This window comes from Lentzea sp. DG1S-22 (genome assembly GCF_036321065.1).
Lineage (GTDB): Bacteria > Actinomycetota > Actinomycetes > Mycobacteriales > Pseudonocardiaceae > Lentzea > Lentzea jiangxiensis.
The window spans coordinates 7,963,877-8,190,969 of record NZ_CP143276.1; the positions used below are offsets into that span (position 1 = coordinate 7,963,877).

Annotated in this window: 224 protein-coding genes, 1 tRNA gene, 3 rRNA genes, 3 pseudogenes and 2 riboswitches (2 of these 233 running past the window's edge); of the genes and pseudogenes, 158 read left to right on the forward strand and 73 right to left on the reverse strand. The window is 70.5% G+C overall.

Features of this window, described 5'->3' with window-relative positions; all coding sequences use genetic code 11:
- Positions 1-306, forward strand: partial view of a hypothetical protein gene (locus V1227_RS37900; RefSeq protein ID WP_329789920.1) — the 3' portion only. The gene continues 96 nt to the left of window position 1, outside the view; 306 of the gene's 402 nt are visible here — the last part of the coding sequence; its start codon lies beyond the left edge, outside the window; its stop codon occupies positions 304-306.
- Here V1227_RS37900 and V1227_RS37905 read toward each other — a convergent pair.
- On the reverse strand, positions 287-628 hold the full coding sequence (locus V1227_RS37905; RefSeq protein ID WP_090096082.1) for a DUF1844 domain-containing protein: 342 nt from the start codon (positions 626-628) through the stop codon (positions 287-289). The genes V1227_RS37900 and V1227_RS37905 overlap by 20 nt on opposite strands.
- A gap of 299 nt (positions 629-927) precedes the next feature.
- Here V1227_RS37905 and infC point away from each other — a divergent pair, with 299 nt between their 5' ends.
- The 5 genes from infC to V1227_RS37930 all read left to right on the forward strand — a co-directional run bounded on the left by infC (position 928) and on the right by V1227_RS37930 (position 4,015).
- The gene (gene infC / locus V1227_RS37910; protein ID WP_236222451.1) at positions 928-1,536 is read left to right on the forward strand and encodes a translation initiation factor IF-3; all 609 of its coding nucleotides are present in this window, start codon (positions 928-930) and stop codon (positions 1,534-1,536) included.
- A gap of 48 nt (positions 1,537-1,584) precedes the next feature.
- Positions 1,585-1,779, forward strand: coding sequence for a 50S ribosomal protein L35 (rpmI, locus tag V1227_RS37915; protein ID WP_086663968.1), 195 nt, complete (start codon positions 1,585-1,587; stop codon positions 1,777-1,779).
- Between the two features lie 77 nt (positions 1,780-1,856).
- Positions 1,857-2,246: a 50S ribosomal protein L20 gene (gene rplT, locus V1227_RS37920; protein ID WP_236222453.1), complete on the forward strand. Its 390-nt coding sequence runs from the start codon at positions 1,857-1,859 to the stop codon at positions 2,244-2,246.
- Entirely contained in the window at positions 2,243-3,085 is an 843-nt protein-coding gene (locus tag V1227_RS37925; protein WP_329794212.1) for a TrmH family RNA methyltransferase, read from the forward strand. Before rplT ends, V1227_RS37925 begins: the two co-directional genes overlap by 4 nt.
- Before the next feature lie 36 nt (positions 3,086-3,121).
- Positions 3,122-4,015: a S41 family peptidase gene (locus V1227_RS37930; protein WP_329789921.1), complete on the forward strand. Its 894-nt coding sequence runs from the start codon at positions 3,122-3,124 to the stop codon at positions 4,013-4,015.
- Here the strand turns inward: V1227_RS37930 and V1227_RS37935 are convergent.
- Both V1227_RS37935 and V1227_RS37940 read right to left on the reverse strand, forming a co-directional pair.
- Positions 4,012-6,714 (reverse strand): hypothetical protein, encoded by a 2,703-nt coding sequence (locus V1227_RS37935; RefSeq protein ID WP_329789922.1) that lies wholly within the window; start codon positions 6,712-6,714, stop codon positions 4,012-4,014. The two genes, V1227_RS37930 and V1227_RS37935, sit on opposite strands and share 4 nt — an antisense overlap.
- A gap of 2 nt (positions 6,715-6,716) precedes the next feature.
- Positions 6,717-8,480, reverse strand: coding sequence for an HSP90 family protein (locus V1227_RS37940; RefSeq protein ID WP_329789923.1), 1,764 nt, complete (start codon positions 8,478-8,480; stop codon positions 6,717-6,719).
- 147 nt (positions 8,481-8,627) lie between these two features.
- On the opposite strand from V1227_RS37940, the gene pheS reads away from it, so the two are divergent.
- From pheS to V1227_RS37975, 7 genes are all read left to right on the forward strand, one after another.
- On the forward strand, positions 8,628-9,695 hold the full coding sequence (pheS, locus tag V1227_RS37945) for a phenylalanine--tRNA ligase subunit alpha (RefSeq protein ID WP_090095851.1): 1,068 nt from the start codon (positions 8,628-8,630) through the stop codon (positions 9,693-9,695).
- A gap of 4 nt (positions 9,696-9,699) precedes the next feature.
- Positions 9,700-12,177, forward strand: a complete 2,478-nt coding sequence (pheT, locus tag V1227_RS37950) for a phenylalanine--tRNA ligase subunit beta (RefSeq protein ID WP_329789924.1) — start codon at positions 9,700-9,702, stop codon at positions 12,175-12,177.
- A gap of 221 nt (positions 12,178-12,398) precedes the next feature.
- Positions 12,399-12,839, forward strand: coding sequence for a hypothetical protein (locus tag V1227_RS37955; RefSeq protein ID WP_329789925.1), 441 nt, complete (start codon positions 12,399-12,401; stop codon positions 12,837-12,839).
- 3 nt (positions 12,840-12,842) lie between these two features.
- Positions 12,843-13,232: a hypothetical protein gene (locus V1227_RS37960; RefSeq protein ID WP_329789926.1), complete on the forward strand. Its 390-nt coding sequence runs from the start codon at positions 12,843-12,845 to the stop codon at positions 13,230-13,232.
- Entirely contained in the window at positions 13,229-13,690 is a 462-nt protein-coding gene (locus tag V1227_RS37965) for a hypothetical protein (protein ID WP_329789927.1), read from the forward strand. The genes V1227_RS37960 and V1227_RS37965 overlap by 4 nt, the downstream gene beginning before the upstream one ends.
- The gene (locus tag V1227_RS37970; RefSeq protein WP_329789928.1) at positions 13,690-14,031 is read left to right on the forward strand and encodes a hypothetical protein; all 342 of its coding nucleotides are present in this window, start codon (positions 13,690-13,692) and stop codon (positions 14,029-14,031) included. Before V1227_RS37965 ends, V1227_RS37970 begins: the two co-directional genes overlap by 1 nt.
- Before the next feature lie 281 nt (positions 14,032-14,312).
- On the forward strand, positions 14,313-14,810 hold the full coding sequence (locus V1227_RS37975; protein WP_329789929.1) for a hypothetical protein: 498 nt from the start codon (positions 14,313-14,315) through the stop codon (positions 14,808-14,810).
- Here the strand turns inward: V1227_RS37975 and V1227_RS37980 are convergent.
- Positions 14,807-15,475, reverse strand: coding sequence for a DNA alkylation repair protein (locus V1227_RS37980; RefSeq protein WP_329789930.1), 669 nt, complete (start codon positions 15,473-15,475; stop codon positions 14,807-14,809). The two genes, V1227_RS37975 and V1227_RS37980, sit on opposite strands and share 4 nt — an antisense overlap.
- Positions 15,476-15,621: 146 nt before the next feature.
- On the opposite strand from V1227_RS37980, the gene V1227_RS37985 reads away from it, so the two are divergent.
- A complete protein-coding gene (locus tag V1227_RS37985; RefSeq protein ID WP_329789931.1) occupies positions 15,622-16,626 on the forward strand; it encodes a hypothetical protein in 1,005 nt (334 codons plus the stop codon).
- Between the two features lie 10 nt (positions 16,627-16,636).
- On the forward strand, positions 16,637-18,052 hold the full coding sequence (gene sthA / locus V1227_RS37990; protein ID WP_329789932.1) for a Si-specific NAD(P)(+) transhydrogenase: 1,416 nt from the start codon (positions 16,637-16,639) through the stop codon (positions 18,050-18,052).
- Here sthA and V1227_RS37995 read toward each other — a convergent pair.
- Genes V1227_RS37995 through V1227_RS38005 form a run of 3 tightly spaced genes read right to left on the reverse strand, consistent with a single transcriptional unit; the run spans position 18,039 to position 21,662 of the window.
- Positions 18,039-18,680, reverse strand: coding sequence for a response regulator transcription factor (locus V1227_RS37995; protein ID WP_329789933.1), 642 nt, complete (start codon positions 18,678-18,680; stop codon positions 18,039-18,041). The two genes, sthA and V1227_RS37995, sit on opposite strands and share 14 nt — an antisense overlap.
- A 10-nt stretch (positions 18,681-18,690) precedes the next feature.
- Positions 18,691-20,169 (reverse strand): sensor histidine kinase, encoded by a 1,479-nt coding sequence (locus V1227_RS38000; protein ID WP_329789934.1) that lies wholly within the window; start codon positions 20,167-20,169, stop codon positions 18,691-18,693.
- Positions 20,166-21,662, reverse strand: coding sequence for a sensor histidine kinase (locus V1227_RS38005; protein WP_329789935.1), 1,497 nt, complete (start codon positions 21,660-21,662; stop codon positions 20,166-20,168). The genes V1227_RS38000 and V1227_RS38005 overlap by 4 nt, the downstream gene beginning before the upstream one ends.
- A gap of 114 nt (positions 21,663-21,776) precedes the next feature.
- Between V1227_RS38005 and argC the strand changes: the two genes are divergently transcribed.
- Genes argC through V1227_RS38050 form a run of 9 tightly spaced genes read left to right on the forward strand, consistent with a single transcriptional unit; the run spans position 21,777 to position 29,651 of the window.
- A complete protein-coding gene (gene argC, locus V1227_RS38010) occupies positions 21,777-22,790 on the forward strand; it encodes an N-acetyl-gamma-glutamyl-phosphate reductase (protein ID WP_329789936.1) in 1,014 nt (337 codons plus the stop codon).
- Positions 22,787-23,959: a bifunctional glutamate N-acetyltransferase/amino-acid acetyltransferase ArgJ gene (argJ, locus tag V1227_RS38015; protein ID WP_329789937.1), complete on the forward strand. Its 1,173-nt coding sequence runs from the start codon at positions 22,787-22,789 to the stop codon at positions 23,957-23,959. Before argC ends, argJ begins: the two co-directional genes overlap by 4 nt.
- Positions 23,956-24,828 carry an acetylglutamate kinase gene (gene argB, locus V1227_RS38020; protein ID WP_329789938.1) on the forward strand — a complete coding sequence of 291 codons (873 nt, stop codon included), beginning with the start codon at positions 23,956-23,958 and terminating at the stop codon, positions 24,826-24,828. Before argJ ends, argB begins: the two co-directional genes overlap by 4 nt.
- Positions 24,825-25,982, forward strand: a complete 1,158-nt coding sequence (locus tag V1227_RS38025; RefSeq protein WP_329789939.1) for an acetylornithine transaminase — start codon at positions 24,825-24,827, stop codon at positions 25,980-25,982. Before argB ends, V1227_RS38025 begins: the two co-directional genes overlap by 4 nt.
- Entirely contained in the window at positions 25,979-26,911 is a 933-nt protein-coding gene (gene argF, locus V1227_RS38030; RefSeq protein ID WP_329789940.1) for an ornithine carbamoyltransferase, read from the forward strand. Before V1227_RS38025 ends, argF begins: the two co-directional genes overlap by 4 nt.
- On the forward strand, positions 26,908-27,393 hold the full coding sequence (locus V1227_RS38035; RefSeq protein ID WP_236222492.1) for an arginine repressor: 486 nt from the start codon (positions 26,908-26,910) through the stop codon (positions 27,391-27,393). Before argF ends, V1227_RS38035 begins: the two co-directional genes overlap by 4 nt.
- Positions 27,386-27,652, forward strand: a complete 267-nt coding sequence (locus V1227_RS40785) for an argininosuccinate synthase (protein WP_143022553.1) — start codon at positions 27,386-27,388, stop codon at positions 27,650-27,652. The genes V1227_RS38035 and V1227_RS40785 overlap by 8 nt, the downstream gene beginning before the upstream one ends.
- Positions 27,653-27,664: 12 nt before the next feature.
- Positions 27,665-29,056 carry an argininosuccinate lyase gene (argH, locus tag V1227_RS38045; RefSeq protein WP_329789941.1) on the forward strand — a complete coding sequence of 464 codons (1,392 nt, stop codon included), beginning with the start codon at positions 27,665-27,667 and terminating at the stop codon, positions 29,054-29,056.
- The gene (locus V1227_RS38050) at positions 29,046-29,651 is read left to right on the forward strand and encodes a DNA-3-methyladenine glycosylase (RefSeq protein ID WP_236222495.1); all 606 of its coding nucleotides are present in this window, start codon (positions 29,046-29,048) and stop codon (positions 29,649-29,651) included. The genes argH and V1227_RS38050 overlap by 11 nt, the downstream gene beginning before the upstream one ends.
- Here the strand turns inward: V1227_RS38050 and V1227_RS38055 are convergent.
- Positions 29,643-30,683: a toll/interleukin-1 receptor domain-containing protein gene (locus V1227_RS38055; RefSeq protein ID WP_329789942.1), complete on the reverse strand. Its 1,041-nt coding sequence runs from the start codon at positions 30,681-30,683 to the stop codon at positions 29,643-29,645. The genes V1227_RS38050 and V1227_RS38055 overlap by 9 nt on opposite strands.
- Positions 30,684-30,695: 12 nt before the next feature.
- A complete protein-coding gene (locus V1227_RS38060) occupies positions 30,696-31,157 on the reverse strand; it encodes a hypothetical protein (protein WP_329789943.1) in 462 nt (153 codons plus the stop codon).
- 67 nt (positions 31,158-31,224) lie between these two features.
- On the opposite strand from V1227_RS38060, the gene tyrS reads away from it, so the two are divergent.
- The 16 genes from tyrS to V1227_RS38140 all read left to right on the forward strand — a co-directional run bounded on the left by tyrS (position 31,225) and on the right by V1227_RS38140 (position 50,000).
- On the forward strand, positions 31,225-32,499 hold the full coding sequence (gene tyrS / locus V1227_RS38065) for a tyrosine--tRNA ligase (RefSeq protein ID WP_329789944.1): 1,275 nt from the start codon (positions 31,225-31,227) through the stop codon (positions 32,497-32,499).
- A 572-nt stretch (positions 32,500-33,071) separates the two neighbouring features.
- Positions 33,072-34,588 (forward strand): 16S ribosomal RNA (locus tag V1227_RS38070).
- A gap of 344 nt (positions 34,589-34,932) precedes the next feature.
- A 23S ribosomal RNA gene (locus tag V1227_RS38075) occupies positions 34,933-38,017 on the forward strand.
- A gap of 92 nt (positions 38,018-38,109) precedes the next feature.
- A 5S ribosomal RNA gene (rrf, locus tag V1227_RS38080) occupies positions 38,110-38,226 on the forward strand.
- Together the 16S, 23S and 5S rRNA genes form the textbook arrangement of a ribosomal RNA operon.
- A gap of 87 nt (positions 38,227-38,313) precedes the next feature.
- A complete protein-coding gene (locus tag V1227_RS38085) occupies positions 38,314-40,785 on the forward strand; it encodes a hypothetical protein (RefSeq protein WP_329789945.1) in 2,472 nt (823 codons plus the stop codon).
- The gene (locus V1227_RS38090; protein ID WP_329789946.1) at positions 40,782-41,576 is read left to right on the forward strand and encodes an HAD-IIA family hydrolase; all 795 of its coding nucleotides are present in this window, start codon (positions 40,782-40,784) and stop codon (positions 41,574-41,576) included. Before V1227_RS38085 ends, V1227_RS38090 begins: the two co-directional genes overlap by 4 nt.
- Before the next feature lie 4 nt (positions 41,577-41,580).
- Entirely contained in the window at positions 41,581-41,748 is a 168-nt protein-coding gene (locus V1227_RS38095; protein ID WP_374237013.1) for a hypothetical protein, read from the forward strand.
- A gap of 6 nt (positions 41,749-41,754) precedes the next feature.
- The gene (locus V1227_RS38100; RefSeq protein WP_329789947.1) at positions 41,755-42,567 is read left to right on the forward strand and encodes a TlyA family RNA methyltransferase; all 813 of its coding nucleotides are present in this window, start codon (positions 41,755-41,757) and stop codon (positions 42,565-42,567) included.
- Positions 42,564-43,454 (forward strand): NAD kinase, encoded by an 891-nt coding sequence (locus tag V1227_RS38105; RefSeq protein ID WP_329789948.1) that lies wholly within the window; start codon positions 42,564-42,566, stop codon positions 43,452-43,454. The genes V1227_RS38100 and V1227_RS38105 overlap by 4 nt, the downstream gene beginning before the upstream one ends.
- A gap of 80 nt (positions 43,455-43,534) precedes the next feature.
- Positions 43,535-45,316, forward strand: a complete 1,782-nt coding sequence (gene recN, locus V1227_RS38110) for a DNA repair protein RecN (protein ID WP_329789949.1) — start codon at positions 43,535-43,537, stop codon at positions 45,314-45,316.
- A gap of 457 nt (positions 45,317-45,773) precedes the next feature.
- Complete coding sequence (locus V1227_RS38115) at positions 45,774-46,370, forward strand: hypothetical protein (RefSeq protein WP_329789950.1); 597 nt, start codon at positions 45,774-45,776, stop codon at positions 46,368-46,370.
- Positions 46,371-46,470: 100 nt separating this feature from the next.
- A complete protein-coding gene (locus V1227_RS38120; protein WP_329789951.1) occupies positions 46,471-46,953 on the forward strand; it encodes a hypothetical protein in 483 nt (160 codons plus the stop codon).
- Positions 46,950-47,381: a hypothetical protein gene (locus V1227_RS38125; protein WP_236220917.1), complete on the forward strand. Its 432-nt coding sequence runs from the start codon at positions 46,950-46,952 to the stop codon at positions 47,379-47,381. Before V1227_RS38120 ends, V1227_RS38125 begins: the two co-directional genes overlap by 4 nt.
- Positions 47,378-47,818 (forward strand): hypothetical protein, encoded by a 441-nt coding sequence (locus V1227_RS38130; protein ID WP_329789952.1) that lies wholly within the window; start codon positions 47,378-47,380, stop codon positions 47,816-47,818. Before V1227_RS38125 ends, V1227_RS38130 begins: the two co-directional genes overlap by 4 nt.
- 62 nt (positions 47,819-47,880) lie before the next feature.
- A complete protein-coding gene (gene steA, locus V1227_RS38135) occupies positions 47,881-49,065 on the forward strand; it encodes a putative cytokinetic ring protein SteA (protein WP_236220915.1) in 1,185 nt (394 codons plus the stop codon).
- On the forward strand, positions 49,062-50,000 hold the full coding sequence (locus V1227_RS38140; RefSeq protein ID WP_329789953.1) for a copper transporter: 939 nt from the start codon (positions 49,062-49,064) through the stop codon (positions 49,998-50,000). Before steA ends, V1227_RS38140 begins: the two co-directional genes overlap by 4 nt.
- Here the strand turns inward: V1227_RS38140 and V1227_RS38145 are convergent.
- A complete protein-coding gene (locus V1227_RS38145; RefSeq protein WP_329789954.1) occupies positions 49,997-50,680 on the reverse strand; it encodes a hypothetical protein in 684 nt (227 codons plus the stop codon). The two genes, V1227_RS38140 and V1227_RS38145, sit on opposite strands and share 4 nt — an antisense overlap.
- A 177-nt stretch (positions 50,681-50,857) precedes the next feature.
- Here V1227_RS38145 and V1227_RS38150 point away from each other — a divergent pair, with 177 nt between their 5' ends.
- The 3 genes from V1227_RS38150 to V1227_RS38160 are packed head-to-tail and all read left to right on the forward strand — an operon-like array spanning position 50,858 to position 53,556.
- Entirely contained in the window at positions 50,858-52,540 is a 1,683-nt protein-coding gene (locus tag V1227_RS38150; protein WP_442916415.1) for a CTP synthase, read from the forward strand.
- On the forward strand, positions 52,537-53,157 hold the full coding sequence (locus V1227_RS38155) for an NUDIX domain-containing protein (protein ID WP_236220911.1): 621 nt from the start codon (positions 52,537-52,539) through the stop codon (positions 53,155-53,157). The genes V1227_RS38150 and V1227_RS38155 overlap by 4 nt, the downstream gene beginning before the upstream one ends.
- Before the next feature lie 39 nt (positions 53,158-53,196).
- Positions 53,197-53,556 (forward strand): DUF2752 domain-containing protein, encoded by a 360-nt coding sequence (locus V1227_RS38160; protein ID WP_236220910.1) that lies wholly within the window; start codon positions 53,197-53,199, stop codon positions 53,554-53,556.
- Here V1227_RS38160 and V1227_RS38165 read toward each other — a convergent pair.
- Positions 53,553-54,167: an NINE protein gene (locus tag V1227_RS38165; RefSeq protein WP_329789956.1), complete on the reverse strand. Its 615-nt coding sequence runs from the start codon at positions 54,165-54,167 to the stop codon at positions 53,553-53,555. The two genes, V1227_RS38160 and V1227_RS38165, sit on opposite strands and share 4 nt — an antisense overlap.
- Before the next feature lie 53 nt (positions 54,168-54,220).
- Between V1227_RS38165 and ald the strand changes: the two genes are divergently transcribed.
- From ald to V1227_RS38235, 14 genes are all read left to right on the forward strand, one after another.
- Positions 54,221-55,291: an alanine dehydrogenase gene (gene ald / locus V1227_RS38170; RefSeq protein ID WP_329789957.1), complete on the forward strand. Its 1,071-nt coding sequence runs from the start codon at positions 54,221-54,223 to the stop codon at positions 55,289-55,291.
- A gap of 8 nt (positions 55,292-55,299) precedes the next feature.
- Entirely contained in the window at positions 55,300-56,175 is an 876-nt protein-coding gene (gene xerD / locus V1227_RS38175) for a site-specific tyrosine recombinase XerD (RefSeq protein ID WP_442916566.1), read from the forward strand.
- A gap of 24 nt (positions 56,176-56,199) precedes the next feature.
- Complete coding sequence (locus V1227_RS38180) at positions 56,200-56,529, forward strand: ArsR/SmtB family transcription factor (protein ID WP_090101229.1); 330 nt, start codon at positions 56,200-56,202, stop codon at positions 56,527-56,529.
- 100 nt (positions 56,530-56,629) lie between these two features.
- Positions 56,630-57,553 carry a ParA family protein gene (locus tag V1227_RS38185; RefSeq protein ID WP_329789958.1) on the forward strand — a complete coding sequence of 308 codons (924 nt, stop codon included), beginning with the start codon at positions 56,630-56,632 and terminating at the stop codon, positions 57,551-57,553.
- Positions 57,550-57,873, forward strand: a complete 324-nt coding sequence (locus V1227_RS38190) for a hypothetical protein (protein WP_329789959.1) — start codon at positions 57,550-57,552, stop codon at positions 57,871-57,873. The genes V1227_RS38185 and V1227_RS38190 overlap by 4 nt, the downstream gene beginning before the upstream one ends.
- Positions 57,870-58,703, forward strand: coding sequence for a segregation and condensation protein A (locus V1227_RS38195; RefSeq protein ID WP_329789960.1), 834 nt, complete (start codon positions 57,870-57,872; stop codon positions 58,701-58,703). The genes V1227_RS38190 and V1227_RS38195 overlap by 4 nt, the downstream gene beginning before the upstream one ends.
- Before the next feature lie 398 nt (positions 58,704-59,101).
- Positions 59,102-59,929: an SMC-Scp complex subunit ScpB gene (gene scpB, locus V1227_RS38200; protein ID WP_329794214.1), complete on the forward strand. Its 828-nt coding sequence runs from the start codon at positions 59,102-59,104 to the stop codon at positions 59,927-59,929.
- Positions 59,922-60,656: a pseudouridine synthase gene (locus tag V1227_RS38205; protein ID WP_329789961.1), complete on the forward strand. Its 735-nt coding sequence runs from the start codon at positions 59,922-59,924 to the stop codon at positions 60,654-60,656. The genes scpB and V1227_RS38205 overlap by 8 nt, the downstream gene beginning before the upstream one ends.
- Before the next feature lie 169 nt (positions 60,657-60,825).
- Positions 60,826-63,570 carry a helix-turn-helix transcriptional regulator gene (locus tag V1227_RS38210; protein WP_329789962.1) on the forward strand — a complete coding sequence of 915 codons (2,745 nt, stop codon included), beginning with the start codon at positions 60,826-60,828 and terminating at the stop codon, positions 63,568-63,570.
- Between the two features lie 238 nt (positions 63,571-63,808).
- Complete coding sequence (locus tag V1227_RS38215) at positions 63,809-66,547, forward strand: nSTAND1 domain-containing NTPase (RefSeq protein ID WP_329789963.1); 2,739 nt, start codon at positions 63,809-63,811, stop codon at positions 66,545-66,547.
- Between the two features lie 80 nt (positions 66,548-66,627).
- Entirely contained in the window at positions 66,628-67,371 is a 744-nt protein-coding gene (locus V1227_RS38220) for an ABC transporter permease (protein WP_329789964.1), read from the forward strand.
- Positions 67,368-68,135 (forward strand): ABC transporter permease, encoded by a 768-nt coding sequence (locus V1227_RS38225; RefSeq protein ID WP_329789965.1) that lies wholly within the window; start codon positions 67,368-67,370, stop codon positions 68,133-68,135. The genes V1227_RS38220 and V1227_RS38225 overlap by 4 nt, the downstream gene beginning before the upstream one ends.
- Complete coding sequence (locus V1227_RS38230) at positions 68,119-68,916, forward strand: ABC transporter ATP-binding protein (protein ID WP_090101245.1); 798 nt, start codon at positions 68,119-68,121, stop codon at positions 68,914-68,916. The genes V1227_RS38225 and V1227_RS38230 overlap by 17 nt, the downstream gene beginning before the upstream one ends.
- 79 nt (positions 68,917-68,995) lie before the next feature.
- On the forward strand, positions 68,996-69,415 hold the full coding sequence (locus V1227_RS38235) for a DUF5956 family protein (RefSeq protein WP_329789966.1): 420 nt from the start codon (positions 68,996-68,998) through the stop codon (positions 69,413-69,415).
- A gap of 227 nt (positions 69,416-69,642) precedes the next feature.
- On the opposite strand, the gene V1227_RS38240 is transcribed toward V1227_RS38235, so the two are convergent.
- Together V1227_RS38240 and V1227_RS38245 are read right to left on the reverse strand one after the other, a co-directional pair.
- Entirely contained in the window at positions 69,643-70,389 is a 747-nt protein-coding gene (locus V1227_RS38240; RefSeq protein ID WP_329789967.1) for an IniB N-terminal domain-containing protein, read from the reverse strand.
- 174 nt (positions 70,390-70,563) lie between these two features.
- Positions 70,564-71,733, reverse strand: coding sequence for a 4-hydroxybenzoate 3-monooxygenase (locus tag V1227_RS38245; protein ID WP_329789968.1), 1,170 nt, complete (start codon positions 71,731-71,733; stop codon positions 70,564-70,566).
- A 198-nt stretch (positions 71,734-71,931) separates the two neighbouring features.
- Between V1227_RS38245 and V1227_RS38250 the strand changes: the two genes are divergently transcribed.
- From V1227_RS38250 to V1227_RS38270, 5 genes are all read left to right on the forward strand, one after another.
- Positions 71,932-72,927: an ABC transporter substrate-binding protein gene (locus V1227_RS38250; RefSeq protein WP_329789969.1), complete on the forward strand. Its 996-nt coding sequence runs from the start codon at positions 71,932-71,934 to the stop codon at positions 72,925-72,927.
- Positions 72,928-73,226: 299 nt separating this feature from the next.
- Entirely contained in the window at positions 73,227-75,914 is a 2,688-nt protein-coding gene (locus V1227_RS38255; RefSeq protein WP_329789970.1) for a sensor histidine kinase, read from the forward strand.
- Positions 75,911-76,333 (forward strand): roadblock/LC7 domain-containing protein, encoded by a 423-nt coding sequence (locus V1227_RS38260; RefSeq protein ID WP_090101257.1) that lies wholly within the window; start codon positions 75,911-75,913, stop codon positions 76,331-76,333. Before V1227_RS38255 ends, V1227_RS38260 begins: the two co-directional genes overlap by 4 nt.
- 26 nt (positions 76,334-76,359) lie before the next feature.
- Positions 76,360-76,956 carry a GTP-binding protein gene (locus tag V1227_RS38265; protein WP_329789971.1) on the forward strand — a complete coding sequence of 199 codons (597 nt, stop codon included), beginning with the start codon at positions 76,360-76,362 and terminating at the stop codon, positions 76,954-76,956.
- A 324-nt stretch (positions 76,957-77,280) separates the two neighbouring features.
- The gene (locus V1227_RS38270; RefSeq protein WP_236220894.1) at positions 77,281-77,796 is read left to right on the forward strand and encodes a snapalysin family zinc-dependent metalloprotease; all 516 of its coding nucleotides are present in this window, start codon (positions 77,281-77,283) and stop codon (positions 77,794-77,796) included.
- A 42-nt stretch (positions 77,797-77,838) separates the two neighbouring features.
- Here the strand turns inward: V1227_RS38270 and V1227_RS38275 are convergent, their stop codons facing one another.
- The 5 genes from V1227_RS38275 to V1227_RS38295 form a co-directional block, all read right to left on the reverse strand.
- Positions 77,839-79,671 carry a diguanylate cyclase domain-containing protein gene (locus V1227_RS38275; protein ID WP_329789972.1) on the reverse strand — a complete coding sequence of 611 codons (1,833 nt, stop codon included), beginning with the start codon at positions 79,669-79,671 and terminating at the stop codon, positions 77,839-77,841.
- On the reverse strand, positions 79,671-80,471 hold the full coding sequence (locus tag V1227_RS38280) for an SAM-dependent methyltransferase (RefSeq protein WP_329789973.1): 801 nt from the start codon (positions 80,469-80,471) through the stop codon (positions 79,671-79,673). Before V1227_RS38280 ends, V1227_RS38275 begins: the two co-directional genes overlap by 1 nt.
- 96 nt (positions 80,472-80,567) lie before the next feature.
- On the reverse strand, positions 80,568-81,011 hold the full coding sequence (locus V1227_RS38285) for a hypothetical protein (protein ID WP_329789974.1): 444 nt from the start codon (positions 81,009-81,011) through the stop codon (positions 80,568-80,570).
- Positions 80,989-81,618, reverse strand: a complete 630-nt coding sequence (locus V1227_RS38290; protein WP_329789975.1) for an RNA polymerase sigma factor — start codon at positions 81,616-81,618, stop codon at positions 80,989-80,991. The genes V1227_RS38285 and V1227_RS38290 overlap by 23 nt, the downstream gene beginning before the upstream one ends.
- Positions 81,619-81,672: 54 nt before the next feature.
- Positions 81,673-82,545 (reverse strand): S8 family peptidase, encoded by an 873-nt coding sequence (locus V1227_RS38295; protein WP_329789976.1) that lies wholly within the window; start codon positions 82,543-82,545, stop codon positions 81,673-81,675.
- Between V1227_RS38295 and V1227_RS38300 the strand changes: the two genes are divergently transcribed.
- Together V1227_RS38300 and V1227_RS38305 are read left to right on the forward strand one after the other, a co-directional pair.
- Positions 82,531-82,953: a hypothetical protein gene (locus V1227_RS38300; protein ID WP_329789977.1), complete on the forward strand. Its 423-nt coding sequence runs from the start codon at positions 82,531-82,533 to the stop codon at positions 82,951-82,953. The genes V1227_RS38295 and V1227_RS38300 overlap by 15 nt on opposite strands.
- Positions 82,950-85,538 carry a CHAT domain-containing protein gene (locus V1227_RS38305; RefSeq protein WP_329789978.1) on the forward strand — a complete coding sequence of 863 codons (2,589 nt, stop codon included), beginning with the start codon at positions 82,950-82,952 and terminating at the stop codon, positions 85,536-85,538. Before V1227_RS38300 ends, V1227_RS38305 begins: the two co-directional genes overlap by 4 nt.
- A 7-nt stretch (positions 85,539-85,545) precedes the next feature.
- Here V1227_RS38305 and V1227_RS38310 read toward each other — a convergent pair whose 3' ends face one another.
- On the reverse strand, positions 85,546-86,334 hold the full coding sequence (locus V1227_RS38310; RefSeq protein ID WP_329789979.1) for a hypothetical protein: 789 nt from the start codon (positions 86,332-86,334) through the stop codon (positions 85,546-85,548).
- 112 nt (positions 86,335-86,446) lie between these two features.
- Here V1227_RS38310 and V1227_RS38315 point away from each other — a divergent pair, with 112 nt between their 5' ends.
- Positions 86,447-86,596 carry a hypothetical protein gene (locus V1227_RS38315; RefSeq protein WP_329789980.1) on the forward strand — a complete coding sequence of 50 codons (150 nt, stop codon included), beginning with the start codon at positions 86,447-86,449 and terminating at the stop codon, positions 86,594-86,596.
- Between the two features lie 118 nt (positions 86,597-86,714).
- A pseudogene (locus V1227_RS38320) lies at positions 86,715-86,960 on the forward strand (FAD-linked oxidase C-terminal domain-containing protein); the annotation flags it as partial.
- Here the strand turns inward: V1227_RS38320 and V1227_RS38325 are convergent.
- Entirely contained in the window at positions 86,941-87,213 is a 273-nt protein-coding gene (locus V1227_RS38325) for a YggT family protein (protein WP_329789981.1), read from the reverse strand. The pseudogene V1227_RS38320 and the gene V1227_RS38325 sit on opposite strands and share 20 nt — an antisense overlap.
- Positions 87,214-87,297: 84 nt before the next feature.
- Between V1227_RS38325 and V1227_RS38330 the strand changes: the two genes are divergently transcribed.
- The 3 genes from V1227_RS38330 to V1227_RS38340 all read left to right on the forward strand — a co-directional run bounded on the left by V1227_RS38330 (position 87,298) and on the right by V1227_RS38340 (position 88,688).
- A complete protein-coding gene (locus V1227_RS38330) occupies positions 87,298-87,627 on the forward strand; it encodes a TfoX/Sxy family protein (protein WP_329789982.1) in 330 nt (109 codons plus the stop codon).
- A 200-nt stretch (positions 87,628-87,827) separates the two neighbouring features.
- A complete protein-coding gene (locus tag V1227_RS38335) occupies positions 87,828-88,274 on the forward strand; it encodes a nucleoside deaminase (protein WP_236217736.1) in 447 nt (148 codons plus the stop codon).
- A 9-nt stretch (positions 88,275-88,283) separates the two neighbouring features.
- The gene (locus tag V1227_RS38340; RefSeq protein ID WP_329789984.1) at positions 88,284-88,688 is read left to right on the forward strand and encodes a hypothetical protein; all 405 of its coding nucleotides are present in this window, start codon (positions 88,284-88,286) and stop codon (positions 88,686-88,688) included.
- Between the two features lie 2 nt (positions 88,689-88,690).
- On the opposite strand, the gene V1227_RS38345 is transcribed toward V1227_RS38340, so the two are convergent.
- The 3 genes from V1227_RS38345 to V1227_RS38355 are packed head-to-tail and all read right to left on the reverse strand — an operon-like array spanning position 88,691 to position 90,911.
- Complete coding sequence (locus V1227_RS38345; protein WP_176959980.1) at positions 88,691-89,053, reverse strand: STAS domain-containing protein; 363 nt, start codon at positions 89,051-89,053, stop codon at positions 88,691-88,693.
- 20 nt (positions 89,054-89,073) lie between these two features.
- Entirely contained in the window at positions 89,074-89,844 is a 771-nt protein-coding gene (locus V1227_RS38350) for a hypothetical protein (protein ID WP_329789985.1), read from the reverse strand.
- Positions 89,844-90,911 (reverse strand): carboxylate-amine ligase, encoded by a 1,068-nt coding sequence (locus tag V1227_RS38355; RefSeq protein WP_329789986.1) that lies wholly within the window; start codon positions 90,909-90,911, stop codon positions 89,844-89,846. The genes V1227_RS38350 and V1227_RS38355 overlap by 1 nt, the downstream gene beginning before the upstream one ends.
- Positions 90,912-90,960: 49 nt before the next feature.
- On the opposite strand from V1227_RS38355, the gene V1227_RS38360 reads away from it, so the two are divergent.
- Positions 90,961-91,884: a DNA topoisomerase IB gene (locus V1227_RS38360; RefSeq protein WP_329789987.1), complete on the forward strand. Its 924-nt coding sequence runs from the start codon at positions 90,961-90,963 to the stop codon at positions 91,882-91,884.
- Here V1227_RS38360 and V1227_RS38365 read toward each other — a convergent pair.
- From V1227_RS38365 to V1227_RS38375, 3 genes are read right to left on the reverse strand one after another with little or no spacing between them, the layout of a single operon-like run.
- Positions 91,871-92,293 carry a DUF4383 domain-containing protein gene (locus V1227_RS38365; RefSeq protein WP_329789988.1) on the reverse strand — a complete coding sequence of 141 codons (423 nt, stop codon included), beginning with the start codon at positions 92,291-92,293 and terminating at the stop codon, positions 91,871-91,873. The two genes, V1227_RS38360 and V1227_RS38365, sit on opposite strands and share 14 nt — an antisense overlap.
- A gap of 42 nt (positions 92,294-92,335) precedes the next feature.
- Complete coding sequence (locus V1227_RS38370) at positions 92,336-93,055, reverse strand: SigB/SigF/SigG family RNA polymerase sigma factor (protein WP_236217723.1); 720 nt, start codon at positions 93,053-93,055, stop codon at positions 92,336-92,338.
- A 12-nt stretch (positions 93,056-93,067) separates the two neighbouring features.
- The gene (locus tag V1227_RS38375) at positions 93,068-93,532 is read right to left on the reverse strand and encodes an SRPBCC family protein (protein WP_329789989.1); all 465 of its coding nucleotides are present in this window, start codon (positions 93,530-93,532) and stop codon (positions 93,068-93,070) included.
- Between the two features lie 224 nt (positions 93,533-93,756).
- Between V1227_RS38375 and V1227_RS38380 the strand changes: the two genes are divergently transcribed.
- The 7 genes from V1227_RS38380 to V1227_RS38410 all read left to right on the forward strand — a co-directional run bounded on the left by V1227_RS38380 (position 93,757) and on the right by V1227_RS38410 (position 100,819).
- A complete protein-coding gene (locus tag V1227_RS38380) occupies positions 93,757-94,530 on the forward strand; it encodes an ABC transporter ATP-binding protein (RefSeq protein ID WP_329789990.1) in 774 nt (257 codons plus the stop codon).
- Positions 94,527-95,306, forward strand: a complete 780-nt coding sequence (locus tag V1227_RS38385; RefSeq protein ID WP_329789991.1) for an ABC transporter ATP-binding protein — start codon at positions 94,527-94,529, stop codon at positions 95,304-95,306. The genes V1227_RS38380 and V1227_RS38385 overlap by 4 nt, the downstream gene beginning before the upstream one ends.
- Entirely contained in the window at positions 95,303-97,153 is a 1,851-nt protein-coding gene (locus V1227_RS38390; protein ID WP_329789992.1) for an AMP-dependent synthetase/ligase, read from the forward strand. Before V1227_RS38385 ends, V1227_RS38390 begins: the two co-directional genes overlap by 4 nt.
- Positions 97,146-98,033: a branched-chain amino acid ABC transporter permease gene (locus V1227_RS38395; protein ID WP_329789993.1), complete on the forward strand. Its 888-nt coding sequence runs from the start codon at positions 97,146-97,148 to the stop codon at positions 98,031-98,033. The genes V1227_RS38390 and V1227_RS38395 overlap by 8 nt, the downstream gene beginning before the upstream one ends.
- Entirely contained in the window at positions 98,030-99,130 is a 1,101-nt protein-coding gene (locus V1227_RS38400; protein WP_236217714.1) for a branched-chain amino acid ABC transporter permease, read from the forward strand. The genes V1227_RS38395 and V1227_RS38400 overlap by 4 nt, the downstream gene beginning before the upstream one ends.
- A 13-nt stretch (positions 99,131-99,143) precedes the next feature.
- Positions 99,144-100,430 carry an ABC transporter substrate-binding protein gene (locus V1227_RS38405; RefSeq protein ID WP_329789994.1) on the forward strand — a complete coding sequence of 429 codons (1,287 nt, stop codon included), beginning with the start codon at positions 99,144-99,146 and terminating at the stop codon, positions 100,428-100,430.
- Positions 100,431-100,555: 125 nt separating this feature from the next.
- A complete protein-coding gene (locus V1227_RS38410) occupies positions 100,556-100,819 on the forward strand; it encodes a hypothetical protein (RefSeq protein ID WP_236217711.1) in 264 nt (87 codons plus the stop codon).
- Here V1227_RS38410 and V1227_RS38415 read toward each other — a convergent pair.
- From V1227_RS38415 to V1227_RS38435, 5 genes are all read right to left on the reverse strand, one after another.
- Positions 100,808-101,710 (reverse strand): alpha/beta hydrolase, encoded by a 903-nt coding sequence (locus V1227_RS38415; protein WP_329789995.1) that lies wholly within the window; start codon positions 101,708-101,710, stop codon positions 100,808-100,810. The genes V1227_RS38410 and V1227_RS38415 overlap by 12 nt on opposite strands.
- Positions 101,710-102,015: a putative quinol monooxygenase gene (locus V1227_RS38420; RefSeq protein WP_329789996.1), complete on the reverse strand. Its 306-nt coding sequence runs from the start codon at positions 102,013-102,015 to the stop codon at positions 101,710-101,712. Before V1227_RS38420 ends, V1227_RS38415 begins: the two co-directional genes overlap by 1 nt.
- Positions 102,016-102,129: 114 nt before the next feature.
- Positions 102,130-103,083, reverse strand: a complete 954-nt coding sequence (locus V1227_RS38425; protein WP_329789997.1) for a hypothetical protein — start codon at positions 103,081-103,083, stop codon at positions 102,130-102,132.
- Positions 103,068-104,285 (reverse strand): MFS transporter, encoded by a 1,218-nt coding sequence (locus V1227_RS38430; RefSeq protein ID WP_329789998.1) that lies wholly within the window; start codon positions 104,283-104,285, stop codon positions 103,068-103,070. The genes V1227_RS38425 and V1227_RS38430 overlap by 16 nt, the downstream gene beginning before the upstream one ends.
- A gap of 19 nt (positions 104,286-104,304) precedes the next feature.
- Complete coding sequence (locus V1227_RS38435) at positions 104,305-105,663, reverse strand: CBM96 family carbohydrate-binding protein (RefSeq protein WP_329789999.1); 1,359 nt, start codon at positions 105,661-105,663, stop codon at positions 104,305-104,307.
- Positions 105,664-105,832: 169 nt separating this feature from the next.
- Here V1227_RS38435 and V1227_RS38440 point away from each other — a divergent pair, with 169 nt between their 5' ends.
- Positions 105,833-106,411, forward strand: a complete 579-nt coding sequence (locus V1227_RS38440; protein ID WP_329790000.1) for a hypothetical protein — start codon at positions 105,833-105,835, stop codon at positions 106,409-106,411.
- On the opposite strand, the gene V1227_RS38445 is transcribed toward V1227_RS38440, so the two are convergent.
- On the reverse strand, positions 106,374-107,360 hold the full coding sequence (locus V1227_RS38445; RefSeq protein WP_329790001.1) for a PHP domain-containing protein: 987 nt from the start codon (positions 107,358-107,360) through the stop codon (positions 106,374-106,376). The two genes, V1227_RS38440 and V1227_RS38445, sit on opposite strands and share 38 nt — an antisense overlap.
- A gap of 124 nt (positions 107,361-107,484) precedes the next feature.
- Between V1227_RS38445 and V1227_RS38450 the strand changes: the two genes are divergently transcribed.
- Positions 107,485-110,289 carry a helix-turn-helix transcriptional regulator gene (locus V1227_RS38450; RefSeq protein WP_329790002.1) on the forward strand — a complete coding sequence of 935 codons (2,805 nt, stop codon included), beginning with the start codon at positions 107,485-107,487 and terminating at the stop codon, positions 110,287-110,289.
- A 14-nt stretch (positions 110,290-110,303) separates the two neighbouring features.
- On the opposite strand, the gene V1227_RS38455 is transcribed toward V1227_RS38450, so the two are convergent.
- Positions 110,304-111,251 (reverse strand): MASE1 domain-containing protein, encoded by a 948-nt coding sequence (locus V1227_RS38455; RefSeq protein ID WP_329790003.1) that lies wholly within the window; start codon positions 111,249-111,251, stop codon positions 110,304-110,306.
- A 221-nt stretch (positions 111,252-111,472) separates the two neighbouring features.
- Between V1227_RS38455 and V1227_RS38460 the strand changes: the two genes are divergently transcribed.
- Genes V1227_RS38460 through V1227_RS38470 form a run of 3 tightly spaced genes read left to right on the forward strand, consistent with a single transcriptional unit; the run spans position 111,473 to position 116,107 of the window.
- Positions 111,473-112,117, forward strand: coding sequence for a zinc-binding alcohol dehydrogenase family protein (locus tag V1227_RS38460; RefSeq protein WP_329790004.1), 645 nt, complete (start codon positions 111,473-111,475; stop codon positions 112,115-112,117).
- A gap of 34 nt (positions 112,118-112,151) precedes the next feature.
- A complete protein-coding gene (locus V1227_RS38465; RefSeq protein ID WP_329790005.1) occupies positions 112,152-114,290 on the forward strand; it encodes a molybdopterin-dependent oxidoreductase in 2,139 nt (712 codons plus the stop codon).
- A 35-nt stretch (positions 114,291-114,325) separates the two neighbouring features.
- Positions 114,326-116,107, forward strand: a complete 1,782-nt coding sequence (locus tag V1227_RS38470; RefSeq protein WP_329790006.1) for an AMP-dependent synthetase/ligase — start codon at positions 114,326-114,328, stop codon at positions 116,105-116,107.
- Positions 116,108-116,285: 178 nt separating this feature from the next.
- Here V1227_RS38470 and V1227_RS38475 read toward each other — a convergent pair whose 3' ends face one another.
- Positions 116,286-117,269 (reverse strand): LacI family DNA-binding transcriptional regulator, encoded by a 984-nt coding sequence (locus V1227_RS38475; protein WP_329790007.1) that lies wholly within the window; start codon positions 117,267-117,269, stop codon positions 116,286-116,288.
- A gap of 216 nt (positions 117,270-117,485) precedes the next feature.
- On the opposite strand from V1227_RS38475, the gene V1227_RS38480 reads away from it, so the two are divergent.
- Positions 117,486-118,361 (forward strand): alpha/beta hydrolase family protein, encoded by an 876-nt coding sequence (locus tag V1227_RS38480; RefSeq protein WP_329790008.1) that lies wholly within the window; start codon positions 117,486-117,488, stop codon positions 118,359-118,361.
- On the opposite strand, the gene araD is transcribed toward V1227_RS38480, so the two are convergent.
- Genes araD through V1227_RS38495 form a run of 3 tightly spaced genes read right to left on the reverse strand, consistent with a single transcriptional unit; the run spans position 118,358 to position 121,600 of the window.
- The gene (araD, locus tag V1227_RS38485; protein WP_329790009.1) at positions 118,358-120,064 is read right to left on the reverse strand and encodes an L-arabinonate dehydratase; all 1,707 of its coding nucleotides are present in this window, start codon (positions 120,062-120,064) and stop codon (positions 118,358-118,360) included. The two genes, V1227_RS38480 and araD, sit on opposite strands and share 4 nt — an antisense overlap.
- Positions 120,061-120,966, reverse strand: coding sequence for a dihydrodipicolinate synthase family protein (locus V1227_RS38490; RefSeq protein WP_329790010.1), 906 nt, complete (start codon positions 120,964-120,966; stop codon positions 120,061-120,063). The genes araD and V1227_RS38490 overlap by 4 nt, the downstream gene beginning before the upstream one ends.
- Positions 120,953-121,600 carry a GntR family transcriptional regulator gene (locus V1227_RS38495; RefSeq protein WP_329790011.1) on the reverse strand — a complete coding sequence of 216 codons (648 nt, stop codon included), beginning with the start codon at positions 121,598-121,600 and terminating at the stop codon, positions 120,953-120,955. Before V1227_RS38495 ends, V1227_RS38490 begins: the two co-directional genes overlap by 14 nt.
- Before the next feature lie 199 nt (positions 121,601-121,799).
- On the opposite strand from V1227_RS38495, the gene V1227_RS38500 reads away from it, so the two are divergent.
- From V1227_RS38500 to V1227_RS38520, 5 genes are all read left to right on the forward strand, one after another.
- Positions 121,800-122,348, forward strand: a complete 549-nt coding sequence (locus V1227_RS38500; RefSeq protein ID WP_329790012.1) for an anti-sigma factor — start codon at positions 121,800-121,802, stop codon at positions 122,346-122,348.
- 98 nt (positions 122,349-122,446) lie between these two features.
- Positions 122,447-123,127 carry a GntR family transcriptional regulator gene (locus V1227_RS38505; protein ID WP_329790013.1) on the forward strand — a complete coding sequence of 227 codons (681 nt, stop codon included), beginning with the start codon at positions 122,447-122,449 and terminating at the stop codon, positions 123,125-123,127.
- A gap of 2 nt (positions 123,128-123,129) precedes the next feature.
- Entirely contained in the window at positions 123,130-124,065 is a 936-nt protein-coding gene (locus V1227_RS38510) for a DUF1996 domain-containing protein (protein WP_329790014.1), read from the forward strand.
- A gap of 122 nt (positions 124,066-124,187) precedes the next feature.
- Positions 124,188-124,739 (forward strand): sigma-70 family RNA polymerase sigma factor, encoded by a 552-nt coding sequence (locus V1227_RS38515; protein ID WP_236217667.1) that lies wholly within the window; start codon positions 124,188-124,190, stop codon positions 124,737-124,739.
- Positions 124,736-125,443: an anti-sigma factor family protein gene (locus tag V1227_RS38520; protein ID WP_329790015.1), complete on the forward strand. Its 708-nt coding sequence runs from the start codon at positions 124,736-124,738 to the stop codon at positions 125,441-125,443. Before V1227_RS38515 ends, V1227_RS38520 begins: the two co-directional genes overlap by 4 nt.
- A gap of 66 nt (positions 125,444-125,509) precedes the next feature.
- Here the strand turns inward: V1227_RS38520 and V1227_RS38525 are convergent, their stop codons facing one another.
- Entirely contained in the window at positions 125,510-126,454 is a 945-nt protein-coding gene (locus tag V1227_RS38525) for a zinc-binding dehydrogenase (RefSeq protein ID WP_329790016.1), read from the reverse strand.
- Between the two features lie 114 nt (positions 126,455-126,568).
- Between V1227_RS38525 and V1227_RS38530 the strand changes: the two genes are divergently transcribed.
- A complete protein-coding gene (locus V1227_RS38530) occupies positions 126,569-127,357 on the forward strand; it encodes an oxygenase MpaB family protein (protein WP_329790017.1) in 789 nt (262 codons plus the stop codon).
- On the opposite strand, the gene V1227_RS38535 is transcribed toward V1227_RS38530, so the two are convergent.
- Together V1227_RS38535 and V1227_RS38540 are read right to left on the reverse strand one after the other, a co-directional pair.
- Positions 127,332-128,720 (reverse strand): aminobutyraldehyde dehydrogenase, encoded by a 1,389-nt coding sequence (locus V1227_RS38535; RefSeq protein WP_329790018.1) that lies wholly within the window; start codon positions 128,718-128,720, stop codon positions 127,332-127,334. The two genes, V1227_RS38530 and V1227_RS38535, sit on opposite strands and share 26 nt — an antisense overlap.
- Entirely contained in the window at positions 128,717-130,333 is a 1,617-nt protein-coding gene (locus tag V1227_RS38540) for a thiamine pyrophosphate-binding protein (RefSeq protein ID WP_329790019.1), read from the reverse strand. Before V1227_RS38540 ends, V1227_RS38535 begins: the two co-directional genes overlap by 4 nt.
- A gap of 417 nt (positions 130,334-130,750) precedes the next feature.
- Here V1227_RS38540 and V1227_RS38545 point away from each other — a divergent pair.
- From V1227_RS38545 to V1227_RS38570, 6 genes are all read left to right on the forward strand, one after another.
- A tRNA-Glu gene (locus tag V1227_RS38545) sits at positions 130,751-130,822 on the forward strand.
- Between the two features lie 119 nt (positions 130,823-130,941).
- Entirely contained in the window at positions 130,942-131,604 is a 663-nt protein-coding gene (locus V1227_RS38550; protein WP_329790020.1) for an SAM-dependent methyltransferase, read from the forward strand.
- Between the two features lie 110 nt (positions 131,605-131,714).
- Complete coding sequence (locus V1227_RS38555) at positions 131,715-132,371, forward strand: DUF4383 domain-containing protein (protein ID WP_329790021.1); 657 nt, start codon at positions 131,715-131,717, stop codon at positions 132,369-132,371.
- 105 nt (positions 132,372-132,476) lie between these two features.
- Complete coding sequence (locus V1227_RS38560) at positions 132,477-133,157, forward strand: M50 family metallopeptidase (protein ID WP_329790022.1); 681 nt, start codon at positions 132,477-132,479, stop codon at positions 133,155-133,157.
- A 123-nt stretch (positions 133,158-133,280) separates the two neighbouring features.
- Positions 133,281-135,014, forward strand: a complete 1,734-nt coding sequence (gene argS / locus V1227_RS38565) for an arginine--tRNA ligase (protein WP_329790023.1) — start codon at positions 133,281-133,283, stop codon at positions 135,012-135,014.
- Positions 135,015-135,084: 70 nt separating this feature from the next.
- On the forward strand, positions 135,085-135,402 hold the full coding sequence (locus V1227_RS38570) for a WhiB family transcriptional regulator (protein WP_236217649.1): 318 nt from the start codon (positions 135,085-135,087) through the stop codon (positions 135,400-135,402).
- On the opposite strand, the gene V1227_RS38575 is transcribed toward V1227_RS38570, so the two are convergent.
- The gene (locus V1227_RS38575; RefSeq protein WP_236217769.1) at positions 135,375-136,106 is read right to left on the reverse strand and encodes a SigB/SigF/SigG family RNA polymerase sigma factor; all 732 of its coding nucleotides are present in this window, start codon (positions 136,104-136,106) and stop codon (positions 135,375-135,377) included. The two genes, V1227_RS38570 and V1227_RS38575, sit on opposite strands and share 28 nt — an antisense overlap.
- Positions 136,107-136,201: 95 nt before the next feature.
- Complete coding sequence (locus V1227_RS38580; RefSeq protein WP_329790024.1) at positions 136,202-136,570, reverse strand: ATP-binding protein; 369 nt, start codon at positions 136,568-136,570, stop codon at positions 136,202-136,204.
- A 144-nt stretch (positions 136,571-136,714) separates the two neighbouring features.
- Here V1227_RS38580 and V1227_RS38585 point away from each other — a divergent pair, with 144 nt between their 5' ends.
- Entirely contained in the window at positions 136,715-137,407 is a 693-nt protein-coding gene (locus V1227_RS38585; protein WP_329790025.1) for an ATP-binding protein, read from the forward strand.
- Here the strand turns inward: V1227_RS38585 and V1227_RS38590 are convergent.
- Entirely contained in the window at positions 137,404-137,763 is a 360-nt protein-coding gene (locus tag V1227_RS38590; protein WP_329790026.1) for an STAS domain-containing protein, read from the reverse strand. The two genes, V1227_RS38585 and V1227_RS38590, sit on opposite strands and share 4 nt — an antisense overlap.
- Positions 137,764-137,907: 144 nt before the next feature.
- Positions 137,908-138,576, reverse strand: a complete 669-nt coding sequence (locus V1227_RS38595; protein WP_329790027.1) for an ANTAR domain-containing protein — start codon at positions 138,574-138,576, stop codon at positions 137,908-137,910.
- A gap of 253 nt (positions 138,577-138,829) precedes the next feature.
- Between V1227_RS38595 and V1227_RS38600 the strand changes: the two genes are divergently transcribed.
- The 9 genes from V1227_RS38600 (at position 138,830) to gcvP (ending at position 147,094) form a co-directional block, all read left to right on the forward strand.
- Positions 138,830-139,045: a hypothetical protein gene (locus V1227_RS38600; protein WP_329790028.1), complete on the forward strand. Its 216-nt coding sequence runs from the start codon at positions 138,830-138,832 to the stop codon at positions 139,043-139,045.
- A 107-nt stretch (positions 139,046-139,152) separates the two neighbouring features.
- The gene (locus V1227_RS38605) at positions 139,153-139,734 is read left to right on the forward strand and encodes a CDP-alcohol phosphatidyltransferase family protein (protein WP_329790029.1); all 582 of its coding nucleotides are present in this window, start codon (positions 139,153-139,155) and stop codon (positions 139,732-139,734) included.
- 42 nt (positions 139,735-139,776) lie between these two features.
- Positions 139,777-140,160, forward strand: coding sequence for a glycine cleavage system protein GcvH (gcvH, locus tag V1227_RS38610; RefSeq protein ID WP_329790030.1), 384 nt, complete (start codon positions 139,777-139,779; stop codon positions 140,158-140,160).
- A gap of 113 nt (positions 140,161-140,273) precedes the next feature.
- Positions 140,274-140,732, forward strand: a complete 459-nt coding sequence (garA, locus tag V1227_RS38615) for a glycogen accumulation regulator GarA (protein ID WP_030476302.1) — start codon at positions 140,274-140,276, stop codon at positions 140,730-140,732.
- A gap of 3 nt (positions 140,733-140,735) precedes the next feature.
- Positions 140,736-141,320, forward strand: coding sequence for a transcriptional regulator FtsR (gene ftsR, locus V1227_RS38620; RefSeq protein WP_329790031.1), 585 nt, complete (start codon positions 140,736-140,738; stop codon positions 141,318-141,320).
- Between the two features lie 152 nt (positions 141,321-141,472).
- Entirely contained in the window at positions 141,473-141,946 is a 474-nt protein-coding gene (locus V1227_RS38625) for a bifunctional nuclease family protein (RefSeq protein WP_030476304.1), read from the forward strand.
- Positions 141,947-142,273: 327 nt separating this feature from the next.
- Positions 142,274-142,840 carry a MerR family transcriptional regulator gene (locus V1227_RS38630; RefSeq protein ID WP_308102673.1) on the forward strand — a complete coding sequence of 189 codons (567 nt, stop codon included), beginning with the start codon at positions 142,274-142,276 and terminating at the stop codon, positions 142,838-142,840.
- A gap of 87 nt (positions 142,841-142,927) precedes the next feature.
- Positions 142,928-143,899: a Clp protease N-terminal domain-containing protein gene (locus V1227_RS38635; RefSeq protein ID WP_329790032.1), complete on the forward strand. Its 972-nt coding sequence runs from the start codon at positions 142,928-142,930 to the stop codon at positions 143,897-143,899.
- 56 nt (positions 143,900-143,955) lie between these two features.
- Positions 143,956-144,051, forward strand: a riboswitch (glycine riboswitch).
- A 3-nt stretch (positions 144,052-144,054) separates the two neighbouring features.
- A riboswitch (glycine riboswitch) is annotated at positions 144,055-144,154 on the forward strand.
- Positions 144,155-144,202: 48 nt separating this feature from the next.
- On the forward strand, positions 144,203-147,094 hold the full coding sequence (gene gcvP / locus V1227_RS38640) for an aminomethyl-transferring glycine dehydrogenase (RefSeq protein ID WP_329790033.1): 2,892 nt from the start codon (positions 144,203-144,205) through the stop codon (positions 147,092-147,094).
- Positions 147,095-147,141: 47 nt separating this feature from the next.
- On the opposite strand, the gene V1227_RS38645 is transcribed toward gcvP, so the two are convergent.
- The 4 genes from V1227_RS38645 to V1227_RS38660 are packed head-to-tail and all read right to left on the reverse strand — an operon-like array spanning position 147,142 to position 148,993.
- Positions 147,142-147,324: a hypothetical protein gene (locus tag V1227_RS38645; protein WP_329790034.1), complete on the reverse strand. Its 183-nt coding sequence runs from the start codon at positions 147,322-147,324 to the stop codon at positions 147,142-147,144.
- A 12-nt stretch (positions 147,325-147,336) separates the two neighbouring features.
- Complete coding sequence (locus V1227_RS38650; RefSeq protein ID WP_329790035.1) at positions 147,337-147,942, reverse strand: class I SAM-dependent DNA methyltransferase; 606 nt, start codon at positions 147,940-147,942, stop codon at positions 147,337-147,339.
- Positions 147,943-147,953: 11 nt separating this feature from the next.
- Entirely contained in the window at positions 147,954-148,613 is a 660-nt protein-coding gene (locus V1227_RS38655) for a maleylpyruvate isomerase family mycothiol-dependent enzyme (protein WP_329790036.1), read from the reverse strand.
- 2 nt (positions 148,614-148,615) lie between these two features.
- Positions 148,616-148,993 (reverse strand): DUF3224 domain-containing protein, encoded by a 378-nt coding sequence (locus V1227_RS38660; protein ID WP_329790037.1) that lies wholly within the window; start codon positions 148,991-148,993, stop codon positions 148,616-148,618.
- Between the two features lie 49 nt (positions 148,994-149,042).
- Here V1227_RS38660 and V1227_RS38665 point away from each other — a divergent pair, with 49 nt between their 5' ends.
- Positions 149,043-150,014, forward strand: a complete 972-nt coding sequence (locus tag V1227_RS38665) for a helix-turn-helix transcriptional regulator (RefSeq protein ID WP_329790038.1) — start codon at positions 149,043-149,045, stop codon at positions 150,012-150,014.
- Positions 150,002-150,814: an aldo/keto reductase gene (locus V1227_RS38670; RefSeq protein WP_329790039.1), complete on the forward strand. Its 813-nt coding sequence runs from the start codon at positions 150,002-150,004 to the stop codon at positions 150,812-150,814. Before V1227_RS38665 ends, V1227_RS38670 begins: the two co-directional genes overlap by 13 nt.
- A 13-nt stretch (positions 150,815-150,827) precedes the next feature.
- Here V1227_RS38670 and V1227_RS38675 read toward each other — a convergent pair whose 3' ends face one another.
- Entirely contained in the window at positions 150,828-152,534 is a 1,707-nt protein-coding gene (locus V1227_RS38675; protein WP_329790040.1) for a substrate-binding domain-containing protein, read from the reverse strand.
- A 63-nt stretch (positions 152,535-152,597) separates the two neighbouring features.
- Positions 152,598-153,413, reverse strand: coding sequence for a 3-methyladenine DNA glycosylase (locus V1227_RS38680; RefSeq protein WP_329794215.1), 816 nt, complete (start codon positions 153,411-153,413; stop codon positions 152,598-152,600).
- Between the two features lie 76 nt (positions 153,414-153,489).
- Here V1227_RS38680 and V1227_RS38685 point away from each other — a divergent pair, with 76 nt between their 5' ends.
- On the forward strand, positions 153,490-154,047 hold the full coding sequence (locus V1227_RS38685) for a DUF1801 domain-containing protein (protein WP_442916418.1): 558 nt from the start codon (positions 153,490-153,492) through the stop codon (positions 154,045-154,047).
- 251 nt (positions 154,048-154,298) lie between these two features.
- Here V1227_RS38685 and V1227_RS38695 read toward each other — a convergent pair whose 3' ends face one another.
- From V1227_RS38695 to V1227_RS38705, 3 genes are all read right to left on the reverse strand, one after another.
- Positions 154,299-155,324 carry a hemolysin family protein gene (locus tag V1227_RS38695; RefSeq protein ID WP_329790041.1) on the reverse strand — a complete coding sequence of 342 codons (1,026 nt, stop codon included), beginning with the start codon at positions 155,322-155,324 and terminating at the stop codon, positions 154,299-154,301.
- Positions 155,321-156,631, reverse strand: coding sequence for a hemolysin family protein (locus V1227_RS38700; protein ID WP_329790042.1), 1,311 nt, complete (start codon positions 156,629-156,631; stop codon positions 155,321-155,323). The genes V1227_RS38695 and V1227_RS38700 overlap by 4 nt, the downstream gene beginning before the upstream one ends.
- Positions 156,632-156,740: 109 nt before the next feature.
- Entirely contained in the window at positions 156,741-157,757 is a 1,017-nt protein-coding gene (locus V1227_RS38705; protein WP_236217595.1) for a LacI family DNA-binding transcriptional regulator, read from the reverse strand.
- A gap of 121 nt (positions 157,758-157,878) precedes the next feature.
- Between V1227_RS38705 and V1227_RS38710 the strand changes: the two genes are divergently transcribed.
- Genes V1227_RS38710 through V1227_RS38720 form a run of 3 tightly spaced genes read left to right on the forward strand, consistent with a single transcriptional unit; the run spans position 157,879 to position 160,836 of the window.
- Positions 157,879-159,021 (forward strand): Gfo/Idh/MocA family protein, encoded by a 1,143-nt coding sequence (locus tag V1227_RS38710; RefSeq protein ID WP_329790044.1) that lies wholly within the window; start codon positions 157,879-157,881, stop codon positions 159,019-159,021.
- Positions 159,014-160,048: a dihydrodipicolinate synthase family protein gene (locus tag V1227_RS38715; protein ID WP_329790045.1), complete on the forward strand. Its 1,035-nt coding sequence runs from the start codon at positions 159,014-159,016 to the stop codon at positions 160,046-160,048. Before V1227_RS38710 ends, V1227_RS38715 begins: the two co-directional genes overlap by 8 nt.
- Entirely contained in the window at positions 160,030-160,836 is an 807-nt protein-coding gene (locus tag V1227_RS38720) for a sugar phosphate isomerase/epimerase family protein (protein ID WP_329790046.1), read from the forward strand. Before V1227_RS38715 ends, V1227_RS38720 begins: the two co-directional genes overlap by 19 nt.
- Before the next feature lie 117 nt (positions 160,837-160,953).
- On the opposite strand, the gene V1227_RS38725 is transcribed toward V1227_RS38720, so the two are convergent.
- Positions 160,954-161,988, reverse strand: a complete 1,035-nt coding sequence (locus tag V1227_RS38725) for a serine hydrolase (protein WP_090101396.1) — start codon at positions 161,986-161,988, stop codon at positions 160,954-160,956.
- A gap of 50 nt (positions 161,989-162,038) precedes the next feature.
- On the opposite strand from V1227_RS38725, the gene V1227_RS38730 reads away from it, so the two are divergent.
- Complete coding sequence (locus tag V1227_RS38730; RefSeq protein ID WP_329794216.1) at positions 162,039-162,722, forward strand: SDR family oxidoreductase; 684 nt, start codon at positions 162,039-162,041, stop codon at positions 162,720-162,722.
- Between the two features lie 13 nt (positions 162,723-162,735).
- Here V1227_RS38730 and V1227_RS38735 read toward each other — a convergent pair whose 3' ends face one another.
- Genes V1227_RS38735 through V1227_RS38745 form a run of 3 tightly spaced genes read right to left on the reverse strand, consistent with a single transcriptional unit; the run spans position 162,736 to position 165,471 of the window.
- The gene (locus tag V1227_RS38735; RefSeq protein WP_329790047.1) at positions 162,736-163,539 is read right to left on the reverse strand and encodes an alpha/beta fold hydrolase; all 804 of its coding nucleotides are present in this window, start codon (positions 163,537-163,539) and stop codon (positions 162,736-162,738) included.
- A gap of 19 nt (positions 163,540-163,558) precedes the next feature.
- Positions 163,559-163,990 carry a cupin domain-containing protein gene (locus V1227_RS38740; protein WP_329790048.1) on the reverse strand — a complete coding sequence of 144 codons (432 nt, stop codon included), beginning with the start codon at positions 163,988-163,990 and terminating at the stop codon, positions 163,559-163,561.
- A complete protein-coding gene (locus V1227_RS38745) occupies positions 163,987-165,471 on the reverse strand; it encodes a GGDEF domain-containing protein (protein ID WP_329790049.1) in 1,485 nt (494 codons plus the stop codon). The genes V1227_RS38740 and V1227_RS38745 overlap by 4 nt, the downstream gene beginning before the upstream one ends.
- Before the next feature lie 141 nt (positions 165,472-165,612).
- Between V1227_RS38745 and ruvC the strand changes: the two genes are divergently transcribed.
- The 7 genes from ruvC (at position 165,613) to V1227_RS38780 (ending at position 171,852) form a co-directional block, all read left to right on the forward strand.
- A complete protein-coding gene (gene ruvC, locus V1227_RS38750) occupies positions 165,613-166,179 on the forward strand; it encodes a crossover junction endodeoxyribonuclease RuvC (RefSeq protein WP_329790050.1) in 567 nt (188 codons plus the stop codon).
- A 31-nt stretch (positions 166,180-166,210) separates the two neighbouring features.
- A complete protein-coding gene (ruvA, locus tag V1227_RS38755) occupies positions 166,211-166,792 on the forward strand; it encodes a Holliday junction branch migration protein RuvA (protein ID WP_236217580.1) in 582 nt (193 codons plus the stop codon).
- A complete protein-coding gene (gene ruvB, locus V1227_RS38760; protein ID WP_329790051.1) occupies positions 166,792-167,802 on the forward strand; it encodes a Holliday junction branch migration DNA helicase RuvB in 1,011 nt (336 codons plus the stop codon). Before ruvA ends, ruvB begins: the two co-directional genes overlap by 1 nt.
- A gap of 93 nt (positions 167,803-167,895) precedes the next feature.
- Entirely contained in the window at positions 167,896-168,249 is a 354-nt protein-coding gene (yajC, locus tag V1227_RS38765; protein ID WP_329790052.1) for a preprotein translocase subunit YajC, read from the forward strand.
- A gap of 129 nt (positions 168,250-168,378) precedes the next feature.
- The gene (secD, locus tag V1227_RS38770) at positions 168,379-170,181 is read left to right on the forward strand and encodes a protein translocase subunit SecD (protein WP_329790053.1); all 1,803 of its coding nucleotides are present in this window, start codon (positions 168,379-168,381) and stop codon (positions 170,179-170,181) included.
- Position 170,182: 1 nt separating this feature from the next.
- The gene (gene secF / locus V1227_RS38775) at positions 170,183-171,337 is read left to right on the forward strand and encodes a protein translocase subunit SecF (protein ID WP_329790054.1); all 1,155 of its coding nucleotides are present in this window, start codon (positions 170,183-170,185) and stop codon (positions 171,335-171,337) included.
- A gap of 23 nt (positions 171,338-171,360) precedes the next feature.
- Positions 171,361-171,852, forward strand: a complete 492-nt coding sequence (locus V1227_RS38780; protein ID WP_236217570.1) for an adenine phosphoribosyltransferase — start codon at positions 171,361-171,363, stop codon at positions 171,850-171,852.
- Between the two features lie 52 nt (positions 171,853-171,904).
- Here the strand turns inward: V1227_RS38780 and V1227_RS38785 are convergent, their stop codons facing one another.
- Together V1227_RS38785 and V1227_RS38790 are read right to left on the reverse strand one after the other, a co-directional pair.
- Entirely contained in the window at positions 171,905-172,255 is a 351-nt protein-coding gene (locus tag V1227_RS38785; protein WP_329790055.1) for a hypothetical protein, read from the reverse strand.
- A 7-nt stretch (positions 172,256-172,262) separates the two neighbouring features.
- Positions 172,263-172,538 (reverse strand): hypothetical protein, encoded by a 276-nt coding sequence (locus tag V1227_RS38790; RefSeq protein ID WP_329790056.1) that lies wholly within the window; start codon positions 172,536-172,538, stop codon positions 172,263-172,265.
- A gap of 236 nt (positions 172,539-172,774) precedes the next feature.
- Here V1227_RS38790 and V1227_RS38795 point away from each other — a divergent pair, with 236 nt between their 5' ends.
- The 5 genes from V1227_RS38795 to V1227_RS38815 all read left to right on the forward strand — a co-directional run bounded on the left by V1227_RS38795 (position 172,775) and on the right by V1227_RS38815 (position 178,482).
- Positions 172,775-173,995 (forward strand): HNH endonuclease signature motif containing protein, encoded by a 1,221-nt coding sequence (locus V1227_RS38795; protein ID WP_329790057.1) that lies wholly within the window; start codon positions 172,775-172,777, stop codon positions 173,993-173,995.
- Between the two features lie 84 nt (positions 173,996-174,079).
- The gene (locus V1227_RS38800) at positions 174,080-174,934 is read left to right on the forward strand and encodes a helix-turn-helix domain-containing protein (RefSeq protein ID WP_329790058.1); all 855 of its coding nucleotides are present in this window, start codon (positions 174,080-174,082) and stop codon (positions 174,932-174,934) included.
- Positions 174,909-175,085, forward strand: coding sequence for a DUF397 domain-containing protein (locus V1227_RS38805; RefSeq protein ID WP_329790059.1), 177 nt, complete (start codon positions 174,909-174,911; stop codon positions 175,083-175,085). Before V1227_RS38800 ends, V1227_RS38805 begins: the two co-directional genes overlap by 26 nt.
- 122 nt (positions 175,086-175,207) lie before the next feature.
- Positions 175,208-177,493, forward strand: coding sequence for a RelA/SpoT family protein (locus tag V1227_RS38810; protein ID WP_240010107.1), 2,286 nt, complete (start codon positions 175,208-175,210; stop codon positions 177,491-177,493).
- Positions 177,494-177,570: 77 nt separating this feature from the next.
- On the forward strand, positions 177,571-178,482 hold the full coding sequence (locus V1227_RS38815; protein ID WP_329790060.1) for a DUF6891 domain-containing protein: 912 nt from the start codon (positions 177,571-177,573) through the stop codon (positions 178,480-178,482).
- 58 nt (positions 178,483-178,540) lie between these two features.
- Here V1227_RS38815 and V1227_RS38820 read toward each other — a convergent pair whose 3' ends face one another.
- Together V1227_RS38820 and V1227_RS38825 are read right to left on the reverse strand one after the other, a co-directional pair.
- Positions 178,541-179,677, reverse strand: a complete 1,137-nt coding sequence (locus V1227_RS38820; protein ID WP_442916419.1) for an IS30 family transposase — start codon at positions 179,675-179,677, stop codon at positions 178,541-178,543.
- A gap of 160 nt (positions 179,678-179,837) precedes the next feature.
- The gene (locus V1227_RS38825) at positions 179,838-180,695 is read right to left on the reverse strand and encodes a peptidylprolyl isomerase (protein ID WP_236217553.1); all 858 of its coding nucleotides are present in this window, start codon (positions 180,693-180,695) and stop codon (positions 179,838-179,840) included.
- 114 nt (positions 180,696-180,809) lie between these two features.
- Between V1227_RS38825 and V1227_RS38830 the strand changes: the two genes are divergently transcribed.
- The 3 genes and pseudogenes from V1227_RS38830 to V1227_RS38840 all read left to right on the forward strand — a co-directional run bounded on the left by V1227_RS38830 (position 180,810) and on the right by V1227_RS38840 (position 183,477).
- On the forward strand, positions 180,810-181,505 hold the full coding sequence (locus V1227_RS38830; protein WP_329790061.1) for an MBL fold metallo-hydrolase: 696 nt from the start codon (positions 180,810-180,812) through the stop codon (positions 181,503-181,505).
- 5 nt (positions 181,506-181,510) lie between these two features.
- A pseudogene (gene hisS / locus V1227_RS38835) lies at positions 181,511-182,758 on the forward strand (histidine--tRNA ligase); the annotation flags it as partial.
- Between the two features lie 92 nt (positions 182,759-182,850).
- Positions 182,851-183,477 carry a hypothetical protein gene (locus tag V1227_RS38840; RefSeq protein WP_329790062.1) on the forward strand — a complete coding sequence of 209 codons (627 nt, stop codon included), beginning with the start codon at positions 182,851-182,853 and terminating at the stop codon, positions 183,475-183,477.
- Between the two features lie 51 nt (positions 183,478-183,528).
- Here V1227_RS38840 and V1227_RS38845 read toward each other — a convergent pair whose 3' ends face one another.
- The gene (locus tag V1227_RS38845) at positions 183,529-184,365 is read right to left on the reverse strand and encodes a spermidine synthase (RefSeq protein WP_329790063.1); all 837 of its coding nucleotides are present in this window, start codon (positions 184,363-184,365) and stop codon (positions 183,529-183,531) included.
- 46 nt (positions 184,366-184,411) lie between these two features.
- Between V1227_RS38845 and V1227_RS38850 the strand changes: the two genes are divergently transcribed.
- On the forward strand, positions 184,412-184,765 hold the full coding sequence (locus V1227_RS38850; RefSeq protein ID WP_090101434.1) for a DUF1304 domain-containing protein: 354 nt from the start codon (positions 184,412-184,414) through the stop codon (positions 184,763-184,765).
- On the opposite strand, the gene V1227_RS38855 is transcribed toward V1227_RS38850, so the two are convergent.
- Genes V1227_RS38855 through pnuC form a run of 3 tightly spaced genes read right to left on the reverse strand, consistent with a single transcriptional unit; the run spans position 184,692 to position 187,673 of the window.
- Positions 184,692-186,008 (reverse strand): YibE/F family protein, encoded by a 1,317-nt coding sequence (locus tag V1227_RS38855; RefSeq protein WP_329790064.1) that lies wholly within the window; start codon positions 186,006-186,008, stop codon positions 184,692-184,694. The genes V1227_RS38850 and V1227_RS38855 overlap by 74 nt on opposite strands.
- Positions 186,009-186,042: 34 nt before the next feature.
- Complete coding sequence (locus V1227_RS38860; protein WP_329790065.1) at positions 186,043-187,104, reverse strand: AAA family ATPase; 1,062 nt, start codon at positions 187,102-187,104, stop codon at positions 186,043-186,045.
- Positions 187,101-187,673, reverse strand: a complete 573-nt coding sequence (pnuC, locus tag V1227_RS38865; RefSeq protein WP_329790066.1) for a nicotinamide riboside transporter PnuC — start codon at positions 187,671-187,673, stop codon at positions 187,101-187,103. Before pnuC ends, V1227_RS38860 begins: the two co-directional genes overlap by 4 nt.
- 45 nt (positions 187,674-187,718) lie before the next feature.
- Between pnuC and V1227_RS38870 the strand changes: the two genes are divergently transcribed.
- Positions 187,719-189,695 carry an intein-containing Rv2578c family radical SAM protein gene (locus V1227_RS38870; RefSeq protein WP_329790067.1) on the forward strand — a complete coding sequence of 659 codons (1,977 nt, stop codon included), beginning with the start codon at positions 187,719-187,721 and terminating at the stop codon, positions 189,693-189,695.
- Here V1227_RS38870 and V1227_RS38875 read toward each other — a convergent pair.
- From V1227_RS38875 to V1227_RS38885, 3 genes are read right to left on the reverse strand one after another with little or no spacing between them, the layout of a single operon-like run.
- Positions 189,682-190,209 (reverse strand): DUF4865 family protein, encoded by a 528-nt coding sequence (locus tag V1227_RS38875; protein ID WP_329790068.1) that lies wholly within the window; start codon positions 190,207-190,209, stop codon positions 189,682-189,684. The genes V1227_RS38870 and V1227_RS38875 overlap by 14 nt on opposite strands.
- Positions 190,210-190,222: 13 nt before the next feature.
- Positions 190,223-190,567, reverse strand: coding sequence for a nuclear transport factor 2 family protein (locus V1227_RS38880; protein WP_329790069.1), 345 nt, complete (start codon positions 190,565-190,567; stop codon positions 190,223-190,225).
- 19 nt (positions 190,568-190,586) lie between these two features.
- Positions 190,587-191,318 carry a putative protein N(5)-glutamine methyltransferase gene (locus V1227_RS38885; protein ID WP_329790070.1) on the reverse strand — a complete coding sequence of 244 codons (732 nt, stop codon included), beginning with the start codon at positions 191,316-191,318 and terminating at the stop codon, positions 190,587-190,589.
- A gap of 127 nt (positions 191,319-191,445) precedes the next feature.
- Between V1227_RS38885 and V1227_RS38890 the strand changes: the two genes are divergently transcribed.
- From V1227_RS38890 to V1227_RS38925, 8 genes and pseudogenes are all read left to right on the forward strand, one after another.
- Complete coding sequence (locus V1227_RS38890; RefSeq protein WP_442916567.1) at positions 191,446-191,973, forward strand: TetR/AcrR family transcriptional regulator; 528 nt, start codon at positions 191,446-191,448, stop codon at positions 191,971-191,973.
- Positions 191,970-192,701 (forward strand): TIGR03084 family metal-binding protein, encoded by a 732-nt coding sequence (locus tag V1227_RS38895; protein ID WP_329790072.1) that lies wholly within the window; start codon positions 191,970-191,972, stop codon positions 192,699-192,701. The genes V1227_RS38890 and V1227_RS38895 overlap by 4 nt, the downstream gene beginning before the upstream one ends.
- Positions 192,698-194,220 (forward strand): annotated as a pseudogene (locus V1227_RS38900) (acyclic terpene utilization AtuA family protein). The gene V1227_RS38895 and the pseudogene V1227_RS38900 overlap by 4 nt, the downstream one beginning before the upstream one ends.
- The gene (locus V1227_RS38905) at positions 194,217-195,329 is read left to right on the forward strand and encodes an acyl-CoA dehydrogenase family protein (protein ID WP_329790073.1); all 1,113 of its coding nucleotides are present in this window, start codon (positions 194,217-194,219) and stop codon (positions 195,327-195,329) included. The pseudogene V1227_RS38900 and the gene V1227_RS38905 overlap by 4 nt, the downstream one beginning before the upstream one ends.
- On the forward strand, positions 195,329-196,879 hold the full coding sequence (locus V1227_RS38910) for an acyl-CoA carboxylase subunit beta (protein WP_329790074.1): 1,551 nt from the start codon (positions 195,329-195,331) through the stop codon (positions 196,877-196,879). The genes V1227_RS38905 and V1227_RS38910 overlap by 1 nt, the downstream gene beginning before the upstream one ends.
- Positions 196,880-196,884: 5 nt before the next feature.
- Positions 196,885-198,717, forward strand: a complete 1,833-nt coding sequence (locus V1227_RS38915; RefSeq protein WP_329790075.1) for an ATP-binding protein — start codon at positions 196,885-196,887, stop codon at positions 198,715-198,717.
- Positions 198,714-199,853, forward strand: coding sequence for an acyl-CoA dehydrogenase family protein (locus V1227_RS38920; RefSeq protein ID WP_329790076.1), 1,140 nt, complete (start codon positions 198,714-198,716; stop codon positions 199,851-199,853). The genes V1227_RS38915 and V1227_RS38920 overlap by 4 nt, the downstream gene beginning before the upstream one ends.
- A 13-nt stretch (positions 199,854-199,866) precedes the next feature.
- Positions 199,867-200,670: an alpha/beta fold hydrolase gene (locus tag V1227_RS38925; RefSeq protein WP_329790077.1), complete on the forward strand. Its 804-nt coding sequence runs from the start codon at positions 199,867-199,869 to the stop codon at positions 200,668-200,670.
- Here the strand turns inward: V1227_RS38925 and V1227_RS38930 are convergent.
- Entirely contained in the window at positions 200,610-201,515 is a 906-nt protein-coding gene (locus V1227_RS38930) for a helix-turn-helix domain-containing protein (protein WP_329790078.1), read from the reverse strand. The two genes, V1227_RS38925 and V1227_RS38930, sit on opposite strands and share 61 nt — an antisense overlap.
- A 180-nt stretch (positions 201,516-201,695) precedes the next feature.
- Here V1227_RS38930 and V1227_RS38935 point away from each other — a divergent pair, with 180 nt between their 5' ends.
- The 9 genes from V1227_RS38935 (at position 201,696) to V1227_RS38975 (ending at position 211,693) form a co-directional block, all read left to right on the forward strand.
- Complete coding sequence (locus V1227_RS38935) at positions 201,696-202,856, forward strand: S8 family peptidase (RefSeq protein WP_329790079.1); 1,161 nt, start codon at positions 201,696-201,698, stop codon at positions 202,854-202,856.
- Positions 202,857-202,941: 85 nt separating this feature from the next.
- Positions 202,942-204,015, forward strand: a complete 1,074-nt coding sequence (locus V1227_RS38940; protein WP_329790080.1) for a S8 family peptidase — start codon at positions 202,942-202,944, stop codon at positions 204,013-204,015.
- A gap of 119 nt (positions 204,016-204,134) precedes the next feature.
- Positions 204,135-205,304: a S8 family peptidase gene (locus V1227_RS38945; protein ID WP_329790081.1), complete on the forward strand. Its 1,170-nt coding sequence runs from the start codon at positions 204,135-204,137 to the stop codon at positions 205,302-205,304.
- A gap of 60 nt (positions 205,305-205,364) precedes the next feature.
- Positions 205,365-206,396 carry a hypothetical protein gene (locus V1227_RS38950; protein WP_329790082.1) on the forward strand — a complete coding sequence of 344 codons (1,032 nt, stop codon included), beginning with the start codon at positions 205,365-205,367 and terminating at the stop codon, positions 206,394-206,396.
- Positions 206,393-206,779 (forward strand): hypothetical protein, encoded by a 387-nt coding sequence (locus tag V1227_RS38955; RefSeq protein WP_329790083.1) that lies wholly within the window; start codon positions 206,393-206,395, stop codon positions 206,777-206,779. The genes V1227_RS38950 and V1227_RS38955 overlap by 4 nt, the downstream gene beginning before the upstream one ends.
- 66 nt (positions 206,780-206,845) lie before the next feature.
- Positions 206,846-208,621, forward strand: a complete 1,776-nt coding sequence (gene aspS, locus V1227_RS38960; RefSeq protein ID WP_329790084.1) for an aspartate--tRNA ligase — start codon at positions 206,846-206,848, stop codon at positions 208,619-208,621.
- Positions 208,621-209,562 carry a DUF389 domain-containing protein gene (locus tag V1227_RS38965; RefSeq protein ID WP_329790085.1) on the forward strand — a complete coding sequence of 314 codons (942 nt, stop codon included), beginning with the start codon at positions 208,621-208,623 and terminating at the stop codon, positions 209,560-209,562. The genes aspS and V1227_RS38965 overlap by 1 nt, the downstream gene beginning before the upstream one ends.
- A gap of 113 nt (positions 209,563-209,675) precedes the next feature.
- Positions 209,676-210,857, forward strand: coding sequence for a hypothetical protein (locus V1227_RS38970; protein ID WP_329790086.1), 1,182 nt, complete (start codon positions 209,676-209,678; stop codon positions 210,855-210,857).
- Between the two features lie 53 nt (positions 210,858-210,910).
- Positions 210,911-211,693 carry an SGNH/GDSL hydrolase family protein gene (locus tag V1227_RS38975; RefSeq protein ID WP_329790087.1) on the forward strand — a complete coding sequence of 261 codons (783 nt, stop codon included), beginning with the start codon at positions 210,911-210,913 and terminating at the stop codon, positions 211,691-211,693.
- A 15-nt stretch (positions 211,694-211,708) separates the two neighbouring features.
- Here the strand turns inward: V1227_RS38975 and V1227_RS38980 are convergent, their stop codons facing one another.
- From V1227_RS38980 to V1227_RS38990, 3 genes are read right to left on the reverse strand one after another with little or no spacing between them, the layout of a single operon-like run.
- Positions 211,709-213,454, reverse strand: coding sequence for a glycosyltransferase family 39 protein (locus V1227_RS38980; protein ID WP_329790088.1), 1,746 nt, complete (start codon positions 213,452-213,454; stop codon positions 211,709-211,711).
- Positions 213,451-214,866: a sensor histidine kinase gene (locus V1227_RS38985; RefSeq protein WP_329790089.1), complete on the reverse strand. Its 1,416-nt coding sequence runs from the start codon at positions 214,864-214,866 to the stop codon at positions 213,451-213,453. The genes V1227_RS38980 and V1227_RS38985 overlap by 4 nt, the downstream gene beginning before the upstream one ends.
- The gene (locus tag V1227_RS38990) at positions 214,844-215,569 is read right to left on the reverse strand and encodes a response regulator transcription factor (RefSeq protein ID WP_329790090.1); all 726 of its coding nucleotides are present in this window, start codon (positions 215,567-215,569) and stop codon (positions 214,844-214,846) included. Before V1227_RS38990 ends, V1227_RS38985 begins: the two co-directional genes overlap by 23 nt.
- Before the next feature lie 109 nt (positions 215,570-215,678).
- Between V1227_RS38990 and V1227_RS38995 the strand changes: the two genes are divergently transcribed.
- The 6 genes from V1227_RS38995 (at position 215,679) to V1227_RS39020 (ending at position 222,533) form a co-directional block, all read left to right on the forward strand.
- The gene (locus V1227_RS38995; RefSeq protein ID WP_329790091.1) at positions 215,679-216,161 is read left to right on the forward strand and encodes a hypothetical protein; all 483 of its coding nucleotides are present in this window, start codon (positions 215,679-215,681) and stop codon (positions 216,159-216,161) included.
- Positions 216,162-216,226: 65 nt separating this feature from the next.
- Complete coding sequence (locus V1227_RS39000) at positions 216,227-217,903, forward strand: bifunctional metallophosphatase/5'-nucleotidase (protein WP_329790092.1); 1,677 nt, start codon at positions 216,227-216,229, stop codon at positions 217,901-217,903.
- A gap of 74 nt (positions 217,904-217,977) precedes the next feature.
- The gene (locus V1227_RS39005) at positions 217,978-218,421 is read left to right on the forward strand and encodes a hypothetical protein (RefSeq protein WP_236217493.1); all 444 of its coding nucleotides are present in this window, start codon (positions 217,978-217,980) and stop codon (positions 218,419-218,421) included.
- Between the two features lie 10 nt (positions 218,422-218,431).
- On the forward strand, positions 218,432-218,752 hold the full coding sequence (locus V1227_RS39010) for a sunset domain-containing protein (protein WP_329790093.1): 321 nt from the start codon (positions 218,432-218,434) through the stop codon (positions 218,750-218,752).
- A gap of 253 nt (positions 218,753-219,005) precedes the next feature.
- Positions 219,006-219,500, forward strand: coding sequence for a G/U mismatch-specific DNA glycosylase (mug, locus tag V1227_RS39015; RefSeq protein WP_329790094.1), 495 nt, complete (start codon positions 219,006-219,008; stop codon positions 219,498-219,500).
- A gap of 192 nt (positions 219,501-219,692) precedes the next feature.
- Positions 219,693-222,533 carry an AfsR/SARP family transcriptional regulator gene (locus V1227_RS39020; RefSeq protein ID WP_329790095.1) on the forward strand — a complete coding sequence of 947 codons (2,841 nt, stop codon included), beginning with the start codon at positions 219,693-219,695 and terminating at the stop codon, positions 222,531-222,533.
- On the opposite strand, the gene V1227_RS39025 is transcribed toward V1227_RS39020, so the two are convergent.
- A complete protein-coding gene (locus V1227_RS39025) occupies positions 222,523-223,074 on the reverse strand; it encodes an NlpC/P60 family protein (protein WP_329790096.1) in 552 nt (183 codons plus the stop codon). The genes V1227_RS39020 and V1227_RS39025 overlap by 11 nt on opposite strands.
- A 147-nt stretch (positions 223,075-223,221) precedes the next feature.
- On the opposite strand from V1227_RS39025, the gene V1227_RS39030 reads away from it, so the two are divergent.
- The 6 genes from V1227_RS39030 to V1227_RS39055 all read left to right on the forward strand — a co-directional run.
- Complete coding sequence (locus tag V1227_RS39030) at positions 223,222-223,692, forward strand: hypothetical protein (protein WP_329790097.1); 471 nt, start codon at positions 223,222-223,224, stop codon at positions 223,690-223,692.
- Positions 223,693-223,735: 43 nt separating this feature from the next.
- On the forward strand, positions 223,736-224,494 hold the full coding sequence (locus tag V1227_RS39035; protein WP_329790098.1) for an LLM class flavin-dependent oxidoreductase: 759 nt from the start codon (positions 223,736-223,738) through the stop codon (positions 224,492-224,494).
- A 122-nt stretch (positions 224,495-224,616) separates the two neighbouring features.
- A complete protein-coding gene (locus tag V1227_RS39040) occupies positions 224,617-225,066 on the forward strand; it encodes an SRPBCC family protein (RefSeq protein ID WP_329790099.1) in 450 nt (149 codons plus the stop codon).
- Between the two features lie 31 nt (positions 225,067-225,097).
- Entirely contained in the window at positions 225,098-225,841 is a 744-nt protein-coding gene (locus V1227_RS39045; protein WP_329790100.1) for an ABC transporter ATP-binding protein, read from the forward strand.
- Positions 225,838-226,809 carry a hypothetical protein gene (locus V1227_RS39050; protein ID WP_329790101.1) on the forward strand — a complete coding sequence of 324 codons (972 nt, stop codon included), beginning with the start codon at positions 225,838-225,840 and terminating at the stop codon, positions 226,807-226,809. The genes V1227_RS39045 and V1227_RS39050 overlap by 4 nt, the downstream gene beginning before the upstream one ends.
- Positions 226,810-226,845: 36 nt before the next feature.
- A protein-coding gene (locus V1227_RS39055) for a GntR family transcriptional regulator (RefSeq protein ID WP_329790102.1) crosses the window boundary here: on the forward strand, positions 226,846-227,093 show its 5' portion. Its footprint extends 130 nt past the window's final position; the window shows 248 of its 378 coding nt (coding positions 1-248); the start codon lies at positions 226,846-226,848; its stop codon lies off the right edge, out of view.

A 227,093-nucleotide genomic window follows, 5' to 3' on the forward strand; every position in this document is an offset into this window, starting at 1 on the left:
CGGTGGCGGGACGAGTGGGAGTGCACCGCCTGCCACGTCACCTCGTGCGAACGGGGAAGTGGCTCGCCGCCGTGGATCCGCGACGCGATCCTGGCGCGGCACGGCTCGTACCGGTTGACGCTCGGCGATCGCGACGCCGCGGGAGTCGCGAAGGTCCTCCGCGACGTGCTCCGGCTCACGGTCCCCGAGGTGCGGGACGCGTTGCGGGCGTTGCGGGGTGCCGGCTACGAGGGCACCTGCGTGGAGCTCGCGCTCGTAGCCGGCCTGGCCGGTCTGGAGCCGCCGGTCAGTACACGGGGCCGGTGAACTTCTCGCCCGGTCCCTGACCCGGCTCGTCCGGCACCGCGGACGCCTCGCGGAAGGCGCGCTGCACCGACTGCAGGCCGTCCTTGAGCGGGGCGGCGTGCGGGCCGAGGTACTCCGAGGTGGCCGTGACCAGGCCGGCCAGGCCCGTGATCAGGCGGCGGGCCTCGTCGAGGTCGCGGCGCGGGGAGTTGTCGGGGTCCGGGTCGGCGAGGCCGAGGCGCTCGGCGGAGGCGGACAGCAGCATCACCGCGGCCCGGCTGATCACCTCGATGCTGGGGACGTCGCCCAGGTCGCGGATGTCGTCTTCAAGCGGATCGGTCACGTCCACATTCAAGCAAGAGCCCTGGCAGGACCGACGTCACAGGCCGCGATTCGGGGGTTGACAAGAGCGTCTGCTAGTATTTCCGACGCGACCAGCTCTCGTTAGTGCGAGAGCGGCAAGTGGAGCCCCGCTCCCACCCGCGATCACCGCTTCTTGAGGTGGCCGGGTCCGGTCCTCCTGGCAGTCAGGCGCACGGGCGTCGGACGGTGCAGGTTTGTGATCGGTCGGAAGCGGGCCCTGTCGTCGACATCGACGACGGGGCTCTTGTCTTTGGCGCAAACGAGTCTCAAAGGACGTGAATGACAAGTCCCTCGAACCGCGGTGCTCCCGTCAGCACCGAGCCGCGCATCAACGACCGCATTCGGGTGCCGGAAGTTCGTCTGGTCGGGCCGAATGGTGAGCAGGTCGGGATCGTTCGCATCGAGGACGCGCTCCGACTCGCGCAGGAAGCGGATCTCGACCTCGTCGAGGTCGCCGCTCAGGCTCGCCCGCCGGTCTGCAAGCTCATGGACTACGGCAAGTTCAAGTACGAGACCGCGCAGAAGGCCCGCGAGTCGCGTCGGAACCAGCAGCTGACGGTCATCAAGGAGCAGAAGCTCCGCCCGAAGATCGACCCGCACGACTACCAGACGAAGAAGGGCCACGTGGCCCGCTTCCTCTCACACGGGAACAAGGTCAAGGTGACCATCATGTTCCGCGGTCGTGAGCAGTCGCGCCCCGAGCTCGGCTACAGGCTTCTGCAGAAGCTGGCGGAGGACGTCGCGGAGCTGGGCTTCGTCGAGTCGAACCCCAAGCAGGACGGCCGCAACATGATCATGGTGTTGGCGCCGCACAAGAACATCAAGCCGCGCGTGGTCAAGCACGACGACGACGCGCCCGAGGCGGACACCGCTTCGGACGAGGCGTAGGACGCACGCCCGCCCCCGACCCGGTGGGTGCACGAGACGAGGACGGAAATGCCGAAGAACAAGACGCACAGCGGGACCTCGAAGCGCTTCAAGGTCACCGGCAGCGGCAAGATCCTCCGGGAGAAGGCCGGCAAGCGCCACATCCTGGAGAAGAAGTCCAGCAAGGTGACGCGTCGCATGAGCGGCACCGCGGTCGTGTCGGAGAACGACGCCCCGCGCATCAAGAAGCTGCTCGGTCTCTGACCCGCTTCGACACCCCCAGCTAACTCGGGAAACCGGCCCCCGACGCCGATTTCCCATGAGATCGACAGGATGGACCCGTGGCACGCGTCAAGCGGGCTGTAAACGCCCAGAAGAAGCGTCGTACCACCCTTGAGCTGGCGAGCGGTTACCGCGGCCAGCGCTCGAGGCTGTACCGCAAGGCCAAGGAGCAGGTGCTCCACTCGCTCAACTACGCGTACCGCGACCGCCGTGCGCGCAAGGGCGACTTCCGCAAGCTGTGGATCCAGCGCATCAACGCCGCTGCCCGCGCGAACGGGATGACCTACAACCGCCTGATCCAGGGCCTGCGCCTGGGCGGCGTCGAGGTCGACCGCAAGATCCTCGCGGACCTCGCCGTCACCGACGCCACCGCTTTCGCGGCGCTGGTCGAGATCGCCCGTGGCGCGCTCCCGACCGACGTGAACGCTCCGGCCGGGGACAAGGCCTGAGCCAGCACGTCAGCGGGCACAACCGACCCGAGGCAGCTCCGTTCACCGAACGGACGCCTCGGGTCGTTGCTGCTCGCCACCTGACCCGCCGCCAGGGCCGCGACAAGGCAGGCCGTTTCCTCGTCGAGGGCGCCCAGGCCGTGCGCGAGGCACTCGCCTGGACCTCCGGCGCGGTGCACGAGCTGTTCGTCACGGCGACGGCCGCGGAGCGCAACGCCGACCTGCTGCGGTCCGCCTCGGACAGGGGCATCCGCATCAGCGAGGTCGACGACAAGGCCGCCGCCTCGTTGTCGGAGACCGTGACGCCCCAGGGCCTGATCGCGGTCTGCGACGTCGTGCCGCAGCCCCTCGAAGCCGCGCTGCGGGGCACCCCGCGCCTGGTCGCCGTCCTGCACGGCGTCTCCGACCCCGGCAACGCGGGCACCGTCACGCGGGTGGCCGACGCGGCCGGCGCCGACGCGGTGATCTTCGCGGGCGACACGGTCGACCCGCACAACGGCAAGTGCGTGCGCGCCTCCACCGGCTCGCTGTTCCACCTGCCGATCGCGCGGTCCCGCGACGCCGACGAGGTCTTCGCCGCCTGCCGCGCGGCGGGCCTGCGGCTCGTCGCCGCCGACGGGTACGCGGAGCACGACCTGGTCGAGGCCTCCGCGAGGGGCGAGCTGAAGCACCCCACCGCGTGGGTGTTCGGCAGCGAGGCGCACGGCCTGCCCGACGACGTCGTGGCGAAGCTCGACACCTCGCTCAAGGTGCCGCTGTACGGCGCCGCCGAGAGCCTGAACCTCGCGACGGCGGCCGCAGTGTGCCTCTACGCCTCCGCGCGGGACCACCGGAATTGAGCTGACGGGTCACGGGCGCGCGGCTACTGTGCGCCCGTGCGCGAACCCGAGATCGAACTCCTGTGCTCCCAGTTGGCCTCCTACTACGTCTTCCCGGACGTCGCCGAAGAGATCGCGAAGGTCCTGCGGAGCCGCCTGGATGAGGGCGCTTACTCCGATGTGGACGATGACGCGGAGTTCGCGGCGCTGGTGACGGCGGACCTCCAGAGCGTCAACGGCGACAAGCACCTGCGCCTGCTCCACAGCGCCGAAGAGGTGCCCGAGACCGGCGAGGAGTCGGCCTTCGACCCGGTGGCGTACCGGAAGGAGGCCGAGCTCGACGCGTTCGGCATCCACAGGGTCGAGCGGCTGGAAGGCAACGTCGGCCTGCTCGACCTGCGCCTGCTGCACGACGCCGAGATCGCCACCCCGGCCTACGTCGCCGCGATGAACCTCGTCGCGCACACCGACGCGTTGATCATCGACCTGCGCAACAACCGCGGTGGTGACCCGCACACGGTCGCGTTGGTCTGCAGCTACCTGTTCGACGAACCGGTGCACCTCAACGACATCTACAACCGCCCGGACGACACCACGCGGCAGTTCTGGACGCTGCCGCACGTGCCGGGCCCGAAGTTCGGCGGCAAGAAGCCGGTCTACGTCCTCACGAGCAGCCGCACGTTCTCCGGCGCCGAGGAACTGAGCTACAACCTGCAGCAGAACGAGCGCGCCACCCTCATCGGCGAGACCACGAAGGGCGGAGCGCATCCCGGCGACCGCTACCGGGTCGGCCCGCACCTCAAGTCCGCTGTGCCGAACGGGCGCGCGATCAACCCGGTCTCCGGCACCAACTGGGAGGGCGTGGGAGTGGTCCCGCACATCCAGGTGCCCGAGGACTCCGCCTTCGAGGTCGCCTACGAGAAGGCGACCTCGAAGGCGCCACACCACTAGTCCAGCCGGGCGGTCAGCTCGCGGACGAGCGGATCGGTGCCGGACGGCTTGTTCTGGCGCCGCAACGCCTCCGACAGCATCGACAGCACGTTGGAGACCTGGTGGTCGTCGGGCAGCAGCGATGCGGCCCGGCGCGCCTCCGCCTCCGCGCCCTCGGCGTCGTCGGCGTTGAGCAGCACGTGCGCCGACTTCAGCACCACGAACACCCGCCAGCCCGCGTCGCCCAGCGACACCACCAGGGCCTCGGCCTCGCGGTACTGCTTCATCGCCAGCGCGAACTCGCCGACCTGACCGTGCACCCAGGCGCGGATCGCGGCGATCTCCGCCCGCCGGCGCGTGACCTCCTGCTCGTCGTCGAGCAGCGGCAGCAACGCCTCCGCCTCGTCGACGGCCGCGCGGGTCTCGGTCACCTCCTCGTCGGGCAGGTTCGACGCGAGCTCGACCAGCGAGCCGATCGCCTCCGAGAGGTTGCCCTCCTGCTGCCACAGCGCGGCACCCGCGCGCCAGGACGCCGTCGCCTCGTCGTGCTTGCCGAGCCCGCCCTGCACGGACGCGAGCGCGTCGAGCAGGAACGCCCGGCGGCCCGTCTCCTCGGGCGGCAGCAGTTCGGTCGCCTCGCGCAGGTACCGTTCCGCAGCCGGCAGCTCGCCCAGCTTGCGGCACACCTGCCCGAGCCGGAACACCACCTGCAGCCGCAGGTCCTCCTGACCCTCCTGCAGCAGCCGCAACGACTCCTCGAGGACCTCGGCGGCCTCGACGAACCGGTCCGTCTGCACGTACCCGCCGCTCAGCGCGAAGCAGAAGTGCGCGGTGTGGCCGGGGGTGAGGTGCACGCGCGAGATCGCCACGGCCTCGCGGAGGTCGCCCAGGCAGGCACCCTCCTGGTCGAGCTCCTGGATCGCCGCGACCTGGTACCAGCGCGCCTCGGAGGACTCGGGCAGCGGGAACGCCGACACGTACTCGCGTGCCGTCGCGATCGCCTCCGGGACCTTGCGCAGGACGGTCTCCAGCCGCAGCTTCAGCCGGTAGCCCTCGAAGCGGGCGTTCGGCCGCAGGTCACCGGACATGGCGTCGAGGACGTCCGCGTACGCGCCTTCGAGGTCCTGCTGCCGGGCCCTGTGCTCCGCCGCCTCGACCAGGACCCTGCCGCGCAGCTCCGGAACGTCCAAAGAGGACGCCAGTGCGAGCATCTCGCCCGCCTCGTCGTGCGCGTGGTCGTCGTCGAGCAGCTCGGCCAGCGTCAGGGCGGCGACCGTCCTGGTGTAGTCGGACGTCGCCTCGGCGAGGCACCTCTCGGCGATCTCGCGGCCACCTTCGAGGCCCATCGCGAGCCGCGCCTGGTACCGCAGCGCGAGGTCGGCGGGCAGCGCGGCCAGCAGCCGGTCGAAGGCCTCCCGGTCGAACGGCACCAGCCCTGTCGTCATCCGCCGGATGCCCGCGTGCGCCGCGAGGTCGGGCGGCAGCAACGGGTCCATGTCCGCGGGCAGCGAGTCGAGCATCCGCCGCGCCTTGACGAAGTCGCCCTGCTCGTACAGCGCCAGCATCGACTCGGCGATCTCCACCGGGTCACCGGTGACGGGCGGCTCCTCGGCGGGAGCGGCCACCGGCGCCGACGGCACCGCCAGTTCGACGGCCGGGTAGTCGGCCTGCTCGAGCGCCCTGGTCACCCGCTCGACCCACGCCGGCGTGCCGTTGCGCTCGTCGAACTGCTCCGCGAGCTGCACGGCCCGCTTCGACAGCCGGTCGAGCAGCTCGGCGGCCGTCCGCGTGCCGACGGCCGGCACCTCGAAGACCGTGTCGGCCGGAAGGCGCTGCAGCAGAACGGAAGCGCACTCGGCGAACGACATCTCGTCGGCGGGCAGCTGCGTGGCCTTCACCTTGTGCAACGACCGGCGCAGGATGTCCTCGCCGCGCGAGAGGTTGCCCGTCAGCGCGCAGAACCGGATGTGCTCGTGCACGTACGAGGTGATCTCGTCGTCCTTGATCAACCGGTACGCGGCCGTGTGCGCGTGCGCTGCCTTCTCGACGTCGCCGATCTCCAGCAACGGCCACAGCAGCGCGGTCAGGATGCCCTGCGGCTGCGTCGCGCAGCCGCTGTGGCCCGACAGGCCCTCCCAACCGTGCGCGGCGGCCTCCTGGTGGCGGCCGAGGCGCGCGAGCATCCAGACCTGTTCCTCGACCACGCACGCCTCGCAGTCCGCCATCGGCCCGCGTTCGGTGGCGAGGTAGCGCCCGAGGTGCTCGGCGAGCCCGGTCATGTCACCGACGTGGTAGGCGTACTCGGCACGGGCCCCGTGCACCGGCTGCACGGAGAAGCCGAGCTTGGCGTAGCGGTCCGCGAGCTGCGCGATCACGGCCCGCAGCTGCTCCAGCGAGAACCGCGGGTCGCGGCGCAGCCCCGTCGCGATCCACTTGTGCGACCAGTTGAGCGAGTGGACCTCGTACTCGTTGAACGCCTCCGGGTCCTTCTCCTCCGCGGCCCGCACCCACGCGAACGGCGCGAGCATCAGGTCGTAGCGCGACAGGTAGTACGCCGAGTCGATCATCGCGATCCGGCACGAGACCCCGAGCGGCAGGTGCCCGAGCGCGTCGGACATCCGCGCCGCCCGTTCCAGCGCCTCGTGCTTCGGCATGCCCGTCGGCATGTTGTACGCGTCGAGGAACGCTCTTTCCGCGTCCTCAGCGGTGAAGTCGGCCATGTTCACTTGCCCCCAACGGCGCGGTCGAGAAGTTCCAGGAACGAGCGGTTGAGCGCCGCCGTGTCCTTCGGTCGCATCGCCCTCCGAGCCTGCAGGACGGCGTGCACGTACAGGGATTCGAGCGTCAGCTCCACGAGCGACGGGTCGTTCAGCCGCGACAGCCGCTGCACCAGCGGGTTGCGGCAGTTGAGCACCAGCTGCTCCGGCCGTGACGACGACGAGCCCGCGGTCAGCTGCCCCAGCAGCTCCGCCCACAGCGGGTCCGCCACCTCCTCGGCGGTCTGCTCGGTGTCGAGCTTGCGCTGCTGCTCGGCGTTGGTGATCAGCAGCGCGGGCAGCGAGACCGGGTCGAAGTCGCGGATCACCGCGTCGCAGTCGTGCCGGTCCAGCGCCGCCGCTCCCTCGGACAGCCGCAGCCGCAACGCCGTCTCGATGCCGGGTTCGGGATCGGCGAGCGCCGCCAGCAGTTCCGTGGGCGCGACCCGGCGCGCGACGGACGCGCCGTCGAGCGCGCTGAGCCGGTTCAGCAGCTCCAGGTCGTAGGCGTAGCCCGCGTTGACCAGGCCCAGGCCCTGCGCGGCCGCGACCGGCGCGAGCTGGTGGAACTCGTCGACGTCCGGGATGTAGAGGATCGCGCCGTGCTTGCGCTTGAACTGCCGCAACGGGATCGGGCCGTCGGTGGTCTCGAACGGCAGCCAGCGCTCGACCAGCCGCAGCATCTCGTCGTCCGAGCGCGCCAGCGACTTGATGCCGAGGTGGTGCGCCGCGAGCAGCTCACCGGCGCGGCGCGGCTCGAGGGCGTCCAGCCTGATCAGCCAGTCGCGGATCTGCTCGCCCAGCTCCTCGCGCACCGCCAGCAGCATCTCGTCCTGGTACAGCGACTCGCGCGACGCCGTGGGCCTGATCGCGGACGCGTCGACCACGCACCGCACGAAGTACGCCCAGTCCGGCAGCAGGCCCTCGACGTTGTCGCCGACCAGCATCCGCTTCAGGTAGACCCGGTGCGTCTGGCGCGTTCCGGGGTGGACCCCGGACGGCAGCACGAACGCGACACCGGTCAGGCCCGCCGCCTCGACCTCGATCGGGATCGCCTCGAACGGCGTGAACCCGAAGACCTGCTCGCAGTACTCGGAGAGGTCGGCGTCCTCTGCGGCGTCAAGGCTGTCCCACGGGCGCACGCCACGGGTCACCCGAGCGCCGTCCAGCGTCACCGCGGCCGGCAGCAGGTCTCCGTAGTCCACCACCAGCGGCCGCACGACGTCCGCTTCGAGCCAGTGCTCGTTGCCGCGTGACGCGCTCATGCTCACCGTCGTGCCGACCGGCACGTCACCGTCTACTGCGGACACCGTGTAGTTGCCCGAGGAATCGGCCTCCCAGCGCACGCCCGGACCGCCGCGCGCGGACCGCGTGACCACCGTCACGGAGGAGGCGACCAGGAAGCACGACAGCATGCCGACGCCGAACTGACCGAGGAACCCCTCGCGGGCGAACCCCAGGTCGTCGCGCTTCGACGTGCGGCCGAGCGTGGACAGCAGCTCGTGGACCTCGGTCTCGGTGAGCCCCACACCGGTGTCGGTGATCGTCAGGACCGGACCGCAGGTGATCGTGACGTCTGCGGGGCACGACGGGTCGAGCTCACGCCTCGCCGTGATCGCGTCGACGGCGTTCTGCAGCAGTTCCCGCACGTAGACGCGCGGACTGCTGTACAGGTGGTGGCTGAGCAGGTCGATGATGCCGCGCAGGTCGACGCGGAAGGTGTGCGACATGATGCCGCCATCCTAGGGACGGCGGCGGGCCCGTGCCGCCGTTTAACGGCAACGTCCGGAAGCGGCCGGCAGCGCACCCACTAGGATCGGCCTGCTGAATACCTGATGTCCCTGTGTGGATCAAAACCTGGGAGCTGTCCGCCAACCATGTCCGGAGCCAACGACCCGTACGACCCGAAGCAGGTCGCGGCGCTGTCGGCCGAGAACCTCGACGCGGCCGTGCAGAAGGCCCGCGAGGCGTTCGCCGGAGCCGCCGACCTCGAGGCGCTCGCCGCGGTCAAGCCCGGCCACCTCGGTGACCGGTCGCCCGTCCTGCTGGCGCGCCGCGAGATCGGTGCCCTGCCCCCCAAGGCCAAGGCCGAGGCCGGCAAGCGGGTGAACGAGGCGCAGTCCGCGATCAAGACCGCGTTCGACGAGCGCTTCGCCGTGCTCCAGGTCGAACGCGACGAGCGGGTGCTGCGCGAGGAGTCCGTCGACGTCACGCTGCCCTGGGACCGCTTCCCGCGCGGCGCGCGCCACCCGATCACCACGCTCGCCGAGCGCATCGGTGACGTCTTCGTGGCCATGGGCTACGAGATCGCCGAGGGCCCCGAGCTCGAGACCGAGTGGTTCAACTTCGACGCGCTGAACTTCGGCAAGGACCACCCGGCCCGCTCGATGCAGGACACGTTCTACATCGCGCCGGGTGACTCGCAGCTCGTCCTGCGCACGCACACCTCGCCCGTGCAGGCCCGCACGCTGCTGGAGCGCGAGCTGCCGGTGTACGTCGTGTGCCCCGGCCGGACGTTCCGCACCGACGAGCTCGACGCGACCCACACCCCGGTGTTCCACCAGGTCGAGGGCCTCGCGGTCGACAAGGGCCTGACGATGGGCCACCTCAAGGGCACGCTCGACGCGTTCGCGCGCTCGATGTTCGGCGAGGACTCGAAGACCCGCCTGCGCCCCAGCTTCTTCCCCTTCACCGAGCCGTCGGCCGAGGTCGACGTGTGGTTCCCGGAGAAGAAGGGCGGCGCCGGCTGGGTCGAGTGGGGCGGCTGCGGCATGGTCAACCCCAACGTGCTGCGCGCCTGCGGCGTGGACCCGGACGTCTACTCCGGCTTCGCCTTCGGCATGGGCCTGGAGCGCACGCTGCAGTTCCGCAACGGCCTTCCCGACATGCGCGACATGGTCGAGGGCGACGTCCGCTTCACCCAGCCATTCGGAACGGAGGCCTGATCCGGTGCGCATCCCGGTCAGCTGGCTGGTCGAACACCTCGGTTTCGACGAAGTCCCCACGCCCGACGAGCTCGCCGACGCGTTCACCCGCATCGGCATCGAGGTCGAGGAGGTGAGCCCGCTCGGTCCCGTGACCGGCCCGGTCGTCGCCGGCCGCGTCGTCGAGATCGAGGAGCTCACCGAGTTCAAGAAGCCGATCCGCTACTGCAAGGTCGAGGTCGGTCCCGAGCAGACCAACCAGATCATCTGCGGCGCCACGAACTTCGTCGAGGGCGACTCGGTCGTCGTCGCGCTGCCCGGCGCCGTCCTGCCCGGTGGCTTCGCGATCTCCGAGCGCAAGACCTACGGCCGCGTGTCGCAGGGCATGATCTGCGCCGCCGACGAGCTCGGCATCGGCGACGACCACTCCGGCATCCTCGTGCTGCCCACCGGCACCGCGCAGCCCGGCGACGACGCCCTGGAGCTGCTCGGCCTGAACGACACGGTGCTCGAGCTCGCGCCGACCCCGGACCGCGGCTACGCGTTCTCGGTCCGCGGCCTGGCCCGCGAGATCGCCTGCGCGCTCGACGTGCCGTTCGGCGACCCGGGCCTCGTCGAGATCCCCGAGCCCGAGGGCGAGGCGTGGCCGGTCACCATCGAGGACCGCGCCGGCTGCTCGCGGTTCGTGGCGCGCCGGGTCACCGGTGTCGACCCGACCGCGCCGACGCCGTGGTGGATGCGCCGCCGCCTGATGCTCGCGGGCATGCGCTCGATCTCGCTGCCGGTCGACGTCACCAACTACGTGATGCTCGAGCTCGGCCAGCCGCTGCACGCGTTCGACGCCGCCTCCCTGTCCGGAGCGCTGACCGTGCGTCGCGCCCTGGCGGGGGAGAAGCTGACGACGCTGGACGACTCGGTGCGCGCCCTCGACACCGACGACATCGTCATCGCCGACGACTCCGGGGTCATCTCGCTGGCCGGTGTCATGGGCGGCGCGTCCACGGAGGTCGGCGACACCTCGTCCGACATCCTGCTGGAGGCCGCGAACTGGGACCCGGCGTCCATCGCGCGCACGGTCCGCCGCCACAAGCTGCCGTCCGAGGCCGCGAAGCGCTTCGAGCGCACCGTCGACCCGGCGCTGGCACCCGTGGCGCTGGAGCGGGCCGCGAAGCTGCTCAACCACTACGCCGAGGGCCAGATCAAGCCCGGCCGCACCGACGTGGGCGCGTTCGCGCTGCCCGAGCCGGTGTCGATGCCGATCGACCTGCCCGACCGCATCGCCGGCGTCCGCTACGCCCGCGGCGTGACGGCCCGTCGTCTCGGCCAGATCGGCTGCCAGGTCTCGGTGACCACCTCGGAGGAGGGCCAGACGATCGTCACGGCCGTGCCGCCGACGTGGCGCGCGGACCTCGTGCAGCCCGCCGACCTGGTGGAGGAGGTGCTGCGGCTGGAGGGCTACGACACGATCCCGTCCGTCCTGCCGCCCGCCCCCGCCGGTCGCGGCCTGACCGAGCAGCAGCGCCGCCGCCGCACGGTGTGGCGCACGCTGGCCGAGGACGGTTTCGTCGAGGTCAAGCCGTTCCCGTTCATCGACCCGTCGGTGTTCGACGCGTTCGGCCTGCCGGAGGACGACGTCCGCCGCAACACGGTCGGCGTGCTGAACCCGTTGGAGGCGGACAAGAACGTCCTCGCGACGACCCTGCTGCCCGGCCTGCTGGAGACGTTGCAGCGCAACCTCTCCCGGGGTGCTCGCGACGTCGCGCTCTACAACGTCGCCCAGGTGACGCTGCCGCGCGCGCAGCAGGTCCCGGTTCCCGCGCTCGGCGTCGACCGCCGTCCCACCGAGGCGGAGGTGGCCTCGATGCAGGCCGCGCTGCCGCAGCAGCCGCTGCACGTCGCCGGTGTGCTCACGGGCCACCGCGAGCTGGCCGGCTGGTGGGGCAAGGGCCGCCAGGCCGACTGGTCGGACGCCGTCGAGGCCGCCCGCCGCGTGGGTGCCGCCTACGGCGTGACGCTGCGCGTCGTGGCTTCGGACCTGCTCCCGTGGCACCCCGGCCGCTGCGCCGAGCTGCGCGTGGGCGACTGGCCCGTCGGCCACGCGGGCGAGCTGCACCCGAAGGTCGTCGAGAAGCTGGGCCTGCCCAAGCGGACCGTGGCGTTCGAGCTCGACCTCGACGCCCTGCCGCTCGACGACCACCGCCCCGCCCCGGTCGTGTCGGCGTACCCGCCGGTGCTGCTGGACGTGGCGCTCGTCGTGGACGCCTCCGTGCCGGTGCAGTCGGTGTCGGAGGTCCTCCGCGCGTCCGCCGGCGACCTGCTGGAGGACATCCGGTTGTTCGACGTCTACACGGGTGAGCAGCTGGGCGAGGGCAAGAAGTCGCTCGCGTACTCCTTGCGCTTCCGCGCCCCGGACCGCACGCTGACGGTGGAGGAGGCGGCCGCGGCCCGCGACACCGCCGTGGCCGCCGCCGGCGAACGCCTGGGCGCGGCGCTGCGCGCCTGACCGGTCACACGCCGTGAGGCCCGAGGTTCTCCCGGAATCTCGGGCCTTTCCGCGTCATGAGGCCTCCGACCTCCAGTCCGCGTACGCGGGTAACCGATCCATGCCGGATGGCAACAGTGCCGGCCGGGCCCTCGTTCTCCTGACTTGTGCACGCTGTGTAGTGGTTGAGCGTTCTCCAGACTTGGTGCCCTACCCACCGGGCACCACCCCAGGAGAACCCCATGCGCAAGCGCACCGCAGTCATCGCCGCAGTCGCCGTCGTCGCCGTCGGCGGCGGCATCGCCTACGCCGCGTGGTCGAGCTCCGGCGCCGGTTCCGGCTCCGTCGGCTCCACCGCTGAGGTCAACTCGACGATCAGCGGGGTCGACGGCGCGGGCGGTCTGTACCCCGGCCACACCGTCAGCTTCCAGGTGACCATCAACAACCCGAACGACTACCCGGTCAAGGTCACCGGTATCTCCGCGGGCGCTTCCGCTCTCGTCAACGGGTGCGCTGAAGGCACCGTCACGAGCCCCGCGGTCACCAACCCGGCCGGCGCGATCGCTCCCGGTGCGACCGGCACCTACACGCTCCAGGCGACCATGAACACCGACGCCGGCGACGCCTGCAAGTCCCAGTCGTTCACGATGCCGCTCACCGCGACGCTCTCCTCGGCTGCCTGAGCCATGCGCCGCGCCCTGGTCGTGCCCGCCGTGCTGCTGGTGCTCTCACCGGTCAGCAGTGCGGCGAACAGCCCCGGCAAGGCCTTCACGATCGCGGACGCCGGCACGGCGAAGGGGTTGGTCCCCGGTGGGACGGTGATCCGCGAGGTGCGGGTCACCAACCCCGGCAACCAGGACATCAAGGTCATCCGGCTCGACACCTCGGTCGGGCGCCCCTCCCCGAACTGCCCGGCGAACGCCGTGACCGTCGCCCCGCTGGCGGCACCGGTCGTCATCGCCAGGAACAGGTCCGCCGACGTGCCGCTGACCGTCCGCATGGCGGCGTCGGCACCGGACGCCTGCAAGAACCTCACCTTCCCCCTCACCTACTCGGGAACGGCGATCAAGCCATGACCAGCTACAGGGAACTCGTCCGTCGGCGGTCCGTGCGCCGAGGCGTCATCGTCTTCGTGGCCGCCACGGCCGCGCTCGGCTCGGGCGTCGCCTACGCGGCGTGGACGAGCTCCGGCACCGGCAACGCCACGGCCACCGCGGCCACGGCGCAGGCCCCGGTGGTGTCCGGCGGCGCGGTCACCACCGGTCTGCTCTACCCCGGTGCGACCGGCAACGCCGCCGTCAGCGTCAAGAACCCGAACGCCTACCCGGTGAAGGTCACCTCGGTCGCGCTCGTGCCGGGAAGCGCGCTGGAGTGCGCGCTCGGGTTCGTCACGAGCGCCCCCATGACGCAGATCGCCTCCGGTGCCACCGCCACCGTGGAGTTGACCGGCGCCGTGACGATGGGCAACGCCGACAACAGCTGCCAGGGCAAGACCTTCTCCATCCCGGTCACCGTCACGATCGCGAGCGCGTGATGCGCACCGTGATCGCCGGAGCGGCGGTGCTGTGCCTCCTCGCGGCGCAGCCCGCCTCGGCGGCTTGGACCACCGGAGGACAGGGAGCCGCCGGCGCCGAGGCAGGTCGGCTTGCCACGCCCACCCCGACCTGTGCGAACAGGACGGTGCGGTGGCCGGCGGTAGGTGGGAGTGCCACCTACGCCGTGCACTTCGCCAACGGCAACACCTACCAGCCCACGCCGGACGTCGTGACAAGCGGGACGACAGCCCAAGCGCCGGGCAGGGTCAACGTCCTCGTGAAGGCCGTCGTCGGCTCGTGGTCCACCTCGGCCGAGTCGGCCGGAAAGATCTGTTCCTGATAATTCGCTCGATCGGCTGAATCCCGTTCGCCGGGATTGGGAATCAAACCAGCAGGTGGTGGCCCTGCGCGGCTGTCAAGGTGCCGAAGGTCCCTCATTACAAGGGGAAATCGGCGCCCGTCAGACGCTTGCGCAGTACGTGAAGCTTCTCCAAGATTGGCGACGCGGCCCGCTGGGGCCGAGGGGCGAAGCGATGAACCACCGGGCGAGTTGGTCGCCGGTCCGGTGGGGAGCTAGAGGCGAACCCACCGCCTGGAGCAACAACTCTGGAGAGTTGCGCCATGCGTAATCTGGGTCCGCGCCTCGAGGTCGCCGTGTCCTTGACGATCCTCATGGTCGGTGCGGCGGTCGTGGCGGCCATGCACCTGACGTGGCCCGAACCCCGCATGCCCGCGATGGCGTACTCCGTCAGCAGCGGTGAGTCGGGGATGCAGCAGCTCAAGCCGTTCGAGATCAACGACATCTCCGGCGCTGCCGTGGAGCTCGAGCCCGGTGCCGAGGGTGAGCGCAAGGTGCGCCTGTCGAACCCGAACCCCGTCGTCATCATCGTCGAGAGCCTGTCCGCGGTACCGGGGCAGCCGCTCGACGCCACGCAGCAGCGCGTCGAGGGGTGCCCGGCCGGGGTGCTGACCGTCGTGCCGCTCACCGACGTCGTGGAGATCCCCGCGGGCGGCGCTGTCGAGGTCACCATGAAGGTCCAGGTCGCGCCGGACGTGCCGGCGGCGTGCGCCGAGCTCGTCTTCCCGCTCACCTACTCGGGCCGCGCCAAGCACGGCTAGAGGTGCTTGAGGGCTTCGCGCCGGGACAGCGGCGACAGGCCCGGCCTCGCCTCGACGAACGAGCGCACCCAGCCCGGCTCGGTCTTCGCGAACTCGCGCAGCGCCCAGCCGATGCCCTTGCGCAGGAAGAAGTCCGGGTCGTCGGCGTTGGCGTCGACGCACGCGGTGAGCAGGTCCACGTCGGTCGCGCCCTTGAACCCGAGCTGGCAGATCACCGACGTCCGCCGCCGCCACCGGTCCTCGTCGGCCGACCACTCCAGCACCAGCGGCCGCACGACCTCGGGTGCCGACCGCAGCAGCGGGCCGACCCGTTTCGACGCGATCTCGTCGACGTAGTCCCACCACGCGCCGGTCACGATCATCTCGTCGAACCACGGCATCAGGTCGACGGCCTGGAATCGCCGATCACCGCTCAACGACAACGCGACGTAGCGTTCCTCGCGATAGGTCGCCTCGCGCCACAACGTCTGCACGGCGGAGAGCCACTCGTCCCGGTCCGGGATCACCGGCAGCGACTTCAGCAACGCGACCCGCGCCGGTTTCGGCACGCCCAGGAACGGCATCCCGGACTTCATGTACGCCTGCATCTCGGGCGCTTTCACCGGATCAGCGAGCTCCTCCAGGCCCGCTCGAACCGCGTCGATCAAGGAAACCTCAAGGGTCACGCCCAAACGGTATAGGCATTAGGAGTAGCCCTGTTGAGATTTATGGCCCCTTTGGTACCGAAAGTGCTAACGAACCCGCAAAACATCACTTGAACGGGGGTGACTGTGAACGGAAAGGACGCTTGACCCGGATACAGTTCGCGTTCATGCGCGTGCTCATGGTGGTGGCGGCGCTCGTGCTCGGCAGCATGGGTGCCACCAAAGCGGAAACGGTGGATTACCTCGATCTGCCGCTGGTCAACGGAAACGGTGAACAGCGGGGCGGGGTGCACCCCGATCTGCCGTACGACCGCGCCACGATCGAGCAGGCGCTGGCCTCCTACCGCGCGCGAGGCCTCGCGCCGGCGCGCTTCAAGGCGCTGTTGTGGCAGTACTGGATCGTCCGCGCCGCCGAGGACGCCGGGGTGCGGTTGTCCGAATGGGACCCGCAGCGCCCCGCCGAGCAGAACCGCTCGGTGATCTTCGCCGTCTACGACTTCTACGCGAAGCTCTACCTCACCCACCCGGACTCGTTGCGGTGGATGGGGTTCGCGAACATCGGCGCGCCGGCGTTCGCCGCCGGGATGCTGGACCTCGGTTCGGTGCCCGAGTTGCGCTGGTTCTCCACGATGCTGATGGCGATGCAGAAGCACATCTTCATGGACCTCGGCGCGATGCACGCCGCCTACCTGCACGGCGGGATCGAGGCGGTGCGGGAGATGCGCGACGCGGGCCTCATCGACGCGGAGACCACGGCGGCGTGGGCGGATCCGGCGCAGGCCGTCATGGAGTTCTCGTCCCGCGAGCAGAACCTGGTGATCGCGGGCCAGTTCAGCCGCATGCGGTCGCGGTTGCTGCCGCCCGGCGAGGTCGTCACGTACGCGATCACCGTCGCCGGTCCGATGCCCGTCCCCGGTGGCAGGACGCCCGCGCAGTACCGGCCGTTGTTCGGCGGCCCGCTGCCCGCGTTCAACTACGCGGACCGGGAAGCGCGCTGGGACTTCCTGAGCAACGACACGGTTCCGGCGTACGAACGCCTTTCCCGCGACGCCGTGCACAGGATCGTGCAGCGGCCGTTCGCGGACCGGGTCGCGGAGTACCGCGCCGCGGCCCGGCTGCTCGACCTGCTGCCGTTCCGCGGTTCCGGGGTGCAATCGCAGCCGTCGAAGTAGGCTGCTGACCATGACGTCGTACGACTACGACCTGATCGTCATCGGCTCTGGTCCTGGCGGCCAGAAAGCGGCGATCGCGGGTGCGAAACTGGGCAAGCGCGTGGCGATCATCGACAAGCAGGAGATGGTCGGTGGCGTCTGCGCGAACACGGGAACCATCCCGTCGAAGACGCTGCGCGAAGCCGTCATGTACCTGACGGGCATGAGCCAGCGCGAGTTGTACGGCGCGAGCTACCGGGTCAAGCAGGACATCACGATCAACGACCTGATGGCCCGCACGCAGCACGTGATCGGCCGCGAGGTGCAGGTCGTGCGCGCTCAGCTGCACCGCAACGGCATCGACCTGCTCAACGGGTTCGGTCGCTTCATCGACGAGCACACCGTGGCGGTGGACGGCAGCCACCGCGGCGACCACACGACGATCAGCGGCGAGTTCATCGTGATCGCGACCGGGACCACGCCGGCGCGTCCGTCCGTGGTGGACTTCGACGAGGAGCGGATCCTCGACTCCGACGAGGTCTTCGCGCTGCAGGAGATCCCGTCGTCGCTGGTCGTCGTCGGCGCGGGCGTGATCGGCATCGAGTACGCGTCGATGTTCGCCGCGCTGGGCACCCGCGTGACGGTCGTCGAGCAGCGCGAGCGGATGCTGGACTTCTGCGACCCGGAGATCGTCGAGTCGCTCAAGTTCCACCTGCGCGACCAGGCCGTCACCTTCCGCTTCGGCGAGAAGGTCGTGAACGTGCAGGTGTCGCAGGGCGGCACCATCACCACGCTGGCCTCGGGCAAGCGCATCCCGGCCGCCGCCGTCATGTACTCGGCGGGCCGCCAGGGCAGCACGGAGCGGCTGGACCTCGCCGCCGCCGGGCTAGAAGCGGACAACCGCGGCCGGCTGAGCGTCGACGAGCACTACCGCACGCCCGTCGAGCACATCTACGCCGTCGGCGACGTGATCGGCTTCCCGGCGCTCGCCGCGACGTCGATGGACCAGGGCCGCCTGGCCGCGTACCACGCGTTCGGCGAGCCGGTGCACGAGCTGACCGCGCTGCAGCCCATCGGCATCTACACGATCCCGGAGATGTCCTACTGCGGCGCGACGGAAGCCGAGCTCACGTCGTCCGCGGTGCCCTACGAGGTGGGCATCTCGCGGTACCGGGAACTGGCGCGCGGCCAGATCGTCGGCGACGCCTACGGCATGCTGAAGCTCCTGGTGTCCACTGTGGACCGAAAGATCCTCGGCGTGCACGTGTTCGGCACCGGCGCCACGGACCTGGTGCACATCGGCCAGGCCGTGATGGGCTGCGGCGGCACGGTGGACTACCTGGTCAACACCGTCTTCAACTACCCGACGCTGTCCGAGGCCTACAAGGTCGCGGCTCTGGACGCCACGAACAAGATCCGCGCGTTGGACCGGTTCACGACCGCGTGAGACCGGCGTCGTGGGCGACGATGGCGGCCTGCACGCGGTTGGCGCACTCCAGCTTGGGCAGGATCCGGCTGATGTGCGCCTTCACCGTGCCGGTCGCCATGTAGAGCTGTTCGCCGATCTCGGTGTTGGACAGGCCCTCGCCGACGAGCCTGAGCACGTTGCGCTCGGTCTCGGTGAGGGTGTCGATCCTGGCGCGCGCGGCCGAGCCCCTGTCGGGTTCGGTCAGGTGCTTCTCGATCAGCCGCCGGGTGATCTGCGGGGCCAGGATCGGCTCGCCCGCCGCGGCCTTGCGGACCGCGGCGATCAGCTCCTGGGGCGGGGTGTCCTTGAGCAGGAAGCCCGTCGCCCCGACCTTGAGCGCCTGCGCCACGTAGGCGTCCTCGCCGAACGTCGTCAGCATGACGACGCTGGCGGACCCGGCGATCTGCTCGGCGGCCTTCAAGCCGTCCCCGCCGGGCATGCGGATGTCCAGCAGGGCCACGTCGATCCGGTGCCGCCGGGTCAGTTCCACCGCCTGCCTGCCGTCGCTCGCCTCGGCGGCGACGGTGATGTCCGGGTCGTTCTCCAGGATCAGGCGGATGCCGGCGCGCATCAGGGTTTCGTCGTCGGCGATGAGAACTCGGATCACGAGCAGCAGCCTACGGGCGCTCCTGCTGCTTCGACGCGAGCCTGCCGTCGCGGAAGCACAGCTTGTACTGCAGCTCCGCGTTGTGGGAGGTCCGGAACCGCGAGCAGCCGTCCACGCCCAGCTGCCCGACGCCGAACTGGTCCATGACCTCCTGCTCGGTCGTCACGCCCACCTTCAGCGAGTCGAAGTAGGGGGCGTTCATCTGGGTGGGGTTGAGCAGCGCGAACAGGAGCAGGAGCAGCAGCGCGGCGGCGATCGGCAGCAGCGCCAGCAGTCCCAGGCAGCCGCTGCCCAGCACGCGGGGCACGGTCAGGACCTCGGCCGCCAGCGGAGGCGGGACCTCGGCGACCTCGGGGGTCGTCTGGTCCGCCTGCGCCGCCGGGTGCAGGGGGACGTCCGCCGCGACCCGGAAACCGCCCTCGGCCGGCGGCCCCGCGCTGAACGAGCCGCCCAGCAGGCCGACGCGTTCCTCCAGACCGACGAGTCCGCGCCGGGTGCCCTTGCCGCGGGGCGCGGTGAAGGGACCGTTCACGACCTGGATGCGGGCACGGCCCCCTTGGACCGCGACCTGGACGCGCGTGCGGGCACCGGGGGCGTGCTTGTGGACGTTGGTCAGGGCTTCGCGGACGACCCGGTGCACCGCGCGCCGGGTGCGGGGGTCGGCGCCGTGCAGGTCGTCGCCCGACCAGTCGAGCGAGACGGCGGTCCCCGCGGTCGCGGAGCTCTCGACCAGGGCGGCGATGTCGGACCTCGTGCCGGTGTCCTCGTCGAGCGACTCGGGCTCCGGGCTGGTCCGCAGGACGCCGAGGATCTCCCGCAGTTCGGCCATGGCGAGCGAGGACGTCGTGCGGATCAGCTCGGCCTGTTCGTGCAGCTGGGGTGCTTTGGTGGCCGTCGCCAGCTCCAGGGCGCCCGCGTGGATCGAGATCAGGCTCAGGCGGTGGCCGAGCATGTCGTGCATCTCGCCGGCGATGTGGGCGCGTTCCTCGGAACGGGCCGACGCCGCGGTGAGGGCCCGTGCGCGTTCCAGGTACTCGTTGCGTTCCCGCAGGAGGCGGACCATCGGCCTGCGGCGGCCCAGCAGCATCCCGGACACGGCGGGGAAGACCACGAAGAACGCCGACCCCAGGAACGCGCCGAGCACCGTCTGCCACAGCGGGGCGTCGTCGTAGACCTGGAAGAGGCTGAAGGCGGTCTGCAGGACGACCGTCGCGCCCAGCAACGCCCACAGCCTGCCGAGCCGGGGCACGCGCCGGGACGCGGCGAACACCACGAACGCGGTGGTGGCCATCGCCCAGAGGTTGTTGACGGCGAAGAGCGGCGCCGTGAGCAGCAGCACCCACTCCGGCTTGCGCGGCGCGAACCACACGAGGGCGGCGATCCAGAGCGCACTGGTGGTCGTCACCGCCGGGTGGGGGACCGGGGCCAGCGGGGCGACCAGCGGCACGAGTCCGACGACGAAAGCGAGCGACGGCCAGACGAACCTCATCGGGCGAGCTCCCTCTTCGTGGTCAGCAGGCCGGTGTCGTCGTCGAAGCACAACTCGACGTCCCGGTCGTCCGAGTCGCGCAGGTGGTAGCGGTAGCAGCCGGCGTTGCCCGACAGCACGCCGAAGCCGAACGTCTCGGTGATCTCCTCCTCGTGCGTGACCGACACCTGGAAGGCGGCGTACTCCTGCGGGCTGATCTCGCCGCGGCTGAAGATCGCGACGACGAGCAGGACGAACGCCGTGCCGAGGGCCGGGATGACGGCGAGCGTGCCGAGGCAGCCACTGCCGATCACGCGCGGCACGGTGAGGACGTCGGCGGTGATCGGCGGGGGTGCCTCCCGGACGGCGCCCGCGACCGCCGTCTCGTCCTGCACCACCGGGTGCAGCGGCAGGTCGGCCGTCACCTGGAAGCCGCCGCCGACGGTCACCCCGGCGAGGAACGTCCCGCCGATCAGCGCGACGCGTTCCTCCAGGCCGATGAGGCCCCGGCGCGTGCCGCCACCCCGGGGTTCGCCGCTCGGGCCGTTGACCACGTCGACCCGCACGCGTTCGGCAACGGCCACGGACACGCGCGTGCGAGCTGACGGCGCGTGCTTGTGCACGTTCGTGAGTGCTTCGCGCACGACCCGATGCACCGCCCTGCGCAGCCGTGCGTCGGCATCGGCCAGATCAGGACCGGACCAGTCCAAGTGGACGGCGACACCGGCCGCGGTGGACGCCGCGACGAGCCGTTCGACGTCCTGACGCGTACCGGCGTCCTCGTCGGCGTCGGTCGAAGTGCCGAGCACACCGAGGATCTCGCGCAGTTCCTCCATCGCGACGGTGGAGGTCTTGCGGATCAGCTCGACCTGTTCGCGCAGCTCGGGCGCCTGCTCGGCGGCGGAGCGCTCCAGCGCGCCCGCGTGCGCGGCCAGCTGCCGGAGCCGGTGGCTGAGCATGTCGTGCATCTCGCTCGCGATGTGCGCGCGGGTGGCGGACCTCGCGGTGTTGGCGGTCAGCACGCGCGTCTGTTCGAGGTAGTCGTTGCGCTCCATGAGCACCTGGGTCAACGGCTTGCGGCGGCCCACGAGCGCACCGGCCAGGGCGGGGAAGAGCAGCAGGAACGTGACGGTGAACGCCGTTCCCAGCAGCCACTCGGTCAGGCTGTCCCCGGCGCGCAACGCGTGCACGCCGCCGAACGCGGCCTGCAGCACCGCGCTGACGCCGACCAACGCCCACAGGCGCCGCGCCGACCGCTCCGACCGGGCGGCGCGGAAGATCACGAGCGTGGTCGGGGCGATCGCGAGCAGGTTGTTGACCGCGTGCAGGGGAGTGGTGAGCACGACCGCCCACCTCGGCCGGCGCGCGCTGATCGGCACGAGCGCCCCCGCCCACACCGCCGACGCCACGATCAGCCACGGTTCGACCGGCCTGCCCAGCGGCGCCACCAGCGACACGAGTGCCAGCAGGAAGGCGCCGACCGTCCACAGCCCGTCGCGCACCCTCACGTCCACGCTGATCATCATGGTCGACCGGCCGGGACACCCCCAGCGCCAGGTGGCCCGATCGGATGGCCGGGTGGCCACAGTCGGTTGAGTGAGTTTGCATGACCGTGCATAATCATGCGCATGACAGTGAGGATCGCGGTCGCGGGCGCCAGCGGGTACGCGGGTGGCGAGCTGCTCCGCCTGCTACTCGGCCATCCGGACATCGAGATCGGCGCGCTGACGGCCAACAGCAGCGCCGGTGACAGCCTGCTGAAGCACCAGCCGCACCTCCTGCCGCTCGCCGACCGACGGCTACAAGACACCACAGCCGAGACCCTCAAGGGCCACGACGTGGTGTTCCTCGCACTTCCGCACGGCCACTCCGCCGCGCTCGCCGAGCAGCTGGGCGACGACACCGTCGTGATCGACTGCGGTGCCGACCACCGGCTGACCAGCGCGGACGACTGGAAGCGGTGGTACGGCGGCGAGCACGCGGGCACCTGGCCGTACGGGCTGCCCGAGCTTCCCAACGGGCGGGACGCTCTCGTGGGCGCACGCCGCGTGGCCGTCCCCGGCTGCTACCCGACCGTCTCCTCCCTGGCACTCGCGCCGGCCGTGGACTTCATCGAGGACGAGGTCGTCATCGTCGCCGTGTCCGGCACGTCCGGCGCCGGCAAGTCGCTGAAGCCGAACCTCCTCGGCTCCGAGGTGATGGGGTCCGCGAGCGCGTACGGCGTCGGCGGCGCGCACCGGCACACGCCCGAGATCAAGCAGAACCTGAGCGCCGCGGCCGGCCGTCCGATCGACGTCAGCTTCACGCCGGTGCTCGCGCCGATGTCCCGCGGCATCCTCGCCACCTGCACCGCGCAGCTCAAAGACGGCGCAAACGTTCGCGAGGCCTACGAGAAGGCGTACGCGGACGAGCCGTTCGTGCACCTCCTGCCCGAAGGTCTCTGGCCGACGACGAACGCCGTTCTCGGTTCGAACGCCGTCCAGCTGCAAGTCACCGTCGACGCCGACCTGAACCGGCTCGTGGTCGTGGCCGCCGTCGACAACCTGGCCAAGGGCACCGCCGGTGCCGCTGTCCAGTGCATGAACCTCGCTCTCGGACTGCCGGAAACGACCGGCCTCTCGACCGTTGGAGTCGCTCCGTGAACCGCAACAAGGGCGTCACCGGACCGGAGGGCTTCCGGGCCGCCGGGATCGCCGCCGGGATCAAGGGGTCCGGCGCGCTGGACCTGGTGCTCGTCGTCAACGACGGGCCGTCCGACGCCGCCGCGGGCGTCTTCACCACGAACAAGGTGAAGGCCGCGCCGGTGCTGTGGTCGCAGCAGGTGGTCCAGTCGCGACGCCTCACCGCGGTCGTGCTCAACTCCGGTGGCGCCAACGCGTGCACCGGTCCCGAGGGCTTCCAGGACACCCACGCCACCGCCGAGAAGGTCGCCGAGGTGCTCGGCACCGGCGCCGTCGACGTGGCCGTGTGCTCCACCGGCCTGATCGGGGAGCGCCTGCCGATGGACAAGGTGCTCGCCGGCGTCGAGAACGCCGCGAAGGAGCTGGACTCCTCCGTCGAGGCCGGCCTGAACGCCGCCACCGGCGTGATGACCACCGACAGCCGTCCCAAGCAGTCGTGGAAGGACTCCGGGCAGGGCTGGTCGGTCGGCGGGTTCGTGAAGGGCGCGGGCATGCTCGCCCCGAACCTCGCGACGATGCTGTCGGTGATCACCACCGACGCGGAGGTCTCCGGCGAGCAGCTCGACCGGGCGCTGCGCCTCGCGACCTCGCGGACGTTCGACCGGCTCGACGTCGACGGTGGCACGTCCACGAACGACACCGTCCTCGTGCTGGCCTCGGGTGCTTCTGGCGTCGCGCCCTCGTTCGACGACTTCGCCGCGTTGCTGACCGAGGTCGCGGGTGACCTGGTCAAGCAGCTGCAGGGCGACGCCGAGGGTGTCACGAAGGAAATCAGCATCACCGTCCGGCAGGCCGCCACCGAGGCCGAGGCCGTCCTCGTCGGACGGACGGTCGCCGAGGACAACCTGGTGAAGACCGCGTTGTTCGGCAGCGACCCGAACTGGGGCCGCATCGCGATGGCGCTCGGCCGCGCGGACGCCGAGATCGACCCGGACGTGCTGCAGATCCTGATCAACGGGGTGTCGCTCTACCGCGGCGGGACGCGCGACCGCGACCGCTCCGAGGCGGACCTCTCCGGCCGGGAGATCGAAATCGTCATCGACCTCAACGTCGGCGACGCCGAGGCCACCGTCCTCACCACGGACCTGTCCCACGACTACGTCGAAGAGAACAGCGCTTACTCCTCATGAACGCACAAGAGAAGGCGGCGGTCCTCGTCGAGGCGCTGCCGTGGCTGGAGCGCTTCCGCGGCGCGCTCGTCGTCGTCAAGTACGGCGGCAACGCCATGGTCGACGACGAGCTGAAGAAGGCGTTCGCCGAGGACATGGTGTTCCTGCGGCTGTGCGGCCTGCGCCCGGTCGTCGTGCACGGCGGCGGCCCGCAGATCAAGTCCATGCTGGACAGGCTCGGCATCCACAGCGAGTTCCGCGGCGGCCTGCGCGTCACGACGCCGGAAGCCATGGACGTCGTGCGGATGGTCCTGGTCGGGCAGGTCGGGCGCGAGCTCGTCGGCCTGATCAACCAGCACGGCCCCTACGCCGTCGGCCTCTCCGGCGAGGACGCGCACCTGTTCACCGCCACCCGTCGCGGGGCGGTCGTGGACGGCGAAGAGGTCGACATCGGCCTCGTCGGCGACATCACCGAGGTCAACCCGGACGCGGTGCTCGACATCGTGCGCGCGGGCCGGATCCCGGTCGTGTCTTCCGTTGCGCCGGACATCCACGGAGTGCCGCACAACGTCAACGCGGACACGGCAGCCGGCGCTCTCGCGGTCGCTCTCGGCGCGGAGAAGCTCGTCGTGCTCACGGACGTCGAAGGCCTTTATGCGAACTGGCCGGACAAGTCGTCGTTGCTGAACCAGATCCGCGCCTCCGAACTGGAGAAGATCCTGCCGGACCTGGAGAGCGGCATGGTGCCGAAGATGGAGGCCTGCCTGCGCGCGGTGCGCGGCGGCGTCCCGCAGGCGCACGTGATCGACGGCCGGCTGGCGCACAGCGTTCTGCTCGAAGTCTTCACCTCGGAAGGTGTGGGCACCATGGTGTTGGGGGACGGCAAATGACCGCGCGGTGGCAACAGTCCATGATGGACAACTACGGCACACCCTCGCTGCAGCTCGAACGCGGTGAGGGCGCGCACGTCTGGGACGCGGAGGGCAACCGGTACGTCGACCTGCTGACCGGTCTCGCGGTCAACGCCCTCGGTCACGCGCACCCGGCGATCGTCGAGGCGGTCTCGACGCAGATCGCGAAGCTCGGCCACACCGGCAACCTGTACGTCAACGAGCCCGCGCTCAAGCTCGCCGAACGCCTGCTCGACATCGCGGGCGAGCCCGGCAAGGTCTTCTTCTGCAACTCCGGCGCCGAGGCCAACGAGGCCGCGCTGAAGATGGCGCGCCTCACCGGCCGCACCAAGGTCGTCTCGACGATCGGCGGGTTCCACGGCCGCACGATGGGCGCGCTGACGCTGACCGGCCAGGAGCCCAAGCGCGCGCCGTTCGCGCCCTTGGTCCCCGGCGTCTCGCACATCCCGTTCGGCGACGTGGCGGCGTTGGAAGCCGCGATCGACGACGAGACGGCGGCGTTCATCGTCGAGCCGATCCAGGGCGAGCAGGGCGTCGTCGTCCCTCCGGCCGGCTACCTGCAGGAGGCCCGCCGGATCACCGCCGAGCACGGCGCGCTGTTCGTCCTCGACGAGGTGCAGACCGGCATCGGCCGCCTCGGCACCTGGTTCGCGTTCCAGCAGGCCGGGATCGTGCCGGACGTCGTCACGCTGGCCAAGGGCATCGGCGGCGGGCTGCCGCTCGGCGCCACCATCGGGTTCGGCGCGACGGCGGAGCTGTTCAAGCCGGGCCACCACGGCACCACCTACGGCGGCAACCCCGTGTGCTGCGCGGCCGGGCTCGCGGTGCTCGACACGATCGCCTCGGAAGGCCTGCTGGAGCACGCCTCGTCCGTGGGCAAGGAGATCGCCGCGGGCGTGGAGGCGTTGCACCACCCCGCCATCTCCGGAGTTCGGGGAGCCGGCCTGCTGCTCGGCATCACGCTGCGCGAGGCGGTCTCGGCGAAGGCCGCGGCGGCCGCGCAGAAGGCCGGTTACCTGATCAACCCGATCCAGCCCGACGTGCTGCGGCTCGCCCCGCCGCTCGTGCTCGAGACCTCCGACGCGCAGGCCTTCGTCGCCGCGCTCCCCACCTTCTTCGAGGAGACGCCGTGAGCCCGAGGCACTTCCTGCGCGACGACGACCTGACCACCGAGGAGCAGGCCGCCGTCCTCGACCTCGCCGACACCTACAAGGCGGACCGGTTCACCGCGAAGCCGCTGGCGGGCCCGAAGTCCGTCGCCGTGATCTTCGAGAAGAACTCGACGCGCACGCGGTTGTCGTTCGAGGTCGGCATCGCCCAGCTCGGCGGCAACCCGGTGATCATCGACGGCCGCTCGATGCAGTTGGGCCGCGAGGAGACCATCGAGGACACCTCGCGGATCCTCTCCGGCTACGTCGACGCCGTGGTGTGGCGGACGTTCGCCCAGGCGCGCATGGAGGCGATGGCCTCCGTGTCGCGCATCCCCGTCGTGAACGCGCTGACCGACGAGTTCCACCCGTGCCAGGTCCTCGCGGACCTGCAGACGATCCGCCGCCGTTACGGCAAGCTCGCCGGACTGACGCTGACGTACCTGGGCGACGGCGCCAACAACATGGCGCACTCCCTGCTGCTCGGCGGCGCCACGGCCGGCATGCACGTCCGCATCGGCGCTCCCGCGGGCTTCGTGCCGAACCCGCAGTTCCTCCAGGACGCCAAGAAGCGCGCCGCCGAGACCGGCGGTTCGGTGGCGCTGATCAGCGACCCGCTGGCGTCGGTCGACGGCTCGGACGTGCTGGTCACCGACACGTGGACATCGATGGGCCAGGAGAACGACGGCAAGGACCGCGTCGGCCCGTTCCGCCCGTACCAGGTCAACGCCTCCCTGCTGGCCGCCACCGGCAAGCCGGACTCCACGGTGCTGCACTGCCTGCCCGCGCACCGCGGCTGGGAGATCACCGACGACGTCCTCGACGGACCGCAGTCGCTCGTGTGGCAGGAAGCCGAAAACAGGCTGCACGCGCAGAAGGCGCTCCTCGTGTGGTTGCTGGAGCAGTCGTCATGACTCGCACCGCACGTCAGGGCCGCATTGTCGAGATGGTCAGCCAGCTCGTCATCCGCAGCCAGTCCGAGCTCGCGAAACTCCTCGCCGCGGAGGGCATCGAGGTCACCCAGGCCACGCTGTCGCGCGACCTGGACGAGCTCGGCGCGGTGAAGCTGCGCGGTCCTGACGGCGGCGCGCCGATCTACGTCATCCCTGAGGACGGCAGCCCCGTGCGCGGCGTCCAGGGCGGCACGACCCGCCTCGCGCGCGTGCTCGGCGAGCTGCTGGTGTCGACGGACTCGTCGGCCAACCTGGCCGTCCTGCGCACCCCGCCCGGGGCCGCGCAGTTCCTCGCCTCCGCGCTCGACCGGGCGGCGTTGCACGAGGTCGTCGGCACGATCGCGGGCGACGACACGATCCTGGTCGTGGCCCGCGAGCCGATGACCGGCGCCGAGCTCGCCGAGCGGATCGCCGCCCTGGCCACGGGTTCCGGCGATGAATGAGCCCGTGCACGCCGTCCTGACGTTCGACGCGGGTGTGCCCGTCGCGGTGGACGGCGAGACCGTGTCCGTCGCCGAGGCCGTCCGCGAGCTCAACTTCCGCGCGGGCGTGGTCCGTTCCAGCCTCGGGTCCGTGGCCGTGCGGGTGGCGCGGATGGCGCTGCCGTCGGGGTGCGGCGAGGTCGACGTGTCGCTGTACGAGGGCCGCGTGGTCGGACTCGTGGCCCGTTCGGAAGAATCGCTCTACGACTTCGCTAGCTGAAAGTTGCGTGTGATGAGTTCTTTGTGGGGTGGCCGGTTCGAGTCGGGACCGGCCGAGGCGATGGCGCGGCTGTCGCTGTCGACGCACTTCGACTGGCGGCTCGCGCCGTACGACATCGCGGGCTCGCGCGCGCACGCCCGCGTGCTGCACGCCGCCGGTCTGCTGACCGACGACGAGCTGGCCGGCATGCAGAAGGCGTTGGACGAGCTCCTCGCCGACGTCGAGTCCGGCGCCTTCACCCCCGTGCTGGAGGACGAGGACGTCCACACGGCGCTGGAGCGCGGCCTGATCGACCGCGCGGGCACCGAGCTCGGCGGCAAGCTGCGCGCGGGCCGTTCCCGCAACGACCAGGTCGCGACGCTGTTCCGCATGTGGCTGCGCGACGCCGCCCGCCGCGTCGCCGCCGGTGTGCTCGACGTCGTCGACGCCCTGGCCGCGCAGTCGGAGACGCACTTCGGCGCCGTCATGCCGGGCCGCACGCACCTGCAGTCCGCCCAGCCCGTGCTGCTCTCGCACCACCTGCTGGCGCACGCGCACGCGTTGCTGCGCGACGTCGACCGCCTGCACGACTGGGACAAGCGCGCCGCGTTCTCCCCGTACGGCTCGGGCGCCCTCGCCGGCTCGTCGCTGGGCCTCGACCCCGCGAAGGTGGCCGCGGACCTCGGCTTCTACGCGCCCGTCGAGAACTCCATCGACGGCACCGCCTCCCGCGACTTCGCCGCCGAGATCGCGTTCGTGCTGGCCATGATCAGCGTGAACCTCTCCCGGATCGCCGAGGAGGTCATCATCTGGACCACCGCCGAGTTCCGCTTCGCGGTGCTCGACGACGCGTGGTCCACCGGCAGCTCGATCATGCCGCAGAAGAAGAACCCGGACGTCGCCGAGCTCGCGCGCGGCAAGTCCGGCCGCCTGATCGGCAACCTCGCGGGTCTCCTGGCCACGCTGAAGGCCCAGCCGCTCGCGTACAACCGCGACCTGCAGGAGGACAAGGAGCCCCTGTTCGACTCGGTCGAGCAGCTCGAGCTCCTGCTGCCGGCGTTCGCGGGCATGGTGGCGACGCTGAGGTTCGACGTCGACCGCATGGCGTCGCTGGCACCGGCGGGCTTCACCCTGGCCACGGACATCGCGGAATGGCTCGTGCGCCAGGGCGTCCCGTTCCGCGTGGCCCACGAGGCCGCCGGCGCGTGCGTGCGTGCCGCGGAGTCCCGTGGCGTCGGCCTGGAAGACCTGACCGACGACGAGTTCGCCGCCATCTCGCCCGCCCTGACGCCGGACGTGCGCTCGGTGCTGACCGTCGCGGGCTCGATCGCCTCCCGCAACGCCCAGGGCGGCACCGCGCCGTCCCGCGTCCGCGAACAGCTGGACGCCCTCGTCGCGAAGGCTGCTTCCGCACGTGAGTTCTAGGCTGCTGACCAGGGAGGAGCTGGCCATCGACCCGGTCGATGCCGCCCGGCTCCTCCTCGGCTCGTACCTGGAGGCGGGCGACGTGCGCGTGCGCGTCGTCGAGGTGGAGGCGTACCGGGGCGGCGACGACCCGGCGTCGCACTGCTACCGCGGCAAGACCCCGCGCAACGAGGTCATGTTCGGCCCGGCCGGCTTCCTGTACGTCTACTTCGTGTACGGCATGCACTTCTGCGCCAACGTCGTCTCGCTGACCGACGGCGTGCCGGGCGCGGTCCTGCTGCGTGCGGGCGAGGTGGTCGCCGGTGAGGACGTCGCGTTCTCCCGCCGTCCCGCGTCGCGCTCGGCCGCCGAGCTGGCCAAGGGACCCGCGCGGCTGTGCAAGGTCCTGGGGCTGGACCGGTCGTCGAACGGCCTCGACCTGACGTCGGCCGACTCGCCCGTGCGGCTCTACGCGGCCGATGAACCGGCTACCGACGTGCGTTCCGGTCCTCGCGTCGGTGTCGCAGTGGCGATGGACGTGCCGTGGCGGTTCTGGATCGACTCTCCGGCCGTGTCGACGTACAAGAGAGGCGGCAAGCGCCGCACCTCAGCGTGACAACCTGTCCAGCGCCGCCTTGAACTCCTGCTCCAGAGCCGGGTCCACCTCGAACACCAACCGCACCGTCATGTCGATGTGCTCGCCGGCGGTCAGCCGTTCGACCAGGGTGTCCGCGACCTCGCGCAGGGCCTGCGCGACCGCGTGCATCGCCCGCAGCTGCTGGTCGGCGAACCGCGCCTGGACGCGCGCCGCCGTCCGCGCCGGCTCGCTCGCGTAGCTGGTGCCGTGGATCTCGCGGGCCCACTCGAGGATCTCGTCGAACGTCCGCACGAACAGCTCGCCGAGGTGCACGATCCGGTCCGGGTCGCCCGGCACCCCGGACCGCCCGAACGCGGCCTCCTGCGTGTCCGCCGTGAAGACCGTGTCCACCGCGACCTTGATGATCTCGCTCAGCAGCACGTTGCGGTCGCGGATCAGGTCGATGCCGTTGCCGTGCTCGACCATGCCGTTGCGGGGCGCGTACCGCAGGAAGTGCTCCCAGTACTTCGACTCCAGCTCCGTGAGCCCTTGCGCCACAACGGTCACGTAGAGCAGGTACTCCCAGCCGCGCGGCTTCTCGCGTGCCAGCGCGGCCACCGACTTGGGCGTGATCGGCGTCCTGGCGGTGAACTCGGCGCGGTGCTGCGCCAGCTTCTGCACGACGGCGTCCGCGATCGTGCCGGCGTCGTGGACGCGCAGGTCCAGGTACGCGATGGTGGGGGAGAGCCCGGGAACCTCGGTGTCGTCGACCCGGATCGGCAGCACGTACTCGGTGTGCTGCTCCACCGCCCGCCCGAAGGCGGCACGGCGTTGCAGGCGCGCCCACTTGTCGACGTAGTGCTTCGAGCTGAACAGGAGCACGTACCTCGCCCGTTGCGTGAACGCCTGCGAGAAGTACTCCACGAGGTCGACGCCCCACTTCTCGGCCTCGCGCTCCTTGTCGTGAAACAGCGCGACGCCGAGGTCCTTCAGACGCGCGACAACGGGGAGGACCAGGTGCTGGTCCTCCCCGGCGTAGGACAGGGCGACGTCGAACTCGTACTCGTCCACGCCGCCATTGTCTTAGTGCCGCACAGTCCTGCGGTACCAGGCGCGCCGGCGACCCGACGGGAGCGCGACGCGCGTGATCAGGTTCGTCAGCAACGCGCCGATGACCAACCACAGGAGAGCTGCGAGACCCTCGTTCAGAAGGGTCGCCACGGCCGGAGTGCTGGACGTGAAGAGACCGTCCAGGCCGAGGGTGATGCCGTCCGCCCAGCCCGCGATGAACTGGAAGAACCCGTTGCCGGAGTTCGCTCCCGCGATCACGAGGAAGATGTGGACCAACAGCACGATGGCGAACGTCCAGCAGATGATGTCGATGATCGCGCAGACAGTTCGCACCGTCCGCACCTTGCGGTAGTCGTCGTCCCGCTCGACCACCTCTTCCACGACCGGATCGTCCATGCGCTGCATGTGCACCGGCTCGTTCGCGTACGGCATCCGCTGGGTGGGCCGCCGTAACTCGTCACGTGGCTCCGTCATGGCGTGTGCGTACCCGTTCCGGCACCGGGTCGAAACCCGTTGGACCAGGTGAGGGACAATGAGCGCCGTGAGCGAGCACATCCTTGACGAACTGTCCTGGCGCGGCCTGATCGCGACGTCCACCGACCTCGACGCGCTCCGGAAGGACCTGGACGCCGGCCCGCTCACCCTCTATTGCGGTTTCGACCCGACGGCGCCGTCGCTGCACGCCGGCAACCTGGTCCCGCTGCTCATGCTCAAGCGCTTCCAGATGGCGGGGCACCGGCCGATCGTGCTGGCGGGCGGGGCGACGGGCATGATCGGCGACCCGCGCGACACCGGTGAGCGCACGCTCAACTCCCTGGACACCGTCGCCGAGTGGGCCGACCGCATCCGCGGCCAGCTGGAGCGGTTCGTCGAGTTCGACTCCTCGCCCACGGGCGCGGTCGTCGAGAACAACCTCGACTGGACCGGCCAGATGAGCGCGCTCGAGTTCCTGCGCGACGTCGGCAAGCACTTCTCGATCAACGTCATGCTGTCGCGGGAGACGGTGAAGCGCCGCCTCGAGACCGACGGCATGTCGTACACCGAGTTCAGCTACCTGCTGCTGCAGTCGAACGACTACCTGCGGCTGCACCGCAAGTACGGCACCGCGCTGCAGGTCGGCGGCTCGGACCAGTGGGGCAACATCGTCGGCGGGGTCGACCTGATCCGCCGCGTCGAGGGCAAGCACGTCCACGCCCTGACGGCCCCTCTCGTCACCGACGCCGAGGGCCGCAAGTTCGGCAAGTCCACCGGTGGCGGCAACGTGTGGCTCGACCCGGAGCTGACGTCGCCGTACGCCTGGTACCAGTACTTCGTGAACGCCGGTGACGCCGACGTCCTGCGGTACCTGCGCCTGTTCACGTTCCTCACCCGCGACGAGCTGGACGAGCTGGAGAAGCAGACCGCCGAGGCACCGCACCTGCGGGCCGCGCAGAAGCGGCTCGCGCAGGAGTTCACCGACCTGGTGCACGGCGAGCGCGCGACGCAGCAGGTCATCCTCGCGTCGTCGGCGCTGTTCGGCCGCGGCGAGCTGCGCGACCTGGACGCGTCGGTGCTGGAGGCGGCACTGGCCGAGGCGCCCAAGGGGCAGGTGCGGCTGGCGGACGAGCCGACGATCGTCGACCTGCTGATCGCGTCCGGCCTGGCCGAGAGCCGGGGTGCCGCGCGGCGCACCGTCAACGAGGGCGGCGCGTACGTGAACAACGCGAAGGTGACCGACGAGGAGTGGAAGCCGGCGTCGTCCGATCTGCTCCACGGCAAGTGGCTGGTGCTGCGCCGGGGCAAGCGCAACAACGCGAGCGTGCACGTGGAGCTCTGACCTGCGCGTACTGGTCGTAGGAGGCCGCCGGACCCACCTGGGGCCGGCGGCCTTCGATGTTTCTTGGTGTGATCGCGGTCACAGTGTGCGCGGGTTTGTGCTGCGATAGCGTGGTCAGAGGGTCCTGTGCGGGGCTGCTGACCTGCGGTTTTCTGGCCGCGGGGAGCTGGGTCGCCCCCGATTTGACCCCCAGTTGGCGTGCGTGTAACTTTCTCCATGTCAGCGAGGAACGGGCCGGGAACACCGGAACGGAGCGCGACACAGGTCACGAACCAAGCTTCCGCAGACTGTGGTAGAGTGGGTGACCTCGAAACGACGAAGACCCAGCCGGTAGCTCTTCTGAGCTCAGAGGCCAAGGGCGTCGGAAGTTTCAACCAAAAAGCTTCAGTACGACACAGCCTCGGATCGAGTCGCCGTGCGGCGGATCGTGATGATGAGCGCGTGTTCTTTGAGAACTCAACAGCGTGCCGATAACACAGCCAGTAATATGAATATCTCTCGTCAGAGATATTCCTTTGAGAGTAGTACCAGATTGCCAGACATATTCCGTCTGGAGCGATCAAACACAATCCTTATTGGAGAGTTTGATCCTGGCTCAGGACGAACGCTGGCGGCGTGCTTAACACATGCAAGTCGAGCGGTAAGGCCCTTCGGGGTACACGAGCGGCGAACGGGTGAGTAACACGTGGGTAACCTGCCCTGTACTCTGGGATAAGCCTTGGAAACGAGGTCTAATACCGGATACGACCTGGGATCGCATGATCTTGGGTGGAAAGTTCCGGCGGTATGGGATGGACCCGCGGCCTATCAGCTTGTTGGTGGGGTAATGGCCTACCAAGGCGACGACGGGTAGCCGGCCTGAGAGGGTGACCGGCCACACTGGGACTGAGACACGGCCCAGACTCCTACGGGAGGCAGCAGTGGGGAATATTGCACAATGGGCGAAAGCCTGATGCAGCGACGCCGCGTGAGGGATGACGGCCTTCGGGTTGTAAACCTCTTTCAGCAGGGACGAAGCGCAAGTGACGGTACCTGCAGAAGAAGCACCGGCTAACTACGTGCCAGCAGCCGCGGTAATACGTAGGGTGCGAGCGTTGTCCGGAATTATTGGGCGTAAAGAGCTCGTAGGCGGTTTGTCGCGTCGGCCGTGAAAACTTGGGGCTTAACCCCGAGCCTGCGGTCGATACGGGCAGACTTGAGTTCGGCAGGGGAGACTGGAATTCCTGGTGTAGCGGTGAAATGCGCAGATATCAGGAGGAACACCGGTGGCGAAGGCGGGTCTCTGGGCCGATACTGACGCTGAGGAGCGAAAGCGTGGGGAGCGAACAGGATTAGATACCCTGGTAGTCCACGCCGTAAACGGTGGGTGCTAGGTGTGGGGGACTTCCACGTCCTCCGTGCCGCAGCTAACGCATTAAGCACCCCGCCTGGGGAGTACGGCCGCAAGGCTAAAACTCAAAGGAATTGACGGGGGCCCGCACAAGCGGCGGAGCATGTGGATTAATTCGATGCAACGCGAAGAACCTTACCTGGGCTTGACATGGACTAGAAATCCTCAGAGATGAGGGCTCCCTTGTGGCTGGTTCACAGGTGGTGCATGGCTGTCGTCAGCTCGTGTCGTGAGATGTTGGGTTAAGTCCCGCAACGAGCGCAACCCTCGTTCCATGTTGCCAGCACGTAATGGTGGGGACTCATGGGAGACTGCCGGGGTCAACTCGGAGGAAGGTGGGGATGACGTCAAGTCATCATGCCCCTTATGTCCAGGGCTTCACACATGCTACAATGGCCGGTACAAAGGGCTGCTAAGCCGTGAGGTGGAGCGAATCCCATAAAGCCGGTCTCAGTTCGGATCGGGGTCTGCAACTCGACCCCGTGAAGTCGGAGTCGCTAGTAATCGCAGATCAGCAACGCTGCGGTGAATACGTTCCCGGGCCTTGTACACACCGCCCGTCACGTCACGAAAGTCGGTAACACCCGAAGCCCGTGGCTCAACCCGCAAGGGAGAGAGCGGTCGAAGGTGGGACTGGCGATTGGGACGAAGTCGTAACAAGGTAGCCGTACCGGAAGGTGCGGCTGGATCACCTCCTTTCTAAGGAGCATCTACCGATGGTCTTGGGCAAACGTTCCGAGCATCGGTCAGAACCACGCCAGCCTCGATGCTGGGTGGGCTCATTAGTGGATGCTGGCTGGCTTGACACACAGTTGTCGCTGGAGTGAGTACTGCGGGCTTGCCTGCGTGGAAAGGTCCAGAGAGGGCTGAGTGAATGGATCGGTACGCTGTTGGGTCCTGAGAGAACACGCTTAGTGTCTTTCAGTGATCGGCCATCGGCCGCGGATGAACCACCTAGCCATCGGGTTAGGCCGGCATCGCGCAGTAGAGCTGGTGGATCTGATTGTTCTTTGAGAACTGCACAGTGGATGCGAGCATCTTTGTAGCAAGTTAGTAAGGGCATACGGTGGATGTCTTGGCACCAGGAGCCGATGAAGGACGTAGGAGACTGCGAAAAGTCTAGGGGAGCTGTCAACCGAGCTGAGATCCTAGAATTTCCGAATGGGGAAACCCGGCCCCAGTCATGTGGGGTCACCCATACCTGAACACATAGGGTATGTGGAGGGAACGCGGGGAAGTGAAACATCTCAGTACCCGCAGGAAGAGAAAACAACCGTGATTCCGTGAGTAGTGGCGAGCGAAAGCGGATGAGGCTAAACCGTATTCGTGTGATACCCGGCAGGGGTTGCGTGTACGGGGTCGTGGGACCTCTTGGTCAGTTCTGCCGGACTGGCAAGCAGTCAGAAAACATTGTGGTTAGAGGAATGCGTCTGGAAAGCGTGAGCGTAGAGGGTGAAACTCCCGTACTCGAAAACCCGATGTCTGTTTAGAGTGTTCCCAAGTAGCAGCGTACTCGTGAAATTCGCTGTGAATCTGGCGGGACCACCCGCTAAGCCTAAATACTCCCTGGTGACCGATAGCGGACTAGTACCGTGAGGGAAAGATGAAAAGTACCCCGGGAGGGGAGTGAAATAGTACCTGAAACCGTGTGCCTACAATCCGTCGGAGCCTTTAGGGGTGACGGCGTGCCTTTTGAAGAATGAGCCTGCGAGTTAGTGCTACGTGGCGAGGTTAACCCGTGTGGGGTAGCCGTAGCGAAAGCGAGTCTGAATAGGGCGTTTAGTCGCGTGGTCTAGACCCGAAGCGGTGTGATCTAGCCATGGCCAGGGTGAAGCGCGGGTAAGACCGCGTGGAGGCCCGAACCCACCAGGGTTGAAAACCTGGGGGATGAGCTGTGGTTAGGGGTGAAAGGCCAATCAAACACCGTGATAGCTGGTTCTCCCCGAAATGCATTTAGGTGCAGCGTCGCATGTTTCACCGCGGGGGTAGAGCACTGGATGGTCTAGGGGGCCCACAAGCTTACCGAAATCAACCAAACTCCGAATACCGTGGTGTGAGAGTGCGGCAGTGAGACTGCGGGGGATAAGCTTCGTAGTCGAGAGGGAAACAGCCCAGAACGCCAGCTAAGGCCCCTAAGTGTGTGCTAAGTGGGAAAGGATGTGGGGTCGCACAGACAGCCAGGAGGTTGGCTTAGAAGCAGCCACCCTTTAAAGAGTGCGTAATAGCTCACTGGTCAAGTGGTCCTGCGCCGACAATGTAGCGGGGCTTAAGCACACCGCCGAAGCTGTGTCATTTCAGCCTTGTGCTGGGATGGGTAGGGGAGCGTCGTGTAGCGGTTGAAGCGGCGGAGTAATCCAGCCGTGGACGCTATGCGAGTGAGAATGCAGGCATGAGTAGCGAAAGACGAGTGAGAAACTCGTCCGCCGGATGACCAAGGGTTCCTGGGCCAGGCTAATCCGCCCAGGGTAAGTCGGGACCTAAGGCGAGGCCGACAGGCGTAGTCGATGGACAACGGGTTGATATTCCCGTACCCGTGTGAACGCGCCCATGATGAACCTTGTGATACTAACCGCCCGAAGCGCTCGGCGATGTCCTTCGGGACTAGCCGGGTTGTGGAGCGCGGGACCTGAACTTGTAGTAGTCAAGCGATGGGGTGACGCAGGAGGGTAGCTCCGCCAGTGAGTGGTAGTACTGGTGCAAGCGTGTAGGGCGAGTTGTAGGCAAATCCGCAACTCATCAAGCCTGAGACGTGATGCGTAGCCGATTGAGGCGAAGTAGAGTGATCCCATGCTGCCGAGAAAAGCCTCTAGCGAGCTTTCACGCGGCCCGTACCCCAAACCGACACAGGTGGTCAGGTAGAGAATACCGAGGCGATCGGGCGAACTGTGGTTAAGGAACTCGGCAAAATGCCCCCGTAACTTCGGGAGAAGGGGGGCCGTAGCGCTTGAAGCCTCTTGCGGGCTAGGGCGAGACGGCCGCAGAGACCAGCGAGAAGCGACTGTTTACTAAAAACACAGGTCCATGCGAAGTCGCAAGACGATGTATATGGACTGACGCCTGCCCGGTGCTGGAACGTTAAGGGGACCGGTTAGTCACTTTGTGGCGAAGCTGAGAACTTAAGCGCCAGTAAACGGCGGTGGTAACTATAACCATCCTAAGGTAGCGAAATTCCTTGTCGGGTAAGTTCCGACCTGCACGAATGGCGTAACGACTTCTCGACTGTCTCAACCGCAGGCCCGGCGAAATTGCATTACGAGTAAAGATGCTCGTTACGCGCGGCAGGACGGAAAGACCCCGGGACCTTTACTATAGCTTGGTATTGGTGTTCGATTCGGCTTGTGTAGGATAGGTGGGAGACTGTGAAGCGCTGACGCCAGTCAGTGTGGAGTCATCGTTGAAATACCACTCTGGTCGTATTGGATGTCTAACCTCGGTCCGTGATCCGGATCAGGGACAGTGCCTGGTGGGTAGTTTAACTGGGGCGGTTGCCTCCCAAAGAGTAACGGAGGCGCTCAAAGGTTCCCTCAGCCTGGTTGGCAATCAGGTGTCGAGTGCAAGTGCACAAGGGAGCTTGACTGTGAGACTGACGGGTCGAGCAGGGACGAAAGTCGGAACTAGTGATCCGGCCATGGCTTGTGGAAGCGTGGTCGCTCAACGGATAAAAGGTACCCCGGGGATAACAGGCTGATCTTCCCCAAGAGTCCATATCGACGGGATGGTTTGGCACCTCGATGTCGGCTCGTCGCATCCTGGGGCTGGAGTAGGTCCCAAGGGTTGGGCTGTTCGCCCATTAAAGCGGTACGCGAGCTGGGTTTAGAACGTCGTGAGACAGTTCGGTCCCTATCCGCCGCGCGCGTAGGATACTTGAGGAAGGCTGTCCCTAGTACGAGAGGACCGGGACGGACGGACCGCTGGTGTGCCAGTTGTTCTGCCAAGAGCATTGCTGGTTGGCTACGTTCGGAAGGGATAACCGCTGAAGGCATCTAAGCGGGAAGCTCGTTCCAAGATGAGGTATCCCACCCTTCGTGGGTTAAGGCCCCCAGCTAGACCACTGGGTTGATAGGCCAGAGGTGGAAGACCGGTAACGGTTGGAGCTGACTGGTACTAATAGGCCGAGGACTTGTTACGAAGACGCTACGCATCCACTGTGCGGTTCTGGAAGAACAACCAGAATCGATCGCGACCCTTGCGGGGTTGCTGGTTGTATATTTCCATAGTGTTTCGGTGGTTATAGCGTTGGGGAAACACCCGGTCCCATTCCGAACCCGGTAGTTAAGCCCTTCTGCGCCGATGGTACTGCACTGGTTACGGTGTGGGAGAGTAGGTCGCCGCCGAACTTCTTCCCTGAAGGGGCTTGTGATTGCGGGGCACAACAACAGTGCTCGCTCACAAGCCCCTTTCAGCGTGTCCATAGGAGGAATCAGGTGTCCAGGTTCGGGGATCGTCCCGGCGACCGTCAGCGTGGCCAGGGAGACCGACCGCGCCGTTCCGAGGGTGGCCGTCCAGCAGGCGATCGGAAGTTCAGCAACAACTCCCAGCGTGGTGAAGGCTCCGGCGACCGCACCAACAGCGGTGACCGTCGAGACAACCGCGCCGGCTCAGGCGACCGCGGTGGCTACCGCGGTCAGAGTTCCGGTGACCGAGGCGGCTACCGCAGGGACGACTCCGGCGACCGCGGTGGGTACCGCGGCGACCGTTCGAGCGACCGCAGTGGCTCCGGTGACCGCGGTGGCTACCGGGGTGAGCGCTCCGGTGGTGACCGCGGCGGCTACCGCGGGCAGGGATCCGGTGAGCGCAGCGGTTTCCGCAGCGACCGTCCCGGCTTCCGCAAGGACGACTCAGGCGATCGTGGTGGCTACCGGGGCCAGGGTTCCGGCGAGCGCGGTGGCTACCGCAAGAGCGACTCGGGTGACCGTGGCGGCTACCGGGGCCAGGGCTCGGGCGACCGCCCCGGCTACCGCAAGGACGACTCGAACGACCGCGGTGGCTACCGCAGGAGCGAGTCGGGCGACCGTCCTGGCTACCGCAAGGACGACTCGGGTGACCGTGGCGGCTTCCGTTCCGGTGGCGACCGCGGTGGATACCGCAAGAGCGACTCCGGCGACCGGGGCGGCTACCGGGGTGACCGGTCCAGCGACCGTGGCGGGTTCCGTCGCGACGACTCGAACGACCGCGGCGGGTACCGCAAGAGCGACTCGGGTGACCGGGGCGGCTTCCGTCGTGACGAGTCCGGTGATCGTGGTGGGTACCGCGGCGACCGTTCGAACGATCGCGGCGGGTACCGCAAGGACGACTCGGGCGACCGTGGTGGCTACCGGGGCCAGGGTTCGAGTGACCGGGGCGGGTACCGCAAGAGCGACTCCGGCGACCGTGGTGGCTACCGCGGCGAGCGCTCGGGTGAGCGTGGCGGGTTCCGCAAGGACGACTCCGGTGATCGCGGTGGGTACCGCGGCGACCGGTCCAGCGACCGCGGTGGTGACCGCGGCGGATTCCGGAAGAGCGACTCGGGTGACCGTCCCGGCTACCGCGGCCAGGGCTCGGGCGACCGTCCCGGCTACCGCAAGGACGACTCGGGCGATCGTGGCGGTTACCGGGGCCAGGGTTCAGGCGAGCGCGGTGGCTACCGCAAGAGCGAGTCGGGTGACCGCGGTGGGTACCGCGGGGACCGTTCGAACGATCGCGGCGGGTACCGCAAGGACGACTCGGGCGACCGTGGCGGCTACCGCGGTGACCGGTCCGGCGACCGCGGTGGCTATCGCAAGAGCGACTCCGGTGACCGTGGCGGCTACCGCAACGACGAACGCTCGGCTCCGCAGCGCGACGACCGTCGTGACGAGCGCAGCCGTGAGCGCGCGGCGCGGTTCCAGGACCGCATCGCCGACCAGGAGACCACCGATCAGGACAGCACCGGGGCCGAGGGCGCCGCTGCCGAGGTGAAGCCGGCCGCCGAGCGTTCCGGCTACCGCCTGGGCGACGGTGCCGCGGCCACGCGCACCGCGGCCAGTCGTGAGGCTGTGGCCGAGACCGCGGTCGCTGCCGACAGCAACGCGGACGAGACCGCCGAGGGCGAGGTCGTCACCGAGGACCGCGAGGCCGACGTGCCCGCGGCCGGGAACGACGAGGCCGACCAGGCCGGCGAAGCATCGGACGAGGTGCGTGCGGCGGACGCCGAGGCCGGCGACGAGCAGCGCGACGAGGCGCCCGCGCCCCGTGGCGGACGGCCCGAGCTGCCCGAGGAAGCCGACCTGTCGCTGCTCGACCCGGAGATCAAGGCCGAGCTGCGCAGCCTGCCCAAGGGCCTCGCGGAGCTCGTCGGCAAGCACCTGGCCGCGGCCGGGCTGCTGATCGACGAGGAGCCGGAGCTGGCGCTCGAGCACGCGCGGTACGCGCGGAGCAAGGCCGCTCGCGTCGGTGTCGTGCGGGAAGCGGCGGGTCTCACCGCCTACTTCGCGGACGAGTGGGCCGAGGCTCTCAGCGAGCTGCGCGCCGCGCGCCGGATGATGGCCGGGCCGGGCCACCTGGCGATCATGGCCGACTGCGAGCGGGCGCTCGGGCGTCCCGAGCGGGCCATCGACCTCGCCAAGGACCCGTCGGCCAAGGAGCTGAGCCAGGAGGACGAGATCGAGCTGCGGATCGTCGCGGCCGGCGCTCGTCGCGACATGGGTCAGCTCGACGCGGCCGTCGTCGCACTCCAGGGTCCGGACCTCGACCCGGGACAGCGCACGCCCTACTCGGCGCGGCTCTTCTACGCTTACGCCGACAACCTGGCCGCGGCCGGTCGCACCGAGGAAGCGGTCAAGTGGTTCCTCAACGCCGCCGAGGCTGACGACGAAGGGGAGACCGACGCCGCCGAGCGCGCGTTCGAGCTCACCCAGGAGGAGACCGCGGAGCAGTGAGCGAGACGTTGGTCGACCGGTACGACGCATTGCTGATCGATCTCGACGGCACCGTGTACCGCGGGTCGGAAGCCGTGCCCGGTGCCGCCGAAGCCATTGCGGCGGCCAGGAGCAAGGGCGTCGGGATCCGGTACGTCACCAACAACGCCTCACGCTCTCCGCAGGCGGTGGCCGACCACCTCGTCGAGCTCGGGTTCGAGACGAGCGTCGACGAGGTGAGCACCTCCTCGCAGGCAGGCGCGGCGATGCTCGCCGAACGCCTGCCCAGGCGGTCCACCGTCCTCGTGCTCGGCACCCAGGCTCTCGAGGCCGAAGTGTTCAAGCGCGGGCTCATCCCGACCGACACCGCCGAAGGCGCGGTGGCGGTCCTGCAGGGCCTGTCCATGGACCTCGGCTGGCGCGAGCTGGCCGAGGCCGCCGTGGCCATCCGCGCCGGTGCGCTGTGGGTGGCGTGCAACGTAGACGCCACCCTGCCCACCGAACGCGGCCTCCTGCCCGGCAACGGCAGCCTCGTCGCGGCGCTGAAGACCGCCACCGACCAGGAGCCCCTCGTCGCCGGCAAGCCCGCCACCCCGCTGCTGCAGCAGGCGGCGAAGGACCTCGGCGCGCACCGCCCGCTGGTCGTCGGAGACCGCCTCGACACGGACATCCTGGGCGCCGTGAACGCCGGGATGGACTCGCTGCTCGTGCTCACCGGCGTGTCGACGGAGGAGGAGGCGCAAGCGCTTCCGGAAGAGCGACGACCGACGTATGTCGGCGCGGACCTGTCCGTGCTGCATCGGCTACCGTAAGACCGTGAGCTACCCCCTGCCCGGACCGCCGCCCAACCCGGCCGACGCCATCGAAGGCGCGCTGGAGCGGCTCGACGGGCTCGAGAACGTCGCCCTCGAGGAGCACGTTGCCCGGTTCGACGCCGTGCACGCCACGCTCACCGACGCACTGTCGAGCATCGACAAGGTGTGATGCACAGTGCCTCGCAGGGTGCGGCTCGACGCCGAACTCGTGCGCAGGGGGCTCGCCCGGTCCCGTGAGCACGCCAGCCAACTCGTCGCGGACGGCCGCGTCACGGTGCGCGGCACCGTCGCGACCAAGCCCGCGACCGCCGTGGAGACCTCCGACGCGGTCGTCGTCAAGGACCTCGACAACGATCCCCACTGGGCCTCCCGGGGCGCGCACAAGCTGATCGGCGCGCTCGAACGGTTCAAGATCGACCCCACCGGCAGGCGCTGTCTCGACGCCGGCGCGTCCACCGGCGGTTTCACCGACGTGCTGCTGCGCGGAGGTGCGAAGCAGGTCGTCGCGGCCGACGTCGGCAGGGGTCTGCTCGACTGGAAGCTGCAGACCGACGATCGGGTCGTGGTGAAGGACAAGACCAACGTCCGCACCCTCACGCCCGAAGACATCGGCGGCACGGTTGAACTCGTGGTGGCCGATCTTTCGTTTATCTCGTTGAGGCTTGTGCTCCCCGCACTGGCCGCGTGCCTCGACGAGGAAGGCGATCTGCTGCCGATGGTCAAGCCGCAGTTCGAGGTGGGCAAGGAGCGCCTCGGCTCCGGAGGCGTCGTGCGCGACCCCGGGCTGCGCGCGGAAGCCGTGCTCGACGTGACCAGGGCGGCGGCCGAGCTCGGCCTGGCCGTGCACGGGGTCGTCGCGAGCCCGCTGCCCGGCCCGTCCGGCAACGTCGAGTACTTCCTCTGGCTGCGCAAAGCAGGACCCGCCCCGGACGGGGCGGACACTGCCGCGGAAATGGTGCGCACCGCCGTCGAAGAAGGGCCCCAATGAGGGAAGTCCTGCTGGTCGTCCACACCGGCCACCAGAGCAACATCGATCTCGCCCGTCAGGTGGCCGGCCGCCTCGCGGTCGGGGGCGTCACGACGAGGGTGCTCGACGACGAGGCGCGTGACCTCGGCCCGTCGTGCTGCACCAAGGTCGTGCCCGCCGACGACCACGCCGCCGAGGGCACCGAGCTGGTGCTGGTGCTGGGCGGTGACGGCACGCTGCTGCGCGGCGCCGAGCTCGCCCGCCCGGCGCGGGTGCCGGTGCTCGGCGTGAACCTGGGCCGAGTCGGGTTCCTCGCGGAAGCCGACTCGGACGCGTTGCACGAGGCCGTCGGTCACGTGCTGGAACGCGACTACTTCGTCGAAGAGCGCATGACGCTCGACCTCATCGCCAAGGTCGACGGCGAGGTCGTCGTCAAGACGTGGGCGCTCAACGAGATCAGCGTCGAGAAGCTGATCCGCGAACGCATCCTCGAGGTCGTCATCGAGGTCGACGGACGGCCCGTGTCGGCGTTCGGCTGCGACGGCGTGCTGTGCGCGACGCCGACGGGTTCCACGGCCTACGCGTTCTCGGCCGGCGGTCCCGTCGTGTGGCCGGACGTGCAGGCGATCCTGGTGGTGCCGAGCAACGCGCACGCGCTGTTCGCGCGGCCGCTGGTCGTGTCGCCGAAGTCGCACGTGGCGTTTGAGATCGAGGCGACCGGGCACCCGGCGGCGCTGTCCGCGGACGGGCGGCGCACGTTCGAGCTGCCCGCGGGCGCGCGGATCGAGATCGTGGAGGGCGAGGTGCCGCTCAAGGTCGTCCGGCTGCGCCAGGCCCCGTTCACGGACCGGCTGGTCGAGAAGTTCGACCTGCCGGTGAAGGGTTGGCGGGGGCCATCGGCAGGCTGACCGCGCCGCTCGGTGCGTCGGCACTGGCTCGTTGTGGTGCCCGCGAGGAAATGTCGGACTCGACAAGTAAGGTTCGCCCTGTGCTGGCCGAGATGCGCATCAATGGCCTTGGCGTGATCGACGAGGCCACCCTGGAACTGGACCCCGGGTTCACCGTTGTCACGGGTGAGACGGGCGCGGGCAAGACCATGGTCGTGACCGGGTTGCACCTGCTCGGCGGTGGCCGGGCGGAGGCGTCCCGCGTGCGCACCGGAGCGGACAGGGCGGTGGTCGAGGGCCGCTTCCAGGCCCCGGCGGGCAGTCCCGCCGCGAAGGTGGCGGAGGAGGTCGGCGGCGAGGCGGACGAGGACGGCTCGCTGATCGCGATCCGCACCGTCGGCGCCGACGGCCGCTCCCGCGCGCACGTCGGCGGCCGCTCCGTGCCGGTCGGCGTGCTGTCCGAGCTGGCCGAGCAGCTGATCGCCGTCCACGGGCAGAACGACCAGCTGCGGCTCATGCGCCCCACCGAGCAGCGCGCCGTGCTGGACCGCTTCGCCGGCGACGACGTGGGCGAGCCCCTGCGCGCGTACCAGGCCGTCCGCGAGGAGTGGCTGCGCGTCTCCGCCGAGCTCAAGGAACGCACCGAACGTTCCCGCGAACTGGCCCGCGAGGCCGACCTGCTGCGCCACGGCCTGACCGAGATCGACGCGGTCGCCCCGCAGCTCGGCGAGGACATCGAGCTGCACGACGAGGCCCGTCGCCTGGCCGACGCCGACCAGCTGCGCGAGGCGGCCCAGGGCGCGCAGTTCGCGGTGTCCGGCTCCCTGGAGGGCGACCCGGACAACCCCGGCGCGCTCGGCCTGATCTCCGAGGCCGCCCGCCGCCTGTCCGCGTCCGAGGACCCGAAGCTGCGCGAGATGGAACCGCGCCTCGTCGAGGCGGCCACGCTGCTGGCCGACGTCGGCGCCGAGATCTCCGGCTACCTCGACCAGCTCGAGGCCGACCCCGGCCGCCTCGAGGCCGTGCTGCAGCGCCAGGCCGAGCTGAAGGCGCTGACCCGCAAGTACGCCGCCGACGTCGACGGCGTGATCGCCTGGGCCGAGCAGGCGCGCGCCCGGCTGGGCGGACTGGACACGTCCGAGGAAGCGCTCACCGGCCTGGCGGCCCGCCGCGACGAGCTGGCCGCGGAGCTGGCGACGCTCGCCGCTCAGGTGACGGCGGCTCGGGTCGAGGCCGCCCTGGAACTCGGCAAGGCCGTCACCGAAGAGCTCGACGGGCTCGCGATGCCGCACGCCTCGGTGGAGCTCGCCGTCCGGCCCCGGCACGCCGAGGCCGGGGACGCGCAGGCTCTCACCGTCGGGCGCTCCGTGCTGCACGCCGGCGCGTCGGGGGTGGACGACGTCGAGCTCCGGCTGATCTCCCACCCCGGGGCGCCGGCTCTCCCCGTGCACAAGGGGGCTTCCGGCGGTGAGCTCTCCCGGGTGATGCTGGCGCTCGAGGTGGTGCTGTCCCACTCCGATCCGGTGCCCACGCTGGTGTTCGACGAGGTCGACGCCGGAGTCGGCGGACGGGCCGCCGTCGAGGTCGGGCGGCGGCTGGCTCGGCTCGCCCGGTCGCACCAGGTGATCGTGGTGACGCACCTGCCCCAGGTCGCGGCCTTCGCCGATCGGCATCTCGTGGTGGACAAGTCCGCCGACGGGACGTTCACGCGGTCGGCCGTCCGGAAGCTGGACGAGACCCAGCGGGTGGTGGAGCTGGCTCGGATGCTGGCCGGGATGGACTCCACCGACACCGGGCGGGCTCACGCCGAGGAACTGCTGGCCGCGGCCAAGTCCGACAAGTCTTCCGCTCCTGTGGTTCGGCGGAGGAAGAAGAAGGGCTGAGGATTGTCGGACCCCCTGAGTAGGTTGGGATTTGGGGGTCCTGGGAGTGGGGGGGACGCCTGCGTCAGCATGCGTTCCCTTTTGTGGGTGTGGCTTGGGGTTGCTGGGGTGCTGGCGGCTCTTGTCGTGTTTCCCGTGTTGGGTGCGGCCTGTTGCGTTGCGTACTTTCCCTGGGGCTCTGCCCCTAGACCCCGGCAATCTGATCGGGGGCCCGCGCCGGTCGCGGGTTGATGGCACGCCTGTTGCGTTGGGCGGCTGCCGGTTGCGTCCGTTGTGGGGTGGGGCCGGTGGGGGCCAGCAAAAGCCAAGAGCAAAGCCGAAGCGACGGCTCGCCTCCGGCTTCGCGAGCGCCTCGGCTTCGCCTTCGCGCTGTTCTGGCTGTGGTTCGGCATGATGGAGGGGACCGAGCTCCGGTCAGCGGACGCACGCGGTGTGCGGTGGAAGGTGGACCGGATCTGTGACCACGCGCCGGGTGCTCGGGGCGGTGCTGGTGTTCGTCGCGGCCGGGTTGGCTGTGGCGGCTACGTTCTTGACCGCCTATTCGGTGCAGGTCGTGGTGAGCGGGCGGACGCTGCGGTTCGAGGCCACCTCGTGGGTCGTTGAGCGGGACGACTTCCGTGAGGTGCTGATGTTGGCGCCGTTGGAGTTCGGGGAGCCTGTTGTCGGGGCGGCTCTGGTGATGGCGTTGGCTGCTGTGCTGGCGTTTCGGGTTCCTGCTTTCCGGGTGGGGTCGTTGCTCGGGGCCGGGTTGTTGGCAGGGGCCGCCTGGTCTGCCGTGGGGCGCGTGCAAGGGCTGGTCGGGGAGCTCGAGGGCATCGAGTCGCCTGTGCCCATTGCCGTGGAGCAGGGGGACGGGGTCACGATGCTGATCGTGGCTGCCGGGGTGGGTGTCATTTCCGCCGTGTTGCACCAGGAGTTGCCTCGGCGGGTTGGTGGCGACGACGACGTGGAGGGTGGTGATGGGGTGGTGATCCACCAGATCGACGACGACGGGGACGACGCCGAGACACCGCCCTATGGGTATCCGGTGATCGTGGAGCCGAAGGGTGGTTGAGCGGCGGAGGGTGGCCGGTGTGCTCTCCGTGCTGGGGGCCGGGGTTGTGGTGGCCGGGAGTCTCCTGGACACCTTCCGGACCGTCCACAAAGGATTTGAAGTGGAGTTGGTGATCACCACCTCGGCGTGGGTGACCAGGTCGGAGCCTCCGAGCGGGCCGCCGGAGAACCCCGCGTTGTTCGCGGCGGGGTGGCCGTTGGTCGTTTGCGCGGTGGTGGTGGCTTGTGCCGTGGTGCTGACGTTGCGGGAGAGGACCGCGTTCGTCGGGCGGGTGCTCGTTCTCGGTGCTGCCGGGGCGTTGACCGGGGTGGTGTTCCTCTACCTCGCGCTGGTCGAGCGGCAGCGGAGCCTGTACTCCTTCGTGCCGTCCGGGGAGCCCGCGGCCGAAGTGCACTACCTCGGCGGTACTGGGATGTTGGTCCTGGGAGCGATCATCGCGGTGGCCGGGGCCGTGCTCGCCCAGCAGCGGGTGGGGTCTGCGCCGGTGGTTGAGGACGGGGTGGTCGTGCGGTCGCTGGGCGGGGAGGACGACACGCCGCCGTTCGGCATCGCCGTTCCGGGCGATGGGCGGGAGGCGCGGTGATCGGGAGGCCTACGGCGATCGCGCTGATCGCGGTCGGGGTGGTGCTGACGGCCACGGCGATGGTGCTGCCGTGGTACTCGACCGCTTACGGCGGTGGGGTCGAGGTGGTCGTTCGGGCTTGGGGGACGGAGATCGTCAACAAGCCCGGTGACTGGCCCGCCGGGGAGCTGTCGCCCTGGTACGGGGTGCCGGTGGCGGTCACGGCGGCGTTGCTCGTCGCCGGGATCTGGGTTGCGCGCGCCGCGTTGGCCGGCGCGGCGGGGCAGGTCGGGGCCGTCGGCGTCACGGCGGCGCTGGTCGTGTCGGAACGCGGGCACGCGGTCGAGCAGCAGGGGGACTTCGCGGTCGGGTTCGGGCTGGTGTTCCTGGTGGCCGGAACGCTGGTGGCGCTCGCGGGTGCCGTCGCGGTGCAGCGGGAGGCGGCGTGAAGAAGGTCCTGAGCGTCGTGTTGCTCGTGCTGGCCGCAGGGGCCGCGGTCGGGGCGACGTTCCTGCCGTTCTCCGAGCTGTTGATCAGACTTGCTCCCGGGCAGCCGCAGACCGCGTACGTCACGACCGGGTGGAGCACGCGGTTCGGTGGCACCAAGGACGAGCACGGTCCGTTGTTCGCCATCCCGATCGTGGTGGCGGCCGCGGCGGTGCTGGTGGGTGTTCGGTGGCGGAAGGTCGCCTTCGCCGGTGCCGCGGCGCTCGCGGGTGTGGCCGGGATGCTGTTCGTCTACCTGTTGAACGCGATCAGCTTCCACAAGACGGGCAACATCGCCATCGACCCGGGGCTGGAAGCCGGGTTCGGCAACGGGATCTGGGTGCTCATCGGCGCTGTGGTACTGGCGTTCGGTGCCGTGGTGGTTCACCCCGACGACTGACCAGCAGGAATCGCCCGGCGTGCCTCACCGGCCACATGCGCACCGTGGGTCACTATCGGCGCATGAAGCTTTCCGGGCTGCTGAACCGCACCAACCACGAACTTCCCGGAGTCACGGGCGTCGCGCGGGTTGATCGGCGCGCGAGCGACCTGGTTCGGCGCGTGAGTCCCGGTGACGTCGCCGTCATGGACCTCGTCGACCTCGACCGGCGCACCGCGGAAGCGCTCGTCGCGGCCGAGGTGGTCGGTGTCGTGAACGCGTCGCCGTCCATCTCCGGGCGCTTTCCCAACCTTGGGCCGGAGCTGCTGCTCGAGGCGGGCATCCCGCTGATCGACGACGTCGGCGCGGTCGCGTTGCGGGAGATCAAGGAAGGCACCAAGGTCCGGCTGCACGAGGGCGTCGTCTACGCCGGCGAACGCGAGCTCGCGAAGGGCGTCGAGCAGAACGCCGAGAGCATCGCCGACGCCATGATCGAGGCGAAGGCCGGCATGTCGGCGCAGCTGGAGGCGTTCTCCGCCAACACCATCGAGTTCCTGCGCCGCGAACGCGCGCTGGTGCTCGACGGCGTCGGCGTGCCCGAGGTGTACGTGTCCATGCGCGACCGGCAGGTGCTCGTCGTCGCGGGGGGACCGTCGCACGCCGAGGAGCTGCGCAAGCTCCGCCACTACATCCGCGAGTACCGGCCGGTGCTGATCGGTGTCGACACGGGCGCGGACACGCTGATCGACGCCGGGCTCAAGCCGGACATCATCGTCGGCGACCCGGACGGCATCGGCACCGCGTCGTTGCGCGCGGCCGCCGAGGTGGTCGTGCCCGCGCAGACCGACGGCCACGCGCCCGGCCTGCAGCGCATCCAGGACCTCGGCATCGGCGCGGTGACGTTCCCCGCCTCGGGCAACGCCGAGGACCTGGCGCTGCTGCTCGCCGAAGCCCACGGGGCGTCGCTGGTCGTCACGGTCGGGCTGCGCGCGACGCTGCGCGAGTTCCTCGACCGCGGGCACTCCGGCTCCAACCCCTCCACGTTCCTGACCCGGTTGAAGCTCGGCAGCAAGCTCGTCGACGGGGAGGCCGTCGCGACCCTGCACCGCAGCCGGGTCTCGCTGGGCGTGATCGTCCTGCTGGTGGCCGCCGCGATCGCAGCCATGGCGGCCGCGCTCGCGGTCTCCGGCGTCGGTCACGTCTACGTCGACATCGTGGTCGACGGCTGGCAATCCGTCGTCAACTGGCTCAAGGGGTTCTTCTCGTGATCACGTTGCGCTACCACGTAGTTTCGATCACCGCCGTCTTCCTGGCCCTCGCGGTCGGGGTCGTGCTGGGGTCGACCGCGATCAGCGGGCGGTTGCTGTCGGGGTTGAGCGACGAGAAGAACTCGTTGGCGCAACAGGTGAACGAACTGCAGAACGACCGCAACGCGTTGAACGCCAAGCTGACCGAGGCCGACGAGTTCGCGGAGTCCGTCGGGCCGCTCGCGGTCAAGGACCGGCTCACCGACCGCACGGTCGTGATCGTCACGACCGCGGACGCGCGCCCGGCCGACCGGGACGCCCTCAACGGGCTGCTGAAGGCCGCGAGCGCCACGGTCACCGGCGAGGTCCAGCTGACCGACGCGTTCGCCGACCCGTCCCGCGGCGACCAGCTGCGCGACCTCGTGGCACGGTTGCAGCCCGCCGGGTCGCAGCTGCCCACGGCCGGCGACCCCGGCACCCGCGCGGGCGGCCTGTTCGGTGCCCTGCTGCTGCTCAACCCCACCAGCAACCAGCCGCAGGCCACGGCCGACGAGACGGCGGCCGCGCTCTCCGGGCTCTCCAACGCCGGGTTCGTGAAGGCGACGTCCGGGGTGAAGCCCGCGCAGCTCGCGATCGTGCTGACCGGTGGTGCGGCGATCGGTGACTCGGCGGCCGACCGGGCCTCGACGGTCGCGCGGTTCGCCACCCAGCTCGACCGGTCCGGTGCGGGTGTCGTGCTGGCGGGAGCGAACGGCTCGGCCAACGGCACCGGTGCGATCGGTGTGGTCCGCGCGGACACGAACGCGACGTCGATCCTGTCCACCGTCGACAACTCCGACACCCCGGCGGGCCAGGTCGTCGTGGTGATGGCGCTGGGCGAGCAGCTGGAGGGCCGCTCCGGCCGGTACGGGGTGGCGGGCAACGCGGAGGCGTCGTCGCCGGGGGCGGCGAGCTAGTACTCGGTCGTCCAGTCGCCCGGCAGCAGCTCCACCAGCAGTTCCAACGCGTCCGGCGTGCGGGCGCGGGCCCACAGCCACTGGTGGTCGTCCTCGCGGACGACCAGGTCGTCGCCTGCGAACCAGCGGGTGCCGGGACTGTGCAGCGGCAGGAGCGCGAAGTTGTCCCGGAGCAGGGAGACGTCCGCCTCGGACGTCTCCCTGTCCGCCGTCTCGGCCCCGTCGCGGAACAGCGCCTCGGACAGCACCATCTCCACGCACGCCAGCGAGAACCGCGGCAGCCACGGGTCCCAGCGCTCCTCGGTCTTGTCGACGTGGTCGAGTTTGATCATCACCTCGGGGTCGTCGCCGCCCAGCGCCGTGGCCCAGGCCGCGACCCACTGGTTCTCGTCGCGGAACACCAGCACGTCGTCGTCCACGCGCAGTTCCGAGGGCAGGAGCAGGCGGTCCTGGTTGCTGGTCAGGTCGGGGCGCTTGCCGAACAGCGACAGCGCCTCCTTGACCGCCTCCGGCAGCTCGACGCCGAGCCGTTCCTCGGTGGCGGCGAGGTCGGCGCGGCTCCAGCCGTCCTGCGGTTCGATCGGCTCCGCCCACGCGGCCGCGAACCCCTCGACGAAACGCCAGGCCGCCGAGCGGTCGTGAACGGCTCCAGCGGCTGCCCCTGCCACGTCGAAGGTCACGTGACAACTTTTCCTGATGCCGGCCCGTGCCGGGGGAAGTTCGGGAAATCCCCTCGCTGCGCCGATCGGGTGATGTGATCTGCCGGGTCGTGGTGCGCTGGGTGACCGGCGGCGTGTTAGCGTTATGGCCCGTGGATAGGGGGATTCACCCCCACGATTTTCACGGGAGCCCCGTTGGTGCAGCAGGCACGTACGACCAAGCACGTCTTCGTCACGGGAGGCGTCGCGTCCTCCCTGGGCAAGGGGCTCACCGCCTCCAGCCTCGGCCAGTTGCTCACCTCGCGCGGCCTGCGGGTGACGATGCAGAAGCTCGACCCGTACCTGAACGTGGACCCCGGCACGATGAACCCGTTCCAGCACGGCGAGGTCTTCGTGACCGACGACGGCGCGGAGACGGACCTCGACATCGGCCACTACGAGCGGTTCCTCGCGCGGGATCTGAGCGGTGACGCGAACGTCACCACCGGCCAGGTGTACTCCGAGGTGATCGCCAAGGAGCGGCGCGGCGAGTACCTGGGCGACACGGTCCAGGTGATCCCGCACATCACCGACGAGATCAAGCGCCGCATCCGCGCGATGGCCGAGCCGGACGCCGACGGCGTCACGCCGGACGTCGTCATCACCGAGGTCGGCGGCACCGTCGGCGACATCGAGTCGCTGCCGTTCCTGGAGGCCTGCCGCCAGGTCCGCCACGACGTCGGCCGCGACAACGTCTTCTTCCTGCACGTGAGCCTCGTGCCGTACCTGGCGCCGTCCGGTGAGCTGAAGACCAAGCCGACGCAGCACTCCGTCGCGGCGCTGCGCAACATCGGCATCCAGCCCGACGCGATCGTCTGCCGGGCGGACCGGGAGATCCCGGACGCGCTCAAGCGCAAGATCGGCCTGATGTGCGACGTCGACACCGACGCCGTCGTCGCCGCCGTGGACGCGCCGTCGATCTACGACATCCCGAAGGTGCTGCACGCCGAGGGGCTCGACGCCTACGTCGTGCGCCGCCTGGACCTGCCGTTCCGCGACGTCGACTGGACGGTGTGGGGCGACCTGCTGCAGCGCGTGCACAACCCCGTCGAGACGGTGAAGATCGCGCTCGTCGGCAAGTACGTCGACCTGCCCGACGCGTACCTCTCGGTCACCGAGGCGCTGCGGGCCGGAGGGTTCGCGCACCACGCCAAGGTCGAGATCAAGTGGGTGCCGTCGGACGAGTGCAAGACGGCCGAGGGCGCCGCGCGGGCGTTGTCCGGCATGGACGCGGTGCTGATCCCCGGCGGCTTCGGCGTGCGCGGCATCGAGGGCAAGATCGGCGCGCTCAAGTACACCCGCACGCGCGGTGTGCCGACGCTCGGCCTGTGCCTCGGCCTGCAGTGCATGGTCATCGAGGCGGCGCGCAACCTCGCGGGCATCGAGGACGCGAACTCCAGCGAGTTCGAGGAGGGCGGCTCGCCCGTCATCTCCACGATGGCCGACCAGGAGGACGTCGTCTCCGGTCAGCGCGACATGGGCGGCACGATGCGCCTGGGCGCGTACGTCGCGAAGCTCACGCCGGGATCGGTCGTCGCGAACGCCTACGGCGCCACCGAGGTCTCCGAGCGGCACCGCCACCGCTACGAGGTCAACAACGCCTACCGCGGCAAGCTCGCCGACGCCGGCCTGGTCTTCTCCGGCACGTCGCCGGACGGCCGCCTGGTGGAGTTCGTGGAGCTGCCCGCCGACGTGCACCCGTTCTACGCGGCCACGCAGGCGCACCCTGAGCTCAAGTCGCGTCCCACGAAGCCGCACCCGCTGTTCGCGGCGTTCGTGAAGGCCGCGATCGACTACCGGGTCGCGGACCGCCTCCCGCTGACGGCGGGAGCGTCCCAGTGACGTCCAGGCACGACTTCCGCACGGTCTCCAGCGAGGACGTGCACGTCGGCAAGGTCGTGGCGCTGAGGGTCGACGAGGTCGAGATGCCCGGCGGCGGCACGGCCAAGCGCGAGATCGTCGAGCACATGGGCGCGGTGGCGGTCGTGGCCGTCGGCGACGAGGGCGAGGTCGTGCTGGTCCACCAGTACCGGCACGCGCTCGGCAGGCACCTCTGGGAGCTGCCGGCCGGCCTGCTCGACCACGACGGCGAGGAGCCGGTCGTCGGTGCCCGCCGCGAGCTGGCCGAGGAGGTCGGTCTCGACGCGCGGCGCTGGGACACCCTCGTCGACACGGCCGCGTCGCCCGGCTTCACCGACGAGGTCGTGCGCGTGTTCCTGGCGCGTGACCTGTCCGAGGTCGACCGCGAGGTGCAGGGCGAGGAGGAGGCGGACCTGGAGGTCCACCGCTTCCCGCTCGCCGAGGCCGTGCGGATGGTGCTGTCCGGCGAGATCGTGAACTCGTCGACCGTCGCGGGGCTGCTCGCGGCCCGTGAGGTGCTGGAGGGCCGGGTGGAGCCCCGTCCCGCCGACGCGCCCTTCCGCGACCGGCCGACCCGGTTCGCCGCGCGCAAGAAGTAGGTTGGAGCCATGCAGACGCTGAAGGGTTCTCTCACACGGATGAGGGGGCCCCTCAGCGTGCTCGCAGCCGGTGCCGCGGGCGCTGTGCTGCTGCTCTTCGTCGACCCCAACCAGCCGGGCAACTTCCTGCCGAAGTGCCCGTTCAAGGCGCTCACCGGGCTCGACTGCCCCGGCTGCGGGGTCACGCGGATGCTCCACGCGCTGCTGCACGGCGACGTCGTGGCCGCGTGGCACTTCAACGCCGTGCTGCTCGTGCTGGGCGTGCCGACGGTGGCCTGGCTGCTCACGCGCTGGACGATCGCCCGCTGGAAGGGAGAACGGCGACCGGTGCGGCCTGCGCTCGGGTTCGCCGTTCTCGCCGTGGCGCTCGTGTGGGGCGTGGGGCGCAACCTCGCCTAGGAGTCGCGGAGCTTGCGGCCCTCGGCGTCGGTGCCGCCGCTGACCAGGATGATGATCGCGTCCACCAGCGACCAGACGCCGCAGCCGCCGCAGGTGAAGAGCTGCGCGAGCGCTATGCCGGTGTGGCCCGTGTAGAAGCGGCCCACGCCGAAGTTGCCCAGGAACAGCTGCAGCAGGCCCGCGACGATCTTCGACTTGTCCGACAGCGGCACGCCCGTGTACGGGTCGAAGCCGTACGGCGCGCCGGGAGCGGCGTAGCCGGGAGGGACCATGCCGGGCGGCGGCTGCGGCAGGGCGTACTGCGGCTGCGGGCCGGTGGGCGGCGGGTAGTACGGCTGCGTGGGCTGCGGCGCGAAGCCCGGCGGCGGGGCGGGTACTGCCGTGAACGGCACGGACGGCGGCGCGAGGAACGGCGGGTGCGGCTGCGGCAGGTCGCGGAACAGATCGGCGAGCTCCGCGTAGCTCTGCGCGCCGGACGCGCGGTTGACCCGCTCCTGGTACTCGGTGATGTCGAGCCGCGCCATCGCGAAGTGGTCGTTGAGAGCGGTGATCGCCTCTTCGCGCTGCTGGTTGCCGATGCGCTGCTGGTCCGGCCCGAATGCTTCTGACACGGCTGCGCACGTTATCCGATGCAGCGGGCCGATATCGGGAATACGCTGCGACGATGCTGGTCGGTGTCCCAAAGGAGATCAAGAACCACGAGTACCGCGTCGCCATCACGCCCGCCGGCGTGGTCGAACTGGTGCGCCGAGGGCACGAGGTCGTCCTCGAGCAGGACGCCGGTGCCGGCTCGTCGTTCCCCGACCACGAGTACACGGCGGCGGGAGCGCGCATCGCGTCGTCCGCCGACGAGGTGTGGGCCTCCGCGGACCTGGTGCTGAAGGTGAAGGAGCCGATCGAGGCCGAGTACCACCGCCTGCGCCGCGACCAGGTGTTGTTCACCTACCTGCACCTGGCGGCCTCGCCGTCGTGCACCGCGGCGATCGCCGCGTCCGGCACCACGGCCATCGCCTACGAGACCGTGCAGCTGCCCGACGGGTCGTTGCCGTTGCTGGCGCCGATGAGCGAGATCGCCGGGCGGATGGCGGCCCAGGTCGGCGCGCACTGCCTCGAACGCGCGCAGGGCGGGCGCGGTGTGCTGCTCGGCGGTGCTCCCGGTGTCGCCGCGGGCAAGGTCGCGGTGATCGGCGCGGGCGTGGCCGGGATGAACGCGGCGACGATGGCGATCGGCATGCAGGCCGAGGTGGTCGTGCTCGACACCAACGTCAACCGGTTGCGGCAGATCGACTTCACCTACCGCGGGCACCTGCAGACGATCGCGTCGAACGCCTACGAGGTCGAGAAGGCCTGCCGCTGGGCGGACCTGGTGGTCGGCGCGGTGCTCGTGCCCGGTGCCAGGGCGCCCAAGCTCGTCAGCAACGAGCTGGTGTCGCGGATGCGCCCCGGCAGCGTGCTCGTGGACATCGCGGTCGACCAGGGCGGCTGTTTCGAGGACACGCGGCCGACGACACACGACGCGCCGACGTACCGCGTGCACGACTCCGTGTTCTACTGCGTTGCGAACATGCCCGGTGCCGTGCCCAACACGTCGACGTACGCGCTCACGAACGTGACGCTGCCGTACGTCATCGCGTTGGCGGACAAGGGTTTCGAGCGCGCGGTGGCGGACGACCCGGCACTGGCCAAGGGCGTCAACGCACGCCACGGAGAAATCCTGCTGGAAGGGCTGGCGTGATCGCAGAGCTGGTGGCGACCTACCTCGACCACCTCGCCGTGGAACGCGGCACCGCCCGCAACACCCTCGACTCGTACACGCGCGATCTGCGCCGCTACACCGAACACCTGGAATCCCTCGGCATCACCGACTTGGGCGCGGTGACGGAAGTGCAAGTGAGTGAGTTCCTTGCCGTGCTGCGGGAAAGCGGGCTTGCGGCGTCGTCCGCCGCACGGACGTTGGTCGCTGTGCGCGGGTTACACCGCTTCGCGCACCGTGAAGGTGTTGTGCCGCATGACGTCGCACGCGCAGTGCATCCGCCTTCGCCGCCGAAGAGGCTGCCGAAAGCATTGCCCGTCGATGAAGTTCTGGCGCTGCTCGACAATGTGGGAAACCTCAGGGACAAAGCCCTGCTGGAGTTGCTGTACTCGACGGGAGCCCGGATCTCCGAGGTGGTCGGGCTCGACGTGGACGACATCGACGCGTCCGAGCGGACCGTTCTGCTCGACGGGAAGGGAGGCAAGCAACGGCTGGTCCCGGTCGGGCGGCCGGCGTTGGCCGCGGTGGACGCGTACCTGGTTCGCGCACGTCCCGCCCTTGCGGCGAAAGGACGTGGCACGCCTGCGTTGTTCCTGAACGCGCGCGGTGGAAGGCTTTCGCGGCAGAGCGCGTGGACGGTCCTGAAGACCGCTGCGGAGGACGCCGGGATCACCGCCGCGGTGTCACCCCACACGTTGCGGCATTCGTTCGCCACCCATCTGCTGGAAGGGGGTGCGGACGTTCGGGTGGTGCAGGAACTCCTCGGGCACGCATCGGTTACGACCACTCAGGTGTACACACTGGTAACCGTTACGACTTTGAGGGAGGTCTACGCAACTGCACACCCTCGGGCCACTGGAACATGAGGCTTCCACGGGTACGGTGGGCAGGTGCCGAACTTGGACGAGCCGTCCCCACAGGCCATCGATCTAGCCGCTGTGCTGCACGCGCTGAGCGACCCGACCAGGCTCGCGGTCGTGCGCCAGATCCAGTCGAGCGGGGAACGCCTGTGCGGGGCCTTCGAGGTTGACGTCGCGAAGTCGACTCTCTCCCAGCACCTGCGCGTGCTGCGGGAGGCGGGCATCACCCGAACACGTTGCCGCGGCAACCAGCGCTGGGTGTCGTTGCGCCGCGATGACCTGGACCTTCTGTTCCCGGGCCTGCTCGACGTGGTGCTGACCGCGTCCGACAGGCGCACACGAACGGATGTTCCGGCCTAACTGAGTCTTGACAACACCGGCGAGGCGCGTTGCCGCTCGCACGGGTGCGGCCTAGGCTGCGCCCGGAGAGACGACTACGAGCAGTGAGGGACCGCCAGCCATGTCGACACCGGAGCACGCTTTCGCGCCCCGTGCCGATCTGAGCCTGGCTCCGCACGCCGCGCCGGTGGACGACGTCGCTCAGGAGCAGCTCGACGGCATCGGACCGACGGGCCGCCAGCGCCGCCACATCCCGGACCCGCCCCCGCTGCTGCGCCACGGCCCGGCGAAGATCCTCGCGGTGTGCAACCAGAAGGGCGGCGTCGGCAAGACGACGTCGACCATCAACCTGGGAGCGTCACTCGCCGAATACGGCCGCCGCGTGCTGCTGGTCGACTTCGACCCCCAGGGCGCGCTGTCGGTCGGCCTCGGTGTGCACCCGCACCAGCTCGACACCACGATCTACAACGTCATCATGGAGGGGCACACCCCCGTCGGCGACGTCATCCGCAAGACCATGGTCGACGACATGGACCTGCTGCCGAGCAACATCGACCTGTCGGCCGCGGAGATCCAGCTCGTGTCGGAGGTCGGCCGCGAGCACACGCTCGTGCGCACCCTCCGCCCGGTGATCGACCACTACGACTACGTGCTGGTCGACTGCCAGCCCTCGCTCGGCCTGCTCACGGTGAACGCCCTCGCGGCCGCGGACGGTGTGCTGATCCCGCTCGAGTGCGAGTTCTTCTCGCTGCGCGGGGTGGCGCTGCTCATCGACACCATCGAGAAGGTCAAGGAACGCTTGAACCCCAAGCTCACCATCACCGGCATCCTCGCCACGATGTTCGACCCGCGCACGCTGCACTCGCGCGAGGTCATGGCCCGCGTTGTCGAGGCGTTCGGCGACATCGTGTTCGACTCGGTGATCAACCGCACGGTGCGCTTCCCGGAGACCACCGTGGCCGGCGAACCGATCACCCGCTGGGCACCCCGTTCGTCCGGCGCCAACGCGTACCGCGCGCTGGCCCGCGAGGTGATCGCCCGGTGACCCGTCGCCCTTCACTGCCGGGGGCCGCGGAACTGTTCCGCCTGACGTCCGCCCCTGCCGCGCCCGAGGCCTCGGCGACGGAGGAAGCGCCGCAGCAACGCCGTGGTTCCGGCCGCACCAAGCACACCACGAAGATCACGGTCTACGTGTCGGACGAAGAGCTGCTGGCGCTGGAACAGGCGCGGCTGGTGTTGCGCGCGGCCCACGGCCTGGCCGTCGACCGGGGCCGCGTCGTGCGCGAGGCGATCGCGATCGTGCTGGACGACCTGGAAACGCACGGTGACGCGTCGCTGCTGGTACGCAGGTTGCGCGAGCAGTGACCGAGGACGTTCCCGCTGAGGGCGCTGTTCAGGACGACGGCAAGTTCAAGGTCAGGCTCACGAACTTCGAGGGTCCGTTCGACCTGCTGCTCCAGCTGATCTCGCAGCACACGCTGGACGTGACCGAGGTGGCGCTGCACCAGGTCACCGACGACTTCATCGCGCACATCCGCGGCATGGGCGACGCGTGGGACCTCGACGAGACCACCGAGTTCCTCGTCATCGCCGCGACGCTGCTCGACCTGAAGGCCGCCCGCCTGCTGCCGACCGGCGACGTCGAGGACGAGGACGACCTCGCGTTGCTGGAGGCGCGCGACCTCCTGTTCGCCCGGCTGCTGCAGTACCGCGCGTACAAGCAGGTCGCGGCCCTGTTCGCGGAGCTGGAACACGGCGCGTACCGGCGCTACCCGCGCTCGGTGTCGCTCGAACCGCGCTTCGAGGGCCTGCTGCCCGAGGTGATGCTCGGCGTCACGCCCGACAAGTTCGCCCTGATCGCGGCCGCGGCCTTCCGGCCGAAGCAGAAGCGGACGCTCTCGGTCGCGCACATCCACCAGCACCGCGTGTCGATCCGCGAGACCGCCGACGTGCTGCGGGCGTTGCTGATCGAGAAGGGCACCGCGTCGTTCACCGAGATCATCGCCGACTGCACCGAGACCATGGAGGTGGTGGCGCGGTTCCTCGCGCTGCTGGAGCTGTACCGGGAGAAGTCGCTGGCCTTCGAGCAGGAGGACCCGCTCGGGCCGCTGCAGGTGACGTGGGTCGGCGGGTCGTTGGAGGAAGCGCAGGCGCAGGTGCACGCCGGCGACGAGGATGAGGACTACGGCGGATGAGCGAGCCACTGGTGGGGCCGGACGCGGCGGAGATCGAGGAGCCGGGGCCTGCGTTCGACGGGGGCGGGCCGGGTCGCGGCGAGGACGTGTCGGCCGGGGACCAGGAGGCGCCGGCCGGGGGTGAGCGCGCGGCGAGCCGGGGTGAGGACGTGGCCGGCGCCGCTGAGCCCGGTGCCGGGGAGGCCGTCGGGTCCGCCGGCGAGGGGGAGGCTGATTCCGCTCTCGACGACGCCGCTCCTGCTGCTGTCGTGCTGGACGCCGGGGCCGAGGGCGCCTCGGCCGGAACCGGCGCGGCGGTCCCGCCCCCGGTGTCCAGTCTACCGGGCGGCACCGACGAAAACGGCACGTCAGGCGCCGGTGCTGGGGACAACTCCGGTGCTGGGGACGACTCCGGTGCTGTGGGCGGTTCCGGTGCCGAGCCCGCGTCGGACGCCGCACTCGACGACGCCGCTCCCGCCGCGGTCGTGCTCGCCGAGCCGGGAGCCGGGTCCGTCGCCGCCGGTGTGAAGGCAGGCGCCGCGAAGCCGCGCACCGCCAGGACCGGCGCTCGCGCCAAGGCGAAGCCCACCGCTGTCCCCGAGGCCACTGCCGAACCGCAGGCCGACACCGACGCCGCCGCCCTCGAGGCCCAGCTCCTCGCCGCCGCCCCCGACGAGGCCATCGAGGACAGCGGCTTGCCGGACCTCACCGACGACGCCACGTTCGAGGCCGCGCTCGAGTCCGTGCTGCTCGTCGTCGACAGCCCGATCGCCGAAGACCAGCTCAGCAGTGCCCTCGAGCAGCCGGTGAAGCGGGTCAAGACGGCACTCCGTAGACTGTCGAGCCGGTACACCGAGTCCGGCAGCGGCATCGACCTGCGCAGGGCGGGGGACGGCTGGCGGTTCTACACGCGGGACCGGTTCGCCCCGTTCGTGGAGAAGCTGCTGCTCGACGGCCAGCGCGCGAAACTCACCCGCGCGGCCCTGGAGACGCTCGCGGTGATCGCCTACCGGCAGCCCGTGACGAGGGCGCGGATCGCGGCGGTTCGCGGCGTCAACGTGGACGGTGTGATCCGGACCCTGGTCGCCCGGGGGCTCATCGAGGAGACGGGCACCGACAGCGACACGGGTGGGATCCTGTACCGCACTACCGAACTGTTCCTGGAGCGGTTGGGGCTGTCGTCGTTGCACGACCTGCCGCCAATCGCGCCGCTGCTGCCCGAAGTGGATGCGATCGACGATGTCTGAGAACGAGGGCGTGCGCCTGCAGAAGGTGCTGGCGCAGGCGGGGATTGCCTCGCGCCGTGCTTCGGAGGAGCTGATCGACCAGGGGCGGGTGCAGGTCGACGGCGTGGTCGTGCGCGAGCAGGGCCGGCGGATCGACCCGCAGACCGCCGTCGTGCACGTCGACGGGGTGCGGGTGCAGATCCGCGAGGACGTCGTCACCATCGCGCTCAACAAGCCGTTCGGGATGCTCTCCACGATGGAGGACGACCTGGGGCGTCCGTGCGTGGGCGACCTGGTGCGCAACCGCGCGGAGCGGCTGTTCCACGTCGGGCGCCTCGACGCCGAGACCGAGGGCCTGCTGCTGCTCACGAACGACGGTGAGCTCGCGCACCGGCTGATGCACCCGAGCTACAACGTCAAGAAGACCTACCTCGCCGAGGTCCCCGGGCCGGTCGAGAAGGGGCTCGGCAAGAAGCTCAAGGCGGGCGTCGAGCTGGAGGACGGGCCGGTCAAGGTCGACTCCTTCAAGCTCATCAGCGCGGTGCCGGGCAAGGCGCTCGTCGAGGTCGTGCTGCACGAGGGCCGCAAGCACATCGTCCGCCGCCTGCTCGAGCACGTCGGCTACCCGGTGCAGTCACTGGTCCGCGTCGCGATCGGCGAGGTGTCGCTCGGCAACCAGCGGCCCGGGTCGATGCGCGTGCTGAACCGCCAGGAGGTCGGCGGCCTCTACAAGCTCGTCGGTCTCTGACCGCGACGCGGGAGAACACCCGTTCGCCCCTCCGGCCCCCAGAGCCGGAGGGGCGAACTGCGGTGCACGCCCCGTGCGACGAGAACGCTACGGCGATCTTGTTGTAAGGGGCCGGGACCTGCGCTCCGAACAACACGGTGTAGACAACCGGTCTTGGGGGGAAGGCTGAATGCCACGCACCGAACGCCCGCTGGACTGCGAGGACACCGAGCTCGGCGCGTTCGCCGCCGATCTGCGCAAGCTCCGCGAGAAGGCGGGCAGACCGTCCTACCGGGCCCTCGCCTCACGCGCGCATTACTCCGCGGCCACGCTGTCGGACGCCGCCGGTGGCAAGAAGCTGCCCAGTCTCGCCGTCACGCTCGCGTACGTCACGGCGTGCGAGGGCGACGCGGAGGAGTGGGAACGGCGCTGGCGTGCCATCGCGGCGCCTCCGGACCGGACGACCGAGGCGCCGTACGTCGGGCTGAAGGCGTTCCAGGAAGAGGACGCCGACCGGTTCCACGGCCGCGAGAAGCTCACCGCGAAACTGGTCGAGCTCACGCGCGCACGGCCGTTCGTCGGGGTGTTCGGCGCGAGCGGGTCGGGCAAGTCGTCGTTGCTGCGCGCCGGTCTGATCCCGCGCCTTCCCCGTGCGCTGATCTTCACGCCCGGCGTCCAGCCCCTCGACGAGTGCGCCGTCCGCCTCGCGCGCCTCACCGGGCAGTCCGCCGTCGCGCTGAGCCACGAGCTCGCGGACCCGGCGGCGCTGGGCCTGCTGGTCCGGCAGTTCGACGAGCAACTGGTGCTCGTCGTCGACCAGTTCGAGGAGGTCTTCACCCTCTGCGGGCCCGAGCAGCGGGACTGGTTCGTGCGGGCTCTCGTCGGCGCCCCGCACGTGGTCATCGGCGTGCGGGCCGACTTCTACGGCCACGTCGGCCGCCACCCGGAGCTCGTCGAGGCGCTGGAGGACGCGCAGGTGCTCGTCGGTCCGCTGACGACGGACGAGCTGCGCCGCGCGATCACCGAACCGGCCCTGCACGTCGGGGCGACCGTCGAGTCCGCCCTGGTCATCCGGCTGGTGGCCGACGTCGTGGGGCAGGCGTCGGCGTTGCCGCTCGTGCAGCACGCCCTCGTCGAGACCTGGCACCGCCGCCGCGGCATGACGCTCTCGCTCGCCGGCTACGAGGAGGCGGGCGGCGTCGAGCACGCCGTCGCCCGCACCGCCGAGTCCGTCCACGAGCAGCTGAGCCCCGAGCAGCGGCAGATCGCCCGCCGCACGTTCCTGCGCCTGATCGCGCTGGGGGAGGGCATCGAGGACACGAAGCGCCGCGCGAACCGCGAGGACCTCGACGCCGAGGTTCTCGAACGCCTGGCCACGGCACGGCTGGTCACGCTCACCGAGCAGCACGCCGAACTCACCCACGAGGCGCTGATCCGGTCCTGGCCGCGCCTGCGCGAGTGGATCGACGAGGACCGCAACGCGCTGCGCGTGCACCACCAGCTCACCGAGGCCGCGGCGCAGTGGGACGGCGACCGCGACCTGCTCTACAAGGGCGCGCGGCTGGCCCAGGCCGCCGAGCTCGACCCCGAGTCGCTCACCGGACCCGAACGCGCCTTCCTCACGGCGAGCCAGGCCGACGGACGCCGCCGCGCCCGCCGCACCCGAGTGGTGGTCAGCGTGCTGTCGGTGCTGGTCGTGCTGCTCGCGAGCAGCGTGGTGTTCGCGGCGGTCCAGGCCAGGGAGGCGACGCGGCAGCGCAACGACGCACTGGCCGGACGTGCCGCCACCGAGGTCATGCGGCTGCTCCCGACCGACCCGGACAAGGCCGCCCGGCTCGCCCTCGCGGCCCACGCCGTCACGCCCGCCACGGCCACGCGGGACGCCGTGCTGAACGCGGACGCCGCCCGGTGGAGCTCGTACACCTCGACGCCGCAGATGCTGTCGTGGCCGGAGGGCGACTTCCTGACGCTGTCGACGAACAGCGAGTTCTTCCTCGGCACCCTGGGCTCCGGCGTCACCTCGGCCACGGTGCTCTTCCGCGGCCGGACTCCCGGCGACCGGCTCGCCCGCGTCGGCGAACGCGTGAACCGGACGGTGCTGAGCGGTGACGACCGGCGCGCGTTCACGCTGGAGGCCACCGGCGACGCCCAGGTCTGGGACGTCGCGCGGCCGGAGGAGCCGCACCGGCTCGGCACGATCGCCAACGCGCCGGCGGACCTGACCGTGAGCAGGGACGGCACCGCCGCCGCCGGGGTCGTGCGGACCGGCGAGCGCCCGCGGCACCGGGCGGTGGTCTGGGACCTGCGCGACCCGGCCCGGCCGGCGGAGGTGGCGGTGCCGGTGGAGCACGTCCTCTCCGCCGCCATGAGCCCGTCGGGCCGGGAGATCGCCCTGCTGCGCAAGGACAACGGCACGGGCACGGCCTACGCCGAGATCTGGGTGCTCGACGGCCCCACGCCCCGCCGCGGCACGTCGATCGCGCTGTCCGACGAGCCGCTGCAGGTCGTCACCTCGGCGGGCGGACGGGCGCTGGCCGTGCGGTTCGCCCGCGAGCTCGTCGTCTGGAAGACCGCGGGGGACGGCGAGCCGGTGCGGGTGCCGGTGGGCTCCTCGCAGGCCACCGCCGTGTTCGGCGACGACGACCGCAAGATCGCCGTGCAGACCGAGGCCTCGGTCGAGGTGTGGGACGTCGGCGGCGAGGGCCCCGGCGTCCGGGCGGGGTCGTTCGGGGGCTTCCGCGGCAACGTCCACGGCCTGCGTTACCGGGAGCGGGAGCAGGCGTTCGGCGTGGTCGACTCGACGCCGTCGATGTGGGCGCTGCACACCGACCTCGACAAGGTCGTCCGCGGGCTGTGCCGCGAGCGCGAGGCCGCGCTGTCCGACGAGGACTGGGCGAAGTACTTCCCCGGCGTTGAACGCGTGCCGGTCTGCTGAGCGGGGCCTGAGCCGCGGGTGGCGGAGGTGCGCGGCGACCGCCGCTGAACGAGGTTCTCCGGACGATGACGGGATGCCGAGACGGGAACGCCCTCTCGACTTCACCCGCCGTGTCCGGGCTGAACCCGCAGCACCAGGCTGGTGGAACGATCACGAAGCAGCCGCCGGGGTGGTGATTGGTTAGCGGGCCGTTAGACGGCGGGCGAACGTCTGGTGGACAATCCGGCCAGGAGGCGGCATGCCACGAGGGGAACGACCGCTGGGTCCGGAGGACACCGCGCTGCTGCGGTTCGCCGGTGACCTGCGTCGACTGCGCGACCAGGCAGGCAAACCGAGCTACCGCGAGCTGGCTCGGCGGGCGAACTACTCGCCGACCGCGTTGTCCGACGCGGCCGGGGGCCGCAAGCTGCCCTCGCTCGCGCTGACGCTCGCCTTCGTCCGGGCCTGCGAGGCCGATCCCGCGCCGTGGACCAAGCGCTGGCGTGAGTTGGCCGCCGAACACGCGCAGCCGTTGCACCCGAACTCCCCGTACCCCGGCATCGAGCCGTTCACCGAGCACGACGCGAAGCACTACTTCGGACGTGAGTTCCTCGTCGAGCAGATCGTCGAGTCGGTCCGGGCGAGGCCCGTGACCGTCGTCTTCGGCGCCTCCGGTTCGGGCCGGACGTCGCTGCTGCGCGCGGGCGTGCTGCCCGCCCTGGACGACGCCGTCGTGGTCACGCCGGGGGAGAACCCGGTCGAGGACCTGGCGGCCGCGCTCGCCGGCCTCTTCGAGAACACGACGGCGGACGCGCTCGCGGAGGAGCTCCGGCAGGACCCCGACCACCTGCGGCTGCGGCTGCGGCAGCACCGCCCCGGCCTCGTGCTCCTCGTCGACGACGCCGAGAAGGCGTTCGGCGCGGACGACTTCACCGCCGCCGTCACCCGCTGCCCGCACGTCGTCCTCGCGGTGCGGGCCGACCACCGGCAGCGCTGGCACGAGCTCGGCGCGGGCGGGGACGCCGCCGAGATCACCGTCGAGCCGATGAGCGCGGACCAGCTGCGCCGCGCGATCACCGAGCCCGCCGCCAGGATCGGCGCGACCGTCGAGACGGCGGTGGTCGCGCGCCTGGTCGCCGACGCCGCGAACCGGCACTCGCTGCCGCTGGTGCAGCAGGCGCTCGCCGAGACGTGGCGGCGCAAGCGCGGCATGACGCTGTCGCTCGCCGGCTTCGAGGAGTCCGGCGGTGTCGAGCACGCCGTGGCGCGGGCCGCGGAGACGTTCTTCGCCGGCCTCGGCGAGCAGGACCGGGCGGCGGCGCGGCAGGTCTTCCTGCGGCTGGTCTCCGTGCGGCGCAACGGGATCGCGCAACGCCGGGCACCCAGGCCGCTCGACGTCGACGCGGACCTGCTCGACCGGCTCGCGAAGGCCAGGCTCGTCACGCTCACCGAGGACGGCGCCGAGCTCACCCACGACGCCTCGCTGCGCTGGCCGCGGCTGGCCGCGTGGATCGACGAGGAACGCGAGAACCTGCGCACGCACCAGCAGCTCGTCACGGCGATGGAGCTGTGGGAGGCGAGCGACCGCGACCCGCTGGCGCTGTACCGGGGCGTGCGGCTGCGCAAGGCCAAGGAGCTCGGCGAGTTCCTGACGGTGCAGGAGCGCCGGTTCGTCGACATCAGCACCCGGCGCGAGACGCGCCGCTCGACGGCGTTGATAGCGGTCATGGCCGTGTTGATCGCGCTGGTGCCCGGAACGGTCGTGTACGCGCTCTCGAACGAACGCAAGATCACCGAGCTGGCCGGCCGGGAGCTCGGCGGCAAGGCGATCTCGGCGTCCGAGGCGCTGATGGAGCAACGCCGGCCGTACGCGGACAAGTACGCGCTGGTCGGCTACCGGGTCAGCCCGTCACCGGAGGCCGAGAAGGTGCTGCGGCTCGCCAACGCGGTGACGCGCGGCATCCCGTTCACCGGCACGCCGAAGGACGACGCGGACGTCGTGGTCGCGCCGCGCGGGGACATGGCCGCCGTCACCGACGCGGACGGCACCGACCGGATGTGGAGCCTCGACGAGGACGAGGCGGTGCCGGGCAGGAGGTTCGCCGACCGCCACCGGGTCGTCGAGCTCGCCGAACGCCGTGCCGTCACGAAGGACCACAGCGGCCAGGAACACCTCTGGGCCGTCAGCGACGCGGGCGACATCACCTACCTCTCGGCGCTGCCCGACCGGTTCCGCACGCTCGACCTCAGCCCGGACGGCTCGCGGGTCGTCGGCAAGGTGGGCGACGCGGCCGACGTCGGCCTCCCGACACCGGACGAGACCGAGCACGCCGAGCTCTACGACCTGAGCGACCCCCGGTTCCCCCGCAGGCTGCCGGTGCCGGTGCGCAACCCCGAGACGGTCGCGCTGAGCCACGACGGCCGCGAGCTCGCGACCGGCACCTGGGACCCGGACGCCGGCACCACGAAGATCGAGTTCTGGCACATCGGCGGCACCTACGAGCCCGCCTCGCCCGCGTTGTCGCAGAACGTCTACGTCCGCAGCATCACCTACAGCGGCGACGGCCGGTGGCTCGCCGTCGAGCACTCGCCCGAGTCGATCGTCGAGGTGTGGCAGCGGGTGCCGAGCGGCACGCCGGTGCTGCGCGCGCGGCTGGAGACCACGCTGCGGTCCGGTGCCCGCGTCACGTTCGCCTCCGAAGATCGAGTAGCGGTGGTGCGGGACAACGTCTTCGAGGTCCAGCGGCTCTACGCGTCCGACCGCTCCCCGGACCGGCTCGTGTACGTCGTCGGGCACGGCAACTCGACGCGGGCGATCCACCGGGCGCAGCACGACGACTTCCTCGTTCGCAGCGGGGGCCGCGATCCCGAACTGCTGCCGTACGAACTCGACGCCGGCGCCATCATCAAGAGGATGTGTGAAAAAGACGGCGCTCGGCTCACGGACTCCGAATGGGTGAAGAGCTTCGGCGAAGTGGAGCGCGTCGAAGTGTGCTGACCGCCGTGATGTAGGGGAAACAACCCGGAGTTGGGCAAACACGCATTGTGAAGCCGAGATCCACTCTCTAGGGTGACCGAGTGCGTGCGTTCACAAGGGGACTCCTCGGCATCGCCGGGTTCCTCGCTCTCTGGGAGCTCTTAGGACGCTCTCCCCTCATCCCTGCACACGCGCTACCGCCACCGTCCGTCGTGTTCGGTGAGCTCGTCGTGCAGTTGACCTCCCCCGATTTCATCAGTCATGTCGTGGCAACGGTCCTGGCCGTCCTGATCGCCATCGGGATCGCCATCGCCATCGCGGTGCCGAGTGGACTCGTGCTCGGGTCCGTTCCGGCCGTTCGCCACGCGACGCGCGCCATCATCGAGTTCCTGCGCCCGATCCCTTCTGTGGCACTGATTCCGCTCGCGCTGGTGATGCTCGGTTTCGGACCGGAAACCAAGATCACGCTGGCCGTCTACGCGGCACTGTGGCCGATCCTGTTCAACACCATCTACGCGCTCGACGAGCTCGACCCGTTGCTGGTCGAGACGTCCCGGGTCTTCGGCACCGGACGCGTGGGTGTGCTGTTCCGGGTGGCCCTGCCGAGCGCGTTGCCGTTCGTCCTCACCGGAATCCGGCTGGCGGCGACCACGGCGCTGATCGTGATGGTGAGCGTCGAGCTCATGGCGGGCAGCCAGATCGGTCTCGGCTACTTCATCATGGAGGCCCGCAGCGGACCCGGCCGGATGGACCAGGTGCTGGTCGGCACCGTGGTCGCCGGTGCGATCGGCGTCCTGCTGAACAACGGTCTCGAGCGCGTCCGCCGGCGTTGGGTGGCCTGGTGAGCAGATTCTTCCAGCGGTGGGCCGTGTTCGCCGGTCTCGTCGTCGTGTGGCAGGTCCTGGGCGTGCTCGCCGAGGACCCGTTCTTCCCGCCGCCGTCCGACATCGTGACGGCGGCCTGGGACTGGTGGGTGCTCGAGCCGGAGAACGTCACCGAGCACATCCTGCCGTCGGTCATCCGGCTGCTGTCCGGGTGGGCGATCGCCTCGGTGATCGGCGTCGCGCTGGGCATGCTGCTCGGCCGGTCGGACCGGGCGATGGAGTACGCGGGCCCGTTGCTCGTGTTCCTGCGCTCGATCCCGCCGCCCGCGCTCGTGCCGGTGTTCCTGCTGCTGTTCCAGGCGGGAACGTCGATGCAGCTCGCGACGATCGTCTTCGGCGTCATCTGGCCGGTGCTGCTCAACACGGTCGACGGGGCCCGCTCCGTCGACGTGACCAAAGTGGACACTTCCGCGGTCTTCCGGATCCCCCGCCACCAGTGGGTTCTCGGGGTGGTGCTGCCCGCGGCCTCACCGAAGATCTTCGCGGGACTGCGGGTGTCGCTCTCGCTCTCGCTGGTGCTGATGGTCATCTCCGAGCTCGTCGGAACGGACAACGGCATCGGCTCACAACTCATGCAGGCACAGCGCGAGTTCGACTACACGCGCATGTGGGCCGGGATCGTCCTGTTGGGCGTGCTCGGCTACGGACTCAACACCGCGCTTCTCGCGGTGGAACGCAGAGCGTTGGCGTGGCAACCGAGGAGTCGGGATGAGCAACATGCTTGAGGTGGCCGACCTAGGCCACACCTACGGCGACTACGAGGCCATCGGTGGCCTCACGTTCACCGTGCGCGCCGGCGAGCTGGTGTGCGTGGTCGGACCTTCCGGGTGCGGCAAGTCCACACTGCTGCGCACGATCTCCGGACTCATCGCACCTTCGCGCGGTGACGTGTCCCTGAAGGGCTCGCACCTCGCCGTCGTGTTCCAGGACTACTCGCGATCGCTGTTCCCGTGGCTCTCGGTGCAGGGCAACGTGGAGTTCCCGCTGCGGAAGCTCCCGCGCGCCGAGCGGCGTGCGCGGGCCGCCGAGGCGCTGGAGTGGGTCGGGCTGGGGGCGGCGGCGCGCAAGCGCCCGTGGCAGCTTTCCGGCGGTATGCAACAGCGTGTGGCGATCGCCCGCGCGCTGGCGTACCGGCCCGCGTTGTTGTTGATGGACGAGCCTTTCGCGTCCGTGGACGCGCAGACCCGGTTCGAGCTGGAAGACCTGTTGCTGCGCGTGCGCCGCGAGCACGACACGACAGTTCTCGTGGTCACGCACGACATCGACGAGTCGGTGTACCTGGGTGACCGGATCCTCGTGCTGTCGGGCTCTCCCGCCCGGCTGGTGGCCGACCTGGACGTGCCGCTGCCCGCCGAGCGCGACCAGGTGACGACGCGGACCGACGAGGCCTTCGTGGCGCTGCGGTCGAAGGTGGCGCGGCTGCTGAACGTCGGCAAGCCGTCGATGGACGTCGAGAAGTGGGCGGCCGCCGAACGCGAGTCGCTGAGCGAGACCGTCTCGTCCTGACGGTCGTTTCACGACAGCTGCGCCCCGGACCGCCGCGGTCCGGGGCGCGGTCGCGTCCGGGCCCTGGAACACTTGCCCCGTGAGCGGCTGGAACCTCTTCCTCGTCGTCGACGCGGAGCCCGTCGAGGTCTCCCGGGACGCTGCTCCGGACACGCGGGTGGTGCTGCTCGGGCAGAGGCGCATGCTCGCCTTGCCGGACAACGGGTACCAGCTCCTGCTCGCGTGGGCGGCCGGTCCGCGGCGCGTCGTGCGCACGCCCGTGCCGGTGCACCCGGACCAGGACCTCGTCGACACGTTCGTCAACTCCTACCTCGTGGACGCCGGTGTGCCGCCACGGCCGCGCGGGTTCGCCTGGTACCTGGACCTGCCGGACGGGCTGGAACCCGCGGACGTGTGGCGTGCGGTCGACGACGGTGCGGCACAAGGGATGCCGGTGGACCTGCTGCGCGTCCGCGAGGCGGTGGAACGCGGTGTGAGAGCGCTCTTCCGCAACGTCTGACGAAAGTCGTATGAAACGCGCCGGGGAAGCGGTGGCGTCGAGCGGGAACAGCTGTGCCCCGGACCCGTCGCGGCCCGGGGCACAGCTGCGTTCTCAGTGCCGACTGGAGGGTGTGGGCACTGGTGCGGGGAGACGGACGTCCGCGCTCGGGGGCAGAGCGCCGATCGGCCGCCGTGCGTTCCCCTTGAGCCGCCCGGACGAGGACCGGGCGGGTCGGGTTCTCCTGCTCAGAGGTGGATGTTCAGGTCGCCGTTGCCGACGCCGCCGTCGAGCAGGTCGACGTCGCCGAGCTTGACGTCCCCGATGACCTGGCCGAGGTCGGTGTGCACGTCGCCGACCTGCGCGACGTCCTGGACCACGTTGCCGGTCACGTCGCCGGTGAGGTTGCCGGTCACGTCGACGACGTCCTTGACGTCGAGGTCCACCGAACCGATGACGTCCTCGACCAGCACGTCGGTGTCGACGACGTCCTTCACGAGCACGTCGGTGTCGAGGTCCTTCACGAGGACGTCGGACACGCCGTGGACGTCGGCCACGTCGGTCACCTTGGAGACGACGGCGTTGTCGCCGGCGACGTCCGTGACGGTGGCGACGACGTTCTCGGTGTGCAGCACGTCGAGCGTGCCGGTGACGTCACCGATGCCGCCGAAGTCCGTGACCAGCGCGGTGATGGCGGCGGGGGAGGCGACGTCGGCCACGCCGGCGACGTCCACGACGTTGTCCGTGATCAGCTTCAGGCTGTCGACGGCGGTCAGGTCGCCCGCCTCCACCAGGACCTTGTCGATGGCGTCGACCTTCACGACGGACGCGCTGTCGAGCACCAGGGGCAGGATCTCCTGCACGTCCACGGGGGAGATGTCGCCCAGACCGGCAGCCTCGAGGCAGCCCTCGGGGTCGAGCTGGAACGCCTCGCGGGCGTCCAGGTCGCCGAGCAGGGTGAGGGTGAAGTCGTGCAGCGTCTGCTGGGTGCCCATGGAACTCAAGCTCCTGTAGGTGGATCGGGGGATGTCGTGCTGAACCGTATGGATGAACGACATCCCCCGGCATCGGGAGTTGGCCCCAGATCGTGACCTTGTGAGATCCCTAGGGGGTTCGATGTCACCCGTTAGGGGGGTGGGGATTTCACCCCACAGGGCTGTTTTGAGTCCTCAGGGGCCGACGTAGTTCTCCGCGAAGGTGGCGCGGTAAGCCGGGGACTCGGCCAGGTGCTCCAGCCGTGCCTGGGCCAACCGTCCGAAGAACGGCGAGCTGACGTCGGTGTGGATCATGTTCACCATCCACTGGGAAAATTCCTGCGCACGCCACACCCGGCGCAGGCAGTCCTCCGAGTAGGTCTTGAGCCCGGTCTCGGATCCGGTGCTGTAGTAGTCGACAAGCGCACGTCCGAAGGTTGCGGCGTCGTTCATGGCGAGGTTCATGCCCTTGGCGCCGACGGGGGTGATGATGTGTGCTGCGTCACCCAGCAGGTACAGCCGGCCGTAGGACATCGGCTCCACCACGTGGCTGCGCATGTCGAGAACGCGTTTCTCGATGATCTTCCCCTCGGTCAGCGTCCACGACGAGTCGTGCAGTGCGAATCGTTTGTGCAGTGCTTCCCAGACCTGTTCGTCGGACCAATCCTCGGCTTTTGTCCCGACCGGCACCTGCAAATAGAATCGGGACACCGAGGGTGACCGCAGCATGTGCCCGGCGAAACCGTCCTCGTGCAGCGCGTAAATGATGGCTTTAGTCGACGGAGGGGCCTCCGCGAGAATGGCCAGCCACTCGATCCCGTGCTGGTGCGTGAATTCCGTCAGCACCCCCTGGGGAATGGATGGACGGCTTACACCATGAAATCCGTCACATCCGGCCACGAAGTCGCTCGTGACGGTCTCCCGTGACCCGTCCGCGCTGGTGAAGGCCACTGACGGCGTAGAGGACGTCAGGTCTCGCAACTCCACGTCGCTGACCGAGAACCGGATGTCACCCCCGGCGGCCAAGAATCCCCCGATGAGGTCCTTGACCACTTCCTGCTGGGGGTAGACGTAGTGTTCGCGGCCGCCGTACAGGTCGCTGTACGACACCTGAAACACCTGTCCGCTCACGCGGAATTCACACGTTCCGTGACGGTCTGCTTCCATCAGCAAACGATCTGCCAGACCGAGTGACTCCAACATGGTCACGGAGCGGTGCTCCAGGACTCCCGCCCGTGGCCGGGTTTCCACATGGGTGCGACTGGCCTTTTCGAGGACGACGCAGTCGATACCTGACTGCTGGATCAAGTTTGCCAAGGTCAGACCGGCCGGCCCGGCGCCGACAACGGTCACAGCGCGCTTCAACTGGGGTTCTCCTAGCCCTAGACCTGCTGTGCTTAGATGCTCACCGCAGGTAGTGGACTGGAACCTGCTCGTGTCGGTCAACTGGGGTCTTTTGGAGCAGCATCACTACTCTGAGTGGTTGACCGTCGCGATCATTCCCCGCAACGACGACACCGCTCCGACAGGAGAGTGCTCCCGATGACTCGAAGAGTCCGCCGTATGGCCATCCGTGGCATCGCCCTTGCCACGCTGCTCGCCACCGTGGCGAGCTGTGGTGCGCTCGGCGGCACAGAGCAGGCGCCCCCGGCCGACGCGAACAGCGGCGGCCCGGTCGAGAAGACCAAGATCACCCTGGGTGTCCTGCCGATCCTCGACGTGGCCTCCGTCCACGTCGCGATCAAGCAGGGTTTCTTCAAGGCCGAGGGCCTCGAGGTCGACCTCAAGGTCATCCAGGGTGGCGCGGCGGCCATCCCGGGTCTCGTCAGCAAGGAGCTGGACTTCACGTTCGGCAACTGGGTCTCGTTCTTCGCCGCCGAGTCGAAGGCCGCCGCCAAGCAGGTCGACGGGATCAAGCTCATCTCGGACGGCTACCAGGCCAAACCCGACATGTTCCTGATCTTGGCCAACGGTGACTCGGCCATCAAGAGTCCTGCCGACCTCGCCGGCAAGACCATCGCGATCAACACGTTCAAGAACATCGCGGAGCTCACCGCGAAGGCCACGCTCGAGGCCGCGAACGTGGACGTGAACTCGGTCAAGTTCAAGGAAATGCCGTTCCCGGACATGCAGGCCGCGGTCCAGAACAAGACCGTCGACGCGGCCTTCATGGTCGAGCCGTTCATCACCCGCGCGCAGCGGGCCGCCGGTCAGATCAAGGTGCTGGACGCCGCGTCCGGCCCGACCGACAACATCCCGATCGCGGGTTACGCGACCACCGGCGCCTTCGCCAAGGCGAACCCGAAGACCGTCGCCGCCTTCCAGCGCGCGATGGCCAAGGGTCAGGCCGCCGCGACCGACCGCCCCACGGTCGAGCCGCTGCTCGTCGAGTACGCCAAGGTCGACAAGGAAACCGCAGGTCTCGTCCACTTCGGCGCCTTCCCGACCACGCTCGACGCGACGCGTCTGCAGCGCGTCGTCCAGCTGATGCAGCGCTACGGGATGCTGGACAAGGAGCTCGACGTCAAGCCGATGCTCATCCAGCCCTCCGGCAGTTGACGAACAGCGCGGGTGCCTGTGATCGAGCCGTTATCACGGCCACCCGCGCTCCTCGTTTCCTCCAGATGAATTATCGCTCAGGGGCCGTTTAGCCGCCCGCATCAAAGTTGTTGATTCTCGAACCAGCCGTTTTGTCGTCCGAACGGCGGTATGAGAACAGCGTGTTTTACTCCAAGATCCACCAGGTTTGCTGCTATTAAACGGGGCGGGGAGTGTTGACGGTGCGCGGTCGTGAGGACCAGCGAGGCATCGACCGGTTCCGCCTACGCAACTGGCGGTTGCGGAGCAAGCTCGCAGTGGTGTTGCTAGTTCCGGCCCTGAGCACCGCGACTCTCGCGGGCCTGAGGCTGAACACCCAGCTCGACGACGTCGAACTCTTCGGCAACGTCCAGCGCGAGCTCGCCGTGAGCCACCAGGCCGCGAGGGTGGAGAACGCGCTCCAGGTCGAGCGCGACTGGGCCGTGCAGTGTGTTGCCGCGGGCAGGCAGAACGCGTGCCCCGAGCACGCCGCCCGTACCGGTCTCACGGACACGGAACTGGGCAAGTACCGGGATTCGGGCGCGACGGCCACGGCCTTGAGCGCGCCCTTGCAGGAAGCTTTCACCAAGTCGTTGCAGTCCCTCGACGGACTGGCGAGCTTGCGCGTGACGTTGCTGAGCACCAAGTACCCCGACGTCGCGGTGATCAGCGCGTACAACCAGATCATCGCGTCGCTGACGCAGGTGCACCGCGCCGCGATCTCCAGCCTCAGCGAGCCGGAGATCGTTCCGCTGGCGACGGCCGCGCTGGCGCTCTACAGCGCGCAGGAGCAGCTGGGCCAGCAGAACTCGATCCTGACGTCCACCGCGCTGCGCCGGGTGTTCGCCCCCGGTGCGGCGGACGAGCTGCGTGCCGCGCAGTCCCGTTTGGACGCCGCGTTCGCCGAGTTCAACGACGTCGCGTCGGCGACCAACCGGCAGAAGTTCCAGGACGTCGTGTCCGGTTCGTCGGTGGACGGTCGCAACCGGCTCGTCAAGCTCGCGCTGGCGCAGGACTTCGAGCGCAAGCCGGTGTCCATCACCGACGCCGAGGTGCTCAAGATCGGTCAGGACACGGCGAACCTGATCCGCGAGGTTGCGACCGACCTCGAGGGCCAGGCCGACGCCACCGCCACGAGGCTGGCCGGCCAGGCGCGCTCCGACGCCTGGCGCGACGCCGCGCTGGTCGCGATCTCGCTGCTGATCGCCTTCGGCCTCATGGCCATGGTCGCCCAGTCGATGCTGCGGCCGCTGCGCATCCTGCGCCGCAGCGCGCTGGACGTAGCCCGCAACCAGCTGCCCGAGGCGATCAAGCGAATCCGTTCGCACCGCGACCCCGAACGGGCCGCGGAAGAGGCGATCGTCCCCGTGCCGCTCAACACGACCGAAGAGGTCGGTCAGGTCGCGCGGGCGTTCGACCTGGTGCAGCGCGAAGCGGTCCGCCTCGCCGTCGAGCAGGTGGCCCTGCGCGCGAACGTCAACGACATGTTCATCAACCTGTCGCGGCGCTCGCAGGCGTTGGTGGAGCGGCAGATCAGCGTGATCGACCGGCTCGAGCAGGACGAGCAGGACCCCGACCACCTGGCGTCGCTGTTCGAGCTCGACCACCTCGCGACGCAGATGCGCCGCAACAGCGAGAACCTGCTGGTGCTCTCCGGCACGACGGTCAACCGCCGCGTCACCCGTCCCGTCGCGATCGCCGAGGTGCTCGGCGCCGCGGTGTCCGAGGTGGAGAAGTACGCGCGCGTCCAGATCGCCCCGACGCCGGAGCTGATGGTGCAGGGCCGCGTGGTCAACGACCTCGCGCACCTCGTGGCCGAGCTGCTCGACAACGCCACGGCGTTCTCCAAGCCGACCACCAAGGTCACGGTGCGGACGATAGAGACCCGCAAGGGCGAGGTCGCCATCCGCATCCACGACCGCGGCGTCGGCATGCAGGAGAACGACGTCGTCGAGTTCAACGCGAAGCTCGCCGAGCCGCCGGAGGTCGACGTCTCCGTGGCCCGCGAGATGGGCCTCTACGTGGTCGGCCAGCTCGCCAAGCGCCACGACATCCGCGTGACGCTCGCGAACAACGACGACATCGAGGGTGGTGTCACCGCCCAGGTGGTCCTGCCGGCCTCGTTGCTGCACAAGGGATCGGCTCCCGCCCTGCCGCTGCCCGCCGCCTCCGCCCCGCCTGCGGCCGGAGTCGAGTCGACCGGCGAAGGCTTGTCGGGTGTGCCGAAGTGGACCCCCGAGCACCCGGTCGTCGTGCCGGGGCCTGCCGCCGCCGAGGAGAACTCCGGGCGGCACCGCATCGAGCAGACGTCCGCGGACGGCCTGTTCACCGCGCGGATCGAGGCGACGGAAGAGGCCGCCGAGGACGGTTACACCTACGAACCGCCGATCGAGCGCCCGGCCGAGCCGGCCACCGAGATCTTCCCGGCGATCGTGGACGAACCGGAGATCTCGCACGACGAGCTGTCGCGGTGGTTCCAGACCCCCGCGGCCCCCGAGCCCCCTGCGAAGGACGTTCCGCCGGCGACGCCGGAACGAACCGAGGGCGAGGAAGCGGAGCCCGTCACCGTGAACGGCCTGCCCAAGCGGCAGCGTTCGGCGGACACCGTGAAGATCGAGGCCCCGACGGCGGTGCCGCGTGCGGTCGCGGACTTCGCCGAGTCCGACTGGGGAGCGGCGGACGAAGGCTGGAAGGCCGCGGGAGCGCTGGACAAGAGCGCACCCGCGCAGACGACGGAGAACGGTCTGCCCAAGCGCGTCCCCAAGGCGCGCCTGGTCCCCGGATCGCTGCCCAAGCCGTCGTCGCCCGCACCTCAGCTCGCCACCGCCGCGGCCGTCCCCGGCCGGTCCGCGGACCGGCTGCGTCAGCGGTTCGCCACGTACCAGAAGGGTGTCCAGATGGGCCGGGAGTCGCTCTTCGACTCGGCCGTCGGAGGCATCCCCGTGATCGCAGAAAGGGAACACCAGTGACCACCGCGACTGAGGAACTGGACAACTTCAGCTGGCTGGTCGAGGACTTCGTCAGCAGGGTCGCCGGTGTCGCGCACGCGATCGTCGTCTCCGCCGACGGCCTGCTGCTCGCCTCGTCCGAGCGCCTGCCGCACGACCGCGCGGAGCAGCTCGCCGCCGTGGCCTCCGGCCTGGTCTCGCTGAACCTCGGCGCGGCGCGCTGCTTCGAGGCCGGCGACGTCAAGCAGACCGTCGTCGAGATGGAGCGGGGCTACCTCTTCCTGATGTCCATCAGCGACGGGTCGTGCCTCGCCGTGCTCGCCGCCCCCAACTGCGACATCGGGCTCATCGGTTACGCGATGACCCGCCTGGTGGAGCGCGTCGGTCTGCAGCTGACGCCGGAGATCCGCGCCCAGCTGCACGTGTCCATGCGGGCCTGAGTGTCCAAAGTAGAAAGAAGTTCCCCATGAGCAACGGTGCTCCGGGTCGTCCGGGGTCACCTGGGGCCGGCCTGGACGTGACGTCGGCGAAGATCGTCGTCGCGGGCGGTTTCGGCGTCGGCAAGACGACCTTCGTCGGATCGGTCTCCGAGATCACCCCGTTGACCACCGAGGCCGTGATGACCCAGGCGTCGGTCGGGATCGACGACCTGTCCGCGGTGCCGGACAAGGTGACCACCACGGTGGCCATGGACTTCGGCCGGGTGTCGCTGGACAGGGACCTGATCCTGTACCTGTTCGGCACGCCGGGACAGCACCGGTTCTGGTTCATGTGGGACGACCTCGTCCGCGGCGCGATCGGCGCCGTGGTCATGGTCGACACCCGCCGCATCGACGACGCGTTCGCGCCCATCGACTTCTTCGAGGACCGCGACCTGCCGTACGTGATCGCGGTGAACTGCTTCGACGGGCTGATGCACCACCGGGCCGAGGAGATCCGCGACGCGCTGACGATCTCGTCGTCGGTGCCGATAATCCCCTGCGACGCGAGGAACCGTCAGTCGACGAAGCAGATCCTCATCGCGTTGGTGGAGCACGCGCTGCGCCAGCCTTCGTTCGCCTAGAACTCCGCTCCCGCGGAAATCGGGGCCGGTGCCGACTTCGGCACCGGCCCTTCCGCGTTCGGCCTTCCGGTCCATCAGGGCGAACCGCGTGTGAACAGTTATCCGCCCGTTCGGCGGCGCCCTGGCCGAGGCGGAAAAGGCGGGGGAGTCCGGTGGTAGGGGGCGTTTCCGCTCGCCGCGCCGCAGGTCACGTGCGTGGACGTGGCGATCACCTACGAACGCACTTGATCGTGCCAGCGCCGCTTCACACTTGACTCTTCTTGTGCGCCAACGCCTCGGCGATACAGTCGGGGTGCAATTACCCTGCATTGCGAGGAGATTCCTGTGTCCCTGCGCAAAACAATTGCCGTGGCGGCCAGTGTCGTCGGCCTCTCGGTCGGCCTCATCGGCACCGCGGAGGCCGCGCCCCGCATCGTCACCTACAACTCGAGCAACACCGGCGAGTTCCAGGCGGCGATCGACAAGGGCGCCCAGATCTGGAACGCCAGCGTGGTGAACGTGCAGTTCCGGAAGGTGACCGGCGCGGCGAACGTCACCGTCAGCGTGGACAACCAGTGGCCCCGCGCCTACGTGACCAGCCTCGGTCGCGGCCGGTGGGTCATGGGCCGCCAGGCGGTCAACGAGGGCCACGACACCGTGCGCATCTCGTCCCACGAGTTCGGCCACCTGCTCGGTCTGCCCGACCGCAGGACGGGGCTGTGCACCGACCTGATGTCCGGCGCCAGCGCCGGCACGTCGTGCAAGAACCCCAACCCGAACACCAGGGAGAAGGCCGAGGTCGAGGCCAACTTCCGCACGCTCGTGACGGTCAAGGCGACGACGTACGAGGACGCCGCCTGACCAGCCGGTGGGTGGCCGTGGTCTCCTGACGGCCACGGCCGCTCACCGCGACACGACGAGGTCCACCCCGAGCGCCCGCAGCTCGTCCGGATCGCCCGGCCCGCCGATCACGTGCACGCCGGCCGACCGCACCAGCGGCACCACCAGCGCGAGCCCCTGCCGCGCCAGCCGTTCCGACGGCGCACGCGCCAGCCGGACGCCCCAGACCGGACTGCGGTCCACAGTGGACAACCCGGCGAAACCACCGCCGAACTCGTGCAGCAGGACGTGCACGCCCATGTCGTGCAGCACGTCGAGGTTCTCCTCGCCGTCGGGCATCGCGCGGACGTCCAGCGCCAGGAACAGCGACGAGGCGGGGAAGGCGCAGTCCCGCAGCGCCGCGCGCACGTGGGCCGCGAGGTCCGGGTCGCGGGACTGGTCCCGCGACAGCCTGATCAGCACCGGCTCGCCGCGCGAGCAGGCGTCCCGCAGCAGCAGGGTTCCCGCCTTGGACGCGAGACCCAGGGCGTCGGCGTAGGCCACCACGTCGTCGTGCCGGGTGTCGCCCCACCGCAGCGAGGCCTCCTGGAAGGCCTGTCCTCCCGAGATCCACGACACCGGCGCGTACTCGACGAAGATCGCGCCGTTCTCGAAGGCGCCGGGCATCGAGGCGATCCGCGCGAATCGGGTGCGGTCGGCGGCGTCGGCCTCGTGGTCGTAGAGGCCCCACTGCCTCTTGCCGCCGGCCTCGGCCCTGCGCAGGGTCGAGTGCGCGCGCCGCAGCACGACCGTCGGGTCCGCGCCGGGACCCGAGGTGTGCACGAAACCGATCGACGTCGACACCGCCACGCCCGCGCCCTGGAGGTAGACCGGCTCGGACAGCTCCTCGTCGATCAGCGCCGCCAGCGCCGCCACGTCGGGGGAGCCGTGGATCAGCACCACGAACTCGTCACCGCCGACCCTGGCCACCACGGCGTCCGGCAGCACGAGCCGCAGGCGGCGCGCCACCTCGGCGAGCACGGCGTCGCCCGCCGCGTAGCCGAGGCCGTCGTTGACGATCGTCAGGCTGTCGACGTCGAGGTACGCCAGCGTGTGCGGCTCGCCCGTCGCGAGTGCGGACTCCAGCTTGTCGGTGAACGACGCGCGGTTCGGCAGGCCGGTCAGCAGGTCGGTGAGGGACTGGTGCCGCAGCCACTCCTGCAGCATCCGCTGCTCGGTCACGTCCTCGACCAGCGCGACGTGGAACTTGGGCAGCCCGTCCGAGCCGCGCAGCACCGACAGCACGACGTCCGCCCACACCGTGTCGCCGTTGTCGCGCGTGAGCTCCCACTCGCGCCGGTCGGTGTCCACAGAGGACTCGACCATCCGCCGCGCGGCGGCGGCGAGCGCGGCCGCGTCCGCCTCGGTGAACAGCTCCTTGGGCATCTCCTCGTGGCCGAGGATCGCCGCCAGGGCCTCGTTGGCCTCCACCACCGCGCCGTCCAGGTCGAAGATCGCGATGCCGACCGCGGTGGTGGCGAAGACCTGGGCGAAGCGGGCCTCGCTGTCGTGCAGCTCGCGCTGCGCGTCCTCGACGGCCTTCAGCAGCGAGTTCTTGACCTTCTCCTGTTCGGCGAACAACTGGTCGCGCGTCGCCCGCACGTACCCCGACGCCAGCGCGCCCAGCACCTCGGGCGGGAACTCCGGCCCGAGCACCTCGAGCGTGCGCCGCAACGAGTCCGGGCCGGTGAAGCGCTTGCGCACCAGCCACTCGCCGACGGCGACCGCCGCCTGCCCGGCACGCAGCCGGGCGGCGTGTTCCTCGAGGCGCTGCGTCAGCTCCCGCCGCGACATCGGCGAGTACGCGCTCTCGATCAGAACGGCCGCCCAGCGCTGTGCGACGGGCTCGGCGGACATCAGGGCTTGCGACCCACCGCTGCGTAGAGGTTGGCCTTCGACGGCTCCGCGCCGACGTCCTCGGGCGTCTCGGGCCGCCACTCGGGCGTGAACACGATGCCGGGTTCGACGATCTCCGTGCCCGCCAGCATGTCGGCCACCTGCGCCCTGGTGCGCGGGGTGATCGGCTCCGCGGTCTTGGCGAAGATCTCCCTGCCTGCCGCCATCGCCGCCGGCATGCTGTCCGCGGTGAAGTGCGACAGCGCCAGGTAGGAACCGGAGGCGAGCGAGTCGACGTACCGGGAGAGCACGCCCCACGGGTCGTCCGAGTCGGGGATGAACTGCAGGACGCCCACGACCAGCAGGCCGACCGGCTGCGAGAAGTCGAGGTGCTCCCGCGCCTGCGCGACGACCTTCTCCGGCTCGCGCAGGTCGGCCAGCAGCGCCGTCACGTTCGGCTCGTCGGCGAGCATCAGCTCGGCGTGCGTGATCGCGACCGGTTCGAAGTCGACGTACACGACCTTCGCGTCCGGGGCGACCTCGTGCGCCACCTCGTGCACGTTGCCGACCGTCGGGATGCCCGAACCGAGGTCGAGGAACTGGCGGATGCCGAGGTCCGCCAGTTCGAGGACGGCACGGCGCAGGTAGGCGCGGTTGAGCCGCGCCATTCCCCGCACCGGCAGCACTGTGATCAGCTCTTCCGCCGTCGCCCGGTCGGCCTCGAAGTTGTGCCCGCCGCCGAGCAGGTAGTCGTAGATCCGGGCGGAGCTCGGAACGTCGACGTTGACACCTTCCGGAACCCAGCTGACTCGATCGACCACAGCGACACCTCTCGGGATGCGAATTCCGGGCCCGACAACCCTACTGGCCGCGGATGTGGGCCGAACGAGCGAATTCCGCCATCGCACGGAGGTGAGTCAGAGGATGAACCAATCGGTGCAGCCGCCGGTGAACCGGAACCTGACCGGGCCCCGCGGTGCCGCTCCCATCACGAACATCCCCAGTTCGTCGACCGCTGCGGTCTCGTGGTCGCCGTTCGGCGTCACGAGCGTGACCGACCCGGAGGCCGGCATCAGCTGGCCGGTGACCCCCGCCGCCGACACCTCGACCTGCAGCATCACCCCGTCCGCGTCGAACACGAGCTGGCGCGCCGTCGCCGTCGCCCGGGCACGGGAGAACAGCGTGTCGTCCAGCACCGAGTCGTACGACGTGATGAGCAGCAGCTCCTCGTCGACGGTCCGCCAGGTGAACGCCGCCTTCGCGGCCTCGACGAACTCCGGCGGTACTTCGTCGGGAGGTGTGCTCAACGCGTCGCGCAAGGCGTCGAGCAGTACTTCGTCACTGTCCCAGTCGTGCCGCACCCAGCACACCTCCTCTCGTTGACGACTTCCTCTGCGGCGAGCCCAGGAACGCCGAGACCGCCGGGGTCTTGCGGAGCTTCTCGAGGCACCGGATCCGCGTCGGGCCGATGCTGCCGACCGGCATCGCGAGCTCTTCGCTCACGACCTGGTAGCTCGGCGGCGGATCGGTCATCAGCTTCGTCAGCAACCGCTTGCACTGGTCCGTGAGCTCGGCGAACCCGTCCCGCAACGCCTGCCGCCGCTCCACGGCCAGCAGGTCGGCCTCCACGTCCGCGTCCACCTGTTCCGACTCCAGCGCGTCCGATTCGGACAGGGGGTCGTACAGGTGCGTCCGCTGCTGCACGCGCAGCACGCGCAGGCACTCGTTGCGGGTGGTCGTCATGATCCAGCCGGGCAACGCCTCCGGCTCGCGCAGGCGGCCGATCTGCTCCACGAGCCGGAGCCACAGCGTCTGGTTCACGTCGGCCGCGTCCGACGGGCGCAGCCGGTGCTTGTAGATCACCGACACCACCAGCGGCGTGTAGCGGTCCACGATCTCGTTCCACGCAGACTGGTCGCCCGCGGCCGCCGCGCTCACGAGCGCGGCGATCGGGGAGGCAGAGGTCACGTCGACTCCTTGCGGTCACAACTTGCGGAGGCCGAGGTCGCTCCCCAGATACAACTATTCGACAAGAACTCCGTAGCCGGAGTGGAACTCCGGCCCGCTCAACAGTTTGTCACGTGCCTGAGCTGCTGTGACGCCGTCCGCCACCATCGTGGCGGCGATCCTGCCGGTGACCAGCGGGGCGGCGAACGACGTGCCGTACCAGTACGCCCACAGCGCGAACGGCGTCGCGGAGGCCTCGCCCGGCAGCTGCCACTCGCCCTTGAGGTAGGTGGAGGCGCGGTTGCCGATCGCGCACGCGTCGACCCAGTGGCCGAAGTTCGAGTAGGAGGCGGGGGCGAGCGAGCCGTCCCGCTCCTGCTGGGCGGCGGCGACGGCGGTGACCCCGCACAGCGCGGCGGGCCAGCTCGGGCGCTGCGTGCCCTGGTTGCCGGCGGAGGCCACCACGACGACGTCGTCCGGCAGCGCCTCGATGGTGCGCCGCAGCGGTTCGGAGGCCAGGTCGTCCTGGGTGAAGCAGCCGAGGGACAGGTTCAGGAGGTTGATCTTCTTCCGGCCCAGCTCGGTGATCTTGGCGCAGACGCGTTCCTCGTCGCCGAAGCCGTTCGGGTCGAGGCCGGCCTCGGGGTCGAACGTGACGCCGGGGGCCGCGTTCTGGATGACGCCCGCGACGAACGTGCCGTGGCCGCCCTGGAGCGCGAAGTGGTCACCGCTGCTGTAGGCGGCGTCCACGTCGTCGGTCTCCTTGGTGTAGCGGCCGCCGAACCAGTCGGAGTGGTCGCTGTCGGCGCCGGAGGAGATGCCGGTGTCGACGATGCCGACGCGGACGTTCTTGAGGCGCTCGTCGGACTTCGGCGCGGAGACCGGGTCGGCCGGGTGCGGGCGGTCGCCGGGGTTGCCCATGACGAGACCGCCGTGACCGACGACCACGTGGTGCGGCTGCACGAGCGGCACGCGCTCGTTCGGCCACGTCCTCGGGTCGCGCAGGAGGCGCACGATCCGGGGGACGTCCTCGGCGTTGTCCGGCAGCGTCAATCGCGCCAATCCGGCGAATCCCTCGCCCGGCCGCGCGATGATGTTGTTTTCCCGGAGCTTTTCCGCGACGCGTTGTTGGTCCTCCGCCGCGACGAGCAGCTGGCCGGGTCGATAAAGGAATTCACGCCCGCGTTCGGCGTGGAAGCTGATGTTCTTGTCCTCGGCGATGAGCTGCAGGAAAGCTCTTTGGTAAAGCTCCGCGCTTTCTGGCGATTTCGACACCACGGCCTCACTAAAGCAGCGTTGACGGGCACCCCGACCGAGCTTGATCAAGCTACCACAACGGATAAAGTGTCGCCGTGACCGACTTTTGTGCGGAGGACGCGCTGGAGGCCAGGCAGCGCAACCCGCGCGAGGCCGTGGAGATGGCCCGCGCTGTCCTCCGTGCGACCACCGACCGCTCGGAGCGGGCGATCGCCGAGCGCGCCATCGGCCTCGCGCTGCGGGAGATGCACGACTTCCCCGCGGCGGTGAGGCACCTGCGCCGTTCGATCAGGATCGCCACCGAGGCTTCGCTGCCCCGGTTGTCCGCCCTGGCGCAGATGAGCCTCGCGTGGGTGCTCGCCTACACGGGCAAGCAGAAGCAGGCGCTGCGGTTGCTGGACGACGCCATGCCGTCGCTGACCGGTGCCGACTCGGTGGCGGCGTTGATGCAGCGCGGAGTCGTGTTCCACTACCTCACCCGGTACGACGACGCGCAGCGCGACTACACGGCGGCCATCGCCGGCGCGCGGCGCGTGGGCGACCAGCTCGTCGAAGCGCGCGCTCTCAACAACCGCGGCCTCGTGCGCGCATACGTGGGGAACATGCGTGAGGCGTCGGCCGACTTCGCCCTGGCCGCCTCGTTGCTGGGGGAGCTGGGGCAGGAGCTCGGCGTCGCCGACGTCAACTGGAACGCCGGCATCATGGCGACGCGGGGTGGTGACGTCCCGGCCGCGCTGTCGCTGTTCGACCGGGCCGAGGGGGTCTACCGCCGCCTCGACGTGGTGCGCCCGGTGCTCCTGGTCAACCGCCTGGAGCTGCTCGTCTCGGTGCCGCTGCTCGACGAGGCCCGTGCCGCCGCCGACCGCGCGATCACCGAGCTGAAGGCGTTGAAGAACCCGCTGGGCGTCTCGGAGGCGTTGTACTTCCGCGCCCGCATCGCGTTGCTGGACGACGATCCCGACGCGGCCAACTCCTTCGCCGCCGAGGCGCGCCGCCGGTTCCGCCGCGAGCAGCGCCTGCTGTGGGCGGCCGGCGCCCGTTACCTCGAACTGCACGCGGCGGTGCTGCGCGGTGACCGCTCACGTCCGCTGCGGCTCGCGTTGTCGCGGGTGGCGGCCGAGCTGGACGCGGTGGACTGGCGGCTGCCCGCTCTGGAAGCGCGCATCGACGCCGGTCTGGTCGCCGCCGACCTCGGCCACCGCGCCCGCGCCGTCGCCGAGCTGTCCGCGGCCGCTGCGGCGCGCCGGCGCGGCCCGGCCGGGCTGCGGGTGCGCGGCTGGTACGCGGAAGCGTTGCGGCGCAAGCTTTCCGGCGACATCAGGGGCACCTCGTCGGCTCTGCGGCGGGGCATCGGGCTGCTCGACGAGTACCGGGTGTCGCTGGGCGCCGCCGAGCTGCGCGCGTCGACGGGCGTGCAGGGCCAGGCGCTGGCGCTGGAGGGCCTGCGGCTGGCCGTCGCCTCCGGCAACGCGGCTCGGGTGCTGTCGTGGACCGAGAGCTGGCGCGCCGGCGCGCTGCGGATGAAGTCCGTGTCGCCGCCCGACGACCCGCGCCTGGAGGACGCGCTGGCGTCGTTGCGCGCGGTGTCCGCCGACGTCGAGTCCGCCGTGCTGGCAGGGAAGCCCGCGGGGTCGTTGCGCGGTCAGCTCGTGCGGGCCGAGCAGCGCGTGCGCGACCTGACCCGGCAGATGTCCGGTGAGGTGTCGGTCTTCAAACCGCCGTCGGTCGCGGCACTGGGATCGGCTCTCGGGTCGTCGGCGCTGATCGAGTTCGTGGAGTACGACGGTGAGCTGATGGCCGTGGTGCTCGCCGGCGGTCGCGCCTCGCTGCACCCGCTGGGGCCGGTGGAGGAGGTGGTGCGCGAGATCCGGTTGCTGCGCTTCGCCCTGCACAGGCTGGTGACGCTGCCCCCCGCGCTGCCGAACCTGGCGGTGGCCCGCTCGTCGGCCTCCCACGCCGCCTCCCTGCTGGCGCGGCGGCTGCTCGACCCGCTGGCGCGGCGGATCGACGGGCGGCCCCTGGTGGTCGTGCCGGCCGGTGCCCTGAACGGCCTGCCGTGGGCCGTCCTGAACCGGCAGGTGACCGTCGCGCCGTCCGCGTCGGTGTGGCTGCGCGCGTGCTCCGTGGCGGACGCCCCGGGCGAGGCCGTGCTCGCCGCCGGCCCGCGCGTGGCCGCCGCGCCGGCCGAGATCAGGGCCATCAGCGAGCACGTGCCGGGCCGCGTCCTGGTGGAGTCCGGGGCGACCGTCGGCGCGGTGTCGTCCGCAATGGACGGTGCCGCCTTGGCGCACATCGCCGCGCACGGCTCGTTCCGCGTCGACAACCCGTTGTTCTCGGCTCTGGAACTGGCCGACGGCCCGTTGACCGTCTACGACATCGAGCGGCTGCGCCGCCCGCCGACCAGGGTGGTGCTGTCGGCCTGCGACACGGGGCAGTCCGCCGTCCGGCCCGGCGACGAGCTGATGGGCTTCACGGCGGCGCTGCTCGGGCTGGGCACGCGGACGCTGATCGCCCCGGTCGTCCCCGTGCCGACCGACGGGACCGCGCCGGTGATGGTGGAGCTGCACCGGAAGCTGGCGGCGGGGACGGCTCCGGCCGAGGCGTTGGCCGCGGTGCAGCGGGCTGCCGCGGACGATGCCGCTTATGCGGCGGCTGTGGGATTCGTGTGCTTCGGGGCCGGTTAGGCCTCCGTCACTTCGGCGGCGGCGTCTTGTGCAGCGCCAGCGCGCTGGCACCCGAACACCCCAGCTCGCCGGGCTGCGTCTGCACGCGCGGCGGGTACCAGGCGGCGACCGTTCCGTCCGCTAGGCGCACGCCCGCGAGGCACGAGCCGCCGCCCTTCGCGATGACGCCGACGTTGCCGTCCCGGACGAACGCGTCGAGGTGCGGGGTGACCCAGGGGAGCCCGGTCTGCTCGTCCACCGGCACGGGCGGGAGCTTCGCGCGCAACGCCGCGAGCACCTCGTCCTGCGTCGGTGCGGCCGGTAGCTCGGTGAGGATCGTCTTGAGGGCGTCCGGGTAAGCGGGTGGCACGCCGGTCTTCTGCGCCGGTGGCGGGACGATCGGCTGCGCGCCGGCGGGGCAGTGGACGCGCTCGGGGCCGCCTTCGGTGACGCCGTGGTAGGTGAAGTCGGCTCGGTAGCACGCCGTCACGGGGTCCTCCTCCCAGAGCCGCCAGGGCTGGTGGGACTCGGAGGTGCCGGGGTCGAAGACGCGGAACAGCAGGCTGGCGCGGACCTTCGTGCCGTCGCTCGTGGGGCTGCCGGTGATCTCCAGGACGGCGAAGTACTTCGGGTCGCCGTTGCCCTCCAGCGCCGCGCGGGCGTAGGCGTTCGCGTCGGCGCCCACCGGGTAGCCGATGCGTTCGGCGACCTTCCTGGCTTTCTCGTCGGTGGTGCTGTTGCCGTCGGGACGGGTGACGACGAACGCCGTCACGCCGAGCACCGCGGTCAGCAGAAGAACGGCCCCCCATGCCTTCATGGCCCCGACGGTAGCGGCGTGGTCGCCGCGGGGGCCAGGAGTAGTTGTACTCAGGTCGTTCCAGAACGTCGGCGTTTCGCTTGTGGTTGCTCGCCATGACAACGAGGTCGTGGTGGGGCTGGGCACCGTCGAGGACGCCGTCACGCCGGAGGAACGCCGCGCGCTGGCCGAGCGGATCCGGGCGGTGCTGCCGGACGCGGACCTGACGTTCCACGCGCCACCGGATCCCGCCTCGCTCGACGGCGCGGAGCCGTCCGGGTAGACGTGCGTGAAGCGGCACGTGACGATGCCGGCGCCGCACACCTCCCGCAACACCTCGGTGGCCTCCGCGACGACGGACGCGTGCAGTCCGGGGAAGCGGTCCCACGTGGTACTACGGCGTCTACGCGCCCGGCCGCTGGGGCAGCCTCACCGCGCAGTGGGACGAGATCAAGGCCGCGGTGTCCGAGGCGTTGCTGGGCGCGGGCGGCACGATCACGCACCACCACGCCGTGGGCCGCGACCACCTGCCCTGGTGCACCCGTCAGCGCCCGGACGCCTTCGGCGCGGCCCTGTCCGGTGCGAAGGCCGCGCTCGACCCCGTCGGAGTGCTCAACCCCGGCGTCCTCACCACACGACCGACCTGAGGATCAGCGCCGCGATGAACACCACCGTGAACGCCAGGTCCAGCCCGAACCCGCCGAACCGCACGGGCGGCAGCACCTTGCGCACCGGTGAGAGCACGGGCTCGGTGACGCCGTGCGTCACGCGACGCACCTTCCACACCCAGTCACCCCGCGCCTGCAGCGTGACCGCCCAGTCGACGATCATCCGGCCGATCATCACGAGGATGAACAGCGTCAGCAGCCAACCGAGGATCCAGCCGACCAAGCCGAACAAGAGGGCCTCCTTGTGTCCTGTACGTCCATGAAGCCACACGAAACTGAGAGGCGCCTGGCAACTCGCTGAGACAGTATTCAGCGCATGGCGTACGACGAGGGCCTGGCCCACCGCCTGGGGGAGTCGCTGGGCGACCTCCCGGACCTGAGCACCAGGAAGATGTTCGGCAGCCTCGTGTTCCTGTGGCGCGGGAACATGCTGGTCGGAGCCCTGGGTTCCGACCTGATCGCGCGCGTCGGACCGGAGGCGCAGGCCGACGCGCTGGCGCAGCCGGGTGCCCGCGTCTTCGACTTCACCGGACGGCCGATGAACGGCTGGGTGGTCGTGGACGGGGAGGCGGTGGCGGAGGACGAGGCGCTGGAGGAGTGGGTCGGGCGGTGCCGCGAGTTCGTGGAAGCGCTGCCACCGAAGTGAGCCGGCTGGACGAGGTCCGCGCGGCGCTGGACGGGTGGCCCCTCCCCGGCACCGCGACGACGTGCGCCATCGGCACGGCCGGGAGCAGGAGTGTCCACAAAGGTCACGCCGACCGGGGTGCGGCTTCCCGCACCGGTGGAGCCGCCGGAGCGGCACGTCGATGACGGTGGAGTCGGTCAGGACGAAGTAGCTTGGGTCGCATGACTTCCGCTGAGGACATGCTGGCCGTCGCCGTCGAAGAGGCGCGGACGGGACTCGCCGAGGGCGGTGTTCCCATCGGCGCGGCGCTCTTCGACGGCGACGGCCGTCTGCTGGGCCGGGGCCGCAACCGCCGCGTGCAGGACGGCGACGCCTCCATGCACGCGGAGACCTCGGCCTTCCGCAACGCCGGGCGCCAGCGCGGCTACCGCGGCACGACCATGGTCACCACCCTGTCGCCGTGCTGGTACTGCAGCGGCCTGGTCCGCCAGTTCGGCATCTCGAACGTGCTGATCGGCGAGGCCACGACGTTCCACGGCGGTCACGACTGGCTCGCCGAGCACGGCGTGGGCATCACCGTCGTCGAGGACCCCGCGCTGATCGAGCTGATGACGACGTTCATCGCCGAACGCCCCGAGCTCTGGTACGAGGACATCGGCCGGGATTAGCGTGGAGGCATGGCTTCTGTGCTGATCGCCGGTGCGGACCCCGGCGGGCTGGCCGGTCTGCTGGAGCAGGCCGGCCACACGGTCCGGCTCGCGCCGCTCGACGCCGCCCCCGGTGAGCCGGTGGCGGGGGAGCCGGACGAGCTGGACGTGCTGATCAACACCGCGGGTCTCGCGCCGGAGACGTTCGAGGCGAAGGTCGCGGGACTCGCCCGGGCCCTGCAGGCTCACCTGCCGGCGCTCGAACGGTCCGCGGCCCCGGTGGTCGTCAACGTCAGCGACCCGGGGTCACCGCTGTCCGAGGCGGCGGCCAGGGTGGTGGCGGTCGAGTACGCGAAGGCGTTCCCCGGGGTGCGGATCAGCACCGCCGGGGAGGACGCCGAGAGCATCGTGCGGGTGGTGGGGCGGGAACCGTAGCGTCAGCCGGCGTAGCGCGCGAGCGCCTCGTCCACCGAGCCGACGATCGTGAACACCGAGTCGAGCCCGGTCGCCTCGATCGGGCGCAGCGCGGCGCGCGACGACGCCACCACGACGAACTCGACGCCGGTCTTCGTCGCGCGCTGCTGTCCCAGGACGAGGGCCTCGAGGCCCGCGGAGCCGAGGAAGCGGACGCCGCCGAGGTCCACGACGACGGCTCGCGCGCCCGCCACCACGTGGTTGTCGAGCGGGCCGGTGAGTTCGCTGCTGGACGTGGTGTCGAGCTCGCCCGAGACGTGCAGCACGACGACGTCCTGAGTGGTCCGGTCGGCGACCACGGTGGCCAGAGCGGTGGGGTCGGGCACGCTGTCTCCCTTCAAAAGCTTCAGCACCCCACGTTAACAACGCGGCCCGGCGAGAGCGACCAACGCCCCCTCAGCGAGGGGCGGCCTGCCTGCACGGACGCGTGGACGTGCTGCGTGAGCCGGGCGTGCAGTTCGTGGCAGACGGTGAAGCCGAGGCGCACGTCCTCCGGCGGCCACTGCACGGGCAGCAGCTGCGCGAACGGGTCGCCGCCGATGGTGTCGACCGCGGTCAGGAAGCCGACCAGGGCTCCGACCAGGCGCTGGTGCAGGCCGAACAGCGACAGGGCGTTCACCAGGGCGAGGGTGGGGGCGGGCATCTCGTCGACGCCGGTGGACGGCGCGACGTCGCGCAGCGTCACCGTGAACAGCACCGAACGGGTGCGTTCGGAACGGGTGCCGTAGGCGTCGCCCTGGATGTCGCGCAGCACCGAGCGCATCTCGCGGCGCGGCCGCCAGAACGCGTGGTGCCGGCGCAGCTCCGCGCGGCCCTCGTCGGTCAGGGCGGCGGGGGTGGTCGTCCCGGTCAGCGCGCGCAGCGCCGACTCCCAGCGCTGCTCCAGCGCCGCGTGGAACTGGGCGAGCGCGGGGTGGTCCTCCCAGCCCGCGGCGACGTCGTCGAAGCCGCGCGTCCGCAGCTCGTAGCAGACCCACAGCGAGAGCTGCAGGTCGTCGTCCGCCCACGCGTCCCTGGTGCCGCCGCTGACGAGCAGCGCGGGCCGGGGCAGGGGTGGCCGCCGCAGCTCGGCGATGAGGGCGGAGCTCATGTGGCCGCGGGGAGCGGGCAGGCGCATCAGGTTTCCTCACGCGTTCGGGCGATCAGCAGGTCCACAAGGGACTCGGGGTCCGGGCAGCGCCGTTGCCGAGCGGCACCGCAGCCGTTGTGGCGCAGCCAGTCGATTTGCCGCTCCACAGTAGACAGAGTGCCTCGGTCGCGCAGCGCGACCCCGACGTGCTCGACGAGTGACACCGCCCGGTCGAACGCGGGGGAGAGCTTGCCGGTGCGCGGATCGGCGGCCAGTCCGTCGACCCCGTCGCGCGACGCCCGCCAACATGCCGCCCGCAGCACGGAATCGTCCACCCCCCGTTCGGAGGGTTCCGTCACGACGAGGGCGCGGACCAGCTCCGCGAAGACCGAGACCTCCGTCGCCAGCTGGGGGATGTCGGCGACGCGCACCTCGACCGTCGGGTGCTCCGCGGACGGCCGGACGTCCCAGTACACCATCGCCCTGTCCATCAGCGCTTCCGAGTTGATCAACGCCTGGACGGTCCGGTCGTAGTGCTCGGGCCCGTCCCAGTGCGGCGGTGGCCCGCTCACCGGCCACCGCGACCACACCATCGACCGCCAGCTCGCGTACCCGGTGTCCTCGCCGAGGTAGTACGGGGAGTTCGCGCTCAGCGCGAGCAACGTCGGCAGCCACGGGCGCAGCTTGTTCGACGCCGCAAGGGCTTCGCCCTTCGACGGGACACCGACGTGCACGTGCAGTCCGCACGCGCCTGTGCCGGCCACGAGACGGCGGTGGGAGTACTCGATCCGGTGATAGCGGGGGTCATCCGATCCGGGAGGGGGCCCGGCTTCGCCGATCGGCGGCATGCCCGTCGCCACGAGCCGGCAGCCCGCGGCGTCGGCGGCGTCGACCAGCGCCCGCCTGCCCTGCCGCACCTGCTCGTCGAGCTCCTCGAACGTGGACGTGACCCCGGTGGCCACCTCGATCTGGAACGGCGTCAGCTCACCCTGGACGTCCAGGTCACCGGGCGCGCGGGAGATCTCCCGCACCCGCGGTGCCAGCGCCACCGGACGCCGCGACTCGGGATCGACGAGGAGGAACTCCTGTTCCACGCCGACCGTGTAGTGATTCATCGGCGAGCGGGTACCCGCGTCTCGTGCTGATCAACCTCGGAGTGACCACATGAGACTGCGCCGCAGCGACCCGGCGGGGCAGGGCTGGACCCGCCGCCGTCAGGGCAAGGGTTTCCGCTACCTCGACGCGCAGGGTCAGCCTCTGGCCCCCGAGGACGTCGCACGGGTGAAAGCCCTGGTCATCCCACCTGCGTGGCGGGAGGTGTGGATCTGCCCGCACCCGAGGGGGCACATCCAGGCCGTCGGCTACGACGACGCCGGACGCCGCCAGTACCTCTACCACGAGCAGTGGCGCGTCGAGCGCGACGCGGAGAAGTTCGACCGCGTCCTCGAGCTCGCGCCGAAGCTGAAGGGGTTCCGCGAGCAGATCGCGCGGGACATGAAGACGCGCGGGCGGCTGCGGTTGCTCGCCATCGCGCTGCGGATGCTCGACCTCGGCATCTTCCGCGTGGGCCACGAGCAGTACGTGGACGAGAACGGCACCCACGGCGTCGCCACCCTGCTCTGCGAGCACGTGAGCGTCCGGGGCAGCCGGATCCACTTCCACTTCCCGGCCAAGTCCGGCGTCCAGGTCGACGAGGAGATCACCGACCCCGAGCTCGCGAGGGCGCTCAGGTCGCTGCTGCGGGGCAAGACGCCGGACTGCCGCGTCTTCGACATCACCGCCGACGACCTCAACGAGCGCTTCCGGGAGCTGGTCGGCGACGAGTTCAGCGTGAAGGACCTCCGCACCTGGCGTGCCACGGTGTTCGCCGCCCAGGCCTTCGCCGCGGTGCTGGCCGAGCGGGGCAGGCCGTCGCAGCGGGCCGTCAGCTCCGTGATGAAGGGGGTCTCCGAGCAACTGGGCAACACGGCGGCCGTGGTCAGGAAGTCCTACGTCGACCCGCGCCTGGTCGAGGCGTTCGAGCACGGCGAGGTCATCGGGCGGGGTGACCCGGAGCGGGCCGTCCACAGGCTGCTCAAGCAGGCTTGACGGCCGCCCGGTCGCACTGGCGGCACCACACGGCACCCTGTGCCGCCGCCAGTGCGGCGAAGCCGGTGAAGAGGTGCAGCGCGTTGCTGCCGGCGTTGACGTTCAGGAAGTTCACGACCTGCTCGTCGTAGCGGGCCATGCCGAACCCGAACAGCACCAGGTACAGCACCGCCACGAGGAGCGCGGTGCTGCTCAACGCCTTGAGCCTCGGGAACGCGAACAGCAGGGCGGCGCCGGACACCAGGTGGAGGACGTTCTGCAACGGGTTCACGCGCAGGCCCAGGACCCAGGTGTTCGCCTCACCCGCGAAGTTCGAGAAGCCGGTGACGGCGAACCCGGCCAGGCCCCAGAGCACCAGCAGCGCGCCGGTGCCGATCGCGAGCTTCTGGGGCCACCGCAGGCGGTTCATGAGATCAGTATCACCAGTACCGGACATTCCCGCTCACTCGTTTCACTCCTCCGCCAGCAGGTCGTGCCGCAGCTGCTCCAGCGACTTCGTGAGCAGGCGCGACACGTGCATCTGGGAGATGCCGACGCGGCGGGCGATCTCGGTCTGGGTCAACCGGCCGAAGAACCTCAGGACCACGATGGTCCGTTCCCGCCGGGGAAGGCCCCGCAGCATGGGCTGCAGGGCCTCGTGGATCTCGACCCCCTCGAGGGCGGGGTCGTCGACGGTCGACCCTTCCAGCGAGTCGAGGGGCGCGAACGCGATGTTCTTCTCGATCCGCAGGCCCTCGTACACGTCGCTGATGGGCATCCCCAGGTGCCGGGCGATCTCGGAGGGGGTGGGCGAGCGCCCGGTGCGGTGCGACAGCTCGGCGGTGGCCCCGTCGATCGCGTCGCACAGTTCCTTCAACCTCCTCGGCACCCGGACCGCCCAGCACTGGTCGCGGAAGTGCCTGCGCACCTCGCCGGTGATCGTGGGCACGGCGTAGGACAGGAAGTCCGTCTGCCGGCCCACGTCGAACCGGTCGATCGCGTTGATCAGGCCCACTGCGGCGACCTGGGCCAGGTCCTCCATCGGCTCGCCGCGTTCGCTGAAGCGGCGGGCGATGTGCCGGGCGAGCGGGAGGTACTCGCGCACCAGCCGGTCCCGCAGCGCGTAGTAGCGCGGCGAGTCGCGGCTGGTGCGGGCGAGTTCCTCAAACGCCGCGTGCTGGTCTGGCGTCAACGCGCACCGCGATCAGACCTGGGGCGGTGGCGTCACGTCGCCACGCCACGCGCCGGTCTCCGTGCCGCGGTTCTCGATGAACTCCTTGAACCGCTTCAGGTCTCCCTCGACCCGGTGGCCCACGACGCCGAGCGCGGCACCCGCCTTCTCGGTCAGGGTCTCCGGCTCGTACTCCATCTGGAGGTGGACGCGCGTCGTGTCGTTGTCGATGCGGTGGAAGGTGACCACACCCGCCTGCGACGGGCCCCCGACCGTGGTCCACGCGACCCGCTCGTCCGGGTGCTGCTCGGTGATCTCCGCATCGAACTCGCGGACGACACCACCGATCTTCGTGGTCCAGTGCGTCATCGTCGGCGTGATCTGGTCGATCTTCTCGACGCCGTCCATGAACGCCGGGAAGGATTCGAACTGGGTCCACTGGTTGTAAGCGGTGCTCACGGGCACGTGGACGTCCACCGACTTCTCAATGGTGGTCACGAAACCTCCTCCTTCGATGTCTGTCAACTGTGTCGAGAAGTGAGTACCCGTGTAACGCGCTGTTACACATCGGTGGCAAGTCTGAAGTGGACAGTCACGCAGAGTGTCGGAACGCTTGCGATCTGCGCATCACGAAATCACCCGTAGTGGTCACACGGCTCTGTGATCCAAGTCTCACGAGCTGCATACTGCTCGGTATGTCAGGAGCCCCCTAGGAGGCGCTGGTGCTCGAGGCGAACAACCTTGAGGTTGTCTACGACGACGTGATGCTGGTGCTCCGGGGCGTGAGCCTGCAGGTGCCCCAGGGCAAGGTCGTCGCCCTGCTCGGAGCCAACGGAGCTGGGAAAACGACGTTGATGAGGGCCTTCAGCGGCCTCCTCGACGTGCACGACGGCAAGGTCACCAAGGGCTCGATCACGCTCGACGGTGAACCGATCCACCGCCTCTCCCCGGCGAAGATCGCCGACAGGGGCGTCAAGCAGGCGCTCGAGGGACGCAGGATCCTGTCCGAGCTGACCGTCGAGGAGAACCTGAAGGTCGGTGGTCACGCCAGGCCGAAGAACCTGAAGCGGAACCTGGACCGGTGCTACGAACTGTTCCCGCTGCTGCTCGAACGGCGAAGACAGAGCGCGGGCTACCTGTCCGGCGGTGAGCAGCAGATGCTCTCGATCGGCAGGGCGCTGATGTCCGAACCGTCCTACCTGCTGCTCGACGAGCCCAGCCTCGGTCTCGCGCCGTTGCTCGTGCAGCAGATACGCGACCTCGTCGTGAAGATCAACGAACAGGGCACGACGGTCCTGCTGGTCGAGCAGAACGCCAGCATGGCGCTGTCCATCGCCGACCACGGCTACGTGCTGGAGACCGGCAAGGTCGTGATGGACAAGCCCGCCGCGGCGTTGCTCGCCGACGACGACATCCGCGAGTTCTACCTGGGACTCGGCACCTCCTCGTTCCGTGCGGTCAAGCACTACAAGCGCAGGAAGCGGTGGCTGTCATGAGCGTTCTCGAGGTCACCGACGTCCGGCTCGCGTTCAACGGGGTGGTGGCCGTCGACGGGGTGTCGTTCAGCGTCGAGGAGGGCGAGCTCTTCGCCGTCATCGGCCCGAACGGCGCCGGCAAGACGTCCATCTTCAACGTCCTGAGCGGTGTCTACCGGCCGCAGCGGGGCACCGTGCGGTTCCACGACCGGGAGCTGGTCGGCATGCGGCCCCACCGCATCGCCGCGCTGGGCATGGCCCGCACGTTCCAGAACATCGAGCTGTTCTCCCACCTCACCGTCGTCGACAACCTCATGCTCGGTCGCCACAACCACATGGGGTACGGCGCGCTGTCCGCGTTCTTCTGGCTCGGCAGGCCCCGCCGGGAGGAGCTGGAGAACAGGGCGGCCGTCGAGGACGTCATCGACTTCCTGGAGCTGGAGCAGTGGCGCCGGTTCCCGGTCGGCCTGCTGCCCTACGGCGTGCAGAAGCGCGTCGAGCTGGGCAGGGCGCTCGCGATGCAGCCGAAGCTGCTCCTGCTCGACGAGCCGGTCGCGGGCATGAACGTCGAGGAGACCGAGGACATGGCCCGGTTCGTCCTCGACGTCCGCGAGGAGCTCGGCATCCCGATGATCATGGTGGAGCACGACATGGGCCTCGTGATGGACCTCGCCGACCGCGTGATGGTCATGGACTTCGGCCGCCCCATCCGCACCGGCACGCCGGCGGAGGTGCAGCAGGACCCCGACGTCATCCGCGCGTACCTCGGCGAGCAGCACAAGAGCGTGACGTCATGACCCGCTCCGGAACGACCACCACGGTCGTCACGCGGGTGAAGGACCGCGCCGAGCGCACGCCCGACAAGATCGCGTTGCGGGCCAAGGACTTCGGCATCTGGCAGGAGGTCAGCTGGTCCGGCTACTGGTCGAACGTCGAGCTGGTCGGGCACGCCCTGCTGGCCCTCGGTCTCCAGCCGGGGGACCGGGTCGCGATCCACTCCGAGAACCGGCGCGAATGGCTCTACGCCGACCTCGGCACCGTCGCCGCCCGCGGCATCACGGTCGGCCTCTACCCCACGAACCCGGCGTCCGAGGTCGCGTACCTGCTGTCGCACTCCGGCGCGCGCATCCTCATCGCGGAGGACCAGGAACAGGTCGACAAGGCGTTGCTCGTGCTGGAGGACACGCCCGACCTCGAATGGATCGTCCACGTCGAGCCGCGCGGCATCCGGGGGCGCTACGACAACCCGAAGCTGCTGGCGTGGGAGGACTTCCTGGCGCTCGGCGCGTCGCACCGCGACGAGTTCCCCGGCGAGCTCGCGCGGCGGATGGCGGAGACCGGGCCGGACGACGTCATGACGTTGATCTACACCTCCGGCACCACCGGGCCCCCCAAAGGCGCGATGCTCACCGTCGCGAACGTCGAGTTCGCCGTCCAGGTGCTGGTGGAGGGCGGCGGGTTCACCTCGCCCCCGCCGTCCCCCGCCGACGTCACGCTGTCCTACCTGCCGCTGTGCCACGTGGCCGAACGCATCTTCACCACCTGGTTCAGCGCGGCCAGCGGCGTGCAGGTCCACTTCGCCGAGTCGATCGAGACGGTGCAGGCGAACCTGCGCGAGGTGCAGCCGACGATCCTGTTCGGCGTGCCGCGCATCTGGGAGAAGGTGCTGGCGGGCGTCAAGATCGGCGTCTCCAGCGCGTCCTGGCTCAAGCGCTCGGTCACCCGGTTCTGGCTGACCCGCGCCGAGTCCATCGGCGAGACGCTGGTGCGGACGGGCGGCAAGCACACCGCGGGCAGCAGAGCCCTCTACGCGGTGGGCTGGCTGTTCTGCTTCCGCGCCCTGAAGGCCAGGATCGGCATGCGGCACGTCCGGTACGCGGCGTCCGGTGCCGCCCCGATCGCGCCGGACGTGCTGAAGTTCTTCATGGGCATCGGGGTTCCGATGCACGAGGTCTACGGCATGACCGAGAACACCGCCGTGGCGACGGGCAACAGGCCGGGGCGGGTCAAGGTCGGCACGGTCGGCGAGCCGCAGCCCGGCACCGAGCTGCGGATCGACGAGGACACCGGCGAGATCCTCACCAGGCACGGCGGCACGTTCGCGGGCTACTGGCGCGATCCCGAGTCGACGCGACGGGTGCTGACCGACGGCTGGCTGCACACCGGTGACGTCGGCGAGTGGGTCGACGGCACGCACGTGAAGATCACCGATCGGATGAAGGACATCATCATCACCGCGGGCGGCAAGAACATCGCGCCGTCGGAGCTCGAGAACGCGCTGAAGACCTCCCCGTACATCAAGGAAGCCGTGGTGATCGGCGACCAGCGGGCGTACCTCGTGGCGTTGATCGGCATCGAGTACGAGACCGTCGGGCACTGGGCCCAGCAGCGCAAGATCCCCTACACCACCTACCGAGACCTTTCGGAGAAGGCGGAGGTCCAGGAGCTGGTGCAGAACGTCGTGACCGAGGTGAACGGCAGGTTCGCCCAGGTCGAGCAGATCAAGAAGTTCCGGATGTTCCCCAAGGAGCTCGACCACTCCGACGGCGAGCTCACAGCCACTCAGAAGGTCAAGAGATCCGCTCTGGGCAAGATGTTCGGCGATCTCGTGGACTCCATGTACGGAGGAGCGCCCCGTGGATGAGTTCCTCCAGTCGTTGATCCGCGGCCTCGGCAACGGGTCCATCTACTCGCTGCTCGCGCTCGGCTTCGTGATCATCTACAAGTCGACTCAGGTGATCAGCTTCGCTCAGCCGGCGTTCATGCTGGCCGGCGCGGTGCTGGTCTCGTACCTCGCGCCCGCGGTGTCGTTCTTCGGGGCGGTGCTCGTGGCCGCCGCGGTGATCGCCGTGCTGGCGTTGGGCGTCGAACGCACCGTGCTGCGGCCGATGGTCGGCAAGCCGGTGTTCGTGGTCGCGATCATCACCATCGGCGTGGACGTCGTGGTCAGGGTCGTGACGAACGCGTTCATCGGGCTCGACGTGCGCCAGGTCGGCGACCCGTGGGGCCTCGACACCATCAGCTTCCTCGGCGCCGAGGTGCAGCAGCGGTACCTCGTGATGATCGCGACGACCGCGGTCGTGACGACGGCGCTGTTCCTGTTCTTCCGGTACTCGCGGATCGGGCTCGCCATGCGGGCGGTCGCCTACGACCAGGAGGTCGCGCTGGCGCAGGGGATCTCGGTCGGGTCGGTGTTCGCGCTGTCGTGGGCGCTGGCGGGCGGCCTCGCCGCGCTGGCCGGCGTGTTCGTGGCGACGGGCGCCGGCGTCGACCAGCAGCTGTGGATCGTGGCGCTCAAGGCTTTGCCCGCGATCATCCTCGGCGGCCTCGAGTCGCTCGGGGGCGCGGTGGTCGGCGGGCTCGCGGTCGGGGTCGTCGAGTCGCTCTTCGGCACCTACCAGGGTGACTTCGCGCCCTGGCTCGGACCGAACTTCGGCCTCGTCGCGCCGTACGCGTTGATGTTGCTCGTGTTGCTCGTCAGACCGTACGGGTTGTTCGGCAAGCGGGAGGTGGAACGGCTGTGAAAGGTCGTCCGGAGCTCTACACCTCCTACGCCCAGGACATGGCGTTCCTGAACACGCGGCCCAAACGCGCGTGGTCGGGCGGTCTCGTCGTCCTGGCCCTGCTGGTCCCCTTCCTCATCACCGACGACCTGCTGCAGTTGCTCGCGACCGGGTTCGTGGCGGCGATCGGGGCGATCGGGCTCAACATCGTGACGGGGTACGCGGGCCAGGTCTCCCTGGGCCACGCGTTCTTCCTCGCGATCGGCGCCTACACGGGTGCCGCGCTGTCCGGCTCGGAGACGGGCCGGGTCATCGGGTTCGGCATCACGTCGCTGCCGATCTGGCTGCTGGCCTCCGGTCTCGTGGCCGCGTTCTTCGGCGTGCTGGTGGCGCCGGTGGCGGTGCGGTTGCGGGGCCTCTACCTCGCGATCGTGACGCTGGGCCTGGTCTTCCTGGGAGAGCACGTGTTCCGGGAGTGGACGTCGCTGACCGGCGGTCCCGGGGTCGGTCGTCCCGCCGCGGTGCCCGAGCTCTTCGGGGTGCGGCTGGACCGCGACAACGCGGTGTTCACGGCCGCGCAGCAGCTCTACCTCCTCATGTTCGTGCTGCTGGTGATCTTCGCCGTGCTGGCGCGGAACCTGGTCCGCTCGCGGGTGGGCCGGGCGTTCGCGGCGGTGCGGGACCGGGACCTGGCCGCGTCGGTGATCGGCGTGGACCTCACGAGGTACAAGGTGCTGGCGTTCGCGGTGTCCTCGTTCTACGCGGGTGTCGCGGGTGCGTTGCTGTTCGTGGTGAACGGGTTCTTCGACCCCGGCTCGTTCAACCTGCTGTTGTCAGTGCAGTACATCGCGATGGTGCTCATCGGCGGCGCGGGCACCATCTCCGGAGCGGTCATGGGCGCGCTCTTCATCACGCTGCTGCCACGCATCACCAGGGAACTGCCCGCGGTGCTGCCGTTCATCAGTGGTGACGCGACCGGCGCGTTCACGGTCTTCCAGTTGGAGGCCGTGCTCTACGGCGTGCTCATCATCGTGTTCCTCATCGTCGAGCCACGAGGTTTGTTCGGCATCTGGGTCCGCGTCCGCAACTACTGGCGCACCTGGCCGTTCTCGTACTGAGGAGAGAATCCCCATGTCTGCAAAGAGACTCGCGGTCGTCTTCGTCGGGGCGTTGCTGCTCGCCTCGTGCCGGGGCGGTGACGGGGCGGCGCCGCAGGAGGGCGCGGGCGGTGTGAAGGTCGACGCCGGCGTCACGTCCGAGGCGTGCCCCGACGCCGTCGACAAGTCCAAGGGCTGCATCTACCTGGGCACCATCTCGGACCTCACCGAGGGCCCGTTCAAGACGCTGGCGGTGCCGATCACGGACTCGCAGAAGGCGTTCTGGAAGCGCGTGAACGACAAGGGCGGCATCGGCGGCTACGAGGTCGACGTCACCAAGTACGTCAAGGACAACAAGTACAACCCGCAGATCCACAACCAGGTCTACCAGGAGATCAAGGGCAGCGTCCTGGCGCTGACCCAGACCCTCGGCTCGCCCACGACCGCGGCGATCCTGCCGGACCTGGAGAGCACCCGGATGGTCTCGGTGCCGGCTTCGTGGACCTCGTTGTGGGGCTTCGAGGAGGTCGTGCTGGAGTCCGGCGCGAACTACTGCGTCGAGTCGATGAACACCGTCGACTACGCCGTGGACAAGATGGGCGTGAAGTCCGTCATGGCCGTGCACCTCGCCGGTGACTACGGCGACGACGCGGCGGCCGGGGCGAAGATCGCGGCCGAGAAGCGCGGGCTCACGTTCGAGAGCGTGACCACGCAGACCGGTCAGGACAACCAGGGCGGCGCCATCGACGCCGTGGTGTCGAAGAAGCCCGACCTGGTCGTGCTGACGACCGGCCCGACCGACGCCGCCGTGATCATCGGTCAGGCCGCGGCCCGCGGTTACAAGGGCAAGTTCATCGGCACCTCGCCGACGTGGAACCCCGGTCTGCTGAAGTCGCCGGCCGCGCCCGCGATCAAGGCGCTCTACCTGCAGTCCGCACCGTGGAAGGCGTGGAACACCGAGTCCGTCGGCCACACCGCGATGCGGGCGGCCCTGCCCGGTGTCACGCCCAACGACGGCTACACCGCCGGCTGGGTCTGGGCGTACCCGCTGAAGGCCGCCCTCGAGAAGGCCGTCCAGAACAAGGACCTGACGCGGGCCGGCGTGCTCGCGGCCGTGCGCCAGCTCACCTCCGTGGACTACGAGGGCATGCTTCCTTCGGGTGCGGGTAATTTCTCCGCTTCGCCCCAGGAAGGGACTTTCCGCCAGACCCTCATCTACAAGCCGGACGACGCCGCTCCGACCGGTGTCTCGCTGGTGGAGGAGTTCTTCACCGGTCCGACGGCGAAGGACTTCAAGTTCGAGAAGCCCTGCTACCAATGAACCGAACGGGTGACACTCGACGCTGAGGCCCGCGAACTCTGGCTAGTCTCCCTGCGAGCTGGTCGTAGGAGGTAGCAGCGGTGTTGTCGTGCGTCGAGGTCCGCCGATCCGCCGGAGGCCTCCGGTTGTTCGTCCGTCCCCTGGCCGCGTCGCGCTGGAGCGCGCGGCTGGGGTACGAACGGGTGTCGGAGCTGTTGGTCGCGATCCGCCGGGCCGAGTCGTGCACCGTGCCGGACGTGTCGTTGCGGTACGTGCCGGACCAGCGCACCGGTGAGGCGGAGCTGGAGTGCGAGACCGGGTCCGTTCTCCTGGACGCGGACGAGGTGTCGGCGTTGCACGACGCGCTCCGCGCCCACATGCCCGACCGGATGAGGCCCCTACCCGCTTAGCTTGCGCGCCAGCCACTCGGTGCGCGTGCGCCGTGCCGCCGCCGAAAGCCGGGCCTGCGGGTAGAGCGCGTCGAACCCGTGGAAGCCGCCCGCCCACGTGTGCAGCTCGGCGTCGCCGCCCGCCGCCCAGATCCGGGTGGCGTAGTCGACGTCCTCGTCGCGGAACACCTCGGCGGTCCCGGTGTCGACGTACGTCGGCGGTAGCCCGGACAGGTCGCGGGCCAGCGCCGGTGACACGTAGCCGGGCACGTCGGTGAGATCACCGAGCACCGAACGCCAGCCGAACTCGTTCATCTCCCGCGTCCAGACACCGGGCTCACCGGAGTACTGCGCGCTGGACGTGGTGGCGTTGCGGTGGTCGAGCATCGGGCAGATCAGCACCTGGGCGGCGATCTCCGGTCCGCCGAGGTCCCTCGCCATCAGCGTGATGCCCGCGGCCAGACCGCCACCGGCGCTGATACCCGCGACGACCACCTGGCCGATGCCGAGCGAGCCGGCGTTCTCGACCGTCCACACCAGACCGCGGTAGCAGTCGTCGACCAGCGTGGTGCCGGTCGCCTCGGGAGCGAGCCGGTGTTCCACGGTCACCACGACGACTCCCAGCTCCCGCAACCACTCCAGCGGGATGTCGATCTGCGAGAAGCGGTCGCCCATCACCATGCCGCCACCGTGGATCCAGTAGACGCACGGCGCGGGTCCGTCGAGGTTCTCCGGCCGGAAGACGGTCAGCGCGATCTCGCCGAGGGCGACGTCGTGCCGTTCGGCGTCGGTCTCGAAGGGAGGCGACGGCATGCGGCGGATCTGGTGGAGAAGTTCGGGAGTCAGCTCGGACGACAGCGGCATGCCGGCGAGCAGCGTGCGCAGTTCGGGGTCGAAGGCGGGCTTGGTCATCAGAACGCCGCCTTGCCGCCGACGGGCACCGCGTCGAGGTGGGCCGGCTCGCCGTCGAGCAACCTCCGGAGCTTCGCGACGAGAGCCTGGGCCTCCTCGCTCGTGAAGAACGTGCCGTGCGCCTCCGCCGTGGTCCAGCCCTCGGTCACGTGGACGACGTCGGGGTTCGCCGCCGAGCGGCCGACGAGGAAGACCACGCAGCCGTCGTCGGTCAGCGACGGGGCGTCGAGCAGGAGCTCGACGACCTCGTCGCCCTTGCCCGGCCGTGCCGTCATCGTGGCGTGGAAACCGTACGCGACCTTCATCTGTTCCTGCCTCCGTGTGGTTCTGCCGTCTTGGCGATGAACCCATCAGATCAGCTTGAACAGGGGTGATGGCAGATCGATGCTGGCGCGCTCTTGCCTGATCCTCTCGACTCGCTAGACGATCGGTGCCGGCGAACTGGCCTCTGGAACGAGTACCGCGGGGGCGCCTGAGCCGTCCGCGGGCACCGCCCACACGTCGTTGAGACCGTCGTCGCGCTGGATGCCGTACGCCACGGTCCTGTCGTCGACCCAGGCCGGCTGGTCGTCGACGCTGCGGGTCTCGGCGAGCTCGGTGACCTTCCGCGTCGCGAGGTCGAGGACGGAGACGCGCCAGCCCTTCTGCGGATCGCCGTCCACCGCCTTCTTGTAGGCGATGCGCGTGCCGTCGGGGGACAGCGACGGGCACTCGACGTCGTCCAGGTCGAGCGGCTTCACCTTGCGCGCCGCGAAGTCGCCCTCCAGCAGGTAGCGGTGCCCGCCGGTGGACATGGTGGCGTAGAAGCGGTTGTCGTCCGAGGTGAACGTGACGCCCCAGTAGTTCGTGTCGACGGGGCGTTGCGGCATGCCCTTGACGGCGAACTCCTCCAGCGACGTGACCAGCGCGCCGGTCTTCGTGTCGAGGACGCCCGTGCTCGTGGAGAAGCCGTTGGCGGCGTAGGAATGTCCGTCGACGAACAGCGTCCACGCCACCATCCTGCCGCTCGCCGACACGCGCGTGCGGTTGGGGAACCCGGTCAGCGGAACGGTCCTCAGCTCTTTGAGATCGCTGTCCAGCACGGCCAGCTCGCCCGCCTTGAGCGCGCCGACCGGTCGCAGGCAGGAGATCGTGCCCCCGGCGGAGTACGCGCGGTCGCACCGCTGTTCGGTGACCTCGCGCGAGCCCGCCGGGTCGCTGCGGGACACGGTGGACAGCTTGCCGTTGCTGAGCACCATCAGCCGTGGCCCGGCACCGGCCGGAACCGACCGCGCGGCGTCCTCGGGAGCGGCACCGGACAGCGCGGTGTAGCCGGTGGCGACGCCGCCGAGCAGCACGGCCGCGGTCAGGGTGACGATCAGGCGTTTGTCCACTTGCGACCTCTCCGGAGCAGAACGGCGGTGGTGACCAGGGCGAGGACGACCGCGACCGCGGCGGCCCTGGTGGCGGTCTCGGGGCTCGTGAACTGCCAGGCGAGGCCGAACAGCACGGACGAGCCGAGGTACGCGAGGGCCTGTCCGCTCTGGATCAGCGCGATCCCGGTGGTGCGCAGGCGGTCCGGCAGGACCGGTCCGGCGAGTGCCATCAGGACGCCGTCGGTGGCGGCGTAGAAGACGCCGTAGAGCACCACGACCGCGACCAGCAGCGGCCAGCCGCCGATCGGGCCGTGCAGCAACAGGTAGACGAGCGTGAGCGCGCCGTAGCCGCACAGCATGACCTCGAGCCGGCCGATCCGGTCGGCGAGCGCGCCCAGGGGTGCGGCGAGCAGCAGGTAGACGAGGCTCGTGCCGACGGCGAGCAGCGGGAACCAGCCGAACGCGAGGCCTTCCCGCTTCTGCAGCAACAGGTACACGAACCCGTCGCCGATCGTGACGAGGCCCAGCAGGGACGCGGCCAGCACGATCCTGCGCACCGCCGGGTCCTTCAGCAGAGCGAGTTTCAGCGGTTCCTTGCGCCGCAACGGCTCCGGACGGTCCCGCACGTAGAGCACGAGGACCAGCACGCCGAACGCGGCGATGCACGAGCTGGTGACGAACACGGCGTCGAACGACTGCGCCGACGCCGCGAGCACGGCCATCGCGACGAGCGGTCCGGCGAAGGCGCCGATGCCGTCCATGGTCCGGTGCACGCCGAACGCCCGCCCGAGGTCACCGCTGGGGGTGGACAGGGTGATCAGCGCGTCACGGGGTGCGGTGCGCAGGCCCTTGCCCGCGCGGTCCGCGGTGATGACGAGTCCCAGTGCGGTCACCGAGTTCCCGGCGGCCAGCAGCCCGAGCTTGGCCACGGCCGAGAGGCCGTAGCCGAAGCCCGCGACCGCCTTGCGCCGCCGGGTCCGGTCGGCGAGGTAGCCGCCGGCGAGTCTCAGCAGCGTCGTGGCGCCGGTGTAGACGCCGTCGACCAGCCCGTACGCCGCCGGGCTGAGCTGGAGGCCGATCACCAGGTACAGCGGCAGGACCGCGGCCACCATCTCCGACGACACGTCGGTGATGAGGCTGACCGTGCCGAGCGCGAAGACGTTGCCGCTCAGCCCCTTCCAGTTCGCCGTCCTGGGTTTGTCGAGGGTGGACAGGTACACGCCGGCCTCCAGCAGTCCGTCAGTGGCAGTCGGTGGTGCCGCTGTCGGTGTAGGTCTTGCCCGCCTCGGGCACGAACTGCCAGTCGAAGCTGTTGTCGTGCAACGTGAACTTCAGGACGCCGCGGGTGCCGGTGTTGCGGGCCTCGCTGTTGGGCCTGATGGTGCCGAAGCCGTAGGCACCGGCGCCGCCCATGCCCGCGACGAACGACCGGATGCCGCGGGCGTTGTCCAGCCCGCCGCTCGGGTTCTGCGGGGCGAAGCGCTCGTACTGGTGGTTGTGGCCGAAGACGACGAGGTCGGCGTTGGCGTCGTACAGCGCCTGGAACAACGGCCTGGTGGCCGTCGAGGGGGCGTGGTTGGCCCCGCTGGTGAACAGCGGGTGGTGCCAGTACGCCGCGGTGCACGGCTTCGTGTTCGCCGCCAGGTCCTGCCGCAGCCACTGCTCCTGCGCGCTGCCCGCGGCCATGCTGATGTTGGAGTTCAACGACACGATGTGCCAGTTGCCGAGGTCGTAGGAGTAGTAGCCCCGCCCCGACGGACCGGCCTGCGCCCCGAAGTAGTTGTAGTACCCCGTCGCGCCGCTGGTGTGGTAGTCGTGGTTGCCCGGTGAGGGCCTGGTGCGCGCTTTGTGGCGGCCCCAGGTGGGCTCGTAGTAGGTGCTGAACTGCGAGGCGGTGCCGTCCGGGTAGACGTTGTCGCCCGTCGTCCACACCGTGCCCTGGATGGTGTCCAGCAGCGCGGCGGTGGCGGTGTCACCGGAGCCGGAGTCGGCGATGTCGCCCGCGCCGACCCAGACCGGGTCGCCGGGTGGCGGCGTCGTCCCGCTGGTGACCACGAGCTGCGGCGCGGTGGAGCCGCTCTCGCGCGAGTCGTAGTCGGCGCCGTCCGTGCTGCTCGACGTGACGCCGATGCTGAACGTGCCGTTGCCCGTGACGTAGCCGGTGACGTCGACCTCGTACCAGGCGTTGCGGACCACCTGCCCGAGCGAGCCTAGGGTGGCGCCGTCGATCGCCGGCTGGTTGTTCCAGGTGACCGCGGTCTCGGTCCAGCTGACGTTCGACATCGCCCGGAACGTGCCGCCGTTCGGGCTCTCCGCGCCGGAGACGTCGTCGGTGTGGATGCGCAGCTTCGCGGTGCTGACCGCGCCGCTGACCCCGGAGACGGTGAACTTGATGAACGACCGCTTGACCGGGGAGTTGTCCACGCCGAGCTGGCCGGACGTGCCGTGGTTCGTTCCGGTGGACCCGTTGTCGACGTAGGTGTCGGCGGTGGGCGTGAACGTGGTCGTGGCGGCCTGGGCCGCGGTGGAGGCGGTCAGGGTGGCCGCGGTGACGATGACCGTGGAGAGCACGGCCAGGGGAGCCCTGCGACGTGACATGCCTGTCCTCGGTGTGGTGGGCGGACGTGGGCCGTCGGGAAGGGTAGGGCTCAAATGAGTCTCGCGCGGTGATCGTGGGACGGCCACCGGGTGAACGGCCGGAAAATCCCCCTCAGGGGTGGCTGCGCGGCCGACGTATCCACCGGCCGCCTGAGCGCTCCGCACAGGTATGGGAGTCGAGGTCCACGACCCTCGCTGGCTCACCGCCGTGCCGGGAGCCGAGCTCGTGGTCGCGCTGGACGAGGTGGGTCCGCACGCCGCCGACGGGCACCGGGTCACGGTGCTGATCGACCTCGTGCCGGGCAACGTGTCGCTGCTGCGCGGCCTGGCCTCCGAGGCGGTGGGCGAGGGTGCGCGCAAGGTCCGCGTGCGGCCGCACGGCGTCGACCGCGTCGACCTGGTCTACGCGGCCGTCGAACTGGGCCGCGTCGCCGAGGACGACGCCGTCGAGGTCCAGTTCGACGTCACGTCCGCCGCGCTGCTCAGAGCCGATCCCGCGGCGTTCGTGCGGGCCGATCCGCTGGTGGTGAAGGCCGACGGGACGGTCGTGCCGATCTGCGCAGGGCTGGAGCGGTACGCGCTGGGCGCGCTGGGCTCGTTCGACTCGCTGGTGGCCGCCTGGGACCCCGAACCCGTCCGGGACCTGTGCCGGGTCGCGCTGACCCGCGCGCTCGCCGACACCGGGCCGCTCGTGTCGTGGTACGAGCACCTCATCCGGACAGCAGACGAGATGCGGGCCTCGTGTTGATCACCGTCTCCGGCGCGACACCGCACTCCTCGGCCCGCGCGCAGCCGTAGTTCAGCCAGTCGAGCTGGCCCGGCGCGTGCGCGTCGCTGTCGATCGAGAACGTGCAGCCGGCGTCGGCGGCGAGGCTCAGCAACCGGCGTGGCGGGTCGAGGCGCTCCGGCCGCGAGTTGATCTCGACCGCGGTGCCGTGCTCGGCGCAGGCCTCGAAGACCTGCTCCGCGTCGAACTGGGACTCCGGGCGGCCCTTGCCCACGACCAGCCGGCCCGTGCAGTGGCCGAGGATGTCGACGTGCGGGTTCTTGACCGCGTTGACCATCCTGCGGGTCATCTCGGCGCGCGGCATCTTCAGTTTCGAGTGGACGCTCGCGACCACGACGTCGAGCCGTGCCAGCAGGTCCTCGTCCTGGTCCAGCGAGCCGTCGTCGAGGATGTCGACCTCGATGCCGGTCAGGACGGTGAACGGCGCCAGCTCCGCGTTCAGCGCGGCGACGACCTCGAGCTGCTCCTCCAGGCGGTCCCGGCTCAGCCCGTTGGCGACGGTCAGCCGCGGCGAGTGGTCCGTCAGCACCATGAACTCGTGGCCGAGGTCGCGCGCGGCCTCGGCCATGTCCCTGATCGGGCTGCCGCCGTCGGACCAGTCGGAGTGCACGTGGCAGTCGCCCTTGAGCCTCGCGCGCATCTCCTCGCCGCCGGTGATGTCGACGTGCCGCAGCTTCGCGAGGTAGGCGGGCTCGCGGTCGGCGAGGGCGTCCAGCACGACCCCCGCCGTCGACTTGCCGACGCCCTTGAGGTCGGTGAGCGTGCCGAGCTTCGCCCGCTTCTCGACGTCGGCGGGGTCGAGACCGGCGAGGACGGCGGCCGCGTTGCGGAACGCCTGGACGCGGTAGGTCGGCTCGCCCGCCCGTTCGAGGTGGAAAGCCACCTGCTTCAACGCCTTGACCGGATCCATACCCCTTCCTACCCCATCCGGGTCGCGCACGCGCTGCACGCGGTGCCCGCCCGGGACGGGTCCGGGTCCCTGCCGGCGTCGCGGGCCACGCGCGCCGGGTGTGGGTCGCGTCTCGCCTCCGGCGGTGGTCCGCCGTGGAAGACTTCGGGCAGACCACCGCCGGGAGGCCGTCATCGCCGACACCCTGCCGCGTGCCGCGACGCTCGTGGGCCGCGAACCCGAGCTGCGGGCCGTGCTCGACCTGGTCGAGCAGGCACCGGCGACCGGCCTCGTGCTCGTGCGGGTCAGCGGTGAGCCGGGGATCGGCAAGACGTCGTTGCTCGCCGAGATCGCGCGGCTGCTGCGGGAGCGCGGCTGCCCGGTGCTCGCGTCGGCGTCGGACGTGCTCGGCAGGCGGATCCCGTACGGGGCGGTGGCGGCGCTGGTGCGGTCGTTGCCGCCCGGTGGGGCCGGGGCGGAGGTCCTGGCCGGGCTGGAGACCACCGAGGACTCCGGGGCGTGGTTCGGGCGGGCCTGCGACCGGGTGGTGCGGCTGCTCACCGGACTCGCCGCCCAACGGCCCGCCGCGGTGCTGATCGACGACCTCGACCACGTCGACGACGACTCGCTCGCGTTGCTGGGGCTCGCGTTGAGGCGCGTGCCGGCGGCACCGCTCGTGGTGGTCACCGCGAGCCGGTCGGCCGAGGACGGCCGGCTGGACCGCGTCGAGCAGCACGCCGAGGTGCTGCGCCTCGAACTGGCCCCGTTGTCGGGTGAGGACGTCGCCCGGATCGTCGAGGCCGTGCTCGAGACCCCGGTGGACGACGGGCTGGCGCGCGAGGTGCGGCAGCGCGCCGACGGGAACCCGTTCTTCGTCACGGAGATCGCCCGGTCGTTGCGGGAGCTGGACCTCGTGGCGGTCGTGGGGGACCGGGCCCGGCTCGCGGTGCCACCGGACGCGATCCGGCTGACCCGGCGGGAGGCGTTGCTCAGGAGGGTCGCGCCGCTGGAGGGCGAGGTCCGCGTCGTCGCCCGTGCGGTGGCGGTGTTCCGGCGGGTGCGGCTCGACCAGATCTCCCTGCTGGCCCGCGTGGCGTCGTTGCCCGAGGAGACCGTGGTCGCCGCGTTCGACGAGTTGCTGCGCGTGCACATCGTGGTGCACGACGACGAGCGCGGTTATCGGTTCTCGCACGCTCTTGTCGGTGAGGCGCTCTACCAGGAGGTGGGCCCCGCGCAACGGCGGCACCTGCACTCGTTGATCTCCGCGCGGCTGCTGGACGACCGGGAGCGGGGCTTGCCGGTCGACCTCCTGCAGCTCGCCTGGCACCTCGCGGAGTCCGCCGTGCCCGGTGACCGGGTGGCGGTGGGCGTGCTGGCGGAGGCGGCCGCACAGGCCAGGGGGTCGGCCCCGGAGACCGCGGCCGCGTTGTGCGCCAAGGCGTTGCGGTTGTTGCCGCGCACCGCGCCCGAGCGAGCCGGCCTGCTGGCCCTGCGGTGCCGGGTGCTGGCTCGGGCGTCGCGGCCCGCGCAGGCCGTGGAGCCCGGACTGGCCGCCCTGGAGTCGCTCCCGGACGGTTCGGAACGTGCGCGGGTCGCCACGGCGGTGATCGCGTCGCTGTTCTCGGTCGGACGGACCGCCGAAGCCTTGGCGCTGGCGGACGTCGAGGTCGCGCGGGGAGGCGCGCCCGCGTCGTTGCAAGCGCTGCGGGCCGTGCTGCTCGTCCACAACGGCCGGCACGACGACGCCGTCTCCGAGATCGCCAGGGTCGAGGCGCTGCCGATCAGCTCACCGGCCGAGGGCGTGATCGTCTTCGAGCACCTCGCGATGCTGACGTCGCTGGTGTTCCGGCACGACGAGACGGTCGAGTTCGCGAACCGGGCGCTGGCGTGCAGCGACGGGCAGCCGGTGCTGGAGCTGCAGGCGCTGTCGGTGTGCGCCTCGACGACGGCGCTGGCGGGGCTGGTGCACGACGCGTCCTGGCGGCTGCGCCGGGCCGGGGAACTGGCCGAGCAGGTCGGGTCGCACGGCTTCCGGGCCGAACGGGTCGCGGCCCGGGTCGCGCTCGACGGGCTGGGCGGGCGGTGGGACGCGGCGCTGGACGGCATCGGGCGGTGGCGGCCCGACGTCGAGGCCGCGCAGGCCGACCAGGCGCTCGGAGTGCTGCAGGCGGTCGAGCTGTCGATCAGGACGTGGCGCGGTGAGCTCGACGTCGCCGCGCGGCTCGCGGCGCTGCCCGCGCCGCGGTCGGTGAACATCTCACGCCTGCACGCGGTGTCGCTCGCCGAGTACCTGATCGCGCGCGGTGAGGTCGACGAGGCGTGTGCGTTGCTGGAAGACAATGCGGGCGCACGGCTGGAAGCAGCCTACTCGTGCGTGCTGATCGCGCGGATGATCGAGGCCGAGCTGGAGCGCGGGCAGCCGGAGGCCGCGGAGAAGGCGTGGGCGAGGCTGGCCGAGGTGGCGCCCGCGAGGGTGTCGCCGTGGTCGCGCACCACCCTCCGCCGGGTCGGCGGGATCGTGTGCCGGGACGGGGAGTCGTTGCGCGAGGCGGTGTCCGAGGCCGCGCAGGGCGGGCTGGTGTTCGAGGAGGCACGCGCCCGGCTCGCGCTGGGGGAGGTCTGCGACGACGAGGTGCCGGCGCTGGTCGAGGCGTACACGACGTTCCAGCGCCTCGGGGCGCACGGCCTGCGGCGCCGGGCGGGGAGCAGGCTGCGGGCGCTGGGCGCGAAGGTGCCCAGGGCCAGGTCGAAGGCGCCGGGGCTGCTCACCGAGGCCGAGGAGAACGTGGCACGGCTGGTGCAGCAGGGGATGCGCAACCGCGACATCGCGGCGGCGTTGCACTACAGCCCGCGCACGATCGAGGTGTACCTGTCGCGGATCTACGCGAAGCTGCACGTCTCGTCACGGCTGGAGCTCGCCCGCGTGCTGGACGGGATGCGGGGCCGCTGAGCCCGGCCGCCGCGTCAGGCCGGTGGCACGAGCCGGCCGAGCCGCTCGCGCACACCTTCCTCCCGGTAGCGCGCCACGGTGTCGGCCAGCTGCTCGCACGCGTGCTCGACGGTCCGCCTGGCCTCGTCGCGCTCGCTGGTGATGGCGCTCAGGATCAGCCCGGTCAGCGCCACCGAGCCGTTGAACGCCTGCAGCACGATCATCGTGGTCGGCAGGTCGCCGGTGGCGAAGCTCCCCGCGGCGGCGGACGTCACGGCGGCCACGGAGAGGATCACCGCGCACGGCGCGGCGATCGCGTGCTGGAACCGCAACGCCGCCCAGATCAGCATCGGGAACACCAGGAACAGCAGCCGCGACCCCGACGTCGTCACCCACGACGCGATCACGGCGGTGGCGGCGAGGAGCACCGCGGCCTCGGCCATCCGGGCGGGTGGGGCGCGCCAGTGCCGGGGCAGGGTGAGCAGCAACGGCGTGAACACCAGCACGCCCATCGCGTCGCCGGTCCACCACACCGACATGACCGCCGGCACGTCGCTCCACCCGACCACGCCGCCGATCCTCAGCGCCGCCGTGCCGATCAGCGCGCTGACCAGCATCGCGCCCAGCGCACCCGCGAAGACGAGCAGCAGCGCGTCCTTCAGCCGGTCGAGCGCGGGGCGGAACCCGAACCGCGTCAGCAGGTACCACGCGAGCAGCGGGGCCGCCGTGTTGCCGGTCGTGATCAGCAGGGCCGATGCGACGGGCGCGCCGAGGGTGATGTTGGTGGCGAACGCGCCGAGGGTGATGCCGGGCCAGATCCGGCGACCGGACACCAGCAGCGCCGCCACGGCGATCCCCGTCGGCAGCCAGAGCGGGGTGACCTGACCCTCCACGAGGGCCAGGACCAGGCCGACCTGCGCGGTCGCGAAGTACGCGATCGCGACCGCGACGATGGTGACGGCGGTGCGAAGTGCGGCGTTCACCCACACATGCTCCACCCGTGCACACGTGTTGGCCATACGCCTCCCCACGACGTACCCACCTGGGCTCACTCCGCGGGTCGGTGCGTTCGCCGGATGACCACGACCGGGTACCGCCTGCTCGACGACGCGCCGGGCCGTCCGGCCCTCTGAGCAGCGTCGATTCTTAGTTGTTGTGGAACCCGCACTACAGCGCGCCCCGCCCGGCCGGTGAGGTGGACCGCATGCGCACAGCCGAGGCGGTCGACGAGGTCCGCGTGGAGGACGGGCGCCGCGTGCTGGTGGTCGCCGGCCGTCTCGCGCTGCCGGTCCCGGCGGGCGTCACCGACGCGCAGGCGCTGGTGCTGGCGAGAGCGGGCACCACGGCGTGGCACCTCCTGCGCACGTGCGCACATCTCAGGCCCGACGAGTCGATCGTCGTGCACGACGCCGCGAGCGAGATCGGTGCCATCGCGGTCCAGCTGGCGCGCAGCTTCGCCGCCGGACGGGTCATCGCGACCGAGTCCACCCCCGCCGGTCGCGACCGGGCCGCGGAACTCGGTGCGGACGTCGCCGTCGACTCGGATCCCGACGGGCTGGCCGCGCGGGTGATCGGGGCGAACGAGGGCGTCCAGGTCGACGTCGTGCTCGATCCGGGAGGGGCCCTCACGGCCTCGCTGGACGCGCTCGCGCCGTTCGGCAGGATCGTCTGCCACGGCGCCGACCAGGACGGATCCGTTGCCCTCACGGGGCTTCTCGGTGGTTCACGAGCCGTCATCGGGTTCCGGTTCGAGCACGTCCTCGCCCGGCCGGACATGGTCGCGCGAGCGGTGAGTGAGCTGTTCGGGTTGACCTCGGCCGGGCGGTTGCGCCCGGTGGCGGGCGACTAGTACTGGTTGGTAACAAGCTGACTCGAGGGGACGCATGAAGACGGTGTTCACGACCTGCCCGCTCTGCGAAGCGACCTGCGGGCTGGAGCTGACGGTCGAGGGCGACCGGATCACGAGGGTGCGCGGCGACCGCGAGGACGAGTTCAGCAAGGGCTTCCTCTGCCCCAAGGGCGCCTCCCTCGGCGCGCTCGACGCCGACCCCGACCGGCTCACCGCGCCGCTGGTCAAGCGCGACGGCGAGTTCCGGGAGGTCACGTGGGAGGAGGCCTTCGCCTACATCGACGAACGCCTGAAGGACTTCCCGGACCGCGACACGGTCGCCCTGTACCTCGGCAACCCCGTCGTGCACTCGCTGGCCGGCGGCCTCTACGCCGGACCGCTGCGCAAGGCGCTGGGCAGCCGCAACGTCTTCACCGCGAGCACCGTCGACCAGATGCCGAAGCACGTCCAGGTCGGGCTCATGTTCGGCGGCGTCTTCTCTATCCCCGTGCCGGACATCGACCGCACCGACTTCGTGCTGGTGCTGGGCGCCGACCCGTTCTCGTCCAACGGCAGCCTGTGGACGGTGCCGGACGCGCCGGGCCGCTTCCGGGCGCTGCAGAAGCGCGGCGGCCGGTTCGTCGTCGTGGACCCGCGCCGCAGCCGCACCGCGCAGGCGGCCGACCAGCACGTGGTGATCCGGCCGGGCACGGACGTGTTCCTGCTGCTGGCGCTCGTCCACGAGCTGTTCGCGCAGGACCTCGTCGACCTGCGGGACCTCGCCGGGCACGTCACCGACCACACGGTGATCCGCGCGCACGTGGAGCCGTTCAGCCCGGACGCGGTCGCGGGACGCACCGGCGTCGCCGCCGAGACGATCCGTGCGCTGGCACGGGAACTGGCGGGCGCGGACCGTGCCGTGGTCTACGGCCGCATCGGCACGACGACGGTCGAGTTCGGCACGGTCGCGTCGTGGGCCGTCGACGTCCTCAACGTCCTGACCGGCAACCTCGACCGGCCCGGCGGCGCCATGTGGCCGTTGCCCGCCCACAGCGGGCGCGGACCCGGACGCGGCAAGGGGTTCACGACGGGGCGCTGGCACAGCCGGGTCAAGGGACACCCCGAGGTGATGGGGGAGTTCCCGGCCGTCACGTTGGCCGACGAGATCGAGACCCCCGGCGAGGGCCGGGTGCGGGCGCTGTTCACGATCGGCGGCAACCCCGCGCTGTCGCTGCCGAACTCCGCGCGCGTGAACGACGCGCTGTCCTCTTTGGACTTCATGGTCAGCGTCGACCCGTACCTCAACGAGACCACGCGGCACGCGGACGTCATCCTGCCGACGCCTCCGCCGTCCCGCCGCGACCACTACGACATCGCGTTCCTCAACAACTCCACGCGCAACGTCGCGAAGTACTCGCGCGCGGCCATCCCGCTGGAGGAGGGCAGGGTCGACGAGACGGACATCTTCTTCCGGCTCGCCACCATCTTCAGCGGCCTCGGCCCGGTGGCCGACCTCGACGCCGTCGCCGCGTTCCAGCTGGCGGAGCTGAAGAAGAAGGCAGGTGCCGACTTCGAACCCGAGGGCGAGACGCGCGAGGAACGCCTGCTGGACCTCAAGCTCCGCACCGGCGCGTACGGGATTTCGCTGCGGCACCTGCTCGACAACCCGCACGGCATCGACCTCGGCCCTCTCACCCCGCGGCTGCCCGAGATCCTGCGCACGCCGTCCGGCAAGGTCGAGCTGACCCCGAAGCCGATCGTGGACGACCTGCCGCGCGTGCTCGCGGCCCTGCGGACGCCCGAGACCGAGATGGTCCTGGTCGGCCGCAGGCACCTGCGCAGCAACAACTCCTGGATGCACAACGTGCCCGCGCTGGTGAAGGGCAAGCCGTTGTGCACCTTGCTGGTGAACCCCGCCGACGCCGTCCGCATCGGCCTCGCCGACGGCGCCACCGCCCAGGTCACCTCGCGCGTCGGCGAGGTCGAGGTGCTGGTCGAGGTCACCGCCGACATCGCGCCCGGCGTCGTCTCGATGCCGCACGGCTGGGGCCACGACCAGCCCGGCACGCGGCTCACCGTCGCCCGCGAGCACGCCGGCGTGAACGTCAACCTCCTCACCGACGACCTGCGCATCGACCCGCTCTCGGGCACCGCCGTGCTGAACGGCACCCGCGTGCGGGTCGTGCCCGCCTGAAGTTCCCCCGACACCAGCGCCTTCGAGGAGCCGCCATGACCGCCGGAGTCACCAGCCCGACCGCGGTGCGAGCCGTCCGCCGGATAGCCGACCTGCCGTTCCTCGCGGAGCAGTCGTACGGCGACGCGGTGGCGTGGCGGTTCAAGCGGGACGGGCGGTGGCACGAGCAGACCTACGCCGAGGTCTCGGAGCTGGTGCTGGACCTCGCGTCCGGGTTCGTCCACGCCGGACTCCGGGCGGGCGACCGGGTCTGCGTGCTCGCGAACACCCGTCCGGAGTGGACGGCCGTCGAGCTGGCGGTGCTCGCCGCCGGCGGCGTCGTCGTGCCGATCTACCCGTCCTCCACGGCCGAAGAGATCGCCTGGGTGGCGGGCGACTCCGGCGCGTCGATCGTGGTGGGGGAGAACGACGGGCAGTGCGCCAAGGTCGACGCCGTCCGCGCCGAGCTCCCCGAGCTGCACACCGTGCTCACGATCGACCCCGCGGGCGACCGGCCGACGGTGGCCGGGCTGCAGGACACCGGCCGCACCTCGCCGCTCGCCGCGGAGCTCGACTCCCGCCGGGCCGCGATCAGGCCGGAGGACCCGAGCCTGATCATCTACACGTCGGGCACCACCGGCCCGCCCAAGGGCTGCGTCCTCACCAGCGCGAACTGGGTCGCGCTCTGCCGGGTCGCGGAGGAGACCCGCATCGACGCGATGACCGGAACGGTTTACCTGTTCCTGCCGCTGGCCCACGTCTTCGCGCAGATCACCATGTTCGCGACGATGTACCGCGGTGGCGCGCTCGCCTACTTCGGCGGCGACATGAAAGCGGTCGTGCCGGAGCTCGCCGAGGTGCGACCCACTTTCCTGCCGTCGGTGCCGCGCATTTTCGAGAAGATCTACACCTTCGTCACCTCGGCCGTGCCCGCGGACCAGCTCACGCAGGCCGTGGCATTGGGACTGGAGGTGCGGCGGCGTCGTTCGGCCGGTGAACCCGTCCCGCCGGAAATGGCGGCGGCGTTCGAACAGGCCGACGCGTTGTTCGCGAACGTGCGCGCGGTGTTCGGAGGCCGGCTCGTGCAGGCCCTTTCCGGTGCCGCGCCGATTTCGGAGGAAGTGCTCCAGTTCTTCCACGCCGCCGGAGTGCCGGTGCTGGAGGGCTACGGCATGACGGAGTCGACCGCCGTGGGCACCATCAACACCCTGGAGCGCTTCAAGCTCGGTTCGGTCGGCGCGACCGGGGTGGCGGGACTCGAGATGACGGTCGCGGAGGACGGTGAGCTGCTCATGCGCGGCCCGCACGTCTTCGCGGGGTACTGGCGCAACGACGAGGCCACGGCCGCGACGCTGCGGGACGGGTGGCTGCACACCGGCGACCTGGGCGAGATCGACGCGGACGGTTTCGTGACGATCACCGGCCGCAAGAAGGACATCATCATCACCGCGGGCGGCAAGAACATCGCACCGGCGAACGTGGAGAACGCGCTGCGGCAGTCCCGCTGGATCTCGCACGCCGTGTTGTTCGGCGACCGCAAGCCCTACTGCGTGGCGCTGATCACACTCGACGCCGACGAGATCGTGCCGTGGGCGACGGCCCGTGGTTTGCCTTCCGACGTCGAATCATTGGTGGGTCACCCGGAAGTGCGAGCGCTCTTGCAGGAAGTCGTCGACGAAGCGAACTCGCACTTCGCCAATGTTTCGCAAGTGAAGAAGTTCGTGCTGCTCAGCAGGGATCTCTCGCAGGAGGCGGGAGAACTGACGCCAACGTTGAAGGTCAAACGGAACGTCGTCCACCGACTTCACTCTGCGTTGTACGAAGGGCTCTACGAGTAACCCGTACGTACGAGAAATCCAAAAACAGGTACATCCACCCTGGCGGATTCCTTCCGCTCAGGGCAGAGTGGGACACCAAGCGGCGCCAGGCCCCCTCCCCCTCGGGCCAGCCGCTTCGCGGCCCCGGTCACGGCGTACTCCCCCCAGACGCCCTCACCGGGGCCGCCTTGCGTTCGCGTCACCCGCGCGGCGGCGCGGTGGTCCCCCGCACGATCAGCTGCGTCTCCGCCACGACCTGCGGTGCCCCGCTCCCGTCCTCGCCGAGCCGGTCGAGCAACAGGTTCACCGCAGTGCGCCCGGCCTGCGCCACCGGCATCGCCACCGTCGTCAGGCCGGGGGAGCTCAGCGCCGCGTACACGAGGTCGTCGAACCCGGTCACCGACACGTCGCCGGGCACGGAGATGCCGCGGTCGCGCAACCGCGCGATCACCCCCAGCGCCATGACGTCGTTGTAGGCCATGACCGCCGTCGTGCCGGCCGCCACCGCCAGGTCGGCCGCCTGCAGCCCGCCCTCGTAGCGCGGCGCGAACGGCCCGAGGTCGGCGAGGTGCACCCCGTGCCGTGCCACGGCTTCCGCGAGCCCGCGGCGACGCTCCTGGTTGGACCAGGAGGTGCGAGGCCCGTTGAGGTAGGCGATCCGCCGGTGTCCCAATGCGACGAGGTGGTCGACGACCGACCGCATTCCCCCCGCCGAGTCCATCAGCGCCGCGGGCACACCGGGCAGCCGCCGGTTCAGCAGCACCAGCGAGGTCACCCCCGCCACCTCCCGCACCTGCGAGTCCTCCAGGCCGGGCGAGCAGAGCACGACGCCGTCGACCTGCTTCGCCATGGCGTGCACCAGTTTCGCCTCGAGGACGGCGTCCTCGTCGCTGTCCGCCACGAACACCGCGTGGTCCGCCTGCATCGCCCGCGCCTGCACCGCCTTGAGCACGCCCGTGAAGAACGGGTTGCCGAGGTCGGGCACGACGATGCCGATGTTGCCGGTCTTGCCGGTGATGAGCCCCCGCGCGGCCCGGTTGGGCTGGTAGCCGAGGTCCGAGGCGGCGGCGAGCACCCGCGCCCTGGTCTCCGGCCGCACGAGGTCGGGGGACGTCAGCGCACGCGAAACGGTGGCCACCGACACGTGCGCTCTCCGAGCCACGTCGCGGATGGTGACTGCCACTGGTACCTCACCCTCAGCTGCCGGTTGGGCCAATCATGACCGGTGGGGTGTGAAGCGGGGCTGCGAGTCCGCGGGGCTTCGCCGCCTCGAGGGCGCCCCGGGTGGCAGGTCCCTCGGCGCGGATGCCGTCCAGCCGCGGTTGACAAAGCGGAACAGCGCTCCATATAGTTCCGGAACGTCGCTCCGCTTAAGTCCGCCGCACCCAGGAGAAACCCCATGACCGTCTTCACGGTGAGCCCCGTCGTGCTCGAAGTCCCCGGCCGTCCCGTCGACCTGCAGCTGAAGGTCTCCGCGCCGACCGGGGGCGACGAGCTGCCGATCGTCCTGCTGTCCCACGGGCAGGGCTACTCGAACCACCTGTCCTCGCTCAACGGCTACGCGCCGGTCGCGAACCACTTGGCCGAGCAGGGCTTCGCCGTCCTGCAGCCCACGCACCTGAGCAGCAGGTCCCTGGCCCTGCCGCAGGACACGCCCGGCGCGCCGCTGTTCTGGCGGGAGCGCGCCGAGGACATGACCCACGTCCTCGACCGGCTCGACGAGGTCGAGAAGGCCGTGCCGCAGCTGCGGAACCGCTTGGACCGCACCAGGATCGCCGTCGTCGGCCACTCGATGGGCGGCCACACCGCGAGCCTGCTGCTCGGCATGCGGACCGACGGTGTGAGCCTGCGCGACGACCGGATCAAGGCGGGCGTGCTGCTCGGCTCGACCGGCCGCGGCGAGGGGCTCACCGACCTCGTCCTGGAGCGCTACCCGTTCATGACGACCACGGACTTCAGCGAGATGACCACGCCCGCGCTCGTCGTGGCGGGGGACAGGGACGGGTCGGAGCACCTGTCGACGAACGGCCCGGCGTGGCACGAGGACCCGTACCACCTCTCGCCCGGCCCGAAGGACCTGGTCGTGCTGTTCGGCGCGGAACACGGGTTCGGCGGTGTCTCCGGCTACGACGTCGCGGAGACCACCGACGAGAGCCCGGAACGGGTCGCGGAGGTGCTGCGGCTGACCACGGCCTACCTGCGCGGCCAGTTGCTGGGAACCGCCGACTGGAAGGAGCTCGAGCTCACCTCCGGCCGTGTCGAGTCGAAGAGCTAGTGCGCGTTCGGCTCGGGGTTGCGCCCGGGCCGCGACAGGAACTCGAAGTCGCAGCCCTCGTCGGCCTGCGTGATGTGCTCGTAGTACAGGGCGCCGTACCCGCGTTCGAACTTCGGCGGCGGCGCCGTCCACGCGGCCCTGCGCCGTTCCATCTCCTCGTCGGAGATCTCCACGCGCAACACGCGCGCCTGCACGTCCAGCGTCACGAGGTCGCCGTCCCGCACCAGCGCCAGCGGCCCGCCGACGTGCGCCTCGGGTGCGACGTGCAGAACGCAGGCACCGTAGGAAGTTCCGCTCATCCGCGCGTCCGACACGCGCACCATGTCCCGGACTCCCTCGCGCAGGAGCTTGTCCGGGATGGGCAGCATCCCGTACTCCGGCATGCCGGGCCCGCCCTTGGGTCCGCCACCGGCCAGCACGATCACCGACTCCCTCGTCACGTCCAGCGACGGGTCGTTGATGCGCGCTTGCAGGTCCCGGTAACCGTGGAAGACCACGGCGGGCCCGGTGTGCCGCCAGAGCGCGGGATCAGCCGCCACGTACTTGACGACAGCCCCGTCCGGGGCCAGGTTTCCCCGCAGCACGGCCAACCCGCCCTCGGGGGAGATCGGGTTCTCCAGGGGGCGGATCACCGAGGGGTCGTGCACCTCGGCGCCTTCGAGGTCCTCGCCGAACGTCCGCCCGGTGACCGTGATCCGCTGGAGGTGCAACGACTCCCGCAACCGCGACAGCAGTCCGCGCAACCCTCCGGCGAGGTAGAAGTCCTCCATCAGGTGCTCGCCCGCGGGCTGGACGGACGCGAGCACCGGCGTCTCCCGCGACAGGCGGTCGAAGTCGTCCAGCGACAACGGGATCTGCGACCGCCCGGCCATCGCGATCAGGTGGATGTACGAGTTCGTCGAGCCGCCCAGCGCGAGGACCGTCCGGATCGCGTCCTCGTACGCCTGCGGTGACAGGACATCGGCGATCGTCAGCCCCTCGCGCACCATCTCGACGGCCCGCGTCCCGGACGCCGCCGCCATGCGGTGGTGCGCCGAGTCGACGGCCGGGATCGACGACGCCCCCGGCAGCGTCAGCCCCAGGGCTTCCGCCGCGGCGGTCATCGTCGAGGCCGTGCCCATCGTCATGCAGGTGCCGGGGGAGCGGGCCAGCCCCGCCTGGATCTCCGCCCAGTCACCGGACGAGATCGTGCCCGCGCGCTTCTCGTCCCAGAACCGCCACATGTCCGTGCCGGACGCGAGCTTCTCGCCCCGCCAGTGACCGCGCAGCATCGGCCCGGCGGGCACGAAGACCGTCGGCAGGCCCGCGGAGGCGGCACCCATCAGCAACGCGGGCGTGGTCTTGTCGCAGCCGCCCATGAGCACGCAGCCGTCGACCGGGTAGGAGCGCAGGACCTCCTCGGTCTCCATCGACAGCATGTTCCGGTACAGCATCGGGGTCGGCTTCTGGTACGTCTCCGACAACGTGGAAACCGGGAATTCCAGGGGAAAACCGCCCGCCTGCCAGACGCCGCGCTCGACCTGCTGCGCCCGTTCGCGCAGATGCATGTGGCACGGGTTGATGCCGCTCCACGTGTTGAGGATCGCGATCACCGGTTTGCCGAGGTGCTCGGACGCGTTGAGGCCGAGCTGGCGCATGCGGGCGTTGTGCGAGAACGCCCTGAGCCCCTCGCCGTCGAACCACTGCCCGCTGCGCAACGTCACAGCAGGCTCCACGAGTTCAGCAGCACGCCGACGGCCGACCGGCCGGCCTCGTCCAGCACGCTCGCGGGAGGCCGGACGTCCCGGCGGCACAACCCCAGCTGCGCCAACGCTTCCTTCACGACGGACACGTTGCCCGCCGACTCGTCCGCCGCCCGCAGTTCCTCGAACCTCCTGATGAACTCCCAGAACTCCATCGCCGCCCCGAACTCGTGCACCTGGAGCGCCTTGAACATCTGCACCGGCAGCTGGGGGGCGACGGTGGCGAGCCCGGACGTGAACCCCGTCGCCCCGACCGCGAAGTACCCCGGAGCCGACAGCTCGGCGAGCCCCGCGACCCACGTGAACCGGTCGAGCCCGGCGTCCCGCGCGACCGACGCGAACCGCACCGGGTCGGGCACCGCGTACTTCACGCCGACGACGTTCGGGCACGCGTCCGCCAGCGCCGCGATCTGCGCGCCGCCGATCCGCGGGTTCCGCACGTACAGGACCACGCTGAGCTCCGGCACCGCTTCGGCGATCGCCCGGTGGTAGTCCACCCACCCGTCCAGCGACACGTACGGGTGGACCGGCTGGTGGACCATGACGCCCCGAGCCCCCGCCCGGTCCGCGAACCGCGCGGCCCTGGTCGCCGAGTCGAGGTCGTGCCCGACGCCCGCGACGATCGCGGCCCTGTCCCCGACGGTGTCGACCGTGACCCGCAGCGCGCGCTCGGTCTCGGCGGCGGACAACGTGTAGAACTCGCTCGTGTTGCCGTTCGGCGTGACGACCGAGACACCGCCGTCGACCATCCGGTCCACGATCGCGGCGTAGCTCTTCTCGTCGACCGCGCCGTCCGCGTCGAACGGCGTGACGGTGATCGCCACGACGGACGCCAGCTGCTCGGTCAGGTCATCGAACGACATCGGGGAGCTCCTCGACAACTCGGTCGGCGAAGGTCTGGACGTGGCGGCGCAGCAGGTCGGCCGCCTCGTCGGCGAACCCCTCCTCGGCGACGACGAGGATCGCCCGGTGCTCGGCGTCCTCCGCCTCCCAGGTGGGGTGGAGCCCCCAGCCCGCCACGGTGATCAGCGCGGTCCGGTCGCGCAGCCCGTCGAGGATCTCGACCATCAACGGGTTGCCGCACCCCGCGTAGAGCGCGCGGTGGAACCGCCGGTTGGCGAGACTGCGCCGCGCCAGGTCCCCCGTGTCGTCGAGCGCGGCCCTGGCCTCGGAGAAGTCGGCGCGCAGCTGCACCGAGCGGCGGAGGGCCTCGGGCTCCAGGAGCAGGCGCACGTCGTAGACGGACGCGGCCATCTCGGCGTCCACCACCCGGACCGTGGCGCCCTTGTAGGGGCTCATCACGACCAGTCCGGAGCCGGCGAGCGTCTTGAGCGCCTCCCGCACCGGTGTCTTCGAGACGTTGAGCGTCGCGGCGAGTTCGCTTTCGACGAGCGCCTGACCGGGTTTCAGCTTTCCGTGAAGAATCGCTTCTTTGATCGATTCCAGAACGAAGTCCGTCCGCGACGCCGGAAGTGTTCCCTCGCGGTCATACATCATATATAAGAGCGTAAACGCAGGTAGAAGGCTGGGTCAAGCTCCCAGTGTGGGCTGCGCAACCTCGATGTACCCGAGTTGAACCAACTCCCTCGACGGCTCGTTCTGAAGGTGTTGGTCGCCGCCGCGCGCGGGACCGGAGAAGGAGAAATGCGAGTGGTTCGTTCCGTGTGACCGTGTCCATTGCCGCGTCCGCCAGCGCATGGCACCGAACGTCCTGGGCACCGACGAGTTGAACGAGAACGACATGCTGATGGAAGAGCTGCCACCGGAGGCCGCGCTGGACGGGCCTCCGCCGGACGCGGACGACCTGCTCCGGCGCACGCTGGGCACAGTCCGCGAAGAACGACACCAGGCCGTGCGTCGCCGTGGGCGCATCACGGCCGTGTCGTCGACCCTGGTCGTCGCCGGCGTGCTCGCCGGAGGCGTCTGGATGGGCCAGGGGATGGGCGTGGGTGGCACCGAGGACGCGGCCCTGCAGGGGACCTCGGCCGACGGCGCCCACCTGGCCGTGCGGGTCACCGACACCGAAGGCGGCCTGAGGCTGGTGGCGACGGTCGACGGCGTGCGGGACGGCGAGGCCTGCTGGCTCGTCGTGCACACGAAGGACGGGCGGACCTTCACCGCGGGCTCCTGGAGGGCGCACGAGGGGGAGGTGACGCTGGCCGGGTCCGCGATGGTGCGGGCGGGGGACGTGGCCGGGGTCAGCGTGGTGAACCACGACCGGCAGCCGCTGGTGACGGCCGGGTAGGGCGGGAGCCGGGATCGCTTCGAGCGCTTCCCGGTCATCCGTCCACATCTCCACCCAGCGCGTTTGACCCCCACTTGTAGCAATGTCAACATTCGTACATGCCTGTCCCTGCCGATCCGCAGGCCTCGCGCAAAGGCGTGGCCGGCCAGGCAGCGGACCACCTCCGGGCCGCCGTCCTCAGCGGCGAGCTGCCCGCCGGCACCCCGCTCAGGGAACCCGACCTGGCGGCGAAGCTCGGCGTCGGCCGCGGCACGGTCCACGAGGCGCTGGGCCTCCTCGAACGCGAGGGCCTGGTCGTGTCGGAGCTGCACCGGGTCGCCGAGGTCCGCGAGCTCACGCCGCAGGACGTCGAGGAGCTGTACACCCTCAGGGTGGCACTGGACGTCCTCGCGATGAGGACGGCGGCAGGCAAGGACACCGCGGCACTCGAAGCGGTCGTCGAGAAGATGCGCCACGCCCGGACGGACGCCGAACGGGTCGCGCTCGACATCGAGTTCCACGACGCCGTGTACGCGGCGACCGGTCATCGGCGGCTGGTGGAGGCGTGGCGGGCGATCCGCAGCCAGGTGCACCTGTTCCTGCTCGCGCGGGCCGTCGGTGACGCCGCCTACCGGGACCTGCTGGTGCCCGAACACGCGGCGCTGGTCGCTGTCCTGAACGGCGGGGGCGCCGACGAGGCGGGTCAGGCGGCCGAGGACCACCTGCGCGGGTCGTACGCGAAGCTGGTCGACCGTCCTGGTGGGACGGGGCGTTCCCGCGAACCCGCCGGCAGGCCGTAGCCGTGGCACCGAACAAACCGGCGACGCTCGTGGTCGCGGTGCTGGCGGTCCTCGTCGTCGCGGGCTCCGCGGCGCTGCTCGGCGCCACGTCGAACGGCGCGCCGTCGCGCGACCAGTACGTCAGCGAGCTCGACCGGCGGCTGGACGAACCCGCGGCACCGCACGTCGTCATCCGGTGCGGCGCGAACGAGGAGCGCCACCTCAACGCGGACAACCCCGTTGTCTCGCCCGGCATCCCGTTCGGCGCTCATCACACGCACGAGTACGTCGGCAACAGGTCGGCGGACGCCGGGTCGACGGACGACTCCCTCGCGGCCGCGTCCACGACGTGCGAGAAGGACGACCTGTCGACGTACTACTGGCCGGTGCTGCGCCTGATCGACGGCACGGGGCACGACGCGCACGCGGACGGCGGTGGCCTGCACGGCAACACCGGTGAGGTGCTCGCGCCGAGCAGCGCGGAGATCCGGTACGAGGGCAGCCCGGTCAGCCCCGTGCTGCCGATGCCGCGGTTCCTGCGCCTGATCACCGGTGATCCGGCGGCGTTCACCAATGACTACGGCCCGAACACGCGGGCGCGGTGGGGCTGCTCGGACCAGCCGGGTCGCCACACGTCGAAGTACCCGCTGTGCGGGAGCGCGACCACCTTGCGCAGCTACGAGTTCGGCAGCTGCTGGGACGGCAACAACACCGACAGCGCCTCGCACCGCACGCACGTGGTGTTCCCGCTGGCCGGGGGCACCTGCCCGCCGAAGACGTTCCCGATCCCGCGGCTGCGCGTCACGGTCGGCTACGACATCCCCGCCGGCAGGCCGTTCGCGATCGACAGCTTCGCCGAGGAGCTGCGCGACCCGGCGACCGACCACGGGATGTTCATCAACGTCATGCCCCAGGCGCGGATGGCGGAGCTCGTCGGGGAGCTCAACCGCTCCCGCTAACATCCGGCTTTCTCTTGTTTGGTTGAAACCCGGTGAACCGAAGTCCTCCGCTGCTCGTGTCAGGGCTGAGGTCTTGAACAGGACGCCCGCACGAGGTCTCGTGGGCGGGGAGGAGTGGGTGGATGGCGGCTTTGTTCTCCCGCAAACGGGAGACCGCGGCCGACGAGGCGCTGATCCGATCGCTCTACGAGGAGCACGGTCGGGCGTTGCTGGCGTACGCGACGCGGTTGACCGGCGATCGGGCGGCTGCCGAGGACGTGGTCCAGGAGACCCTGGTCCGAGCGTGGCGCCATCCCGACGCCCTCGTGAACGGCAAGGGATCGGTGCGCGGCTGGCTGCTGACGGTGGCGCGGAACATCGTCACCGACCGCGTGCGCGCCAGGGCCGCGCGCCCGCAGGAGGTGGCCGAGTCCCCGGCGACGCCACCCGTGGAGCGCGACCACGCGGACCAGGTGGTTGACTCGGTGGTGGTGCTCGAAGCGCTCGACAGGCTCTCCTCCGACCACCGCGACGTGCTGATGGAGATCTACTTCCGCGGCCGCAGCGTGACGGAGGCGGCGGAGGCGCTCGGGGTGCCACCGGGAACGGTGAAGTCGAGATCGTATTACGCGTTGCGAGCCTTGAGGGAGACCTTCGGAGGTCAGAAGGTCGCACTGAAGGGGGTGGCCGGATGACCACGCAGCACGACCCGCAACTGCTCGGCGCTTACGTTCTCGGAGCGCTCGACGAGCAGGAGGTGCGTGAGATGGACCAGCACCTGGCTTCCTGCCCGGACTGCGCGCGCGAGCTCGAGGAGCTCCGCGACATGGAGGCCTTCCTCGGCGAGGTGCCGCCGGAGGCCGTGCTGGACGGGCCGCCCGAGGGCGGCGATTTGTTGTTGCAGCGCACCTTGCGCCAGGTGCGCGCCGAACGGGGCGGCGTCGCACGACGTCGTCAGTTCGCGCTTGGTGCCGCAGCGGCCGTCGTGGCCGCGGTGGTCCTGGGTGCCGGTGTCTTCGTCGGTAAGGCCACTTCGCCCGATGCGAACCAGGCCCTTCCCACCCCGACGGTGGCACCGGACCCGACGGGCACCAGGCTCGCCACGTTCACCGACCCGGTGACGAAGGCGTCGATGACGGTGAAGGTCGTCCCCGCCGCCGGATGGGTCCGGACGAACATGGCGATCAGCGGCATCCCCGAGGGCGAGAAGTGCCGGATCTTCGTGGTGGCGAAGGACGGCAGCCGCCAGGAGGCGGGCTCCTGGGTGGTGTCCAAGAAGGGCGCCGCCGAGGGCACGAACCTGGACGGTTCCGCGTTGGTCGACCCCGAGGACGTCAAGTCCGTGGTGGTCGAGAACTTCGCGGGCAAGAAGTTCGTCGAGGTGCCGGTTCAGGCGTGAGATGAGGTAATGGGGCCGTCCACTCCGGACGGCCCCATTACCTCGTGCCCGGTCGTCGGGCCGGCGTCACGGCTTGAGCACGACCTTCCCCACCACGGCCCGCGACTCGAGCGCCTCGTGCGCCTTCGCGGCGTCCCGCAAGGCGAACGGCGGGTTGACCAGCGGCACGAACCGCCCTCCGGCCAGCCCCGCCAGCGACTCCTCCTCGAGCACCCGCAACCCGCGCCGCATCAGCCCCGGCCCGAGTGCGACGGTCGCGGTGAGGCTGTTGGCGAACAACGCCTCCGTGCTGATCGGCGTCATGGTGCCGGACGCCCAGCCGTAGATGACGTGCCGCCCACCCGGCCCGAGCGTCTTCAACGCCTGCGCGCCCGCCTCGCCCCCGACGCCGTCGAGCACCACGGTCATGTCCTCGAGGCCGTCCGCCCAGCCGGGGCGCGTGTAGTCGATGGCGGCGTCCGCGCCGCAGGCCAGGACGTGGTCGAGCTTCCCGGGGCTCGCGAGGCCGACGACCCGCGCGCCGACGTTGCGGGCCTCCTGCACGAACAGCGCGCCCATGCCACCCGCCGCCGACGTCACCAGCACCACGTCGTCCCCGGTGAGCTTCGCGGCGTCGAGCACCGCGACCACCGTGCGGCCGGTCCCGATCATGGCGACCGCCGCCTCGAACGACACGTCGTCGGGCAACGCGTGCAGGGACGGCACGGCGGCGACGGCGAGTTCGGCGTAGCCGCCGCCGGCCTGGCCGAGGTGCGCGACGACGCGGCGGCCGAGCCAGTCCGGTGGGACGTCGTCGCCCAGGGCCGTCACGACGCCGGCGACCTCGCGGCCCGGGGTCGTCGGGAAGTCGACGGGGCCGAACCCGCCCCGGCGGATCGTGGTGTCGACGAGGTGGACACCGGCCGCCGCCACGGTGATCCGCACCTGACCTGCGCCGGGTTCCGGGTCGGGGACCTCCTCGAAGAGCAGGTTCTCCGCCGGGCCGAACTCGTGCTGCCGAATCGCGAACATGCGCCGACGCTACGAACTCCACTTAACTGGAGGTCAACAGCCGCACCCGTCCGGCAGTAGCTCGATCGGGTGATGATCATCGTCGGTGGCCCGCCGCCGGGTAATGATCATGGTGTGACGCTGGGACCTGAGTCGGTGACGTGGCGGCTTGGCTGGTACACGCGGCTGGAGCTGGTGGTGCTCGGGCGCGCGGTGCTGATGCAGGTCGCGCACCCGGTCATCGCCGCCGCGGTGCGCGACGGCTACCGCGCCGACCCGTTCGCGCGGCTGTCGAGGACGATCACGTCGTCGCAGCTGCGGTTGTTCGGCGGCGAGCTGGCCGAGCGGGAGGCGGAACGGTTGCTGCGCGCGCACTCCCGGATCCCGGGGGCGGACGAGGAGCTGTTCCGCTGGGTGCACGCCACCAGCTTCGACTCGCTGCTCACGGCCTACCGGCTGCTGCGGCCCAGGATGCCCGCGATCCGCGAGGAGCGGCTGTACCGCGAGTGGCGGGAGACGGGGGAGACGCTCGGCATCAGGGCGATGCCGGGTGATCTCGCCGCGCTGCGCGAGTACCTCGACGACGTGGTCGCCACGCAGCTGAAGGCGACCGACGGGGTGCAGGGGCTGCTGGAGGCGTTCGAGCTGCGGACGGGCAGGGCGCCGGGCTCGGAGCACCTGCCGAGCGCGCTGTGGCCGTTGGTGCGGCCGGTGGCGGCACGGGTGCTGCCGGACTTCGCCGTGGGCACGCTGCCGGCCCCGTTGCGCGACAAGCTCGGTCTGCGGTGGACGGACCGGGACGAACGCAGGCTGCGCCGGTGGATCCGGATGATCCGGGTGGTGTCCGCCGTCGTCCCGGCCCGCCTGCTGCACTACCCGATGCCGTACCGGGCGATGCTCAGTGCGCGGTCATCACGTGCTTGACGCGCGTGTAGTCCTCCAGTCCGTGCAGTGACAGGTCCTTGCCGTAGCCGGAGGCGCCGAAACCGCCGTGCGGCATCTCGGCCGCGATCAACCCGTGCGTGTTCACCCAGACGACGCCGAAGTCGAGCCGCGCCGGCAGTGCAGCGGCCCGGCCGGCGTCGCGGGTCCAGATCGAGGACGCGAGGCCCTGCGCGACCCCGTTCGCCAGCGCCACGGCCTCGTCGTCGGCACCGAACCGCTGCACGGTGATCAGCGGGGCGAACACCTCCTCCTGGACGAGCTCGTCGTCCTGGGTGAGGCCGGACACCACGGTGGGCTCCAGGAAGAAGCCCGCGGAGCCGTGCTGCTTCCCGCCACAGTGGACGGTCGCGCGCGACCGGGAGAGCAGGCCGAGCACGCGGTCGAGCTGGGCCTTGCTGTTGAGCGGCCCGAAGTCCGTGCCGGGCACGCGGGCCGACGCCGTCTCCACCAGCGCGGCCACGAACTCGTCGTGCACGGCCGAGTGGACCAGCACGCGGCTCGCGGCCGTGCAGTCCTGCCCGGCGTTGTAGAAGGCCGCACCGACGACGCCCTCCGCCGCCGCGGAGACGTCGACGTCGTCGAACACCAGGACCGGCGCGTTGCCACCGAGTTCGAGGTGCGTGCGCTTCACGGTCGCCGCGGCGCTGCGGGCCACCTCGACCCCGGCACGCGTGGAGCCGGTCAGCGAGACCATCGCGGGCACGGGGTGCTCGACCAGCAGGCGGCCGGTGTCGCGGTCGCCCAGCACGACGTTGAACACGCCCGGCGGCAGCACTCGCGCGGCCAGCGAGGCGAGCAGCACCGCGGACGACGGCGTGGTGGCGGCGGGTTTGAGCACCACCGCGTTGCCCGCCGCGAGCGCCGGGGCGATCTTCCACACGGCCATCATCAGCGGGTAGTTCCACGGCGTGATCTGGGCGATCACGCCGACCGCCTCGCGCCGCTGGTACGAGGTGTGACCGGCGACGTACTCGCCCGCCGCGGCGGTGCCGAGCGCGCGGGCGGCACCGGCGAAGAACCGGATCTGGTCCACGCACTGCGGGATCTCCTCGTCCAGCAGCACCGAGCGGATCTTGCCGGTCTCGCGCACCTCGGCGTCGGCGACCTCGCCGGCGTGGGCCTCCAGGAGGTCCGCGAGCTCCAGCAACGCCCGCTGCCGTTCAGCCGGTGTGGTGCGCGACCAGGCGGGGAAAGCGCGTGCGGCGGCCCGGACCGCGGCGTCGACCTCGGCGGCGCGGGAGACGACCGCGCGGCCGAACTCCTCGCCCGTGGCGGGGTCGACGAGCGGCGAGGTCTCCTCCGCGCGGACCGGCGATCCGTTGACGAGGTTCGCGACGATCACAGGTGCTCCAGGTGGGTGGGGGCGAACATGCGCAGCACCGCGGGGAGCACGACCACGTGCGGGCCGTCCCCGGCGAACGCCGCGGCGAGGTCGTCGCGCAGCGACCTGGGTGTGCTGCGGGTGGCGGGCACCCCGAACGCGGCGGCGAGCGCCACGAAGTCCGGGCGGCTGAGCTCGGTGCCGGTGGTCTCGCCGAACGCGTCGGTCATGTACTCGCGCAGGATGCCGTAGCCGCCGTCGTCGACGATCAGCCAGACGACCCGCGACCCGTGCTGCGCGGCCGTGGCGAGCTCCGCGATCCCGTACATGGCGCCGCCGTCACCGGACACGGCGAGCACCGGCCCGTCGACCGCCGCGGCGACGCCCAGCGCGGCGGGGAAGCCGTACCCGAGACCACCGGCGCCCTGGGCCGAGAACTGCGCGCCACCGCGCGGGTCCCACGCCGACCAGGCCCAGTACGCGAGGATCGTCATGTCCCAGCAGGTCGGCGTCCCGTCCGGGACCGCCGCCCGCAGTGCGCCGAGCACCTGCCACTCCAGGTCGAGCTCCTGCGCGGCGAACCGGTCGCGCACCCTGCCGAGCAACTCCCGGACGCGCGCTTCCGCGACGCCGTCCGCGGGACGCGCCGTGACACCGGAAGCCAAGGCGCGCAAGGCGTGCCGGGCGTCGGCGTGGATGCCGAGCGCGGGGTGGTTCGACTCCAGCTTGCCGAGGTCGGCCTCGACCTGGACCACCCGGCCGCGCGGCTGGAAGGTCCGGTAGTTGCTCGACAGCTCACCGAGGCCCGACCCGACGACCAGCAGCACGTCGGCGTCCGCGAGGAACTCGGTGGTGTGCCGGTCCTCCAGCCACGACCGCGCCGACAGCGGGTGCTCCCACGGGAAGTTCCCCTTGCCGCCGAACGTCGTCACGACCGGCGCCCGCAGCTTGCAGGCCAGCTCCAGCAGTGCGTCGCGGGCGTGCAGCGCGCCGCCGCCGGCCAGGACGACCGGCCGTTCGGCACCGTCCAGCAGCCGCACGGCCTCCTCGACCAGCTCCGGGCGCGGCCGCAGCTCACGAGCGGACCACGACACCGACGTCACCGGCGGCACGGAAGCGGGCCCCAGCAGCACGTCCTGCGGGATCTCCACCCACACCGGCCCGAACGGCGCGGTCAGCGCGATCTCCCACGCCTCGGTCAGCGCCGGCGGGATCTGCGAGGCGTGCCGCACGACCCGCGTGTGCTTGACGACGTGGCGGAACGACGCCACCTGGTCGGTCAGCTCGTGCAGGTAGCCGCCGCGCACCCCGCCGAGGCCGGCGGACGGGATCTGCGAGGAGATGCCCAGCACGGGGGCGGAGCCGGCGGCGGACTCCTGCAGTCCGGCCAGGGTCTGCAACGCGCCGGGGCCGGTCGAGACCAGCAACGGCGTCACGGAACCGGTGGCCCGCGCGTGGCCGTCGGCGGCGAACGCGGCGTTGAGCTCGGTCCGGGAACCGACGTACCGCAGCCCGGACCGGCGCAGGGCGTCGAAGAGACCGAGGGCGTGCTGGCCGGGGATGCCGAACACGGTGTGCGCGCCGAGCGCCTCCAGGGTCTCGACGACGACGTCCCCGCCGTTGCGCGAAGTCACACGCCCTCCTCCAACGCCGACAAGCTCACGAGGTCGTGAGCCACGTGCGAGGCTGCCACAGACGTGATGTCGCCTGGCCGTAGGCCGGTCGCGTCGAACTGCTCGACACGCCTGGGGGCGGCGTGGCAGCCGGGAACGGACCGCGCGGTGCTCGGCATACGCCGCACCCGCGCCCGTCACCGGATCTCGCACGTGGTGCGCCTGTTCGGCCGTCACCTCGCCACGGCCGCCCCAGGGGCCTCACCCCGGCTCGCGCCGATGTGGCCCGATTAATTCCTTTGCGGCGGGGCCGCATCCTCGGTCATCATTGTTCCATGATTCACGCAGACGAATGGACCGGAGCGCCCTCGAAGCGCTGACCAGCAAGTTCACTTTCTACTATTCTCTGCGAGCATTTGTGCATCAATGCTCGTTCTCGGCGTGTTCGTCTAGTGGTCAGGACGCTGGACTCTCAATCCGGAAACACGGGTTCGATCCCCGTACGCGCTACTCGGCCCGGTCTCAGTGGGGTGGACCGGGCCGCCTCCCTCGGTGGTCCGTGTCAGACGGACCCAAAGAATCTTCGAAAACTTCGCCCGAATGGTCTAGGCGCCAGTTACGCTCTGCGAATGGCCGCGGTCCCCGCCTTCGCACGCTACGAGGTCGACGTACGTCGGCCGAACGCCGCGCGGATCCATGACTTCTACCTGGGTGGTGCGCACAACTACGCCGCCGACCGGGCGTTCGCCAAGCAGGCCGTCCGGATCGACCCGGAGCTGCCGCTCGTGACGCGGGCGCAGCGGACGTTCCTGCGCCACGCCGTGCGGCACTGCTGGGCGGCGGGCGTGCGCCAGTTCCTCGACCTCGGCTCGGGCATCCCGACGTGCGGCGCCACGCACCAGACGCTGCCCGAGGCCCGTGTCGTCTACGTCGACTCCGACCCGGTGACGGTCGCGTTCTCGCGCGGGCTGCTGCGCGGCGAGCCGCGGGCGTGCGCGGTCGAGGCGGACCTGCGCCGGCCCGACCAGGTGCTGCGGCATCCGGGTGTGGTGTCCCACCTCGACCTGCGCGAGCCCTACGCCGTGCTGATGGTCGACGTCCTGCGCTACGTCGACGACGCGACCGGACCGGGCCGCGTCGTGCGGCGGTACCGGCACGCGCTGCCCGTCGGCGGGTTCCTCGTGGTGTCGCACCCGTCCCCGGTCGAGCAGCTCCTGGAGGGACTGTCGGTAGAGGCGCCGTGCGTCGTGCCGGGTGCGTACGCGGGAATCGGGCGCAAGAGTCGCGTCTGACAGCGTTGTCGGTGCCGCAGGAGGACGTCGGCGTGTCTCCGGCCTGTTTGGTCGCTGTGAAGGCCGGGTAGTCAGCCGGCGTGCGACAGAAACGGAGCCTGGAGGGCGACATGACCCACCGCATCAAGGTCGCCGGTCTGCAGCCGGTGCAGGTGCTGGCCGGACTGGCCGGTATCGCGTTCATCGTGTTCGGTGTCGTGGGTTTCACCCGCACCGGGTTCGGCGACTGGGCCGCCCAGTCCTACGTGCTCGGGTTCTCGGTGAACCCGTTGCACAACACGGTGCTCGTGGCCGTCGGCGTGCTCGGTCTGCTCATGGCTCTCGGTTCGGGCCTCGCGAGGCTGTACGGCTGGCTGCTGTTCGCCGGCTTCGCGGCGCTCTTCGTGTGGGACCTGATGATCACCGGGTTCCTCGCCAGGAACCCGGCGGAGCCGTACGGCAACCCGTTGGCGGTCAACACCAACGACAACTGGCTGCACCTCGGCATCGCACTGTTCGGCCTGCTGCTCGCGGTCATGCCCGCGCGACGCAAGCTGGTCGAGGACGAGGAGCCCGTGCTGCCCGAGCAGCGCTCGCGGGAGTTCCGCGGTGACCGCGACGGTTCGCCGCACGTCGAGCCGACGGACCCCGCCGTGAGCAGGCGGACCAGCACGGCCACCACCGAGCCGATCCCGACCGGGGCCCAGGGTGCCGAGCCGGTCACCAGGGAGCAGGCCGTGGTCGACCCGAAGACCGAGCGGATGAGCAAGAACAGGATCAAGCACTGAGCCGGTCGAGCATTCGAGTGTGACCACCGGACAACCCCCGTCCGGAACAGACGCGTCGTGAGAGCCCACATGCGGCTCTCACGACGCGTCTGTTTCCATGTCGCGATGCCTTCCGAGTTGCTGACCGCCGAAGTGCTGATCACGTGGGGAACAGCGGCCGCCGCGTTCCTGGCCGTTGCGGTGCACGGGATCTGGCGGGTCACGCGCAACGTCATCACGATCGCCCACGAGGGCGGGCACGCGCTGCTGGCCGTGCTGACCGGGCGGCGGTTGAGCGGGATCAAGCTGCACTCCGACACGTCCGGGCTGACCGTGTCCCGCGGGAAGCCCAGGGGGCCGGGGATGGTGCTGACGGCTCTCGCCGGGTACGTCGCGCCGTCGCTGCTCGGCTTCGGGGCGGCGTTGCTGATCACCAACGAGCAGGTCCAGCTGATGTTGTGGATCTCCATCGGGTTCCTGGCCGCGATGCTCGTGATGATCCGCAACGTGTTCGGGGTGCTGTCGATCATCCTCACCGGAGGGGCGTTCCTGGTCGTCTCGTTCTACGCCTCCGCCGAGATCCGGGATGTCGCTGCCTACGTGTTCGCCTGGTTCCTGTTGCTGGGCGGGGTCCGGCCGGTGTGGGAGCTGCAGGTCAAGAGGTGGCGGCGGCAGGCTCCCCGGTCCGACGCCGATCAGCTGGCCTGGCTGACCGGGGTGCCGGCCCTGGGGTGGGTGCTGGTGTTCGGGGTCGTGAGCATGGCTGCGTTGGTGGGTGGTGGGGCGCTGTTGCTGGGGCGGTGGTGAGCCGCTCGGCTCCGCCTCCGCCGGGGCTCGCGCCGAACCGGGGGCCGGAACGGGCGGTTGGTACCCGGCTCGGTGCTGGTGAAATACTCGGGTGAACTAGCCAGCTGTCGAGAGGTGGGTTCAGTGCTGCGTGGAGATGTCGGGCTTGAGCTGGGCCAGCGGGTCGCGCGGGCGTTGCGCGGCGCCCTGGACGTGGACATCACCGCGGAGGAAGCGCTGATCCGACCGTCCAACCGCGACGGTGCCGACTACCAGTGCAACGTGGCGATGAGCCTCGCCAAGAAGGTCGGGAAGAACCCCCGCGAGGTGGCGGCGTCGATCGTCGAGCACCTCGACGCCGAGGACGTGCTGGAGACCCCGGAGATCGCGGGGCCCGGCTTCATCAACCTCAAGCTCAAGCGCGAGTGGCTGGAGGCGCAGGCGGCGCGGTTGCTGGCCGACGAACGGCTCGGCGTGCCGCGGGTCGAGCGGCCCCGGCGGATCGCCATCGACTACAGCAGCCCGAACGTCGCCAAGGAGATGCACGTCGGGCACCTGCGTTCGACGATCATCGGCGACGCGTTGTGCCGGCTGCTGACCTTCGCCGGGCACGAGGTGATCCCGCACAACCACCTCGGTGACTGGGGGACGCCGTTCGGGATGCTGATCGAGCACCTCACGGACCTCGGGCACGGCGCCGACCACGAGATCAGCGATCTCAACGCGTTCTACCAGCAGGCCCGGCAGAAGTTCGACAACGAGCCGGGGTTCGCGGACCGGGCGCGGCGCCGGGTCGTGCTGCTGCAGGGCGGCGACGAGGCGACGCTCGAGCTGTGGCACGAGCTGGTGGGGGAGTCGCAGCGGCACTTCAACCAGGTCTACGAGATGCTCGGGATCGGGTTGTCGGCCGCCGACAACTACGGGGAGAGCTTCTACAACCCCTACCTCGCCGACACGATCACCGAGTTGCAGCAGAAGGGTCTCATCGAGACCAGCGACGGTGCCCTGTGCGTGTTCCCGCCGGGGTTCACCAACCGCGAGGGCGACCGGCTGCCCCTGATCGTGCGCAAGAGCGACGGCGGGTACGGCTACGCCACCACGGACTTCGCGACGGTGCGGTACTGGGTGCGGGAGCGGGAGGTCGACGACCTGGTCTACGTCGTCGGGACGCCGCAGGCGCAGCACTTCCAGATGATCTTCGCCACGTCCCGCCAGGCGGGGTGGCTCGACGACGCGCACACGGCGGTGCACACCGGGTTCGGCACGATCCTCGGATCCGACGGGAAGACGATCCGCACCAGGGCCGGCGGCACGATCAAGTTGATCGACCTGCTGACCGAGGCCGTCGAGAACTCCTACAAGGTGATGCCCGAGACGTCCGAAGTGGAGGGTGAGGAGAAGGACGCGCTCGCCCGCACCATCGGGCTCGGGGCGGTCAAGTACGCGGACCTCTCCAACGACCGGGAGAAGGACTACGTCTTCACCTGGGAGAAGATGCTCGCGACGACCGGCGACACGTCGGTCTACATCCAGTACGCGAACGCCCGCATCCTGTCCATCGGGCGCAAGGTCGGGCGTGAGGCTCCCGCCAACGCTCCCCTGGTGCTGCGGGAACAGGCCGAGCGCGACCTCGCGCTGAAGCTGTTGCAGCTGCCCACGGCAGTCCAGGCGGCCATCGACGAACTCGCGCCGCACAAGCTCACGAACTACCTGTTCGAGACGGCCACGGCGTTCTCGACGTTCTACAACCAGTGCCCGGTGGCGACGGCGGAACCGCAGGAGTTGCAGGACTCGCGGCTGCACCTCCTCACGCTGACTTCACGCGTGCTCACGCTGGGTCTGTCGTTGCTGGGTATCGGGGCACCCGAAAGGCTGTAACAGGTTTATCCCCTGGCATGCAGAGGTACGCAGTGATCGCAACTCTTTCCCCCGTCCTCAGGGAGTCGCGATGACCTGCACCACCCGCCTGCCCAAGCCGGTCACCGAGGTGTGGGACTGGCAAATGGAAGGACTGTGCCGCGGGCAGAACAGCGCCATCTTCTTCCACCCCGACAACGAGCGCGGGTACGCACGGGCGGCGCGGGAGGAGAAGGCGAAGGCCATCTGCGGCCACTGCCCCGTGTTGCAGCAATGCCGCGCCCACGCGCTCGAGGCTCAGGAGCCGTACGGCGTGTGGGGCGGCATGGGGGAGGACGAGCGGCGCCAGATCGTTTCCGCGGCCCGGCGCCGTGTCCGTGCCTACTCCTCCAACACGTCCCTGAGCTGACGCAGCGTCTTCGCGAGCAAACGCGAGACGTGCATCTGGGAGATGCCGACCTTCTGCGCGATCTGCGTCTGGGTCATGTTGCCGAAGAAGCGCATGATCACGATCTTGCGCTCGCGCTCGGGCAGCTTCTCCAGCAACGGGTGCAACGCCTCGCGTTGCTCGATCATCGCGATCTCGGGGTCTTCCTCGCCGATGGTGCTGCCGAGGGAGATCGACGAGTCCTCCGACATGAGCATGTCGTCGAGTGACGCGCTCTGGTAGGCGTTGCCCGCGGCGAGACCCTCGTGGATCTCCTCGCGGGACAGGCCCAGGTGCTCGGCCAGTTCCGACGGCGTGGGCGCGCGGCCCAGCGACTGCGACAGGCGCGAGGTGCCCGCGTTGATCGCCAGGTGCAGTTCCTTCAGCCGGCGCGGCATCCGGACCGACCAGCTGGAGTCCCGGAAGTACTTCCGGACCTCACCCATGATCGTCGGCACCGCGAACGACAGGAAGTCGCTGCCGCGTTCCGGGTCGAACCGGTCGACCGCGTTGATCAGGCCGACCGTCGCCACCTGCACGAGGTCCTCGTGCGGTTCGCCGCGGTGGCCGAACCGGCGGGCGATGTGCTGGGCGACCGGCAGGTGCTCGGTGACGAGCCTGTCCCGCAGCGTGTCGCGCGCCGCACCGGCGGGGGTCTGCGCGAGCTCGGCGAACAGCGGCGCCAGGTGGTCGTAGTCACCGGACCTGGAGGACTTCGTCTCCTCGGTCTTGGTGTTCTCGGTACTGGCGTCCTCGGTCTTGGTCGCCTCATCCGACCCGGTCACGCATCCACCGCCCCTGCCGTGGACTTCACGAGGCCGATGTGGACCACGAACCCTTCGGTCTCCTCGACCCGCGTCTGCACGGAGTCGACGAGCGCGGTCAGCACACGCCATCCGAAGCTGGCCTCGTCGGGTCCGGCCGCGGACTTCGCGGAGACCTTCGCCGAGACGTGGACGGCACCCTTGGCGTCCACGTCGAAGTGGCAGCTGAGGACGGCGTCCTGCGCCGCCAGCGTGATCAACGTCGAACACGTCTCGTCGACGGCGAGCTTCAGGTCCTCGATCGAGTCGAGGTCGAAGTCCTGCCGCATCGCGATGTCGGCCGCGACCGCTCGTGCGATGGACAGCTGCGTGGGATCCGCGGCCATCCGGAGTTCGACCCCTGACAATTGAGTCACAGCCACCTCGTAGTCCGTTCTTCTGAAGGTCGGCACGTCATTGCCGTACCCGAAACGTTCTCATTTCACACGTGTAGTAATGCCTTCCCCCGGGAAATCACCTGCTGAAGCACGATGAGATCACCAGGGAGGGGCGTTGTGCTGGTGCACCAAGACATTCTCGCCCTCCGCTTTCCCGCGGACGCACACGAGGTGGTGTCCGTGAGGCACCGGCTGCGCGATTGGCTGCGGAACGGAGGCCTTTCCGAGGACGAGGCGAACGACCTCGTCCTCGCGGTCAGCGAAGCGGTCAACAACTCCGTCGAGCACGCTTTTCCGGGTTCCGCCCGCGGCACCGTGGAGGTGCGGGCGCGGGCCGACCCGGACGGGTCCGTCGAGGTCGACGTCATCGACGACGGGCAGTGGCGCGTGCCACCGCCGGCGCTGACGATGCGCGGCCGAGGTCTCCTGCTCATGCGGGAGAGCGTGGACGAGGTCGAGATCCGGCGCAGTGCGAGCGGTACGACCGTGCGGCTGCGCCGGGGGCGTTCGCCCGTGGTTCCCGTGGCCCGGTCCTCGTCCGAATGCGACGTGCAGGTCCACGAGACCTCCTCCGGCGTGGTAGCGGTGGTGCGCGGGAACGTACCCCTCGAGGCCGGCCCGTTCCTGCGCCGGACGCTGATCGCGGCCGCGCGGGGTGGCACCGTGCCGCTGACCATCGACCTCAGCGGGCTCGGCGGCGAGAGGAGCGGGGTGGAGCAGGCCCTCCGCGCGGTCGCCGACGCTCTGCGGTCCGCGGGCAACCGCCTGACCGTCCGGACCGTCTAGGCGAGGGCTTCCTCGACCGTCTGGTGCAGGCTCAGCACCTCACCGAGTCCGGTGGCCTCCAGAGGACGCGTCACGGCTCGTGCCTTGGCCACGACCTTGAGTGCCGCCTCGTGCTGCTGAGCCACACGCGCGGCCTCCACGAGCACCGCCAGGCCTGCGGAACCGAGGAAGGTCACGCCGGTCATGTCCACCACGAAGGTGCCGCCGTCGCCGAGGCCGTTGACCAAGGCGTCGCGCAGCGTGGGCGCGGACACCATGTCGACCTCGCCGGACACGGCGAGAACCGTGACACCGGGCGCCGGCTGCCTCACCGTCAGCTCGATGGTCTGATCCGCTCGCGGGTCCTGCACAGTCACCGATGTACTCCCTCTCGCGATAACAGGGAGCCGCCGTGCAGCGGCCCCGGTGCGGCTGTTGGCTCAACCGCTGCGGCCACCACCGTACGGGAGCGGCCGCTCAACAGGACAGGTCGTGCGGTCAATACCCGGACAATGGTCGGTTCAAACACGCAATGCGTCCCAAAGTCGCTTGGCCACGTCGAACGCGGCACGCGGCGGTTCGGTGACCTCCGCGGCATCGTCCTCCAGCGTCCCGCCGACCAGCACCACCAGTGCCATCGCCACGTCCCGCAGCTTCACGTTGGCGTTCTGGCTGGCCCTGACCAGCAGTTCGAACGCCTCACCGGGCTGGCACGGCCGCGCTCCCATCACCAGGCCCTTGGCCTGCTCGATGTAGCGGCGGTGCTGCACCATCCGCACCATCTGGTCGGCTCGCAGCACCTCGCCCGCGCAGAACTCGATCACCGCGGCGGCCGTCGCCACGAGCGGCTCGATCTCCTCGATCGCCTTGAGGTCCTCGATCCCCGGCGAGTGCGACAGGTAGACCGTCAGCACCACCGGGCCGCTGTCGCCCCAGCTGCCCGGCACGGCCACGACGTCCAGGCCGCGGACGCGACCGGACACCTGCCGTTCGTCGCGCGAGGCCTCGACGAGCGGTCCCTCGCCGCTGTCGAGCTGGGCCTGGTCGAGCTCGACCGCCGCCCCGGTGGCGCGCAACAGCTCGCCGTCGGGCCACACGCTGAGGCCGACCCCCTCACAGCCGGAGAGCTGTGAGCACAGGTGGTCCATCAACCGGGAGATGAGCTCGGGACCGAATTTCACCTGGTTCACGCCAGAAGGTTAAGCCCAGCCGATCCCGGGCAGGCGGTGTGCGGTCATCGTCGTACGACGAACGGTTGCACAGGCAAGGACCCGCGCTTCCGCTGCGCTTCGGGCCCGAACAGCTCGGCGCGCCGATTGATCCAGTTAACGCTTCCGACCCGGAGAGGACACGTGTTCTGAACCACAGTCGGACAGAATTCGTTCCCAGGGATAACGCCGGAGCCCCGGTGCACGACATCCCTGATGTCACGGAGGGACTGAGATGAGAACCGCCATGGAGACCGAACCGCAGCAGGACGAGAAGTCCGGTTCAGCGCTGCCGACCACGCCGTGCAGCGTGGTGTGGAGCCGGGGCCACGCCTACGTGCTCGAGGGTTTCCGCGCTCGCTGGGTGGGCCGCGACGACCGCGGTCGTCCGCACGCCATCACCGGCGCCGAGATGCAGCGCCGCGGCTGGACGCTCACGCAGACAGTCTGAGTTTCACCCGAAAGAACCGAACGATCCGCACCACCCGCAACCAGTCGCACCGCGTGCCGTGACGCCATCCGGCAGCCCCTGCGCAGTCACTCGTTTAGAGTGCGGGTGTGCGTGATCCGGCTGATCGCCTGCTGACGATTCCGAACCTGCTCAGCGTGTTGCGGCTGGCCGGTGTTCCGCTCTTCCTGTACCTGCTGCTCGGACCCCGCGCGGACGGCTGGGCGCTGCTCGTCCTCGTCTTCGCGGGGCTGTCCGACTGGCTCGACGGCAAGCTCGCGCGCTGGCTCAACCAGATGAGCAACCTCGGCGCGCTGCTCGACCCCGCCGCGGACCGCCTCTACGTGTTCTGCACGCTGCTGGCGTTCGTGATCAGGGACATCGTCCCGCTGTGGATCGCCCTGGTGCTCGTGGGGCGCGAGGTCGTCGTCGGGATCTGCCTGCTGGTGCTGCGCGGGAAGGGCTGGGGCCCGTTCGAGGTCACGTACCTGGGCAAGGCCGCGACGTTCAACCTGCTGTACGCCTTCCCCCTGCTGCTCCTCGCGCAGGGCGACTCGGCGTGGGCGCAGGTCGCCCTGCCGTTCGCCTACGCGTTCACGGCCTGGGGCGGGGCGCTCTACCTGTGGTCGGCGCTGCTGTACGTCTACCAGTTCTTCCTGGCCCTGCGGGTCACACCTCGCACGGTCGCGTGAAAAGATCACCCCATACAGGTTCAGCACGAGGAGCGCAGTCAGTTGATTCCCGAGGAGCTTCGTTACACCGAGGAGCACGAGTGGGTCGCCACCACCGGCGAGAACACAGTGCGCGTCGGCATCACCGACTACGCCCAGGAACAGCTCGGTGACGTCGTCTTCGTCCAGCTGCCCGAGGTCGGCCACACCGTGGCCGCCGGGGACACGTTCGGCGAGGTCGAGTCCACCAAGAGCGTGTCGGACCTCTACTCGCCGCTCGACGGCGAGGTCGTCGCCATCAACGACGCCCTGGTCCAGACCCCCGACTCGGTGAACAGCGACCCGTACGGCGAGGGCTGGATGGTCGAGATCCGCGTGAGCGACCCCGAGGCGGTGGAGGGCCTGCTGGACGCGGACGGGTACAAGGCCTTGGTGGAGAAGGAGTGACGTCGATCTTTCGCCGGATCTTCGGCCGGAAGGGGAGCCGCGGGCAGAGCGGTGACCCCAACGCGATAGGTTTTACCGGAAGTGACGGATCCAGCAGCAGGAGGAGAGCTCAGGTGAGCACGAACGACGGCCCAGGCGTTCCGCCGGAGCAGTCCCCGGAGCGGACCTCCGTCTTCCGGGCGGACTTCCTCCAGGAGATGGAAGGCGGCGCCGAGGCGCCCGCACAGGAGCCGGCCGTTGCCGGTGTTGACGCCCTTCCCGCCGGTTCCGCGCTGCTCGTGGTGAAGCGCGGCCCCAACGCCGGTTCCCGGTTCCTGCTGGACCGAGACACGACGAGCGCCGGGCGCCACCCCGACAGCGACATCTTCCTGGACGACGTGACGGTCTCGCGCCGTCACGCCGAGTTCCGCCGGGAGAGCGGCGAGTTCGTCGTCATCGACGTCGGCAGCCTCAACGGCACCTACGTCAACCGCGAGCCGGTCGACCAGGCCGTCCTCGCGAACGGCGACGAGGTCCAGATCGGCAAGTTCCGCCTCGTCTTCCTGACGGGTCCTGGCTCCGCGGGAGCCTGACGCGTGACGGCCGGGCGGCCACAGCGCGGGGTGATCGGCATCGGGGCGGTGCTCGCACTGCTCCGTCCCGAGTTCCCCGACGTCACCATCTCCAAGATCCGCTTCCTGGAAGCGGAGGGGCTGGTCCGCCCGGCACGCACCGCCTCCGGCTACCGCCAGTTCAGCGCGGCGGACGTCGAGAGGCTGCGGTTCGTGCTGTCCGCGCAACGCGACAGGTACCTGCCGCTCAAGGTGATCCGCGAGCAGCTCGACGCCGTCCCGGTGGACTCCACCGCGGTGTCGCGGGCCGAGCTGCTGGCCCGGACCGGCTTCAGCGCCGACCAGCTGACCCAGCTGGAGCGCGACGGCCTGCTGCGCCCCGGCCCCGGTGGCCGGTTCACCACCGACGACATCACCGCGCTCCGCACGATCCGGACGATGACCGGGCTCGGCGTCGAGCGCGAACACCTGCGCGCGGTCCGCGCGGCAGCGGACCACGAGGTGGTCCTGCTGAAATCTTTCTCGGATCCCGAGACGGTCCGGGAATTGGCGGGCCTGTTCACCTCGTTGCACACGTTGCTGGTGAACGCGGGCCTGCGCCAGTCCTGATCTCCGCCGGGCCGGGTGCAGTCTTGATCACGATCTGCCCGCAACGGTTGAGCACTCGGCCCGCTTGGCGGGTAGCGTCGGACAGGTACGCCGGGGGATGCTCGGGGGTGGATCCGGGTCGTCCCCGAACGAACAGAGGGAGGCGAGGCCCGATGAGCGAAATGCGCGTCGTCGGCGTGCGGGTGGAGCTGCCCCAGAACCAGCCGATCCTTCTTCTGCGCGAAACCGAGGGTGAGCGGTACCTGCCGATCTGGATCGGCTCCGTCGAGGCCACGGCGATCGCGCTCGAGCAGCAGGGCGTCCGTCCTGCCCGCCCGCTCACGCACGACCTGCTCAAGGACGTCATCGGCGCACTGGGCCGCAACCTCGAACAGGTGCGCATCACGGACCTGCAGGAGGGCACGTTCTTCGCCGAGCTCGTGTTCGACGGTGACGTGCGGGTGTCCGCACGGCCCTCGGACTCGGTGGCGCTGGCGTTGCGGGTGGGCGTGCCGATCCACGCCGAGGAGTCGGTGCTGGCCGAGGCCGGCCTGATCATCCCCGACGAGCAGGAGGACGAGGTCGAGAAGTTCCGCGAGTTCCTCGACTCGATCTCGCCGGAGGACTTCCGCGGAGCCGACACCTGAGCGGTGCCGCGGGCGCTGACACTCGAACGGACCTGTGTCGCTGTGCGTCTCGTTTGGCTCGATGCGGTCCGCTCGCGTGTCGCTCGGTTGGGTTACGTTCCGCTGGGAACAGCGCTAAACGATCACTAAACGTCACTTGAACGTCCTGGTTCGGGTGACGGTATGACTCTCTACCTGAGGTTGAGGGTCGACACTCCCCGCGCGTCGCGTTGACCTGCCCTCGGAGCGGTCTTACCGTCGAACTCGAGTGGACGTCGCCGGTTCACGAGAGTGGACGCGGTGGCTTGACGGTCATGAGTTTCGTGGCCGTTCCGAGGGGAGGCAGGCGTGGTCGAGGAAGCGCCCTTGAGGGCCGGATCCGGGCTGCAGGGTGAGCTGTTCCCGGACTCCTCGCTGCCGGACGAGCTCGTCGGCTACCGAGGACCCGCGGCGTGCCAGATCGCGGGCATCACGTACCGGCAGCTCGACTACTGGGCCCGCACCGGGCTCGTCGCCCCGACGGTCCGGATGGCGCACGGCTCGGGCAGCCAGCGGCTGTACTCGTTCAAGGACATCCTGGTCCTGAAGGTCGTGAAACGGCTCCTGGACACCGGTGTCTCGCTGCAGAACATCCGCGTCGCCGTCGACCACCTGCGCCGGCGCGGCGTGCAGGACCTGGCGAGGATCACGCTCTTCTCCGACGGCACGACCGTCTACGAGTGCACCTCGCCGGAGGAGGTCGTGGACCTGCTGCAGGGCGGTCAGGGCGTGTTCGGCATCGCGGTGAGCGGTGCGATGCGCGAGATCTCCGGCACGATCCACGAGTTCCCGGCCGAACGTGCGGACGGCGTCGAGATCGCGCCGATGACCGAGGACGAGCTGACCCGCCGCCGCCGCGAGCGCGCCACCGGCTGACCGGCCCGGTGACCGTGGCCGACCGGCGCCTGTCCGTGGCCGGTCGGCGGACGCGCCGGGGACGGGTCCGTCCCTAGCGTTCCCGGCATGACGCACACTCCTTCGTCGCAGGTGGTCAAGGTCCTGGCCGCGGCCGTCCGGCGCGCCTCCCGCCACGGGTTCGGGTTCGTCGGCACCGAGAACCTGCTGATCTCCCTGATCGACACGACCGGTCCCGGCCGCAAGCTCGGCGCGAAGTCGCTGGGGGCGCTGGCGATGGCGCGGGGGACCGAGCACTGGGCCGACGACGACGGTGGTGTCGTCGGCGAGTCCCACCCGGACGTCACGGCGCTGATGAGCGCCGCCCACCACCACGCTCGCGTCGAGGCCGTTCTGCCCGTGAGCCGCGCGTTGGAGGATTGTCTGCGTGCGGCTGTGGCCCAGGCCGGCGACGGTGTTCTGACCACGACCCACCTCGCCCTGGCGTTGCTGTCGCTCGAGTCCGGACGGGCCGCCGACCTGTTCCTGGTGCGCGGGGTGGATCCCGGGGTGACGGCCGCCGCCGTGCGGGCCGATGCCGCGCGGCGCTACGCCGAGGTCGAGGAAGCACCCGCGGTCTGGCTGCTGCGCAAGGCGGGAGCCCTGGAAGGGGAGTCCGGTGGCGGGTACGTGGGCTGGCTGACGAAGCTCGTCGCACGGGGTCAGGGGCTCGGCGGACCGGTGCTGACGGTGGTGCGCAACGAGGCCGAACGGCTGGCCGTCGCCGGGAGGCGGGACGTCTCGTCGCGCGACCTCGTGGAGGCGGTGCTGACGGTCGACCACCAGCTGGCCGTCTCCGGGCGGCGGCTGAGGCCGGAGTTCGAGTCGGGTGGCGCGGCGGCGTTGCGCGAGGCGGGAGTGGACCCGGCCGCGTTGCCCTCCGGCGGTGGCGCGGTGGAACGCGCCGTGGAGCGGGCGAAGCTCGTCGCCGCGCGGCGCGGGGACGCGGTCGTGGGCACCGCGCACCTGCTCGCGGCGGTGCGCGACGACCCCGCGGACCCCGTCGCGGCGGCGCTCACCGGTCTCGCCGTTGAGACGTAGGTCGCGTCTCTAGCGACTGGGCGGGCTGCCTGCGGGTATTCTTCGCGGGTAGTCGCTGAACTCAGGCGGGAGAGACCGGGCTTCGAACCCGGCGCCGAAGGAGCAAGTCCCTCCCCGGGAACCTCTCAGGCATCCAGGACCGCCGAGCGAGACGCCTCTGGAAAGTGGATCCCCGCAAGGGAATCCCGCCGACGGTGAAAGCCCGGTCCCGCACCGGGTGAACCTCTCAGGCGCCCTTGAAGGGTACGGACAGAGCGGGGAGGGCACCAGGACACGTGTGCCCTCAGCCCCCGGAGGCGTTTGATGACGCAGGACCGCATTCCGCTCGCCGCTCTCGAGCACGGCACCCCGTTCGCCGACCGCCACGTCGGTCCGCGTCCCGCCGAGCTCGCGCGCATCCTCGACGTCATCGGTGTCGGGTCGCTGGAGGAGCTGGCGCAGCGCGCGGTGCCGTCGTCCATCCACGAGCGCGACCTCGTGCTGGACCTGCCCGCCCCGGCCACCGAGACCGAGGCGCTCGCGGAGCTGCGGGAGCTCGCGTCGCGGAACCGGCCGATGACGCAGATGATCGGCCTCGGCTACTACGACACCGTGACGCCGGGCGTGATCCTGCGCAACGTCCTGGAGTCGCCCGCCTGGTACACCGCGTACACGCCGTACCAGCCGGAGATCTCCCAGGGCCGCCTGGAGGCCCTGCTGAACTTCCAGACGATGGTCGGCGACCTGACGGGCCTGCCCGTCGCGAACGCGTCCATGCTGGACGAGTCGACCGCCGCCGCCGAGGCGATGACCCTCGTGCGCCGCGCCGGCCGCTCCAAGTCGAACAAGTTCGTCGTCGACGCCGACACGCTGCCGCAGACGCTGGCCGTGATCGAGACGCGCGCCGAGCCGCTCGACATCGAGATCGTCGTCGCCGACCTGTCGCAGGGCATCGAGGGCCTCGGCCTGGGCGGCGACTTCTTCGGCGTCCTGCTGTCCTACCCCGGCGCGTCCGGTGTGGTGCGCGACCAGAAGGCGCTCATCGAGGAGATCCACGCCGCCGGTGCGCAGGCCGTCGTCGCCGCCGACCTGCTGGCCCTGACGCTGCTGCGCGCGCCCGGTGAGATCGGCGCGGACGTCGTCGTCGGCACCACGCAGCGCTTCGGCGTGCCGATCGGCTTCGGCGGCCCGCACGCCGGCTACATGGCCGTCCGGTCCGGTTTGGAGCGCCAGCTGCCCGGCCGTCTCGTCGGTGTCTCCGTCGACGCCGACGGCTCGCTGGCCTACCGCCTCGCGCTGCAGACGCGTGAGCAGCACATCCGCCGTGAGAAGGCCACGTCGAACATCTGCACCGCGCAGGTGCTGCTGGCCGTGATCGCCTCGATGTACGCCGTCTACCACGGCCCCGAGGGCCTGCGCGCCATCGCGACCCGCGTGCACCGCCTGGCCACCGTGCTCGCCACGGGCCTGTGCGAGGCCGGGCTGGACGTCGTGCACGGCGAGTTCTTCGACACCGTCGAGGTCCGCGTTCCCGGTGAGGCCGCCGCCGTCGTGGCGAAGGCCCGCGAGGCCGGCATCAACCTGCGCCTCGTCGACTCCGACGTCGTCGCGATCGCCTGCGACGAGAAGACCACGCGGGCGCACGTCGTCGCGGTGTGGGAGGCCTTCGGCGTCACCGGGTCCGATGTGGACGCGATCGACGCCGACACCGCCGACGGCATCCCGGCCGACCTGCGCCGCACGTCGGACTACCTGACCCACCCGGTCTTCCACTCGCACCGCTCCGAGACGGCGCTGCTGCGCTACCTGCGCGCGTTGTCCGACAAGGACGTCGCCCTGGACCGCAGCATGATCCCGCTCGGCTCCTGCACGATGAAGCTCAACGCCACCGCGGAGATGGAGTCCATCACGTGGCCGGAGTTCTCGACGCTGCACCCGTTCGCCCCGGCCGAGGACGCCGCCGGTCTGCTGAAGATCGTGTCGGACCTGGAGGCCTGGCTCGCCGAGGTCACCGGCTACGACGCCGTGTCGCTGCAGCCGAACGCCGGGTCGCAGGGTGAGTTCGCCGGTCTGCTGGCGATCCGCGCGTACCACCGCGCGAACGGCAACGCCGACCGCGACGTCTGCCTGATCCCGTCGTCCGCCCACGGCACGAACGCCGCGTCCGCCGTCATGGCCGGCATGCGCGTCGTCGTCGTCAAGTGCGACGACAAGGGCAACATCGACATGGGCCACCTGCGTCAGACGGTCGCGGAGCACGCGGACGACCTGGCCGCGATCATGATCACCTACCCGTCGACCCACGGCGTGTACGAGGACACGGTCCGCGAGGTCTGCGGCTTGGTCCACGACGCGGGCGGCCAGGTGTACGTCGACGGCGCGAACCTCAACGCCCTGATCGGCCTGGCCCGCTACGGCAAGTTCGGCTCGGACGTCTCGCACCTGAACCTGCACAAGACGTTCTGCATCCCGCACGGCGGCGGTGGCCCCGGCGTCGGCCCGATCGGCGTGAAGTCCCACCTCGCGCCGTTCCTGCCGAACCACCCGCTGCAGCCGGCGGCGGGACCGGCCACCGGTGTCGGCCCGATCTCGGGCGCCCCGTGGGGCTCCGCGTCGATCCTGCCGATCTCGTGGGCGTACGTGCGCATGATGGGCGGCGACGGCCTGCGCCGCGCGACCCTGACCGCCGTGGCCGCCGCGAACTACGTGGCGCGGAGGCTCGACGAGCACTACCCGGTCCTCTACACCGGCGAGGGCGGCTTCGTCGCCCACGAGTGCATCCTCGACCTGCGCCCGATCACCAAGGCCACCGGCGTGACGGTGGACGACGTCGCCAAGCGCCTCGCCGACTACGGCCTGCACGCCCCGACGATGTCGTTCCCGGTCGCCGGCACGCTGATGGTCGAGCCGACCGAGTCCGAGGACCTGGCCGAGATCGACAGGTTCATCGACGCCATGATCGCCATCAAGCGCGAGATCGACCGCGTCGGCGCCGGTGAGTGGCCGGTGGAGGACAACCCGCTGCGCAACGCCCCGCACACCGCGGCCAGCGTGACCGTCGGCGAGTGGAACCACCCGTACACCCGCGAGGAGGCCGTGTACCCGGCCGGCACCGCGGCTCCGAAGATCTGGCCGCCGGTCCGCCGCATCGACGGCGCGAAGGGCGACCGCAACCTGGTCTGCTCCTGCCCGCCGCTCGAGGCGTACAGCAGCTGATCCCGGGTCGGTGGAAGGGGGCGCACCCGCGGGTGCGCCCCCTTCCTTCACGTTCCGACGGGGCAGGCCTCGTCGCCGCAGTTCTCCTGCTCGGTGATGCCCGGCCGGTTCAGGTCGTGCTCGAACGCGAAGTGGAAGCAGTCGGGGTGCATCCGCTCGAACAGTTCGAAGTCGTCCTGGTCCAGTTCCACGGTCTCACCGCACCGCTGGCACGTCTGTTCCTCTGACACCGCCGAATGGTCTCACCCGCGCCGTGCGAACAGCACCGCGCCGTCCTCGCCGAGCAGCCACCGGGCCTCCACGGTGAACCCGGCGGCCCGCAGCCACTCCGCCACGCGCTCCGGCCGTCGCAGGTGGACGTGCACCTTCATCGGGTGCCCGCCGTAGCCCCGCGTCTTGAGGCTCGTCCGGTCGCCGACGTGGAAACCCAGCTGCAGCAGGCCGTCCGGCCGCAACGCCCGGTGGAAGTGCGCGAAGACCACGGGCACGAGCTCGTCCGGCACGTGGATCAACGACCACCACGACAGGACGCCGCCCAGCGGGCCGGGCAGCGGTTCGGTCATCGACCCGACCTCGAACCGCAGCCCGGGGTGGTCGCGCCGGGCCAGCTCGACCATCGCGGGGGAGAGGTCGATCCCGAACGCGTCCACGCCGAGCCCGGCGAGCAGCGCCGTGACGGTGCCTGGCCCGCAGCCGACGTCCGCGACGGGGCCGCTGACCTGCTCCGCGAACAACCGCAGCGCCGCCCGCAGGTGGGGGAGGCCGTCCAGGAGGCCGCGTGTGTGTTCGGCGTAGCTGACCGCCACGGTGTCGTAGGAGGTCCGCGTGTCCGCCAGCCAGTCGCTCATGACCGGCGAACCTACTCCTCGAACGGCTCCGCGCGGTGCCGTCCGGACAGCGCCAGCGACGAGATCCACACGTCCGGATCGCCGTCCCAGTCGAGCGCCTTGATCTGGTCGGCCGACCGCCGCCCGCCGATGACCCGCAGCAGCTCGAACGACGTCGTCCGCAGCGTCCCGGCCGGTTCGCCGTGGCCGAGCACCCGGTCGCCGTGCTCCAGGGAGATCCGCAACGCCGGCACGTCGTTCTCGCGCAGCCGCCGGTCGAGCTGCTGCAACGGCCTCACCAGCGCCGCCCGCACCTCGACGCCGCCCCGGTCACCGGGAACGCCCAGCGCCGAGCGGAGGTCGTGCTCGTGCGCGACCACCTCGGACACCAGGACCGGGCCCATCGGGGTGTCGAACAGCTCCGCCGCGCGCACGAGGTTCTCGTCCCACTCGGCGAAGGCGTCCTGCAGCGTGTTGTCGCGGCGGTCGCGCACCTGCCGTTCGCCCCACTCGCCGGACTCCACGCCGTCGAACCGGCCGTCCGCGAAGTCGCGCAGACCGCCCGCGAGGTGCGCCACCACGTCCTTGACCGACCAGCCGGGCGTCGCCGGCACGGGCGTCAGCGGGCCGGCGCCGGAGACGAGTGCGGTGATCCGAGCCTTGGCCGCGTCGTAGATGGGGGCGATGGTCATCGTCAGACCTCGTACTCCAGGGTGTAGGTGCCGCTGCCATCCTCCGCCCAGTCGACGACGAGCGCACCTCGCGCGTTCAGGTACCTCCCGGTGCCGTCGACGACCTCCGTCGTTCCCTCCACAGAGGACCGGTAAGCGCCGACGTGCCGCAGCACCAGCGTGCCCTCGTCGGTGACGACCTCCTCGACCGCGGTCGTCCACGCCACGTCGTCGCCGTAGTACATGAGGTACCGGCAGCTGCCGGTACCGCTGACGTCACCCGCGTACGAGAACCGGACGTGCGCCTCGGTGAGCTTGCGGCCCTCGACCTCCTGGTACGGCCGCCCGTCCCAGGTCTTCTCGTCCCAGCTCTTCACTTCGATGGTTCCGGTTGCCTTCATGCGGGCCACCCTGCTGGCAGAACCTGACAGATCGTGTCAGGTTTGACGCGTGAAATCCGGCAGGCTCATCCAGGTCCTCCTGCTCCTCCAGTCGAGGGGCCGGATGACGGCCGACGAACTGGCCCGCGAGCTGGAGGTCTCGCCGCGCACGATCTACCGCGACGTCGAGTCCCTGAGCGCCGCGGGCGTCCCCGTCTACGCCGACCGCGGTCCCGCCGGCGGGTACCGGCTCGTCGACGGCTACCGCACCCGGCTGACCGGTCTCACCACCGACGAAGCGCAGTCGCTGTTCCTCACCGGGCTCCCCGGCCCCGCCGAGGCACTGGGGCTGAAGGAGTTCGCCGCCGCTGCCCAGCTCAAGCTCCTCGCCGCGCTGCCGACCGAGCTGCGTTCCCGAGCCGAGCAGATCCGCCGGCGCTTCCACCTCGACACCCCGACGTGGTTCCGCGGCGACGAACCCACCGAGCACCTCGCCACGATCGCCGACGCCGTCTGGGAGCAACGCCGCGTGCGGATGACCTACCGGCGGTGGGGCAGCCAGACCGTCGAGCGCGAGGTCGACCCGTACGGGCTCGTGCTGAAGGCCGGCACCTGGTACTTCGTCGGCAGCGGCCGCACTTACCGGGTGTCGCGCGTGCTGGCGCTGCGGCCCACACCGGACACGTTCGAACGGCCCCGCGACTTCGACCTCGCACGCCACTGGGCCGAGTGGTCGGAGCAGTTCGAGGCCCGCATGTACGGCGAGCGCGTCGCGGTCCGCATGACCCGCGCGGGCCTCGACAAGACCCAGTACCTGCTCAGCGGCTTCCAGGCGCGTCTCATCCGCGACCTCGCGCCGCAGCCGGGGCAGGAGTTCGGCTTCCCGACCGAGTCGACCCGTCACGTCGTCGCCGACCTGCTCAAATTCGGCGCGGACGTGGAGGTGCTGGCACCGGACGAGGTCCGGCGTGAACTGGTCGGCACCATCAGGGCGATGCGGGACGTCTACAACGATGCGAAGCTACGCACATGGTTCCGCTGATCTCGTTGAACAACGGAGTACGGATCCCCCAACTCGGCTTCGGCGTCTACCAGGTGCCGGAGGACCAGGTGGCCGGTGCGGTCACGACGGCCATCGAGGCCGGCTACCGCAGCATCGACACGGCCGCGGCCTACGGCAACGAGTCCGGCGTCGGCGACGCCATCGCCGGCATCCCCGACCTCTTCGTCACGACCAAGCTGTGGAACTCGGACCAGGGCTACGACTCGACGCTGCGCGCGTTCGACGAGAGCACGCGCCGGCTGCGCCGCGACGTGCTCGACCTCTACCTCATCCACTGGCCGACCCCCGAACGCGACCTGTACGCGGACTCGTGGCGCGCGTTGGAGCAGCTCTACGCCGACGGCCGCGTCCGCGCGATCGGCGTGTCCAACTTCCACACGCGGCACCTGCAGCGGCTCTTCGACGAGTTCCCGACCACCCCGGCCGTGAACCAGATCGAGCTGCACCCGTTGCTGCAGCAGGAAGAGATGCGCAAGGTGCACGTCACGCACCGCATCGTCACCGAGGCGTGGTCGCCGCTGGCCCGGGGCGCACTGCTCCGCGAACCCGACATCACCGCCCTCGCCGAGAAGTACGGCAAGACCCCGGCCCAGATCGTGCTGCGCTGGCACGTGCAGCTGGCGAACGTCGTGATCCCGAAGTCCGTCACGCCCTACCGGATCAAGGAGAACATCGACATCTTCGACTTCGAGCTGGCCCAGGACGACATGACGGTCATCGGCGAGCTCGACAACGGCACCCGCACCGGACCCGACCCGGACCGCTTCAACGCCGCGTGAGCGCGGCGCTCGGTCAGGCCTTCGTCGAGAGCACCTGACCGAGCGCCGCCTCGACGCCGTCCACGTCCTCCACCACCGACACCGAGCCGCCGGTCGTCTGCGCGATGTCGGTCAGGGCCGCCTTGTCGACGTCGCCGCCGATCGCGATGAAGCTGATCGCCAGGTCCGTCCCGTGCAGCTGCGACTTGAGGCCCTCCAGGTCGAGCCCGCCGTCCGAGGTGCTGTCGGTGATCACCACGACGCGGTTGACGCGCCCGGCGACGAACCCGTCGTGCGCCGCCTCGTAGCAGGCGGCCAGCGCGCTGTAGAGCTGGGAGCCGTCCGCGGTCTTCATCCCGTCGATCGACCGGCGCAGCGCGTCGCGCTTCTCGCCGACCGGACCGGTGCCGACCAGTTGCCGGTAGGGCTTCGAGCCGTCGAGGTCGCGCGCGAACGTCCACAGCCCGAACGAGCCCGACACCGACCGGTCGACCTGGCCGCGCAGGGCCGCCTTCACCTTGTCCAGGCGGGGTTTCATCGAGGTGGAGACGTCCGCGAGGACCGTGACGACCTGCCCGCCGCGGTCCGCCGACGCCCAGGCCGACGAGATCTGCTGCGTGGTCGTGGCGTCGGCGGGGACGAGGTTCTCCGTGACGGGCGACCAGGCCACGCCGGGCGACGGTGCCGGACGGTCCTGGGTGGCCTCGACGCGCAGGCCGCCGCGCGCGAGGATCGCCTGCTGCGCGGGTTCGGTCATGAAGTCGCGGAACGCCTGCGCCGCACGCTCTTCCGCCTCGCCGACCTCCGTGCCGCCGAGGGCGACGTACGGGAAGTCCGCCACGGGCGCGGGACCCGCGGGCAGCACGCCGACGAGCGGCTTCGACGGGGCGTCCTTGCCCGTGTTGTGCCGGAACAGGTCCACTTCGGACACCGGCGTGGCGGAGAAGCCCGCCGCGTTGACCGTGGCGCTGTCACCCAGGCGCGCCAGCGCGTCGCGCGTGGTCGCGGGAACCTCCGGTGGCACGGTGGCCGCGAGCTTCGTGAGAGCGGACTTCGTGGCGTCCGACCCGAGCGACTCCGCCGTCACCGGGCCCTTGCCGCCGGCCAGCGCCGACTGGATCGCGAGGGCGGACGCGGTGTTGGCCGACGGGTCGGGCATCGCGACGCTGAACCGGCCCCAGGGCTGGCCGAACCTCTCCCAGTCGGTCACCTCGGGCAGGTCGGACCACCGGAAGTCCTCGAGCACCGGCGCGGCGGCCTCGGGGGCGGCGAGCAGCACCGGCGACGTCCCGACCGACTTCGGCGCCGAGCCGACAAGCTTCGCGTTCAGCGCCGTCAGCCGGTTGGCCCAGAGCGTCGAGTCGGGCAGCCACGCGTGCGGCCGCTTGCCCAGCTTCGTCTCGTCCCAGGTCGTCGTGAGGCCCTCCAGCACCGCGGAGGAGTCGGCCGAGATCACCTCGATGGCGATGCAGTGGTCGTACACGACGGGCCGCGTCCCGCTGTACTCCTGAGCGACGTCCCGGACGACGCCGGCGACGCTGGGCGTCACGGCGACGCGCAGGACGGAGTCACCCTCGCTGCAGTTCTGGGCCAGCGCCTGGGAGCGCCGGTCGAGCACCCCGCCCGCCCACGACAGGGCGAGCCAGCTCAGGCCGAGGAGCACCACGAGCACGACGACGAGCACGGGCCACTTGGCGATTCCGCGCTTCACCTTCGCCCGCAGAGCGCGGTGTCGAGACATCGATCCCTCACAACTACTCAGCGGCCCCCGACGACCGCCAATGACGCTAACAGGTGAACTTGGTCAGCGAAGTGAAGTCACTGCAAGTAGCGATTGGCACACGGAGATGAGCCGTTCTCGCAACGGTCTCGCCCGTTCGGCGAACTCCGCCTGCCGCCGCACGTACTCCGCACGGCCGTCCGGTGTCTCGATCCGCACCGGCTCGTACCCCAGTCCGGCCAGGTCGTAGGGCGAGGCCCGCATGTCGAGTTCGCGCACGTCGGCGGCCAGTTCGAAGCAGTCGGCCACCAGGCCTGACGGTGTCGCGGGCTCCAGCTTGTACGCCCACTTGAACAGGTCCATGTTCGCGTGCAGGCAACCGGGCTGCTCGTTGGCGACCTGGTCCTCCCGCGTGGGCTGCAGGGTGTTGCGGGGCCGTGCGGGCTCGGTGAAGAACCGGAACGCGTCGAAGTGCCCGCACTGGATCCGGCTGGCCTCGACCACCTGGTCCGTCCCACCGCTGCCCAGGCGCAACGGCCACGCGTTGTGCCGGACCTCCTCGGGCCGCTGCCGGTAGACCATCGCCCACTCGTGCAGCCCGAAGCACCCGAGCCGCGCGGGCCTGCCGAGCGTCGCGGTGAGCAGCGCCCGCACGAACTCCAGCGTCTTCTCGCGCTGCCCGAGGAAACTGCCGACGTCGAGCGTCACACCCTCGGCGACCCGCTTGTAGTGCGGGAACTCCAGGTATTCGGCCGCGTCTTCGAGGACGACGCCCGGCCCCGGATGCCACCGTTCGAGCCGTACGGGCCTATGGCTGTAATACGTGAAGAGGAAGTCCATGACGGGGTGCTTCTCTTTGCGAAGCTTCCGCTCCTGATGCGGCCCCGTGAACCGGCGCATGCGCGCGACGTGCGAATTGCGCAGTTGGTGCCATTCGGCTCGGGTCAAGACCTCCACGGGCGATTACCGTACGCGCATGGTGCGGAGCAAGGCCTCGACGGTCACCGAGTACCTCGACGAACTGCCCGACGAGCAGCGTGCCGAGGTCGGCGCTGTGCGCGACGTCGTCCTCGCCCACCTCCCCGACGGCTACGCCGAGGGGATGATGTGGGGGATGATCACCTGGTACGTGCCGCCGGAGGTGAGCGGACCGACGTACAACAAGCAGCCGCTGGGCTACGTGGCGCTCGCCGCCCGGAAGCGCCACTTCTCGCTCTACCTGACCGCCGTGGACGGCGAGGGCGAGGAGTCGTTCCGCTCCCGGTACGCGGCCACAGGCAAGAAGCTCGACATGGGCAAGTCGTGCGTGCGCTTCAAGCGCGCCTCGGACCTCGCCCTCGACGTGATCGGCGAGGAGATCGCGAGCCTGCCGGTGGAGGCGTTCCTCGGCCGGTACCGCCGGCACAAGCCGCTTCAGAGCGGCGGCACCAGCCCGGTGAACGTCCGCGCGCCGTTGCAGTGCGGGCACTCCCTGCCGTTGTCCACGGTCCGCGAGGCGCCGCTGATGATCGCCAGCGTCGGGGCCGCGATGTAGCTCGCGCCGCCGCACAGGTGGCAGACCGTGCGCGGTTCGGGGGTGACGGCGAAGAGGTCGTCCGGGTCTTCCTCTTCCTCGAAGTCGTCGTCCTCGGCGAACTCGTCCTCGTCGTCCTCGCTCATGAGCACAACCTAGTGGGTCGGCCGCGACGCCCGCGCGCTCCGCCCGGCCCGGCCCCGTCACGACCGATACTCCACTTTGTAGCGCGGGCGGGTGACAGCGGTGGACTCGATCATCGACACCGCGCCCTACACCCAGCGCACGTGCGTCCCGTCCCGCACAGTCCCGACGTACTCCTCCAGCAGGTCCTCCAGGGCCACCACCCCGAGCACGGTCCCGTCAGCGCCCACGGCACGAGCGAGGTGCGACTGCGCCCGGCGAAGGGCCGTCAGGGCCTCGTCCAGCCGGGCGTCGACCGGCACCTCGGGCAACCCGCGCACCCGCGACCGCGGCACCGGGGTGGAAGCCCCCTCCAGGTCCAGCACGTCCTTGACGTGCAGGTAGCCGACCAGGCCGGAGTCGGCGAGCACCGGGAACCGCGAGAACCCGGTGGTCGCCACGGCGGCCTCGATCTCGCCCACGGTGGGGGAGGCGGAGATGGTGGTCAGCCGGTCCAGGGGCACCAGCACGTCAGCCACCGTGCGCTCGGCGGAGGACAGGGTCTGGGCCAGGCGCCGGTGCTCGGAGTCCTCCAGGAGCCCCTCCGACCGGGACTGGCCGATCAGCAACGCCAGCTCGTCCGGCGTGTAGGCCGACTCCAGCTCGTCGACGGGCTCGACACCGAAGCGGCGCAGCACCCAGCGGCCCACGGCGGTGAACAGCGCCAGAGCCGGAGCGATCATCCGCGAGAACCCGTAGTGCACCGGCACGAGCCACACCGCGGCTCGCTCCGGCCCTGCGATCGCGAGGTTCTTCGGCACCATCTCGCCGAGGATCGTGTGCAGCGCGACGACGATGACCAACGCCACCGCGAACGCCACGCCGTGCACCACGGCCAGAGGCAGGCCGACGGCGCTGAGGGGTGCTTCCAAGACCGAAGCCAGAGCCGGTTCGGCGATCGCGCCCAGCCCCAGCGAGCACAGCGTGATGCCCAGCTGCGCGCCGGCGATGAGCAACGGCAGCTGCTGCGACGCCTTGATCGCGGTGCGGGCCCGTGCGGAGCCCCTGTCGGCCAGGGCCTCCAGGCGGTCGCGGCGCGCGGTGATCACCGCGAACTCCGCGCCGACGAAGAAGGCGTTGCCCGCCAACAGGAAGATGATGATGAGGAAGTTCACGAGGACGCCACCACCCGCAGGTCCGCCACGCGGTGCTTGTCCATCCGCATGACCGTCACCCTCCAGCCGTCGACGCGGATCTCGTCCCCGACGTCGGGGATCCGCCCCAGCTTCGCCAGCACGAGGCCGGCCAGGGTCTCGTAGTCGCCCTCGGGCATGTGGAAGCCGGTCGCCTCGGCCACCTCGTCGTCGCGCAGGAGGCCGGAGACGAGCCAGCTGCCCTTGCCGAGCGGGCGGACCGGCAGGGCTTCGCCCCGGTCGTGCTCGTCGCGCACGTCGCCGACGATCTCCTCGACCACGTCCTCCAGCGTCACCATGCCGGCCGTGCCGCCGTACTCGTCGACGACGAGCGCCGTCTGCAGGCCGGACGCGCGCAGGCGGTCGAGCAGGGCGTCGCCCTCGAGGGTCTCGGGCACCGAGTAGACGGGGCGGGTCAACGCCGACAGAGGGGTGGACACGCGCAGAGCGGCCGGCACGGCGAAAACCTGCTTCACGTGCACGATGCCGCTGACCTCGTCCAACGAGCCGTTGTGCACCGGGAACCGTGAGAAGCCCGTCTCGCGCGCTTTCATCACGAGGTCGGCCACGGTCGCGTCGGCGCGTAGGGCCTCCACGCGCACACGCGGTGTCATCAGTTCGCCGGCCGTGCGGTCGCCGAAGCGCAGTGAGCGGTCCAGCAGCGCCGCGGTGCTCTCGTCGAGGGTGCCGTGTTCGGCCGACGTGCGGACCAGCGCGCCCAGCTCCTCGGGTGACCTCGCGGACGCCAGCTCCTCGACCGGCTCGACGCCGAGGCGCCTGACCAGCCAGTTCGCCGAGTTGTTCATCCAGTGGATCAGCCAGCGGAAGACCGTGGAGAAGCCCGCCTGCAGGCCCACCACGCCGCGGGCGGTCTCGAGCGGCTTCGCGATCGCCAGGTTCTTGGGGACCAGCTCGCCGAACACCATCGACAGCGCCGTGGCGATCGCCAGCGCGAGGGCCAGCGACAGGCCGTCGGCCACCGCGTCGGGCACGCCGACCGCGGTCAGGCCGGGCTCGATCAGGTTCGCGATCGCGGGCTCCGCGATGTAACCGGTGATCAGCGTGGTGAGCGTGATGGCGAGCTGTGCGCCGGAGAGCTGGAACGACAGCGTGCGGTGCGCACGGTCGATGGTGCGCGCCTTCGCGTCACCGACCTCGGCGACGTGGCGCTCGACGGTGCTGCGTTCCAGCGCGGTCAGCGAGAACTCCGCCGCCACCGCGATGAAGGTGCCCGCGGTCAGCGCCACGACGGCGAGCAGACCGAGCACGCTCAGAAGGACTCCGATCACCTGGACGCTCCGAAGCGACTAGGGACCGGGTTGGTATGCCAGCCGGGGCCAGACCCCATGGGGACGGCTCAACTCCTCAGGACTCAAGTACGTGTACAGCCCGACGAGTCTAATTGTGGGCAGTCGACGCCCGCAGCACCACCTCGCCCGCCACGCGCACGGTGCGGGCCTCGTCACCCCCGCCGTCCAGCACGAGACCTGCGGCGATCTCACCCATCTCCTCCAGCGGCAGGCGCACGGTGGACAAAGCGGGCACGGTGTCGCGCAGGGTCGGGATGTCGTCGAACCCGGCGATCGACATGTCCTCCGGCACGCGCACGCCCCGTTCGCGCAACGCCGCCATCGCTCCCATCGCCATCACGTCGGTGACCGCGAACACGCAGGTCGCGCGCGACTTCGACGCCAGCAGCTCCAAGGCGGCCTCGTAGCCGCCGTCACGGGTGAAGGCGCCGTTGACGACCACCGGCGGCGCGACCCCGGCGTCCGCGAGACCCGCCTTGAAGCCCGCCAGGCGGTCGCGGGCCACCACGAGTTCGGAAGGACCACCCAATACGGCGAACTTCTTGTGCCCGAGTCCCGCCAGCGCACGGGCGAGCGCGCGCCCTCCGGCGCGATTGCCGGGCACGACCGTGTCGGTGCCGAGCTTCGCCTGCGACACGCACGCGACGCGTCCGCCCTGCTCGGTGAACGCGTCGATCTCCGCGGCGAGCCGCGCTTGCGCCGCACGGTCCGTGGTCCGCGAACCGGCCAGGACGACCGCACGCGCACGGTGCGCGCGCAGCGTCGACAACAGCTCGGCCTCACGCTCCGGACGGCGCCCGGTCGTGCCGAGGACGACGACGAGCCCGGCCTCCTCGGCCACCCTCGTCACCCCCGCCGCGATGCAGGAGAAGTACGGGTCGGTGATGTCGTGGACCACGAGACCGACGAGCGAGCTCGAGTTGCGGGCCAGCGCCTGCGCGGACGCGTTCGGCACGTAGCCGAGCTCCTCCGCGGTGCGCAGGACGCGCTCGCTCAGGTCCCCGCTCACCTGCCTCGTGCTGCCGTTGAGCACGCGAGAAGCGGTCGCCAACGACACACCCGCCTGCCTCGCCACCTCGGCGAGCGTCACCTGTCGGGCGGACACGACCACCTCCGTCAACGCGCATGTGAGCGCTGAGACTAACTCGCGAGGAGGTTGACGACCGCGAAGTACCGCCGTTAGCGTGGCCGGAAAGCGCTTTCCAGTGCTGCTACCAGGAGGTGTGATGGCGGTTCGGACCATCGGAGTGGCGGTCAACGGCGTCACCGGGCGGATGGGGCACCGCCAGCACCTGGTCCGGTCCCTGCTGCCGTTGCGCGAGGAGGGCGTGCGGCTGGCGGACGGGACCGTGCTGAAGGTGGAACCGGTCCTCGTGGGCCGCAACGCCGACAAGCTCAAGGAGATCTCCGGGCGCCACGACGTCGCGCGGTGGACGACGGACCTCGACAGCGCCCTCGCGGACCCGTCGGTGGAGGTCTACTTCGACTCGCAGGTCACGTCGCGGCACGTCGAGTCGATCACCAGGGCGATCGCGGCCGGCAAGCACGTCTACACCGAGAAGCCCGTCTCCGGGACGGTCGAGGAAGCGCTGGAGCTCGCGCGCTTGGCCGACGAGAAGGGCGTCAAGCACGGTGTCGTGGCGGACAAGCTGTACCTGCCGGGCATCCGCAAGCTCAAGCGGCTGGTCGACGGCGGCTTCTTCGGCCGGATCCTCAGCGTGCGCGGCGAGTTCGGCTACTGGGTCTTCGAGGGCGACTGGCAGTCCGCGCAGCGCCCGAGCTGGAACTACCGCGCGGAGGACGGCGGCGGCATCGTCTCGGACATGTTCTGCCACTGGAGCTACCTGCTCCACGACCTGTTCGGCCGGGTCGAGGCCGTCACGGCCAAGGCGGTCACGCACATCCCCGCCCGCTGGGACGAGCGGGGCAACGCCTACGAGGCGACCGCGGACGACTCCGCGTACGGGATCTTCGAGATCGAGAACGGCGTCATCGCGCAGATCAACTCGTCCTGGTGCGTGCGGGTGCGCCGCGACGAGCTCGTCGAGTTCCAAGTGGACGGCACCGAGGGCAGTGCGGTCGCGGGGCTGCGCGAGTGCTTCGTGCAGCCCCGCGCCGTCACGCCGAAGCCGGTGTGGAACCCGGACCTGCCGGTCGCGCACCCGTTCCGCGAGCAGTGGCAGCGGGTGCCGGACAACGAGGACTTCGACAACGGCTTCAAGGTGCAGTGGACCGAGTTCCTGCGCCACGTGGCCGAGGACGCGCCGTTCCCGCACGACTTCCGCGCCGGGGCGAGGGGTGTCGCGCTCGCGGCCGCGGGTCTTCTGTCCTCTTCGGAGGGCCGGCGGGTGGAGGTCGCGGGTGTCTAGCGCGAAGCCGTTCAACCGCACCGTGTTCGCGGCGGCGCACGTCGTCGCGCGGGACGAGCGCACCGTCGACTGGGACGCCACCCTGGCGTTCCGGCACCACCTGTGGTCGCACGGTCTCGGCGTCGCGGAGGCGATGGACACCGCGCAGCGCGGCATGGGCCTCGACTGGCCCGCGGCCGCCGAGCTCATCCGCCGCAGCGCCGCCGAGAAGGCCGGGCGGATCTGCGCGGGTGTCGGCACCGACCACCTGACCGGCGAGGCGGGCCTCGGTGAGGTCCTGGACGCCTACCTGGAACAGCTCGACGTCGTGCAGGAGGCCGGTGCGCAGCCCGTGCTGATGTGCTCGCGCCGGCTCGCGGCGGCCGCGCGGGGACCGGAGGACTACGAGGAGGTCGTCGGCACGGTGCTCGACCGCGTCGGCGAACCCGTGATCCTGCACTGGCTCGGCACCGCGTTCGACCCGGCGCTGCGGGGCTACTGGGGCGCGGCGGACGTCCCGCGGGCGACCCGGAACCTCCTGGAGATCATCCGTTCGCGGCCGGACAAGGTCGACGGCGTGAAGGTCTCGCTGCTCGACGCCGACCACGAGATCGGGCTGCGGCGCGCGCTGCCGCCCGGTGTCCGCTGCTACACCGGCGACGACTTCCACTACCCGGACCTGATCGCGGGCGACGAGCAGGGCCACAGCGACGCGCTGCTCGGCATCTTCGACCCGATCGCGCCGGTCGCCGCCCGCGCCCTGGCGAGGCTGGCCGAGGGTGACACCGACGGGTTCCACAGCGTCCTGGCACCCACGGTCGCTTTGTCGCGCCACCTCTTCAGCGCGCCGACGTACCACTACAAGACCGGCGTCGTGTTCCTGGCGTGGCTCGCGGGACACCAGGAGAACTTCCGGCTGCTCGGCGGCCTGGAGTCCGCCAGGAGCGCCGAGCACCTCGCCGAGGCGAAACGCCTCGCGGAGATCGCCGGCGTGGTCGAGCCGGACCTCGCGGAGCGGAGGTGGCGGCAGTGGCTCGCCTCTCGCTGAACCAGGCCACGGTCAAACGCGCGACCGTCGCCGAAGCCGTCGAAGGGTGCGCCCGGCACGGCATCGAGTCGATCGGGCTGTGGCGCGAACCGGTGGCGGAGCACGGGCTCGGACGCACCGCGAAACTCGTCGCGGACGCCGGGCTGCGGGTGTCGTCGTTGTGCCGCGGCGGGTTCTTCACGGCCGTCGACAACCGCGCCGCTCTGGACGACAACCGCCGTGCGATCGACGAGGCGGCGGCGCTGCGCACCGGCACCCTCGTCATGGTCGTCGGGGGAGTGGCGGGCGACAAGGACCTCGTCGGCGCACGTCAGCGCGTCGCCGACGCCATCGCGGAGCTCTCGGTGCACGCGGGGGAGGCGGGCGTGGTCCTCGCACTGGAGCCGATGCACCCGGTGTTCTGCGCCGATCGAGGCGTGCTCTCGACGTTGTCGCAAGCGCTCGACATCGCCGAGCGGCACCCGTCCGTCGGTGTCGTCGTCGACGCGCTGCACGTCTGGTGGGACCCCGACCTGGACGCGCAGATCGTGCGCGCGGGGCCGCGCATCGCGTCGTACCAGGTGTGCGACTGGCTCACACCCGTGCCCGCCGACGTGTTGCTGGGTCGCGGCTATCCGGGTGACGGCGCCATCGACCTGCACCGCCTGACCAGGCACGTCGCCGCCACCGGGTACGCGGGCGACGTCGAGGTGGAGATCTTCAACGCCGACATCTGGGCGGCGGACCTCGACGAGGTCGTCGGGGAGGTGGCGCGCCGGTACCACGACGTCGTGGAACCGGCGCTGTAGAACGCCCGCGCGGGGAAGCCGGTCGTCGACGGCGGCGACGACCGGCCCCGGCGTGGTGCCCTGTATAGCCGAAATCCGGTGCCCGGTGGTCCGGAACCCGGAGAATTCCGAGAAAAATCAGCCGCCGTTGAAGAACCGGTAGACCTTCTCGCGGTGGCGCGGACGCGTCGTCGTGATCTTGATGACCGCGTCGAACATGGACCGGCCGAGCTCCGCGCGGGCCGCGACGGCCGGGTGCGTGGTGCTGAAGTCCTGGTCGTTGGCGGCCTTGTCGCCCGCGAAGTCACCGGAGGCGAACATCGAGTAGACCAGGATCGCGCGGTTGTCCTCGCTGAACATGATCCCGGCCTCGTTGCGGCCGTCCTCGAACCAGCCGGCCTTCGTCGCGACGCGCAGGCGCTCGTTCGTCGTGAGGTTGAGCCGCACGCCGTCGGTGAAGCTCGCCGTCGCGCGCAGGATGTTGAGCAGGTAGGCCGTCGACGCGGCGGACAGCAGCTGCCCGTCGACCAGCTTCTGCAGCAACGTGTGCGTCTCGCGCGCCGTCGTGGTGCCGAGGAAGAAGCGGTTGGGGTTGGCCACCGGGACGACCTGGGTGTGCACGAAGCCCTTGGACCGCAGGATCTCGTTGAGCTCCAGCGCGGGCACGACCAGGCCGCACAGGCGGACGGCGGTGTTGTCGGAGACGGTGAGCAGGTTCGCGAGGGCGTGGCCGACGGTGACCTCGCTCGGGTACGCGCCGTCGAGCGCGAAGATGCCGTCGGTGTCCTGGATGACGATCGCCGCGGACACCGTGACCGTCTGGTCGAGCCTGATCAGCCCGCGGTCCACCTTGTCCAGCACGGCGACCGCGACCGCGATCTTGTTGACGCTGTAGGCCTCGACGACCTGGTCGGCGTTCTCGTCGACGGCGGCCCTCGTCGTCCCGTCGAGATCGGCGACGGTGATCAGCGACGACCACGTTCCCCGCGCCCTGCGGGTCTGCCGCCGGTAGATCTGGGCGATGCGCTTGCGCGACCTGTCGGCGGTCGTCGGGAAGCGTTCGATCTCGGCCTCCGCGTCTTCCTGCGCCTGCGCTGCACCGTGGGAGCCGAGCACGGCCGTCGCGGCCGCGACGGTTCCCAGCCCGAACACGGACCTGCGGTTCAATGTCATGCGCGGAATCAAAACAGGCGGCCCTGACGTTTCCCTGACTAGGGTTGCCGATCATGGAACAAGTCTTCGTGGTGACCGGCGCCTCCCGGGGCATCGGCGCGGCAACCGCCTCCCTCGCGGCCCAGGCGGGCTACCGCGTGGTCAGGGCGTCGCGCTCGGCCGAAGAATCTGTCGGCGATCGCGGCTGGGACGCGCGATGTGACGTTTCTTCGTGGGATTCCGTGCAGGATCTGATGTCCCGAGTGGAGTCGCGTTGGGGACGAATAGATGTCGTGTACGCCAACGCGGGCGTTTCGGTCGACACGTCGTTCGTCTCTTCGTCGGGTGCCGAGCCTTCCGAATGGACGGACATGGTGGTGACGAACGTCTGCGGACCGGCCTTCACGGCCCGTGCGGCGATGCCCGCCCTGATGCGTTCGGACGGTCATCTGGTGCTGACCGGCTCGGCGGCCGGGCGCGGGGTGCGGCCGGGCAACCTGTACTCGGCGACGAAGTGGGCGATCACCGGCCTGGCGCAGGCGATCCGGGCGGAGGCCGTCGGCACCGGCGTGCGCGTGACGGTCGTCCAGCCCGGCCTGGTCGACACGGACGCCATCCCGGCGTCGCGTGTGGATGATCCGAAGCTGGAGCCGGAGGACGTGGGCCGGGCGGTGCTGTACGCGGTGTCGCAACCGTCCACTGTGGATGTGAACGAGATCCTGATCAGGCCCACCGGTCAGGCGGCGCACCGCTGAGGGTGCTTGCCCTTCACACCTCGCCGAGGAACTCGACCAGCAGCCGGTTCACCTCGTCCGGCCGCTCCAGGTACCCGACGTGCCCCGCGTCCGCGACCTCGGCGTACCGGGCGCCCGGGATCGCCTCCGCCACCTCGCGCGACAGCCGTGGCGGCAGCACGAGGTCGTCGGCGAACCCGATGACCAGCGAGCGCACGGTGATCGCGCGGTACGCGTCCAGCCTCGTGTCGTACTCGCCGAGGGAGAGCTGGACGCGTTCGCCTGCGGTCAGCGCGGAGCCGGCGAACTCGTACATCTGCAGCCAGTCGCGGGCGATGACCGGGTCGGCCAGCGTCGCCTGCGAGACGTTGCGGACCAGCGACGCCACCGCGTAGAACGCCTGCGGGATCTCGACGCCCTTGTCGTGCAGGTCGCACAGGGTGGACGACCACGCCTGCTGCACCGGCTCGGGACGGCCCGCCGTCGCCATCATCACCGCGCTGCGCACCAGCGACGGGCGGGTCAGCGCCAGCTCCTGGGTGATCCGGGCGCCCATCGAGGTGCCGACCACGTGCGCCGGGCCGCCCAGGTGCTCGATCAGGGCGGCGGTGTCGGCGACCATGTCGTCGAGCGTGAAGCCGTCGCCGCACTCCGAGGACGGCCTGATGCCGCGGTTGTCGAAGTACGCGACGCGGTAGCCCGCCTTGACCAGCGCGGGCACCTGGTAGGTGCGCCAAACCCTGCCGGGGCTGCCGGTGCCCATCACGAGCACGACGAGGTCGCCGGAACCCTCGGTCTGGACGTTCAGGTCGATGCCGTTGAGCTGGACGAGCGCCATTCCGGAGATCCTAGTGACGTCAGAAGCGGCACAGGGGCCGAATGACGGCGGCGTGTGAGGGATAACGCGCGCACAGGTCGTCCGCGTGGCCGAAGGTCACGATGTCGTCGGTGTACGGCGGCACGACGACGGTGCCCACCAGCGACCAGTCGCCGGCCGGGGTGCTGCCCTGCCACACGCCGGCGGGCACCACGACCTGCGGGTTCGACGCGCTCAGCACCGGCTCGGCCACCGACCCGTCCGGGTGCAGCAGCAGCATCCGCAACGGCGAGCCGGCGTGGAAGTGGTAGATCTCCAGGTGCTGCAGCACGTGCATGCCGGAGAAGTCCGGGCGGCGCAGCAGGTACGCGATCGCGGACACCTCGTCGGACCGGTGCGTCTGCGCGAAGTGGCCGCCCTCGACGGGCAGCTCCTGCATGCCGAGGTCGCTGATCAGCTGTTCAGGGGTCACGTCATCTCCGGGAGCGGGGAACCGTGCACGACGACCATGCCCTTGCCGAGCCGCTTCGCCGTGTACATCGCGGTGTCCGCGGCCCCGAGCACGTCGTCGGCGGTGATCGAGGGGTCGTACGAGAACCGTTGCGCCACACCGATGCTGGCGTGCACCCGGTGCACCCGGCCGTCCACCTCGTGCGGGTGTCCCAGCACCGCGAGCAGCCGGTCGCCGATCTCCTCCGCGTCGCCGCCGTCCACCAGCACGCCGAACTCGTCGCCGCCCAGGCGCGCCACGGTGTCTTCGGGCCGTACGTTGTTCTGCAGCCGTGCGGCGACATTGCGCAGGACGACGTCGCCCTCGGCGTGGCCGTTGTTGTCGTTCACGGCCTTGAAGCCGTCCACGTCGATGAACAGCAGGATCAACGGCTTCTCGCGGTCGCGCACCGCGAGAGCGCGCTCCAGCCGTTCGCGGAACAGACTCCGGTTCGCGACGCCGGTCAACGGGTCATGCGTCGCCTCGTGCCGTAGCTGCTCGCGGGAGACGCGGAGCTGATCCATCAGGCGGACGTTGTCCATCATCGTGAGCAACTGACGCACGATGACCAGACATACGACCATGAGCCCGACGTAGATCTCGATGGGGTTGAGGCGACCGCCCGTCGCCGTGTTCCAGATGACGAACAGGCCGGTGATCGCGAGCGGCAGGTACGGCACGAGCAGGTGCAGCAGGTCGGCCATCCGCACGCGGCCGGGCGTGGGGTCGAGGTCGCGCACCGGTGCCAGCGCGCTCAGCAGGAAGAACGCCGGGCACAGCATGAAGCCGATGTCCACCGACGCCGGGATCGCCGTGATGCCCTTCGAGATGTAGAACGCGAACAGCCACCCCGACGACGACTGCGCGATGCCGGCCAACGCCACGAAGAACATCGGCCACTGGCGCACGGCCTGATGCGTCCACGACATCACCACGATCGCCACGAGCAGCACGAGGTACGCGGCGGGATGCGCGATGACCGTGGCGAACCCTGGGCCCTCGGTCGCCCACGCGCGGGTCAGCGACTCCAGCGCCGACACCCACGTGAGCACGAACAACGACCCGATGACGATCAGCCCGTCGAGCACGATCACCGTGCGGCTGCGGTAGTTCGGCAGCAGGTCGTCGGCACGGCGCTGCTGGGCCTTGGCGATCACCGCGGCCAGGCAGAGGACCGGCACCATCGTGAACCCGAGCGGCGCGATCGTCGAGGACGGCAGCTGCACGCCCAAGATCTGCTGGCCCCAGATCCACGCGGACAGCCCGACGCTCAGGCTGGTCATCGCCGCGGTCATCCACCGGTCGCGCCGGCGCGCGTAGGCGACGAGGGCCGCGACGGCGAAGACGAGCTGGACCACCTTGTCGATTGCGATACCGATATCGCGCGGCGCGGTAAGGGCGGTGAGGATGGCGACGGCCATGAAGGCGCCGACACATCCCGCGACAACCCAGAACCTCTGCACCCGCTGCTCCTGGTGATCGAAACCCGACCACCGTAGTGACGCCGGCGCGGACTTGTCGAACCGTGTCGGTGCAAGTCACCCGTGGGCGCACCGGATATGGTTCGAACTGTTGTTCGTTCCTGCTTCGGGGAGTTGGCTGGCGTGCGGGTGTTCGGGGTCGACCCCGGTCTGACGAGGTGCGGCTTCGGCGTGGTCGACGGCGGCCCGGGCCGAGTCGTGCGCGCGGTGGCCGTCGATGTCCTGCGCACGCCCGTTGACGCTCCTTTGTCCGTGCGCCTGCACGAGCTGTACGTCGGCGTCTGCGAATGGCTCGACCGCTACGAACCTCAGGTCGTGGCCATCGAACGGGTCTTCGCGCAGCACAACGTCCGCACCGCGATGGGCGTCGCGCAGGCGTCGGGCGTCGTCGCCCTGGCCGCCGCGCAACGGGGCCTGCCGGTCGAGTTCCACACGCCGTCCGAGGTGAAGGCGGCGGTCACGGGGTCCGGCCGCGCGGACAAGGCGCAGGTGACGGCGATGGTGACCAAGCTGCTCGGCCTGAAGGTCGCGCCGAAGCCCGCCGACGCGGCGGACGCGCTGGCGCTCGCCATCTGCCACCACTGGCGCGCGCCGATGCGGTCGCGGCTGGAGGAGGCGCAGGCACGGGCGGCGGAGCTGGCACGGGTGCACAGGGCGAAGCTCGCCGAAGCCGCCAAGCGCGCCAACTAGTCTCGAAGCACGTCATGACCGGAGGAACCAGGTGATCTCGTCACTGCGCGGCCAGGTGCAGCACGTCGGCCTCGACCACGCCGTCGTCGAGGTGGGCGGCGTCGGGTTCGCCGTCCAGGCCACGCCCACCACCCTCGCCGGCCTGCGCCGCGGCGAAGAGGCCGCGCTCGCCACCACGCTGGTCGTGCGCGAGGACAGCCTGACGCTGTTCGGGTTCGCCGACGCCGAGGCCCGCGAGCTCTTCGGCCTGCTGCAGACGGTGAGCGGCATCGGGCCCCGCATCGCGCTGGCCACCCTCGCGGTCCTGGAGCCGGACAAGCTGCGGCACGCGCTCGCCGAGGGCAACATCACCGTGCTGACGCAGGTGCCGGGCATCGGCAAGAAGGGTGCGGAGCGGCTCATCATCGAGCTGCGCGACAAGGTCGGTCAGCTGCCCACGCCGACGACGCCGGCGCACAGCCAGACGCGTGACCACGTCGTGGAGGCGCTTCTCGGGCTCGGGTTCCCGGCCAAGGCCGCCGAGCAGACGGTCGACAGCGTGCTCGCGGACAACCCCGACCAGTCGACGTCCGCCGTGCTGCGCCGTTCGCTCGCCACGCTGGGGCGCAAGTGATGGAGGACGAGCTCAGCCCGTACGTCGCGCCGGCCGAGCGGGACGTCGAGACCAGCCTGCGGCCCGCCGACCTGCACGAGTTCGTCGGCCAGCAGCGGGTGCGGGAGCAGCTCGAGCTCGTCCTGCACGGGGCCATGCGGCGGGGAACCGCGCCGGACCACGTGCTGCTCAGCGGGCCGCCCGGGCTCGGCAAGACCAGCCTCGCGATGATCATCGCGAAGGAGCTCGGCAGCGCCATCCGGATCACCAGCGGGCCCGCGCTCGAACGGGCGGGGGACCTCGCGGCGATGCTGTCGAACCTCGTCGAGGGCGACGTGCTGTTCATCGACGAGATCCACCGCATGGCGCGGCCGGCCGAGGAGATGCTGTACCTCGCGATGGAGGACTTCCGGGTCGACGTCGTCGTCGGCAAGGGACCCGGCGCGACCAGCATCCCGCTCGACATCGCGCCGTTCACGCTGGTCGGGGCCACGACGAGGTCCGGCGCGCTCACGGGACCGCTGCGCGACCGGTTCGGCTTCACCGGGCACATGGAGTTCTACAGCCCCGACGAGCTCGACCTCATCGTGAAGCGCAGCGCCAAGATCCTCGGGGTCGACCTCGACGCCGACGGCGCGCTCGAGATCGCCGGGCGCAGCAGGGGCACGCCCCGCATCGCCAACAGGCTGCTGCGCCGCGTGCGGGACTTCGCCGAGGTCAGGGCCGACGGCAGGGTCACGGAGGAGATCGCGCGGCAGGCCCTCGAGGTCTACGACGTCGACCAGCTCGGCCTCGACCGCCTCGACCGCGCGGTCCTCACCGCCCTGGTCAAGAGCTTCAACGGGGGACCGGTCGGCGTGTCCACGCTCGCGGTCGCCGTCGGTGAGGAGCCGACCACGGTCGAAGAGGTGTGCGAACCGTATTTGGTGCGGGCTGGCATGCTGGCCAGGACACCGCGCGGTCGAGTGGCGACGCCCGCCGCGTGGCACCACCTGGGGCTGGAACCGCCCGCCGGTGATCAACTGTGGTGACCTGGCACAATCGGTGAAAGCACCTGGACATATCGGACGTGCGTCGAGGCATGTCCACTTGATCGGAGAATGATGGGCAACCTTTCGTCTTTGATGTTCCCGTTGCTCCTGGTTCTGCTCGCGGTGCCGCTGTTCCTCAGCGCGCGCAAGCAGAAGCGGGCGATGGCCGAGCAGCAGCAGCTGCAGAGCTCGCTCCAGCCGGGGGACAAGGTCATGACGACTTCGGGTCTCTACGGCACCGTCGCCGACGCGAGCCACGACACCACCATCGACATCGAGATCTCCGAGGGTGTCGTCACGCGGTGGCTGCGCGCCGCCATCCGCGAGAAGGTGGCCGAGACCGACGAGGCCGTGGTCGAGGACAAGGCCGACGAGCCCGAGGCCGAGGTGACCACCGCCCCCACCGCACAGGTCGCGGAGCCCCTGGACCACAACGTCAAGAAGTAACCGACGGGCTCGTGACACCTGGAGTTGGCAACTGTGAACACCGCCAACTCCAGGTAGTGACGCGCAGCTCACGCGGCGCGCGTTACGCTGCGCGCTCGGAAACCATCGCTACTAGGAGACGGACGGATCGTGGCACCTCCGGCCGGGCAAATTCGCCCTGCGAAATATCTGGCGAGTTTTGTCCTCATCGTGGTCGCGCTCTACGCCCTGGTGTTCTTCACCGGGAACGGTTCGGCCAAACCCAAGCTCGGAATCGACCTCCAGGGCGGCACGCTCGTCACGCTGACCGCGCGTCAGGAAGACGGGGCCCAGCCCAGCGAGGAAGCGCTCAACCGCGCACGTGACCTCATCGAGGTCCGCGTCAACGGGCTCGGCGTTTCCGGTGCCGAGGTCGTGCGGGACGGCAACAACCTGGTGATCACGGTCCCGGGTGCGGACAGCGAAGGCGCGAAGGGCCTCGGCCAGACCGCTCGCCTCGCGTTCCGCAAGGTCATCGGCCAGCCGGTCCCCGCGGGCGCCGCCCCGAACCCGTCGCAGCCGTCGTCGAGCACCGCGCCGTCCAGCGGTGCGAGCACGCCTCCCGCGACCCCGCCGAGCCAGAGCGCCGGTCAGGCGCCGCCGTCGAGCGGTGCCCCGCAGGGCCGCCCCGCGCCGAACCTGGCCGCGCAGCCGTCCAGCACCCCGCCGAGCAGCGGCGCCGCGCCGTCCAGCAGCGCGAGCACCCCGCCGAGCACGCCGCCCGCCCCCTCCAACATCGACCCGAAGGTCGCGAAGGAGATCCAGGAGGCGAAGGCGCTGCGCCAGAGCACGGACCCGCAGGTCCTGCAGCAGGCCGCGCTCCTGCTCGACTGCACGCAGCCCGACCCCCTGCGCGGCAACGACGACCTGGACAAGCCGCTCGTCACCTGTGACGAGAAGGGCGAGTTCAAGTACACCCTGGCCCCGGTCAACCCTCCCAAGGAGGACACCCAGACCAAGGCCGACGACTACTCGAACTACTCCCGCCTCACCGGTGAGGACATCAACAACGCCGCGGCGAACAACAACCCGAACGGCACCGGCTACGTCGTCAACCTCGACTTCAAGTCCGAGGGCGGCAGCAAGTGGGCCAAGTTCACCTCCGCCAACGTGCAGCAGGCCGTCGCGGTCGTGCTCGACGGCGAGGTCATGTCCGCCCCGACCATCCAGTCGGCCATCGAGGGCGGCTCGACCGAGATCAGCGGCAAGTTCACGCTGAAGGAAGCCCAGAACCTCGCGAACACGCTAAAGTACGGCGCGCTGCCGCTGTCCTTCGACTCGTCCGAGGCGCAGACGGTCTCCCCGACGCTCGGCCTGCAGTCGCTCAAGGCGGGTCTGATCGCCGGCGGCATCGGCCTCGCGCTGGTCTTCGTCTACTGCATGTTCTACTACCGCCTCCTGGGCGTCCTGACGATCCTGTCGCTCGCCCTGTCCGCCGTGATCATCTACGCGGTGCTGGTCCTGCTCGGCCGCCTCATCGGGTTCACGCTCGACCTCGCCGGCATCGCCGGGTTCATCGTCGCGATCGGTATCACCGCGGACTCGTTCATCGTCTTCTTCGAACGACTGAAAGACGAAGTGCGTGAGGGCCGCACGTTCCGTTCGGCCGTCCCGCGCGCATGGGTTCGTTCCCGCCGCACGATCCTCTCGGCCGACGCGGTCAGCTTCATCGCCGCCGCCGTGCTGTACGTGATCGCGGTCGGCCAGGTGAAGGGCTTCGCGTTCACCCTCGGCATGTCGACGGTCCTCGACCTCGTGGTCGTGTTCCTCGTGACGCACCCGCTGGTCGCGATGGCGTCGAAGTCCAAGTTCCTGTCCAACCCGAGCCTGTCCGGCCTGGGCGGTGCCGCCCGCGAGGGCGCCGCGCACCGCGCCGCCACGACCGGCAAGACCACCGCCGTGAAGGGGGCCTGACATGGGCAGCGTGCTCTCGCGCCTCTACGTCGGCAACGGCGCCTTCGACATCGTCGGCAAGCGCCTCCGCTGGTACATCACGTCCAGCATCATCCTGCTGGTCTGCATCGGCTCGATGGTGTTCAACGGCTTCAACCTGGGCATCGACTTCAAGGGCGGCACGAAGATCTCGATGCCGTCGGTCTCGGCCAGCGGCCAGTCCATCTCGACGGGCGCCGTCGAGGACGCGTTCGCCAAGGCGATCCCGGACAAGAAGCCGACCGCCGTGCAGGCCGTCGGTTCCGGTGCCAGCGCGACGATCCAGATCAAGTCGCCCGCGCTGAACATCCAGGAGGTCGCGGCCCTCAAGGCGGGCCTCGCCCAGGACACCCAGCCGCAGGGCGGCCAGTCGGCGATCTCCGACAGCGCCGTCTCCGCGTCCTGGGGCGGTGAGATCAGCGGCAAGGCCCTGTGGGCCCTGTTCTGGTTCTTCGTCGCGGTGACGCTGTTCCTGGTGTTCTACTTCGAGTGGCGCATGGCCGTCGGCGCGCTCGTCGCCGTCTTCCACGACGTCATCATCACCGCGGGCGTGTACTCGCTCATCGGCTTCGAGGTGACGCCGGCGACGGTGATCGGTCTGCTCACGATCCTCGGCTTCTCCCTGTACGACACGGTCGTCGTGTTCGACAAGGTCAAGGAGAACACCCGCGGCCTGCTGGGCCTGACCCGCCGCACCTACGCCGAGGCCGCGAACCTGGCGCTGAACCAGACCCTGATGCGCTCGATCAACACCTCGCTGATCGCGCTCCTCCCGGTCATCGGCCTGCTGGTCGTCGGCGTCGGCATCCTGGGCGTCGGCACGCTGCAGGACCTCGCGCTCGTGCAGCTCGTCGGCATGTTCATCGGTGCCCTGTCCTCGATCTTCATCGCCACCCCGGTGCTGGTGGACCTGAAGATGCGCGACCCGAAGTACATCGCGCAGGCCAAGCGCGTGGCCGCCCGCCGCGCCAAGGCCTCCGGCCCGCAGCCGGCCGAGGGCATCGAGTCGGCCGACGAGGACGCCCTCGCCGCCGACCTGCGCAAGGAAGAGGCGTACGCCGCCGCCGCGTCGGTGCCCCACCGCACCGCCAAGGCAGGCGACGCCCGCCGCCGTCCGACCGGGAAGCGCCAGCGTTGAAATTGGATCGTGCTCTGGGACTGATGCGCGAGGTCCCGGACTTCCCCCGGGCGGGGGTCGTCTTCCGGGACCTCACGCCGGTCCTCGCCGACCCGGACGCCCTGCGCGCCGTGGTCGACGCCCTGCAGGACAAGATCGACGACAGCACCCAGGTGATCGCCGCCATCGAGTCGCGCGGCTTCCTCCTGGGCGCCGCCCTAGGCTACGGCTGGCGCTACGGCGTCGTGCCGCTGCGCAAGCCGGGCAAGCTGCCGGTCGTCGCCGACTCGGTCTCCTACGACCTGGAGTACGGCTCCACGTCGCTGGAACTGCCCGGCGGGGCGATCCAGCCCGGCCAGCGCGTGGTCGTGGTCGACGACGTCCTGGCCACCGGAGGCACCGCCGAGGCCGCCTGCACGCTCGTGGAGCGCGCGGGAGGCATCGTCACGGGTGTCTCGGTGGTGCTGGAGATCGCGGCGCTGGAGGGCCGCTCACGGCTCGCGGGTCGTGACGTCCAGACGCTCGTGACCGTGTAGAGGTCGTGCTTCGGAAGGGCCGGTGACGAGTCGTCGCCGGCCCTTCCGCGTGTCAGCCGCTGACCGGCGTGACGATGAACCGGTAGGCGACCACGACGGTGATCGCCCACAGGAAGTAGAAGATCGGCAACGCCAGCACGACCAGCCGCCACGCCTTCATGCCACCGTGCCCCACCCTCGTCAGCGCGGCGGACGCGCCGAGCCACGGCACCACGCCGAGCAGCAGCGCGCGCAACGCCTCACCACCGCCGTTGACGACCAGGTTGAGCAGGACGATCGCGGCGTACCAGATGCCCGCGAACGCCAGGCAGTGCCAGAGCGGCCGGTGCGAGTGCATGGCGCCAGCCTTCCAGGCGTGCTCGAGCACGCTGCTCACCCCGTCCATCGCCTGGCTCGCGAGCACCCCTTCATCACGCCACCGGCGGAGGGGCCACGAGCGCGGCGCCGATGCTGACGAACACCAGCGTCACGAGCGACGCCGGCGCCGTCACGACCGCGATCTCCCACAGCTTCGGTGCCTTCGCGCGGCGCAGCACCAGCCAGCTCAGGGTGGTCGCGACCACCCAGCCCACCGACGAGCCGATGATCGACCTCGGATCGATGTAGCCAGGGTCGTCGAGGGCGAGGTACGCCATCGTGCCGAGCCACACGAACGTCATGGCGGCGCACCAGAGCAGGGTCCTCACGGGTTCGAGTCTGTCAGGTGCCCCGGCGGTACCGGTCCGGCACGTGACCTTCTTCGCCGGATGTATGTAGAACGGATTTCTTTGGTCCGTTCTCTTGCGTGTTCGCTTACTGCTAATTATGTCGCATATAGAGAGATGTGCACTAACGGCGCCTATAGCGTTTGTCCAGGTTGTTCACCCGAACGTGTGCGCTCTGACGTGCTTTTTCGGCGTGATCTTGCGGTACGGTCGAACGCATGAGCGAACCGGACTTCCGCCTCCTGGCCACCGGCGAACTGCTGAGCGCGGTCGTCGGTGATGTGGTGGGAATTCGCGTTCTCGAGAATTCGATGATGCAGAAGATCGCCGAACTTGAGCGGCGTGGTGCCGCGTCCGAGTTGGGCTATCGGAATGTGGTGCAGGTGCTGCGCCATGCCGTGCGGTGGGACCTGAAGACCGCGCGGCAGTGGGTCGCCCGCGCCGCCAAGCTGGCTCGGGAGGTCACGCCGTCGGGCTCGGTGCTGGAGCCGGAGTTGCCGGCCACCGCCGCCGCGGTCGCGGAGGGGATGCTCTCCGGTGAGCACATCTCGGCGGTCGCCGAGGTGATGGAGGAGTTGCCGCCCGAGGCCGAGCAGCCCGTGGTCGAGTTCGCGTCGCGGCACGAGCCCGCCGCGGTGCGCGCGTTCGGCAAGGAGCTCGCGTACCGGCTCTACCAGCAGGACGAGGAGCCGGGCTCCGCCGAGCAGGTGGCGCCGGTCAACCGGCTGCGCATGCAGTGGAAGGGCGACTGGCTGGAGGTGTCGGCCAAGCTCGACAAGGTCACCGGCGCGAAGTTCGAGGCGATGATCGACCCGCTGGCCAAGCCCCGCCCGGCCACTCCGGAGGAAGGCGTGGACCCGCGTTCGCGCGGCGAGCGGGAAGGCGACGCGTTCGCCGACCTGATCGACCTGGTGCTGCGCGCCGACCTCCTGCCCGAGCACGGCGGCGAGCCGGTCACCCTCACCATGACGATGCCGTACGAGGCCCTGGCGGCGCGGACGGGCTTCGCGACGCTCGACAACCACGTCCGCGTCCCGGCCGCCCTGGTCCGCCGCCTCGCCTGCAACGCGGGCGTGATCCCGGTGGTGCTGGGCGGCCGCTCCGAACCGGTGGACATAGGTCGCAAGAGCAGAACGTTCCCCGCCGCGGTCCGCCGTCTGCTGGTGGCGAGAGACCAGGGCTGCACCTTCCCGGGGTGCGACCGCCCGCCGAAGCACTGCGACGCCCACCACGTCAGGTTCTGGTCGGAGGGCGGCGAGACGTCCGTGCACAACGCGGCCCTCCTGTGCCGCCACCACCACACCTTGATCCACCGAAGCGAGTGGGAGGTGGAGCTCCACAGGGGAGTCCCGACCTTCGTCCCGCCGGCCTGGCTCGACCCGGACCGCACCCCGCGAACGAACACCGCCCACCACGCCGCCCACCACGTCGCGGCTTAGCCCGTGCCACCAGGGCTTTCGAGCACCCGTTTTCACCCGAAGGAGCTGGTTCGTGGAGGAGGGCCAATGCCTACCGTCGGACGAATGACTGCGATGACCTCCACCGCCTACAGCCGGGACCTGGGCGACGAGCTGCGCCGCCTGCGCGAGAAGTTCACGACGCTGACCGGCCACGCCTTCGCCGAACAGCTCGGGTGGGACCCGAGCAAGGTCTCGAACATCGAGAAGGGCAAGGCGCGGGCGAGCGAGATCGACCTGGTGCAGTACCTGATGATGTGTGGCCGGGACAGCGCTCATTTCGAGGCCTTCCGCGAGAGGTACCGCTACGCCTTCGACCCGTACGTGCTGGTCGTGCCGGACAACCTGCGCACGCTCGCGATGGCGGAGGCCCAAGCGCAGAAGATCACCTCTTACGACGGGCTGAGCATGCCCGGTCTCGTTCAGACTCCCGAGTACGCGCGGGCACTGCTCACCGAGGGCGGCAACGAAGCGGCGGAGGACATCGAGAAGTTCGTCCAGCTGCGCGTCGACCGGCAGTCGATCATGAGGCGGTCCAATCCGCCCGAATGCGTCTTCTTCGTGCACGAGCTCGCGTTGAGGCTTCGTGTCGGCGATGCGCGAGTGATGGAGGAGCAGTACCTGCGCCTGCTGTTCCACACCCACGTGGTGCGGATCGTGCCCATGTCCGCCGGTGTCGCCATCGCGATGCGGTCGGCGCGGAGGTTGTTCAGCTTCGAGAAGATGGTGCCGGTCGCCTACAGCGAGAACGACGTCGCCCAAGTGTTCGCGCACGACGGCAAGGCCATCGCGAGCAGCCGTGAGTTCTTCAAGTGGCTGGATGCCCGCGCGCTCGATGGGGAACAATCGAGGAGCATGCTGACGGACTACGTCGGCGGACTCCGAGAGGACCTCCATGACGCTCGACCGGGGCTGGCGTAAGAGCACCTACAGCGGCAGTACGGACAGCGGGACGTGCGTCGAGGTGTCGCTTTCGCGCGACGCCTTGGTGCGTGACTCGAAGGCGACCGGGAGTGACGTCCTGGTGTTCTCGGCCCGCGCCTGGAGGGCGTTCGTGAAGGCCGTCGCCTGATCGGCTCAACGGAAGTTCGGCTCGCGTTCACCGTGTGAGCTGCGCCGCTCAGCGAGCCATCGGAAGTCTCGTCTGCGTTAACGCGTTATCCTCGGTACTCGCGAGACCCGAGGAGCGTGGGGTTGAGTCAAGACACCGAACCCGCTGCGACGGTTGTTCAACCGTCGGCTACCCGGCGTGTGCGCGCCCGCCTGGCGCGGCGCATCACCGCCCAACGTGCGGCCCCGGTGAAGCAGGTCCTCGAACCTCTCGCCGCCGTGCACCGTGACCTCCATCCCAAGGCCGATCTGGCGCTTCTGCAGCACGCGTACGACGTTGCCGAGGAGAAGCACCGCCCGCAGCGCCGCAAGTCCGGCGACCCGTACATCACCCACCCGCTCGCCGTGGCGACGATCCTCGCCGAGCTGGGCATGGACACCACGACGCTGGTGGCCGCGCTGCTGCACGACACCGTGGAAGACACCGACTACTCACTGGGGCAGCTGAAGGACGACTTCGGCGAGGAGGTCGCCCGCCTCGTCGACGGCGTCACGAAGCTCGACAAGGTCAAGCTGGGGGCAGCGGCCGAGGCCGAGACCATCCGCAAGATGGTCATCGCGATGGCGAAGGACCCGCGCGTCCTCGTCATCAAGCTGGCCGACCGGCTGCACAACATGCGCACCATGCGGTTCCTGCCGCCGGAGAAGCAGGCCCGCAAGGCCCGCGAAACGCTCGAAGTGCTCGCACCGCTCGCCCACAGGCTGGGGATGGCGACGGTCAAGTGGGAGCTGGAGGACCTCGCGTTCGCGATCCTGCAGCCCAAGAAGTACGACGAGATCGTCCGCCTGGTCGCGAAGCGCGCGCCGAGCCGCGACACGTACCTGCGTTCGGTCGTCGACGAGCTGAACGGCCAGCTCGAGAGCGCGCGGATCGTGGCGAAGGTCGAGGGCCGGCCGAAGCACTACTACTCGATCAACCAGAAGATGATCGTCCGCGGACGGGAGTTCGACGACATCCACGACCTCGTGGGCGTCCGGATCCTCGTGGACGAGGTGCGTGACTGCTACGCCGCGATGGGCGTCGTGCACGCCGCCTGGCAGCCGATGCCGGGCCGGTTCAAGGACTACATCGCGCAGCCGCGGTTCGGCGTGTACCAGTCGCTGCACACGACCGTCATCGGTCCCGACGGCAAGCCTCTCGAGGTGCAGATCCGCACCCACGAGATGCACCAGCGGGCCGAGTACGGCATCGCGGCGCACTGGCGCTACAAGGAGACCAAGGGCACGCACAACGGCAAGTCCGTCGAGATCGACGAGATGGCGTGGATGCGCCAGCTCCTCGACTGGCAGCGGGAAGCCGCGGACCCCGGCGAGTTCCTCGAGGGGCTGCGCTGGGACCTCGCCGCGCGCGAGATCTTCGTGTTCACCCCCAAGGGTGACGTCGAGACGCTGCCGACGGGCTCCACACCGGTCGACTTCGCCTACGCCGTGCACACCGAGGTCGGTCACCGCTGCATCGGCGCCCGCGTCAACGGGCGTCTCGTCGCCCTGGAGCGCAAGCTCGAGAACGGCGAGGTCGTCGAGATCTTCACCTCCAAGGCGGAGGGCGCGGGCCCGTCCCGCGACTGGCTGAGCTTCGTCGCGTCCCCGCGCGCCAAGGCGAAGATCAAGCAGTGGTTCGCCAAGGAGCGCAAGGAAGAGGCGATCGAGCAGGGCAAGGACGCGATCACCAAGGAGGTCCGGCGCGTCGGGCTCCCGATCCAGCGCCTGGTCTCGGTCGACTCGATGCAGGCCCTCGCGAAGGAACTGCACTACCCGGACATGAGCGCGCTGTACGCGGCGGTCGGCGAGGGGCACACCTCGGCCCGCCACGTCGTGCAACGGCTCGTCGCGCAGCTCGGCGGTGTCGACCACGCCGAGGAGGAGCTGGCCGACCGCGCCACCCCGTCCACGGTCACCCGGCGCCGCCCCACCGGCGACGCGGGCGTGATCGTCAAGGACGCGGGGGACGTGTGGGTGAAGCTCGCCCGCTGCTGCACCCCGGTGCCGGGCGACGACATCCTCGGCTTCGTGACGCGCGGCGGCGGCGTGTCCGTGCACCGCACCGACTGCACGAACGCGGACGAGCTGCTGAAGTCGCCGGAACGCCTGCTCGACGTCGAATGGGCGCCGTCGGCCTCCAGCGTCTTCCTGGTCGCCATCCAGGTGGAGGCGCTCGACCGGCACCGGCTGCTCTCGGACGTCACGAAGGTGCTGGCCGACGAGCGCGTGAACATCCTGTCGGCGTCGGTGACGACGTCGCGCGACAGGGTGGCCGTCAGCCGGTTCTCGTTCGAGATGGGCGACCCGAAGCACCTCGGGCACGTCCTGAAGGCCGTGCGCAGCGTTGAGGGCGTGTACGACGTGTACCGCGTGACGTCGGCGTCGTAGAGCTTCACGGGGAAGGCGCAGGAGCCTCCTGCCGGAATCCGGCAGGAGGCTCCTGTGTCGTGTGCCAGAGTTTGCGGATGCTCGACATCACGGTCAGGACGGAAAACTCGGAGCGGCACGTCCGCGTGTCCGCCGAGGAGCTCGCCGGGCTGGTCCGGCGCATCGGCGGGGAGGGCGACCACTTCCTGGTCCTGCAGCGCGTGCCGGACCTGCCCGACGTCTTCGCGCAGGTCTGGCACGAGACCGGCGGCGACTGGGCGGTGGAGCACCGCGACGGCCGCGGGTACTTCGAGGCGACCGCCGACGGGCCGGACGCGGTGGCCTCGGTGCTCATCGGCTGGGCACGGCAGGAGCCCGGCTGGGACGGCCGGCTGACCTGGTCGCCGCTCGACGCCGGTCCCGCGCGGGTGGTGCCGCCGCTCGACCTCGGCGACGACGAGCGCACGGCGCTGGAGGACCGCGTGCGCGGGGTCCTGGCCGCCGGCTACGCGACCCGCGCCGGGCTGGCGGAGGTCGCCGAGGAGTACCTGGTGACCGGGGACCGGCGGCCGGTGTCGCGCCACCAGGCGCGGGAGCTGGCCGACCGGCTGTGGCTGGAGCGCGTGGCGGAGCAGGCGTCGTGGCGGGGAGAGACCGACCCGGAGCGGCTCACGCGTGCGTTCGAGGCGCTGGACGCCGCCGGGATCACCGCGCGTGAGAACTTCACCTGCTGCCGCACGTGCGGCCAGGCGGAGATCGGTGACGAGGCCGGGCCCGGTGCGCGCGGGTTCGTGTACTTCCACGGCCAGAGCACGCAGGCGGCCGCGGCCGGGCGCGGGCTGACGCTGCACTACGGCGGCTTCGACGACTCGGCCGCGACGACCACGGCCGTGGGGCTCGAGGTCGTGGCCGCGCTCCGGGCCGCAGGGCTCGCGGTCGAGTGGAACCGCGACCCCGGCCGGGCCATCACCGTGACGCCGCTCGACTGGCGCCGCCGCCTGGTCGGGTAGGAAAAAGCGAAAAGGGCCCCGGGAAGGCGAATTCGAGGGGTCGTTGCAACACAGGTGATCAACTGGCTTGGGCCAGGAGCTTGGTCAAGCGCTCGGCTGGGGTGTCCCAGCCGAGCGTTTTGCGTGGGCGGCGGTTGAGTTGTGCGGCGACGGCGGCGAGGTCCTCGGCGCTGTGGACGGTCAGGTCGCTGCCTTTGGGGAAGTACTGGCGTAGCAGGCCGTTGGTGTTCTCGTTGGAGCCGCGTTGCCAGGGGCTGTGCGGGTCGCAGAAGTAGACGGGCGTGCCGGTGGCGACGCTGAACTCGTGGTGACGGCCCATTTCCGAGCCTTGGTCCCAGGTCAGTGACTGGCGCAGATGTGCGGGCAGGGTGCCGATCGTGGTGATCAGGCCGTCGCGGACGGTCTCGGCGTCATGGCGTGCGGGCAGGTGCACGAGCATCACGTAGCGGGTGGCGCGTTCGACCAGGGTGCCGATCGCGGAGGTGCCGCCGCCGCCGATGATCAGATCGCCTTCCCAGTGGCCTGGGACGGCGCGGTCCTCGGCCTCGGCGGGCCGCTCACTGATCATGATCATCGGGTGGGTGAACCGGGGCTGGCGGGCTTCGCCGGTGCGGCGGGGTTTGCGGACGGTGCGTCCGGTGCGCAGCGCGCGGGCCAGCTCGCGGCGTAGTTCGCCGCGGCCTTGCAGGTAGAGCGTCTGGTAGATCGTCTCGTGGGTCACGTGCAGCTCCGGCCGGTCGGGATGGTCGCGGCGCAGCCGGCGGCTGATCTGCTCGGGGCTGAACCGGTCGTCCAGCATGCCCTGCACCCGCTCCCGCAACTCGGGGCAGGCCGTGATCTTGCGCGTCTTCGGACGCGGCCGGCGCCGGTCGGCCCGGTCCTGGGCCGCGTGCGGCCGATAGTCACCCGAGCCGGGATGGGCGTTGCGCTTGATCTCCCGGCTGACCGTGGACGGCGGCCGTCCCAGCTCGGCGGCGATCGACCGCACCCCTCGCCCTGCCCGCAGCAGGTCGGCGATCACGATCCGCTCGTCGAGCGACAGGAACCGGCCCGAAGACGGCGCAGGCCGGACGGCGGGCGGCTGGTCCGCCTTCCGTCCGGCCTGGCTCTTGCGTCCATACCGCCATCGATGCCCGGTCCGCCGGTTGATCCCGACAATCCGGCACGCCTGCGCGGTGCCCACACCCTTCGCCACAAGATCAAGATATTGGCGGCGCTCAGCGACCAGCTTCTTACGTCCCTGCGGCGACCGGTCCTCGCGGATCTCGAACACTGCAACCCCTGAACAACTCAGGTGTTGCAACGACCCTTAGAACCCAAGGGAACCGCTCCCGGGGCCCTTTCACTGTGAAGAACTAGTTCGCGACCAGAGCCGACTTGATGTCGACCGGGGTCTTCGGCTTGCCGTCGCCCTGACCCGGCTGCTGCGAGATCGTGCCGGTCTTCGCGACCTCGTCGACCTTCTTCAGCGACTCCTCGTCGACCGTGCCGAAGACCGTGTAGTCCGGCTTCAGGCTGGCCGCGTCGCCGTAGACGATGAAGAACTGCGAGCCGTTGGTGTTCGGGCCCGAGTTGGCCATGGCGAGCACGCCGCGGCCGTAGGTGAGCTCGGGGTAGGTCTCGTCCTTGAACGAGTAGCCGGGGCCGCCCATGCCGTTGCCGCCGGGGTCACCGCACTGCAGGACCTGGATTCCGGTCACCGTGAGGCGGTGGCACGTCGTGTTGTCGAAGTACTTCTGCTTCGCCAGCTCGACGAAGTTGTTCACGGTGCACGGCGCGAGCGAGCGGTCCAGCGTGAGCTTCAGGTCGCCGATCGAGGTGCCGAGCGTGACGCCGACCGTGCCGGTGGCGGGCTGCTCGCCGTTCGCGGGCGGCGTGTTCTCCTTGGCCGCCGGCTCCTGGCCCTTCGTGTACTCGCAGCTCACCTTCTCGGGCAGCGGCGTGGGCCGCTTGGCGACCTGGTGCAGCGCGGTGGGGATGTTCTCCGCCTTGTCCACCGACTCCTGGGTCGGAGTCTCCGACGCGGAGGCGTCACCGTTGCCGAAGACGTCGTTGGTCGCGAGGAACCACACGCCACCTCCAACGAGCGCAACAACGACGACCGTCGACACGACGGCGATGATGCGACGCTTCTTGGCCCGCTCCTGGCGGTAGACCATCTGACGCTCAAGCTTGCGCTTGGCTGCCGCGCGTCGCTGCTCGTTGGTGGGCACGTGCTCCCTCCCCAGGGACTCATGCGAATAGGGCGGTCGGCTCGGCAGTCTAGGGCCTGGGCATATGAGCTTTGTGTGGTGGCTAGGCTGTGGTTGAACAGGGAGGTCATTTTCGTGCTCGTGATCGGGTTCCCCACCGGGGCGCTCCAGGCGAACTGCTTCGTCCTGGCGGCCGGTGAGGGCGAGCCCTGCGTGATCGTCGACCCCGGTCAGGACGCGGTCGAGCCGATCGAGCAGGCCTTGCGCAAGCACCGCCTCGCGCCTGTGGCCGTGCTGCTCACACACGGGCACTTCGACCACACCTTCTCCGTCGCACCCGTCTGCGACGGCAACGACATCCCCGCGTACATCCACCCGGACGACGTCGAGATGCTCGCCGACCCGCTGAAGGGCATCAGCCGCGAGTCCGCCGCGTTCTTCGGGGGCAACCTCGAGATGCGGGAGCCGTCCGAGGTCCGCACGCTCGACGACGGCGCCGACCTCGACCTCGCCGGGCTGCGCATCACCGTCGACCACACGCCGGGCCATACCGGCGGGTCGGTGATGTTCCGCTCCGGCGCGCAGGAAGGCGGTCGCCTGGTGATCTCGGGTGACACGCTCTTCGCCGGTTCGATCGGACGCACCGACCTGCCGGGTGGCGACCACGCCGCGATGCTGTCGTCTCTGCAGAACAAGGTCATGACCTTGCCCGACGACACTGTGGTGCTGCCCGGCCACGGCCCGACGACGACCATAGGCCGTGAGCGCGTGACGAACCCATACCTGCTGCAACTGCAGGACGCTCCGGCCGCCCCGCACCGAGGACTTTGAGAGACGTGTTTTCCGCACCCAAAGGCGTTCCCGACTACATCCCGCCGACGTCCGCTGCCTTCCTGCACGTCCGGTCGACGCTGACCCGCGCCGCCGAGCTCGCGGGCTACGGCTACGTCGAGCTGCCGGTCTTCGAGGACACGGCGCTGTTCTCGCGCGGCGTCGGCGAGTCCACCGACGTCGTGACGAAGGAGATGTACACCTTCCTCGACCGCGGTGAGCGCTCCATCACCCTGCGCCCCGAGGGCACCGCGGGCGTGATGCGGGCCGTCATCGAGCACAGCCTCGACCGCGGCTCGCTGCCGGCGAAGCTCTACTACGCGGGCCAGTTCTTCCGCGCCGAGGCCCCGCAGGCCGGCCGGTACCGGCAGTTCCACCAGGTCGGCATCGAGGCGATCGGCGTCGACGACCCGGCCCTCGACGCCGAGGTCATCGCCGTCGGCGACGCGGGCTTCCGCGCCCTGGGGCTCACCGGCTACCGGCTGGAGCTCACGTCGCTGGGCGACGCGAACTGCCGTCCGGCGTACCGCGAGAAGCTGCAGGCGTTCCTCGCGGAGCTGCCGCTCGACGACGCGACCCGGCAGCGCGCGGAGCTGAACCCGTTGCGCGTGCTCGACGACAAGCGCCCCGAGGTGCGCGAGATGGTCGCCGAGGCGCCGCTGATGGTCGACAACCTGTGCGACGCGTGCCGCGAGCACTACGAGCTCGTCAAGGGCTACTTGACCGAGCTGGGCGTGAAGTTCGTCGAGAACCCGCGCATGGTCCGCGGCCTCGACTACTACACGAAGACGACGTTCGAGTTCGTCCACGACGGCCTCGGCGCCCAGTCGGGCATCGGCGGCGGCGGGCGCTACGACGGCCTGATGGAGCAGCTCGGCGGCCAGTCGCTGTCCGGCGTCGGCTTCGGCCTCGGCGTCGACCGCGCGCTGCTGGCCGCGCAGGCCGAGGGCGTGCTGCCGGAGTTCTCCCGCGTCGACGTGATCGGCGTGCCGCTCGGCGAGGCCGCCCGTGCCCGCCTGGTCGCGGTGGCCGGCTCGTTGCGCGCGGCGGGGATCCGCACGGACCTCGTCTACGGCGGCCGGTCGATGAAGGCGGGCTTCAAGGCGGCGGACAAGTCGGGCGCGAAGCTCGCGCTCGTGCTCGGCGAGCGCGACCTGGAGGCCGGCGTGGTCGGCCTGAAGACCCTGGCGACCGGTGACCAGATCTCCGTGCCGCTGGCGGACGTGGTCTCCGCGGTGCGCGACGGCCTGCGGGCCTCGGCCCTCGTCGCCGCCGTGCCGGGTGGAGCGGAAGGGCTGGCGTCCGACGCGGGTGCCGACGTGGCCGAGGCGGTGCGGGAGAACCCGTGAGCGACGACAAGCTCGTTCTCGACCTGCTCGACAAGACGACGGTCCGCAAGCGTGCGCGCATGGTGGCGATCGGCGGCATCATGGTCGCCCTCGCCTTCGGCGCCGTCGTCGGCCTGATCGGTGGCCGCTGGCCGGGCGTGATCGCCGCGCTGATCGTGTCGGTGCCGGTGGTCCTGCTGGCGCTGTCCGAGGCCCGCCGCACGGTGTGGCTGCAGGGCACGACCGTCTACGTGCGGGCGTTCGGCACCCGTCAGGTCGACCTGGCCACGGCCGACGGTCTCGACCTCCTGGTGACCGACCTGCGCGGCGCGCGGACCGTCGGGCTGTTCGTGCGCGGCGGCAAGAAGGCGATCAACGTCGCCCTGTCGATGTACGCGGGAACGGGCGGGCGCGAGCTCGGCGTGTACCAGTTGCGCCGGCTGGCCGACGCCGTGGCGGCGCGGGGGGACACGCCCGGACTGGTGTTCTCGGAGCTGCTCGTGGCCCAGCTGCGGGCGGAGGCTCGGGGGCTCTCCGCTGCCGAGCGGCCGCTGTACCGGTTGGGGTCGCTGGCTCCCGCCGGGCGGATGGCGCAGAAGCTGCACCCGGACGCGGTGTCGAAGTTCGTCACCTCGCTGGACTGAGGTCGTCCTCGGGAACGCCCGTCGCGCAGGTCGCGGCGGGCGTTCTGCCGTCTAGGTACCCCAGAGGCCCGAGGGCGGGGCGGGGGAGAGGGTCGCCGTCGCGTCCGTGGTGACCGGCGCGCCCCCGATGAACTTCGTCAGCCCCGTCCCGTGCTCCACCCTTCCCGGGAACGGGTCGCCCGCCGTCGCGCGGGTCAGCTGCTGCATCGGCAGGCCGGTGTGCGAGGCCATGATCACGAAGTTGCCGAAGCGGCGGCCGCGGAAGACGCCGGGCTCGGCGAGCACGCAGACGTGTTCGAAGACCGCGCGCACGGTCGCGCATTGGGCTCGTGCGAACTGCAGGCCGTTGCCGTCGCCGATGTTCGCGGCGTAGATGCCGTCCGGGGCCAGGGCGTCGGAGGCCTGGCGCACGAACTCCACCGACGTCAGGTGCGCGGGGGTGCGGGCGCCGGCGAAGCAGTCGGAGACGATCAGGTCGAACGAACCCGGGCGGGCCTTGACCAGCACCGCGCGGGCGTCGCCCGTCGTGATCCTCACCCGGGGCGGTGGCGGGAGCTCGCGGCGGATGAAGGCGATGAGACCGGCGTCGATCTCGGCCACCTGCTGAGACGCACGAGGCAGTAGATCGGCCACGTAGCGCGCTAGCGTGAGAGCGCCACCACCGAGGTGGAGCACGCGGGAGGGTGCGGTGAGGTCGACGAGGTGACCCAGACGGCGGACGTACTCGAACTCCAGGTACGTCGGATCGTCGAGGTCCACATGCGACTGCGGGGTTCCGTTGACCCGCAACGTCCACGAGTTGCGTCCACCCAGATCGGGGACCAGTTCGGCGACGCCGGAGTCGACCGACTCGGTGATCGCCTCTGTGCCGGGCCGCTGTCTTCCCACCGCTCTATTGTCCCATCGCGTGTGTCAGCTCTGAGGAGGAACCCAAGTGCAGGTCATCGCAGGCGTTCTGCTCGCCCTCGTGGCGTTGATCCACATCTACATCGTGGTCCTGGAGATGTTCCTCTGGACGACGCCGCGCGGGCGCAAGGCGTTCGGCCTGACGCCGGAGTTCGCCCAGGAGTCGAAGGCCCTCGCGGCGAACCAGGGCCTCTACAACGGCTTCCTCGCCGCCGGCCTCATCTACGCGCTCGTCCGGCAGGACTTCGGCGCGTCGGTGCTCTTCACGGTGTTCGTGATCGTCGCCGGCGTCTACGGCACGTTCACCGCTAGTCGGAAGATCTTCTTCGTGCAGGTGGTGCCGGGCGTGCTGGCGCTGCTCTTCGTGCTCTTGGCGCGCTAGGGCGCTCCCACGGCCCCTTGTCGGCGTCGTAGCCGAAGAGGTCGCCCTCGATGCGGGCAGGCCGTGGCTTCGCGGGCTGCGGGGCGGGCTTCCTGGCCTTGACCGTGGGCTTCTCCGGCTCCGGCTCGGGCTCGGGCGCCGGGGCGACCTCCTGGCGCACGGCGACGAGGGCCGCCAGCGCCGTCGTCACCGGGATCGCCGCCACGAGGCCGATGCTGCCCACGAGCGTGCGGACGATCTCCTGCGCGATCTGCTGCGCGGTCAGGATCTCGCCCATCGACCGCCCGGCCAGCGAGATGGCGAGCAGCAACGGCAGCGCGGCACCCGCGTAGGCCATCACGAGCGTGTTCACGACGGACGACATGTGGTCGCGCCCGATTCGCGAGCCCGCCGCGAAGAGCTCGCGCCACGTCAGCTTGTCGTTGGCGCGCCGCAGCTCCCAGACGGCACTGGTCTGCGTGACCGTCACGTCGTCGAGCACTCCCAGCGCGCCGATCAGCGTTCCGGCGAGCAGCAGGCCGCGGGTGTCGATGCCGGTGCCGAGGATCGTGACGAGGTTCGTGGTGTCCTCGTCGAGGCCGGTCAGTTTCGCGGCGGCCGAGAACAGCGCGCCCAGCACGCCGATCAGCGCGAGGCTGACCAGCGTTCCGAGCACGGCGGTGGACGTGCGCGCGGAGATCCCGTGCGTCAGGTACAGCACCATGAACATGATCAGCCCGGCGCCGACCACCGCCACCATCAACGGGTTCTCGCCCGCGAGGATCGACGGCATGATGAACAGCACGAGCACCACGAAGCTCAGCAGCAACGCGCCCAGCGCCGCGAGGCCCTGCCACCGCCCGAGCAGCAGCACGGCCGCGGCGAACAGCAGCGCCAGCACCCAGAGCGACCAGCCGCGCTGGAAGTCGACGATCTGGTACGACTCGGCGGCCTGCGGCTGACTGCCCGCATAGGACAGCACCACCTCGTCGCCGATCCGGAAGCTCGGCGCGCCGGGGCCGTTCACGCTCGGGATCGTGATGCTCTGCCCGTTCGCGGCGCCGTCGGTCATCCGCACGGTGATGGCGACGCACTTCTCGCCGCAGTTCTCGGCGAGGCCCGTGACGACGGCCGCGACCGGCGTCTGGTGCAGCCCGACCTGCGCACCGGTCTTCTGCTCGTGCCCGAACGGGTAGAGCAGCGCAGCGCCGATGATCGTGGCCAGCGCCAGCGGCACCAGCAGCCACATCAGCAACGTGCGCACCCGCTGCGACGCCGGTTCCGCGCTCAGCGCGTGGCTATGCCCGTGACCGTGACCCACGCGCGACATCCTGCCCCATGAGGTGTTCGACCGCAGTGATGGCCGCCGCCAGCCGGTCTTCGGTGAGCTTGAGCCACGGCACGCCACGCCGCGCCAGCTCCTGTTCGAACAGGCCGGTCATCCACTCCCGCAGGTGTTCGCCGTCACGCCAGCCGTCCTGTTCGAACGGAACGCCGACGTGGTCGGTCAGCAGGTACAGGTCCGGTTCGGTGCCGGTGGAGATCTCCGGCCGGAACCCGAGGTAGCGCTCGCCCCACACCGTCGCGGCGAACGCGTCGTTGTCCGCGACGACGAGCGGCGCGGTCTCGGCGCGGATGCGGCGTTCCTGTTCGCGCGCAACGTCCTCGAAGTCGCCGAGCGTCCACACCAGACCGTCCACGGTGGCCGCCGGGTCGAACGCCCGCGCGGCCGCCAGCTTGTGCTCGGTGTGCTCGCGGCCGTACTCGGCGATCCACGGAGCCCCGAAGTGCCGGGCGAGCTGCTTCGACAGGGTCGTCGTGCCGGTGCTCTCCGCGCCGAGGACCACGACCTTCCAGCCGAGCCCGCGCCGGGTGGCGGGGGAGAGGTGGTGCCAGTTCGCGACCGGGTCGGTGCGCACCGCCGTGCCGGACACGGCGTGCGTGAGGCGGTCGAGGTCGACGAGCACGTGCTGCGCGCCGAGCCGCCGAGCCAGTTCGTCGCCGTACTTCTCGCTGGAGAACACGACGTCGACCGGCGCGGCGGACGGGTCGCCGTCCGCGATCGCGCGCCTGGCCAGCACCGCGCGCGTCAGGGCGACGTGCAGCTCCCAGATCTCGTCGGAGTCGAAGTCCACCGGGTGGTCGTCGAGGTCGCCGACGATCCGCACGCCCGGAGTCGCCGCGTGCGTCTCCGCGAGCCAGCGCACGCGGTGGTCGAGTGGAATCGTCTCGGACGTCGCCGCCAGCACCGTCACGGTCGTGCGACGGCTGCGGGAGGCCGCCGTCTCGATGAGGTGATGGTGCCCGTTGTGCGGTGGGTAGAACTTTCCGAGGACGAGCGCGTGGTCGAATTCCTTCACGCCCGCACCTCATTGCTCTTGAGGTCCTTTGTCCAATTGCGCAACCCGAGCACGCACAGCACCATGAACCCCACGTACAACACCGCTGTCAAATACAGTTCCTTGTACGCGTAGAGCGGCACGTAAATCACGTCCGCGGCGATCCACAGCCACCAGCACTCGACCTTCTTGCGCGCCTGCCCCCACGTCGCGAGCAGCGACAGCACGGTCGTGATCGCGTCCCAGAACGGCACCGTGGACTCGGTGAACGTGACGAGAACCCAGTGCAGCAGACCGGTTCCGAGGACGCCGGCGACCGCGAGCCAGAGCCACTGGGGCGTCGTGGTGCGGCTGACGTGCAGCGTCGAGTGCTGCTCGCCGCCGCGCACCCACGCCCACCAGCCGTAGACCGCGAGTGCCATGTAGACGATCTGCAGGCCCGAGTCGGCGTACAGGCCGCTGCCCCAGAACAGCACGAGGAACGCGATGTTGTTGGCAATGCCGATGGGCCAGTTCCAGGGGTTTTGCCGGGCGACGAGCCATACGCACAGTGCGCCGGTGACAAAGCCTGCTACCTCAACGGGTGACACGTGCACTCCTTGACCGCTGTTCGAACATGTGTTCGAATCGATGCTGTGCGATGGGACGGGCAGAAACTCGAGGCAGAGCCGCAGCAGGCACTACCGGGGCTACCGGGACTGGTGCGCAGCGTACGAACTCCTGAGTTCGCGGACGTGGTGTTCCACGAGGTCCGCGCCAAATCCGTGCTCAACGGGGTACCGGGGTCGTCGCTGCCCTTCTCGTGGACGGTCAACCCGTACCGCGGCTGCTCGCACGCCTGCACGTACTGCCTGGCGGGCGACACGCCGATCCTCATGGGCAACGGTCGCACGAAACCGTTGTCCCAGCTGAGGGAGGGCGATGAGATCTACGGCACCGAGCTCGTCGGCAACTACCGGCGCTACAAGCTCACGACCGTTCTCGCGCACTGGGAGACGCGCAAGCAGGCGTACCGGCTGACGCTGGAGGACGGCACGACCGTCGTCGCCTCCGGCGACCACCGCTTCCTCACCGACCGCGGCTGGAAGCACGTCACGGGCGACACCGCCGGCACCGGCCGCCGCCCGCACCTCACGACCGGCAACAAGCTGATGGGCACGGGGGCTTTCGTCGAGCAGCCCACCGTGACCGACGACTACCGCCGCGGCTACCTGCGCGGCATGGTGGACGACGAGACCGAGTTCCACATCCCCCTGGCCGACATCGAGGCCATGGAGCGCACGCAGGAGTACCTCGACTACTTCGGCGTGCGAGAAGGGAGGGGATTTCTGCACCAGGTGCGCGAGCTAGCGCACTGGCAGATAGCCCCGAACCCCGACTGGCTCAAGGGATTCCTGGCCGGCGCGTTCGACTACCTCGGGACCTGCTCGCGCAGCATCCTGCGGCTGTCCACGCGCAACGCCACCGTTCTGGAAGCGATCTGCCTGGCTCTCAAGCACTTCGACTTCGACTTCGCGATCGAGGAGCTGCGCCGCCGTCGTGGCGTGCGGGTCGTGCGGCTGCGCGGCGGGCTGAGGGAGAACCTGCGCTTCTTCCACACCGTCGACCCGGCGATCACCCGCAAGCGCGACATCGACGGCGTGGCCATCAAGTCGCAGCAGCCGCTCGGCGTCGTGTCCGTGGAACCGCTGGGGGAGATGACCCTCTACGACATCTCGACCGGCACGGCGGACTTCATCGCGAACGGCGTCGTGTCGCACAACTGCTTCGCCCGCAAGACGCACTCGTACCTGGATCTCGGCACCGGCGAGGACTTCGACAACCAGCTGATCGTCAAGGTCAACGCGGGCGAGGTGCTGTCGCGCCAGCTGCGGTCGCCGAAGTGGAAGCAGGAGCACGTCGCGCTCGGCACCAACACCGATCCGTACCAGCGGGCGGAGGGGCGGTACGCCTTGATGCCAGGGATCATCGAGGCGCTGACCGCCTCCCGCACGCCCTTCTCGATCCTCACGAAGGGCACGCTGCTGGCACGGGACCTGCCGCTGCTGTCCGCCGCGGCCGAGGTCGTGCCGGTCGGGATCGCGGTGTCGCTCGCGCTGATGGACAGGGACCTGCACAAGTCGCTGGAGCCCGGCACCCCCACGCCGGCCGCGCGGCTGGAGCTGGTGCGGAAGGTGCGCGACGCGGGCTTGCCGTGCGGTGTCTTCGTGGCACCGGTGCTGCCCGAGCTGACGGATTCCGTGGAGCAGCTGGACTTCCTGCTGGAGCAGATCGCGGCCGCCGGTGCGACGGGCGTGACCGTGCTGCCGCTGCACCTGCGTCCCGGCGCGAAGGAGTGGTTCGCCGCATGGCTGCGGCGCGAGCACCCGGACCTCGTCGAGACCTACCGGTACCTGTACGGCACTCGGTCCTATGTGGACAGGCGCTACCGCGACCGCCTCGCGGCGCGGGTGGTCCCGTTGGTCGAGAAGCACGGCCTGGCGCCGCGCGGACGGTCCGCCGACGCCGTCACCGGGGTTCCCGGTGACGACGAGGGCGTGTGGCCCGACGGCAGCCTGCCCGTGGGCGTTCCGGCGCCGCGCGTGGACCAGGAACAGCTCAGCCTGCTGTGATGTCGGCGAGTTCCGGCTCGCTCAGGTGGAGGACCTCGAAGACACCCTCTTCCCCGGGGTGTTCCTCCCGCAGCTCGAAGCGCACGACCTCCCACGTGCGCGGATCGACGCCCACGGCCGCCGAGTGCAGGCCGGGCGACTCGCGGAGCTCGATCCCCGCCACCACGTCGATCGGGTTCGCCTCCGGTGCGAGCCTCGTGATCGTCCGCGCCGCGTACCTCGCCGTGGCCGCGCCACCCCGCAGGAACGCCACGCCCGGCCAGTGCCGCACCTCCGGCCGGCCGAAGTCCGCGAGGATCGCCTGGAAACCACCTCCGCGGTAGAGGAAGTTCGCCATCCCCGCCGAGGTGTTCCAGACGTAGAACGGCGCGTACGTCGTGTCGCGGATGAGGTACGCCTTGAACCCCAGGCCTTCGAACCGGTCGAGCGCGTGACCGCGGGTGCGGACGCGTTCCCGGACGACGTCCATGTCGTAGTTCGACGGCAACCTGATCTCGTACTGCATTGCGATCATGCTTCTGTTGTACCTACGCCCAGCCGCCCTGGACCATCGTCTGGAACTTCCACTCGCCGTCCACGCGCGTGAGCAGGTCGCCGTAGCGCACCGTGATCCCGTTGATCGTGCCGTCGGTGATCACGAAGACCAGGTTGTCGTTGATGAAGTGCGGCGTCCTGGTGGACTCCATCTGCACCTCGCCTCCCAGTTGCGCCCCCATCTGCTCGATGAACGTCGCGCGGTCCCACGACGTCGCCGATCCGTCGGTGACCGTGTTGATCGGGAACAGGGCCATGTCGGCCATCGCCTCGACGTCGCCCGCGACCGCGAGCGCGTCCCACTTCTCGAACCACTGCATGACCTCGTCGTACGACATACCGTACATCGTACGGAACTTAGCGCGATCCGACCACCGCATTGGTGTCTTCGCTGGTCACGAGCTTGGTGGTGAGGCCGGCGGCGGTGAAGGCGGCCAGTGCGGCCGGTGCCTGGCGCTCGCTGGTCTCGCTCAGCAGGTGCCCGCCGGGGCGCAGCCAGTGCGCCGCCTGGGCGGCGACGCGGCGCAGGACCTCCAGGCCGTCCGCGCCGCCGTCGAGTGCCACGCGCGCCTCGTGGTCGCGTGCCTCGACCGGCATGAACGCGATGTCGTCGGTCGGCACGTACGGGACGTTGGCGACGACGACGTCGATGTGTCCGCGCAGGTGCGTGGGCAGTGCGTCGAACAGATCTCCTTCGAACACGTTCGTGAGGTTCTTGCGCGCGCACGCCACCGCCACGGGGTCGATGTCGGCGGCGTAGACGGTGGCGGTGGGGAGTCGGTGCTGGAGCACCGCGCCGACCGCGCCGGAGCCGCAGCACAGGTCGACCACCACGCCCGGCTTGAGGTCGGTGGCGAGGTCCACGAGCAGTTCGGTGCGGTGGCGCGGCACGAACACGCCCTTGGTGACGACGATCCGCTGCCCGCAGAACACCGCCCAGCCGACGACGTGTTCCAGCGGCAGCCCGGCTACTCGCTGGGCGACCAGCTCTTCCAGGTGGTGCGGGCCGGTGGCGGCTTCTTCGAGGAGGGCGGCCTCGTCCTCGGCGAACACGCAGCCGGCGGCCCTCAGTCGTTCCACGATGCTCATCGGGGCGGACGGTACTCGCGACATTTACAAGCAGTCTTGACTGTTTGTTAGTTCGGCGGGAACACTCGGCGGCGTGGAGACGAGGCAGCGCCAGGCCGACCGCAGCCGCGAGACCAAGCGGAAGCTGATGGAGGCGACCGTCGAGTGCCTGGTGGAACGCGGCTGGTCCGGCACGACGACGACCGAGGTGGCCGAGCGGGCCGGGGTGTCGCGCGGCGCGCAGCTGCACCACTTCCGCACGCGCGGGGAGCTGGTGGCCGCGGCGGTGGAGCACGTGGGCGCGGAGAGCGTCGAGGTGCTCAAGCGGCGTGCCGAGATCGCCGAGAAGAGCACGCACGCCGTGGTCGAGCTGATCGCGGACTTCCACGCCAGCGACCTGTTCACCGCCGCCCTGGAGCTGTGGGTGGCCGCGCGGACCGATCCCGAGCTGCGCGAGCAGGTGCTCGAGCTGCAGGCACGGCTGGGGCGCGAGGTGTACGGGCTGGCGCTGGAGCTGCTCGACGTGGGCGACAGCCGGCCCGGTGTGAAGGACGCGGTGCAGGCAACCCTTGATCTCGTGCGCGGGCTGGCGCTCGCCAACCAGCTCGCCGACGACGCCAAGCGCCGGGCGCACGTGGTGCGCTACTGGGCGCGGATGCTGGAGGAGCAGCTGTGATCACGGAACTGCTGGCCGACCTCGACGCGGAGTCGCGGGACCTCGACGCGCTCGTCGACGGGGCCGACCGGACCCTGCCGACCCCGGCGGAGGGCTGGACGATCGGCCACCAGATCGGCCATCTCATGTGGACGGACAAGGCGGCCGTGCTCGCGATCACCGATCCCGAGGCGTTCCAGGCGCAGCCGCTGACCGCCGACATCGTGGACCGCACGGCGGCGGAGGCGGCGGCGCTGCCGGACCTGCTGGAGCTGTGGCGCGACAGCAGGAGGTCGTTGCGGGAGCACCTCGCGCGGGCCACGGGGAAGATCGTCTGGTTCGGGCCGCCGATGAGCCCGGCGTCGATGGCCACCGCGCGGATCATGGAGACCTGGGCGCACGGGCAGGACGTCGCCGACGCGCTCGGGGTCGTGCGGGAACCGACGTCGCGGATCAGGCACGTCTGCCACCTCGGTGTGCGGACCATGGGGTTCGCCTTCCTGCTCAACGGGCTGGCGGCGCCGGACGCCGAGGTGCGGGTCGAACTGACCGGACCCGGCGGCGAGTCGTGGACGTGGGGTCCCGAGGACGCGGAGAACCGGGTCTGGGGGCCGGCGCTCGACTTCGCGTGGCTCGTGACGCAGCGGCGCAACCGCGCGCAGCTCGCGGTCGAGGCCGCAGGGCCGGTGGCGCAGGAGTGGCTGCCGATCGCGCAGGCCTTCGCCGGGCCGCCCGGAGGTGGCCGGTGATCCGGATCGGCAACGCCTCCGGTTTCTACGGCGACCGGCTGTCGGCGGTGCGCGAGCAGCTGGAGGGCGGTGACCTCGACGTCCTGACCGGCGACTACCTCGCCGAGCTGACCATGCTGATCCTCGGCCGCGACCGCGTGAAGGACCCTTCGCTCGGCTACGCGAAGACGTTCCTGCGGCAGATGGAGGACTGCCTCGCGCTCGCGCTCGACCGCGGCGTCAAGATCGTGGTCAACGCCGGTGGCCTGAACCCGGAAGGCCTCGCGCGCAAGCTCGACGCCAAGGTCGGGTACGTCACCGGTGACGACCTGAAGGAGCTGTTCCCGCAAGCGCTGACCGCCAACGCCTACCTCGGCGCGTGGGAGATCGCGGAGTGCCTGCGGCAGGGGGCTCAGGTCGTGGTCACCGGGCGGGTCACCGACGCGAGCCTCGTCGTGGGACCCGCGGCGGCGCACTTCGGGTGGGCCCGTGACGACTGGGACCGGCTGGCCGGGGCGACGGTGGCGGGTCACGTGCTGGAGTGCGGCACGCAGGCCACCGGCGGCAACTACTCGTTCTTCACCGAGATCGACGTGACGCGGCCGGGGTTCCCGATCGCGGAGGTCGACGAGGACGGGTCGTCGCTGATCACCAAGCACGACGGCACGGGCGGCGCGGTCACCGTCGACACCGTGACGGCGCAGCTGCTGTACGAGATCGGGGCGCCGGAGTACCTGGGACCGGACGTCACCACGCACTTCGACACGATCCGGCTGGACGCGCACGAGCGCGGGGTCAGGATCAGCGGGGTGCGGGGGTCTCCGCCGCCGGACACGCTGAAGGTCTGCCTGAACACGCTGGGCGGTTTCCGGAACTCGACGACGTTCGTCCTCACCGGGCTGGACGTGGAGGAGAAGGCCTCGCTGGTGAGACGCCAGCTCGTCGACGCCATCGGCGAGGAGGGCCTGACCTGGACGCTGGCGCGCACCGACCGTCGGGACGCGGCGACGGAGGAGCAGGCGAGCGCGTTGCTGCACGTGACGATCAAGACGGCGGATCCCCAGCGGGCCAAGGGGTTCAGCCGGGCCGCGATCGAGCTGGCGCTGGCGAGCTATCCCGGGTTCCACGTCACCGCACCGCCCGGCGACGGCACGCCGTTCGGGGTGTACCAGGCCGCGTACGTGCACCGTGACGAGGTCAGCGCGAAGGCGGTGCTGCTGTGAAGCGGCCGTTGGGAACGATCGCCGGTGCGCGCAGCGGGGACAAGGGCGGCGACGCGAACCTCGGTGTGTGGGTGCGGTCGGACGCCGCTTACGACTGGCTGACCGGCTTCCTGACGGTCGAGAGGCTGAAGGAGCTGCTGCCGGAGGCCGGTGAGGTCAGCCGGTACGAGCTGCCGAACCTGCGGGCGCTCAACTTCGTGCTGCACGGCCTGCTCGGCGACGGGGTGGCGAGCAGCACGCGGTTCGACCCGCAGGCCAAGGCGCTGGGCGAGTGGCTGCGCAGCAGGGAAGTGGAGATCCCGGAGGAGCTCCTGTGATCACGAAAGACCTGTACGAGCGCAAGGAGCTCAGGGAGCTCGTCCGCGACTTCACGCGCAGGGAGGTCGCGCCGCACCTCGACCGGTGGGAACGCGACGGCGAGGTCCCGCGCGAGCTGCACCGCAAGGCGGCGGAGCTCGACCTGCTCGGCATCGGGTTCGAGCACGGCGACCTCCTCGACACGGTCGCGCTGACCGAGGAGGTCATCCAGAACGGCGGTTCGTCCGGCGTGATGGCCGCGCTGTTCACCCTCGGCATCGCGATCCCGCACATCTGGCAGACGAAGAACGACGACCTGGTCGAGCGGTTCGCGAAGCCCGCCATCCGGGGCGAGAAGATCGGCAGCCTCGCCGTCACCGAGCCCGGTGCCGGCTCTGACGTCGCGGCCCTGCGGACGACGGCGGTCCGGGACGGCGACCACTACGTCGTCAACGGCGAGAAGACGTTCATCACCTCGGGCTGCCGCGCGGACTTCGTCACGGTCGCCGTGCGGACCGGGGAGAAGGGCTACCAGGGCATCTCGCTGCTGGTGGTCGAGGACGGGTTCACCCGCCGCAAGCTCGACAAGATGGGCTGGCACTGCAGCGACACCGCCGAGCTGCACTTCGACGACGTGCGCGTGCCGGCGGGGAACCTGGTGGGCGAGGAGAACCAGGGCTTCGTCCTCATCATGCGGCAGTTCCAGGTCGAGCGGATCACGATGGCGGTCCAGGCCTACGCGACGGCGCAACGGGCGCTCGACCTCACCGTCGAGTGGGTCCGCAACCGGGAGACGTTCGGCAAGCCGCTGATCAAACGCCAGGTGGTCAGCCACAGGCTCGCCGAGATGGCGCAGAAGACCGACCTGGCGCGGACGTACACGCGGGAGGTCGCCGCGCGGATCAACCGCGGCGAGGACTGCGTCACCGAGGTCTGCTTCGCGAAGAACGCCGCCGTGCAGGCCTGTTCCGAGGTCGTCGACGCAGCGGTGCAGCTGCACGGCGGCATGGGCTACATGCGGGAGTCCGAAGTGGAGCGCCACTACCGCGACGCCCGCATCCTCGGCATCGGGGGCGGGGCGAGTGAAGTGATGACCGAGCTCGCGGCACGACGATTGGGGTTCGCCTGATGGGCAACAGGGAGGCGCTGCTCGCGAAGATCGCGCAGCTGGACGCCGAGCACGCCAAAGCGCTCGCCGGAGGGGGGCCGAAGTACGTCGAACGGCACCACAGGCGCGGCAAGCTGCTCGCCCGCGAACGGGTCGAGCTGCTGGTCGACGAGGACAGCCCGTTCCTGGAGCTGTCGCCCCTGGCGGCCTGGGGCACCGACTTCCCCGTGGGCGCCTCGGTCGTCACGGGGATCGGGCGGATCGAGGGCGTCGAGTGCGTGATCGTCGCGAACGACCCGACGGTGCGGGGCGGGTCGTCGAACCCGTACACGCTGCGCAAGTCGTTGCGGGCCAACGACATCGCGTTGCAGAACCGGCTGCCGCTGGTCAGCCTCGTCGAGTCCGGCGGCGCCGACCTGCCGACGCAGAGCGAGATCTTCATCCCGGGCGGCCGGGCGTTCCGCGACCTGACCAGGCTCTCCGCCGCGGGCATCCCGACGATCACCGCCGTGTTCGGCAACGCGACGGCCGGTGGCGCGTACGTACCGGGCATGTCCGACTACGTGATCATGGTCAAGGACCGCTCGAAGGTGTTCCTCGGTGGTCCTCCGCTGGTCAAGATGGCGACCGGTGAGGACGCCGACGACGAGTCGCTGGGCGGCGCGCTGATGCACGGCGCCACCTCCGGCCTCGCGGACTTCGTGGCCGAGGACGAGCCCGACGCCATCCGGCTGGCCCGCCGGGTCGTGGCCCGGCTGAACTGGCGCAAGCAGGGCCCGCGGCCGGCGCCCGTCGAAGAGCCGCTGTTCGACGCCGAGAGCATCCTCGACCTCGTCTCCGAGGACCAGCGGGTGCCCTTCGACCCGCGCGACGTCATCGCGCGGCTGGTCGACGGGTCGCGGTTCGACGAGTTCAAACCGTTGTACGGCACCAGCCTCGTCACCGGCTGGGCCCGCGTCCACGGCTACCCCGTCGGCATCCTCGCCAACGCACGCGGTGTGCTCTTCAGCGAGGAGTCGCAGAAGGCCACGCAGTTCATCCAGCTCGCGAACTCCAGCGACACGCCGCTGGTCTTCCTGCAGAACACCACGGGCTACATGGTCGGCGCGCAGTACGAGCAGGGCGGCATCGTCAAGCACGGCTCGATGATGATCAACGCCGTCTCGAACAGCCGGGTGCCGCACCTGACGATCACGATGGGCGCCTCCTACGGCGCCGGCAACTACGGCATGTGCGGCCGCGCGTACGACCCGCGGTTCCTCTTCACCTGGCCCAACGCCAAGTCCGCCGTGATGGGGCCCGCGCAGCTCGCGGGCGTGCTGTCGATCGTGGGACGGCAGGCCGCCGCGGCGAAGGGGCAGGAGTACGACGAGGAGCACGACGCCGCCATGCGCAAGATGGTGGAGGCGCAGATCGAGGAGCAGTCGCTCGCGCCGTTCCTGTCCGGCAAGCTCTACGACGACGGCGTGATCGACCCGCGCGACACCAGGACCGTGCTCGCCCTCTGCCTCTCCGCTGTCCACAGCGGACCGATCAAGGGCGCCGACGGCTTCGGCGTCTTCCGGATGTGATCGACGTGATCAAGACACTCCTGATCGCCAACCGGGGCGAGATCGCCCGCCGGATCATCCGCACCTGCCGGGACAGCGGGATCCGCGCGGTCGCCGTCTTCTCCGATCCCGACGCGGACTCCCCGCACGTCCGGGAGGCCGACCTCGCGGTCCGGCTGCCGGGTGCGTCGCCCGCGGAGACCTACCTGCGCGCCGGCCTGCTCGTCGAGGCGGCCCTGCGAGCCGGCGCGGACGCCGTCCACCCCGGCTACGGCTTCCTGTCCGAGAACGCGGACTTCGCGCGGGAGGTGCAGGCGGCGGGACTGACCTGGGTCGGCCCCGAGCCGGACTCGATCGAGGCGATGGGTTCCAAGGTCGCCGCGAAGAAGCGGATGGCCGCCGCGGGCGTGCCCACGCTGCCCGAGCTGGACCCCGAGACCGTCACCGAGTTCCCGGTGCTGATCAAGGCGTCGGCCGGGGGCGGTGGCCGCGGCATGCGGATCGTCCGCGAGGAGGCCGGGTTCGCCGACGCTCTCGCGAGTGCGCGGCGCGAGGCCGAATCCGCGTTCGGCGACCCGACGGTGTTCTGCGAGCCCTTGCTGGAGCACGCGCGGCACGTCGAGGTGCAGGTCCTCGCGGACAGGCACGGCACGGTGTGGGTGCTCGGGGAACGCGAGTGCTCGATCCAGCGCCGCCACCAGAAGATCGTCGAGGAGTCGCCCAGCCCCGCGGTGACCGCCGAGGTGCGCGAGCGCCTGTTCGCCGCGGCGACGGCGGCGGCCGAGTCGATCGGGTACGTCGGCGCGGGCACCGTCGAGTTCCTGCTCGAGGGCGACGACTTCCACTTCCTGGAGGTCAACACGCGCCTGCAGGTCGAGCACCCGGTGACGGAACTGGTCCACGGCGTCGACCTCGTCGACTGGCAGCTGCGGATCGCCGAGGGGGCCGAGCTTCCCGCGCAGGCACCGCCACCGCGGGGCCACGCGATCGAGGTCCGCCTGTACGCCGAGGACCCCGCGCACGACTGGCGTCCCGCGAGCGGCACGCTGCACCGGTTCCACGTGCCCGGCGACGTCCGGCTGGACAGCGGCGTCGAGGACGGTTCGGTCGTCTCCGTGCACTACGACCCGATGCTGGCGAAGGTGATCGCGTACGCACCGACGCGCAGCGCCGCCGCCCGCAAGCTCGCGGCGGCGCTGGAGAGCGCGCGGATCCACGGCCTGGTCACGAACCGCCGGCTGCTCGTGGACGTCCTGCGCCACGACGCCTTCCTCCGCGGGGACACGCACACCGGGTTCCTGACCGAGCACGACTTCACCGGGACCGTTGACCCGCAACCGTTTGCGCTCGCCGCGGCGCTCGCCCAGGCGGCCACGCGCCGGATCGGGACGCTGCCCCTCGGCTGGCGCAACGTGCGGTCGCAGTGGCCGAAGGCGCGGTTCCTGCACGGCGAGGAGCTGGTCGAGGTCGAGTACGACCCGGAGCAGGCCACCGCGGACACCGTGGTGCTCGACCTGGACGGCGTGCGGGTCCCGTTCCACGTGGCCCGCTACGGGGACCTGGTGGAGGTCGACTCGCCGCGCGGGTCGGTGAGCCTCACGGTCGTGCCGCGCTTCCCCGAGCCGGAGGCGAGGCTCGCGCCGGGCGCGACCGCCGCGCCGATGCCCGGAACCGTGGTCCGGGTGAGCGTCGCGCAGGGCGACGTGGTCGAGGCCGGTGCCGAGTTGCTGGTGCTGGAAGCGATGAAGATGGAACACCGCGTGCTCGCGACCGGCGCGGGCACGGTCACCGAACTGCTCGTGGAGAACGCCCAGCAGGTCAACGCCGGAGACGTCCTGGTCGTAGTGGAGGAACAGTGAGCTTCGTCGAGTCCGCAGAGCGGATCGCGCTGCGCAAGGCGGTCGCCGAGTTCGGTGCGAAGTACGGCCACGAGTACTTCACGGCCAAGGCCAGGGCGGGGGAGAAGACCACCGAGCTGTGGGAGGAGGCCGGCAGGCTCGGCTACCTCGGCGTCGCGGTGCCGGAGGAGTACGGCGGCGGTGGTGGCGGCATCGGCGACCTCGCGGCGGTGTGCGAGGAGCTGGCGGCGGCGGGATGCCCGTTGCTGCTCATGGTGGTCTCCCCGGCGATCTGCGCGACGGTGATCGCGCGGTTCGGCACGGACGGGCAGAAGACCAAGTGGCTGCCCGGTTTCGCGGACGGCACGCTGAAGATGGCGTTCGCGATCACCGAGCCGGACGCCGGGTCCAACGCGCACAAGCTGAAGACGAACGTCCGCCGCGACGGCGACGACTGGGTCCTCAAGGGCACCAAGACCTACATCTCCGGCGTCGACGAGGTCGACGCCGTGCTCGTCGTCGCGATCCAGAAGACCGGACCGGTGCTCGTCGTCGTCCCGACCGACGCCGAGGGCTTCACCCGGCAAGAGATCGACATGGACCTGTTCATGCCGGAGAAGCAGTTCACGCTGTTCTTCGACGACGTCCGGCTGCCGTCCGACGCCGTAGTCGGCTCGCCCGACCAGGGACTGCTGCAGGTCTTCGCCGGGCTCAACCCCGAGCGGATCATGGGCGCGAGCATGGGAACCGGGTCGGCGCGGCTCGCCATCGCCAAGGCGGTCGAGTACGCCCGGCAGCGCACGGTCTGGGACACCCCGATCGGCTCGCACCAGGGGCTCGCGCACCCGCTGGCGAAGATCCACGTCGAGGTCGAGCTCGCCCGGCTGATGACGCAGAAGGCCGCCGCGCTCTACGACTCCGGTCACGACAGGGAGGCGGGAGAGGCCGCGAACATGGCCAAGTACGCGGCGGGCGAGGCCGTCGCGGCGGCCGTCGACCAGGCGATCCAGATCCACGGCGGCAACGGCCTGAGCCGCGAGTTCGGGCTCGCGTCGATGCTCGCGTCGTCCCGCCTTTCCCGCATCGCGCCCGTGTCGCGCGAGATGGTGCTCAACTTCGTCGCGCAGAACTCGCTGAAGCTGCCCCGCTCGTACTGACACACTGCGGGGCATGGGGACTTTCAGGAACGCGGACGGCGCCGCCCTCGCCTACCACGGCGAGGCCGGCGACCCGTTGATCTGCCTGCCGGGCGGGCCGATGCAGGCGTCGTCCTACCTGGGCGGGCTGCCGCTGCGGGACGTGGTCCGGCTCGACCTGCGCGGCACCGGGGAATCGGAGAAGACGGGCCACTACCGCGTCGACCGCCAGGTGCACGACGTCGACGCGCTGCGCGGGCACCTCGGCCTCGACCGGATCAGGCTGCTCGGCCACTCGGCGGGCGCCACGCTCGCCGTCCTCTACGCCGTGCGTTTTCCCGAGAGGGTCGAGGAACTCGTGCTCGTCGCGCCCAGCCCGCGCGTCGTCGGCGTCGACGTCACCGACGCCGACCGCCGGGAGGTGGCCCTGGCGCGCAGCGGTGAGCCCTGGTACGCCGAGGCGGTCAAGGGGTTCGAGGAGATCTGGGCGGGCAGGGTGACGCCCGAGGCGTTCGCGAAGATCAGCCCGTTCTTCCACGGGCGCTGGGACGACGCGGCCCGCGCGCTGGACGACCACCCGCGCAACCCCGAAGCCGCGGCGGAGTACTACGCCGACGGCGCCTTCGACACCGCCCGCGTCCGCGAGGAGCTCGCCGGGCTCGACGTGCCGGTGCTCCTGGTCGCCGGTGAGGTCGACGTCTCGCTCCCGCCCCGGCGCGCGCGGGAGTTCGCGGACCTCTTCCCGCGCGCGACGCTCGTCGTGCAGCCCGCGGCCGGTCACTTCCCCTGGGTGGACGACCCCGCGGCGTTCGCGGCGGCGGTCCAGCGCATCCCGTAGAGACCGGGACCGAAGTCGAGAGCGGCGGCGTGCGCGTAACCCCCCTCGTCCACCGGGGCGGGACGCGTGCCGCCGGACAATTCCGCGCCGGCCGGGCCGGAGGCGAATTGTTCGCACGACTCGGGTGGCGACCCGGCCGGGAATTTGATCTCCAGAACGTAGTCGTGGACGCGTTCGGCGAACCGCCGGAAATGCGTGTGCTCCGCGGTCGGGCGCGGATAGATCAATTCGTACTCGATCGCGACGCAGTCACCCGTGGAGATCGGTTCGTCGAACACGAGCTCCGCGACGAGCACGCCGTTCGTGCGTTCCCGCGCGACCCTCCCGACCTGGCAGGAACGCACGGCGGTGAGCGCCGGCTGCGCCGAACCCGTTTCCTGGCACAGGATCCAGCGGTCCACATCGGCCGCCCTCGCCTGCATGACCTGGCGTGAGCGGACGCCCAGCACGCCGCCGCACGGAGCGACCTCGACCCTGTCGTGCTGGGCGGTCAGCACCAGCCCGGACCCGTCCCACGGCGTCCGCGCCGAGGTCTGCCGCCTGCGCGAACGGCCCCGCGGCCGCGGCGGGCCGAGCAGGCGGCTCAACGCGGTCTCCGGCAGTCCCAGCACGTCCTCCAGCTGCGCCAGCGCCCTCAGCGACTCCGGCCGCTCGGGCCTGCGCCTGCCCGACTGCCAGTAGCTCAGCGCCGTCACGCTGATCGGCGCGCCGCGCAGCTTCAGGCGGTGCTGCAGCCGTTCCAGGCTGAGTCCCCGCACCTGGATCGCGACCCTCAGCGCGTCCGCGAACGGACCCGTCACCAACAGGTCGGCGAGCTCCTCGTGCGGTGGGTGAATCGTGAGCATCGGTCCTCCGTTTCACGGAGTCAAGATCGGAAGGCTATCGGCGGCAAAGGGAAGTCGGTACAGCCGATCGGCGGTTTTGCCCGGGTTCGGAACTCGGCAGGTTCAGATCTCGGGACTATTACGCCGCCAATGTCCTCGATCGGGTTCCTGAGCATCCCTGCGACGAACAGGACTTGTGCAATGCGGAAGACAGCGACCCTCCTGGGCTCGGCGGTCGTGATCGCCGCCTTCGCCGCGCCCGCCACCGCCGCCGCCGGCGAGATCCGCGTCTCGCCCGGTGAGAACATCGCCGGCAGCTTCATCGTCAAGCTGAAGGACGACGCGGTCACGGCGAGCGCGCAGACCCTCGGATCCCGGTTCGGCGGCCAGGTAGGGCACGTCTACGACGCCGTGTTCCGGGGCTTCTCGATCAGGATGAGCGACGTGCAGGCCCGCAGACTCGCCGCCGACCCGTCGGTCGAGTACGTCGAACGCGACCAGGTCGTGAGCATCCAGGCGACGCAGACGAACCCGCCGTCGTGGGGTCTCGACCGCATCGACCAGCGGAACCTGCCGCTGGACCAGCGCTACACCTACAACACCACCGGCTCCGGCGTGAACGCCTACATCATCGACACCGGTGTCCGCACCACCCACCGCGACTTCGGCGGCCGTGCCCGCAACGGCTACGACTTCGTGGACAACGACGCCGTCGCGCAGGACGGCAACGGGCACGGCACGCACGTCGCCGGCACCGTCGCGGGCACGGCGCACGGCGTCGCGAAGGCCGCGACCGTGTACGGGGTCCGCGTGCTGAACAACTCGGGCTCCGGCACCATCGCCGGTGTCGTCGCGGGCGTGAACTGGGTGGCGAACAACCACGTCAAGCCGGCCGTGGCGAACATGTCGCTCGGCGGCGGCGCGAACACCTCGCTCGACAACGCCGTGCAGGGCGCCATCACGCGCGGCGTGACGTTCGCCGTGGCGGCGGGCAACTCGAACACGAACGCGGCGAACTCCTCGCCCGCACGCGTGGGCGCGGCGCTGACCGTCGGCTCCACCGACCGCACCGACGCGCGGTCGTCGTTCTCCAACTACGGCGCGATCGTCGACGTCTTCGCGCCCGGCAGCGGCATCACCTCGGCCTGGCACACCAGCGACACGGCCACGAACACCATCTCGGGCACCTCGATGGCCTCGCCGCACGTCGCCGGCGTGGTGGCGCGGTACCTGCAGGGCAACCGGAACGTGACGCCCGCCCAGGTGGCGACCGCGATCACCTCCAACACCACCGACGCCAAGGTGACCAACCCCGGCCCGAGCACGACCACGAGGCTCCTGCACTGGGCCCCGACCAGCTGAGCCCCGTGCAGCGCGCGGCCCCGGTTCCCCGTGGACCGGGGCCGCTGTTTCCCCGCACAACCCCGCACCGAAAGGAAATCTGCCCGTGAGAGCCCTGCTGGCAGTCGCCGCCGTCGCGGCAGCGGTCGTGGTCGCCCCGGCGTCCGCGGCCACGTCGTCCTACGTCGTGGTCCTGCGTGACGGGACCGTGTCGTCGTTCGGCGGGAAGGTCGACCACACGTACTCCCACGTCTTCAACGGATTCAGCGCTCACCTCACCGCACGCCAGGTGCGTGAGCTGGAGGCGGACCCGAACGTGTCCTCTGTGGAGCGCGACGGGGTCGTGCACGCCAACGGCGTCCAGTTCGACCCGCCCTGGGGCCTCGACCGCGTCGACCAGCGGGCGTTGCCGCTGGACCGGCGCTACGAGTACACGACCACCGGCCGCGGCGTGAACATCTACGTGATCGACACCGGGCTTCGCGTGACGCACGCGGACTTCGGCGGCCGTGCGCGCAACGGCTGGGACACCGTCGACAACGACGCGATCGCGCAGGACGACAACGGTCACGGCACGCACGTCGCGGGCATCGCCGCGGGAACCACCCACGGCGTCGCGAAGCAGGCGACGGTGTGGGGTGTGCGCGTGCTCAACGGGTCGGGCTCCGGCACGATCTCTGGTGTCATCGCCGGAGTGGACTGGGTGACGCGCAACGCGGTCAAGCCCGCCGTGGCCAACATGTCGCTGGGAGGCAGCGCTTCCGCCGCGCTGGACACCGCGGTGAAGAAGGCGATCGACTCGGGCATCTCGTTCACGGTCGCCGCGGGCGGCGGCAACACCGATCCTTCGGGCTCGTCGCCGCAACGGGTTTCGCAGGCGATCTGCGTGGGCGCGTTGACGCAGAACGACACCAAGTCGTCCTCGTCGAACTACGGGCCGCTAGTGGACATCTGGGCGCCGGGCGTCAGCATCCCGTCGGCGTGGAACACCTCGGACACCGCGACCGCGACGCTGAGCGGCTCGTCCATGGCCGCACCCCACGCGGCCGGTGTCGCGGCGCGTTTCCTGGAACGCGACCGCACCGCCACGCCCGCGCAGGTCGAGCGCGCGCTGGTTACCACGGGCACGCCGGGAACGCCACCCGTCACTCGTATCCTCCACTGGCCGCCATCGCTGTGAAAGTGAATTGTTCGGCAATGCAAGGGCGTCTTGATCTTTGGGACACCCTTGGCAGGAACCGGATCTCTCCATAACGTCGAAAGCGCTTCGTTCCCCTGCAAAGAACGGAAAGCGACACCATGACGCGAAAGATCCGGTTCCTGGCCGGTGCCGGCGTGGCGAGCCTCGCCCTGTCGGTTCTGATGGTTCCCAGCGCTTCCGCCGCCGAAGGCGAGGTGTTGTCCCTCGACGCCCCCGAGAAGATCTCCGGCAGCTTCATCGTGAAGCTGAAGGAGGGCAAGGGCAACTCGCACGCCCTCGCCTCCCGCTTCGGCGCGAAGGTGGAGCGCGACTACACGAGCTTCGGCGGCTTCAACGTGAAGCTCACGGAGAAGCAGGCCAAGCGCCTCGCCGCCGACCCGTCCGTGGAGTTCGTCGAGGCCGACCAGGTCGTGCGGACGCAGGCGACGCAGACGAACCCGCCGTCGTGGGGTCTCGACCGCATCGACCAGCGCAACCTGCCGCTCAACAGCTCCTACAGCTACACCTCGACCGGCAGCGGCGTGACGGCGTACGTCATCGACACCGGTGTCCGCGTCAGCCACTCCACGTTCGGCGGCCGCGCCACAAACGGCCGTGACTTCGTGGACAACGACGCCGTCGCGCAGGACGGCAACGGCCACGGCACGCACGTCGCCGGCACCATCGCGGGCTCGCAGTACGGCGTCGCCAAGAACGCGCGCATCGTCGCCGTCCGCGTGCTCGACAACAACGGCTCCGGCACCCTCGCCGGTGTCGCCGCGGGCATCGACTGGGTGGGCAACAACGCCGTCAAGCCGGCCGTCGCCAACCTGTCGCTCGGCGGCGGTGCCAACGCCACCCTCGACACGGCCGTCCGCAACGCCGTCGCCAAGGGCGTGACCTTCGCCGTCGCCGCCGGCAACTCGAACGCCAACGCCTCCGGCTTCTCCCCGGCCCGCGTGACCGAGGCGATCACCGTCGGCTCCACCGACCGCACCGACGCCCGCTCGTCGTTCTCGAACTACGGCTCGGTGCTCGACATCTTCGCCCCCGGCCGCGACATCACCTCGTCGTGGCACACCTCCGACTCGGCCACCAGCACCATCTCCGGCACGTCGATGGCCACCCCGCACGTCGCGGGTGCGGCCGCCCGCTACCTCTCGACGAACCCGTCGGCCTCCCCGGCCGCGGTGGCCTCGTACCTGGTCGCGCAGTCGACGCCGTCGAAGGTGACGAACCCGGGCACCGGTTCGCCGAACCGCCTGCTGTACCTCGCGCCCACCGCGTGAGACCGCTCTGAGTGAAAGGGCCGCGACCCCGGTCGCGGCCCTTTTCCTATCCTGGGGTCCATGGTGGAGGGTCTGAAGAGGATCGACTGGTACCGGTTGCGCAGCCACGACGGGTACGGCGACGACCTCCCCCGGCTGCTCAGGCAGGCCCGGACCTCGGTCGAGCCGCACGAGGAACTGGTGCGGCACCTGTGCGGCGACGAGTTCGAGGTGAGCGAGGCGACCGCGGCGGCGTGGCCGTTCCTGCTGGACCTCGTCGCCCACGACAACACCCCCGGCCGCGAGTGGCTGCTGGAGAACGTGTGCGGCGCGATCGCGGTCGCCGGGGGCAGCGGCTCCCACGGCGTCCACCCGAGCTGGCCACCCGCCTGGGAGGCCTCGAAACCGGCGCTGCTGGCCCTGCTCGACCACAGCACCGTGGCGGTGCGGCGGGGTGCGCTGTTCGTGCTGGGGCAGGGGCGCGGGGACAGCGCGCCGGTGCTGCCCGCCCTGGCGCGGCGGTGGGACGAGGAGACCGATCCCGCCACGCGGTTGTGCCTGGTGATCGTCGCGACGGAGTTCGCGGGGCGGGGCGACGAGGCCGCGCTCTCGTGGCTGCGCGAGCGGGAGGTGCCGGACGACGAGCCGCTCGCGCGGATGCTCGTGTCGGCGGCGACCCGGCCGGACGCCGGGGTGGTCCTGCGCGGCCTGACCGGGGACCTCGGGCTGTTCCTCGAGACCGGGCAGTTCGAGATGGGCTACGACGAGGTGCTGGAGCACGTGCTCTGGCTGGTGCGGCCCCACGACTTCGAGGGCATGGACCTCGTGCTGGCGCTGGTGGACGTGCTGCCGTGGCGCACGGAGGCGCTCGACTACCTGAGGAGGCTCTTCGAGCGCGACACCGCGGACGTGGGCCTGGTCGTGCCGTACGTGCCGGTGTGGGCGGCCGATCCGGACGTGCGGCTGCGGGCCTTCGCGGTGTGGCTGGTCGGTGTGGCGCGGGCTCGCCAGTACCGGCGCCTCGTCGAGGAGGCGGTGCACGACCACGCCGTGACCTCGCTGGGCCAGCGCGTCTCGTCCCTGGCCGCGTCGGTGCTGCTGGACCTGCGGTGAGGCCTGTGCTGCAAGGGCTCGACGACGTCGCGTGGCACTCGGTCGACCACGCCTACGGCCCCGCGCTGGACACGCCGGGCCACCTGCGGGCGCTGCTGTCCGACGACCCGGAGGTGGTCGCCGGGGCCATCGGCGACCTCGACCGGACGATCCACGAGGAGGGCGGTTTCGTGTGCCCTGCGGCCACGGCGGTGCTGCCGTTCCTCGCCGAGGTCGTGCCGCTGCTGCGGGAGGACCACCGGGCGGCGGTGCTCGACCTGGTCGCGCGGATCGCGGACGACGGCGAGAACGCCGAGCAGGTCGACGACGGGTGGCACGCCGCGTGGGCGGAGGCGGAGCCGGTGCTGGGGAGATCATCCGGGCAGCCGGAAAGCCCTGCGTGAAAATCTGTCGGTGGCTCCGGCTAGCCTTGACGGCAAAGCTGACTTCGTCTACAAGGAGCCACCACCGTGTTGCGCACGCACGAGGCCGGGTCACTCCGGGCCGAGCACGCCGGGCAGTCCGTCACCCTCACCGGGTGGGTCGCTCGCCGGCGGGACCACGGCGGTGTCATCTTCATCGACCTTCGCGACGCGTCCGGTGTCGCCCAGGTCGTGTTCCGCGAGGGCGAGATGGCCGAGCGCGCGCACCGGCTGCGCAGCGAGTACGTCATCAAGGTCACCGGCGAGGTGAGCAAGCGCCCCGAGGGCAGCGAGAACCCCGAGCTGCCGACCGGCGCCATCGAGGTCTACGTCAGCGACCTCGAGGTCCTCAACGAGGCCGCGCCGCTGCCGTTCCAGGTGGAGAGCGACGTCGAGCCGGGCGAGGAGGCCCGCCTCAAGCACCGCTACCTCGACCTGCGCCGCTCGACCCCGGCCAAGGCCATCCGCCTGCGCAGCGAGGTCAGCCGCATCGCCCGCGAGGTGCTGCACGCCGAGAAGTTCGTCGAGGTCGAGACGCCGACCCTGACCCGTTCCACGCCCGAGGGCGCGCGCGACTTCCTGGTGCCCGCCCGCCTGCGCCCGGGTTCCTGGTACGCGCTGCCGCAGTCGCCGCAGCTGTTCAAGCAGCTGCTCATGGTCGGCGGCCTGGAGCGCTACTACCAGATCGCGCGCTGCTACCGCGACGAGGACTTCCGCGCCGACCGCCAGCCGGAGTTCACCCAGCTCGACATCGAGATGAGCTTCGTCGAGCAGGACGACGTGATCGGCCTGACCGAGAAGCTCCTCGCCGCGATCTGGAAGGAGACCAAGGGCGTCGAGCTGCCGCTGCCGTTCCGCCGGATCTCCTACGCCGACGCGATGGCGAAGTACGGCTCGGACAAGCCGGACCTGCGCTTCGACCTCGAGCTCACCGACCTGACCGAGTACTTCAAGGACACGACGTTCCGCGTGTTCCAGGCGCCGTACGTCGGTGCCGTCGTCATGCCCGGTGGTGCCTCGCAGCCGCGCCGCACGCTCGACGCGTGGCAGGAGTTCGCCAAGCAGCGCGGCCACAAGGGCCTCGCGTACGTGCTGGTCCAGGAGGACGGCACGCTCGGCGGCCCGGTCGCGAAGAACCTCACCGACGCCGAGCGCGACGGTCTCGCCAAGGCCGTGAACGCCAACCCCGGCGACTGCATCTTCTTCGGTGCGGGCGACCCGAGGGACGCGCGCGCCCTGCTCGGCGCCGCCCGCGTCGAGATCGCGCACCGCGTCGGCCTGGTCGACGAGAACGCGTGGGCCTTCGCGTGGGTCGTCGACTTCCCGATGTTCGAGTCGGTCGACAAGCTCGAGGCCGGTGACGTCGCGGTCGGCGGCAGCACCTGGACGGCGCTGCACCACGCGTTCACCTCGCCGACCCCGGAGTGGATCGACAACTTCGAGTCCGACCCGGGCAACGCGCTGGCCTACGCCTACGACGTCATCCTCAACGGCAACGAGCTCGGCGGTGGCTCCATCCGTATCCACCGCGCGGACGTGCAGCAGCGCGCGTTCAACGTGATGGGCATCGGTGCCGAGGAGGCGCAGGAGAAGTTCGGCTTCCTGCTCGACGCGTTCAAGTACGGCGCCCCGCCCCACGGCGGCATCGCGCTCGGCTGGGACCGCCTCTGCATGCTGCTCGCGGGGGTCGACTCGATCCGCGAGGTCATCGCGTTCCCGAAGTCCGGCGGCGGCTACGACCCGCTGACCGCGGCCCCGGCGCCGATCACCGCGCTGCAGCGCAAGGAAGCCGGCGTCGACGCCAAGCCCGACCAGAAGGCGTAATGCTGCGGCTGAGGGTGGTCTGCCCGGCAGACCAGACCGAGGCCGCCCTGGAGGTCCTCCGCGGCCACGCGGGAGCCACCCACCTGGTGCTCCTGCGCGGCGCGGCGGTCGACCCCGAAGGCGACCTCATCACCGCCGACGTGGCCCGCGAGGCCGTCGACGAGATCGTGACGGCGCTCTGCGACCTCCACATCGACCACACCGGTGGCGTGACGATCGAAACGATCGACACGTCGCTGTCCGACGCCGCCGACCGCGCCGAGGAGAACGCGCCGGGCGAGAGCTCGGACGTGATCGTGTGGGAGGAGCTGATCGCGAAGTCGGGCGAGGAGTCCCGGCCGAGCGTCACGTTCCAGGCGTTCCTCACCATCGCGTGCCTGCTGGCGGCGGTGGGCGTCGCGACGAACTCGCCGGTCACGATCGTCGGCGCGATGGTCGTCGGACCCGAGTTCGGTCCGCTGGCGGCGATCGCGGTCGGGCTGGTCGCCAAGCGGTGGGACCTGGTGAAGCGCGCCTCGCTCGCGTTGGCGATCGGCTTCCCGCTGGCCATGGTGATCACCTCCGCGCTCACGTGGATCGGTGAGCTCGGCGGCCTGTTCGACCGGGACGCGCTGCTCAACGGCCACGAGGTCGACTTCATCTACCAGTTCGGGCCGTTCTCGCTGATCGTGGCGCTGCTGGCGGGTGCGGCGGGCATGCTGTCGATGACGTCGGCGAAGTCCGCGGCGCTCGTCGGCGTGTTCATCTCGGTCACCACCGTGCCCGCCGCCGGCTACGCCGCGCTGGCCGCGGTTCTCGGAGTGTGGGACAGGGTCGGGCCCGCCGTCGCCCAGCTGGGCATCAACTTGATCGGTATTGTCGTCGCCGCCGCGCTCGTGCTGTTGATCCGCAAGCGTGGGGCAACGGATGGTGTTTCCACACGTCCGCTGTCCAGGGGATGATCACCGAGCAACCTCCGGGCAGCCCGAGCCGTTATCAACGAGTGGTGGCAGTCGCGGCCCGGCCCGATTAGCGTCGGTCGGGCTCAGGGGCTGGGGGAGTAGGGTCGGAGGGGATGAGCGTGGAGATCACCGCGGGCTCTCCCGAGACGACCTCACCTGAGATCGCCGAAGCCGTCGGGGCTGCCGAGCGGGTGCTGACCAAGCGGCTGGGCGCACAGGTGCGCCTCGCGGACCCCGAGGCCCTCGGGGGTACAGGTCGTTCCGTCGTGATCCGCGTGAGAGTCGCCTCCTCGCCGTTCTCCATGCCGCGCACGCTGGTCGTGAAGCAGTACCCGCCCGCGAGCGGCGACCGCGACCCGTGGGCGCACGAGGCCGTCAGCCACCAGCTGCTCACCGCCCTCCCCGCCGAGGAACGGGCGACGCCGGAGCTGTTCGCGCACGACGCCAAGTTCCGTCTCGTCGTGCTGGAAGACCTGGGCCGTGCGCCGCGTCTGTCCGAGAAGCTGCACGCGAAGGACGCGCGCGCTGCCGAACGAGGCCTGCTGTCGTGGGCACACGCCATGGGCCGCCTGCACGCCACCACGGCCGGCCGTGACGCCGACTTCGACGCGTTGATGCGCCGGGCGGGCGCGCAGTGCTGCCAGGACCCGATCGCGGTCGACGTGCACGCGGCGATCGCGGGCTTACCGGCCCTGCTCGAGACCACCCTGGGCGTGGCGACGTCGTCGCAGGCCACCGAGTTCGCCGCCAGGGCCGCGCGGGCGTTCAGCACCTCGCGGCGGCGCGCGTTCAGCCCGTCGACGTCCTGCCCGGACAACCACCTGGTCACCTCGCGCGGCGTCCGGTTCGTCGACTTCGAGGGCGGCTGCGTTCGCGACATCGTGTTCGACGCGGCGGCGCTGCGCGTGCCGTTCCCGTCGTGCTGGTGCGGCTGGGGCCTGCCGCCGGGCATGTCCGAGGCCATGGTCGCGGCTTGGCGGGCCGAGGTCGGGTCGGTGTGGCCCGAGATGGACGACGACGCGGTGCTCTTACCGCGCCTGCTGGAGGCCCAGCTGCTCTGGGTGTGGCTCGCGACGTGGCGGGCCCTGTCCAAGCCGATGCCGGTGGCCGACCCGGTCGACAACGCCCCGCCGCGCACCGTCGTGCTGGCCGGCCGGTGGGTCCGCCTGCGGTCCGACGCGCTGGTGCTGGGCGAGAAGACGGTCGCGTCGCACGCCGACGCGGTGATCGGCGCCCTGGCCGACCGCTACGGCCCCGAGGTGCTCGAACTCCCGCTTTACCCAGCATTTCGCTGACCGGTTCCCGCACGGTCATTCCGGCATCACCGGGCGAGCCGATGCTGGTCCGCGTGCTGGTGTTGCTCGGTGACTCCACAGCGGTCGGGATCGGCGACCTGGTCCCCGGCGGCTGGCGCGGCTTCGGCCCCCTGCTCTCCTCGGCGTTCGAGGACAACGGCTACCGCAACTTCGCCGTCTCCGGCGCGCGCGTGGCCGACGTCCGGCACTCCCAGCTGCCGGAGGCGTTGCGCTGCGGCCCCACCGCCGCCGTGGTCATCGCGGGCGTCAACGACACGCTGCGGTCCGACTTCTCGGTCCGGCGGATGCACGAGGACCTCGACCACATCTGCGGCTCGCTGACCACCGCGGGCGCCTCCGTGGTCACCGTGCGGTTCCACGACCAGGGCCGCGTGTTCAAGCTGCCGGGCAAGCTGAGGCGGGTGCTCAAGGACCGCATCGACGAGTACAACCGCGTGGTCGACGTCGTCGTGGCGCGGCACGGCGTGCGGTGCGTCGACCTGCACGCGCTGCCCGGCGCCTACGAGCTCGAGACGTGGGCGGTCGACCGCCTGCACCCGTCCGAGCGCGGCCACCGGATGCTGGCGCGGGCGTTCGCGGCCGAGCTGCGGGCGGCCGGGCACCGGGTCGGTGACGTGAGCCTGGAGTGCTCTGGCGGGCGCGAGCTGACGGTGTGGCACCACGTGGCGTGGTTGGTGGTGAAGGGGGTCCCGTGGCTGTGGCGCAGAGGTGCCGACCTGGTGCCGCTGCTGTGGGGTGACGGGGAGAGGGCGGAGCCGCCCGTGGCGGTGCCGGTGCCGGGGGACGTGCTGCCTGCCGACACCGGCCTGGCGTAGGGGACCTCCCGCGGCTCAGCCGGCCGTGCTCAGGTCGTAGAGCGTCTGGCTCCCCACCGTCGTCGCCTCGAAGTTCGCCGCGACCCACGAGGCGATCTCGTTGTCGCCGCCACGTCCACCTCCGCCCGAGACGAAGTACCGCACCCGCCCCTCGGCGACGAGGGCCTTGAACTCGTCGAGCGCCGGCGCGGGGTCGCTGCCGTTCCAGCCGCCGATCGCGATCACCGGGCGGCCCGACGCCAGTTGCAGCGCCGCCGCGCTCTGGGCGCCGACCGTGGCCGCCGCCCACCGGGTGCCGGTGGCCTTGAGCAGCTGTACGACCTCCGTGGACGAACCGCCCTCCCGCGGGCCCGGACCGCCGCCCTGCCGCGAGCGCGGGCCGGACAGGGGGATCGAGCCGCTGTGCGTGGTCGCGGCGGTCGCGGCGGCGTAGCCGGAGGTGCCGAGCAGTGCGGCGGCGACCAGCACGCCGGCGAGCCACGTGCGGCTCGCTCCGAACACCAGCGCGAGGACCGCTGCCGCGGACACGGCCAGCAGGACCCAGCGCAGCCACGGCGTCCAGGCCGGTGTGCGGTCGAGCAGGATGAAGCTCCACACGCCGGTCGACGCGACCATCGCGGTCAGTGCCGCGCGCACCGGGAGGTGCGCCCTGCCGCGCCACAGCTCGGTGCCGGCGATCCCGGTGACGGCGGCGATCGCGGGGGCCAGCGCCACGGTGTAGTAGGGGTGCGTGATGCCGCTCATGAACGAGAACACCGCGCCGCTCACGAGCACCCAGCCGCCCCAGACGACCAGCGCCGCGCGGGTGCGGTCGGTGCGGGGGGCGTGCCGCAGGAACCACAGACCGGCGCCGAGGCCGGTCAGCGCCGCGGGCAGCAGCCAGGAGATCTCCGGGCCCATGCTGGCGCCGAACAACCGGCCGATGCCGGTCTCACCGCCGAAGCCGATGTTGCCGGCCGTACCGCCACCGCCGGGACCGCCGCCGGTGCCGCCGAAGACGCGGCCGAGACCGTTGTAGCCGATCGCCAGCTCCCACAACGAGTCGTTGGTCGAGCCGCCGATGTACGGGCGACTGTCCGCGGGCCACAGCTCGACCAGCGCGATGAACCACCCGGCCGAGACGACCACCGCGAGACCGGCGCCGAGCAGGTGCAGCAGCCTGCGCGGGCACGACGTCGGTGCCGCGACCAGGTACGCCAGCGCGAGGGCGGGCAGGACCAGGAACGCCTGCAGCATCTTGGTGAGGAACGCGAACCCGATCGCCGTCCCGGCGAGCACCAGCCACAGCGGGCTCGCGTCCTCCAGCGCCCGCACCGTGCAGTACGCGGCCGCGACCATCAGCAGCACCAGCAGCGCGTCCGGCAGGTTGAACCGGAACATCAACGCGGCCACCGGCGTCAGGGCGAACGCCGTCCCGGCGAACAACGCCGCGGCCGGCCCGGAGGTGCGCTTCACCGTCGCGTACAGCAGCCCCACGGCCGCGACGCCTTCGAGCGCCTGCGGGGCGAGCACCGTCCAGCTGGAGAAGCCGAACGCCTTCGCGAGGAGCCCGCTCACCCACAGGAACGCGGGCGGCTTGTCGACGGTGATCGTGCCGCCGGGGTCGAGCGAGCCGAACAGCAACGCCTTCCAGCTCTGCGCGGCGGCCTGCGTCGCCGCGGCGTAGAACTCGTTGCCGTAGCCGGAAGCCGTGAGGTTCCACAGGTACAGCACGGCGGTGCCGGCCAGCAGGGCCGCCGGCGCCAGGCGTTCTCGTCTCATGCGACGAGGTTCGCGCCCTGGGCTGGGCCGGTCGTGTGCTCCGCCTGTGAACGAGCTGTGCGCAGCGAGACCGTGAACGTGGTGCGGCCCGGCACGCTCTCGACCGCCACGTCCCCGTGGTGCGCGCCGACGACGGCGGCCACGATCGACAGGCCCAGCCCCGTGCTGCCCGCCGCGCGCGACCGCGAGGAGTCCCCGCGCGCGAAGCGTTCGAAGACCTCCAGGCCCTCGGGCACGCCGGGACCGTCGTCGGTCACGGTGAGGTCGACGCGTCCGTTGTGGACGGACAGGCCGGTGGTGACGGTGGTGCCCGGCGGGGTGTGCGTGCGCGCGTTGGACAGCAGGTTGCCGAGAACCTGGTGCAACCGTTGCACGTCGCCGGGGACGACCACGGGCTCCTCCGGCAGCGCGAGCCGCCAGTGGTGGTCCCGGCCCGCGGTCCTGGCGTCGCCGACGACGTCCAGCACGAGCCTCGACAGGTCGACGTCCTCGCTCTCCAGCGGCCGGCCCGCGTCGAGCCGCGCGAGCAGCAGCAGGTCCTCGACCAGCGACGTCATCCGCAGCGCCTCGGACTCCACCCGGCCCATCGCGTGGGTCACCGCGGGCGGCAGGTCCTCGCCGGAGCGCCTCGTCAGCTCGGCGTACCCCCGGATCGCGGCGAGCGGCGTGCGCAGCTCGTGCGAGGCGTCGGCGACGAACTGCCGGACCCTGGTCTCGCTGTCGTGCCTGGCTTTCAGCGCCTCGTCCACGTGGCCGAGCATCTTGTTGAGCGCGAGACCGACCTTGCCGACCTCGGTCGCCGGGTCGGTGTCCTCCTCGGGCACGCGTTCGGCGAGCGCGACCTCTCCCTCGTGCAACGGCAGCTCGGAGACGCGCGTGGCCGTCTCGGCGACGCGGTCCAGCGGCACCAGCGCGCGCCGGACGACCACCCGGCCCGCCAGCGCCACCACCGCGGCGCCCGCGACGATGAGGCCGGCGAGGATCCAGCCCATCTGCCACACGATGTCCGTGACGGCCGACAGGGGCAGGCCTTTGATGCCCATGCGGTCGGTGGTCACGCGGAACTCGCCGGCCTCGCCGAGGTCGACCGTTCGCAGGCCCGACGGAGTGGCCGCCAGCACCGCGATCTCGTCGTCGGTGAGCGTGCGCGGCTCCTCCCACCCCGGCAGCTCGACCGTGCCGCCGATGGAGCCGTCGGGGAAGATCCGCGCGTTGATGCCGGGGGGACCGTACGGCGACCCGGGCGGTGCCGGTCGCAGCGCGGTGACCTCGCGGTCGAGGTTGTTCATCAGGAACGCGTGCAGCGCGAGCACGGCGACGCCGCCGATCACGAGGCTCAGCGCCGTCAGCAGGACGATCTGCCCCGAGACGAGCTGGGCCCGCAGGGTCCTAGGTCGCAGGCTTGAGGACATACCCGGCGCCTCGCATCGTGTGGATCATCGGAGTGCGCCCGGCGTCGATCTTCTTGCGCAGGTACGAGATGTAGAGCTCGACGATGTTGGCCTGACCGCCGAAGTCGTAGCTCCACACGCGGTCGAGGATCTGGGCCTTGCTCAGCACGCGCCTCGGGTTGCGCATCAGGTAGCGCAGCAGCTCGAACTCCGTCGCCGTCAGGTCGATCGCCCTGCCGCCGCGCTCGACCTCGCGCGTCTCCTCGTCGAGCGACAGGTCGCCGACGGCCAGCCGGGTGCCGGCGTCCGCGTCCGTCACGCCCGTGCGCCGCAGGAGTGCGCGCAACCGCAACACGACCTCCTCCAACGAGAACGGCTTCGTGACGTAGTCGTCGCCTCCTGCCGTGAGACCCGCGATGCGGTCCTCCACCGCGTCCTTCGCCGTCAGGAACAGCACCGGCAGCACGGGGGACTCGGCCCGCATCCTGCGCAGCACCTCGAACCCGTCGAAGTCCGGCAGCATCACGTCGAGCACCACCACGTCCGGGCGGAACTCCCGCGCGGTCCGCACCGCCGACGTGCCGTCGAGAGCCGTGCGCACGTCCCACTTCTCCATCCGCAGGGCCATGGACATCAGTTCGGCCAGAGTGGACTCGTCGTCGACGACGAGCACCCGCACCGGCTGTCCGTCCGGCCTGCGGAGTTCGGTCTTCATCGTGCGCATGGCTCCCATCCTGAACGCCGACCCTGTGTACCGGCTGTGAGCGATCCGCACAGCTCGGCCCTACGGCGCACACAGGTCCGGCACAGGCAACGCGGCCACGGTTGCCGTCATGACCGAACAACAGTCCCCGGAGTGGGGAGCGCCCCGGGAAGGGGCTCGCCCGGCGTGGACCGCGAAGAGGGCGGTGGCGGCCGCGGCCGTCGCGGTGGGCATCGCCGCGGCCGGTGGGGTGGCGATCCACGCGGCCGCCGGCACGAGCCGGCAGACCGGCGACATGGGGCCCGGTGGCATGGGCGCAGCGCCGCCGGACGGCATGCGCGGCGGCTTCGGCATCGGGCCGGGCGCGGCGGCGCACGGCGAGTTCCAGACGGGGGTGGTCACCGCGATCAGCGACTCGTCCGTCGAGGTGAAGTCCAGCGACGGCTACACGAGGACGTACGTGGTCGACGCCGACACCGTGGTGGAGGGCGTCGAGAAGGGTGACACCGCCACCGTGATCGCCACCGCGGAAGGCGGCCGGTCCGTGGCGTCCAGCGTGGTCGAACCCGGTCAGCGGGTCCGGCAGGACGGGCAGGCGCCGCCAACGAGGTGATTTGGGGTCAAGTGTGAGCGGTTATGGTCGGGTGATCAGCCCGACCACAACCGGAGGTGAGCGTCGTGCGCACGTTCACCCTGACGGTGATGGGCTCGACGGACCTGCACGGCAACCTGTTCAACTGGGACTACTACCTCGACCGCGAGTTCGACGACTTCGCGCACAACGACGTCGGGCTTGCGAAGATCTCCACGCTGGTGAACGACGTGCGTTCGTCCGTGGGACGGCATCGGACGTTGCTGCTCGACGCCGGTGACACCATCCAGGGCACTCCGCTCGCGTACTACTACGCGAAGGTCGAGCCCATCACGCGCGGTGCTCACGTCCACCCGATGGCCGCCGCGATGAACGCCATCGGCTACACCGCCGCCGCTTTGGGCAACCACGAGTTCAACTACGGCCTGTCCGTGCTGCGGACCTTCGAGCGCCAGCTGGAGTTCCCGCTGCTGGCGGCCAACGCCGTGGACGTCACCACCGGCCTGCCGGCCTTCCAGCCGTACGCGGTGAAGACCCTGTGGCGCACGGGCGGACCGCCGTTGCGGGTGGGGATCCTCGGTCTGACCAACCCCGGCATCGCCGTGTGGGACCGGGCGCACGTCGACGGCGTGCTGACGTTCCCCGGCCTGGTGGAGCAGGCGCTGCACTGGGTGCCGGAGATCCGGCGCAAGTCCGACCTCGTGGTCGTGGTGGCGCACTCCGGGGCCGACCTGTCGTCGTCGCTCGGCGACCAGGTGCCGTTCCCGGAGAACTGCGCCGAGCTCGTGGCGGAGACCGTGCCGGGCATCGACGCGATCCTCGTCGGCCATGCGCACGTGGAGATCCCGTCGCGGTTCGTGACGAACAAGGTCACCGGGCGGCCGGTGCTGCTGACGGAGCCGTTGTTCTCGGGCAAGCGGTTGTCGCTGATGGAGTTCGACCTGCGCCACGACGGGCGCTGGGAACTCCAGGCGTCGCGGTCGTCGGTGCTGTCGTCGGCGGCGGTGCAGGAAGACCCTCGGATCGTGCGACTCCTACGGCACGACCACGAGAAGGTCGTGTCGTACGTCAACGCGCGCGTCGGCACGTGTTCGGCGGCGATGTCGGCTTCGCGGGCCCGTTTCGAGGACACGCCCGCGTTGCGGTTCATCAACCACGTGCAGGCGCTGGAGGTCGCGAAGTCCACGTCGCTGCCGGTGATCTCGCTGTGCGCGCCCTTCAACCGCGCGGCGGCCATCCCGGCCGGGGACGTGTCCATCCGGGACGTCGCCGGGCTCTACATCTTCGACAACACGCTGGTCGGCGTGCGGCTGACCGGCGGGCAGCTGCGCGACTTCCTGGAGGAGTCGGCGCGGTACTTCCGGCAGGTGCCTCCCGATGGCCCGTTCACCGCCGCCTCCGTCTCGGCCGACGTGCCGGACTACAACTTCGACATCGCCTACGGCCTGACCGCACCGCTGACCTACGACATCGACATCGCCCGCCCCGCCGGCTCGCGGATCACCGACCTCCGCTTCGGTGGCGAGCCCGTCGCGGACTCGGCGGAGTTCGCGGTCGCCGTCAACAACTACCGGCAGGCAGGGGGTGGCGACTTCCCGCACGTCGCCTCGGCCCCCGTGCTGCACAACCAGCAGCAGGAGATCCGCCAGCTGCTGATCGACTGGGTGAAGGCGGTGGGCGTGCTCGACCCGGCCGGCTTCACCGGCACCGACTGGCGCCTGGTGGCGGACGGCCGGCCCGTGGTGGTTTCCACGAACGAGTGAATTCGGTGACGATGTCCTGGGCGTTCCGGTTCAGGTGGTGGCAGGCGGTCGTCCGAATGGGATAGTTCAGGCGCGTGCAGTTACCGCAACGCGTCGTCGTCGGTGCCGTCGTCGTGCCGGCGTTGCTCGCGGCGGTGGCGCTCGCGGCGCACCCCGGTGAGGCGTCCGGCCACCTGGTGCTCGCGGTGCGGTCGTCGGAGATCGTGCTCGCCGGCACCGCCGGTTCGCAACGCCAGGAGGTGGTGGACGCCGTGCGCGCGCTGACCGCCGCCCACCGCATCACCGACGTGATGACCCCCGGCGCCCCCGGCCTCCCGGTGGCACCCTCCGAGGCGGCCTCCCTGCTCGGCGTGGTGCTGGACCGGGGCGTCACCGACTTCACCGGCGTCGTCCGCCGGGGCCACCTGACCGCGTCGGCACGCGTCGCGGACCCGGAACGCGCGGGGGCGCTGAGCGACGCCCTGCGCGCGGCCGCCCCGGACCTGCGCGTCGACGAGGACTTCACGACTACGGGCTAGGAGCAGTGCGTTGTTCGGGTTCTTCTTCCAGATGTTCGGCCTGTGCGCGGGCGCCTTCCTCGCCGGCGTGCTGCTGACCTGGCTGACCATGCGCTCGCGGTCGTCGTCCCCCGCCGCCGTGGTCGACGCGGGCACCCTGTCGATCATGGAGGAGCCGGTCGCCGCGGCACCCGCGATCAAGGCGAACTCGCGCACGATGATGTTCCACACGCCCGAGTCGCCGTACTACAAGCGCATGAAGGGCGACGCGTTCTTCCACTCGCCGGAGGACGCGCGGCGGGCCGGGTACACGATGTGGACGCCGCGGCCTCGGGTGCCGGCCGGGGCCTAGGCGGTGCGGAGCCAGGCGAGCGGTCTGGTACCCGCCGGGACGACCAGGCCGTGCCAAGCTCCCCGCTCGCGCTCTGCCGCGGCACGGCGGCGAAAGCCGTCCCGGCACCGCCCTCGCGTACGGCGGCATGACCGTCATCCGGCGACCGCCCTGCCCGGGAACCGCACGACCGCGGACCCGGCGCGCACGTCCCGAGTGATCGACAGGTCGGCCATCCCGGAGAGCCCAGGCGCCACCTCGTACGCTGGGCCACGTGATTGCCGATGTGATCAAGCCCGGCCTGGACGTCCTCTTCTGCGGCATCAACCCGGGCCTCGTGTCGGAGGCGACCGGGCACCACTTCGCCCGGCCAGGAAACCGGTTCTGGCCCGTCCTCCATTTGTCCGGGTTCACGCCGCGGCAGTTCGCGCCCTCCGAGCAGGAGAAGCTGCTCGAACTGGGGCTCGGCATCACGAACGTCGTCGCGCGGCCCAGTGCCAGAGCCGACGAGTTGACAATTGACGAAATGCGCGAGGGCGGGGCTCTGCTCGCCGAAAAGGTCCGGAGGTATTCGCCGAAGGTTCTCGCGGTGCTGGGGGTGACGGTGTACCGGGCGGCCTTCGAGCGCAAGAAGGCGCAGGTGGGGCCTCAGGAGGACACCGTAGGCGGGGTGCGGGTGTGGGTGTTGCCGAATCCGAGCGGTTTGAACGCGCACTACCAGCTGCCCGCGTTGGCGGAGGAGTTCGGGCGTCTCAAATCTAGCGTCTAGAAGCGGGACAAAAGCTCACATTCATGCCCACTGAAAGTGCGCTGGACGGAGTGGGGTCCGGTCTGGTTGCATCGTGATCTGCGTCCGTTCGAGTGCTTTTCACCCGTAAGTGGAACCCGGTCAGCCGGATTGCGTCAGAGTTTGGCGATGCCGTGCAGAACTTGGTGAATCTTCAACACCGGTGGGGGCACAGTGGAGGTCAGGATTCTCGGGCCGGTCGAGCCGACGGTGCCGCCGAAACCAGCGCAGATCCTAGCCGTCCTGGCGGTCGAGTGCGGGAAGGTCGTGCCGGTCGAGCGGCTCATCGACCTCGTCTGGGGTGAGGGGCCGCCGCCGCAGGCGCGCAAGTCGCTGCAGGTGCACATCTCGAGCCTGCGCCGGGCCGGGCTGCCGGTCGAGCACCGCGCGGCGGGGTACGTGCTCAACGCCGACCCCGGCACCGTCGACCTGCACGCGTTCCGCAGGCTCGTGGCCAGCGCCGGGGACGAGGCGGACCTCCGGGTCAGGGCCGGGCTGCTGGACGAGGCCCTGCAGCTGTGGCGCGGCACGCCGGTGGTGTTCGCGCAGACGCTCGACGTGCAACGGCTCGCGGCCGCCGAGGCGTGGGTCGACGCCGAGCTGGCGCTGGGGCGGCACGCCGGGCTGGTGGACCGGCTCGGGACGTTCGTCGCCGAGTACCCGCTCGCCGAACGGCTGCGCGGGCAGCTCATGACGGCGCTGGCGCGGGCCGGGCGGCGCGCGGACGCCATGCGGGTGTTCCGGGAGACGCGCAAGGTCCTCGTCGACGAGCTCGGCGTCGAGCCGGGCGAGCAGCTGCAGCAGCTCTACCGCGACGTGCTGGAGGGGGCGCGGGACAGCAGGCGCAACTACCTGCCGCGCGACGCGGGCGACTTCACGGGACGCGACAGGGAGCTGAGCAGGCTCCTCGACAGCGACGGCGGCGTCTGGTGGATCGAGGGGCCGGCGGGCGTCGGCAAGTCCGCACTGGCCGTGCACGCGGCGCACCGGATGGCCGACCGGTACCCGGACGGGCAGCTGTTCGTCGACCTGCACTCGCCGTCCGGGGCGCTGGACGCGTTGCTGCGCGCGATGGACGTGCCGAGCGAGCGCGTCCCCGAGTCCGCGGAGGAACGCGCGGCGCTGTGGCGGGCGACGGTCGGCGGGCGGCGCGTCGTGATCGTGCTGGACGGCGTCACGAGCGTGTCTGAGGTCAGGCCGCTGCTGCCCGGCAGTCCCGGCTGCCTGACGCTGATCACCAGCCGCAGCCGGCTGTGCGGGCTGGAGGGCGTGCGCCGCATCCCGCTCGACGTGCTGGGCGAGGACGAGGCCGTCACGCTGCTGCAGCGGATCCTGGGCGACGACCGCGTCGCCGCCGAACCCGGCCAGGCCAAGGAGGTCGCGCGGCTGTGCGGCTACCTGCCGCTCGCCGTGCGGATCACCGGCGCGCGGCTGGCCGGGCGGGCGCACTGGCCCGTCTCGAAGCTCGTCCGGCGGCTCTCCGACGAACGCAGCAGGCTTGACGAGCTCGTGGCGGACGACCTCGCCGTGCGGGCGGGGCTGGAGCTCACCTACCGGGCGCTCGACGAGGACGCCCGCCGCGCTTACCGCGTCCTGGGCTTCCTCGGCCTGCCCGAGGTGCCGAGCTTCCTGTGGGCGCACCTGCTCGACGAGGACGTGCTCGACCAGCTCGTCGACGCGCGGCTGCTCGACGTCATCGGCAGCGCCCGGTACCGGATGCACGAGCTGGTGCGGCTGCACGCCCGCGAGCTCGCCGAGGCCGAGGACCCGCGCTCCGAGCGCGAGGACCTCGTCAGGAGAGCGGTGATCGCCGCGCTCTCCACTGTGGACGGACTGACCGAGCAGCTCTTCCTCGCCGTGCCGCGGATGCAGGACTCGCTGGGCGTGCTGACGACGGCGGCGCGCCCGACGGACAAGGACGCCTGGTTCGCGCGTGAGGAACCGCTGCTCACCAGACTCGTGGAACGCGCGGCGGAGCTCGGGCTCGCGGAGATCGCGTCGCAGCTCGCGGAAGTGCTGGTGTTCGCCTGGTTCGGGCTCAGGAACCGGTACGAGGCCTGGGAGCGGTCGCACACGGCGGCGCTCGAGGCCGTGTGGAGGACCGGGGACCTGAGACTGGAGGCGGTGCTGCGCTGCAGCCTGGGGCAGATGCACTACAAGCGGGACAACCTGGTCGAGGCGCGGTCGTGGTTCGAGACCGCGCAGACGCTGTTCGTGAACCTGGGCGACCGGCACGGCGAGGCCGTCGCGATGAACGGCATCGGCATGGTGTGCCGTGATCTCGGCCAGTACCCGTGCGCCCTGGAAGCACTCGGCAGGGCGCGGGACCTGCTGGAGGCGACGGACCTCGAAGGCGTCGCCCACGCGCACTACGGGATCGGCTCCATCAAGCGGGAACTCGGTGACGACCAGGGGGCGTTCGAGACCCTGCGCCTCGCGGAGGCGGTCTACCGCCAGGCCCGCAGCCGCAGGGGTGAGGCGCTGGCCGCCCGCGGGATAGGGCTCGTGCACCGCGCCCGCGGCGAGCTCGACCTGGCCGAGGACCACGTCCGCCGCGCGCACGAGATGGTCGCGGGCACCGGCGACGAGCTGCTCGCCTGCTACACCGCCCAGGCCTGGGCGAAGGTGTTGCTGCGCAAGGGTCTGCTCGAACCCGCGGAGCGGCTGCTGCGGCAGGCCCTGGACGGCTGCCGCGACGTCGGTGACCGGTTCGGCGAGGCGCTCGTGCGCCGCACGGTGGGGGAGTGGCGGCTCGCGGCCGGTGACCACGCCGGTGCGCGGACCGTGCTGACCGAGCTGCTGCCGGTGTGGAACGACCTCACCCTGCCGTTGTGGCGGGCCCGCACGCTCCGGGACCTCGGAGCGGTCCACGCCCGTCTGGGGGACGTCGCCGGCGCGGACCGCTCCTGGGACGAGGCCGCGAGCCTGTTCACGCGGCTGGGCACCAGGGAGAGGGGAGAGGTGCGCCAGTGGCCGGCTCAGTTCGGTCTCGCCGCGTCCCGGCTCAGCCGGTGATCTTCTTGTACTTCCACGGCGCGTAACCGCCGCTCTTCAGCGACGAGATCGACACGGTCTCGTGGTCCATGTCCGTCGCCGTGCTGCCCTCTTCGTAGATCCACGCGGACGTCTTCGCCGAGTTGGCCCACTTCTCGAACAACTTCACGTGGCCGTTGCGCAGGATCATGTCGCCCGGCTCGAGGTTCGCCCAGGAGATCTTGGTGGCGACCTCGTCCAGGTTGCGCGTGTTGCGGCTCGTCGTGAGCTTCCACGTCATGGAGACGAAGCCCGAGCAGTCCGTGCGGTACTTCTTGCCCTTGTTGACGTCCCAGGCGTAGGCGGACTGGCTGTACGGGACCTTGCGGTCCCACCAGTCCTTGGCGCGCTTGATGACCTCGGTGCGGCTGATGGAACCGCCGTACCCGGCCGCTGCCTGGACCTGGGAGACGGAGGTCTCCCGCTCGGCAGGACCCTCCGGTGCGGCCTGGGCGACGCCGCTCGGACCACCGAGCAGTCCGAGCGAGATCGCGGTCGCCGCGACGGCGTGGCGAATGCGCATTGTTGTTGCTCCGATCGACTTGCGCCTGGTGATGACCGGAACTGTCCACTCCGGCGCCAAAGATCGGCCTAAGGCCGCTTTAGGGCTTCCTTTACCGCGTCTGCCTAGCTTTCGCGGCGTCTTGCCCAGGGCTTAAGGAGAGAGCACATGTTCGTTCGCACGATCGCAGCGGTGATCGCGATGTTCGCGGCTCTGCTGATGGGCGCGTCCGTCGCGTCCGCGGCTCCGGCCAAGTACACGCACTCCCAGGCGACCGCGCAGCTGCGCGCGGCCGGCATCGCCTGGACGTCGAGCGGCGGGTGCAGCGACCGCAACCGTCCGAACTGCACGTCGTTCGAGCAGATCAACCAGACGACGATCGCGGGTGCCAAGACGTTCAAGAGCGCTTCGGGCTGCGCGCTGACCATCACCGGCGGCACGGAGACCGGCCACGCGTCCGGCACGTACTCGCACTGGAACGGCTACAAGGTGGACTACCGGCTGTCCAGCTGCGTCACGAACTACATCAAGAGCAGGTTCTCGTCCATCGGCGGGAACAAGTGGAAGTCGAACGCGGGCAACATCTACTACCTCGAGTCGAACCACTGGGACGTGACGTACCACAACTGCGGGTGCTGAGAACCTGTTGCCGAGCCGGGGCGGGGCCGGTAGTAGTTGTCGGGTGACCACACTCGGCGTCGTCTACCGGCCCCAGCTCCCGCCCGAGAACCTGCGTTCCGTCGTCCTCGCGGCCGAGGAGTCCGGTGTGGACTCGTTGTGGCTGTGGGAGGACTGCTTCCTGGAGAGCGGCATCGCCTGCGCCTCCGCCGCGCTGGCCTGGACCTCGCGGCTGAAGGTCGGCGTCGGCCTGCTGCCCGTGCCGCTGCGCAACGTCGCGATCACCGCGATGGAGGCGGCGACGCTCGACCGGTTGTTCCCCGGCCGCGTCACGATCGGCGTCGGCCACGGCGTGCAGGACTGGATGGGACAGGTCGGCGCGCGGGTGGCGTCGCCGCTGACGTTGCTGCACGAGTACACGAACGCGTTGAAGGCGCTGCTGGCGGGCGAACGGGTCACCGCGGACGGCCGGTACGTGAAGCTGACCGGTGTGGCGCTCGACTGGCCGCCCGCCGCGCCGATGCCCGTCTACGTCGGCGGTCACGGCATGAAGACCCTCGTCCTCGCCGGTGAGATCGGTGACGGCACCATCCTCGACGCCTCGACCGGCCTGGAGCGGGTCCGCGCGATCCGGGCGACGAGGGACCACCCGGTCGTCGTCTACGTGGAGACGGACTCGCGGGACGCCGCGTTCGTCACCGACCTCGTCTCCCAGGTGGCCGCGGCGGGCGCCACCAGCGTGATCTTGCAGCAGTCCGCCACGAGCGAGGACCCCGAAGGGTTCGTCCGTTTCGTGGGATCACTGGATGGTGTGAGGGCATAACGCGCAGGTCACCCTCAACGGATCGGACGCGACCGGGCGCAGGCTCGTCGAGGACCGGTCGGCGGCCGAAAGCCGCCGCACGCGCCGGATTGCTTCCTGATCCGCTGGGTATGCCTGAGAGCGTGGCAGAGGTCTCCCTGAACGTCGAAGCTCCTGTTGACGCTGTGTGGTCCGTGCTGGCCGACGGCTGGTCCTACGCGGGCTGGGTCGTCGGCGCGTCGCACATCCGCGACGTCGACGCCGGCTGGCCCCAGCAGGGCACGCGCATCCACCACAGCGTCGGTCCGTGGCCGTTCACCATCGAGGACACCACCGAGGTGGTCCGCTGCGAGCCGAACCAGCTGCTCGAGCTGGACGCGCGGCTGTGGCCGGTGGGCGCGGCGCGGATCACCTTCACGCTGCGGGCGCGCTCCGAGTCGCTCACCGAGGTGCACATGACCGAACGGGCGGTGCGCGGCCCCACCACGCTCATGCCGAACGCCGTGCAGGACGTGCTGCTCGTCCCCCGGAACAAGGAGACCCTCCAGCGCTTGAACGCGCTGTCCAAGGGGCGTCCAGCACCCTTTCACTAGATAACTAGTGAAAGGGTGTACGGTTGCTCCCATGCGAGTGAGGGAGCACCCGCCGGTCGTGGCGGAAAACCTGGGGAAGAGGTACCCGCGGGGCTGGGCGTTGCGCGACTGCACGCTCGAGATCCCCGCGGGCAGGACCGTGGCGCTCGTCGGGCCGAACGGGGCCGGCAAGAGCACGCTGATGGGCATGATCACCGGACTGCTCCGCCCGACGACGGGCCGGATCTCGGTGTTCGGCGACGCGCCGGCCGGGAGCGGGATGCACCCGGCGGTGGCGTTCCTGACGCAGGCCAAGCCGCTGTACCCGCAGTTCACCGTGGCCGAGACGCTGCGGTTCGGCCGCCACGCCAACCCGGGCTGGGACCAGGCGTACGCCGAAGGGCTGGTCGAAAGCGCGCAGGTGCCGTTCGCGGCGAAGGCCGGCACGCTCTCGGGCGGCCAGCGCACGCGCGTCGCCCTGGCCCTCGCGCTGGGCAAGCGGCCGCGGTTGCTGGTGCTCGACGAGCCGCTCGCGGACCTCGACCCGCTGGCGCGCGAGGCCGTGCTGCGGACGCTGGTCGACGAGTGCCGCACGCAGGGCATCACCGTGCTGCTGTCGTCGCACGTGCTGGCGGAGCTGGAGGACGTGTGCGACCACCTCGTGCTGCTCGCCGACGGCCGCGTGCGGCTGGCCGGTGACGTCTCGTCGTTGCTGCGCGCGCACGCCGGACAGCCCGGCCTGGACCGGCTGAGCCGGCTCGCGCTCGCCTACATGCGCGCGGAGGTGGCGGCATGACGTGGATCGTGTGGCGCCAGCAGCGCCCGGTGTTCATCACGCTGGTGGCGGGGCTGGCCGTGGCGGTGGCGGCCATCCTGCTGCTGCGGGCGGCGATGACCGCGGACCTGACCGCGCGCAACCTGCTCGACTGCACGGTCGAGGGCCTGGAGTCGTGCCGGGGCCGGGCGGCGAACGAGTTCCAGAGCACCTGGTTCGACCGGCTGCACCTCGCCCAGGGCACGGTGCTCGCGGCTCCCGCGCTGATCGGCGTGTTCGTCGGGGCGCCGTTGTTCGCGCGGGAGTTCGAACAGGGCACTCACGCCTTGGCGTTCACCCAGTCCGTCAGCAGGACGCGCTGGATGGCGACCAAGTTCGTCGTCGCGGCACTGCCCCCGCTGGTCGTGGTGCTCGTCTACCAGCTCGTCGTGCACAGCTGGCTCGACGTGGCCGGTCAACTCGGTCCGCTGGCGACGGGCCCGTTCTACTTCACGACCTTCGACGCCCAGGGCGTCTCGCCGATCGCCTACACGCTCTTCGCCTACACCCTGGGGATGTTCGCGGGCGCGGCGTCCAAGCGGACGCTCGTGGCGATGACGCTGACGCTCGGCCTGTTCGTCGTGGCGCGGTTCGTGCTCAGCGGCGTCCGCGAGTTCCTGATCACCCCCACCAGGACCGTCTCCGACGACGTGGTGGGCCCCGTGCTCGGCGAACGTGGCCCGCTGGTCGTGCGCAGCGGCTACCTCGACGCCCGCGGCGCGGTGATCGCCGATCCGGCACCGCTGATGAACTGCGCCGGCAAGGCCGACGCGCAGGGCGTCGTCGACACGGCCGCCTGCTACAAGACCAACGGGCTCACCCATGCGTACGTCGACTTCATCCCCGTCAGCCAGGCGACGACGCTGCACCTGCTGGAGGCGGCGGTCTTCGCGGGGTTCGCGGTGCTGTTCGTGCTGGGTTCGGCGTGGGCAGTGCGCAGGCAGGTGTGACCGCTGGTGGACGGGTGGACACCTATGCTGGGCGGCGTGATCGAGTTTCGCATCGATCGGCACTCCGGGGTGTCCACCTATCTCCAGATCGCCGCACAGGTCAAGCAGGCCATGCGGATGGGGCTGCTCGGACCCGGTGACAAGCTGCCGACGGCACGGGAGGTGGTGGAGGCCACCAGGGTCAACCCCAACACCGTGCTGAAGGCGTACCGCGAGCTCGAACACGAGGGCCTCGTCGAAGGCCGCCGCGGCATGGGCACGTTCATCACGGCCTCCCTCGCCAC

What these genes read in the sequence shown, in the direction of transcription:
- V1227_RS39025 (WP_329790096.1), bottom strand. Translation starts at nt 223,074, where the DNA reads ATGCGCATTCGCCACGCCGTCGCGGCGACCGCGATCTCGCTCGGACTG.
- secF (WP_329790054.1), top strand. Translation starts at nt 170,183, where the DNA reads ATGGGCAGCGTGCTCTCGCGCCTCTACGTCGGCAACGGCGCCTTCGAC.
- V1227_RS38980 (WP_329790088.1), bottom strand. Translation starts at nt 213,454, where the DNA reads ATGAGACGAGAACGCCTGGCGCCGGCGGCCCTGCTGGCCGGCACCGCC.
- gcvP (WP_329790033.1), top strand. Translation starts at nt 144,203, where the DNA reads ATGACGCAGGACCGCATTCCGCTCGCCGCTCTCGAGCACGGCACCCCG.
- V1227_RS38725 (WP_090101396.1), bottom strand. Translation starts at nt 161,988, where the DNA reads ATGACATTGAACCGCAGGTCCGTGTTCGGGCTGGGAACCGTCGCGGCC.
- argB (WP_329789938.1), top strand. Translation starts at nt 23,956, where the DNA reads ATGAACGCACAAGAGAAGGCGGCGGTCCTCGTCGAGGCGCTGCCGTGG.
- V1227_RS38570 (WP_236217649.1), top strand. Translation starts at nt 135,085, where the DNA reads ATGACCTGCACCACCCGCCTGCCCAAGCCGGTCACCGAGGTGTGGGAC.
- V1227_RS37965 (WP_329789927.1), top strand. Translation starts at nt 13,229, where the DNA reads ATGACCAGCTACAGGGAACTCGTCCGTCGGCGGTCCGTGCGCCGAGGC.
- V1227_RS38240 (WP_329789967.1), bottom strand. Translation starts at nt 70,389, where the DNA reads ATGGGCACCCAGCAGACGCTGCACGACTTCACCCTCACCCTGCTCGGC.
- V1227_RS38995 (WP_329790091.1), top strand. Translation starts at nt 215,679, where the DNA reads ATGACCGAACAACAGTCCCCGGAGTGGGGAGCGCCCCGGGAAGGGGCT.
- V1227_RS38215 (WP_329789963.1), top strand. Translation starts at nt 63,809, where the DNA reads ATGCCACGAGGGGAACGACCGCTGGGTCCGGAGGACACCGCGCTGCTG.
- V1227_RS38710 (WP_329790044.1), top strand. Translation starts at nt 157,879, where the DNA reads ATGGCGGTTCGGACCATCGGAGTGGCGGTCAACGGCGTCACCGGGCGG.
- V1227_RS38490 (WP_329790010.1), bottom strand. Translation starts at nt 120,966, where the DNA reads ATGTCGTTCGATGACCTGACCGAGCAGCTGGCGTCCGTCGTGGCGATC.
- V1227_RS38465 (WP_329790005.1), top strand. Translation starts at nt 112,152, where the DNA reads ATGAAGACGGTGTTCACGACCTGCCCGCTCTGCGAAGCGACCTGCGGG.
- V1227_RS37970 (WP_329789928.1), top strand. Translation starts at nt 13,690, where the DNA reads ATGCGCACCGTGATCGCCGGAGCGGCGGTGCTGTGCCTCCTCGCGGCG.
- V1227_RS38515 (WP_236217667.1), top strand. Translation starts at nt 124,188, where the DNA reads ATGGCGGCTTTGTTCTCCCGCAAACGGGAGACCGCGGCCGACGAGGCG.
- V1227_RS37975 (WP_329789929.1), top strand. Translation starts at nt 14,313, where the DNA reads ATGCGTAATCTGGGTCCGCGCCTCGAGGTCGCCGTGTCCTTGACGATC.
- argC (WP_329789936.1), top strand. Translation starts at nt 21,777, where the DNA reads ATGACAGTGAGGATCGCGGTCGCGGGCGCCAGCGGGTACGCGGGTGGC.
- V1227_RS38625 (WP_030476304.1), top strand. Translation starts at nt 141,473, where the DNA reads ATGAGCGAAATGCGCGTCGTCGGCGTGCGGGTGGAGCTGCCCCAGAAC.
- V1227_RS38480 (WP_329790008.1), top strand. Translation starts at nt 117,486, where the DNA reads ATGACCGTCTTCACGGTGAGCCCCGTCGTGCTCGAAGTCCCCGGCCGT.
- V1227_RS38795 (WP_329790057.1), top strand. Translation starts at nt 172,775, where the DNA reads ATGAGCGAACCGGACTTCCGCCTCCTGGCCACCGGCGAACTGCTGAGC.
- V1227_RS38025 (WP_329789939.1), top strand. Translation starts at nt 24,825, where the DNA reads ATGACCGCGCGGTGGCAACAGTCCATGATGGACAACTACGGCACACCC.
- V1227_RS38355 (WP_329789986.1), bottom strand. Translation starts at nt 90,911, where the DNA reads ATGAATCACTACACGGTCGGCGTGGAACAGGAGTTCCTCCTCGTCGAT.
- V1227_RS38780 (WP_236217570.1), top strand. Translation starts at nt 171,361, where the DNA reads ATGCGCGAGGTCCCGGACTTCCCCCGGGCGGGGGTCGTCTTCCGGGAC.
- V1227_RS38420 (WP_329789996.1), bottom strand. Translation starts at nt 102,015, where the DNA reads ATGAAGGTCGCGTACGGTTTCCACGCCACGATGACGGCACGGCCGGGC.
- V1227_RS38550 (WP_329790020.1), top strand. Translation starts at nt 130,942, where the DNA reads ATGGCCGCGGTCCCCGCCTTCGCACGCTACGAGGTCGACGTACGTCGG.
- V1227_RS38560 (WP_329790022.1), top strand. Translation starts at nt 132,477, where the DNA reads ATGCCTTCCGAGTTGCTGACCGCCGAAGTGCTGATCACGTGGGGAACA.
- V1227_RS38990 (WP_329790090.1), bottom strand. Translation starts at nt 215,569, where the DNA reads ATGCGCACGATGAAGACCGAACTCCGCAGGCCGGACGGACAGCCGGTG.
- V1227_RS38735 (WP_329790047.1), bottom strand. Translation starts at nt 163,539, where the DNA reads ATGGCGCTCGTCCAGCTCAACGGCATCGACCTGAACGTCCAGACCGAG.
- V1227_RS40785 (WP_143022553.1), top strand. Translation starts at nt 27,386, where the DNA reads ATGAATGAGCCCGTGCACGCCGTCCTGACGTTCGACGCGGGTGTGCCC.
- V1227_RS38000 (WP_329789934.1), bottom strand. Translation starts at nt 20,169, where the DNA reads ATGAGGTTCGTCTGGCCGTCGCTCGCTTTCGTCGTCGGACTCGTGCCG.
- V1227_RS38205 (WP_329789961.1), top strand. Translation starts at nt 59,922, where the DNA reads ATGTCTGAGAACGAGGGCGTGCGCCTGCAGAAGGTGCTGGCGCAGGCG.
- V1227_RS38275 (WP_329789972.1), bottom strand. Translation starts at nt 79,671, where the DNA reads ATGTCCGCCGAGCCCGTCGCACAGCGCTGGGCGGCCGTTCTGATCGAG.
- V1227_RS38600 (WP_329790028.1), top strand. Translation starts at nt 138,830, where the DNA reads ATGAGAACCGCCATGGAGACCGAACCGCAGCAGGACGAGAAGTCCGGT.
- V1227_RS38685 (WP_442916418.1), top strand. Translation starts at nt 153,490, where the DNA reads ATGGTGCGGAGCAAGGCCTCGACGGTCACCGAGTACCTCGACGAACTG.
- V1227_RS38390 (WP_329789992.1), top strand. Translation starts at nt 95,303, where the DNA reads ATGACCCGCTCCGGAACGACCACCACGGTCGTCACGCGGGTGAAGGAC.
- V1227_RS38340 (WP_329789984.1), top strand. Translation starts at nt 88,284, where the DNA reads ATGGCTTCTGTGCTGATCGCCGGTGCGGACCCCGGCGGGCTGGCCGGT.
- V1227_RS38670 (WP_329790039.1), top strand. Translation starts at nt 150,002, where the DNA reads ATGGTTCCGCTGATCTCGTTGAACAACGGAGTACGGATCCCCCAACTC.
- ald (WP_329789957.1), top strand. Translation starts at nt 54,221, where the DNA reads ATGCTGGTCGGTGTCCCAAAGGAGATCAAGAACCACGAGTACCGCGTC.
- steA (WP_236220915.1), top strand. Translation starts at nt 47,881, where the DNA reads ATGAAGCTTTCCGGGCTGCTGAACCGCACCAACCACGAACTTCCCGGA.
- V1227_RS38405 (WP_329789994.1), top strand. Translation starts at nt 99,144, where the DNA reads ATGTCTGCAAAGAGACTCGCGGTCGTCTTCGTCGGGGCGTTGCTGCTC.
- V1227_RS38460 (WP_329790004.1), top strand. Translation starts at nt 111,473, where the DNA reads ATGCGCACAGCCGAGGCGGTCGACGAGGTCCGCGTGGAGGACGGGCGC.
- yajC (WP_329790052.1), top strand. Translation starts at nt 167,896, where the DNA reads ATGTTCCCGTTGCTCCTGGTTCTGCTCGCGGTGCCGCTGTTCCTCAGC.
- V1227_RS38875 (WP_329790068.1), bottom strand. Translation starts at nt 190,209, where the DNA reads ATGATCGCAATGCAGTACGAGATCAGGTTGCCGTCGAACTACGACATG.
- V1227_RS38335 (WP_236217736.1), top strand. Translation starts at nt 87,828, where the DNA reads ATGACTTCCGCTGAGGACATGCTGGCCGTCGCCGTCGAAGAGGCGCGG.
- V1227_RS38435 (WP_329789999.1), bottom strand. Translation starts at nt 105,663, where the DNA reads ATGTCACGTCGCAGGGCTCCCCTGGCCGTGCTCTCCACGGTCATCGTC.
- pheS (WP_090095851.1), top strand. Translation starts at nt 8,628, where the DNA reads ATGTCCGGAGCCAACGACCCGTACGACCCGAAGCAGGTCGCGGCGCTG.
- V1227_RS38230 (WP_090101245.1), top strand. Translation starts at nt 68,119, where the DNA reads ATGAGCAACATGCTTGAGGTGGCCGACCTAGGCCACACCTACGGCGAC.
- V1227_RS38185 (WP_329789958.1), top strand. Translation starts at nt 56,630, where the DNA reads ATGTCGACACCGGAGCACGCTTTCGCGCCCCGTGCCGATCTGAGCCTG.
- V1227_RS38680 (WP_329794215.1), bottom strand. Translation starts at nt 153,413, where the DNA reads ATGCGCCGGTTCACGGGGCCGCATCAGGAGCGGAAGCTTCGCAAAGAG.
- V1227_RS38930 (WP_329790078.1), bottom strand. Translation starts at nt 201,515, where the DNA reads ATGCTCACGATTCACCCACCGCACGAGGAGCTCGCCGACCTGTTGGTG.
- V1227_RS38350 (WP_329789985.1), bottom strand. Translation starts at nt 89,844, where the DNA reads ATGCGCCTGCCCGCTCCCCGCGGCCACATGAGCTCCGCCCTCATCGCC.
- V1227_RS37955 (WP_329789925.1), top strand. Translation starts at nt 12,399, where the DNA reads ATGCGCAAGCGCACCGCAGTCATCGCCGCAGTCGCCGTCGTCGCCGTC.
- V1227_RS38815 (WP_329790060.1), top strand. Translation starts at nt 177,571, where the DNA reads ATGCTCGACATCACGGTCAGGACGGAAAACTCGGAGCGGCACGTCCGC.
- V1227_RS38210 (WP_329789962.1), top strand. Translation starts at nt 60,826, where the DNA reads ATGCCACGCACCGAACGCCCGCTGGACTGCGAGGACACCGAGCTCGGC.
- V1227_RS38880 (WP_329790069.1), bottom strand. Translation starts at nt 190,567, where the DNA reads ATGTCGTACGACGAGGTCATGCAGTGGTTCGAGAAGTGGGACGCGCTC.
- V1227_RS39030 (WP_329790097.1), top strand. Translation starts at nt 223,222, where the DNA reads ATGTTCGTTCGCACGATCGCAGCGGTGATCGCGATGTTCGCGGCTCTG.
- V1227_RS38440 (WP_329790000.1), top strand. Translation starts at nt 105,833, where the DNA reads ATGGGAGTCGAGGTCCACGACCCTCGCTGGCTCACCGCCGTGCCGGGA.
- V1227_RS38035 (WP_236222492.1), top strand. Translation starts at nt 26,908, where the DNA reads ATGACTCGCACCGCACGTCAGGGCCGCATTGTCGAGATGGTCAGCCAG.
- V1227_RS38970 (WP_329790086.1), top strand. Translation starts at nt 209,676, where the DNA reads ATGAGCGTGGAGATCACCGCGGGCTCTCCCGAGACGACCTCACCTGAG.
- V1227_RS38495 (WP_329790011.1), bottom strand. Translation starts at nt 121,600, where the DNA reads ATGATGTATGACCGCGAGGGAACACTTCCGGCGTCGCGGACGGACTTC.
- V1227_RS38805 (WP_329790059.1), top strand. Translation starts at nt 174,909, where the DNA reads ATGACGCTCGACCGGGGCTGGCGTAAGAGCACCTACAGCGGCAGTACG.
- V1227_RS38655 (WP_329790036.1), bottom strand. Translation starts at nt 148,613, where the DNA reads ATGACCATCGCCCCCATCTACGACGCGGCCAAGGCTCGGATCACCGCA.
- V1227_RS38060 (WP_329789943.1), bottom strand. Translation starts at nt 31,157, where the DNA reads ATGACGGAGCCACGTGACGAGTTACGGCGGCCCACCCAGCGGATGCCG.
- V1227_RS38330 (WP_329789982.1), top strand. Translation starts at nt 87,298, where the DNA reads ATGGCGTACGACGAGGGCCTGGCCCACCGCCTGGGGGAGTCGCTGGGC.
- V1227_RS38635 (WP_329790032.1), top strand. Translation starts at nt 142,928, where the DNA reads ATGACGCACACTCCTTCGTCGCAGGTGGTCAAGGTCCTGGCCGCGGCC.
- V1227_RS38965 (WP_329790085.1), top strand. Translation starts at nt 208,621, where the DNA reads ATGCTGCGGCTGAGGGTGGTCTGCCCGGCAGACCAGACCGAGGCCGCC.
- V1227_RS38935 (WP_329790079.1), top strand. Translation starts at nt 201,696, where the DNA reads ATGCGGAAGACAGCGACCCTCCTGGGCTCGGCGGTCGTGATCGCCGCC.
- ruvB (WP_329790051.1), top strand. Translation starts at nt 166,792, where the DNA reads ATGGAGGACGAGCTCAGCCCGTACGTCGCGCCGGCCGAGCGGGACGTC.
- V1227_RS38890 (WP_442916567.1), top strand. Translation starts at nt 191,446, where the DNA reads ATGGAGGCGACCGTCGAGTGCCTGGTGGAACGCGGCTGGTCCGGCACG.
- V1227_RS38985 (WP_329790089.1), bottom strand. Translation starts at nt 214,866, where the DNA reads ATGTCCTCAAGCCTGCGACCTAGGACCCTGCGGGCCCAGCTCGTCTCG.
- V1227_RS37985 (WP_329789931.1), top strand. Translation starts at nt 15,622, where the DNA reads ATGCGCGTGCTCATGGTGGTGGCGGCGCTCGTGCTCGGCAGCATGGGT.
- V1227_RS38445 (WP_329790001.1), bottom strand. Translation starts at nt 107,360, where the DNA reads ATGGATCCGGTCAAGGCGTTGAAGCAGGTGGCTTTCCACCTCGAACGG.
- V1227_RS38310 (WP_329789979.1), bottom strand. Translation starts at nt 86,334, where the DNA reads ATGAAGGCATGGGGGGCCGTTCTTCTGCTGACCGCGGTGCTCGGCGTG.
- argH (WP_329789941.1), top strand. Translation starts at nt 27,665, where the DNA reads ATGAGTTCTTTGTGGGGTGGCCGGTTCGAGTCGGGACCGGCCGAGGCG.
- V1227_RS38105 (WP_329789948.1), top strand. Translation starts at nt 42,564, where the DNA reads ATGAGGGAAGTCCTGCTGGTCGTCCACACCGGCCACCAGAGCAACATC.
- rpmI (WP_086663968.1), top strand. Translation starts at nt 1,585, where the DNA reads ATGCCGAAGAACAAGACGCACAGCGGGACCTCGAAGCGCTTCAAGGTC.
- V1227_RS38365 (WP_329789988.1), bottom strand. Translation starts at nt 92,293, where the DNA reads ATGAACCGCCTGCGGTGGCCCCAGAAGCTCGCGATCGGCACCGGCGCG.
- V1227_RS38555 (WP_329790021.1), top strand. Translation starts at nt 131,715, where the DNA reads ATGACCCACCGCATCAAGGTCGCCGGTCTGCAGCCGGTGCAGGTGCTG.
- V1227_RS38585 (WP_329790025.1), top strand. Translation starts at nt 136,715, where the DNA reads ATGAGATCACCAGGGAGGGGCGTTGTGCTGGTGCACCAAGACATTCTC.
- V1227_RS38910 (WP_329790074.1), top strand. Translation starts at nt 195,329, where the DNA reads ATGGGCAACAGGGAGGCGCTGCTCGCGAAGATCGCGCAGCTGGACGCC.
- infC (WP_236222451.1), top strand. Translation starts at nt 928, where the DNA reads ATGACAAGTCCCTCGAACCGCGGTGCTCCCGTCAGCACCGAGCCGCGC.
- V1227_RS38265 (WP_329789971.1), top strand. Translation starts at nt 76,360, where the DNA reads ATGAGCAACGGTGCTCCGGGTCGTCCGGGGTCACCTGGGGCCGGCCTG.
- V1227_RS38505 (WP_329790013.1), top strand. Translation starts at nt 122,447, where the DNA reads ATGCCTGTCCCTGCCGATCCGCAGGCCTCGCGCAAAGGCGTGGCCGGC.
- V1227_RS37940 (WP_329789923.1), bottom strand. Translation starts at nt 8,480, where the DNA reads ATGTCGCACACCTTCCGCGTCGACCTGCGCGGCATCATCGACCTGCTC.
- V1227_RS38925 (WP_329790077.1), top strand. Translation starts at nt 199,867, where the DNA reads ATGGGGACTTTCAGGAACGCGGACGGCGCCGCCCTCGCCTACCACGGC.
- V1227_RS38520 (WP_329790015.1), top strand. Translation starts at nt 124,736, where the DNA reads ATGACCACGCAGCACGACCCGCAACTGCTCGGCGCTTACGTTCTCGGA.
- V1227_RS38160 (WP_236220910.1), top strand. Translation starts at nt 53,197, where the DNA reads ATGAGGGGGCCCCTCAGCGTGCTCGCAGCCGGTGCCGCGGGCGCTGTG.
- V1227_RS38580 (WP_329790024.1), bottom strand. Translation starts at nt 136,570, where the DNA reads ATGGCCGCGGATCCCACGCAGCTGTCCATCGCACGAGCGGTCGCGGCC.
- V1227_RS38500 (WP_329790012.1), top strand. Translation starts at nt 121,800, where the DNA reads ATGGCACCGAACGTCCTGGGCACCGACGAGTTGAACGAGAACGACATG.
- V1227_RS39050 (WP_329790101.1), top strand. Translation starts at nt 225,838, where the DNA reads ATGACGTGGATCGTGTGGCGCCAGCAGCGCCCGGTGTTCATCACGCTG.
- V1227_RS38650 (WP_329790035.1), bottom strand. Translation starts at nt 147,942, where the DNA reads ATGAGCGACTGGCTGGCGGACACGCGGACCTCCTACGACACCGTGGCG.
- V1227_RS38675 (WP_329790040.1), bottom strand. Translation starts at nt 152,534, where the DNA reads ATGTCTCGACACCGCGCTCTGCGGGCGAAGGTGAAGCGCGGAATCGCC.
- V1227_RS38950 (WP_329790082.1), top strand. Translation starts at nt 205,365, where the DNA reads ATGGTGGAGGGTCTGAAGAGGATCGACTGGTACCGGTTGCGCAGCCAC.
- V1227_RS38250 (WP_329789969.1), top strand. Translation starts at nt 71,932, where the DNA reads ATGGCCATCCGTGGCATCGCCCTTGCCACGCTGCTCGCCACCGTGGCG.
- sthA (WP_329789932.1), top strand. Translation starts at nt 16,637, where the DNA reads ATGACGTCGTACGACTACGACCTGATCGTCATCGGCTCTGGTCCTGGC.
- V1227_RS38800 (WP_329790058.1), top strand. Translation starts at nt 174,080, where the DNA reads ATGACTGCGATGACCTCCACCGCCTACAGCCGGGACCTGGGCGACGAG.
- V1227_RS38660 (WP_329790037.1), bottom strand. Translation starts at nt 148,993, where the DNA reads ATGAAGGCAACCGGAACCATCGAAGTGAAGAGCTGGGACGAGAAGACC.
- V1227_RS38885 (WP_329790070.1), bottom strand. Translation starts at nt 191,318, where the DNA reads ATGAGCATCGTGGAACGACTGAGGGCCGCCGGCTGCGTGTTCGCCGAG.
- V1227_RS39045 (WP_329790100.1), top strand. Translation starts at nt 225,098, where the DNA reads ATGCGAGTGAGGGAGCACCCGCCGGTCGTGGCGGAAAACCTGGGGAAG.
- V1227_RS38470 (WP_329790006.1), top strand. Translation starts at nt 114,326, where the DNA reads ATGACCGCCGGAGTCACCAGCCCGACCGCGGTGCGAGCCGTCCGCCGG.
- V1227_RS37960 (WP_329789926.1), top strand. Translation starts at nt 12,843, where the DNA reads ATGCGCCGCGCCCTGGTCGTGCCCGCCGTGCTGCTGGTGCTCTCACCG.
- V1227_RS38385 (WP_329789991.1), top strand. Translation starts at nt 94,527, where the DNA reads ATGAGCGTTCTCGAGGTCACCGACGTCCGGCTCGCGTTCAACGGGGTG.
- V1227_RS38415 (WP_329789995.1), bottom strand. Translation starts at nt 101,710, where the DNA reads ATGACCAAGCCCGCCTTCGACCCCGAACTGCGCACGCTGCTCGCCGGC.
- V1227_RS38525 (WP_329790016.1), bottom strand. Translation starts at nt 126,454, where the DNA reads ATGTTCGCGATTCGGCAGCACGAGTTCGGCCCGGCGGAGAACCTGCTC.
- V1227_RS38945 (WP_329790081.1), top strand. Translation starts at nt 204,135, where the DNA reads ATGACGCGAAAGATCCGGTTCCTGGCCGGTGCCGGCGTGGCGAGCCTC.
- V1227_RS38360 (WP_329789987.1), top strand. Translation starts at nt 90,961, where the DNA reads ATGAGACTGCGCCGCAGCGACCCGGCGGGGCAGGGCTGGACCCGCCGC.
- V1227_RS37935 (WP_329789922.1), bottom strand. Translation starts at nt 6,714, where the DNA reads ATGGCCGACTTCACCGCTGAGGACGCGGAAAGAGCGTTCCTCGACGCG.